Annotated in this window: 215 protein-coding genes, 1 tRNA gene, 2 pseudogenes and 2 riboswitches (1 of these 220 running past the window's edge); of the genes and pseudogenes, 169 read left to right on the top strand and 49 right to left on the bottom strand. The window is 36.6% G+C overall.

Features of this window, described 5'->3' with window-relative positions; all coding sequences use genetic code 11:
• Positions 1-2: 2 nt before the first annotated feature.
• Together ACF3N8_RS10555 and lacG are read left to right on the top strand one after the other, a co-directional pair.
• Complete coding sequence (locus ACF3N8_RS10555; RefSeq protein ID WP_017176611.1) at positions 3-1,691, top strand: lactose/cellobiose PTS transporter subunit IIB; 1,689 nt, start codon at positions 3-5, stop codon at positions 1,689-1,691.
• 13 nt (positions 1,692-1,704) lie between these two features.
• Complete coding sequence (gene lacG, locus ACF3N8_RS10550; protein WP_009383692.1) at positions 1,705-3,114, top strand: 6-phospho-beta-galactosidase; 1,410 nt, start codon at positions 1,705-1,707, stop codon at positions 3,112-3,114.
• Between the two features lie 63 nt (positions 3,115-3,177).
• Here the strand turns inward: lacG and rihC are convergent, their stop codons facing one another.
• The 6 genes from rihC to ACF3N8_RS10520 all read right to left on the bottom strand — a co-directional run bounded on the left by rihC (position 3,178) and on the right by ACF3N8_RS10520 (position 8,952).
• Positions 3,178-4,086: a ribonucleoside hydrolase RihC gene (gene rihC, locus ACF3N8_RS10545; RefSeq protein ID WP_009383691.1), complete on the bottom strand. Its 909-nt coding sequence runs from the start codon at positions 4,084-4,086 to the stop codon at positions 3,178-3,180.
• A 151-nt stretch (positions 4,087-4,237) separates the two neighbouring features.
• Positions 4,238-4,528, bottom strand: a complete 291-nt coding sequence (gene qoxD, locus ACF3N8_RS10540; RefSeq protein WP_009383690.1) for a cytochrome aa3 quinol oxidase subunit IV — start codon at positions 4,526-4,528, stop codon at positions 4,238-4,240.
• A complete protein-coding gene (gene qoxC / locus ACF3N8_RS10535) occupies positions 4,525-5,130 on the bottom strand; it encodes a cytochrome aa3 quinol oxidase subunit III (RefSeq protein ID WP_009383688.1) in 606 nt (201 codons plus the stop codon). The genes qoxD and qoxC overlap by 4 nt, the downstream gene beginning before the upstream one ends.
• The gene (qoxB, locus tag ACF3N8_RS10530) at positions 5,123-7,108 is read right to left on the bottom strand and encodes a cytochrome aa3 quinol oxidase subunit I (protein ID WP_026048962.1); all 1,986 of its coding nucleotides are present in this window, start codon (positions 7,106-7,108) and stop codon (positions 5,123-5,125) included. The genes qoxC and qoxB overlap by 8 nt, the downstream gene beginning before the upstream one ends.
• Before the next feature lie 8 nt (positions 7,109-7,116).
• Positions 7,117-8,229: a cytochrome aa3 quinol oxidase subunit II gene (qoxA, locus tag ACF3N8_RS10525; RefSeq protein ID WP_009383685.1), complete on the bottom strand. Its 1,113-nt coding sequence runs from the start codon at positions 8,227-8,229 to the stop codon at positions 7,117-7,119.
• Between the two features lie 399 nt (positions 8,230-8,628).
• A complete protein-coding gene (locus ACF3N8_RS10520) occupies positions 8,629-8,952 on the bottom strand; it encodes a DUF5011 domain-containing protein (protein ID WP_009383683.1) in 324 nt (107 codons plus the stop codon).
• Positions 8,953-9,193: 241 nt separating this feature from the next.
• Here ACF3N8_RS10520 and ACF3N8_RS10515 point away from each other — a divergent pair, with 241 nt between their 5' ends.
• Positions 9,194-10,336 carry a globin domain-containing protein gene (locus tag ACF3N8_RS10515; RefSeq protein ID WP_009383682.1) on the top strand — a complete coding sequence of 381 codons (1,143 nt, stop codon included), beginning with the start codon at positions 9,194-9,196 and terminating at the stop codon, positions 10,334-10,336.
• A gap of 59 nt (positions 10,337-10,395) precedes the next feature.
• Here the strand turns inward: ACF3N8_RS10515 and folD are convergent, their stop codons facing one another.
• Positions 10,396-11,253, bottom strand: a complete 858-nt coding sequence (gene folD / locus ACF3N8_RS10510) for a bifunctional methylenetetrahydrofolate dehydrogenase/methenyltetrahydrofolate cyclohydrolase FolD (protein WP_009383681.1) — start codon at positions 11,251-11,253, stop codon at positions 10,396-10,398.
• 212 nt (positions 11,254-11,465) lie between these two features.
• Here folD and purE point away from each other — a divergent pair, with 212 nt between their 5' ends.
• Genes purE through purD form a run of 11 tightly spaced genes read left to right on the top strand, consistent with a single transcriptional unit; the run spans position 11,466 to position 22,642 of the window.
• Positions 11,466-11,948, top strand: a complete 483-nt coding sequence (gene purE / locus ACF3N8_RS10505; protein ID WP_009383680.1) for a 5-(carboxyamino)imidazole ribonucleotide mutase — start codon at positions 11,466-11,468, stop codon at positions 11,946-11,948.
• On the top strand, positions 11,935-13,065 hold the full coding sequence (gene purK / locus ACF3N8_RS10500; RefSeq protein WP_009383679.1) for a 5-(carboxyamino)imidazole ribonucleotide synthase: 1,131 nt from the start codon (positions 11,935-11,937) through the stop codon (positions 13,063-13,065). The genes purE and purK overlap by 14 nt, the downstream gene beginning before the upstream one ends.
• Positions 13,066-13,767 (top strand): phosphoribosylaminoimidazolesuccinocarboxamide synthase, encoded by a 702-nt coding sequence (purC, locus tag ACF3N8_RS10495; RefSeq protein WP_009383678.1) that lies wholly within the window; start codon positions 13,066-13,068, stop codon positions 13,765-13,767.
• Positions 13,768-13,769: 2 nt separating this feature from the next.
• Positions 13,770-14,030: a phosphoribosylformylglycinamidine synthase subunit PurS gene (gene purS / locus ACF3N8_RS10490; RefSeq protein WP_009383677.1), complete on the top strand. Its 261-nt coding sequence runs from the start codon at positions 13,770-13,772 to the stop codon at positions 14,028-14,030.
• Positions 14,030-14,701 (top strand): phosphoribosylformylglycinamidine synthase subunit PurQ, encoded by a 672-nt coding sequence (gene purQ / locus ACF3N8_RS10485; protein ID WP_009383676.1) that lies wholly within the window; start codon positions 14,030-14,032, stop codon positions 14,699-14,701. Before purS ends, purQ begins: the two co-directional genes overlap by 1 nt.
• Positions 14,694-16,883 carry a phosphoribosylformylglycinamidine synthase subunit PurL gene (gene purL, locus ACF3N8_RS10480; protein WP_009383674.1) on the top strand — a complete coding sequence of 730 codons (2,190 nt, stop codon included), beginning with the start codon at positions 14,694-14,696 and terminating at the stop codon, positions 16,881-16,883. The genes purQ and purL overlap by 8 nt, the downstream gene beginning before the upstream one ends.
• On the top strand, positions 16,862-18,280 hold the full coding sequence (gene purF, locus ACF3N8_RS10475; RefSeq protein ID WP_009383673.1) for an amidophosphoribosyltransferase: 1,419 nt from the start codon (positions 16,862-16,864) through the stop codon (positions 18,278-18,280). The genes purL and purF overlap by 22 nt, the downstream gene beginning before the upstream one ends.
• A 6-nt stretch (positions 18,281-18,286) precedes the next feature.
• Entirely contained in the window at positions 18,287-19,321 is a 1,035-nt protein-coding gene (gene purM, locus ACF3N8_RS10470; protein ID WP_392449929.1) for a phosphoribosylformylglycinamidine cyclo-ligase, read from the top strand.
• Positions 19,318-19,884, top strand: coding sequence for a phosphoribosylglycinamide formyltransferase (purN, locus tag ACF3N8_RS10465; RefSeq protein WP_009383671.1), 567 nt, complete (start codon positions 19,318-19,320; stop codon positions 19,882-19,884). Before purM ends, purN begins: the two co-directional genes overlap by 4 nt.
• Positions 19,885-19,897: 13 nt before the next feature.
• Entirely contained in the window at positions 19,898-21,376 is a 1,479-nt protein-coding gene (gene purH / locus ACF3N8_RS10460; protein ID WP_392449927.1) for a bifunctional phosphoribosylaminoimidazolecarboxamide formyltransferase/IMP cyclohydrolase, read from the top strand.
• A gap of 18 nt (positions 21,377-21,394) precedes the next feature.
• The gene (gene purD, locus ACF3N8_RS10455; protein ID WP_392449925.1) at positions 21,395-22,642 is read left to right on the top strand and encodes a phosphoribosylamine--glycine ligase; all 1,248 of its coding nucleotides are present in this window, start codon (positions 21,395-21,397) and stop codon (positions 22,640-22,642) included.
• A 1,479-nt stretch (positions 22,643-24,121) separates the two neighbouring features.
• On the opposite strand, the gene ACF3N8_RS10450 is transcribed toward purD, so the two are convergent.
• The 4 genes from ACF3N8_RS10450 to graF all read right to left on the bottom strand — a co-directional run bounded on the left by ACF3N8_RS10450 (position 24,122) and on the right by graF (position 27,357).
• Positions 24,122-24,913, bottom strand: coding sequence for an energy-coupling factor transporter transmembrane protein EcfT (locus ACF3N8_RS10450; RefSeq protein WP_017176608.1), 792 nt, complete (start codon positions 24,911-24,913; stop codon positions 24,122-24,124).
• A complete protein-coding gene (locus tag ACF3N8_RS10445; protein ID WP_009383667.1) occupies positions 24,906-26,309 on the bottom strand; it encodes an ABC transporter ATP-binding protein in 1,404 nt (467 codons plus the stop codon). Before ACF3N8_RS10445 ends, ACF3N8_RS10450 begins: the two co-directional genes overlap by 8 nt.
• Positions 26,310-26,321: 12 nt before the next feature.
• Positions 26,322-26,897, bottom strand: coding sequence for an ECF transporter S component (locus ACF3N8_RS10440; RefSeq protein ID WP_238093671.1), 576 nt, complete (start codon positions 26,895-26,897; stop codon positions 26,322-26,324).
• 70 nt (positions 26,898-26,967) lie between these two features.
• A riboswitch (TPP riboswitch) is annotated at positions 26,968-27,067 on the bottom strand.
• Between the two features lie 161 nt (positions 27,068-27,228).
• Positions 27,229-27,357, bottom strand: coding sequence for a glycopeptide resistance-associated protein GraF (gene graF, locus ACF3N8_RS10435; RefSeq protein WP_017176605.1), 129 nt, complete (start codon positions 27,355-27,357; stop codon positions 27,229-27,231).
• A 146-nt stretch (positions 27,358-27,503) separates the two neighbouring features.
• Here graF and auxA point away from each other — a divergent pair, with 146 nt between their 5' ends.
• The 5 genes from auxA to ptsP all read left to right on the top strand — a co-directional run bounded on the left by auxA (position 27,504) and on the right by ptsP (position 33,244).
• Entirely contained in the window at positions 27,504-28,799 is a 1,296-nt protein-coding gene (auxA, locus tag ACF3N8_RS10430; protein ID WP_392449922.1) for a lipoteichoic acid stability factor AuxA, read from the top strand.
• A gap of 537 nt (positions 28,800-29,336) precedes the next feature.
• Positions 29,337-30,509 (top strand): class I SAM-dependent rRNA methyltransferase, encoded by a 1,173-nt coding sequence (locus ACF3N8_RS10425; RefSeq protein WP_392449921.1) that lies wholly within the window; start codon positions 29,337-29,339, stop codon positions 30,507-30,509.
• Between the two features lie 63 nt (positions 30,510-30,572).
• Positions 30,573-31,106, top strand: a complete 534-nt coding sequence (locus ACF3N8_RS10420) for a DUF697 domain-containing protein (protein WP_392449919.1) — start codon at positions 30,573-30,575, stop codon at positions 31,104-31,106.
• A gap of 153 nt (positions 31,107-31,259) precedes the next feature.
• A complete protein-coding gene (locus ACF3N8_RS10415; protein WP_009383660.1) occupies positions 31,260-31,526 on the top strand; it encodes a phosphocarrier protein HPr in 267 nt (88 codons plus the stop codon).
• Entirely contained in the window at positions 31,526-33,244 is a 1,719-nt protein-coding gene (gene ptsP, locus ACF3N8_RS10410; RefSeq protein WP_009383659.1) for a phosphoenolpyruvate--protein phosphotransferase, read from the top strand. Before ACF3N8_RS10415 ends, ptsP begins: the two co-directional genes overlap by 1 nt.
• A 142-nt stretch (positions 33,245-33,386) precedes the next feature.
• Here ptsP and ACF3N8_RS10405 read toward each other — a convergent pair whose 3' ends face one another.
• Complete coding sequence (locus ACF3N8_RS10405; protein ID WP_009383658.1) at positions 33,387-33,617, bottom strand: glutaredoxin family protein; 231 nt, start codon at positions 33,615-33,617, stop codon at positions 33,387-33,389.
• A 192-nt stretch (positions 33,618-33,809) separates the two neighbouring features.
• On the opposite strand from ACF3N8_RS10405, the gene ACF3N8_RS10400 reads away from it, so the two are divergent.
• Positions 33,810-34,481 (top strand): TrkA family potassium uptake protein, encoded by a 672-nt coding sequence (locus ACF3N8_RS10400; protein WP_238102128.1) that lies wholly within the window; start codon positions 33,810-33,812, stop codon positions 34,479-34,481.
• Positions 34,482-34,735: 254 nt separating this feature from the next.
• Here ACF3N8_RS10400 and rnjA read toward each other — a convergent pair whose 3' ends face one another.
• Both rnjA and ACF3N8_RS10390 read right to left on the bottom strand, forming a co-directional pair.
• Positions 34,736-36,418, bottom strand: a complete 1,683-nt coding sequence (gene rnjA / locus ACF3N8_RS10395; protein WP_392449916.1) for a ribonuclease J1 — start codon at positions 36,416-36,418, stop codon at positions 34,736-34,738.
• A complete protein-coding gene (locus ACF3N8_RS10390; protein WP_009383655.1) occupies positions 36,418-36,633 on the bottom strand; it encodes a DNA-dependent RNA polymerase subunit epsilon in 216 nt (71 codons plus the stop codon). The genes rnjA and ACF3N8_RS10390 overlap by 1 nt, the downstream gene beginning before the upstream one ends.
• Positions 36,634-36,980: 347 nt before the next feature.
• Between ACF3N8_RS10390 and ACF3N8_RS10385 the strand changes: the two genes are divergently transcribed.
• Positions 36,981-37,250, top strand: a complete 270-nt coding sequence (locus tag ACF3N8_RS10385) for a hypothetical protein (protein WP_009383654.1) — start codon at positions 36,981-36,983, stop codon at positions 37,248-37,250.
• An 18-nt stretch (positions 37,251-37,268) separates the two neighbouring features.
• On the opposite strand, the gene def (ACF3N8_RS10380) is transcribed toward ACF3N8_RS10385, so the two are convergent.
• A complete protein-coding gene (gene def, locus ACF3N8_RS10380; protein WP_238093664.1) occupies positions 37,269-37,820 on the bottom strand; it encodes a peptide deformylase in 552 nt (183 codons plus the stop codon).
• A gap of 164 nt (positions 37,821-37,984) precedes the next feature.
• On the opposite strand from def (ACF3N8_RS10380), the gene ACF3N8_RS10375 reads away from it, so the two are divergent.
• The 5 genes from ACF3N8_RS10375 to lpdA all read left to right on the top strand — a co-directional run bounded on the left by ACF3N8_RS10375 (position 37,985) and on the right by lpdA (position 43,703).
• Positions 37,985-38,617: a YkyA family protein gene (locus ACF3N8_RS10375; RefSeq protein ID WP_009383652.1), complete on the top strand. Its 633-nt coding sequence runs from the start codon at positions 37,985-37,987 to the stop codon at positions 38,615-38,617.
• Positions 38,618-38,787: 170 nt separating this feature from the next.
• Positions 38,788-39,900, top strand: a complete 1,113-nt coding sequence (gene pdhA, locus ACF3N8_RS10370; RefSeq protein ID WP_009383651.1) for a pyruvate dehydrogenase (acetyl-transferring) E1 component subunit alpha — start codon at positions 38,788-38,790, stop codon at positions 39,898-39,900.
• Between the two features lie 3 nt (positions 39,901-39,903).
• The gene (locus tag ACF3N8_RS10365; RefSeq protein ID WP_009383649.1) at positions 39,904-40,881 is read left to right on the top strand and encodes an alpha-ketoacid dehydrogenase subunit beta; all 978 of its coding nucleotides are present in this window, start codon (positions 39,904-39,906) and stop codon (positions 40,879-40,881) included.
• Positions 40,882-41,012: 131 nt separating this feature from the next.
• Positions 41,013-42,293, top strand: coding sequence for a dihydrolipoamide acetyltransferase family protein (locus ACF3N8_RS10360; RefSeq protein WP_017176604.1), 1,281 nt, complete (start codon positions 41,013-41,015; stop codon positions 42,291-42,293).
• Positions 42,294-42,296: 3 nt separating this feature from the next.
• A complete protein-coding gene (lpdA, locus tag ACF3N8_RS10355) occupies positions 42,297-43,703 on the top strand; it encodes a dihydrolipoyl dehydrogenase (protein WP_238093661.1) in 1,407 nt (468 codons plus the stop codon).
• Between the two features lie 121 nt (positions 43,704-43,824).
• Here the strand turns inward: lpdA and ACF3N8_RS10350 are convergent, their stop codons facing one another.
• The 5 genes and pseudogenes from ACF3N8_RS10350 to cidR form a co-directional block, all read right to left on the bottom strand.
• Positions 43,825-45,144, bottom strand: coding sequence for an ISL3 family transposase (locus ACF3N8_RS10350; RefSeq protein ID WP_232620108.1), 1,320 nt, complete (start codon positions 45,142-45,144; stop codon positions 43,825-43,827).
• A 190-nt stretch (positions 45,145-45,334) separates the two neighbouring features.
• Positions 45,335-47,077 (bottom strand): pyruvate oxidase, encoded by a 1,743-nt coding sequence (locus ACF3N8_RS10345; protein ID WP_002470901.1) that lies wholly within the window; start codon positions 47,075-47,077, stop codon positions 45,335-45,337.
• 81 nt (positions 47,078-47,158) lie between these two features.
• Positions 47,159-47,845: an LrgB family protein gene (locus tag ACF3N8_RS10340; RefSeq protein ID WP_002470900.1), complete on the bottom strand. Its 687-nt coding sequence runs from the start codon at positions 47,843-47,845 to the stop codon at positions 47,159-47,161.
• Positions 47,842-48,231, bottom strand: coding sequence for a CidA/LrgA family protein (locus ACF3N8_RS10335; RefSeq protein ID WP_392449910.1), 390 nt, complete (start codon positions 48,229-48,231; stop codon positions 47,842-47,844). The genes ACF3N8_RS10340 and ACF3N8_RS10335 overlap by 4 nt, the downstream gene beginning before the upstream one ends.
• Positions 48,232-48,391: 160 nt before the next feature.
• Positions 48,392-49,267, bottom strand: a pseudogene (cidR, locus tag ACF3N8_RS10330) (cidABC operon transcriptional activator CidR).
• A gap of 240 nt (positions 49,268-49,507) precedes the next feature.
• Here cidR and ACF3N8_RS10325 point away from each other — a divergent pair.
• The 5 genes from ACF3N8_RS10325 to ACF3N8_RS10305 all read left to right on the top strand — a co-directional run bounded on the left by ACF3N8_RS10325 (position 49,508) and on the right by ACF3N8_RS10305 (position 53,502).
• Positions 49,508-49,723, top strand: a complete 216-nt coding sequence (locus ACF3N8_RS10325) for a sterile alpha motif-like domain-containing protein (protein WP_002470888.1) — start codon at positions 49,508-49,510, stop codon at positions 49,721-49,723.
• A gap of 337 nt (positions 49,724-50,060) precedes the next feature.
• Positions 50,061-50,267 (top strand): hypothetical protein, encoded by a 207-nt coding sequence (locus ACF3N8_RS10320; RefSeq protein ID WP_009383642.1) that lies wholly within the window; start codon positions 50,061-50,063, stop codon positions 50,265-50,267.
• 109 nt (positions 50,268-50,376) lie between these two features.
• Positions 50,377-50,568, top strand: coding sequence for a hypothetical protein (locus ACF3N8_RS10315; protein WP_009383641.1), 192 nt, complete (start codon positions 50,377-50,379; stop codon positions 50,566-50,568).
• A gap of 32 nt (positions 50,569-50,600) precedes the next feature.
• On the top strand, positions 50,601-52,736 hold the full coding sequence (locus ACF3N8_RS10310) for a peptidase domain-containing ABC transporter (RefSeq protein ID WP_392449908.1): 2,136 nt from the start codon (positions 50,601-50,603) through the stop codon (positions 52,734-52,736).
• A 37-nt stretch (positions 52,737-52,773) separates the two neighbouring features.
• Positions 52,774-53,502 (top strand): LytTR family DNA-binding domain-containing protein, encoded by a 729-nt coding sequence (locus tag ACF3N8_RS10305; RefSeq protein ID WP_009383639.1) that lies wholly within the window; start codon positions 52,774-52,776, stop codon positions 53,500-53,502.
• Positions 53,503-53,596: 94 nt separating this feature from the next.
• On the opposite strand, the gene ACF3N8_RS10300 is transcribed toward ACF3N8_RS10305, so the two are convergent.
• Positions 53,597-54,133, bottom strand: coding sequence for a recombinase family protein (locus ACF3N8_RS10300; RefSeq protein WP_026048961.1), 537 nt, complete (start codon positions 54,131-54,133; stop codon positions 53,597-53,599).
• Positions 54,134-54,227: 94 nt separating this feature from the next.
• Here ACF3N8_RS10300 and ACF3N8_RS10295 point away from each other — a divergent pair, with 94 nt between their 5' ends.
• Together ACF3N8_RS10295 and ACF3N8_RS10290 are read left to right on the top strand one after the other, a co-directional pair.
• Positions 54,228-55,682 (top strand): SulP family inorganic anion transporter, encoded by a 1,455-nt coding sequence (locus tag ACF3N8_RS10295; protein WP_037556670.1) that lies wholly within the window; start codon positions 54,228-54,230, stop codon positions 55,680-55,682.
• Between the two features lie 16 nt (positions 55,683-55,698).
• Positions 55,699-56,112, top strand: coding sequence for a universal stress protein (locus ACF3N8_RS10290; RefSeq protein ID WP_009383635.1), 414 nt, complete (start codon positions 55,699-55,701; stop codon positions 56,110-56,112).
• 109 nt (positions 56,113-56,221) lie between these two features.
• Here ACF3N8_RS10290 and ACF3N8_RS10285 read toward each other — a convergent pair whose 3' ends face one another.
• Complete coding sequence (locus ACF3N8_RS10285; RefSeq protein ID WP_009383633.1) at positions 56,222-56,443, bottom strand: YozE family protein; 222 nt, start codon at positions 56,441-56,443, stop codon at positions 56,222-56,224.
• 222 nt (positions 56,444-56,665) lie between these two features.
• On the opposite strand from ACF3N8_RS10285, the gene ACF3N8_RS10280 reads away from it, so the two are divergent.
• The 7 genes from ACF3N8_RS10280 to ACF3N8_RS10250 all read left to right on the top strand — a co-directional run bounded on the left by ACF3N8_RS10280 (position 56,666) and on the right by ACF3N8_RS10250 (position 63,376).
• Positions 56,666-56,941 carry a UPF0223 family protein gene (locus ACF3N8_RS10280; protein WP_009383631.1) on the top strand — a complete coding sequence of 92 codons (276 nt, stop codon included), beginning with the start codon at positions 56,666-56,668 and terminating at the stop codon, positions 56,939-56,941.
• A 135-nt stretch (positions 56,942-57,076) separates the two neighbouring features.
• Positions 57,077-58,165, top strand: coding sequence for an ABC transporter ATP-binding protein (locus ACF3N8_RS10275; RefSeq protein WP_009383629.1), 1,089 nt, complete (start codon positions 57,077-57,079; stop codon positions 58,163-58,165).
• On the top strand, positions 58,162-58,968 hold the full coding sequence (locus tag ACF3N8_RS10270; protein WP_009383627.1) for an ABC transporter permease: 807 nt from the start codon (positions 58,162-58,164) through the stop codon (positions 58,966-58,968). The genes ACF3N8_RS10275 and ACF3N8_RS10270 overlap by 4 nt, the downstream gene beginning before the upstream one ends.
• Positions 58,969-58,972: 4 nt before the next feature.
• Positions 58,973-59,791: an ABC transporter permease gene (locus tag ACF3N8_RS10265; RefSeq protein ID WP_009383625.1), complete on the top strand. Its 819-nt coding sequence runs from the start codon at positions 58,973-58,975 to the stop codon at positions 59,789-59,791.
• Positions 59,788-60,861 (top strand): PotD/PotF family extracellular solute-binding protein, encoded by a 1,074-nt coding sequence (locus ACF3N8_RS10260; protein WP_009383624.1) that lies wholly within the window; start codon positions 59,788-59,790, stop codon positions 60,859-60,861. Before ACF3N8_RS10265 ends, ACF3N8_RS10260 begins: the two co-directional genes overlap by 4 nt.
• A gap of 121 nt (positions 60,862-60,982) precedes the next feature.
• Positions 60,983-62,008: a lipoteichoic acid stability factor AuxB gene (gene auxB, locus ACF3N8_RS10255; protein ID WP_009383622.1), complete on the top strand. Its 1,026-nt coding sequence runs from the start codon at positions 60,983-60,985 to the stop codon at positions 62,006-62,008.
• Positions 62,009-62,191: 183 nt separating this feature from the next.
• Positions 62,192-63,376: a DUF4064 domain-containing protein gene (locus tag ACF3N8_RS10250; RefSeq protein WP_009383620.1), complete on the top strand. Its 1,185-nt coding sequence runs from the start codon at positions 62,192-62,194 to the stop codon at positions 63,374-63,376.
• A 195-nt stretch (positions 63,377-63,571) separates the two neighbouring features.
• On the opposite strand, the gene ACF3N8_RS10245 is transcribed toward ACF3N8_RS10250, so the two are convergent.
• Positions 63,572-64,183 carry a YktB family protein gene (locus ACF3N8_RS10245; protein WP_009383619.1) on the bottom strand — a complete coding sequence of 204 codons (612 nt, stop codon included), beginning with the start codon at positions 64,181-64,183 and terminating at the stop codon, positions 63,572-63,574.
• A gap of 108 nt (positions 64,184-64,291) precedes the next feature.
• Between ACF3N8_RS10245 and ACF3N8_RS10240 the strand changes: the two genes are divergently transcribed.
• Positions 64,292-65,095: an inositol monophosphatase family protein gene (locus ACF3N8_RS10240; protein ID WP_009383618.1), complete on the top strand. Its 804-nt coding sequence runs from the start codon at positions 64,292-64,294 to the stop codon at positions 65,093-65,095.
• 220 nt (positions 65,096-65,315) lie between these two features.
• On the opposite strand, the gene ACF3N8_RS10235 is transcribed toward ACF3N8_RS10240, so the two are convergent.
• Positions 65,316-65,507 (bottom strand): DUF5325 family protein, encoded by a 192-nt coding sequence (locus ACF3N8_RS10235; protein WP_235044505.1) that lies wholly within the window; start codon positions 65,505-65,507, stop codon positions 65,316-65,318.
• Between the two features lie 91 nt (positions 65,508-65,598).
• Here ACF3N8_RS10235 and typA point away from each other — a divergent pair, with 91 nt between their 5' ends.
• The 3 genes from typA to ACF3N8_RS10220 all read left to right on the top strand — a co-directional run bounded on the left by typA (position 65,599) and on the right by ACF3N8_RS10220 (position 68,692).
• A complete protein-coding gene (typA, locus tag ACF3N8_RS10230) occupies positions 65,599-67,446 on the top strand; it encodes a translational GTPase TypA (RefSeq protein WP_392449901.1) in 1,848 nt (615 codons plus the stop codon).
• Positions 67,447-67,541: 95 nt separating this feature from the next.
• Positions 67,542-67,805: a hypothetical protein gene (locus ACF3N8_RS10225; protein ID WP_009383615.1), complete on the top strand. Its 264-nt coding sequence runs from the start codon at positions 67,542-67,544 to the stop codon at positions 67,803-67,805.
• The gene (locus ACF3N8_RS10220) at positions 67,802-68,692 is read left to right on the top strand and encodes a nuclease-related domain-containing protein (protein WP_392449899.1); all 891 of its coding nucleotides are present in this window, start codon (positions 67,802-67,804) and stop codon (positions 68,690-68,692) included. Before ACF3N8_RS10225 ends, ACF3N8_RS10220 begins: the two co-directional genes overlap by 4 nt.
• 668 nt (positions 68,693-69,360) lie before the next feature.
• Here the strand turns inward: ACF3N8_RS10220 and ACF3N8_RS10215 are convergent.
• Both ACF3N8_RS10215 and ACF3N8_RS10210 read right to left on the bottom strand, forming a co-directional pair.
• Entirely contained in the window at positions 69,361-69,522 is a 162-nt protein-coding gene (locus ACF3N8_RS10215) for a DUF2197 domain-containing protein (RefSeq protein WP_009384441.1), read from the bottom strand.
• A 19-nt stretch (positions 69,523-69,541) separates the two neighbouring features.
• Positions 69,542-70,027, bottom strand: coding sequence for a hypothetical protein (locus tag ACF3N8_RS10210; protein ID WP_009384442.1), 486 nt, complete (start codon positions 70,025-70,027; stop codon positions 69,542-69,544).
• Between the two features lie 137 nt (positions 70,028-70,164).
• Here ACF3N8_RS10210 and ACF3N8_RS10205 point away from each other — a divergent pair, with 137 nt between their 5' ends.
• The 3 genes from ACF3N8_RS10205 (at position 70,165) to ACF3N8_RS10195 (ending at position 75,404) form a co-directional block, all read left to right on the top strand.
• Positions 70,165-70,437, top strand: coding sequence for a YlaN family protein (locus ACF3N8_RS10205; RefSeq protein WP_009384443.1), 273 nt, complete (start codon positions 70,165-70,167; stop codon positions 70,435-70,437).
• Positions 70,438-70,543: 106 nt separating this feature from the next.
• The gene (ftsW, locus tag ACF3N8_RS10200) at positions 70,544-71,746 is read left to right on the top strand and encodes a cell division peptidoglycan polymerase FtsW (RefSeq protein WP_009384444.1); all 1,203 of its coding nucleotides are present in this window, start codon (positions 70,544-70,546) and stop codon (positions 71,744-71,746) included.
• Between the two features lie 208 nt (positions 71,747-71,954).
• Positions 71,955-75,404, top strand: a complete 3,450-nt coding sequence (locus ACF3N8_RS10195) for a pyruvate carboxylase (RefSeq protein WP_009384445.1) — start codon at positions 71,955-71,957, stop codon at positions 75,402-75,404.
• A gap of 590 nt (positions 75,405-75,994) precedes the next feature.
• Here the strand turns inward: ACF3N8_RS10195 and ACF3N8_RS10190 are convergent.
• The gene (locus tag ACF3N8_RS10190) at positions 75,995-76,912 is read right to left on the bottom strand and encodes a heme A synthase (RefSeq protein ID WP_009384447.1); all 918 of its coding nucleotides are present in this window, start codon (positions 76,910-76,912) and stop codon (positions 75,995-75,997) included.
• Positions 76,913-77,121: 209 nt separating this feature from the next.
• On the opposite strand from ACF3N8_RS10190, the gene cyoE reads away from it, so the two are divergent.
• On the top strand, positions 77,122-78,030 hold the full coding sequence (cyoE, locus tag ACF3N8_RS10185) for a heme o synthase (RefSeq protein ID WP_017176600.1): 909 nt from the start codon (positions 77,122-77,124) through the stop codon (positions 78,028-78,030).
• Positions 78,031-78,050: 20 nt separating this feature from the next.
• Positions 78,051-78,509 (top strand): DUF420 domain-containing protein, encoded by a 459-nt coding sequence (locus ACF3N8_RS10180; RefSeq protein ID WP_009384452.1) that lies wholly within the window; start codon positions 78,051-78,053, stop codon positions 78,507-78,509.
• Between the two features lie 166 nt (positions 78,510-78,675).
• Here the strand turns inward: ACF3N8_RS10180 and ytvI are convergent.
• Positions 78,676-79,737: pseudogene (gene ytvI / locus ACF3N8_RS10175) on the bottom strand (sporulation integral membrane protein YtvI).
• Positions 79,738-79,857: 120 nt separating this feature from the next.
• Here ytvI and ACF3N8_RS10170 point away from each other — a divergent pair.
• Together ACF3N8_RS10170 and ACF3N8_RS10165 are read left to right on the top strand one after the other, a co-directional pair.
• Positions 79,858-80,895 (top strand): CAP-associated domain-containing protein, encoded by a 1,038-nt coding sequence (locus ACF3N8_RS10170; protein ID WP_009384454.1) that lies wholly within the window; start codon positions 79,858-79,860, stop codon positions 80,893-80,895.
• An 18-nt stretch (positions 80,896-80,913) separates the two neighbouring features.
• The gene (locus ACF3N8_RS10165) at positions 80,914-81,351 is read left to right on the top strand and encodes a YlbF family regulator (RefSeq protein ID WP_026048959.1); all 438 of its coding nucleotides are present in this window, start codon (positions 80,914-80,916) and stop codon (positions 81,349-81,351) included.
• A gap of 73 nt (positions 81,352-81,424) precedes the next feature.
• On the opposite strand, the gene ACF3N8_RS10160 is transcribed toward ACF3N8_RS10165, so the two are convergent.
• Positions 81,425-82,342 carry a glycerophosphodiester phosphodiesterase family protein gene (locus ACF3N8_RS10160; protein ID WP_009384458.1) on the bottom strand — a complete coding sequence of 306 codons (918 nt, stop codon included), beginning with the start codon at positions 82,340-82,342 and terminating at the stop codon, positions 81,425-81,427.
• A gap of 128 nt (positions 82,343-82,470) precedes the next feature.
• Between ACF3N8_RS10160 and ACF3N8_RS10155 the strand changes: the two genes are divergently transcribed.
• Positions 82,471-82,725: a YlbG family protein gene (locus tag ACF3N8_RS10155; protein ID WP_017176598.1), complete on the top strand. Its 255-nt coding sequence runs from the start codon at positions 82,471-82,473 to the stop codon at positions 82,723-82,725.
• Here ACF3N8_RS10155 and ACF3N8_RS10150 read toward each other — a convergent pair.
• Positions 82,722-83,111 (bottom strand): hypothetical protein, encoded by a 390-nt coding sequence (locus tag ACF3N8_RS10150; protein WP_009384461.1) that lies wholly within the window; start codon positions 83,109-83,111, stop codon positions 82,722-82,724. The two genes, ACF3N8_RS10155 and ACF3N8_RS10150, sit on opposite strands and share 4 nt — an antisense overlap.
• A 68-nt stretch (positions 83,112-83,179) precedes the next feature.
• Here ACF3N8_RS10150 and rsmD point away from each other — a divergent pair, with 68 nt between their 5' ends.
• Both rsmD and coaD read left to right on the top strand, forming a co-directional pair.
• Positions 83,180-83,728, top strand: coding sequence for a 16S rRNA (guanine(966)-N(2))-methyltransferase RsmD (gene rsmD, locus ACF3N8_RS10145; protein ID WP_009384463.1), 549 nt, complete (start codon positions 83,180-83,182; stop codon positions 83,726-83,728).
• Positions 83,721-84,209, top strand: coding sequence for a pantetheine-phosphate adenylyltransferase (gene coaD, locus ACF3N8_RS10140; protein ID WP_009384465.1), 489 nt, complete (start codon positions 83,721-83,723; stop codon positions 84,207-84,209). The genes rsmD and coaD overlap by 8 nt, the downstream gene beginning before the upstream one ends.
• A gap of 50 nt (positions 84,210-84,259) precedes the next feature.
• Here coaD and ACF3N8_RS10135 read toward each other — a convergent pair whose 3' ends face one another.
• Complete coding sequence (locus ACF3N8_RS10135; RefSeq protein ID WP_009384467.1) at positions 84,260-85,393, bottom strand: nucleotidyltransferase; 1,134 nt, start codon at positions 85,391-85,393, stop codon at positions 84,260-84,262.
• A gap of 127 nt (positions 85,394-85,520) precedes the next feature.
• Between ACF3N8_RS10135 and ACF3N8_RS10130 the strand changes: the two genes are divergently transcribed.
• The 8 genes from ACF3N8_RS10130 to gmpC all read left to right on the top strand — a co-directional run bounded on the left by ACF3N8_RS10130 (position 85,521) and on the right by gmpC (position 94,898).
• A complete protein-coding gene (locus ACF3N8_RS10130) occupies positions 85,521-86,051 on the top strand; it encodes a DUF177 domain-containing protein (protein ID WP_009384469.1) in 531 nt (176 codons plus the stop codon).
• A gap of 31 nt (positions 86,052-86,082) precedes the next feature.
• Complete coding sequence (rpmF, locus tag ACF3N8_RS10125) at positions 86,083-86,256, top strand: 50S ribosomal protein L32 (protein WP_009384471.1); 174 nt, start codon at positions 86,083-86,085, stop codon at positions 86,254-86,256.
• Between the two features lie 132 nt (positions 86,257-86,388).
• The gene (locus ACF3N8_RS10120; RefSeq protein WP_009384472.1) at positions 86,389-87,129 is read left to right on the top strand and encodes an RNA methyltransferase; all 741 of its coding nucleotides are present in this window, start codon (positions 86,389-86,391) and stop codon (positions 87,127-87,129) included.
• Positions 87,130-87,419: 290 nt separating this feature from the next.
• The gene (gene pheS, locus ACF3N8_RS10115) at positions 87,420-88,490 is read left to right on the top strand and encodes a phenylalanine--tRNA ligase subunit alpha (RefSeq protein ID WP_238093644.1); all 1,071 of its coding nucleotides are present in this window, start codon (positions 87,420-87,422) and stop codon (positions 88,488-88,490) included.
• Positions 88,477-90,885, top strand: a complete 2,409-nt coding sequence (pheT, locus tag ACF3N8_RS10110) for a phenylalanine--tRNA ligase subunit beta (protein WP_392449892.1) — start codon at positions 88,477-88,479, stop codon at positions 90,883-90,885. Before pheS ends, pheT begins: the two co-directional genes overlap by 14 nt.
• A gap of 1,293 nt (positions 90,886-92,178) precedes the next feature.
• A riboswitch (SAM riboswitch) is annotated at positions 92,179-92,287 on the top strand.
• A gap of 70 nt (positions 92,288-92,357) precedes the next feature.
• Positions 92,358-93,374, top strand: coding sequence for a methionine ABC transporter ATP-binding protein (locus ACF3N8_RS10105; protein ID WP_238101755.1), 1,017 nt, complete (start codon positions 92,358-92,360; stop codon positions 93,372-93,374).
• Between the two features lies 1 nt (position 93,375).
• Positions 93,376-94,035 (top strand): methionine ABC transporter permease, encoded by a 660-nt coding sequence (locus ACF3N8_RS10100; RefSeq protein ID WP_009384481.1) that lies wholly within the window; start codon positions 93,376-93,378, stop codon positions 94,033-94,035.
• A gap of 20 nt (positions 94,036-94,055) precedes the next feature.
• Positions 94,056-94,898 carry a dipeptide ABC transporter glycylmethionine-binding lipoprotein gene (gmpC, locus tag ACF3N8_RS10095; RefSeq protein WP_392449890.1) on the top strand — a complete coding sequence of 281 codons (843 nt, stop codon included), beginning with the start codon at positions 94,056-94,058 and terminating at the stop codon, positions 94,896-94,898.
• 74 nt (positions 94,899-94,972) lie between these two features.
• Here gmpC and ACF3N8_RS10090 read toward each other — a convergent pair whose 3' ends face one another.
• Together ACF3N8_RS10090 and rnhC are read right to left on the bottom strand one after the other, a co-directional pair.
• The gene (locus tag ACF3N8_RS10090) at positions 94,973-96,223 is read right to left on the bottom strand and encodes a DUF1958 domain-containing protein (RefSeq protein WP_238101182.1); all 1,251 of its coding nucleotides are present in this window, start codon (positions 96,221-96,223) and stop codon (positions 94,973-94,975) included.
• 288 nt (positions 96,224-96,511) lie between these two features.
• Positions 96,512-97,441: a ribonuclease HIII gene (gene rnhC, locus ACF3N8_RS10085; RefSeq protein ID WP_009384487.1), complete on the bottom strand. Its 930-nt coding sequence runs from the start codon at positions 97,439-97,441 to the stop codon at positions 96,512-96,514.
• 212 nt (positions 97,442-97,653) lie between these two features.
• On the opposite strand from rnhC, the gene zapA reads away from it, so the two are divergent.
• The 14 genes from zapA to ACF3N8_RS10015 all read left to right on the top strand — a co-directional run bounded on the left by zapA (position 97,654) and on the right by ACF3N8_RS10015 (position 113,145).
• Positions 97,654-97,920, top strand: a complete 267-nt coding sequence (gene zapA, locus ACF3N8_RS10080) for a cell division protein ZapA (RefSeq protein WP_009384489.1) — start codon at positions 97,654-97,656, stop codon at positions 97,918-97,920.
• A gap of 12 nt (positions 97,921-97,932) precedes the next feature.
• On the top strand, positions 97,933-98,436 hold the full coding sequence (locus ACF3N8_RS10075) for a CvpA family protein (RefSeq protein WP_238093937.1): 504 nt from the start codon (positions 97,933-97,935) through the stop codon (positions 98,434-98,436).
• 72 nt (positions 98,437-98,508) lie between these two features.
• Positions 98,509-100,215 carry a DNA polymerase/3'-5' exonuclease PolX gene (gene polX, locus ACF3N8_RS10070; RefSeq protein ID WP_009384493.1) on the top strand — a complete coding sequence of 569 codons (1,707 nt, stop codon included), beginning with the start codon at positions 98,509-98,511 and terminating at the stop codon, positions 100,213-100,215.
• A 15-nt stretch (positions 100,216-100,230) separates the two neighbouring features.
• Positions 100,231-102,579, top strand: coding sequence for an endonuclease MutS2 (locus ACF3N8_RS10065; RefSeq protein ID WP_009384494.1), 2,349 nt, complete (start codon positions 100,231-100,233; stop codon positions 102,577-102,579).
• A 78-nt stretch (positions 102,580-102,657) separates the two neighbouring features.
• Positions 102,658-102,972 carry a thioredoxin gene (gene trxA / locus ACF3N8_RS10060; protein ID WP_009384495.1) on the top strand — a complete coding sequence of 105 codons (315 nt, stop codon included), beginning with the start codon at positions 102,658-102,660 and terminating at the stop codon, positions 102,970-102,972.
• Between the two features lie 429 nt (positions 102,973-103,401).
• Entirely contained in the window at positions 103,402-105,192 is a 1,791-nt protein-coding gene (gene uvrC / locus ACF3N8_RS10055; RefSeq protein ID WP_009384497.1) for an excinuclease ABC subunit UvrC, read from the top strand.
• Positions 105,193-105,364: 172 nt separating this feature from the next.
• A complete protein-coding gene (locus ACF3N8_RS10050) occupies positions 105,365-105,976 on the top strand; it encodes a succinate dehydrogenase cytochrome b558 subunit (RefSeq protein WP_009384499.1) in 612 nt (203 codons plus the stop codon).
• Between the two features lie 33 nt (positions 105,977-106,009).
• A complete protein-coding gene (gene sdhA, locus ACF3N8_RS10045) occupies positions 106,010-107,776 on the top strand; it encodes a succinate dehydrogenase flavoprotein subunit (protein WP_009384501.1) in 1,767 nt (588 codons plus the stop codon).
• Positions 107,776-108,594 carry a succinate dehydrogenase iron-sulfur subunit gene (gene sdhB / locus ACF3N8_RS10040; protein WP_009384502.1) on the top strand — a complete coding sequence of 273 codons (819 nt, stop codon included), beginning with the start codon at positions 107,776-107,778 and terminating at the stop codon, positions 108,592-108,594. Before sdhA ends, sdhB begins: the two co-directional genes overlap by 1 nt.
• A 439-nt stretch (positions 108,595-109,033) precedes the next feature.
• The gene (racE, locus tag ACF3N8_RS10035) at positions 109,034-109,834 is read left to right on the top strand and encodes a glutamate racemase (protein WP_009385698.1); all 801 of its coding nucleotides are present in this window, start codon (positions 109,034-109,036) and stop codon (positions 109,832-109,834) included.
• A 12-nt stretch (positions 109,835-109,846) separates the two neighbouring features.
• Positions 109,847-110,440 carry an XTP/dITP diphosphatase gene (locus tag ACF3N8_RS10030; RefSeq protein ID WP_009385700.1) on the top strand — a complete coding sequence of 198 codons (594 nt, stop codon included), beginning with the start codon at positions 109,847-109,849 and terminating at the stop codon, positions 110,438-110,440.
• Positions 110,430-110,951, top strand: a complete 522-nt coding sequence (locus ACF3N8_RS10025; RefSeq protein WP_009385702.1) for a YfcE family phosphodiesterase — start codon at positions 110,430-110,432, stop codon at positions 110,949-110,951. Before ACF3N8_RS10030 ends, ACF3N8_RS10025 begins: the two co-directional genes overlap by 11 nt.
• A gap of 506 nt (positions 110,952-111,457) precedes the next feature.
• A tRNA-Arg gene (locus ACF3N8_RS10020) sits at positions 111,458-111,531 on the top strand.
• Positions 111,532-112,440: 909 nt separating this feature from the next.
• Complete coding sequence (locus ACF3N8_RS10015; RefSeq protein ID WP_009381556.1) at positions 112,441-113,145, top strand: D-alanyl-D-alanine carboxypeptidase family protein; 705 nt, start codon at positions 112,441-112,443, stop codon at positions 113,143-113,145.
• Between the two features lie 54 nt (positions 113,146-113,199).
• On the opposite strand, the gene ACF3N8_RS10010 is transcribed toward ACF3N8_RS10015, so the two are convergent.
• The gene (locus tag ACF3N8_RS10010; protein ID WP_009381557.1) at positions 113,200-113,502 is read right to left on the bottom strand and encodes a hypothetical protein; all 303 of its coding nucleotides are present in this window, start codon (positions 113,500-113,502) and stop codon (positions 113,200-113,202) included.
• A 271-nt stretch (positions 113,503-113,773) separates the two neighbouring features.
• On the opposite strand from ACF3N8_RS10010, the gene ACF3N8_RS10005 reads away from it, so the two are divergent.
• Both ACF3N8_RS10005 and ACF3N8_RS10000 read left to right on the top strand, forming a co-directional pair.
• Entirely contained in the window at positions 113,774-114,322 is a 549-nt protein-coding gene (locus ACF3N8_RS10005) for a hypothetical protein (RefSeq protein ID WP_009381559.1), read from the top strand.
• Between the two features lie 260 nt (positions 114,323-114,582).
• Positions 114,583-115,032, top strand: coding sequence for a hypothetical protein (locus ACF3N8_RS10000; RefSeq protein WP_009381561.1), 450 nt, complete (start codon positions 114,583-114,585; stop codon positions 115,030-115,032).
• Positions 115,033-115,089: 57 nt separating this feature from the next.
• Here ACF3N8_RS10000 and ACF3N8_RS09995 read toward each other — a convergent pair whose 3' ends face one another.
• Complete coding sequence (locus ACF3N8_RS09995) at positions 115,090-115,974, bottom strand: ABC transporter ATP-binding protein (protein WP_009381563.1); 885 nt, start codon at positions 115,972-115,974, stop codon at positions 115,090-115,092.
• Complete coding sequence (locus tag ACF3N8_RS09990; RefSeq protein WP_142382116.1) at positions 115,974-116,702, bottom strand: ABC transporter permease; 729 nt, start codon at positions 116,700-116,702, stop codon at positions 115,974-115,976. The genes ACF3N8_RS09995 and ACF3N8_RS09990 overlap by 1 nt, the downstream gene beginning before the upstream one ends.
• A gap of 101 nt (positions 116,703-116,803) precedes the next feature.
• Between ACF3N8_RS09990 and ACF3N8_RS09985 the strand changes: the two genes are divergently transcribed.
• The 3 genes from ACF3N8_RS09985 (at position 116,804) to ACF3N8_RS09975 (ending at position 119,879) form a co-directional block, all read left to right on the top strand.
• Complete coding sequence (locus ACF3N8_RS09985; protein WP_009381567.1) at positions 116,804-116,983, top strand: hypothetical protein; 180 nt, start codon at positions 116,804-116,806, stop codon at positions 116,981-116,983.
• A gap of 329 nt (positions 116,984-117,312) precedes the next feature.
• Positions 117,313-119,118, top strand: coding sequence for a metallophosphoesterase family protein (locus ACF3N8_RS09980; RefSeq protein ID WP_009381569.1), 1,806 nt, complete (start codon positions 117,313-117,315; stop codon positions 119,116-119,118).
• 80 nt (positions 119,119-119,198) lie between these two features.
• Positions 119,199-119,879, top strand: coding sequence for a hypothetical protein (locus ACF3N8_RS09975; RefSeq protein WP_238093635.1), 681 nt, complete (start codon positions 119,199-119,201; stop codon positions 119,877-119,879).
• A gap of 188 nt (positions 119,880-120,067) precedes the next feature.
• On the opposite strand, the gene ACF3N8_RS09970 is transcribed toward ACF3N8_RS09975, so the two are convergent.
• Complete coding sequence (locus ACF3N8_RS09970; protein ID WP_392450446.1) at positions 120,068-120,133, bottom strand: hypothetical protein; 66 nt, start codon at positions 120,131-120,133, stop codon at positions 120,068-120,070.
• Between the two features lie 169 nt (positions 120,134-120,302).
• Here ACF3N8_RS09970 and ACF3N8_RS09965 point away from each other — a divergent pair, with 169 nt between their 5' ends.
• The gene (locus ACF3N8_RS09965; protein WP_392449883.1) at positions 120,303-121,064 is read left to right on the top strand and encodes an alpha/beta hydrolase; all 762 of its coding nucleotides are present in this window, start codon (positions 120,303-120,305) and stop codon (positions 121,062-121,064) included.
• A 118-nt stretch (positions 121,065-121,182) separates the two neighbouring features.
• Here the strand turns inward: ACF3N8_RS09965 and ACF3N8_RS09960 are convergent, their stop codons facing one another.
• Positions 121,183-121,326, bottom strand: a complete 144-nt coding sequence (locus tag ACF3N8_RS09960) for a hypothetical protein (RefSeq protein ID WP_017176587.1) — start codon at positions 121,324-121,326, stop codon at positions 121,183-121,185.
• Between the two features lie 624 nt (positions 121,327-121,950).
• On the opposite strand from ACF3N8_RS09960, the gene ACF3N8_RS09955 reads away from it, so the two are divergent.
• From ACF3N8_RS09955 to ACF3N8_RS09930, 6 genes are all read left to right on the top strand, one after another.
• Entirely contained in the window at positions 121,951-122,637 is a 687-nt protein-coding gene (locus ACF3N8_RS09955; protein ID WP_009381574.1) for a YjjG family noncanonical pyrimidine nucleotidase, read from the top strand.
• A gap of 127 nt (positions 122,638-122,764) precedes the next feature.
• Positions 122,765-123,964 (top strand): glycerate kinase, encoded by a 1,200-nt coding sequence (locus tag ACF3N8_RS09950; protein ID WP_392449881.1) that lies wholly within the window; start codon positions 122,765-122,767, stop codon positions 123,962-123,964.
• Between the two features lies 1 nt (position 123,965).
• Positions 123,966-125,351 carry an SLC13 family permease gene (locus tag ACF3N8_RS09945; RefSeq protein ID WP_392449879.1) on the top strand — a complete coding sequence of 462 codons (1,386 nt, stop codon included), beginning with the start codon at positions 123,966-123,968 and terminating at the stop codon, positions 125,349-125,351.
• 11 nt (positions 125,352-125,362) lie between these two features.
• A complete protein-coding gene (locus tag ACF3N8_RS09940) occupies positions 125,363-126,037 on the top strand; it encodes a response regulator transcription factor (protein ID WP_009381578.1) in 675 nt (224 codons plus the stop codon).
• A 3-nt stretch (positions 126,038-126,040) separates the two neighbouring features.
• Positions 126,041-127,414, top strand: coding sequence for a cell wall metabolism sensor histidine kinase WalK (locus ACF3N8_RS09935; RefSeq protein WP_009381579.1), 1,374 nt, complete (start codon positions 126,041-126,043; stop codon positions 127,412-127,414).
• Positions 127,398-128,186, top strand: coding sequence for a PepSY domain-containing protein (locus ACF3N8_RS09930; RefSeq protein ID WP_238093629.1), 789 nt, complete (start codon positions 127,398-127,400; stop codon positions 128,184-128,186). Before ACF3N8_RS09935 ends, ACF3N8_RS09930 begins: the two co-directional genes overlap by 17 nt.
• A gap of 40 nt (positions 128,187-128,226) precedes the next feature.
• Here the strand turns inward: ACF3N8_RS09930 and ACF3N8_RS09925 are convergent, their stop codons facing one another.
• Positions 128,227-128,673, bottom strand: a complete 447-nt coding sequence (locus ACF3N8_RS09925) for an N-acetyltransferase (protein WP_009381583.1) — start codon at positions 128,671-128,673, stop codon at positions 128,227-128,229.
• 139 nt (positions 128,674-128,812) lie between these two features.
• On the opposite strand from ACF3N8_RS09925, the gene bshC reads away from it, so the two are divergent.
• The 32 genes from bshC (at position 128,813) to pyrE (ending at position 165,107) form a co-directional block, all read left to right on the top strand.
• Positions 128,813-130,423 (top strand): bacillithiol biosynthesis cysteine-adding enzyme BshC, encoded by a 1,611-nt coding sequence (bshC, locus tag ACF3N8_RS09920; protein WP_009381584.1) that lies wholly within the window; start codon positions 128,813-128,815, stop codon positions 130,421-130,423.
• 146 nt (positions 130,424-130,569) lie between these two features.
• Positions 130,570-131,001: a division/cell wall cluster transcriptional repressor MraZ gene (mraZ, locus tag ACF3N8_RS09915; protein ID WP_009381588.1), complete on the top strand. Its 432-nt coding sequence runs from the start codon at positions 130,570-130,572 to the stop codon at positions 130,999-131,001.
• A gap of 15 nt (positions 131,002-131,016) precedes the next feature.
• Positions 131,017-131,952 (top strand): 16S rRNA (cytosine(1402)-N(4))-methyltransferase RsmH, encoded by a 936-nt coding sequence (rsmH, locus tag ACF3N8_RS09910; protein WP_009381589.1) that lies wholly within the window; start codon positions 131,017-131,019, stop codon positions 131,950-131,952.
• A gap of 16 nt (positions 131,953-131,968) precedes the next feature.
• Complete coding sequence (ftsL, locus tag ACF3N8_RS09905) at positions 131,969-132,364, top strand: cell division protein FtsL (RefSeq protein WP_009381590.1); 396 nt, start codon at positions 131,969-131,971, stop codon at positions 132,362-132,364.
• The gene (locus tag ACF3N8_RS09900; RefSeq protein ID WP_009381591.1) at positions 132,345-134,513 is read left to right on the top strand and encodes a penicillin-binding protein; all 2,169 of its coding nucleotides are present in this window, start codon (positions 132,345-132,347) and stop codon (positions 134,511-134,513) included. Before ftsL ends, ACF3N8_RS09900 begins: the two co-directional genes overlap by 20 nt.
• A gap of 154 nt (positions 134,514-134,667) precedes the next feature.
• Entirely contained in the window at positions 134,668-135,633 is a 966-nt protein-coding gene (gene mraY, locus ACF3N8_RS09895; RefSeq protein ID WP_009381594.1) for a phospho-N-acetylmuramoyl-pentapeptide-transferase, read from the top strand.
• Position 135,634: 1 nt separating this feature from the next.
• Complete coding sequence (gene murD / locus ACF3N8_RS09890) at positions 135,635-136,984, top strand: UDP-N-acetylmuramoyl-L-alanine--D-glutamate ligase (RefSeq protein ID WP_009381600.1); 1,350 nt, start codon at positions 135,635-135,637, stop codon at positions 136,982-136,984.
• A 14-nt stretch (positions 136,985-136,998) separates the two neighbouring features.
• Positions 136,999-137,991 carry a cell division protein FtsQ/DivIB gene (locus tag ACF3N8_RS09885; protein ID WP_009381602.1) on the top strand — a complete coding sequence of 331 codons (993 nt, stop codon included), beginning with the start codon at positions 136,999-137,001 and terminating at the stop codon, positions 137,989-137,991.
• A 125-nt stretch (positions 137,992-138,116) separates the two neighbouring features.
• Positions 138,117-139,514, top strand: coding sequence for a cell division protein FtsA (gene ftsA / locus ACF3N8_RS09880; protein ID WP_238093621.1), 1,398 nt, complete (start codon positions 138,117-138,119; stop codon positions 139,512-139,514).
• Positions 139,515-139,543: 29 nt separating this feature from the next.
• Positions 139,544-140,710, top strand: coding sequence for a cell division protein FtsZ (gene ftsZ, locus ACF3N8_RS09875; RefSeq protein WP_017176584.1), 1,167 nt, complete (start codon positions 139,544-139,546; stop codon positions 140,708-140,710).
• Positions 140,711-140,885: 175 nt separating this feature from the next.
• Positions 140,886-141,674 (top strand): peptidoglycan editing factor PgeF, encoded by a 789-nt coding sequence (pgeF, locus tag ACF3N8_RS09870; protein ID WP_238093620.1) that lies wholly within the window; start codon positions 140,886-140,888, stop codon positions 141,672-141,674.
• 14 nt (positions 141,675-141,688) lie between these two features.
• Positions 141,689-142,363 carry a YggS family pyridoxal phosphate-dependent enzyme gene (locus tag ACF3N8_RS09865; protein WP_009381608.1) on the top strand — a complete coding sequence of 225 codons (675 nt, stop codon included), beginning with the start codon at positions 141,689-141,691 and terminating at the stop codon, positions 142,361-142,363.
• A gap of 4 nt (positions 142,364-142,367) precedes the next feature.
• Entirely contained in the window at positions 142,368-142,967 is a 600-nt protein-coding gene (locus ACF3N8_RS09860) for a cell division protein SepF (protein ID WP_009381609.1), read from the top strand.
• Between the two features lie 13 nt (positions 142,968-142,980).
• Positions 142,981-143,271, top strand: a complete 291-nt coding sequence (locus ACF3N8_RS09855) for a YggT family protein (RefSeq protein ID WP_009381610.1) — start codon at positions 142,981-142,983, stop codon at positions 143,269-143,271.
• 402 nt (positions 143,272-143,673) lie between these two features.
• A complete protein-coding gene (locus ACF3N8_RS09850) occupies positions 143,674-144,459 on the top strand; it encodes an RNA-binding protein (protein WP_052032050.1) in 786 nt (261 codons plus the stop codon).
• Positions 144,460-144,482: 23 nt separating this feature from the next.
• Entirely contained in the window at positions 144,483-145,097 is a 615-nt protein-coding gene (locus tag ACF3N8_RS09845; protein WP_009381615.1) for a DivIVA domain-containing protein, read from the top strand.
• Positions 145,098-145,308: 211 nt separating this feature from the next.
• Complete coding sequence (gene ileS, locus ACF3N8_RS09840; protein WP_392449872.1) at positions 145,309-148,056, top strand: isoleucine--tRNA ligase; 2,748 nt, start codon at positions 145,309-145,311, stop codon at positions 148,054-148,056.
• Positions 148,057-148,466: 410 nt separating this feature from the next.
• Positions 148,467-148,952: a signal peptidase II gene (gene lspA / locus ACF3N8_RS09835; protein ID WP_009381617.1), complete on the top strand. Its 486-nt coding sequence runs from the start codon at positions 148,467-148,469 to the stop codon at positions 148,950-148,952.
• Between the two features lies 1 nt (position 148,953).
• Complete coding sequence (locus tag ACF3N8_RS09830) at positions 148,954-149,868, top strand: RluA family pseudouridine synthase (protein WP_009381618.1); 915 nt, start codon at positions 148,954-148,956, stop codon at positions 149,866-149,868.
• A 664-nt stretch (positions 149,869-150,532) separates the two neighbouring features.
• Positions 150,533-151,747, top strand: a complete 1,215-nt coding sequence (locus ACF3N8_RS09825) for a hypothetical protein (RefSeq protein WP_009381620.1) — start codon at positions 150,533-150,535, stop codon at positions 151,745-151,747.
• On the top strand, positions 151,744-152,412 hold the full coding sequence (locus ACF3N8_RS09820; protein ID WP_009381622.1) for an ABC transporter ATP-binding protein: 669 nt from the start codon (positions 151,744-151,746) through the stop codon (positions 152,410-152,412). The genes ACF3N8_RS09825 and ACF3N8_RS09820 overlap by 4 nt, the downstream gene beginning before the upstream one ends.
• A gap of 576 nt (positions 152,413-152,988) precedes the next feature.
• Entirely contained in the window at positions 152,989-153,144 is a 156-nt protein-coding gene (locus tag ACF3N8_RS09815) for a hypothetical protein (protein WP_017176581.1), read from the top strand.
• A gap of 552 nt (positions 153,145-153,696) precedes the next feature.
• Positions 153,697-154,224, top strand: coding sequence for a bifunctional pyr operon transcriptional regulator/uracil phosphoribosyltransferase PyrR (pyrR, locus tag ACF3N8_RS09810; RefSeq protein WP_009381623.1), 528 nt, complete (start codon positions 153,697-153,699; stop codon positions 154,222-154,224).
• A 142-nt stretch (positions 154,225-154,366) separates the two neighbouring features.
• On the top strand, positions 154,367-155,683 hold the full coding sequence (locus ACF3N8_RS09805) for a uracil-xanthine permease family protein (RefSeq protein WP_009381626.1): 1,317 nt from the start codon (positions 154,367-154,369) through the stop codon (positions 155,681-155,683).
• A 1-nt stretch (position 155,684) separates the two neighbouring features.
• Entirely contained in the window at positions 155,685-156,569 is an 885-nt protein-coding gene (locus tag ACF3N8_RS09800) for an aspartate carbamoyltransferase catalytic subunit (RefSeq protein WP_009381628.1), read from the top strand.
• A gap of 2 nt (positions 156,570-156,571) precedes the next feature.
• A complete protein-coding gene (locus ACF3N8_RS09795; protein ID WP_009381630.1) occupies positions 156,572-157,843 on the top strand; it encodes a dihydroorotase in 1,272 nt (423 codons plus the stop codon).
• Positions 157,844-157,847: 4 nt separating this feature from the next.
• Positions 157,848-158,948 carry a carbamoyl phosphate synthase small subunit gene (locus ACF3N8_RS09790; RefSeq protein WP_017176580.1) on the top strand — a complete coding sequence of 367 codons (1,101 nt, stop codon included), beginning with the start codon at positions 157,848-157,850 and terminating at the stop codon, positions 158,946-158,948.
• A complete protein-coding gene (gene carB, locus ACF3N8_RS09785; protein WP_392449869.1) occupies positions 158,941-162,114 on the top strand; it encodes a carbamoyl-phosphate synthase large subunit in 3,174 nt (1,057 codons plus the stop codon). Before ACF3N8_RS09790 ends, carB begins: the two co-directional genes overlap by 8 nt.
• Before the next feature lie 16 nt (positions 162,115-162,130).
• Positions 162,131-162,892 carry a dihydroorotate dehydrogenase electron transfer subunit gene (locus ACF3N8_RS09780; RefSeq protein WP_009381636.1) on the top strand — a complete coding sequence of 254 codons (762 nt, stop codon included), beginning with the start codon at positions 162,131-162,133 and terminating at the stop codon, positions 162,890-162,892.
• Positions 162,889-163,806 (top strand): dihydroorotate dehydrogenase, encoded by a 918-nt coding sequence (locus ACF3N8_RS09775; RefSeq protein ID WP_009381638.1) that lies wholly within the window; start codon positions 162,889-162,891, stop codon positions 163,804-163,806. Before ACF3N8_RS09780 ends, ACF3N8_RS09775 begins: the two co-directional genes overlap by 4 nt.
• Entirely contained in the window at positions 163,806-164,498 is a 693-nt protein-coding gene (gene pyrF / locus ACF3N8_RS09770; protein ID WP_009381639.1) for an orotidine-5'-phosphate decarboxylase, read from the top strand. The genes ACF3N8_RS09775 and pyrF overlap by 1 nt, the downstream gene beginning before the upstream one ends.
• Entirely contained in the window at positions 164,499-165,107 is a 609-nt protein-coding gene (pyrE, locus tag ACF3N8_RS09765) for an orotate phosphoribosyltransferase (protein WP_009381640.1), read from the top strand.
• Between the two features lie 217 nt (positions 165,108-165,324).
• On the opposite strand, the gene ACF3N8_RS09760 is transcribed toward pyrE, so the two are convergent.
• The gene (locus tag ACF3N8_RS09760; RefSeq protein ID WP_009385730.1) at positions 165,325-166,638 is read right to left on the bottom strand and encodes an ISL3 family transposase; all 1,314 of its coding nucleotides are present in this window, start codon (positions 166,636-166,638) and stop codon (positions 165,325-165,327) included.
• Between the two features lie 1,899 nt (positions 166,639-168,537).
• Between ACF3N8_RS09760 and ACF3N8_RS09755 the strand changes: the two genes are divergently transcribed.
• Positions 168,538-168,708, top strand: coding sequence for a hypothetical protein (locus ACF3N8_RS09755; RefSeq protein WP_017176579.1), 171 nt, complete (start codon positions 168,538-168,540; stop codon positions 168,706-168,708).
• 278 nt (positions 168,709-168,986) lie between these two features.
• A complete protein-coding gene (locus ACF3N8_RS09750; RefSeq protein WP_009381641.1) occupies positions 168,987-169,394 on the top strand; it encodes a VOC family protein in 408 nt (135 codons plus the stop codon).
• 123 nt (positions 169,395-169,517) lie between these two features.
• Here the strand turns inward: ACF3N8_RS09750 and ACF3N8_RS09745 are convergent, their stop codons facing one another.
• The gene (locus ACF3N8_RS09745; protein WP_009381643.1) at positions 169,518-171,215 is read right to left on the bottom strand and encodes an NFACT family protein; all 1,698 of its coding nucleotides are present in this window, start codon (positions 171,213-171,215) and stop codon (positions 169,518-169,520) included.
• Positions 171,216-171,375: 160 nt separating this feature from the next.
• Between ACF3N8_RS09745 and gmk the strand changes: the two genes are divergently transcribed.
• From gmk to pknB, 10 genes are all read left to right on the top strand, one after another.
• Positions 171,376-171,999, top strand: a complete 624-nt coding sequence (gene gmk, locus ACF3N8_RS09740) for a guanylate kinase (protein WP_009381645.1) — start codon at positions 171,376-171,378, stop codon at positions 171,997-171,999.
• Positions 171,999-172,214, top strand: coding sequence for a DNA-directed RNA polymerase subunit omega (gene rpoZ / locus ACF3N8_RS09735; RefSeq protein ID WP_392449866.1), 216 nt, complete (start codon positions 171,999-172,001; stop codon positions 172,212-172,214). Before gmk ends, rpoZ begins: the two co-directional genes overlap by 1 nt.
• A 1,248-nt stretch (positions 172,215-173,462) precedes the next feature.
• Entirely contained in the window at positions 173,463-174,671 is a 1,209-nt protein-coding gene (coaBC, locus tag ACF3N8_RS09730; protein WP_392449865.1) for a bifunctional phosphopantothenoylcysteine decarboxylase/phosphopantothenate--cysteine ligase CoaBC, read from the top strand.
• Positions 174,672-177,077 (top strand): primosomal protein N', encoded by a 2,406-nt coding sequence (gene priA, locus ACF3N8_RS09725; RefSeq protein ID WP_392449864.1) that lies wholly within the window; start codon positions 174,672-174,674, stop codon positions 177,075-177,077.
• 134 nt (positions 177,078-177,211) lie between these two features.
• Positions 177,212-177,700 carry a peptide deformylase gene (def, locus tag ACF3N8_RS09720; protein ID WP_238101778.1) on the top strand — a complete coding sequence of 163 codons (489 nt, stop codon included), beginning with the start codon at positions 177,212-177,214 and terminating at the stop codon, positions 177,698-177,700.
• Positions 177,693-178,625: a methionyl-tRNA formyltransferase gene (fmt, locus tag ACF3N8_RS09715; RefSeq protein ID WP_009381655.1), complete on the top strand. Its 933-nt coding sequence runs from the start codon at positions 177,693-177,695 to the stop codon at positions 178,623-178,625. The genes def (ACF3N8_RS09720) and fmt overlap by 8 nt, the downstream gene beginning before the upstream one ends.
• Positions 178,622-179,926, top strand: coding sequence for a 16S rRNA (cytosine(967)-C(5))-methyltransferase RsmB (rsmB, locus tag ACF3N8_RS09710; protein ID WP_238100729.1), 1,305 nt, complete (start codon positions 178,622-178,624; stop codon positions 179,924-179,926). Before fmt ends, rsmB begins: the two co-directional genes overlap by 4 nt.
• Position 179,927: 1 nt before the next feature.
• The gene (rlmN, locus tag ACF3N8_RS09705) at positions 179,928-181,022 is read left to right on the top strand and encodes a 23S rRNA (adenine(2503)-C(2))-methyltransferase RlmN (RefSeq protein ID WP_009381659.1); all 1,095 of its coding nucleotides are present in this window, start codon (positions 179,928-179,930) and stop codon (positions 181,020-181,022) included.
• A 6-nt stretch (positions 181,023-181,028) separates the two neighbouring features.
• The gene (locus ACF3N8_RS09700) at positions 181,029-181,772 is read left to right on the top strand and encodes a Stp1/IreP family PP2C-type Ser/Thr phosphatase (protein ID WP_238093604.1); all 744 of its coding nucleotides are present in this window, start codon (positions 181,029-181,031) and stop codon (positions 181,770-181,772) included.
• Positions 181,769-183,778 carry a Stk1 family PASTA domain-containing Ser/Thr kinase gene (gene pknB / locus ACF3N8_RS09695; protein ID WP_392449861.1) on the top strand — a complete coding sequence of 670 codons (2,010 nt, stop codon included), beginning with the start codon at positions 181,769-181,771 and terminating at the stop codon, positions 183,776-183,778. Before ACF3N8_RS09700 ends, pknB begins: the two co-directional genes overlap by 4 nt.
• Before the next feature lie 412 nt (positions 183,779-184,190).
• Here pknB and ACF3N8_RS09690 read toward each other — a convergent pair whose 3' ends face one another.
• From ACF3N8_RS09690 to ACF3N8_RS09680, 3 genes are all read right to left on the bottom strand, one after another.
• Entirely contained in the window at positions 184,191-184,319 is a 129-nt protein-coding gene (locus ACF3N8_RS09690; RefSeq protein WP_017176576.1) for a hypothetical protein, read from the bottom strand.
• Between the two features lie 175 nt (positions 184,320-184,494).
• On the bottom strand, positions 184,495-185,379 hold the full coding sequence (locus ACF3N8_RS09685; protein ID WP_009381665.1) for a permease: 885 nt from the start codon (positions 185,377-185,379) through the stop codon (positions 184,495-184,497).
• 88 nt (positions 185,380-185,467) lie between these two features.
• Entirely contained in the window at positions 185,468-185,788 is a 321-nt protein-coding gene (locus ACF3N8_RS09680) for a helix-turn-helix transcriptional regulator (protein ID WP_009381666.1), read from the bottom strand.
• A gap of 411 nt (positions 185,789-186,199) precedes the next feature.
• Between ACF3N8_RS09680 and ACF3N8_RS09675 the strand changes: the two genes are divergently transcribed.
• From ACF3N8_RS09675 to ACF3N8_RS09660, 4 genes are all read left to right on the top strand, one after another.
• On the top strand, positions 186,200-187,477 hold the full coding sequence (locus ACF3N8_RS09675; RefSeq protein WP_039990689.1) for a cytochrome P450: 1,278 nt from the start codon (positions 186,200-186,202) through the stop codon (positions 187,475-187,477).
• 330 nt (positions 187,478-187,807) lie between these two features.
• On the top strand, positions 187,808-188,683 hold the full coding sequence (rsgA, locus tag ACF3N8_RS09670) for a ribosome small subunit-dependent GTPase A (protein ID WP_392449860.1): 876 nt from the start codon (positions 187,808-187,810) through the stop codon (positions 188,681-188,683).
• Between the two features lies 1 nt (position 188,684).
• On the top strand, positions 188,685-189,332 hold the full coding sequence (gene rpe / locus ACF3N8_RS09665; protein ID WP_009381669.1) for a ribulose-phosphate 3-epimerase: 648 nt from the start codon (positions 188,685-188,687) through the stop codon (positions 189,330-189,332).
• A 1-nt stretch (position 189,333) separates the two neighbouring features.
• Positions 189,334-189,978: a thiamine diphosphokinase gene (locus ACF3N8_RS09660; protein ID WP_009381670.1), complete on the top strand. Its 645-nt coding sequence runs from the start codon at positions 189,334-189,336 to the stop codon at positions 189,976-189,978.
• A 108-nt stretch (positions 189,979-190,086) separates the two neighbouring features.
• Here ACF3N8_RS09660 and rpmB read toward each other — a convergent pair whose 3' ends face one another.
• Positions 190,087-190,275 carry a 50S ribosomal protein L28 gene (gene rpmB, locus ACF3N8_RS09655; protein ID WP_002510948.1) on the bottom strand — a complete coding sequence of 63 codons (189 nt, stop codon included), beginning with the start codon at positions 190,273-190,275 and terminating at the stop codon, positions 190,087-190,089.
• A gap of 261 nt (positions 190,276-190,536) precedes the next feature.
• On the opposite strand from rpmB, the gene ACF3N8_RS09650 reads away from it, so the two are divergent.
• From ACF3N8_RS09650 to recG, 5 genes are all read left to right on the top strand, one after another.
• Positions 190,537-190,911 (top strand): Asp23/Gls24 family envelope stress response protein, encoded by a 375-nt coding sequence (locus tag ACF3N8_RS09650; protein ID WP_009381673.1) that lies wholly within the window; start codon positions 190,537-190,539, stop codon positions 190,909-190,911.
• Between the two features lie 12 nt (positions 190,912-190,923).
• A complete protein-coding gene (fakA, locus tag ACF3N8_RS09645; RefSeq protein WP_238093599.1) occupies positions 190,924-192,573 on the top strand; it encodes a fatty acid kinase catalytic subunit FakA in 1,650 nt (549 codons plus the stop codon).
• Positions 192,574-193,135: 562 nt separating this feature from the next.
• The gene (sdaAB, locus tag ACF3N8_RS09640) at positions 193,136-193,798 is read left to right on the top strand and encodes an L-serine ammonia-lyase, iron-sulfur-dependent subunit beta (protein ID WP_009381675.1); all 663 of its coding nucleotides are present in this window, start codon (positions 193,136-193,138) and stop codon (positions 193,796-193,798) included.
• A gap of 20 nt (positions 193,799-193,818) precedes the next feature.
• Positions 193,819-194,688: an L-serine ammonia-lyase, iron-sulfur-dependent, subunit alpha gene (gene sdaAA / locus ACF3N8_RS09635; RefSeq protein WP_009381677.1), complete on the top strand. Its 870-nt coding sequence runs from the start codon at positions 193,819-193,821 to the stop codon at positions 194,686-194,688.
• 2 nt (positions 194,689-194,690) lie between these two features.
• Positions 194,691-196,730, top strand: coding sequence for an ATP-dependent DNA helicase RecG (recG, locus tag ACF3N8_RS09630; protein ID WP_238093595.1), 2,040 nt, complete (start codon positions 194,691-194,693; stop codon positions 196,728-196,730).
• Between the two features lie 782 nt (positions 196,731-197,512).
• Here the strand turns inward: recG and ACF3N8_RS09625 are convergent.
• Positions 197,513-197,923: an Lrp/AsnC family transcriptional regulator gene (locus ACF3N8_RS09625; RefSeq protein WP_009381681.1), complete on the bottom strand. Its 411-nt coding sequence runs from the start codon at positions 197,921-197,923 to the stop codon at positions 197,513-197,515.
• A gap of 117 nt (positions 197,924-198,040) precedes the next feature.
• Between ACF3N8_RS09625 and ACF3N8_RS09620 the strand changes: the two genes are divergently transcribed.
• The 25 genes from ACF3N8_RS09620 (at position 198,041) to ACF3N8_RS09500 (ending at position 222,709) form a co-directional block, all read left to right on the top strand.
• Positions 198,041-198,214: a hypothetical protein gene (locus ACF3N8_RS09620; RefSeq protein ID WP_017176572.1), complete on the top strand. Its 174-nt coding sequence runs from the start codon at positions 198,041-198,043 to the stop codon at positions 198,212-198,214.
• 112 nt (positions 198,215-198,326) lie between these two features.
• The gene (locus ACF3N8_RS09615; protein WP_392449859.1) at positions 198,327-199,523 is read left to right on the top strand and encodes an amidohydrolase; all 1,197 of its coding nucleotides are present in this window, start codon (positions 198,327-198,329) and stop codon (positions 199,521-199,523) included.
• A gap of 219 nt (positions 199,524-199,742) precedes the next feature.
• Positions 199,743-200,306: a transcription factor FapR gene (gene fapR, locus ACF3N8_RS09610; RefSeq protein WP_238093593.1), complete on the top strand. Its 564-nt coding sequence runs from the start codon at positions 199,743-199,745 to the stop codon at positions 200,304-200,306.
• A gap of 1 nt (position 200,307) precedes the next feature.
• On the top strand, positions 200,308-201,285 hold the full coding sequence (plsX, locus tag ACF3N8_RS09605) for a phosphate acyltransferase PlsX (RefSeq protein WP_009381685.1): 978 nt from the start codon (positions 200,308-200,310) through the stop codon (positions 201,283-201,285).
• A gap of 1 nt (position 201,286) precedes the next feature.
• Entirely contained in the window at positions 201,287-202,213 is a 927-nt protein-coding gene (fabD, locus tag ACF3N8_RS09600) for an ACP S-malonyltransferase (protein ID WP_238093589.1), read from the top strand.
• Positions 202,206-202,943 (top strand): 3-oxoacyl-[acyl-carrier-protein] reductase, encoded by a 738-nt coding sequence (gene fabG / locus ACF3N8_RS09595; RefSeq protein ID WP_017176570.1) that lies wholly within the window; start codon positions 202,206-202,208, stop codon positions 202,941-202,943. Before fabD ends, fabG begins: the two co-directional genes overlap by 8 nt.
• 190 nt (positions 202,944-203,133) lie before the next feature.
• Entirely contained in the window at positions 203,134-203,367 is a 234-nt protein-coding gene (locus ACF3N8_RS09590; RefSeq protein WP_009381688.1) for an acyl carrier protein, read from the top strand.
• Between the two features lie 132 nt (positions 203,368-203,499).
• Positions 203,500-204,198, top strand: a complete 699-nt coding sequence (rnc, locus tag ACF3N8_RS09585; RefSeq protein ID WP_392450444.1) for a ribonuclease III — start codon at positions 203,500-203,502, stop codon at positions 204,196-204,198.
• Between the two features lie 13 nt (positions 204,199-204,211).
• Complete coding sequence (gene smc / locus ACF3N8_RS09580; RefSeq protein ID WP_392449858.1) at positions 204,212-207,772, top strand: chromosome segregation protein SMC; 3,561 nt, start codon at positions 204,212-204,214, stop codon at positions 207,770-207,772.
• On the top strand, positions 207,772-209,082 hold the full coding sequence (gene ftsY / locus ACF3N8_RS09575; RefSeq protein ID WP_009381691.1) for a signal recognition particle-docking protein FtsY: 1,311 nt from the start codon (positions 207,772-207,774) through the stop codon (positions 209,080-209,082). Before smc ends, ftsY begins: the two co-directional genes overlap by 1 nt.
• Positions 209,066-209,401 (top strand): putative DNA-binding protein, encoded by a 336-nt coding sequence (locus tag ACF3N8_RS09570; RefSeq protein WP_009381692.1) that lies wholly within the window; start codon positions 209,066-209,068, stop codon positions 209,399-209,401. Before ftsY ends, ACF3N8_RS09570 begins: the two co-directional genes overlap by 17 nt.
• 13 nt (positions 209,402-209,414) lie before the next feature.
• Positions 209,415-210,788 (top strand): signal recognition particle protein, encoded by a 1,374-nt coding sequence (ffh, locus tag ACF3N8_RS09565; RefSeq protein ID WP_009381693.1) that lies wholly within the window; start codon positions 209,415-209,417, stop codon positions 210,786-210,788.
• 114 nt (positions 210,789-210,902) lie between these two features.
• The gene (locus ACF3N8_RS09560) at positions 210,903-211,370 is read left to right on the top strand and encodes an N-acetyltransferase (protein WP_009381694.1); all 468 of its coding nucleotides are present in this window, start codon (positions 210,903-210,905) and stop codon (positions 211,368-211,370) included.
• Between the two features lie 210 nt (positions 211,371-211,580).
• Complete coding sequence (locus tag ACF3N8_RS09555) at positions 211,581-213,608, top strand: bacteriocin-associated protein (protein WP_238101786.1); 2,028 nt, start codon at positions 211,581-211,583, stop codon at positions 213,606-213,608.
• Positions 213,601-214,245, top strand: coding sequence for an ABC transporter ATP-binding protein (locus ACF3N8_RS09550; protein ID WP_392449857.1), 645 nt, complete (start codon positions 213,601-213,603; stop codon positions 214,243-214,245). The genes ACF3N8_RS09555 and ACF3N8_RS09550 overlap by 8 nt, the downstream gene beginning before the upstream one ends.
• A 98-nt stretch (positions 214,246-214,343) precedes the next feature.
• Entirely contained in the window at positions 214,344-214,619 is a 276-nt protein-coding gene (gene rpsP, locus ACF3N8_RS09545) for a 30S ribosomal protein S16 (protein ID WP_009381697.1), read from the top strand.
• A 91-nt stretch (positions 214,620-214,710) separates the two neighbouring features.
• Positions 214,711-215,223 (top strand): ribosome maturation factor RimM, encoded by a 513-nt coding sequence (gene rimM / locus ACF3N8_RS09540; protein WP_009381698.1) that lies wholly within the window; start codon positions 214,711-214,713, stop codon positions 215,221-215,223.
• On the top strand, positions 215,213-215,947 hold the full coding sequence (gene trmD / locus ACF3N8_RS09535) for a tRNA (guanosine(37)-N1)-methyltransferase TrmD (RefSeq protein ID WP_009381699.1): 735 nt from the start codon (positions 215,213-215,215) through the stop codon (positions 215,945-215,947). The genes rimM and trmD overlap by 11 nt, the downstream gene beginning before the upstream one ends.
• Positions 215,948-216,055: 108 nt before the next feature.
• Positions 216,056-216,409: a 50S ribosomal protein L19 gene (gene rplS / locus ACF3N8_RS09530; RefSeq protein ID WP_009381700.1), complete on the top strand. Its 354-nt coding sequence runs from the start codon at positions 216,056-216,058 to the stop codon at positions 216,407-216,409.
• Positions 216,410-217,167: 758 nt separating this feature from the next.
• Positions 217,168-217,482 carry a helix-turn-helix transcriptional regulator gene (locus ACF3N8_RS09525; protein ID WP_017176566.1) on the top strand — a complete coding sequence of 105 codons (315 nt, stop codon included), beginning with the start codon at positions 217,168-217,170 and terminating at the stop codon, positions 217,480-217,482.
• Positions 217,483-217,485: 3 nt separating this feature from the next.
• Complete coding sequence (gene arsB, locus ACF3N8_RS09520) at positions 217,486-218,775, top strand: arsenite efflux transporter membrane subunit ArsB (protein WP_238093577.1); 1,290 nt, start codon at positions 217,486-217,488, stop codon at positions 218,773-218,775.
• A 17-nt stretch (positions 218,776-218,792) separates the two neighbouring features.
• Positions 218,793-219,194 (top strand): arsenate reductase (thioredoxin), encoded by a 402-nt coding sequence (gene arsC / locus ACF3N8_RS09515; RefSeq protein WP_009381703.1) that lies wholly within the window; start codon positions 218,793-218,795, stop codon positions 219,192-219,194.
• 234 nt (positions 219,195-219,428) lie between these two features.
• Positions 219,429-220,160: a gamma-glutamyl-gamma-aminobutyrate hydrolase family protein gene (locus tag ACF3N8_RS09510; RefSeq protein ID WP_009381704.1), complete on the top strand. Its 732-nt coding sequence runs from the start codon at positions 219,429-219,431 to the stop codon at positions 220,158-220,160.
• Positions 220,161-220,163: 3 nt separating this feature from the next.
• The gene (locus tag ACF3N8_RS09505; RefSeq protein WP_392449856.1) at positions 220,164-221,543 is read left to right on the top strand and encodes an APC family permease; all 1,380 of its coding nucleotides are present in this window, start codon (positions 220,164-220,166) and stop codon (positions 221,541-221,543) included.
• A gap of 23 nt (positions 221,544-221,566) precedes the next feature.
• Entirely contained in the window at positions 221,567-222,709 is a 1,143-nt protein-coding gene (locus tag ACF3N8_RS09500) for a trans-sulfuration enzyme family protein (protein WP_392449855.1), read from the top strand.
• 78 nt (positions 222,710-222,787) lie between these two features.
• Here the strand turns inward: ACF3N8_RS09500 and ACF3N8_RS09495 are convergent, their stop codons facing one another.
• Genes ACF3N8_RS09495 through ACF3N8_RS09485 form a run of 3 tightly spaced genes read right to left on the bottom strand, consistent with a single transcriptional unit; the run spans position 222,788 to position 228,392 of the window.
• Entirely contained in the window at positions 222,788-225,394 is a 2,607-nt protein-coding gene (locus ACF3N8_RS09495) for a YfhO family protein (protein ID WP_009381707.1), read from the bottom strand.
• A complete protein-coding gene (locus ACF3N8_RS09490) occupies positions 225,391-227,991 on the bottom strand; it encodes a YfhO family protein (RefSeq protein WP_392449854.1) in 2,601 nt (866 codons plus the stop codon). Before ACF3N8_RS09490 ends, ACF3N8_RS09495 begins: the two co-directional genes overlap by 4 nt.
• A gap of 20 nt (positions 227,992-228,011) precedes the next feature.
• A complete protein-coding gene (locus ACF3N8_RS09485) occupies positions 228,012-228,392 on the bottom strand; it encodes a GtrA family protein (RefSeq protein WP_009381708.1) in 381 nt (126 codons plus the stop codon).
• A gap of 257 nt (positions 228,393-228,649) precedes the next feature.
• On the opposite strand from ACF3N8_RS09485, the gene ylqF reads away from it, so the two are divergent.
• From ylqF to ACF3N8_RS09470, 3 genes are all read left to right on the top strand, one after another.
• Entirely contained in the window at positions 228,650-229,516 is an 867-nt protein-coding gene (gene ylqF / locus ACF3N8_RS09480; RefSeq protein ID WP_238093572.1) for a ribosome biogenesis GTPase YlqF, read from the top strand.
• A 3-nt stretch (positions 229,517-229,519) separates the two neighbouring features.
• Positions 229,520-230,302 (top strand): ribonuclease HII, encoded by a 783-nt coding sequence (locus ACF3N8_RS09475; protein WP_009381710.1) that lies wholly within the window; start codon positions 229,520-229,522, stop codon positions 230,300-230,302.
• Between the two features lie 179 nt (positions 230,303-230,481).
• Positions 230,482-230,686: the 5' end (the start) of a hypothetical protein gene (locus ACF3N8_RS09470; RefSeq protein WP_238101791.1), read on the top strand. Its footprint extends 320 nt past the window's final position; the window shows 205 of its 525 coding nt (coding positions 1-205); it begins with the start codon at positions 230,482-230,484; its stop codon lies off the right edge, out of view.

The following is a 230,686-nucleotide window of genomic DNA, read 5'->3' as shown; positions in this document are numbered from 1 at the left end:
ACATGAATAAGATCATCAAATTCATTGAGAGAATGAAGCTTTTTTTTGAAAAGATCGCTTCAAATCCTTATTTAGCTGCCATACGTGACGGCTTTGTGGCATTAATGCCCGTTGTATTATTTTCATCATTTTTTATTTTAGTGGCATACGTGCCTAATGTATGGGGATTTCATTGGCCTAAAGATATAGAAGGTATCATCATGAAGGTTTATACCTTTACGATGGGAATGCTTTCAGTGTTTATGGCTGGTACTGTGACGAAATCACTTACCGATAACCGAAATTTGAAAATGCCAAAAACCAATCAAATTAACGTGATTTCAACATTTGTAGCAGCAGAATCATCATTACTTATTTTAGCAATCAATCCGATTAAGGATGGTTATAGCATTGATTTACTTGGTACTAAAGGTTTAATCGCGGCTTTCGTTGTAGCCTTTGTGGTACCAAATATTTATAAGTTCTGTATTTCGCGTAACATAACTATTAAGATGCCACCACAGGTACCTGGTAATATAGCGCAAGCATTTAAAGATATGATTCCGTTTGCGTTATCAATAACGTTCTTCTGGATCGTAGATATCGTAGTTCGTGCCTTTACTAAGGGTAACGCAGCAGAACTTGTTACAAACTTATTATCTCCGTTATTTACTGCAGCGAATGGTTATTTAGGATTTGCGATTATCTTCGGATTTATTGCTTTCTTCTGGTTTATAGGTGTTCACGGACCATCTGTAGTAGGGCCAGCAGTTATCGCAATTATGTATAATAACCAAGTTGAAAACTTACGCTTATTTAGAGAAGGGGAACATGCGAATATTGCTTTAACGCAAAGTACGCAAGACTTTGTTGCATTAATTGGTGGTACGGGTGCCACGTTCTTAGTGCCATATATCTTTATCTTCTTATGTAAATCTAAAGAGCTTAAAGCAGTAGGTAAAGCTTCTGTTGTACCTACAACGTTTGCTGTAAATGAACCGTTATTATTCGGTGCACCAATTATTTTAAACCCAGTGTTTATGATTCCATTTATCTTAACGCCTATTTTTAACTCATGGATACTTAAATTCTTCGTGGAAAATCTTGGTATGAATGGGTTCATGCACTTCTTACCATGGCCAACACCTGGTCCAATTGGTATCTATATGGCATCTAACTTTGCTACTTTATCGTTATTATTAATTGCAGTCATTATGGTAGTCGACTTTGTGATGTGGATGCCATTTATTAAAGCATATGATCGCATGAAAGTAGCAGAAGAGTTAAGTTTTGAAACAAGTGGTGTTACTGCTACTTCTAGCACAGCACCAGAACAAGTCGACACTCAATCAAGTGATAATGAAACTGAAGCACAAAGTGAACAAAAACTCGAAGAACACACTAATGTATTAGTTGTATGTGCAGGTGGCGGTACGAGTGGTATATTAGCGAATAGTTTAAATAAATACGCAAAAGAAAATAATATTCCGCTTGAGGCTACTGCCAGAGCTTATGGTCAAGATATGGATTTAATTAAGGACATGCATATCGTTATCTTAGCACCGCAAATGGACTCTATGAAAAATGAAATGAAGAAATTTACGGATCAACATGGCGCGATATTAATGTCTACCACAGGTAAAGAATACATTTCACTTACACGAGATGGTGAAGGTGCTATGAAAAAAATATTTGAACTTTTACAAAAATGAGAGGAAGAAAGAAATGATTAAATTACCTAAGGAATTTATATTGGGGGCTGCAACAGCAGCTTATCAAGTTGAAGGGGCTAGTAAAGAAGATAACAAAGGACGCGTTTTATGGGATGAATTTTTAGAAAAGCAAGGACGTTTTTCACCAGACCCAGCAAGTGACTTTTATCACCGTTATGAAGAGGACATCAAACTTGCTTCAAAATACGGTATTAAAGCGTTGCGCATCTCTATCGCGTGGTCTCGGATATTTCCTTCAGGGACGGGAGAAATTAATCAACTAGGGGTAAATTACTACAGAAATGTATTTGAAACATGTCACAAGTACGGTATCGAACCGTTTGTTACACTACATCATTTTGATACACCAGAAACGTTATTTAAAAAAGGGGACTGGTTGAATAAAGACCAAATCGAAACGTTTAAAAATTATGCAGCATTCGTTTTTGATACGTATCATGATGTTGTTAAAAATTGGATAACGATAAATGAGCCTATTGCTTATGTGCAAGGACAGTATATTTCAGGGGCTTTTCCACCGGGTGAAAAGTACCAAAAATTAAAGGCGCTTCAAGCACAACATAATCAGATGGTAGCCCATTCTAAGATCGTTAACTTATTTAAGTCAAGAGGGTATGAAGGCGAAATCGGTCTTGTTCACGCGTTGCTACAGTTTTATAGCATTGATGACAAAGAGGACAATCATTTAGCGACTTACCGACACGATACATTTATGAATGGTTATATGCTCGATGCGACGTTCTTAGGAACTTATTCTAAAGAGAAGTTAAATGTTATCCAAGCTATTCTAGGTGATGAATACCAAGATTTAATCATGACTGATGCAGAAATGGAAGAAATCAAACAAGCAGCACAAGATTTAGATTTCTTAGGCATCAACTATTACCAAAGTAATTGGATTAAACACCATGACGAGGAAAGTCTGATTCATCATAATGGAACAGGGGATAAAGGCACGTCAATCTTTAGGTTAAAAGGAATTGGAGAGGTTGTAAAAAACGAAGCGATTCCTACTACTGATTGGGACTGGTATATTTATCCTCAAGGTTTATATGATATGATGCAACGCATCAAAGAGGACTACCCGAATTATAAAAAGATTTATGTGACTGAAAACGGGCTAGGTTATAAAGATGAATTTAATGCTGAGACAAACGAAATCGATGATCAACCAAGAATTGATTATATTAAACAACACATTGAAGCTATTAGTGATGCATATCGTGATGGTATTAATGTGAAAGGTTATTTCGTATGGTCTTTACAAGATATGTTTAGCTGGTCTAATGGTTACAACAAACGTTATGGCTTATTCTATATCGATTTCGAAACACAGAAACGTTATGTTAAGCATAGTGCCAAGTGGTATAAAGCTTTATCAGATGACATATATGAATCATAAAAGATTTCAATAAAGAACACGACTTACAATTCGATGAGAATTGTAGGTCGTGTTCTTTATGATTTATGGACAGTGAATTAATGCTTTAAAGAAGTGAGATTTGAATGCCTCTTTATCGATATCCTTAACAACGGTTGCATTAGGATATTTAGATTTCTCATCAACAAATGTCTGCCCCTTATACGTTTCGTCTCGATATTCAACCTCTATATATGCTTCAGCTACTTCAAATAATTCAGGATGCAGTAGATAAATAAGTGTATATACATCATAAATCTTAACACCTTTATCAAAATCATCACTTCTGTAACGACTTAGAAGATTGAATAGCATTTCCCCAGTTTTACCCATACGTTGTAATTCTTTAAGGTCCTCTTGATTAAGCATACTATTATACGCAACATCTAAACCAACCATAGTGATAGGTAAACCAGATTTAAACACGATTTGACTTGCTTCAGGGTCTGAGTAGATATTGAATTCTGCATAAGGCGTAACATTACCGCCAACTATACTACCACCCATTAGAATTATTTCTTTAATATGGTCTGAGATATCACCGAATGTTTGAAGTAATAAAGCAATATTTGTAAGTGGTCCGATAGCAATGATTGTGATTGGGTCTTCATGCGCTTTAATCGTTTCGTACATCGCTAATATAGAATTTTGTGAAGCGAGATCGTTCTGATCAACCTCTTCAAATTCATGGCCATCCATACCCGAAGCACCATGAACGTCTTGTGCATCAATTAAGGTCGATAGGTAGGGGTGCGAAGAGCCTCTATGTACTGGAACATCACTCTTGAAAAAGCCCTTTAACTTTAAGGTATTTGCAGTGGTATTTTGAATACTAACGTTTCCGTAAACTGTTGATATCATTTTTACATCTAATTCTGGGTGATTTAAAGCGATGCTAATGGCTTGAGCATCATCGATACCTGGATCAGTATCAATTATCATTGGTATTGACATATTTACGCCTCCCTATGCTTAGTTCACTTCCATTGAATCATATTTGAGAAGATAATTCAGTTAATCAAGACATAAAAAAAGCTGATTAATTCAATGAAGAATTAATCAGCTTAGGTGTCTTATAAAGCTGTGGGACTTTGTTTAACGGTTATTATACGTGTGAACCGTGTCCACCTTGCATTACCCAGTAAGTACCAATAACGATAGCTAGAGTAATGATGATGGCAAAGATAACTTTAAAGACTTGAACGCGTCCATCGCGACCTTCAGTTAAGTGCATGAACATGAATAATTGAAGGAATGCTTGGATGAAAGCAAAACCAAAAATGATGGTAATTTTAGCATTTAGAGCTAATGTAGTGTGTAACGTTACGTATACGGCAAGTAAAGTTAAAATGATTGAGGCGATAAAGCCTAATGTATGTTTTACAATTGTATTCATCCGCTAAACACCATCCCTATCATATACACGGCAGTGAAGATGAAGATCCAAACAACATCTAAGAAGTGCCAGTATAAACTTACTATAAATAATTTAGGAGCATTGTACTTATTCAGTCCACGCATACCTACTTGAATTAATAAACAAATAATCCAGAAAATACCTAACGTAACGTGGGCTCCGTGAGTTCCTAACAAGATAAAGAAGCTTGACCAATATGACCCAGCTTGTAGAGTAGCACCTTTGTGTACGTAGTGTGCGAACTCATAGATTTCAAATCCTACGAAACCTGCACCGAGTAATAGGGTGATGATCATCCAAATCATCATTAAAGCTTTCTTTTCTTTTCGCATGTAATAGATTGAAATACCACATGTATACGAACTAATTAAAAGTAAGAACGTCATAATTAGAACAAGTGGAAGTTCAAATAAGTCCGTTGTTAAGTGGCCACCATAACCACCACCATGCTGTAACGTTAATAATGTTGCAAATAACGTACCGAATAATGCGAATTCAGCTGTCAGGAAGATCCAAAAGCCGAGTTTATTCAAATTACCTTCATGCGTTTGCGCATCAATTGTATTTGTATGATTACTCATGACTCATAGCCTCCCTTTCTTTAATACGTTCGTTTCTTAAACGTTCTTCAGTTTGTCTTACTTCATGCTCAGGGATATGGTAACCATGTTCGTCTTCGAAACTACGATAAATCATAGTTGCAAATACGCCGATTAAGCCTAAGATTGCTGGTAAGATTGTTTCGAATACTAAGAAGAAACCAGCAATAGTGAAGAAGATTGACATCCAGAAACCAACGTGTGTGTTATTAGGCATGTGAATTTCACCGTAGTTCTTGTTGTCTAGGAAGTGACGACCTTTAGCTTTCATGTCTACGAAAGTATCATAGTCATCCCAATCTGGTGTTACAGCAAAGTTGTAATGAGGTGGTTTAGCAGAAGCTGTTGACCACTCTAATGTACGTCCTAAGCCGTACCAGTTATCACCAGTAGCTTCACGTGGTGATTTAAAGTGACTCCATACGATATTGGCAACTAAGAATAAGAAACCAATTGTCATGATGATAGCACCGATTGTTGAAATAAGGTTTAAGATAAACCAACCATCAGCATTACTGTAAGTGTAAAGACGACGTGGCATACCATCTAAACCTAAAACATATTGCGGTACGAACGTCACATTATAACCAATCATGAAGAACCAGAAACACCATTTGTTAAGTTTCTCTTGTAACTTGTAACCCATCATTTTTGGATACCAGAAAATTAGGGCAGCTAAACAAGCGAATACGACACCGGCAACAATTACGTTATGGAAGTGGGCTACTAAGAAGTAAGTATTGTGGTATTGGTAGTCGGCAGAAGCCATCGCTAACATAACACCAGTTACACCACCGATAACGAAGTTCGGTATGAATGCTAATGAGAATAACATTGGTGATTCGAATGAAATTCTACCTTTATGAAGTGTGAATAACCAGTTAAAGATTTTCACACCAGTAGGTACTGAGATTAACATTGTTGTGATTGAGAATACTGAGTTAACTAAAGCACCATTACCCATTGTGAAGAAATGGTGAACCCATACTAAGAAACTTAAGAATGCGATACCTGCAGTTGCCCAAATCATACTGTGATGACCGAATAAACGTTTACGAGCAAATGTAGGAATGATTTCTGAGAATATACCGAATGCTGGAAGGATTAAGATATATACTTCAGGGTGCCCCCATACCCAGAAGAAGTTAGCCCATAGCATTGGCATACCGCCTTCGGCAACTGTAAAGAACGTTGATCCGAAGATTCTATCTACTGTCATTAATGCTAATGCGATTGTTAAAGGTGGGAATGCTAAGATGATGATTAATGCAGTTACGAAAGTAGTAACTGTGAACATCGGCATTTCCATGAAACGCATTGTCTTCGTTTTAAGTTTAAGTATTGTAACGAAGAAGTTGATACCGGTCATTAAGGTACCGATACCTGCTATCTGAATAGCTATTAAGTAGTAGTTAACACCTGGTCCTGGACTAAATTCACCAGCAAGTGGTGCGTAGTTTGTCCAACCTGCAGCAGGTGAACCACCGATAATGAATGATAAGTTGAACAGTAACATACCAGAAACGAATAACCAGAAACTAATGTTATTCATAACAGGGAATGCTACGTCGCGAGCCCCAATTTGTAATGGAACGATAACGTTCATTAAACCAATTACGAACGGCATCGCCATAAAGATAATCATGATTACACCGTGTGTCGTGAAAATCTCGTTGTAGTGGTTGGATTCTAAGAACTTATTATCAGGTATCGTCAATTGCGTACGTAATAATAAAGCATCTATACCACCACGAACAAACATTAATATTGCACAAACAAGGTACATAAAGCCGATTTTCTTATGGTCGACCGATGTGAACCATTCTTTGTATAGGAACTTCCATAACTTAAAGTAAGTAATAACAGCTAGTACTCCTAGAACCATAAATGGTGCACTGATTTGTGCAAGAGTAATCATCCAGTTACCTTGAACTAAAAGTTCATGGAAAGGGAAATTAATCCAATTCATTAATGTTCACCTCCATGCTCTTTTTCTTTTTTCTTAGACTTAGATGCGTCTTCTGACTTAGCACCTTCAGAGATTTCTTCCATCTCATCCATGTTGTGGTCTTCTTCTTTCTTGAATTCACTGTCATAAGATTCGTTGTTACCTAAAATCATTGCCTTCATACCATGACGTTCATAGTTAGGGTTTGTGATTTGAGGTTTACGAGGTGGTTTAACTGGTTTATCAGAAACACCTTTCTTTTGATCATAGAAGTTAGGATCTTTAGGTACGAATTTATAACGATCATAAGCATAGAAGATGTATTCAGGGTCAGCAGCTGGATCAACAAATGCCATATGTGTACCACTGAATGTTAATTCTTTGTTAGGTGTGATAGGTAAAATTTGTTTGTCAAATGTATCTTGAGTTAATTTCTTCTCACCTTGAGCTTTCTTAACCCATTCTTTGTACGATTTGTTGTCTACAGCTTTGACATCAAATGTTTGACGCGCAAAACCTTCACCGTTGAAGTTTGAGTTTCTACCTTTGAATGTACCTTCTTCAGAAGCTTGTAAAGTCCATTCCATCGTCATGCCAGTCATAGCGTACTTTTGACCACCAAGTTGTGGAATCCAGAAACTCGTCATAGTGTCCATTGATTGTAACTTGAATACTACTGGACGATCTTTAGGAATAGTTAAATGGTTAACAGTTTCAATTTTTTCTTCAGGATAACTGAAGAACCATTTAAATCCAGCACTAGTAGCATAAATTACAATTGGATCTTCCTCTTTCTTTGGTTTTTCCTCTGCACTGTATAGCGCTTGTATAGTTGGAATTGCTAAAGCGATTAAAATCAATACAGGGATGACGAACCAAACAGTTTCAAGTAAAGAGTTGTGGTGCATCGTTCCTGATTTTTCAGTATTCTTTAAACGATATTTAATACTGAATATCATGAAAAGAATAAATACCACAGCAACAATAACAAGCATAAATATAATCGAATAAATGATTAAGAATTTTAAATCGCTTGCCATTGGCCCTTTTGCGTTTAAAACTTCTAAATTAGAACAACCACTAAGTAAGATAACGGCGCCTAAAAATAGAAGTAAAGACTTAAATTTTGACACTTTCTTAACCTCCTAATACTACAAATGTAGGGCTTATCACTAATTTTAAAATATTACGCAATATTTACAAGAGGTTTAACGATAAATTTAAGTAAAAAATCTGCTTAAACCGTTGTGAAATGGGGACTGGCGTGGGTTCAAAGATTTGTTAAGAATATGTGTACATTTTGTGAAAACTGTCATATTTAACTTTTAGTAAATAATTTGATGAAAAAACGCGTGAATTTGGCATATAAAAAGGGGTTTTAAGTTCATTCGAATATTAAATTTTGAAAGAAATTAGGGGAATTCCTGACATGAAATTAGGGTGCTTTTTCGTAATATGAGATTTACAATGAAATTGAGATAGAAAAAAACTGGAGCTAAAGTTAACTCCAGTTTGTGTTCATTTAATTTTGATTATTGGTCAATTACTTCGATAAAACGCGTGTGTAAATCTGTAGCACCATCTGAATCTCTAACTTCATATGTAATTTTGTATTTACCTGGTTTATCAGTATCCACATGGCCATTAATTTTAATCTTATCTGTTAAATCGCCGTCTTCTTTATCGTAAGCACTGATGCCATTTCTTAAGTTGAAGTTTTCTCCAAGTTCAATCACACCATCTTCAACGCCTTTAATTTGAGGGATGGAGTTACTAGTAGCTTCAGCATTTAAGTTTGGAGATACTAATGTAGCTGAAACTCCGATTGCGGATAATGATTGTAAAAGTTTGTTCATGTGATAAAGCCTCCAAGATAATCAAAATTGTAGTTATATATAAAGTTACATTACTACCTATGATTTTACATCAATCTATGGTCGTAATATACCTAATCTTTATTAAAATAGCATTAAAATTCTATCAAAATCTTGTAAGCGTTATGAAACTTATATGGCTTTTACTGTAGTGGTAAATGGTGTTTCATGTAAGTTTTAATAATAAATATTGTATAGGTTAAATTTTTACGGGAGTGATTTTATGTTAACGAGTGAAGAAAAAGACATTATCCAACAAACGGTGCCAGTGTTACAAAAGCAAGGGACTGAAATTACGCAGACATTCTATAATAGAATGTTTAATCAACACCCAGAATTAAGAAATATGTTTAACCAAACGAACCAAAAACGCGGCTTTCAATCTACTGCGCTAGCACAATCGGTATTAGCTGCAGCGGTAAATATCGATGATTTATCAAAGATTTTACCTGTTGTAAAAGAGATTGGTTATAAGCACTGTGCATTACAAGTATTTCCGGAACATTATCCTATAGTAGGTGAGAACTTACTAGCAGCTATTCAAGAAGTTGTTGGGTTAGAGGAGAGTCATCCGATTATTCAAACTTGGGGTAAAGCTTACGGTGAAATCGCTGACGCGTTTATTCAAGTTGAAAAAGAAATTTATGATTCTATGATTTGGGATGGTTTCAAACCATTTAAGATTACATCTATTGAAGAAGAACGTTCTGACATTAAAGTGTATACAGTAGACACTAATGGTATTGATTTAAGTCAATATGTACCAGGTCAATATATTACAGTAGATGTTAATAGTACAAAGTTACCTTATCGTGCTAAGCGTCATTATTCAGTAGTTGAAGGTACGCAAGACAGTTTGAAATTCGCTGTTAAACGCCATGTTGAAAATGATATGGAAGGTGAAGTATCTGCAATCTTACACGACGAGTTTAGTGTAGGAGATGATATCTTATTATCAGCGCCAGTAGGTGGCTTCAAAGTTCACAACCCTGAGCATGATCAATTATTTATCGGTTCAGGCATTGGGACTACACCATTAATTCCTATGTTTAAACAAGCTACATCTGAAAGCCAAGATGTTAAATTTATTCAAGTTGCTGATAAAGCGGGCGAGAGTCCTTTTGAACAAGATTTAAAAGAAATTGCAGAACAAGGTAATGCTAAATTACACATTCATGACAAATCAGTTGAAGGTTATTTATTAAAAGATGAGTTGAAGGACTATCTAGAGGCTAACACTGAAATTTATGTATGTGGTGGTACAGTCTTCATTCAAGCAATTGTTAAAGAATTAAAAGCGTTACACGTAGATATGACGAAAGTTCACTTTGAAACATTCGTTCCACGTTTAAGTGTAGAAGTATAATAATAAAACCCGAACCTTATATGAAGGTTCGGGTTTTTCTATGCCTTAATGAATACGCTTTATTCAATTCCACGGCGCATTTTTTCAGCTAATAATGTGTTGTTAAGCACCATTGTAATTGTCATTGGGCCAACACCACCAGGTACTGGTGTAATTGTGCCAGCAACTTCTTTAACTTCGTCGTATTCAACGTCACCTTTTAATTTACCGTTTTCATCAGGTGTATTACCAACGTCAATAACTACTGCGCCTTCTTTAACGTCATCTTTAGTAACTAATCCAGGACGACCTACAGCACTTACGATAACGTCTGCATTTTTAAGGAATTCTTGTTGGTTTTGACTTCTAGAATGAAGGATTGTAACTGTCGCGTTTTGTTGAATTAATAACTTAGCTACTGGTTGACCTACGATGTGGCTACGACCAATAACAACCGCGTTCTTACCTTCTAAGTCCATATCAGAGTGTTTTAATAGTTCCATAATACCTAGAGGTGTACATGGTACAAATGTTTGTTCATCAATATAAAGTTTACCAATATTTGCTGGGTGGAAGCCATCAACGTCTTTTTCAGGGTTAATTGCTTCTAATACTTTTTGTTCACTTACTTGTTCAGGTAAAGGTACTTGAACTAAGATACCGCTTACTGAATCGTCATTATTTAAACGTTCTAATTCGCTTAATACTTCTTCTTCACTTGCGCTTTCTTCTAAATGTACGATTTCTGAAATCATACCAATTTTCTCAGCTGCTTTGTTTTTAGCTTTTACGTAACTTTGGCTTGCACCGTCATTACCTACTAAGATAACGGATAATTTTGGTGTGTAACCTTTTTCTTTTAAAGCCTCTACTTGATCTTGAAGACCTTGTCTGTAATCTTTTGCGATTTGTTTACCGTCTAAAATTTTCGCTACCATTTAATTCATCTTCCTTTCTTTTTGGTAATCGAACTTTCAATATCATTATAGTTCTAAAATACGTGTTTTCGCTTCAAAAAACGAAAATTATAACTAAATAATTGATGAAAGTTCGATTTTTGGATTGAAAAAGCAATAGATGATTGATATGCTATATCTGTAATATACATCTATTAAGCATACAATTTCAAATGATTGAAAGGGTGTTCAACGTGAAAGTTGCGGTTATTATGGGCAGTTCTTCAGATTGGGACATTATGAAGGAAAGCTGCACTATGTTAGAAACATTAGAAATTCCGTACGAAAAGAAAGTTGTATCAGCACATCGTACGCCTCACATGATGGTAGATTTTGCTACTAATGCTAAAGATAATGGCTATGACATTATCATTGCAGGTGCTGGTGGTGCCGCGCACTTACCAGGTATGGTTGCTTCTATGACAACATTACCTGTTATAGGCGTACCAATTGAATCTAAAAGTTTAAAAGGACTTGATTCACTATTATCAATCGTTCAAATGCCAGGCGGTATTCCAGTAGCTACAACAGCAATTGGTAAAGCAGGCGCTAAGAATGCTGGTATTTTAGCAGCAAGAATGGTTGGCATGACAGATGATAAAGTGAGCCAAAACCTTAAAAATTACGAACAGTCGCTCGTAGAGAAAGTAGAGGAGATGCAAAGTGACCTTCAATAAGCTCAACATGGGAGATACGATAGGTATTATTGGAGGTGGACAACTTGGCAAGATGATGGCACAATCCGCTCAAAAGATGGGCTACCGTGTTATTGTGCTTGATCCTGATGCTGAATGTCCGACTCAATATGTATCACACGCGTTTATACACGCGAATTACGATGACGAAAAAGCTTTAAATGAGCTTGGTGAGAGATCAGACGTCATCACATATGAATTTGAAAATATTGATGCGAAACAACTCAAAGCATTAACTGAAAAGTTCAATGTACCTCAAGGGTACGAAGCAATATCATTATTACAAGATCGTCTCACGGAGAAAGAAACCTTAAGTGAAGCAGGCGCTAAGGTCGTACCCTTTGTACAAGTGACGAGTCCAGATGATTTAAATCAAGCAATCCAAACGCTCGGCTTTCCACTCGTGCTTAAGACACGTTTTGGTGGCTACGATGGTAAAGGCCAAATATTAATGCAATCATCTGAACAAATTGAAGAAGCATTAACGCTCATTTCTCAACAAGAATGTGTAGCCGAACAATTCGTTAATTTAGACAAGGAAGTTTCGTTAACCGTGACAATTGGTCACGATAATCAAATTGTATTCTTCCCACTTCAAGAAAACGAACATCAAAACCAAATTTTATTTAAAACGATTGTGCCCGCTCGTACAAACGACATTGAGCAACAAGCGCAACAGGAAGTTCAGAAAATTAGTAATGCGATTCATTTCGTAGGTACATTTACAGTCGAATTTTTCGTTGATCAATCAGGTGAATTATTCGTAAACGAAATTGCACCAAGACCGCATAACTCAGGTCATTATTCGATAGAAGCTTGTGACTTTTCACAATTTGATACACATATCTTAGCTGTCGCAGGTCAAGACTTACCTCAATCTATAACACTTCTAAAACCTGCAGTTATGATGAATTTATTAGGTCGAGACCTGGACTTATTGGAACAGGACTTTTCAAAACACCCAGAATGGCATGTGCATATATATGGTAAAACTGAGCGTAAACAAGATCGCAAGATGGGACATATGACGTTACTTACAGATGATGTAGATCAAACTGAAGCAGAAATGTTACGTACATTTGAAGGGAGAAATCAATAAATGTCTTTAAAATACGAAGGTAAAGCGAAACGCGTCTTCACGACTGATGAGGACCATGTACTTCGTTTAGAGTACAAAGACGAAGTAACAGCAGGCAACGGTGCTAAGAAGGACGATATGGCTGGCAAAGGTACTTTAAACAACCAAATTACGTCTCGAATCTTTGAATATTTAAAGGATAACGGCGTAAAGAGTCACTTCATTAAGCAACTTTCTGAAACGGAACAACTCGTTGAAGAAGTTACGATTATTCCATTGGAAGTTGTCATTCGTAACGTTGCAGCTGGTTCAATTACACGTCGCTTAGGATTTGAGAAGGGCCACCAATTTGAAAAGCCACTCTTAGAGTTCTTTTACAAAAATGATGATTTAAATGATCCATTAATTACAGATGACCACGTGAAGCTCTTACACATCGCGAACGATGACGAAATGAAAGAAATTAAAGATCATGCTTATAAAGTTAACGCAGCTTTAGTTGAACTCATGGATAAGATGAACTTAACGCTAGTGGATTTCAAAATTGAATTTGGTAAGGATGCGAACGGTAATATCGTGCTCGCAGATGAAATTTCTCCTGATACATGTCGTATTTGGGATAAAGCAACGAATGAGAACTTTGATAAAGATGTTTACCGCGAAGACACTGGTTCATTAATTGATACGTACCAAACTTTCTTAAATAAATTGGAGGAAATTTAAAAATGAAAACGATTGAATTACACATTACTTTACAACCACAAGTACTTGATACACAAGGGCAAGCATTAAATAGAGCCGTGCATGATTTAGGTTATAAGCAAGTGAATGATATTCGTGTAGGAAAGGTCCTTTATATGACAGTTGATGAAGCGACAGATGAAAAAGTTGACGAAGTTGTAACTACTTTAAGTGAGAAGTTATTCGCTAACACTGTTATTGAAGAGTACAGTTATAAAGTTTTGGATGAAAAGGAGAATGCATAATGAAATTTGCAGTCCTTGTATTCCCTGGTTCAAACTGCGATAGAGATATGTATAATGCAGCGATTAAATCAGGTGTAGAAGCGGAATATGTAGATTATCGTACATCATCATTAGAAGGCTTTGATGGCGTATTAATTCCTGGTGGCTTTTCATTTGGAGATTACCTACGCTCAGGCGCAATGGCGAGTGTAGCACCAGTTATTAAAGAAGTGAAACGTTTAGCTGAAGAAGGGAAGCCGGTATTAGGTGTTTGTAATGGTTTCCAAATCTTAACTGAAATTGGTTTATTACCAGGTGCATTACTTCATAATGATTCACATTTATTCGTAAGTCGTAATGAACAATTAAAGGTTGTAAATAATGAGACGAAATTTACGAACCTTTATGAAAAGGATGAAACGGTTGTTTATCCTGTAGCGCATGGTGAAGGTCATTATTATTGTACAGATGACATGTATGATGCTTTAGAAGCGAACAATCAAATTATTCTAAAGTATATTGATAATCCGAACGGTTCACATGATGATATCGCTGGTATTGTGAACGAAGCTGGTAATGTATGCGGTATGATGCCACACCCTGAACGTGCTTTAGAAACGTTACTTGGTACGGATAGTGGCGTGAAGTTATTCGAATCAATGGTAAATAGTTGGAGGGAACAACATGTCTAAATTTATAGAACCGAGTGTAGAAGAGATTAAGTCACAAAAGTTATATAAAGATATGGGATTAAAAGACGCTGAATATGACAAAGTTTGTGATATTTTAGGTCGCGAACCAAACTTTACTGAAATTGGTATCTTCTCAGTAATGTGGAGTGAACATTGTTCTTACAAACACTCTAAACCATTCTTAAAACAATTCCCTACATCTGGCGAACATGTATTAATGGGACCTGGTGAAGGTGCAGGTGTTGTTGATATCGGTGATAATCAAGCAGTTGTATTTAAAGTTGAATCACATAACCATCCTTCAGCTATCGAACCATACCAAGGTGCAGCAACAGGTGTCGGCGGTATTATCCGTGACATCGTATCGATTGGTGCACGTCCGATAAACTTACTTAACAGCTTACGTTTCGGTGAGTTAACGAATAATAATAACAAACGTTTATTACGCGGCGTTGTAGCAGGTATCGGCGGTTATGGTAACTGTATCGGTATCCCAACTACAGCTGGTGAAATCGAGTTTGATGAACGTTATGAAGGTAATCCACTTGTTAACGCAATGTGTGTCGGTATTATCGATCATGACATGGTTCAAAAAGGTACAGCGAAAGGTGCAGGTAACTCTGTGATCTATGTAGGTCTTAAAACTGGTCGTGACGGTATTCACGGTGCGACGTTCGCTTCTGAAGAGTTAAGTGAAGAAAGTGAAAGTAAACGTCCATCTGTTCAAATTGGTGACCCATTCGTTGGTAAGAAGTTAATGGAAGCGACGCTTGAAGCAATTACGTATGATGAATTAGTAGGTATTCAAGATATGGGTGCTGCTGGTTTAACATCTTCATCATCTGAAATGGCAGCTAAAGGTGGTAGCGGTATCCACTTACAACTTGAAAAGGTACCAACACGTGAAGCGGGCATTTCGCCTTACGAAATGATGTTATCTGAAACACAAGAACGTATGTTACTCGTTGTTGAAAAGGGTACTGAGCAGAAATTCTTAGACCTATTCGAAAAGCATGAACTTGATACAGCAGTAATCGGTGAAGTTACAGATACAGATCGCTTCGTTTTAACGTATGAAGACGATGTATACGCTGACATTCCTGTAGGTCCTTTAGCTGACGAAGCACCTGAATATATTTTAGAGGGTGAGAAGAAGGAACATGATGCACCTTTAAATGATTATTCAAATGTAGATGTTGATGATGTCTTCAAACGCTTATTAACACATCCAACAATTGCTTCTAAACATTACTTATACGAACAATATGACCAACAAGTTGGTGCGAATACAATCTTGAAGCCAGGTCTTTCTGCTTCTGTCGTACGTGTTGAAGGTACGAATAAAGCAATCGCTTCCACAATTGATGGTGAAGCACGCTATGTTTATAACGACCCTTACGAAGGCGGTAAGATGGTTGTAGCTGAAGCGTATCGTAACCTCATTTCTGTAGGTGCGAAACCATTAGCAATGACTGACTGCTTAAACTACGGTTCACCTGAGAAGAAAGAGATTTACCAACAATTAACAGATTCAACGAAAGGTATGTCAGAAGCTTGTAAGGCACTTGAAACACCTGTAGTTTCTGGTAACGTTTCGCTATACAACGAGACACGTACAACGTCTATCTTCCCAACGCCAGTAGTAGGTATGGTTGGTTTAATCGAAGACGTTTCATTCTTAGAGAACTTCAAGCCTGAGAAAGGTGACAAATTATATCTTGTTGGTGACACTAACGACGATTACGGTGGTAGTCAAATCGAGAAATTACTTTATAAAGACGTGAATCATGAGTTACAACCTGTTGATCTTTCAACTGAAATTAAGCACGGTGAAACGATTCGCGATGCGGTTCGTTCAGGAAAAGCCTCTCACGTACAAACAGTAGGTAAAGGTGGTTTATTAATCACACTTGCACGTATTAGTGCTTACTTCAACATTGGTTTAGATGCGCAATTAGACTTAACAAATGCGCAATTATTCAGTGAAACACAAGGTCGTTACGTAATTGCAGTTAGAGAAAACGAAACATTAGATATCGATGATGCTATTGAAATTGGTACTTTAACAGACCAAGATGCTTTCAATGTAGAAGCAAAAGATGCTTCAGTTCGTTATGCGACTTCAGATATTAAACAAATGTGGGAAGGAGCCATTCAAGCATGCATGACATCCGCGGACTAAATGAAGAATGTGGTGTCTTTGGAATTTGGAATCATCCTCATGCAGCAACATTAACGTATATGGCGTTACACAGCTTACAACATCGTGGCCAAGAAGGTGCTGGAATTGTTTGTTCAAATGGTGAACAACTTTTCGGCGCCCGAGGCATGGGGCTACTTACAGAAGCGATTTCAGATGTACAATTAGAATCTTTACAAGGTTATCAAAATGCGATCGGTCATGTGCGCTATGCGACGACTGGTGCAAGCGAAATTTCTAATGTACAACCATTCCTATTTAAACACTCTAAAGGCGACTTAGGTCTAGCACATAACGGTAACTTAACTAATGCTAAACAAATTAGACGTGCGATTGAGTCACAAGGCGGTATCTTCCAAACGACGAGTGACTCTGAAGTACTCGCACATCTCTTAATTAAAGGTAAATCACCTAGTATTAAAACGAATCAAAAAGCAGCTTTAAACCAAGTTAAAGGTGCGTTCAGTTGCGTTATTTTAAATGATAACCAACTTACTGTGACACGTGATAGTCGCGGGGTACGTCCTTTAATGTTAGGTAAAGTTGACGGTGCGTATTGTGTCGCTAGTGAAACGTGCGCGTTTACTGCGATTGGTGCTGAATATATTCGTGATATTGAACCTGGTGAATTAATTACGTTTAATGATGACGGTGTAGATTTTGACACGTATACGAATGAAATTGATCACCGTATGTGTTCAATGGAATACGTTTACTTTGCAAGACCTGATTCAGAATTTTATAAACACTCCATTTATAATGTGCGTAAAGCGTTAGGTCGTGAACTTGCACGTGAAATGGGTGTCGATGCTGATATTGTAATCGGTGTACCTGATTCATCATTACAAGCAGCGAAAGGATACTCTGAAGAGTCCGGCATACCGAATGAGCAAGGGCTTTTGAAGAATCGATATATTGGACGTACGTTTATCACACCAGACCAATCTGTTCGTGAACGTCAGGTGCGTATGAAGCATTCGCCAATTCGTGACGTGATTGAAGGTAAAAAAGTTGTCGTGATTGATGACTCTATCGTGCGTGGTACGACAAGTAAATATATCGTGAAGGCGTTGAAATCAGCGGGTGCGCGTAAGGTACACATGGGTATTTCATCACCACCTCTGAAGAATCCTTGTTATTACGGTATCGACGTTTCGACGCATGCTGAACTTATGGCAGCGCAATATGAAGTTAAAGATATTGAAAAAATGATTGGTGCAGATTCGTTAACGTATTTATCTGTCGAAGGTATGCATAAAGTGTTTGAAGCATTCGACTCTAAGGGTGAATGTAATGCATGCTTTACGGGTAACTATCCAATTGAAATTGTGGATCATCAATTACCTGAAGCAAAAGAGCTTAAAAGAAGAGGAGTGTAACACGACATGGCAGAATCTTATAAAAAAGCCGGTGTAGATATTCATGCTGGTTATGAAGCAGTTGAACGTATGTCTAGTCACGTGGAACGTACGATGCGTAAAGAAGTACTTGGTGGATTAGGTGGCTTTGGTGCGACATTTGATTTATCTCAATTAAACCTTAAAGAACCTGTGCTTGTATCAGGTACTGATGGTGTTGGTACGAAATTAAAACTTGCGATTGACCACGATAAACATGACACAATCGGTATTGATGCGGTTGCTATGTGTGTGAATGACATCCTAACAACTGGTGCTGAACCTCTATATTTCCTAGACTACATTGCAACGAACAAAGTTGTACCTGAGATTGTTGAACAAATCGTTAAAGGTGTAAGTGATGGTTGTGAGGAAACGAATACTGCTTTAATCGGCGGTGAAACGGCTGAAATGGGAGAAATGTACCATGAAGGTGAATATGATATTGCAGGTTTCGCCGTGGGTGCTATTGAAAAGTCTGAGTATATCGACGGTACTAAAGTGAAACCAGGTGATGCGATTATTGGTCTTGAATCAGATGGTATTCACTCTAATGGTTACAGCTTAGTGCGTAAGCTTGTTGAACAATCTAAGGTCGATGTTAACGATACGTTCGTTGATGATAAATCTTACTTAGACGTGTTATTACAACCGACACGTTTATACGTTAAACCAATTCTTAAGCTTAAAGAAAGTGTTGCGATCCATGCGATGACGCATATTACTGGCGGTGGCTTCTATGAAAATATTCCGCGTGCGTTACCTGAAGGTTTAGGTGCGAAAGTAGATGTATCTACATTTGAGACGCCTGAAATCTTTAATTGGCTTCAACAGGTTGGCGATATTGATACGGATGAGATGTATAACATCTTTAATATGGGTATCGGCTTTACGGTAATTGTTGATGCTAAAGACGTTGATAAAACGATAGGGCTTTTAAATGAGGAAAATGTGAATGCGTATCATATTGGTGAAGTTGTAGAGAGCGAGACGCCAATTGAGTTAACGGGGGTTAAAGCGTGATTAAAGTAGCTATCTTCGCTTCAGGTTCAGGCAGTAACTTTGAAAACATCATGGCGCGTGTGAATGACGGTACGTTATCCAATATTGAAGTGACTTCGTTAGTTGTCGATAAGAAGGATGCGTATGCGATTGAGCGCGCACGAAAGTTTGATGTCCCTATACATGTTGTATTACCGAAATCATTTGAATCTAAGGAAGCTTATGAAGCTGAAATTCTTTCTTATTTAAAAGAAGAAGGTGTTGAGTGGGTTGTACTAGCAGGCTACATGCGCTTAATTGGCACAACGCTACTTGATGCGTATGAAGGGCGTATGCTGAATATTCATCCTTCATTATTACCGAAACACAAAGGGAAAGACGCGATTGGACAAGCGTTAGAAAGCGGCGACACTAAGAGCGGTTCGACTGTACATTATGTAGATAGTGGTATGGACACGGGAGAAATCATTGAACAAATGTCATGTGAGATTGAAGATGGCGAAACGAAGGCATCTTTAGAATCTAAAATTAAAGCTATCGAATACGAACTTTATCCAAAAGTCATCAAATCCATTATTCAATAAGGAGTCTTTATTCATGAAAAATGCTATTTTAAGTGTATCTGATAAAACTGGAATTGTAGAATTTGCTAAAGAATTAGTAGCGTTAGGTTACCAATTATATTCAACTGGCGGTACGAAAAAGGCGTTAGAAGACGGTAATGTGGACGTGAAGTCAGTTTCTGATTTAACGCAATTTGAAGAGATTATGGATGGCCGCGTTAAAACGTTACACCCTGGTGTACATGGTGGTATCTTAGCTGACCGTGATAAGTCAGCGCATTTAGATCAGTTAAAGGAACAAAATATTGAACTGATCGATATGGTTATCGTTAACTTGTATCCTTTTAAAGAAACGGTTAAAAATCCTGATGTAACTGAAATGGATGCGATTGAGAACATCGATATCGGTGGTCCTACAATGTTACGTGCTGCGGCGAAGAACTTTAAGCATGTGACGACGATTGTAGACCCAGCGGATTACGATACAGTGATTGAAAAAATTAAATCAGATGCGTTAGATGAAGCATTCCGTAAATCATTAATGATTAAAGTATTTAAGCATACGAATGATTATGATAATGCGATTGTTGAATTCTTTAATGATAGTAAAGAAACGTTACGCTATGGTGAGAATCCACAACAGCAAGCTGAATTTATTCGTACGACTGATGCGAAGAATACCATTGCGGGTGCGAAACAACTTCATGGTAAACAGTTAAGCTTCAACAATATTAAAGATGCGGACGCTGCTTTATCGCTTGTTAAGAAGTTTGAACAACCTTCAAGTGTTGCTGTGAAGCATATGAATCCTTGTGGCGTAGGTGTTGGTGAAACAATTAATGAAGCATATCAACATGCGTATGAAGCGGATTCTCAATCAATTTTCGGTGGAATTGTTGCGTTAAACCGCCCAGTTAATAAAGCCCTTGCTGAAGAACTATACAGTATCTTCTTAGAAGTTGTCATTGCGCCTGAGTTTGAAGCGGACGCAATTGATGTGTTAACGCAGAAGAAAAATATTCGCTTACTTGAAGTCGATATGGCGCAAGATACGGATGAAACTGAGTTTGTTTCTGTATCAGGTGGTTACTTAGTTCAAGATAAGGACAACTTTGATGTACCACGTGAAGAGATGAAAGTTGTTACGGATGCAGAACCAACTGAAGCGCAATGGGATGCGTTATTACTTGGTTGGAAAGTCGTAAGTGCTGTGAAGAGTAATGCGATTGTCTTAAGTAATGACAAGCAAACAGTAGGTGTTGGTGCAGGTCAAATGAACCGTGTAGGCTCTGCTGAAATCGCGATTGCGCGTGCAATTGAAATGAACGATAACGTGATTTTAGCTTCGGATGGCTTTTTCCCAATGGATGATACAGTTGAAACTGCCGCTAAAGCAGGCGTTAAGGCGATCATTCAACCAGGTGGTTCAATTAAGGACCAAGATTCAATCGACATGGCGAATAAACATGGTATCGCTATGGTTACGACTGGCATGAGACATTTCAAACATTAATATTGGAGGTATAAGAACATGAAAGTACTCGTTATTGGTGCAGGTGGTCGTGAGCACGCACTTAGTTATAAATTGAACGACTCAGAACTTGTAGATACTGTTTACGCGATTCCAGGTTCTGAAGCGATGAACAACGTTGCAACAAGTATTTCTGATATTAAAGAAGATGATCATGAGGGTATTTTAAACTTCGTAAAAGACCATGAAGTAGAATGGGTCGTTATTGGACCTGAACAACCTTTAACTGAAGGGTTAGCGGACACGTTACGTGAAGCAGGCATTAAGGTGTTTGGTCCGAATAAAGCTGCAGCGCAAATTGAAGGTTCGAAGTCATTTGCGAAACGTATTATGGAGAAGTACGATATTCCGACTGCAGATTATAAGGAAATCGATAATAAGGCTGATGCAATGGCTTATGTGCGTGATTGCGATGTACCTGTTGTGCTTAAGAAAGATGGTTTAGCTGCAGGTAAAGGTGTTATTATTGCGAATACGCGCGATGAGGCAGTTGAAGCGGTTGAAGCGATGTATCAAGAACGTGAAGACAGCAAAGTAGTGTTCGAGGCCTTTTTAGAAGGAGAAGAATTCTCTTTAATGACGTTTGTAAACGGTGATTATGCGGTTCCGTTTAGTTGTATCGCGCAAGATCACAAGTGTGCGTTTGATAATGACGAAGGTCCGAATACTGGTGGCATGGGTGCTTACTGCCCGGTTCCTCACATTAAAGACGAGGTGCTTCGCGAAACGAATGATAAGATTGCGCAACCTATCGCAAAAGCCATGCAAGCTGAAGGTTATGACTACTTTGGTTTATTATACATCGGTGCGATACTGACTGCTGAAGGTCCGAAAGTGATTGAGTTCAACGCGCGTTTCGGTGACCCTGAAGCACAAGTGTTGTTAAAGCGCATGGACAGTGATCTGATGCAACACATTTTAGACTTAGAAGCTAAAGCGCCGATTGATATGGAATGGAAAGATGCTTCTGTAGTAGGTGTGATGCTTGCTTCTAAAGGTTATCCTGGCGCTTATGAAAAAGGCGTTAAAGTGAGTGGTTTCGAAGATAATTCAGATTTCTTCGTAAGCGGGCTTAAGAAAGACGGCGACGACTATGTAACATCAGGCGGCCGCGTTATCTTAGCGCTTGGTGAAGGTTCTGATATTAAAGAAGCTAAAGCAAAAGCCTATGACAATGTAGAGAAGATTAAGAGCGACGGCTTATTCTATCGTAAAGATATTAGTGATAAAGCTTTAAGAAACGGATAAGTTGTGTTTTTGAGATAGAGTGTTTGGTGTAAGTTTGTGTCGAGATTTAGGTTATGGCGAGGTTCAGTTTGAGTCGAGGTTCAGTTTGTGGCTGAACGTGATGATCGATATATAGGTTAGGTGAGTCCTACGGGTATTGTGCTCGTAGGACTTTTTGAGTTGTTAGAGGATAGGTGGTGTTGGGTGGATTAAGGGGAAGGGGTGTTAGCAAAAATGGTGATTCAGGAATAATGGTGGTGTTCGATAGAGCATTTGTGTGTTTAGTGAAATAGGGATTAAAAGCGGTAGAGGAGGTATACATATGTGGTTGAAGTGTAGGTAGTTGATTTGTTGCAGCCAAGTGAGGTCGCGACATGGCTCTTACGATGGATTAGTAGCCAAGTGGAGACGTGACATGGCTGTTAAATAGGAATAAGAGCCAAGTGGATGTACGACATGGCTCTTATAGTGAATTAGTAGCCAAGTGAGGTCGCAACATGGCTCTAAAAGCGGATTAGTAGCCAAGTGGAGATGTGACATGGCTCTTATAATGAATTAGTAGCCAAGTGGAGATATGACATGGCTGTTATAAAGGATTAGTAGCCAAGTGGAGATATGACATGGCTGTTATAAAGGATTAGTAGCCAAGTGGAGATGTGACATGGATCTTATAATGGATTAGTAGCCAAGTGGAGATATGACATGGCTGTTATAAAGGATTAGTAGCCAAATGGATGTACGACAAGGCTCTAGCGGATAAGTAGCCAAGTGGAAGTACGACATGGCTCTAGCGGATAAGTAGCCAAGTGAGGTCGCGACATGGCTTTAATTAATTATTTTTATATAAGTCTTGTAATATAAGTTAGTAAATATGTGATTCAACTTGTAGTTTTGCGAAAAGTCGCTAAGCGAGCCGTTGCCAACTAGTGAGGGAGTGACAAGTTGCTAAGCGAGCCGTTGCCAACTAGTGAGGAAGCGACAAGTTGTTAAGAGAGCCGTTGCCAACTAGTGAAGAAACCACAAGTTGCTAAGAGCGGTGTTAACAACTAGTCATAAATCAACAAGTAGGTAAAAGTGAACGAATTACTTTGAGTGTTAATCTAAGTATTGCCGAATAGCGTCGGAATGGGCAACCGAAACCGACGCAAAAACCGGATAGCGTCGGAATGGTAAATCGAAACCGACGTTAAATCCAAATAGCGTCGGAATGGGCAACCGAAACCGATGCTAAATCGAAATAGCGTCGGAATGAGCAACTGAAACCGACGCTAAATTCAAATAACGTCGGAATGGTCGACTGAAACCGACTTTAAATCCAAATAACGTCGGAATGGTCGACCGAAACCGACGCAAAAGCCTAATAACGTCGGAATGAGCAATCGAAACCGACGCTACCACTATAGCCAACCCAACTAACCCTTCAGCACCACAATTTAACCCAGTCTCGGAACATAATAAAACACGGATACACACCTAAATGTGTACCCGTGTTTTTCTAATTTATCGAACGTCCATAATACCCGTAATAGGGAACATATGAGCTAGAACGAATGCTAAGCTTACGATTAAAATAAGCATAATAACAAATAATACGTCGCGATAGCTTAACGGCGCATGATAGTAATAAGTACGCGGACCGTCTTTAAATCCTTTTTTCTCCATCGCGACGGACAGTCGATGGGCTTTTCGAATATTTTGACTCAACAAAGGAATAACTAAATGTTTCAAATAATTCAAGCCTTTGTAATTCGAACGACTAATGATTTGGTAACGCATCTTCAAGGCATTACGGAGTTGACCGAGCGATTCAATCATTAGCGGAACCATACGAATCGCGGCCATAAACGCATAAGCGAACTTCGGCTTCAGCTTTAAATTCTGCATGAGACTGTAGAAGACCATGACGATTTGCGATGTAAAGGCGATAACCACGCCGTAGAAAGTCATTGTCATCGTACGTAATGATAAATGTAAGCCTCTGAATAAACTTTCGGTCGTAATATGAATGATTCCGAACTTAAATAACGTATGAGACCCTTCACCATAGAAGATCATAAATAATGACGAAATTAAACTAAATATCACGCCGATACTCGTGACCAATAGCACGACCTTCAACTTAGAACCATTAAAGATCATCAAATAGATAAACATCACTAGCGCGAGGTAGAGCATTACGTCGAAGTTATGCACGAATATAATGAAGAAAAAGAGGATAATACCAATCAATAATTTCGTAACGATATTTACATGATCAACGAAAGTTTCATAACGTTTCCACATCTCAACCATTGATATCACCTACTTCTTCAACCAATTTTCCATCCTGAATCTCAAATCGTCTCGTCGGATAACGATCAATAATATGCGGGTCATGCGTAATCATCATAATCGTTTGGCCATTTTCAACGCGAGACTGGAATAAATCAATCAGTTGAAATGTATTATGACTATCAAGTCCGAACGTTGGTTCATCCAGCAAGATAATATCCGCATTCGTACTTAAAGCAGTAGCCACACTTAAACGTCGCTTTTGACCCATTGAAAGTTCGAAAGGGTGTTGTGATTCAACATGTTGTAAACGTAGTAATTGGATCATTTCCTTGGTTTTTTCATGGGCTTTTTCAGGATTTTGATATTGAAAGTTAATATAAATCTCCTTATAAACACTATTTTGAATAAATTGCAGTTCAGGATTCTGATAAACGAGATAGATATTTTTCGCCGCATCACGCACTTTACGCAGCGTTTTACCGTGGTAAGTCATCTTCCCTTTATACGGAATCAATTGCATCATCGACTCAAACAATGTCGTCTTACCCGAACCATTAGGGCCAGTTAATGTAATCCAATCACCAAGTCCGATCTGTAAATCGTCAACTTGGTACAAAGCCTTTTTGCCTCGTTTTACCGCTCCTTTTTGAAAATGAAAATAAGTATCTTGACGCGAAAGTGCATTTAAACGTGGTTCTGGCGCATTAGCCCATGCTTTAGGGTGCCACACCCCATATTCACTTAATAAAGCCTCATGATTCTGAATAATATTCATTGGCGTATCATCTTTTATGATTTCACCATTTTCATTCATCAAAATAACTCGGTCTACGTGTTGCCAAATGTGTTCAACCTTATGTTCAACAATTAACACGGTTTTATCGTGCCATAACTCTATAATTTGAGACCAAAGTTGTTCAGTTGCATTGATATCTAACATTGCAGTTGGTTCATCAAAGAACCATGTATTCGCATTCTGTAAAAGGGCGCCAACAATCGCAAGCTTTTGTTTCATACCACCACTTAGTTGGTTGATATTCGTCTTTTCGTCGACATCTAAGTTAACAGATTGTAGCGCTTCTTGAATACGTGGTTTCATTTCAGCTTTGGGTACGCGCTGATTTTCCAAAATAAAAGCCAATTCCTCATACACTTTAGGCATACAGAATTGACTATCTGGATCTTGAAATATTACTGCACTATCTTTATCTTGAATCAATTCATCATACTTCAAAGGAAGTTCAATTAATTCAGGCACAATGCCACTTAATAGATTAAGTAAAGTACTTTTACCTGATCCCGAAGGACCAAGCAAAAGTACTTTCTCTTTATCTTTAATTTCAACATTAAGGCCATCAAATATTTTGTAAGAACCACTAGGGTATTTTAATCTTAAATTTGATGCTTTTAGCATAATGCATTCTCCTTAAAGTGAGTCGTAATCTTTTTGTGAAGCAGGGCGGAATAGTTTCGTAACGCCAGTTTCATCAAGTAACTTAACAAGTAACCATGATAATAAACCAGCAACTAAAGCACCACTAATTAAACGGAAACCGATTAATAAAATCCAGTTCCATGATTTAACTTCCGCAAGGTAACCATAGAAGAAATCAACCGGTAAATTTATGAGTGCAGCTGCAACACCAGCTAAGATAGAAACCATAACTGTGCGTGAGCTATATTTGAATAACGCGAATACGATTTCACTCGCTAAACCTTGTAAAAAGGCAACGACTAATGTCGCGATATCAAATTTACCCATTACAATTGTTTCACCTGCACCAGCTGCGAATTCCGCTAGTAAAGCGATACCAGGCTTTGGAATAATGAGATAAGCAACAACGGCAGCCATAAACCATACACCATAAGTTAACTCTTCAATATGTAGCCCAGTTACTTTGCTCACTTCGTATACCATCCACCAAAGATTGTAAATAATAGCAAATATTACAGCGATGATAATCGTAACTAGAATATCAGAAAGCTTTAATCCCTTTTTCATAATTTCCCTCCTATAATAAAAAACGCACACCTTAACTAATTGATAACAATTAAAAGGCATGCTTAGACATAGGTATGTAAGCACACTTTCCTACGCTAGTATCAACTAGATCAGGTTCAAAGGGTTTGAGGACAAGCCTCATCTCAGTTTACACACCCCTAGTGCGTTAATTATGTGATTAATGTAAATGTAATCCGAAAACCAAGTATTGTCAATACTTAATGGCACATAAAACTCTAAATTATAAATAATATGAATGATGCTTTCAAATAATTTAAATTCAATATAAAAAATTCCAGTTTCCTAAAAGTTAGAAACTGGAATCACTTACTTATTCAAATGTATCTTGAATGTCGCCTTCAGTTTTATCGTCGCCTGAAGCGTTCTCTTTATCTTGCTTTAATTCTTCTTCTTTTTCTTTAGCTTTTTCTGCATCTTTCTTAATATCTTTTTCAGACATAATATGCACCTCTTTTATAGTGGGTTATGGGTATATATTTACCGATTTAATTAATGTATAAACATGTTTCATACTTCAGACCGAATTTGTGAATAATTAAAGACAATTGATAAACGTTCATATATAATAACTGTGAGGTGAATAGTATGTCTTTTTTGAAAAAGCATGCCGAAGTAATCTTTAGTTATATCACTGGTGCTTTAGCCATATTATTTAGTCTTATAATTTTTGTTAATGTACCACTTATTCATAAATTAAAAAAAGATCAAAAAGTTGAAATGGACATTGATAATTTATGGGACTTCATTATGGCATTCTTTAGTGAAGTAATTAAAGTATTAAGTCGATTTATAGGTGGATTTCCTATAGTAAGTGGCATTATTATATTATTATTTGGTATCTTACTCGTATTTATTGCGAGAACATTATCTAAAACTACACGTTATGATTATGATATATCTATCTTTTATCTCGTTTTAGGGATTATCTTTTTCTTATTAACAATTATCTTAATGACGCAAGTTTATAGTTTCTTTGCGATTATATTTATTATTCCATTTGTTGTACATATTGGTTATATTGCGTATAAAGATGAGCTCAACCCGAACCATCGAAAGGAACACTACCTTTGGATTATCTTTTCATATGGGATTAGTTATTTCATCACGCAACTTGCTTTATATGCTCGAATCGATGGAAAGGAAATCGCGCCGATTGATGTGTTGAGTATTAATTCGTTCTTCGTCATCTTATGGTTACTTGGCCAAATGGCGATTTGGAACTTCTTATTCCTAAGACGTGCGTTACCCGTGACTGAATCAGAGTTACGAGGTGATGGTTACAACCGCTCTGAAAAGAGAAGCTTTACGACGCAAACTAAAGCGCAAATTAAAGACCTACAACACCGTACGACTGAATTCACGCGTAATACTCGACGCAGTATTGATATTGAAAAGATACGTGCTAAGCGAGATCAATTCGTTCAAAAATGGAATGATATTGTACAACTTGAAGAAGACGATATTCCGAACTGGATGCGTAAACCGAAATGGTTAAAAGCTGCTTACGTTCAAGTATTTTGTGGCTTAATTCTATTATTCTTTACACTAATAGAACTGAATAACCGTAATGGTTTATTTATGTCAGGTGAGTGGAAGTTATCTCAAACACAATACGTTTATGAATGGGTAAGTTTATTTATTCTTTTAATTATTATCGTAATTTATATCATTACAACATTCACAAATTACTTAAAAGATAAATATACGACAATTCAACTCTTTATGATTAGTGTCTTATTCTTTAAGCTCGTAACAGAGTTCTTTGTGATTTTATTCCATGGTTTATTATTATCTATATTCATTACACCGATACTTGTATTAATGTTAATTCCAGTTATTATCACATTTATTATACAGTTGAAAGATAAAAAACAATTATAAATGATTGCCACAACAATCAATAACAATCCACCAATTATGAGGGACAGGTAAGTTGAAGTCATTAGCTTCAAACCTGTCTCTTTTTTAGTTCTACGTCAAATTCGGTTGGTAATACCGTAGACGAATGATTTGTTTTTCGCTATGCCTTGCTTACTTAGCTTGTTGGATTGCTCAAGCAATCCTCTGTGCAAGGGACCTTCCTGTGGCGTCGCTTTGAGCTAAAGCTTCGCTTGGATCTCCCTTCCTCACAGTGCCACGGGAGTCTTCAAGCAATCATTCTTTAAACCAATGCAATTTGAATTTAAAATAAATATGATTGCTAAAGATACAATTTGATTCCCTAACAGCTGACTCCTAAGGGAGCAGCGTGAGTCTGGAGACTACAGGCTCCAGCCACGCCCTAGGAAAGCATGCTGTTTAGGGAATCAACATAATGTTAACAATTTTATTTGAGCAGGACCTTTTTAATTTCAAAAGACGTTGAACAAGAATCTTGTTAGAATAGAAGTATTGTAACTAAACGAAAGGTTGGTATTCATGAAAACTGCCATTTTAAATAGAGGAAAAGAAACAAAGTATTTGAATCAATACCCATTAATCGATAAAGCAGATATTTTTAAACATGATCAATTGAAAGATGGCGACTTATTTAAACTTTTAACGGACTCAAACCAATATATTGCGACGTGTTATGTTGGCGAGGAACATAAGGGATTAGGTTATGTATTGTCGTACGATGAAGACGAGCCTATCAATCAAGTCTTTTTCGAGAAACGACTTCGAGAAGCCATCGAAGAACGCGATTACTTTTACCAAAAGGAAGGCACAAACGCATTTAGATTGTTCAACAGTGAAGGTGACGGTATTGGTGGCTTAACGATTGATAATTACGACGGTCACTTACTCCTAACTTGGTATTCAAAGGGCGTTTATAAACTGCGTTATCAAATCTTGAAAGCGATTGATGAAGTGCTATCTTATAAATCCATTTATGAAAAAACACGCTTTAAGGATGAGGCGATTCAAAGTGGATACGTTAAAGGTGAAGCGCCAGAGTTTCCAATCGTCATCGAGGAAAACTTTACGTATTATAACGTTCACCTAAACGATGGACCAATGACAGGTATCTTCTTAGATCAAAAAGAAGTCCGTAAAAAGTTACGTGATCAATATTCGGAGAATCGTCACGTATTAAACTTATTTAGTTATACAGGTGCCTTCTCAGTTATTGCAGCTGAAAACGCAGCTTCAACAACAAGTGTGGATTTAGCAAATCGTTCGCGCGCTTTAACCGAAGAAAATTTTGGCCTGAATGCGATAGATCCTAAATCACAATATATTTATGTTATGGATACGTTCGATTTCTATAACTACGCGGCGCGTCATCAACATGTTTATGACACGATCGTCATTGACCCACCAAGTTTTGCGCGTAATAAAAAGAAAACATTCTCAGTGCTTAAAGATTATCCAGCACTTATAGAAGGTGCGTTACCGATTTTAAACGAAGGTGGCACGATGTTGCTATGTACGAACTCTAGTGCTTTTCCATTGAAGCAATTCAAAAAAATGATTAAAGGTACGCTAGATGAATTAGAAATTGACTATCAACTTGATGAGGTAATGGGGCTACCACGTGACTTTAAGACAAATCCGCATTACAAACCATCGAAGTATCTTAAAGCTATCTTCGTGACGCTCTTACATTAAAATCACTAAAACGGGTAAATGTAAGAAAAAATAACGAATATTAAGTAAAGGGGTTATACACATATGTTTAACTTAAAAAATGAAATTACAGATAAAATTGGTAGCGATTTATTAGATATTGAAGAAATTCACGAGAAAGAAATTCTGCCAAGTAACGACCAAGAATTACAAGAAAGAAGAAAACGTGCTAAAGATTTAGTGAATAAAAAAGCAATGCTTTCTTCAGGTGCGACAGTGATTCCAATTCCAGGATTAGACTTTGGTGTTGATATGAAGTTAATGAAAGATATCGTAGAAGACGTGAACAAAATTTACGGTGTTGACCATAAGCACGTTAACTCATTCTCTGATGATGTTAAAGAGCGTATTATGTCAGCTGCAGCGATTCAAGGTAGCCAAGTGATTGGTAAACGTGTATCTGGTGCATTAATTAATTTATTAGTGAAAGACGTTGCTAAACGTACGGCTGTTAAGCAAACACGTTGGTTCCCAATTATCGGTCAAACGATTTCAGCAGGTGTAAGTTACTACTTCATGATGAAACTTGGTAACGACCATATTGAAAAATGTGAGAAAGTAACAAAATCTTTAATGTAAATTAAGAAAATCGACATAAATTCTATGTTATTATGTTGTGTTAACTATAAAACAAATTGAATTTAGAGGTAGATTTTGGTAGAGTTTAGTTATAAATATAAGCTGATATCATCATAATTTCAGTCATTTTAAAAGTGAAGGAGAAAGAACATTATGGAACAAAAATCATATACGATTATCGACGAAACAGGTATTCATGCACGTCCAGCTACAATGCTTGTTCAAACAGCATCTAAATTCGATTCAGACATCCAATTAGAATACAACGAAAAGAAAGTAAACCTTAAATCAATTATGGGTGTTATGAGCTTAGGTGTAGGTAAAGATGCAGATATCACAATTTACGCAGATGGAAGCGATGAGCAAGAAGCAATTGAAGCAATCACTGAAATTTTATCTAAAGAAGGACTTACTGCGTAATGTCTAAAAAGATTTCAGGTATCGCTGCTTCGGAAGGAATTGCGATTGCAAAAGCCTATTTACTTGTAGAACCGGATTTATCTTTCGAAGATAAAGAAGTATTAGATGCTGAATCAGAAATTAAACATTTTCATAATGCTTTAGAACAATCTAAAGTAGAACTAACTAAAATTCGAGATCACGCCGAAGTGAAACTAGGCCGTGACAAAGCACAAATTTTTGATGCACATTTACTTGTATTAGAAGATCCTGAATTAATCCAACCTATTGAAGCTAAGATTAAAGATGAATCTAAATGTGCGATGACTGCTTTAAATGAAATTTCTACGCAGTTTATTCAAATATTTGAATCCATGGACAATGCTTATATGCAAGAACGTGCAGCGGATATTAGAGACGTGTCAAAACGTATACTTGGTCACTTACTTGGTATTTCATTACCAAATCCAAGTATGATTAATGAAGAATCTATTATTATTGCACATGATTTAACACCTTCAGATACAGCACAATTAAACAAAGATTTTGTGTATGGATTTGTTACGAACATCGGTGGCAGAACGTCACATTCAGCAATTATGAGTCGTTCATTAGAAATACCTGCAGTTGTAGGTACGAAATCAATCGTTTCTGAAGTTCAAAACGGCGACATGATTATCATCGATGGTTTAAACGGTGACGTTATTATTAATCCTAGTGATGACGAACTTAAGCACTATCAATCACTACAAGCGGCGCACCTTGAAGAAAAAGCTGCACTTCGTGAACTTAAAGACCAAGATACGAAGTCTAAAGATGGCGTTAAAGTGGAGTTAGCCGCAAACATTGGTACACCTAATGACTTAGAAGGTGTGAAACACAATGGCGCTGAAGGTATTGGTCTATATCGTACAGAATTCTTATATATGGATAACGATACGTTACCAAGTGAGGACGTACAATTTGAAGCGTATAAGAAAGTACTTGAAGAGATGGACGGTAAGCCTGTAGTCGTGAGAACGTTAGATATCGGTGGCGACAAATCTCTACCATATCTCGATTTAGAAGAGGAAATGAATCCTTTCTTAGGTTACCGTGCGATTCGACTATGTTTAGATCAACCAGAAATCTTCAAACCGCAATTACGTGCGCTACTTCGTGCATCAGTTTACGGCAACCTTAAAATTATGTTCCCAATGGTTGCAACTGTACAAGAATTCAGAGACGCGAAAGCGATGTTACTTGCTGAGAAAGAAGATTTAATTCAATCAGGTTACGAGGTTTCAGATGATATTGAACTCGGTATCATGGTTGAGATTCCAGCTACTGCAGCATTAGCTGACGTATTTGCGAAAGAGGTTGACTTCTTTAGTATTGGTACGAACGATCTCATTCAGTACACAATGGCTGCAGATAGAATGTCTGAATCTGTTTCATACCTATACCAACCATACAATCCTTCAATTCTGCGTTTAATCAAACAAGTGATTGACGCGTCTCATCAAGAAGGTAAATGGACGGGTATGTGTGGTGAAATGGCAGGCGATGAAACTGCGATTCCATTATTACTTGGCTTAGGCTTAGATGAGTTCTCTATGAGTGCTTCATCTATTTTGAAAGCTCGAAACTTAATTCAACAGTTAAATCAATCTGATATGAAATCACTTGTTGAAAAGGCCTTAAACGTCGCTACGATGGAAGAGGTCCAATCACTTGTAGCATCATATACGAAGCAATAATTGCATATAATAATTAAGACTCAAAAGAAGCGATGTATAGCATCTACGCCTTTTGAGTCTTTTTAGTGTTTAAATTTGCTTCGTGTATCTAAATGGCTTTTCAAGAAGTAGGGGAAGTCAAATCTTGAAGAAGTAGGGCATGCTACTTCGCATTTACAACTGCTTCTAAGCGTTCCATATCGACTTGATACATAGGTTCCCCGTCAATTAAAATAAATGGTGTTTGAAACGCATCGTATTCGAGAAGTTCGTTACAATATGTCGTTTCCTTGATGTTTCTTTCTGTAAAAGCCACATCGTTATCCTTTAAGTAATTCTTAACAAACGTACATGGTGGACATGAATCCTGTGTATAAATAATAATTTCGCTCATCTTAACCATCCTTTAAAAGTTATCACTTTAAGTATCATATATATTTTAAATCCATATTTCAACAACTTGTATTTATGGTTTGCTTTTATTAATTTCATCGCTTATATTATTAATGATATTATTTGTACAAGACATCGCTTATTTGGATGCACATACATTCAAACGCAATCTAGTTATTCGTGGAGGCTAATTATGGAAAAAGAATATGTAGTGATTGGATTAGGACGTTTCGGTGGCAGTATCGTTCGCGAATTAAACGCGCTAGATATGGACGTTATGGCCATTGATAGTAGTGAGGCGCGTGTAAATGAGTATAGTGATATTGCGACGCACGCTGTAGTAGCTGATACGACAGATGAAGCGGTTATGAAGAGTCTTGGTATTCGTAACTTTGATCACGTTATTGTAGCAATCGGTGAAAATATTCAAGCAAGTACGCTTACAACATTGATTCTTAAAGAACTTGGTGTGAAGAAAGTTACAGCTAAAGCTCAGAACGATTACCATGCTAAAATTTTAAATAAAATTGGTGCAGATACGGTTGTTCACCCAGAACGTGATATGGGTCGTCGTATCGCACATAATGTTGCTAGTGCCAGTGTGCTTGATTACCTTGAACTTGCCGATGAGCATTCTATTGTAGAGATTAAGGCAACTGAAGAAATGGCTGGTAAATCGATTATTGAACTTGATATTCGTGCACAATTTGGTATTAGTATCATCGCGGTTAAGCGTGGTAAAGATATCATTGTAGCGCCTGACCCTGAAATTAATATTGAACTTGCCGATATTCTAATAATGATTGGTCATGATAATGACTTAAACCGTTTTGAAAAGAAAATCGTGCGACCATCTGAACGATAAATATAGAGAAGCTAGGACTAAACTATGAAGTAAGCTATCGTGCTTAATTTCATTCAAGTGTCCTAGTTTTTTTATGCAAAAAAGAGCCTAGGACATAAGTAGTGAAATAGAGCACTTAAGCTTTATTTCATACAATTCTCAAAACAGCTGACTCCTAGGGGAGTAGCATGAGATCGGAGACTATAGGCTCCGGCTATGCCCCAGGAAAGCATGCTGTTTAAGGGAATTGTATGATTATGTCCTAGACCCTTATATTATTTATCTTCATTAACTTTCATAATAACAGGTAAAATCATAGGTTTACGTGCAGTTTGTTCATATAGATATGGTTGTAATGTCTCAATAATTGAAGACTTAATTTGATGCCACTGAATGTTATCGTTTTGGTTTAATTTTGAAATAACTTCAGTTTTAATACGTTTTTGAGCATCAAAAATCAGTTGACCAGATTCTCTCATATAAACGAAACCACGTGAAATAAAATCTGGACCTGAAAGTAAGCGATTAGTATTAAAGTCAATGCTTACTACAACAATCACTAAACCTTCTTCAGATAATAACTTACGGTCACGAATAACAACATTACCAATGTCACCGATACCGCTACCATCTACAAGAACATTACCTGATGGAATACGTCCTGCTACGCGAGCTGAATCTTTGGTAAGCGCTAGAACGTCACCGATATCTAAGATGTATACGTTATCTTCGTCTACGCCACAATCCACACCCGTTTGGCCATGGGCTTTTAACATACGATACTCACCATGGATAGGGAAGAAGAATTTCGGTCTAATCAGACGTAACATTAACTGTTGATCGCCTTGTGAACCGTGACCTGATGTATGGATATTAGAAATTTTACTATGGATAACGTCAGCACCAGCACGATATAGAGCGTTAATTGTCTTATTAATACTCTTCGTATTACCAGGGATAGGTGATGAACTGAATACAACCGTATCTTCTGGAATGATCTTAATTTGCTTATGCGTACCATTTGCGATACGTGATAAAGCAGCCATAGGTTCACCTTGAGAACCTGTACATAAAATTAATAATTCGTGTTTCGGAATGCTATTAATTTTATTTGCTTCAACGAACGTTTCAGGTGGCGCTTTAATATAGCCTAAGTCAATACCAATCTTAATGTTGTTCTCCATTGAACGTCCGAAAGTTACAATTTTACGGTTATTTTTAACCGCTGCTTCTACAGCTTGTTGAACACGGTAAATGTTAGAAGCGAACGTCGCAAAGATAATACGTCCTTTACATTTACGGAAGATTTTATCTACGTTCTGACCAACTTCGCGTTCACTTAATGTAAAGTCTGGTACAAGTGAGTTTGTTGAGTCTGATAATAGACATAACACGCCTTCATCACCAAGTTGAGCCATCTTAGACATATTCGCAGGCGCACCAACTGGTGTAAAGTCGAATTTAAAGTCACCTGTATGAACGATTTTACCTTCAGGTGTATCAACAACAACACCATATGCCTCTGGAATACTGTGCGTTGTTAAATAGAATGAAATTTCAAAGTGCTTAGACTTGATAACAGTCTCTTCATCAATTTCATTTAATTCTGTCGTACGTAATAAATGATGTTCTTCTAATTTATTACGAATTAAACCAAGTGCTAATGGACCACTATATATAGGAACATTTATCTTTTTAAGTAGGTAGGGTACACCGCCTATATGGTCTTCGTGTCCATGTGTAATAAATAAACCAACAATCTTATCTTGGTTTTGCTCTAGATACGTGTAATCAGGGATAACGTAGTCGATACCAAGTAAAGCATCATCCGGGAATTTAATACCAGCATCAATGATGACGATTTCATCTTTGTATTCGACTGCATACGTATTTTTCCCAACTTCACCAAGTCCGCCTAAAGCATAGACGCCGACTTCATTTTGTTGTATTTGTTTCATTACTGTTGATTCTCCACTTTAAAGTGATCAGACTTTTTCTCATATTCTAAATGTGCACCCTCAAGTTTTGTGATAAATTCAATGTTATAATTTCTATCTTTTAAATAACGTCTAACTTGTTCTTCTGTTTCACCTTCAACATAAATTGATTGTGTATTTTCACGAACGACAACTTCGTCTCTATTATGTTGATAAAATACTTTAAATACTGCCATCTATATTGTTCCTCCTAATTTGGGTTTATCTCTATCAAAAAAGCCCTAAAATACATAGTAAATTTTGAAAACGAACGTATACATATCATTTCTCAATAAGTATTACTATATACTAGGGTATTAACTATATTTTGATTCCCGTTCATTTTTGAAAAAGCCTTCTATACTTAACTATACTTTTTCATTTGTTTTTATTTTACATTAACTAGAAAAATAAATAAAGCAGTTTAACCCACATGATTGAATTTTAAAGCTTGTCTTTTAAAAGGGAAGAAGTGGTATTTTGCAAGAATATGATAAAATATAACTAGTCTACGTATAAATTATTCAGGGTTGGAGTGATTAGTATGCCAAATGTTAAACGTATTGTCGGTGAAATTAAGAAGGAGCAAGCGAGAGAGGATCGCATTTTTAAAAGTCTTGAACTTAATTATCGCAAGAATGAAGTGATTATGTTCTTTAAGTATGATGAAGCGACGCAAAGTGATCGAAGTCATCATTATATTAGACATGATCATGATCCTGAATTTATTGATTTCGAAGATATAGACCTTATAATTGAAGAAATTAAAGCGATGCATATACCTTATGACATTCGACGAGATGAATTTATGTAATGAATAATGCCATTGAAATTAAACTTCAATGGCATCTTTTTGTGGTGTAAGTGGATTTTGTTTATCAATATGGTCGTAGAACATGATACCTTTTAAGTGATCGATTTCGTGTTGTACGACGATCGCTGGATAACCGCGTAATCGTAGTTTAACTTCCTTACCTGAAAGGTCATAACCTTTAACTTTAATTCGATAATTACGGTGAACAAGACCTGGAATATCTTCATCCACGCTTAAACAACCTTCACCAGTTGGTAGGTAACCTTTCTGGACACTATGGCTTACAATTTTAGGGTTAATTAATTGAATATCATGTGTTCTACCATTGCCGTCATCCGGAATGTAAACGACTAGCATTTGTTTAGACACATTGATTTGAGGTGCAGCTAAACCAACACCTGAACGTAAACCATATTTTTTAGCAATCTCTTCATCTTGACTGTTTAAGATGAATTCACGCATTTTAGTAAGCGTTTCTTTATCTTCGTCACTTAAAGGTAATTTAACTTCTTGAGCTTCTTCTCTAAGTGTAGGGTGACCATCCCTAATAATATCTTTCATCGTTAACATGTTGTACACCTTCCTTGATATAAAATATAACAGAAATTGCCTGTAGGTGCTACCTCTAACAGAGTATATGAATTTGTTATAAAGTCGTGCACTTACAAATTGATTTTTAAGTTTAAAATCATGTACGGTTAACTTGAAGTCTTAAGGAGGAAGAGCTTTTAAATATGAAATTAAAAAAATTGATTGGAATTGGTCTGATTTCTACATTAGTACTATCAGCATGTGGTAAAGACGACGAAATTATCTCTAAGTATTACGATACATTTAATAAAGAAAGTGATATTGAAAAGGATATTATTGAAGTTAACAAGAAGTTACAAAAACTCGAAAAAGATAAAGTAGAATTAATTAATAAAGTAAACGGGAATAACCAAGAAGAAATCTCTAAAGCAGCTAAGAAAGTTGTCGACAATATCGATAAAAGAGAGAAAAAGATTGATAAAGAAGCTGAGCTCACTGATCGTTATGAAAAGAACATGAGTAAAGCTAGTGATCAAGTTGACGACATTGAAGACAAAGAGGATAAAAAAGAAATAACTGAACTCGACGATGCTTTAAAAGATAAATTTAAAAAGCACGATAAATACGTAAAAGGTTATAAAAAGATCCTTGAAAAAGAAAGAGATTTATTTGAATACATGTCTGAAGGCACTCCGACTCAAGATCAAGTAGATGAGAAAGCTAAAAAAATGCAGGAAGCTAGTAAGGCTATGAAGAAAAAAGTAGAGGATTATTCTAAAGCAAGTAAGAAGGTCTCTAAAGAGTATCAAGATGTGAAAGCGATTGCTGAAGACTAATTTAATACTATAACAGTTTAGATTAAATAACTATAACAGTTTATCAATCTGTTATGTAAATTGGTGTTACAGAAGTTTTTTTATTTTTATTTAACAGTATCACAGTTTTGTGTTACACTTATTCAAGAATAATGATTTTCTATATAAAATGGAAAGGTATGGTGAATTGAATGGCACCGAAGTTAAATGCCCAATTCGATGCTGAGAAGGTATTACAAAATACTGAATCTCAATTTGAAATGGTTCAAATACTTGATGTAGATGGTAACGTAGTTAACGAAGACTTACTACCAGATTTATCAGATGAACAATTAGTAGAACTTATGGAGAGAATGGTTTGGACTCGTATTCTTGACCAACGCTCTATCTCATTAAACAGACAAGGACGTTTAGGTTTCTATGCACCTACAGCAGGTCAAGAAGCTTCTCAAATCGCTTCTCAATACGCATTAGAAAAAGAAGACTACATTCTTCCAGGTTACCGTGACGTACCACAATTAATTTGGCACGGTTTACCATTAACTGAAGCGTTCTTATTCTCAAGAGGACACTTCAAAGGTAACCAATTCCCAGAAGGTGTTAATGCATTAAGTCCACAAATCATCATTGGTGCTCAATACGTTCAAACAGCAGGTGTAGCTTTAGGACTTAAGAAACGCGGTAAAAAAGCCGTAGCAATTACTTATACTGGTGATGGCGGTTCATCACAAGGTGACTTCTACGAAGGTGTAAACTTTGCATCAGCTTACAAAGCACCAGCTATCTTTGTAATCCAAAATAATAACTATGCAATTTCAACACCACGTGACAAACAAACTGCAGCTAAAACATTAGCTCAAAAAGGTATCGGTTCTGGTGTTCCAGGTATCCAAGTTGACGGTATGGACGCATTAGCTGTATACCAAGCTACTTTAGAAGCGCGTGAACGTGCTGTAAATGGTGAAGGCCCAACATTAATCGAAACTATGACTTACCGTTATGGTCCACATACAATGGCCGGGGACGACCCAACGAAATACCGTACTTCAGACGAAGATTCAGAATGGGAGAAAAAAGACCCATTAGTACGTTTCAGAAAATATCTTGAAAACAAAAACTTATGGTCTGAAGAAAAAGAAGAAGAAATCATTAAACAAGCTAAAGACGACATTAAGAAGGCAATTAAAGCTGCAGATAACACTGAAAAGCAAACAGTTACTGATTTAATGGAAATCATGTACGAAGATATGCCTTATAACCTCAAAGAGCAATATGAAATTTACAAAGAGAAGGAGTCGAAGTAAGCCATGGCACAAATGACAATGGTTCAAGCGATTAACAATGCGCTTAAAACTGAATTACAAAACGACGAAAATGTTTTATTATTCGGTGAAGACGTAGGTGTTAATGGCGGTGTATTCCGTGTAACTGAAGGCCTACAAAAAGAATTCGGTGAAGATCGTGTATTCGATACACCATTAGCTGAATCAGGTATTGGTGGTCTTGCATTAGGTTTAACAGTTGAAGGTTACCGTCCAGTAATGGAAATCCAATTCTTCGGTTTCGTTTTCGAAGTAATGGACTCTGTTGCAGGTCAAATCGCACGTCATCGTTTCCGTTCAGGTAACTCAAAAGTTGCGCCAGTAACTATCCGTGCGCCATTCGGTGGTGGTGTTCATACACCAGAACTACACGCTGATAACTTAGAAGGTTTAATGGCTCAATCACCTGGTCTTAAAGTTGTAATCCCATCAGGTCCATATGATGCTAAAGGTTTATTAATCGAAAGTATCAGAAGTAACGATCCAATCGTTTACTTAGAGCACATGAAATTATACCGTTCATTCCGTGAAGAAGTACCTGAAGAAGAATATACAATCGAAATCGGTAAAGCTAACGTTAAACGTGAAGGTTCAGACATCACTTTAATTGCATACGGTGCAATGGTACAAGAAGCATTAAAAGCTGCAGAAGACCTTGAAAAAGATGGTTACTCAGCTGAAGTTATCGACTTACGTACAGTTCAACCATTAGATATCGAAACATTAGTTGCTTCAACTGAAAAAACTGGCCGCGTTGTAGTTATTCAAGAAGCTCAACGTCAAGCTGGTGTTGGTGCTCAAGTAGCTGCTGAACTTTCTGAACGTGCTATTCTTTCATTAGAAGCACCAATCGCTCGTGTAGCTGCTGCTGACACAATTTACCCATTCACTCAAGCAGAAGGTGTATGGTTACCAAACAAGAAAGACATCGTAGAGCAAGCTAAGAAAACTTTAGAATTTTAATTCTAAGTTATAGGAAATAAGTAAATATAGAAGATTATTGGTACGCACTTATTGGGCTTTTTCCTGATGAGTGCCGCCAATCTTTAGGTTTCTAACCGCAATTCATAATAATAATTTAGGAGGAAATTACCGTGGCATTTGAATTTAAATTACCAGATATTGGTGAAGGTATCCACGAAGGTGAAATCGTAAAGTGGTTCGTTAAAGCTGGAGACACTATTGAGGAAGACGATGTATTAGCAGAAGTTCAAAACGACAAATCTGTTGTTGAAATTCCATCTCCTGTTTCAGGTACTGTAGAAGAAGTTGTAGTAGACGAAGGTACTGTAGCAGTTGTTGGTGATACTATCGTTAAGATCGATGCTCCTGATGCAGAAGAAATGCAATTCAAAGGTGGTAGCGACGACGAAGAATCATCAGACGACAAAGAAGAATCAAAAGAGGAAGCTAAAGAAGAACAATCAGAAGCTTCAAATGATTCTGAAGAAGATGACAATACACGTGTTAAAGCTATGCCTTCAGTTCGTAAATATGCGCGTGAAAACGACGTAAACATTAAAGCTGTTAAAGGTACAGGTAAAAATGGTAGAATTACTAAAGAAGATGTAGACAATCACCTTAACGGTGGTGGACAAGCATCTGAAGAAACTTCTGCAGATAGCTCATCATCAGAAGCTTCACAAGCACCTGCAGCAAGTGTTGAAGGTGAATACCCAGAAACTACAGAAAAAATCCCAGCTATGCGTAAAGCTATCGCAAAAGCTATGGTTAACTCTAAACACACTGCACCTCACGTTACGTTAATGGACGAAATCGAAGTGTCTGCATTATGGGATCACCGTAAGAAGTTCAAAGAAGTTGCAGCTGAACAAGGTACTAAATTAACATTCTTACCATACGTTGTTAAAGCACTTGTTTCTGCACTTAAGAAATACCCAGCACTTAACACTTCATTCAATGAAGAAGCTGGCGAAGTTGTTCATAAACATTACTGGAACATCGGTATCGCAGCTGACACTGACAGAGGTTTATTAGTACCAGTTGTTAAAAACGCTGATCGTAAATCAATGTTCGCGATTTCAGATGAAATTAACGAACTTGCTGTTAAAGCACGTGACGGTAAATTAACATCTGATGAAATGAAAGGTGCTACTTGTACTATCAGTAACATCGGTTCTGCAGGTGGCCAATGGTTCACACCAGTCATCAACCACCCAGAAGTTGCAATCTTAGGTATTGGTCGTATTGCACAAAAACCTATCGTTAAAGATGGCGAAATCGTTGCAGCACCAGTACTTGCATTATCATTAAGCTTTGACCATAGACAAATTGATGGTGCTACTGGTCAAAACGCTATGAACCACATTAAACGTTTATTAAATAATCCAGAATTATTATTAATGGAGGGGTAAATTATGGTAGTCGGAGATTTTCCAATTGAAACAGATACTATTGTTATCGGTGCAGGTCCAGGAGGTTATGTTGCAGCAATCCGCGCAGCACAACTAGGTCAAAAAGTTACAATCGTAGAAAAAGGTGAACTTGGTGGCGTATGCTTAAACGTTGGTTGTATTCCTTCAAAAGCTTTATTACACGCTTCTCACCGTTACGAAGAAACTAAAAACTCAGAAAACCTTGGTGTTATCGCTGAAAACGTTCAATTAAAATTTGACAAAGTTCAAGAATTCAAACAAGGTGTCGTTCAAAAATTAACTGGCGGCGTTGAAGGTCTTTTAAAAGGTAACAAAGTTGAGATTGTTAAAGGTGAAGCTTATTTCGTAGACAATAACAGCTTACGCGTTATGGACGAAAAAAGTGCTCAAACTTATAACTTCAAAAATGCAATCATCGCAACTGGTTCACGCCCAATCGAAATTCCTAACTTTGAATTCGGTAACCGCGTAATCGATTCAACTGGCGCTTTAAACTTACAAGAAGTTCCTGGTAAACTTGTTGTAGTTGGTGGCGGTTACATCGGTTCTGAACTTGGTACTGCATTCGCTAACTTCGGTTCAGAAGTTACAATCTTAGAAGGTGCTAAAGACATCTTAGGCGGCTTCGAAAAACAAATGACGCAACCTGTTAAAAAAGGTATGAAAGAAAAAGGCGTTGAAATCGTTACAGAAGCTATGGCTAAATCAGCTGAAGAAACTGACAACGGCGTTAAAGTTACGTACGAAGTTGGTGGCGAAGAAAAATCAATCGAAGCAGATTACGTATTAGTAACTGTAGGTCGTAAACCTAACACAGACGAATTAGGTCTTGAAGAATTAGGTCTTAAATTCGCTGACCGCGGTTTATTAGAAGTTGATAAACAAAGCCGTACTTCAATCGAAAATATCTTTGCAATTGGTGATATCGTACCTGGTTTACCACTTGCACATAAAGCAAGCTATGAAGGTAAAATCGCTGCTGAAGTAATCTCTGGTGAAAAATCAGAAGTAGATTACATCGGTATGCCAGCTGTATGCTTCACTGAGCCAGAACTTGCTCAAGTTGGTTACACTGAAGCGCAAGCTAAAGAAGAAGGTTTAGACTATAAAGCTTCTAAATTCCCTTACCAAGCTAACGGCCGTGCGTTATCATTAGATGACACAACTGGTTTCGTTAAGTTAATCACACTTAAAGAAGACGATACTTTAGTAGGTGCTCAAGTAGTAGGTACTGGTGCATCAGATCTTATCTCTGAATTAGGTTTAGCTATCGAATCAGGTATGAATGCTGAAGATATCGCATTAACAGTTCATGCTCACCCAACATTAGGTGAAATGACTATGGAAGCTGCTGAAAAAGCAATTGGTCTTCCAATCCACACTATGTAATATCAATTACTTCAATTTATTGAAGCATAGATATATCTTAAGTCCGAGTAAACGTTTTGTTTGCTCGGGCTTTTTTATTTTTGGGCTCCTTGTCAATAACGGTTGGTGAGGGTCAAACGCACTAAGCAACTTTATTATGTTGTTTGGTGCGTTTTTTATATTCACTTACGAACATCCTAGAAATAATGAGTATTCTAGCTTTGAAGTTTTCAAAGTTTCTATAACCGTAAGATACCCGTTTGATTAATTTTATTTTGTTATTAATACCTTCTAATGGACCGTTAGTTAATTGCGGATGATCAATTGTGTGTTCTATATACGGTAAATACTTGATTAAAGTATTCATCACACGCTGTAAGCCCTTAGAAATAGGCTTAGATTTTGAGTTTTTAAGTACATACGTTAATTGATTGATATCATTTAATCTTAAGGCGTCGAGTATTTGATGACCTACCTTATAAGTTTCATGTAATAGATCATCTAAGTTTATTAAGTATTGAACGAGAGAGTGCTCACTCTGCGAAAAGTCGAATAGTCTGTAAGACTTATAATGAATTGGATCAAGATCTATAGGCGATATTAAAAGGTGCTTCCAATAACGTTTAAGCTTATTATATTTACGCTTTTCTGTCGTTCTAAATTGGTTCATTACTCTGACGCGACACCGGTTAATTTCTCTGTTAACAGCTTGTACAATATGAAAACGATCGATAATTATTTTAGCGTTAGGAAACAGGTCTTCAACTAAATCCATATACGGTTGATACATATCCATCGTGACGGCTTTGACTCGCTTTCGTTCTTCTAGAGAAAACTTTAAAAAGTGTTCTTCTAACTTGAATTTGCGACGATCAGGTAATATTTCAATAACATCATGATTGACGGCATCACAATAAATAAAGCTCATCGCACTCGCTACATCATTCGTTGACTTAAACTCGTCGAATGATAAATACTGAGGTAACTTATGATTCGGCTTAATTTCTTCGCCTAAATACTTAAGATGACGATGGACGGTAGATGGTGAAACAAAGTAATCTGAAGCAATATCCTTTTCAGACCTCACTTTAGCTAGCTTTTTCGTAATTACTAGTTTAACGTCAGTAGAGATTCGACAACGTGAACGAATATAAGGTGTTTTCGCTGTATATGTTCGCTGACACGCCTTACAATAAAAGCGTTGCTTTTTTAGAGCTAAATATGCAGGGCGTTCAAATACTAGCCCCATATAAACGCTCGTCTTACGAGAACCATGTTTAATAATAGTTTGATTCTCATTTTGTGCTCCGCATAAATCACAACTTTTTGCCTTGTAGGTTAAATCACCTTCATAAAATATACACTGCGACTGTTTATAAAAGTATAAACCTAGCTCTCTCGTAATTCTTAAATTCTTCACTTTAATTCCTAGAATATGTGATATATCATTACATATAGGCACAATATCTCTCCTTTTTAGTTTGTTGTGGTACTTACTATTATAGAGATATTCGTGCCTTTTTTGGTGTATAAAGAAAATTAACGGCTAGTGATTTTTTATCACCAACCATTAAAAGTGTACAGCCCAAAAAATACCGAGCCATGAAGGCTCGGTATTATACGGGAAAGGATAGGTTTAATAATTAATTAAATTAGAAGAAACGTTTTGCTGCTGTTGATAATGGTGGAATTTCGTCCCAATCTAATTTTTTATCTTCAGTGATAGATCTGTAAGCCCATTTACCATAGTTGATTGCTTCATCTTTAACAATCTTACCTGGTAGTGGAGCTGCAGTTGAGTCAACGTATACGTTAACGATTGTTGGACGATCTTGTTCTAATGCTTCTGCAACAACATCGTCTACGCGGCTAGGGTCTTTAAGTGTGTAACCTACACCGCCACAAGCTTCAGCAAATTTAGCTAAGTCCATATCAGTGAAGTCGATTGCGTATTCTAATTCACCTGCTGCTTGTTGTTCGTATTTGATGAATGATAATTGTTCGTTGTTAAGAACAAAGATAGTCATTGGTAGGTCGTATTGTACTGCTGTAGCGAAGTCTTGCATAACCATTTGGAATGCACCGTCACCAGCGATACCGATAACTTGACGGTTTGGCCAAGCGATACGTGATGCGATTGCACCTGGTAATGCACAGCCCATAGTACCTAACCAACTAGAAATGATAAATTTATTGTTAACAGTACAGTTCAAGTAACGTGTAGACCATACAGTTGAAGTACCAACGTCTACTGAGAATACAGCGTCGTCGTGACGTACTTTGTTGATTGCGTCCATTAAGCGTTCTGGACGGATTGGTTTACTTTCGTTAGCTTTGTCTGCTTTCATCCAAGAATCCCATGTTGCTTTACGTTGTAATGTCTTAGTTAAGAAGTCACGTTCACCAACATGTTTGATTGATTCAGTGAGTTGAGTTAATGCAACTTTACTGTCACCTACGATACCTGCGTTAACATCGAAACGGTGCCCGATTGCTTCTGGGTTAGTATCGATTTGGATTGCTTTGATGTTTTTCTTAGGTAGATAATCAACGTAAGGATAGTTTGTACCTACCATGATAAGCAAGTCAGCTTCTTGCATAGTTTGGTATGAAGGTTTCGTACCAATCTTACCTAAGTTACCTAAGTTGTAAGGGTGAGAGTCAGGTAAGATACCTTTAGCTGGTAAAGTCACAACTGCTGGAATCTTAGCAGTTTCGATAAATTCACGCACTTCTTCTTTCGCGTGTTGCGCACCTAAACCGATTAAGGCAACTGGACGTTTACTTTTATCGATAAGTTTAGCTGCTTTCTTGATACTACGTGGTTTCGGTGAGATACGTGCTGGTGGTGCAGTATCTACTTTCTTGCTTGTAGTATCTTTGACTTTACGAGTTAATAAGTCGTTTGGAAGTACGAGTACTGCTGGACCTTTTTTCTCGTAAGCTGTGCGGATCGCTTCGTTTACGATACCGAAGATGTCTTTGTCATCTTTAGTAATTTGGTGGCTGTATACAGCAACACCGTCAACCATTTTAAGAATATCAGTCTCTTGGAATGCTTTCGTACCAAGTACTGTACTGTTTGATTGACCTGCTAAGATAAGTTGTGGCACGTTGTCCATTTCGGCATCATACATACCGTTTAATAAGTGGACAATACCAGGACCACCGATACTTAATGCTACACCGATCTTACCAGTAAGTTTAGTATAGCTTGCTGCTGTTAAGCTTGCTACTTCTTCATGACGTACGTGATAGAATTTCAAGTCTTCACGTACTGTTCTCAAGCTATCTACGACTGCATCGATTGAGTCACCAGGGATACCATAAAGGTGATCAATATTCCATGCTTCTAATGCTTTAACGAGTGCTTGATTTGCTTTAATTTTTGCCACTTTGAAAAAGCCCCTTTCGATTTATCATTTTTATCTCTCTTGTGACGAAGTGCGTTACTATTCAAACACAAATACTACAACTTAATATAATAGCAGGATGAATATGGGAATGAGGATTGAACTTAAGACTGCTGTTAGAATCATACCTATTGAACTAAAGGCACCAGATTCAATGTCCATCTCAAGTGCTTTCGCTGTACCAAAGGCGTGAGAAGCGTTCCCATAAGTCAGGCCTTTCGCTATGGATGTTTCGAAACGTCCAAGGCGAAGTAAATAGGAACCTATCATACTACCGAGCAAACCAGTAGTGATGATAAAGAGTACAGCAAAGGTGTCAGTACCTCCAAGCTGATGAGAAACTTGGATGCCTACTGCAGCTGTAATAGATCTCGGTAAGACAGTTACGATAACTTCTTTAGAGTAACCGAGAAGTTTCAACGCTGTAAATACTAACAAAAAATTGAAGAGCACACCAGCGAAGACGCTTGCAAATATAACTCTTGCATAAGCCCATATCTTATGACGATTCTGATAGAGGGGATAAGCAAGACAAACAACGCTGACGTTGAGCAAATAGTTAATCCATTTACCGCCAACCATATAGTTTTTATATGTCGTACCACTGATGAGTAGCACGATGATGATTGCGAGTGATGCGACCAATGCGGGGTTGAGCAAAGGTGTGCGGTATTTACGCTGTAACTTTTGCGCGCCGGCGTATACGACAACGGTAAGAGCGATCATGAGCAATGCATGTAAGAAATTCATTGCGAATCACTCTCTTTAGCATGTACCCTTTTAACCATCTTCTCAGCAATGTACCCTGATACTAGCGCCACAGAACATGTACCTAATATGATGAGTATAAAGAATACGATGAAATTTAAATTGATATCCGAAGCCACATCCATAACGCCCACTACAGATGGTACAAAGTAGAATATCATTGTCGCAAGGAAAAAGTTTGCGCCTGAACTTATGAACTTTTCTGGTAGAATCTTAAATTGTAACAGCAAATATAACAGTATCAATCCAACTATGCTTCCCGCAATAGGAATATGACATATACGCTGGATCACACTGCCAACATACGTAACCCCAATCAACAACAGTATTTGGAGTAGTGTTCTCATTACTTTCCAAGCAAACTGCATGCTTTTCATCCCTCTCAAAAGATTTAGTTAAACTTTATCTCTTTTGTACACTATATATTTTAATCCATACCCCAATATATTTAAAATATTGAATTTAAATACGACCTATTACTTTTTTCTATGAAAGCGTTCACTTTCATAATAATATTTCATATGTTCGTTAGAGTCGCTCGCTCATAAACTCGATCCACTGACGCGTTGCATAACTTAAATATTTATCTTTCTTCCAGACCACCCCGAGTTCCCAAGACATAGACTTGTCATCGATCGGTATATTACAAAAGTGACTGTCTAGCATCTTCACGATATTCTCTGGTAGTATACTGATACCCAAATGTGCATTTAATAGATTCTCAATAAAGTTCCACTGAGATATTTTAGAAACTGTATTCGGTATATAACCTGCGTTCTTTGTCGCTTCAATGATCTTGTCATTAAGATAAAAATCTTCATTAAATAAGATAAAGTCCTCATTAATGAGATCTTTCATGTTAACGGAGTCCCTCGTCGCCAATGCATGATTTCTATGTGTCACTAAACGCAGTTCTTCTTGATAAAGTGGTATGGAATTAAAGATGGCTTTATCTACTGGCAATGTTGTAATCCCGATATCAATTTCATCATTGACCAATTGAGATTCAATCATCTTTCCGCCATTTTCCACTAAATTATAAGTTACATTCGGATAACGCTGATGAAACTCGCCCAAGATTTCAATAAACTGATTCATATTCATCACTGCTGAAAGTCCGATGCTGATATGACCTGTCTCGAGTCCGAGTAAACTATTAATTTCTTTCGGTAAATCATTAAATAAATTGAGTATTTCTGTACATTTTTGATAGAAGACTTCTCCCGCATCTGTGAGCACTAACTGCCGCTTACTTCTATCGAACTATGGCATCGCCAATTCACTTTCCAAATCTTTAATCGCTTTACTAATCGTTGGCTGAGCGATATACAGATGCTTCGAAGCTTTCGTCATTCCACCATGTTCCACGACTTCAACGAAATATGTCATTTGTTTGATATCCATAGGATGCGTACCCCCTCATCTATCACTTTCTTCACTGTTAATACTACCTTATTTTGCGCTAAAATGGGAGCTTTAGCTCAATTTCTTTCCTTATTATTAATTATTACTGTCAGGTGTGTGGTGAAGCTAATTGTCCACTACCCTTTTCAACCCAGTATTAAAATTGACAATTACATGAATGTGTTTAATACCAAATATAGATTATGGTATAATGACTTGTGGCTCTAGAAGAGGTGATGTATGACTTTCTACGATTTTATGCAGAACTTTCTAGGTGATGACACGCCTTTAGGTGAATTGGCTGATGAGATTAATCAAGATGTCAATTTCCCTAAAAATGTTTCTGATCCAGAAAGCATCTTGACATATTGTCGTGAACACAATTGGACTGATACTGAGTTGCTCAGTATCACTAAGAGAGCCTTAGACTTATTTAGCCAATTCGTCCTCATGTAGTAGCCATAGTATTTCATGAGATATAGGCTTGCCATCACCTCACGATGCGTAGGAGAAAGTTCGGCTCCTTGTCAATAACGGTTGGTGAGGGTCAAACGCACTAAGCAACTTTATTAGGGTTTATGTCATTGTAGGTGTCGTTATAGGCGGTATAAGTGCGGCAACTTTCGGTGTTCCTTTTTTTGTAGGATGTATCTTAGGTGGTGTGCTTACGTTAGGCTATGAGTTGTTTCATTACTTCAATGAGCAGGGTGATTAATTGTTCTTTGGGGCTATTTCTAATAATGGATAAACTGCGAAAAGTCGTATGGTCTACATAATAAGGGAGGGAATATTTATGATCCTTAAATCAATTCTAGTTATCGTTGCTTTAATCGTATTTGTGCTCCTCCTAAATTTGTTTTTAACTAAACCTAGAAATAGTGACGAACGCTTTCATATTATAACCAAACGTCACAATAAATCTTATGATAATTATACTTTTGGTAAAGCTTATTTAAGTAATTTAATTGATATCCTTATTTATGGATTGATTGGATTGTAGCAACTAGACTTTCTGATCTCTAAATAGACCCAACTCTTAAGAGCGTATTTACAAATAAAATGTTAAAGTCATTCATATTTATAATCATAATGCTAAGGAGGGATTAATGATGACAAGCTTAACTAATGCCGAAATGATTCAGATCTCAGGAGGGAAAATTAGATGGGGGAATGTAATAGGTGGTGCGTTATGTGGTGGCATCATTGGTCTCGCATTCGGACACCCGATACTAGGGTGTATAGTAGGTGGCGTATTCAGTCTAGCAGTTGAATTGTATTTTCATTTTAATGAACAAGTATAGCTTATTCACAATGTAAGTAGGTTAATGACACCATGAAATTTATTAAGCAACTTGATGAAAGAGATTGCGGACCTGTATGTCTCGCAATGATATGTCGTCATTATAAAAAGCGTGTTTCTGTAGATAAAATTCGAGATATGGCGCATACAAATGAAAATGGTACGAACTTGTTGGGTATGGTTAATGCTGGGAAAGCGCTCGGTTTAGATATGAAAGCAGTTAGAGTTGTTAATGAACCGGAGTTGTACAATGTGCAACTCCCATGTATTGCACATATTACCAATGATGAAGGTTATGACCATTTTGTGGTCATACGTAAGATGACGCGTCAGCATGTTTATATCGTAGATCCCGCTATAGGTAAGTCTAAAGAGTCCTTAGATAATTTTAAATTGAAATGGACGCGAATTTTGTTACTTGTTACTAAATCCGAAAACTTTTCGACTCAAACAGTGGATTATCCAATCAAGACTGAAATGTTGGCTTTAGTTAAGCAATATAAATCATTTATACTCCTCATCGTTTTCTTATCCATTTTATTGAATTTAATAAGCTTTTTAGGTACATTCTATTTTAAATTTTTTATCGATGATTTGATACCTCATTATGACAAAAGCGGTATTAACCAACTTTCTATAGCAATAATCGGGTTATATGCGTTGCATGCCTTGATTGCCTTTTCAAGAGGGAAATTGATGATCGCTATAAGTTCTAAACTTGATGTTCAATTGATTTCGCAATTCTTTAACCACATCATACATTTGCCTATGCGATTTTATGAAAGCAGAAAGCCTGGCGAAATCGCATCTAGATTAACTGATATTCATAAAATTAGGGACGCGATTGCTTCAATAGCTGTGACTATATTTGTCGACCTACTCATGATTGTTGTGGGTGCATTGATGCTTGCATATATAAACTTGCATCTGTTTATCATTATTTCAATCATGATTCCACTATATGTCATATTGAGTATGAGTTTTAAATCACCGCTTAAGCATTATAATGATTTGTTACTTCAACAAGGTGCGCTGTTCAATGGCTATCTCATTGAAATCTTTAATGGAATTTTATTCTTGAAAAGCTTTGTAAAAGAACAAGAGGTTTCTAAGAAAGTTGCGATTCGATTAGAGCAATTCATTCAAAGTTATAAGACTTTAGGGAATCTTTCTAATATCCAATTGAATATAAAAGGTTTCATGGCTTTGAGTGCATCTGTATTTGTATTGTGGGTAGGTGGTCATCAAGTTGTTAATGGAGATATGACGCTAGGTAACTTAATAACGTTTAATGCACTCGTTATGTATTACTTTGGCCCTGTGGAACGCGCGATTGAATTACAACCTATGATTCATACTGCTCTTATCGCAGTGAGAAGGGTGGTAGCGTATACAAGTAAACCTAATGAGATTCAAATGGCACAAGCGCAGTCGCAAGCGGTTAGTTTTGTGAATGAAATTAGGCTTTCTAATGTTAGTTTTAGTTACGAGCCCGAAGTTCCTATTTTAAAAGAAATTAATATAACGATTTCTAAAGGGACTAAAGTGAGTATAGTATGTGAAAGCGGTTCTGGTAAATCGACTTTAGCTAAAGTTTTAATGGGCTTTTACAAAGTTGACCAAGGTGATCTGTACATGGATAAGATGCATTATGGTGCAATAGATATACATGCTTTAAGAAAGCGCATTGGTTATCTTACCCAAAAACCTTTCTTTTTTAAAGGGAGCATTATAGACAATCTCACTATAGATATAAAAAAGCCTTTGGATCAATTTAAGATGATTGAAGCCTGTAAAATGGCAGAAATTCATCATGACATCATGAGCTTTCCTATGGGTTATGCAACGTTGGTTGAAACAGAAGGTACGAATCTTTCTTCAGGTCAACTTCAAAGGCTAGCTATCGCAAGGGCGCTGTTGCATCAAACTGATATTTTAATTTTAGATGAAGCTACGAATGCGCTCAATGATAAGTTAGAAAGACGTATATTTAGAAACTTACAATCGTTACTAAAATTGAACCGTACACTAATTATTATGTCACATAAACTTGAGAATATTCGAGACTCGGACATGATATATGTCATGCATAAAGGTCGCATCGTCGAAACAGGTACGCACGATAGGTTAATTGAAACGGGGGTCTACTACAAGCGCATATTTGAGTAAAGCGCGTAGAGGGTTATTTAGGTAATGAGGTGATAGATTGTCTTATGCAGTTTTTATATATAGCAAGCAGTATTGTATTCGAAACCATTTAGAAAGGCTATTTAAAAATTACATCGACTTTCAAAGCCGCAACCTTAAAATAGCGTGTGTCACGGAAAATATTAATGAAATTAAAGATGTAATAAATCTCAACAGCATTCAATATAGCATTCAAGTATTACATGGACCTACAATTCAAGGACTTCAAACGATTCGCGCCTGTGATCAGAGTTGTAAACAGCTTATAATCAGTGATTATCAGGATTCATCTGAACTTATCGATATTGTTAATAGCCACGTTGAGCCATTTGCTTACATACCAACATCGATCATTGATGACGTTCCAAGATTTTATCGCTTAATTGAAACCGTTGAAAAACGCGTGGTTGCATCTACTCATACTTCTTCCCGGAGTATCGTCTTTAAAATCTATAATGAAACGTACTACAAACGGTTGGATGAGGTCGTGCTCATTGAATGTTTTGATAAGCCTCATAAACTTTTGCTTGTAACCATTAATAGTAGTTATGAATTATATGGAACCATAAAAGGGTTTGAATCTGCGTATCCCGAACTGATTCGAATCAATCGAGCGTGCATTATAAATCCTCAGTATATTTATAAGATTGATCATGATAACTTGCGCGTTCACATGACGAATGGTTTCATACGTTGGTACACGAAATCGAAGAAATCTAAATTAACGCGCTTAAATTCAAATCAATAAATAGTACATATCTTAAAATTCATCATAATGTAATCAATCAACATACTAAAATGACCACTTAGGCTTTATAAGATACCTTAGTGGTCATTTAAATTTATTGGTCTAGATGGCGATAGAGTGTAGCTCTACTTATATTCGTTTTTTCCTTGATTTGATCAAGGGTATATTTTTTAGACATATACATAGCAATCGCATCTTCTAGGTTTTTATCATTTCGTTTAGGTCTACCAACCTTCGCGCCATTACTACTCGCGTTAGAAATACCTTGCTTAGTTCTAAAGCTAACAATATCACTTTGAAATCGTGTAATTTCCTTTAAGGTATTTTCGAAGGGAATTTTATTATTAGAATTAATAACCATATCTCGATTCAAAATGTGTATGGTAATCGCATTTGTAGAACAATGTTGAATAATTTCTTCTAACTGTCTCGTTGAATCAGCTAATATACATAAATCGGTAACATATAAGCAATCGTTGTCACGAATTTGGTCAAGTAATTGATCAAGTTGATATCGCTTTTTACTTTTAGTATGTAATTCTTCAAATATATGGCAGTCACGAGGAAGTTTTCGTTTCTGAACGTTAACATCGTCATAGACGTTTATCGCTCTAATATATCCATAATTCATTTCATTCACCTCTATTAGTTTCAAAAAGGGGTACAATTTTGAAACTATTACTGTTATAATTAATGCGTCAAATCTTAAAATTAGGAGCGTAAGTATGATAGAAACTATAAAAAGAGAATGGTTAAGTAACCCAGTCGCTAATATTCTATCAGGTATTGTAGTCGCCCTTGCTTTAATACCTGAAGCAATCGCCTTTTCCATAATAGCTGGAGTCGATCCTATGGTTGGTTTGTATGCTTCATTTATCATTGCAGTCGTCACTTCTATTGTAGGTGGACGTCCTGCTCTTATTTCAGCTGCCACTGGTGCAATTGCATTACTCGTTGTACCTTTAGTGAAAGATCATGGTGTAGAGTATTTACTTGCAGCAACCATTTTAATGGGAATTATTCAATTCATCCTCGGTGCTTTGAAAATTGGTCGCCTAATGAAATTTATACCTAGGTCTGTGATGATTGGTTTCGTAAATGCACTTGGTATTATGATCTTTATGGCTCAGGTTGAACATATTTTTGGCATTTCTATCGCAACATATATATATGTCATTGTAACATTATTGATTGTATATATTGTACCTAGATTTGTTAAACGTATACCAGCACCGCTCATAGCAATTGTACTTTTAACTGCGATTTATCTTATGTTTGGTGCCGATGTTAAAACAGTAGGAGATATAGGTAAAATTAACCAATCTTTACCACATTTTCTCATTCCAGATGTACCTTATAATTTTGAAACATTGAAGATTATTTTACCTTACTCGGTTTCGATGGCAATTGTTGGATTAGTTGAAAGTTTACTTACTTCTAAGATCGTGGATGATGCTACGGATACTTATAGTAATAAAAACCGTGAATCTAGAGGTCAAGGTATCGCGAACATCATTGCGCCATTCTTCGGTGGAATGGGTGGTTGCGCGATGATTGGTCAATCAGTCATTAACGTTAAGTCAGGGGGGCGTACACGCCTTTCCACATTTACAGCAGGTGTCTTCTTGATCTTCTTAATTATTGTCCTTGGAGGACTCGTAGTTAAGATTCCAATGCCGATTTTAGCTGGAATTATGGTTATGGTAGCGGTTGGAACATTTGATTTCAATTCATTTAAATATCTTAAAAAGGCACCACGTACAGATGCTTTTGTTATGGTTTTAACTGTCATCATCGTGTTGTTTACACATAATTTAGCATTAGGCGTTATTGTAGGCGTTATATTTAGTGCGCTATTTTTCGCTACTAAGATATCGAAAATCGATGTTTCTCTTAATGAAGAAAATAATATTCTATATTATTACTTCGATGGACAGATTTTCTTCGTTTCAATAGATTCTCTGATGGAACAAATCGATTTTGATAAAGAAAATGAACATATTGTATTAGATTTCTCACGTGCTCATTTGTGGGACGATTCAGCGGTAGATGCTATTGATACGATTGTTCATAAGTTTGAAGAAAGAGGTAACAAAGTTAACGTCAAACGCTTAAATGCCGATAGTCGTAAAATCGTATCTGAAATCAGTCAATTAAACGAAGAACATCTCATTTCTTAAATAAAGGGGTATGCTTATGTATAAAAATATTTTATTAGCAGCTGATGGTTCTGATAACAGTTACCGTGCTGCAGAAGAGTTACTCAATTTTATAGATTCTAAGACAAGCGTCACGATTCTCAATGTTATAGATGTAGATGATTCAAAGAATGATGTACTACATCAAACACCAGGTTCCAATTTAACCAAAGCGCGTGAACAAAAGCTATCACGCATTGAGGATTTATTCGAGGATAATGATGTAAACTTTGATTTCAAATTTTTACATGGCCAACCAGAAGATGTTGTTGTTAAAGAAGCGAATTCTGGCTTATACCAATGTGTAGTTTTAGGCAATCGTGGTTTGAATCGATTTCAAGAAATGCTTCTAGGTAGCGTCTCTCATAAAGTTGCTAAGCACGCTGATATACCAGTTATTATCGTTAAATAAGGCCAAGACTATATCCTGCCACTTGAGGCAGGATACTTTTTTACATAAAAAAAGCACCCTAAATGGGTGCGGCTCTTATCCTTTTGAGGTAATAATATACCAAATCATATTAGTCGATATGATTTGTGAATTGGTTGTAGACACCAAGTGCCCGCTTCACATTCATCATCTCAATATGGTGTGGCATGTAAGCTTTACGACAATACAATAATATATCTGATGGTAATGTCGCATCTCTAGGAAAATTAGCGTCTTGGTTTATCCAAGCAACCAATTCACCAAGGGGCGTATTATCACCATCAAAAGATTGCATATATTCGTAAAAGCTCATAGATTCACCTCTTTTTTCTAGAGCCGATGCCTATTATATCATATGGATACAAGCTGTTGTGGCTCAATTTTACAATTTTTAACATAAAAATATGCTTCAACTTAATATATTTACGAACAATAATGGCAAGAGCTTTTTGATACGATCGACGTAGTTAAAAGTACGCTTTAGGTTAGGTATTTGATAAAATAGACGTAAACGAATTAAGAAGGAGAGATCATCGTGGAATATAATTACCCAATTGATTTAGATTGGACTAATGACGAAATGATGGCAGTCGTTTCATTTTTTAATTCGATAGAAGCGTATTATGAAGACAAAGTTGAACGCGATGTCGTCTTAGAACGCTATAATCAATTTAAGAAAATTGTGCCAGGTAAAGCTGAAGAGAAACAGATATTTAAAGAATTTCATAAACGAAGTGGTTTTGATAGTTATCCTGTCGTTAAAGAAGCAAAAGCGCATGAAGCGGGTTCGATCTTACAATCTCATAACTAAAAATTACTTCTTGTAAAGAAAGCTGTATTTTGGTATTTTTATAAAGCATTATGGTATGTTTTGTAAAATAAATCTAAATACAGCTTTTTTATGCATTCGTATCATAGACTAAACAACATGAAAATGGAGGGAATCATGAACCAATTAATTCAACTACGAGATGTTACTAAGACGTTTCATCATACGGATGTATTAAAAAACATCACCATTGATTTTAAAAAGGGCTTTTTCTATACGATACTAGGACCCTCAGGTTGTGGGAAATCAACGTTACTTAATTTAATCGCTGGTTTCGAAAGACCTAATACTGGCGATATTTTATATAATCAACACATTATAAATCATGTACCAGCGCATAAGCGCAAGGTGAACACAGTATTTCAAGATTATGCCTTGTTTCCGCATCTTAACGTGTATGACAATATTGCTTTCGGTTTAAAATTGAAGAAATACGCTAAACAAGAGATTCAATCTAAGATTAATGAAGCACTTAAGTTAGTTAAATTAGAAGGTATGGCTGACCGTATGATTCAACAACTAAGTGGTGGTCAGAAGCAACGTGTCGCGATCGCGCGGGCAATCGTTAATGAACCTGAAGTTCTCTTGTTAGATGAATCGTTATCGGCGCTTGATTATCATCTTAGACAAGAGATGCAATATGAGCTTAGGGAACTTCAATCAAGGCTCGGGATTACGTTTATATTTGTGACCCACGATCAAGAGGAAGCGCTTGCCTTGAGTGATTATATCTATGTACTGAATGAAGGTCGCGTTGCGCAATTTGGTACGCCAAAAGCCATCTATGATGAACCTTTGAATAAGTTTGTTGCACAATTTATCGGAGAGTCTAATATTATCGAAGGCAAAATGATTAAAGATTATAAGGTATCATTTAATCAAAATGTCTTTTCATGTGTGGATAAAGGTATTGCGCCTGACACAAAAGTTGAAGTGGTGATTCGCCCTGAAGATATTACATTTGTACCAAAGCGTCAGAGTGTGATTCATGTAACGATTGATTCACAACTCTTTAGAGGCGTACATTACGAGATTTGTTGTTACGATCAGTTTGGTCAAGAATGGATTATTCAATCGACGAAAAAGGCTACGATTGGTGACGAAGTAGGCCTTTATTTCGAACCTGAGGCGATTCATGTCATGGTTCCTAACGAATCTCAAGAAGCCTTTGATCGACGAACGTCAAATGGTGAGGTAGGCGTATGACGAAACATTTTAAATGGCTCACATTTACACCTTATCTCATTTGGATGGTACTCTTTATTATCGTGCCGCTTCTGTTACTGATTTATTATTCGTTCATTGATATTAATGGCAACTTCTCTCTAGCGAATTATAAACAGGTCTTCTCACCGAACTATTTAACGATGTTTAAAGATTCTTTATTGTATGCGTTTATGATAACAGTGTGTTGTTTGGTCGTAAGTTTTCCACTTGCTTATTTCCTAGTTCAATCTAAACATCAACAATTACTTTTGCTACTTATTATTATGCCAACTTGGATGAATTTACTTCTGAAGACTTATGCGTTTATTGGTATTTTCAGTCATGATGGTATTATCAATCGATTTTTACAGTGGATGCATGTACCTGCTTTGGAAATATTATTTCACGCGCCTAGTTTTATTATCGTTGCTTCATACATATATTTACCGTTTATGTTATTGCCGATTTATAATCATATGAATCAAATTCCGGATGTATATTTGAAAGCTGCCAATGATTTAGGTGCGAATAAGTGGGTGACTTTCACTAAGATTATCATGCCTTTAACGAAAGAAGGCGTCAGAGCTGGGGTTCAAGTTACGTTTATCCCGGCGCTCTCGTTATTCATGATTACGAGATTGATAACAGGTAATAAAGTGATCACAATAGGTACTGCGATAGAAGAACAATTTTTAGTGATTCAAAACTATGGCATGGGAGCGACTATCGCCATCGTATTAATCGTGTTGATGTTTATCATATTAAATATCACGAAATCATCTAAAGAAAGTAAAGAGGTCTAACATCATGAAGTGGTATGGAAAATTATATGTGTCGCTCGTACTCTTATGTTTATATGTGCCGATTGTTGTGATGATGGTGTATTCCTTTAATAGCGCGGGTTCTATGACGGGCTTTAAAGGTTTTACGTGGTCTCATTACGAATCACTCTTTCAGAATAAACGCATGCTTCAAATCGTATTGAATACCATTGCTGTCAGTTTATTATCTTCAAGTATCGCGACGGTGATTGGTGTATTGGGAGCGATAGGGATTTACCATATATGCAACCAACTTATGAAGCGTTCAATACTGTCTATGAACCAAGTATTGCTCGTATCTTCGGACGTCGTGATAGGCGCGTCATTCCTAGTTTTATTTACAGTGATAGGGAATTTGACTGGTCTTCATTTAGGCTTTTGGACGGTTTTAATTTCTCATATCGCCTTTAGCATTCCAATCGTCGTTATCATCGTGTTGCCAATGCTTTATCGTATTAACCAAAGTGAATTTCTAGCATCTGAAGATTTAGGAGCTTCACGCACTGAAACGTATCGCTACATTGTGTTGCCTCAAATTTATCCAGGTGTTCTAAGTGGCTTTTTAATGGCATTAACGTATTCATTAGATGAATTTACAGTGAGCTTCTTTGTAACGGGTAATGGCTTTAGTGTCCTATCTGTCGAGATTTATGCGATGGCAAGACGTGGTATTAGCCTTGAAATTAATGCACTTTCTACCATTATCTTTGTGATTATCATGGTGATGCTGTTTGGTTATCATATTTTAAAAGGCCTTTTAAAGAAGCGGTCGCTAACCCTTAACGAGAAGGGGGTTACGCGATGAAACGCTATATCACGTTAATAATAGGATCATTCTTGATTGGCGTATGTTGTTTACTCTTATCAAAAGCCCTTGATCAACAACACACGAGCAGTAAGCAAGAGAAGTTATTTGTGTACAACTGGGGCGAATATATTGATCCAGATTTAATCAAACAGTTTGAAAAGGAAACGGGTATTAAAGTTATTTATGAATCGTTCGATTCCAATGAAGCGATGGAAGCGAAACTTCGCAATGGCGGAACGCATTATGACGTGGTATTTCCAAGTGATTACACGGTAAATAAGCTTAAGAAAGACGGCTTATTACTACCGCTTAACCACGATAAGTTAAAGCACTTAAAAAATATTGATTCAAATTATATGAATATGTCATTTGATAAAGGGAATAGATACGCCGTTCCCTATTTCTTTGGGACAGTTGGCATATTGTATGATAAAGATAAGTATTCGGATATGACGTTTAACTCATGGAATGATCTTTTAAAACCGCAATTAAAGCAGGATATTCTGTTGGTAGATAGTGCGCGTGAGATTGTCGGAATCGCGCTCAATATGAATCACGATAGCTTGAATACGACGGATCCTGAAAAGTTAAAGGAGGCGCAACTTAAATTAGCGAAGCTTGCGCCTAATGTTAAAGGTGTCGTTGGAGATGAACTTCCGTTGATGCTTGAACAACAGGAAGCACATGTCGCAGTGGTATGGAGTGGCGTTGCGATGCCTATCGTAACTGAAAATGATACGTATCAATATGTCGTTCCTCAAGAAGGTTCGAATTTATGGTTCGATAATATGGTAATTCCTAAAACGAGTCAAAATGTCGACGGTGCACACCGTTTTATAGACTTCTTGTTAAGAGAAGACGTTAGTGCTCAGAATACAGAATGGGTTGGTTATGCGACGCCGAATCGTGAAGCTTTAAGACATTTACCGCAATCAATTCGAAATGATAAACGTTTTTATCCATTAAAAGCTGAACAATCAAAGTTAGAAGTATATGAAGATCTTGGAAAATATTACGTAAATGAATACAATGAGATGTTTTTAAATTTCAAAATGTCACTTGATTAACTATTGGAATGTATATATAATATTTTTTTAATTGTTTCTTAACTGTAAATGTAGTTATAATAAAGTATGAAGCTTTGTTTGAATGGAATAGATTTAAACAAGTTAATAAGGAGTGGAAGTCATGTCAGGAGAACATTATACACAGATAAAGCGTCCTGTAAGTAGACTTGCCGAGAAAATATTAGGTTGGTTAAGTTGGATTATCTTACTGTTACTGACGTTTGCTGGAATGTTTCTAGGGTTAGTAACGTTTAGTAACGACGCTTCAATTGCTAAATTGGAACAATCTTTAAATAATAGTTCTTTCTTTCAAGATGTCTTTGCGCAGAATAATTTGAATACAACTCAAGTTGTTATCTTTTTCCAAAATGGTGTATGGCTGATTATCGTGTACTTAATCATTTGTTTATTAATCACATTTTTAGCCTTAATCTCAATGAATATTCGAATTTTATCAGGCTTATTATTCTTGCTCGCAAGTGTGGTTACGCTACCGTTTATTATCTTACTTGTACCCGTGTTACTTTTTATCGCAGCTATCATGATGTTTGCGCGTAAAGCTAAATATGTCACGGTACCTGCGCGTTATGGTGAACGTGATGTTTATGATGAGCGTCCTTATCACCATGAAAAGCCAAAAGCTAAAGATAACAATCGCAATGAGTATGATAGAAATCGACAAGATACTTATGAAGAACCTGAGAAAACAATGGTTATGAATCGACAAGATATCGAAAAAGAAACACGTGGTGACGCACAAGAAGCAGACGAAACGCCACAAGTTTTATCACGTCAACAAAAATACAATCATAAACCAGTAAAACCTAAAGATGAGAAAAAAGTTGAAGCTACGAAACCTTCTGAGGAAGATAGCTACGAGCGTCAACTAGAGCGCCAACGTGAACAAGCGCGTCAGAAAGAAATGGAAGAACAACGTTTACATCAACAACAAGCACTGAGAGAAGAAAAAGAACGTGCTAAAGCAGAACGTAAAGAGCGAAAACGACTTAAGAAAGAACAAAAAGCGAAAGAAAAAGCACGTCGTAAAGCGCAAATGAGTGCTGGCGCGACGCGTAGAAAGAATTACGATGATCGATTAAAGATGCAAAAGGATCAGGAGAAAACAGATTCTGACGAAACGAAATAACGTCAAACGTTCACATTTGAATAACTTATTTTCAATTTAATGTTAATGATTTCGAGAAATGGGAATGTAACTAATAAGTTACATTCCCATTTTTAGATTGTTTAAAATCTGAATATTTAAAAATGTGAATGCAATTAACAATATATGTTTACATAGAAGCGTAGACATATAAGGAGGGAAATTATGGATAGACATATTGAAAAAACGGTTGAAAAACCAATCAAACGTACAGTCGAGAAAATTTTAACCTGGCTTGGTATTATTCTAGGAATTATAGCGCCAATTATTTATTGGTTAATGAAGCAAAGTTCTCAAAGTAATGAATTTAAAGAACAATTCAAAAAGAACATGGAAAGTAATCAAGACATGCAATCTCAAAATGTGAACCCATCTGAAGTTGCAGATATGATGGCAGGTTTAGGTAACTTTGGTTTAATTACATCGCTAATCTCATTACTATTAGCATTAATCGCAGCATTTATGTTCAAGAAACGTGTTCTTGCAGCAACTTTATTAATCATCGCTGCTTTATTAGCGCTTGTATCAATCAACTTACTATCAGCGATTTTATTCTTAGTTGCAGGTATTATGTTACTTGTACGTAAGAATAAGAAGAAGACAGTTTATGAAGGTGCGAATGAACGTCGTTATGATGAACGCCGTGACAATCACGTAAGAGATAATCGTTATGATGATAGAAAAGACAACCGTGTAAACAACGATCGTACACGCGATGACTATAATAATCGTCGTGAAGATGTACGCCATGATAACCGTGATAACGGTCGCCGCAACGATCAAGATAATTTCCAAGATAACCGTCGTGACAATGACTATAAACGTGGTTATGTTAAAGATACGCACGGTAAAGAAACATTTGCGGATGGACGCAATGTTGGTACAAACCGTGATAATGATGGTTACAAAGAAGATACACGCTTAAAAGATAATCGTCGTAATGACAAGTTCAACGATGGTCGTAACATTAAAGAAGAAGACCGCTATGACAATGGTTTTAGAGATGGTCATAACGATAGCAAATCTTTCAAAGATGGTCGCAATAGTGGTTTCCAAGACGGACGTCGTGATAACAAAGGCTTTAACGATAGTCGCAATAATGGTTTCCAAGATGAACGTCGTGATAATAAAGGTTTCAACGACAGCCGTGACAATGGTTTCCAAGATGGACGTAGCGACAACCGCTTCGAAGACAACGTAAACCGTGACAACGATGGTTATAAACAAGATTCACGTTTAGACGATAACCGTCGTAATGACAAATTCAATGATGGTCGTAACATTAAAGAAGAAGACCGTTATGATAATGGTTTCAGAGACGGTAAAAAAGACGACCGTTATAGATATTAAGGTCAGATTTAAGGCTAGAGCTTTGCTCTAGTCTTTTTTTATGACTTGAAATTGCTTCTAATGAGGCACGTATTTACTAGCATTGATTACGTTAGTCGCGTGAATGATAGGTTAACTTGATGTGACTTTTCCCAATAGAAAAAGCCCATCACATACTACGTTGTAAAGAAGCATGTGACGTGCTTTATTGAGTCATTATGCATAGAACTTAAGTAAATGTTCGAAAGTGTCTTCTAAGAAAGCAATGAATTTTTTGTCGCTTTTTAAGTGTTCTGACTGAGGCGCAATCGTACGCGCGATAAAGAATTCTCCTTTTTTAACGTTTTTAACGCGATCGATTGCTTTATCAAGTGCTTCATCTGAGTAGTCTTTGATTAAGGCCTTTTCCTTAGTGAAATGATCGAGACATAAGCGATAATCATCTGGTAAAGCTTTGATTTCATCTTTACGCTCTTCGAAGACTTTGGCATGTTCAGGTTTTTCCTTAGCTTCGTGCATCACGCCATACATGACAAATAATTGGTCTTCGAATAGTCCGATTTGAAAGTGGGGCTGCATCTTGTAGCCACGTTTATTAGTCGCGAACGCTACCCAAGTATCGTTAGGAGGGTTAACTGTTCGTCTTGCGTGTTTTGCAACATGTGGATAGAAAACTTCGCCAGTTTTCGTTTCAAGTAATTCTGAAAAGTAATCGCCAAGCTGATGTAATTGTGGTCTAAGTTGTGATTCGATTGCTTCCATGCGTGCTTCAAGTCCATCTAATTGAAATACTTTGAAATCTTTAGGTTTAAATGTGTACTTTGTCATTTATGAACCTCCCGTAAATGATTACTTGTATTTTAGCATATTTCAGGTGGTGAAATCTTTCATGATACTCCTTTTCATGTATAATAATAGACAATAGGAGATGAGTACATGTTGTTATATGATTTTGCTAAAACAATCATTTTAGAAGCGGGAAATAATATTAGAACATGGATGAATGAAGACATTGATATTGAAACTAAATCGAATCCTAATGATTTAGTAACGAATGTCGACAAAGAGACCGAACAATTTTTGGTTCAAAAAATTCATGATCATGACCCATCACACTTAATCGTCGGGGAAGAAGGTCATGGCCATGACTTAACAAATGTCGAGGGAACGATTTGGGTAATCGATCCTATCGATGGAACGCTTAATTTTGTGCATCAAAAGGAAAACTTTGCGATTTCAGTAGGCATCTTTGTTGATGGCGAGATGTATGCAGGTTTTGTATATGATGTCATGAAAGATCGTTTATATCATGCTAAAAGTGGCGACGGTGCTTACGTAAATGACCGTAAGCTACCTATATTAGAGGATGCTTCCGTTGGACGTAATCTTATTGCGGTTAATCCGAATTGGTTAACGAAACCGAAGTTGTCACAATTATTCCATCCAATCGTAAATCAATCTCGAAGTGCGCGTGCATATGGATCTGCTGCGTTAGAGATTGTTTATGTTGCGACAGGGCAGTTAAGTCTTTATATGACGCCAAGACTTAAGCCGTGGGACTTTGCAGGTGGTTGGATTATTCTAAAAGAAGTGCAAGGTAAGATAACGAATTTAAATGGAGACGATATCTCTATTTTAGAGCCAAGTTCTATTTTGGCTGGAAATCATTTAGCGCATCATGAGGCACTCAGCTACTTCAAAGCAAACCATCAAGATGTGCTAGACGCCATTCATTCATAAAAAAGGACGAGCTAAGGACATAATTTACAATTCTCTAAAAACAGCATGCTTTCCTGGGGCGCGGCCGGAGCCTGTAGTCTCCGGACTCACGCTACTCCCCTAGGAGTCAGCTGTTTAGAGAATTGTAAGAAATAAAGCTTAAATGCTCTATTTCACATTTATTGTCCTAAGCTCGTCTTATTTATTTATACCTGTAAAAGGGTAAATAGTAATAGCTTAATTAGAGCCAATCATTTTCACGATACTTTTTCTTTAAGGTGAAGCCAACTCCAAATGTTGCAACCATTAATATAAATGTTAAAATCATCATTGGAATATTGCTTGCGCCTAAACTAAAGCTAAACATTACTAAAAAGAATACTGCAATTAATGCAAGTATGAAAAATATAGTTTGAGACTTTTTCATGACCAACCCACCTTATTATATTCTTTTGATGATTATATGATATAATAAACGAGTTGCAAAAGAAAGTGTCAATTTACTTAAGAAAGGAATTTAACGTATGACAAATTTAAGAGAAGATATCCGTAATATCGCGATTATCGCGCACGTTGACCACGGTAAAACAACACTAGTGGATGAGTTATTAAAACAATCTGGTATTTTCCGTGAAAATGAACATGTTGAAGAACGTGCAATGGATTCGAACGATTTAGAAAAAGAACGTGGTATTACAATTTTAGCTAAAAATACTGCGGTAAACTATAAAGATACGCGTATTAATATTTTAGATACGCCAGGACATGCTGACTTTGGTGGCGAAGTTGAACGTATTATGAAAATGGTAGACGGTGTTGTTCTTGTTGTCGATGCTTATGAAGGTACAATGCCTCAAACACGTTTCGTACTTAAAAAAGCTTTAGAACAAAACCTAAAACCAGTTGTAGTTGTAAATAAAATTGATAAACCATCAGCTCAACCTGAAACAGTAGTTGACCAAGTTTTAGACTTATTCATCGAGTTAGAAGCGAACGATGAACAATTAGACTTCCCAGTTGTTTATGCTTCAGCAATTAACGGTACTGCAAGTGCTGATCCTGAACAACAAGATGAAAACATGGAAGTATTATATGAAACAATCGTTGAACATGTACCAGCTCCAAAAGATAACAGTGACGAGCCTTTACAATTCCAAGTAGCGTTACTTGATTATAACGATTACGTTGGGCGTATTGGTATCGGTCGTGTGTTCCGCGGTACGATGCGTGTAGGTGAACAGGTATCGCTTATTAAATTAGACGGCTCGATTAAAAACTTCCGTGTAACGAAAATCTTCGGTTACTTTGGTTTACAACGTCAAGAAATCGAAGAAGCAAAAGCTGGTGACTTAATCGCAGTATCTGGTATGGAAGATATCAACGTTGGTGAAACTGTTACACCTCAAGATCATCAAGAAGCTTTACCAGTCTTAAGAATTGACGAACCGACACTTGAAATGACATTTAAAGTAAATAACTCGCCTTTTGCTGGACGTGAAGGTAAATTCGTAACTGCACGTCAAATTCAAGAACGTCTTGATCAACAATTAGAAACCGACGTTTCTTTAAAAGTAACGCCAACTGATGCACCTGATGCTTGGACAGTAGCAGGTCGTGGTGAATTACACTTATCTATCTTAATTGAAAATATGCGTCGTGAAGGTTTCGAATTACAAGTTTCTAAACCTCAAGTTATCTTAAAAGAAATTGACGGCGTTATGCACGAACCATTCGAACGTGTTCAATGTGAAGTGCCAGAAGAATTCTCTGGTGGTGTCATTGAATCATTAGGTCAACGTAAAGGTGAAATGGTAGACATGGTTACGACTGATAACGGTCTAACACGTTTAATCTTTAACGTTCCGGCTCGTGGTTTAATTGGATATACAACAGAATTTATGTCTCAAACACGCGGCTATGGTATTATTAACCATACTTTCGATGAATTCCGCCCGCGTATCAAAGGTCGTTTAGGTGGCCGTCGTAACGGTGTTCTTGTTTCAATGGATAAAGGTAGCGCAACTGCATACGCAATCATCGGTTTAGAAGACCGCGGTACGAACTTCATGGAACCAGGTACTGAAGTGTACGAAGGTATGATCGTTGGTGAGAACAACCGTGATAATGACTTAACTGTTAATATCACAAAAGCCAAGCAACAAACTAACGTGCGTTCAGCTACTAAAGATAACACTGAAACGATGAAAAAGCCTCGTATCTTAACATTAGAAGAAGCTTTAGAATTTATTAATGACGACGAATTGGTAGAGGTTACTCCTGAAACAGTTCGTTTAAGAAAGAAAATTTTAGATAAATCAGCACGTGAAAAAGAAGCAAAACTTATTAAACAATTAATGCAAGAAGACGAATAATATTATTTATTAAGCGCCTAAGACATATGGCCGGTTGAGGAATCGGTCTTTGTCTTAGGTGTTTTTTGTATGACGAGTGAAGTGATGGAACGGCAATGGGGGGACTGCATACAATTAGGTTTTTCATTGGAATGGTTAAATTTTATAGTGCTTTTAAAAGGGCAATGATAGTATTTAAAGGGCTTTTCAAAGGAATGGTGATAGAAATTAAAGGGTTATTCATTGGATTGGTAATAGAATACAAAGGGCTTTTCAAAAGGGCGATAATTGAATTTAAAGGGCTTTTAAAAAGAATAGGGGAAATTAAAGTAATTCTAGTAAGGTGGCCGTATAATTATATAAAGAGGAGGACATCATGAAGAATAATCATCAAAATTTGTATTGGCTTGCTTTGGAACATCGAGTTACTGAGGATCGTGAGGTTCTTAAGAAAATTTCTAAGATTAAGTCGGGGATTGCGGGTGAGTTGAAGTTTAAGTTCTTTCTTGATAAGGTTCCTAACTTGCCTTATTTGAACAACTTCTATCTGAATGAGCAGTACCCGATTGAGATTGACTTTCTGGTTTGTTTGAAGGGTAAAATAATTATATTTGAGATTAAGCATTTCGCTGGTGACTACAGGTTTGAGGATAGTGTGTTAGTTGGCTATAACGATCAAAAGTTTCCGTCGCCGTTTCAACAAATAGTGCGTCAGGAAAATGAAGTGAATCGAGTTATCGCTGGATCGAATCATATGCGAGCGATTGAGTCGTATCTCGTGTTTTGTAGTGATAGGTGTACGGTTAGCGGGGAAATTCCGAACCGCTCGCAGGTTATCTTGCCGACTGAGATTCATAAGCTTAATTTTATCTTGGATGGTAGAGTATCGCAAAAGGACTGGCATACGCTTGAATTGATTCGTTCGAATAGTATTGATTTCTTTAAAAATTATAATGAACCGAAGCCGTATAATCATACTAATGTGAAGAAGGGTTTGAAGTGTCCGAAGTGCTATCATATTAATACGATAGAGATTTCGTATAAGAAGAAGTATGTTTGGTGTAAGGCGTGCGAGCAGGAACAACGATTGCAGGAGGTAATCCGGTATTCGCTGAAGGAGTTACAGTATATTAAGGGCGACGCGTTTACCGTGAATGAAGGTAGTGCGTGGTGTGAGGGTGTTATTAATCCTATGTCTGTAAGGAGAGTTTGCGAACGCTACTTTAAAAAGGAAAAACGCGGTAAATCGTTTCATTATTTTACGTAGTAGTTATTGTTGTAGGTGAGTTGGACTGTTAATTTACAAGACTTAGGAAACATGTAAATTAAAGGTGTCTGAATTTACAAGATTTTGGAAACGTGTAAATCAAAGGGGCTCAAATTTACAAGACTTTGAAAACGTGTAAATCAAGGGGCTTCAAATTTACAAGACTTTGGAAACGTGTAAAAGAAAGGGCTCTAGATTTACAAGAATCCAGAAACGTGTAAATCAAAGGGGTTCAAATTTACAAGACTTTGAAAACGTGTAAATCAAATGGGTCTAAAGTTACAAGACTTCGAAAACGTGTAAATCAAACAAGTCTAGATTAACAAGACTTCGGAAACGTGATAAACCATGTATTTTAGCCAAAGTCACCGCTGCTCGCGCATAGACTAATGCCTTAAGTATAGAATTCACTTTCAACTATACCACGTCAGTCACCGAATAAGTCATTAATTCATCAAAAGAACTACGTAAAATCCGTCATCAAACCATAAATCAAAATCAACTCAAAATAAAAAGGCAAACCGTTACAGGTTTGCCTTCCTTCTTTCACCTAAATCTATTATCAAAGTCTATTACCGCCAGTCCGGACTGATTCACCGTCATGGAGTAATCCGATGGACCGGATTGAACCCACCGGCCAAAAGCTCCCAAGCCGGCCTACCACAAAACTACTTACTCTCGTCTTCTTTAGACTTAGGTCTATCGAGTTTATGTTTACAATCCGGGCACATATAAGTTTTAATAGGATTGTTTTTTAAACGTTTGGCTTCAAGTGTTTCGTCGTCAATCATGACTTCAGTATCACAAATGATACATTTAACTTTATACACTTAAAATCACCTCGAGTCTCTAAATTACCTCAATGTGTGTTACATGTTCAAATTGATGTGTATATCCTTCTTCTTTTGAGTAAACGAAACTGTCTACAGCGTTGTCGCTGTATAAACGCTTACCGTCTTTTGCGAATTGGAAGAAGAGATATTGAAGTTTTTCTAAAGGTACATCGATTGATGCCTCGTCACCGTTGAATAAACGGATTGTTGTTGCTTCTGCTTTAGGTTCCGCATTTTTGAAAAATGGGGTCATATTAATAACGAAGGAACCTTCAAGAACTGCTCGTTTCTTATATTTGATTTCGGAATTCAACGTAGGTGGGTTAGTTTGTCCTTCTAAGATTGCACGGTTCCACTCACGGTTGTCTTCGAATTTAATTGGTTTAGTACCTTCAAATACGTCTCGCTCTATATCTTCAATACGAACCTTGCGATCATCAAAAATCCAAGTCGTACTATCTAACGTAATTGGGAAATTTACAGCGCCTGTAATTCTAATCAATTTGTTCACTCCCTAAAAAAATATCTTATCCTATCATATCATAAATCAAGGTCTACAGGTCTTTATTTTACTTGCTTTTTAAGTATCATTAAGATACACTTTTATCGTAAAGAATCAAAAGATAGGGGGAGTATGTCATGGATAATAAAGTGATGGGCCAATCTGCTTATGAATTACTAAATAAGGACGCAGATCGTATTCTTCAACTTATCAAAGTACAAATGGACAACCTTACGCTACCACAATGTCCATTATACGAAGAAGTACTCGATACACAAATGTTTGGATTACAAAAAGAAGTCGACTTTGCTGTGGAATTAGGATTAGTTGATAGAGAAGAAGGCAAAGCTTTAATGTCTAGACTTGAAAAGGAATTATCTAAATTACACGATGCCTTTACAAGAGTTTAAATAATAGATATACAAAATATATACTGATATGATGAGATAAAATATGTGTCGCTTTTTGACACATATTTTTTCAAGATTTAAATCTAGAATTGGATGTTTTAGACGTATGAAAAATATAAAGCAATTTGTGAAGTATATCTTAAAATATTCGAAATACATTGATTTTCCGCTACTTGTTACATATATGGTTTTATGTTTTTTAGGACTCATCATGGTATACAGCGCAAGTATGGTTGCAGCAACGAAAGGTTCCTTAACAGGGGGACAACCCGTCTCAGGAACATACTTCTACAATAAGCAATTAATGTATGTGCTGATGAGTTTCTTCGTGGTATTCTTCATGTCGTACTTCATGAATGTAAACTTTCTTAAGAACAAGAAAGTACAGCAATCGATTATCATAATCATGGTTATACTCTTACTCGCTACATTAGCTATTGGTAGTACCATTAACGGATCTAAAAGTTGGCTTAACATCGGGTTCATGAACCTTCAAGCATCAGAATTTTTAAAGATCGTGATTATTTTATATGTTCCGTATATTATCGATCGAAAGCGGTATGAAATTCCATTCAATCCGAAAGTCGTCTTCCCACCATTATTCTTAATTGGCTTTTGCGTGGGACTCGTTCTATTACAAAAGGACGTCGGCCAAACGATTCTAATTTCATGTATCCTGTTCTCGATCCTATTATACGCTGGTGTTGGTATCAGAAGCTTCTTGAAGCTCGGTTCAATCATTATTATCGCTTTAATAGTTACACTTTCGATTATATTTATCTTTAATATTAATATTTTACCGGATTACTTAACGGCGCGTTTCAGTGCGCTTGAGAACCCATTCAACTACGAATCAGGTATCGGTTATCACTTAGCGAACTCGCTTATCGCAATTGGTAATGGTGGCTTCTTCGGAAAAGGCCTTGGTAACAGTGTCATGAAACTTGGATACTTACCAGAACCACATACCGATTTCATCTTTGCAGTGATTTGTGAAGAATTAGGTTTAATAGGTGCGTTATTTATCCTAGGACTTATTTTCTTCATTGTATACCGTGCATTCGAACTTGCGACGCGTACGCGTTCATATTTCTACCAACTTGTATGTGTTGGTATCGCAAGTTACATTGGTACGCAAGCATTCGTTAACTTAGGTGGTATTTCAGGTACAATTCCATTAACAGGGGTACCGTTACCGTTCTTAAGTTTCGGTGGTTCATCGATGTTAAGTTTAAGTGTTGCCATGGGCTTACTACTTATTACAGGTAAGCAAATTAAAGTCGAACAAGAACGTCGCAAAAATGCATAACATAACGAAAACTGTAAGTCGTAATTAACTTAGAAAAAAGTTAATTACGGCTTTTTTTATTTGTTATAAAATTGTAAAAATTGTTAAGAAAATAATATCTCTTTAATTGACTATTTTGGGTGAGTCGTTGAAACTAGAATTGAAAATAACTTTGTAGTATAATAAAGGATATTATTCCGAATTTTCAGAAATCTTAGGAGGACTTCCAATGACGAAACATATTAAAAAACTTTTAGTTGCGAACAGAGGCGAAATTGCAATTCGTATTTTTAGAGCTGCGACTGAGCTTGATATTGAAACTGTAGCGATTTATTCCAAAGAAGATTTAGGTTCATTACACAGATATAAAGCAGATGAATCCTATTTAATCGGTGAAGATTTAGGGCCTGCTGAAAGTTATTTGAACATTGAACGTATTATCGAAATCGCGAAAGATGCTGACGTTGACGCAATTCATCCGGGATATGGCTTTTTAAGTGAGAATGAAACATTCGCTAAACGATGTAGTGAAGCAGGCATTGTCTTTATCGGACCTGAACTGAAACATCTTGATATGTTTGGAGATAAAGTTAAGGCGCGTGCGACTGCGATTCAAGCGAACTTACCTGTTATACCTGGTACGGATGGTCCGATTGAGTCTTATGAAGCTGCGTTAGCGTTTAGTAAAGAGGCAGGGTACCCCTTAATGATTAAGGCCATCAGCGGTGGTGGCGGTAAGGGTATGCGTATCGTTCGTAGTGAGAACGAGCTTGAAGAAGCTTATACACGAGCTAAATCAGAAGCGTTGAAATCTTTCGGCGATAGCGATGTGTATATCGAGCGTTATATCGATAACCCGAAACATATTGAAGTCCAAGTCCTAGGAGATTATGACGGCAATATCGTGCACTTATATGAGCGCGATTGTTCGATTCAACGCCGTCACCAAAAAGTAGTTGAAGTCGCACCATCTGTTGGTTTAGATGATGACTTAAGAAATCGTATTTGCGATGCTGCGATTCAGCTTATGGAGAATATCAAATACGTTAACGCAGGTACTGTTGAGTTCTTAGTATCAGGCGACGAATTTTTCTTTATTGAAGTAAATCCGCGCGTGCAAGTGGAACATACGATTACTGAAATGGTAACTGGTGTCGATATCGTAAAGACGCAGATTCTGATTGCTGATGGAGAAAGTCTTTTCGGTGATGAAATTAACATGCCAAAGCAAGCGGATATACAAACGCTCGGTTACGCTGTGCAATCACGAATTACAACTGAAGATCCTTTAAATGATTTTATGCCAGATACAGGTACCATCGTAGCTTATCGATCAAGCGGTGGTTTCGGTGTTCGACTTGATGCTGGTGATGGTTTCCAAGGTGCGAAAATCTCGCCTTATTATGATTCACTCTTAGTAAAAGTATCGACACATGCCTTGTCCTTTAAAGAAACATTAGAGAAGATGGATCGTTCATTACAGGAAATGCGTATTCGCGGCGTTAAAACGAACATTCCATTCTTACGTAATGTTATTAAACACGAAGGCTTTAAAGAAGGCACGTATACGACGAAGTTCTTGGAACAACACCCTGAGTTATTCGATATTCAACCATCTCGAGACCGTGGTACGAAGACGTTAGAATATATTGGTAACGTGACGATTAATGGTTTTCCAAATGTTGAACAACGTGAGAAACCACATTTCGAATCTGTAGACATTCCACAAGTTAAGCCAAGTGAAATTCAAACATTTAGAGGAACGAAGCATTTACTTGATGAGAAAGGTCCTAAAGCTTTAGCGGATTGGGTGCTTGAACAAGACGATGTGCTCATTACAGATACCACATTTAGAGATGCGCATCAGTCGTTACTAGCAACACGCGTACGTACAAAAGATATGATGAACATTGCACCATTTACGTCCAAAGTTATGAAAGACAATTTCTCTTTAGAAATGTGGGGCGGTGCAACGTTTGATGTGTCGTACAATTTCCTGAAGGAGAATCCATGGGAACGTTTAACGCGTCTTAGAAAGAAAATTCCGAATGTGCTTTTCCAAATGTTGTTAAGAGCATCGAATGCAGTTGGCTATAAAAACTATCCAGACAATGTCATTCGTAAGTTCGTAGACGAGAGCGCTAAAGCGGGCATCGATGTCTTTAGAATATTCGATTCGCTAAACTGGTTAGACCAAATGAAAGTTGCGAACGAAGCGGTTCAAGAAGCAGGCAAGATATCTGAAGGTGCGATTTGTTACACAGGCGATATCTTAAATACAGAGCGTTCAAATATTTATACGCTAAAGTATTATATTGATATGGCGAAAGAGCTTGAACGAGAAGGTTTCCATATTCTCGCGATTAAAGACATGGCCGGTTTATTAAAACCGAAAGCAGCCTTTGAACTTATTAGTGAGCTTAAAGAAGCGGTTAACATTCCAGTTCATTTACATTCACACGATACGAGTGGTAACGGCATCTTAACTTACCAACAAGCGATCAAAGCCGGTGTCGATATTATTGATACAGCCGTATCATCAATGAGTGGTACTACAAGTCAGCCGAGTGAAAACTCATTATATTATGCATTAACTGACTTTGATCGTTCTATTAGAGCCGATATCGATGGTTTAGAACAACTATCACACTATTGGGATACTGTTAGACACTACTACGTCGACTTTGAGAGCGACATCCGTTCACCACATACAGAAATTTATCAACATGAAATGCCAGGTGGTCAATATTCGAACTTGCGTCAACAAGCTAAGAGTTTAGGTTTAGGCGATCGCTTTAACGAGGTTAAAGATATGTACCGCCGTGTTAACTTCCTATTCGGTGATATCGTTAAAGTAACGCCTTCATCTAAAGTAGTTGGAGATATGGCTTTATACATGGTGCAGAATGATTTAGATGAGGAAACGGTGATTCACGAAGGTCACAAACTTGATTTCCCTGAATCTGTCGTTTCGTTCTTCAGAGGTGACATCGGTCAGCCGGTAAGTGGCTTTAACGAGGACTTACAGAAAGCTGTATTGAAAGGTAAGACGCCAATTACAAAGCGTCCAGGTGAGTATTTAGAGCCTGTTGATTTCGATGCCTTGAGAAAAGACCTTGAAAGCAAGCAACAAAAACCAGTGACTGATCAAGATGTGATCAGTTACGCGTTATATCCTAAAGTATACGAAAACTATATCGTTACTAACGAACAGTTTGGTAATATATCTTTACTCGATACACCGATCTTCTTGTTTGGTATGCGTGAAAATGAAACCGTTCAAATTGAAATTGATCGTGGTAAAATTCTTATCATTACGTTAAAAACAATCACGAAGCCTAACGACAAAGGCTTTAGAACCATCTTCTTTGATATGAACGGCCAAGCAAGACGTATTTATATTAAAGATGAAAATATTCAAACTGCGCAAGGTGTAAGACCTAAAGCAGATAAAACGAATCCAGAACACATTGGCGCTCAAATGCCAGGAACAATCATCGATGTGCTCGTACATCAAGGAGATGAAGTTGAAGCAGGACAAGCTTTAATCATTTCAGAAGCGATGAAGATGGAGACGACGGTTCAAGCGCCGTTTAAAGGTATTATCGATAAGATTCATGTTTCAAAAGACGATGGTGTTGAAACAAATGATTTACTTATAGAAATGAAAGAGTCATAATTTAAACTAGAGCTTAAAGCCAACTGACAACTATGTGAGTTGGCTTTAGTATTGGTTAAACTTCTATTAAGGTTAACTTAAATAATTCCTCTAACAGCAAGCTTTCCTGTATAGCTCAACCCGAATTTCCAATTCGTTGGTTGAACTTAGAGATTGAGACATAAAAACAATTCCCTTAAAACAACATGCTTTCCTGGGGCATGGCCGGAGCCTGTAGTCTCAAAAGTCCAACTCAAACTTCCAGTTTGCTAGTTGGACTTACAAAGAAGCTCAGGCTTCTTTGTTCATAAGAAAGAGCCCCGGCTTGCATAGCTTGATAATTTGCTTACGTATAAAGTTCAACCCGAATTTTCAATTCGTTGGTTGAACTTACAAAGAAGCAAGGGCTTCTTTGTTCTATAATATGTGGCGGGCCCCGCTCTCTGAGTCTGCTATTAGAGGAATTGTCCATAAGGCTTCTAATCTCATTTTTTAAAATTTATTTCATAGTTAAAACAAATGAATAGTTTACGGGCGCCTGAATCGGCGCTATTAATTCATTAAGATAAACTAAAAGAGATGCGGCGTGATGCCGCATCTCTTTTCATAAATTAAGATTGCTCTTTAAGATGTCTTTTCGAGCGGAATATTAAAATTATGAAGTAACTTATCAGTCCAAATAATAATGTAATAAATAGTGCGTGAAGTAACGCAACGATTAAGTTAACTTCTGTGATAACTGATAAGGCACCTGTAAGTGCTTGTAGTAATACGAGAATAAAACAAGCTGTATAACCATAACGGATTGTACGAATGTTGCTATAGTGTTTAGAAGCGTGAATGAATGTAATTAAGATCCATGTAAACACGATTAGCGCTAACATTCTATGTGTAAGCTGAATCCAATCTTGCTCTGTGTGAGGCATTAAGTCTTGGAAAGGTAATGGGAATGACCCATATGCTAAGCTTGAATCCGTGTGACGCACTAATGCGCCTGTATAAATTGCGATGTACACAATTAATGCCATAATCCATGTCATAATGCGTAATGGCTTATGCATGATAAATTTATTTGCTTCGTATTTTTGGTCAACATCGAAAATAATTAAAGTTAACACAAACACTGAAGCGAAACTAATGAGTGAGATACCAAAGTGTAGTGCTAATACATAATCGTTTTGCTGCCATAATACGGCTGCTGCACCAACTAAAGCTTGAATGAGTAAAAATCCTAAACTGATACAACTTAATGGTTTAACTTCTTTAATATGACCAATATTCTTCCAAGCAGTTATCGCAAGCCAAAGTACGATAAATAATGAGAAGCCTGATACTGCACGGTGGCTTAATTCGATGATCGTTTCTATTGGAAGATTTTGAGGTAGAAGGGCACCGTGACAAAGTGGCCATGATGAGCCACAGCCATCCGCTGAACCAGTTTTGGTAACGAGTGCGCCCCCAAGTTGAACCCATATCATTGTAAGTGTTGCTAGGATTGATAACCATTTAAGGTTCTTCTTCTTAAACAACGATAAACACCTCTATCAACATTCACAATGGCGTGAATATTTATTTTTAATTATTTTTAGTATAACAATAATTAAAAATGGATATGTGTCCAATTAATGACGATTTGGAATGTCGTTAAAGTGTCACAAATAAGATATAATTCATATGGTCAATTTATCTAATATGTTTTATGATAGATAATATATGAATTAATCTTAGGAGGGGAAAAATGGATAAAGTTCACTCAATGTCACAGTCATCAAGCCGCGTTACCTTCAAAGAGCTTCAACAGATCATTAAGATGGGTCTTGTTCAAGGTAATTTAATTCCTGCTTTTGCTGGCGCATGGCTTGCTGTAGTGATGAAAGATCATTCGTTCCTCGCATCCATTCCACAGATATTATTAATGATGATTGGTTCAACGCTTATCATGGGTGGCGCTTGCGCATTAAACAACTTCTACGATCAAGATATCGATTCAATTATGCCAAGTAAACAAAATAGACCAACCGTAAATGACCGAATTTCTAATAGACATTTATTAATACTCAGTTTCGCCATGATGATTATAGGTGAAATTGTATTATTCACTTTAAACGTACCAGCTGGTGTTATTGGTTTAGCTGGTATTATAGGGTACGTTTCATATTACTCAATTTGGTCTAAACGTCATACGACTTGGAATACAGTAGTTGGTAGTTTCCCTGGAGCTGTTCCACCGTTAATTGGTTGGGTTGCGATTGATGGTAATTTAACGCTCATGGCTTTTGCATTATTCTTAGTTGTCTTTTGTTGGCAACCAATTCACTTCTACGCATTAGCTATTAAACGACAAGATGAATATAGTATGGCTCATATTCCAATGTTACCTTCTGTAAAAGGATTTAAGCGTACACGAATCAGTATGTTTGTATGGTTAGTATGTTTACTACCATTACCATTCTTACTTTCTAAGCTTGGTGTTACGTTTATTGTTATCGCTACGTTATTAAACCTAGGTTGGATTTACTTAGGTTTAACAAGCTTCAAAGCTAAAGATGAAACGAAATGGGCTACTAAAATGTTCATTTATTCATTAAACTACTTAGTACTTTTCTTCGTACTTGTAGTAGTCGTATCATTAATTAAATTAATCTAAAATTTGTTAGGATGAAGAATATGTCCCCAATTTTACCTACAATTAGTACGAGTTGTATTCAAATAAGTGCTATCCTTATTGCTATAGGTTGGTATAAAATTAAGAAACGTGAAATTGAATCACATAAGAAATTTATGTTAACTGCAGGTTGTTTTGCTACGTTGTTCTTTATTATCTACGCTAGTCGTACGATATTCATCGGTAATACAGCATTTGGTGGTCCAGAAGCCATTAAGAATGTATATACGATCTTCTTAATCTTCCACATTATGTTATCTACTGTTGGTGGTTTTCTTGGTTTACTACAAATCATTGCAGCATTTAAAGATAAATTTAATTACCACAGAAAGATGGGACCTATCGCTTCAGTAATTTGGTTCTGTACAGCGGTTACTGGATTAGTTGTTTACGTATTACTTTACGTTTTATATCCAGGCGGTGAAACAACGTCATTAATTAAAGCAACATTTGGTTTATAATAAATTCTAAGACCTGGGACATTTTGTTCCAGGTCTTTTTTTAACTTATTTTACTTTTAAAAAGGGGTGTGAAAGGAAGCTGAACGACTCAACTTCAATTCACACCCTTATACTTAAATCTGATTTTCTTTTAGATTGACTTGTTATATAATAAGTGCAATGTTCATTACTTTTGTGACGGATTCGTCTTTGGTTTAAATGTGATACCTTTAATTTCAAGTAGTGCCATGACTAGTATAAAGAAGATTGGCCCTATGAAAAAGCCCACAAAGCCAAAGAGCTTCAAGCCTACATACATTGAAATAAGGGTTGGTAATGGTGCAAGTCCAACATGGTTACCAACAATCTTCGGTTCTAAAATTTTACGTTGTGTAAGAAGAATCAATGATAGGATCGTTAATCCAATACCAGTCGTCGTGTCACCAATGATAAATGTATAAATTGCCTAAGGTATCGTAACGCCTGTGGCACCTACAATGGGCAAGACATCGATAATACAAATCACGATACTTAATATAAACGCCGAAGGTATACCTATAATTTTCAAACCGATAAAGGTCCAAATCCATGTGATAAAGCTTAGGATAATTGCAGCTCGAATTAATCCTAAAGAAGCATTCTTAACTTTATAATACATTTGAACCATACGCGCATAAGTCTCTTTTTGAAGCTTATCTTGCGCGATAAGTTTAATTTTAGGAATCTCGATTAAGAATAGGAAAAGCCCTACTAAGAAGACGACTAACGCAATGATGAATTCATGTAATGCACTCATAAACGACGTCACGTTCTCGAAACTTAAAATATCAATAAATGCGTGTTTTAGGTTCGTTAAAAACTTATTTACTTCTAAATTGATAGAATTTTGAATAACTGTAGGGACATTATTTTCAAAACGGTCACTTAAATCATTCCAAATATCAATTAGTGTATTAATTTTACTCGGCAAGGTTTCAACGAATCGATAAATAATATTGATTAATTGTGTGATTGTCAGCCAAATTAAGAGCACAAGTATCACGATAAATGAAGTAAACACAATGGTTACATTGAGTGGGTAATTCGGAATATGCTTATTTAACGCGACTACGATTGGATACAACAGTAACGCACAGCATAATGAAAGCAGTATTGGAAGTACTAATGGCAGTATAAAGTAACCAAATAGCATCAATAGGGTGACTAAGCTTAACAATTTAAGCGTCGTCTTATTAAATAATAATTTCATAGAAGACACCTCTAGGTCTGTTGAACGGTATATAGTTTTATTATATTTTAATAGATGATTAAGGTTTAATGCAATCGTTTTTGAAACATTTAATAAAGTTAACGAAAGGAGGATAACGATTTGAGGAATTTAGTAATTAAAATAATTGGTGTCGTGTTAATGGCTATATTTGTGATTTATTTGTTTTATTCACCTAAATTAAAATTCGACGTGCTTGAGAATCCTAAACAAAACGACGCTTCAAATCATGCTTATAAACAAAAAGAACCTAAGTATGAAAATAAGAAATTAGAGAAGGGTGTTGGAACTTGGATAGGAAAGCCATTAAGTCATCTCACTCAAAAATATGGTCAAGCTGAACGTTCTTATCCTTATAAGAATGGCTTTAAGCAATACGTATTTAGAGGTAAAGATACGTACTATCTTGTAACTACTAAAAAGGATTCCATCAAATCCGTCTATGCGACCGGTAAGAAGGCGCAGGTTCATCCTTTTAAAGTAAGAGGCAATGCATCTAAAGTTTTCGAACATGCGTATATCAATCCTGAAGTAGAAATCAAAGACCAAGATGAATCGAAAGAAATTGAATTATCGGATGAAGATTTAAAGACACAAACACTTATTCAATATAAAGATACGTACGCTCAAGTGTACAGTGATCAAGAAACGCATAAAATTCTAGCTGTAAGGTATTTGGATGCAGAGGCACTAGCAACATTCGAACCTTATACCAATAAAGAAGACAGTGAAGACGCGAAAGAAGAGGCTGATAGCGTACCTTATTCACAGAATGCGAATCAGTTAATGACACTTTATGAAATTACGAATGAAATGCGTAAGATTAAGGGCATTAAACCGCTTAAAATAAGTAATGAGCTCGGCGATATTGCTGAAGTTAACTTATACAACGCCTTAACTGAGGATCAAACAGAATTCACTGAAGATGCCCTGAGACGAGAGCTTGACCGCAATGAAATTCGTTATGATCAATTAGGTCTTAATGTTGGTTATGGATTTAATGACGTGCCATCAGTCGTTCATAATTGGCTTAATTCAGATTCTCACCGTTCACGTATGTTAAACTCTAAGTATAGTGAAATGGGTGGCGAAATTAAAGACCATTACTATACATTACTTTTCCTAAAAAGAGAATCTTAAAAAGAGGTGATATCATTGATATATAATGAAGCTGTTTTTTCTATATTAGATGATGTCGAAGACTTAGCTCATAAAATTAAGCAATCTGATATATATCATGCTTATTTAAAAGCCAAATCAACGATGGAAGAAGATGTTGAGGCTACGAATAAGTATCAAGCTTTCATTCGAAAGAAAGAGAAATACGATGAAGTCATGCGATTCGGTAATTATCATCCGGATTACTTCAATACTATGATAGAAACACGTAAGTTAAAGCGTGAATATGAAATGCATCCGAGTGTGGTGGCGTTTAGACAACATGAAACGAAGCTTCAAGATTTAATTGATGAAGTTCTCGTGATTCTTTCAAAAGCCATATCAGATCATATTAAGGTTGAAGCGGGTAATCCATTCTTCCGTACTGATGTTGGTGGTGGCTGTAGTACAGGCGGCAGCTGTCAATGTAGTTCATAAAAATAACCCTAAGGTCAAAACTCTAATGTAGAGTTGACTTTAGGGTTTTTGTATTGAAAGGGCTTTTCAAAAGCTAACGATTTAAGAATTGATTGCCGATGTCTGGTCGGTTCGTCACGATTGTGTGAACACCGTATTGTATTAAGTCGTTCATTAAATCAAGATTATTAACGTCCATAGCGCATGTAATGATGCTTTGTTTATTTAACCATTTAATAAAGCTCTTAAGTAGTGATGTGGATTGTCTTAATTCAGTAGGTAGCATTAATGCTTGAACTTGGCTTTCTTCAGCTAATTTAGGGTTGCTGCCATATTGTAGTAACACCTTCTTAGCTTCATTGCGTCCTAACATAAATGCTGTGTCGTCGTTACGATATAAATTGAAGCGGTTGATTTGCTTTTCAAATGGACTCGTCACGCACACACGGTTTGAGCTTTCAGTTGCTTGAATGATGTCATAAATTTTAGTCGGCGCGATACTTCCTAAATATGTTTCTGGATTATCTTTAATATTTAATATAAATAACATTTTAGGATATAGCGTTAGCAATGTTTCTAATGATAAAATCTTCGCGTCGGGGTTATTTCTAAATGGTGTGTGTCCATTGATATCTTTAAAATGATAGCCAGCATCGAGCTTAACAATTTCATCGTAAGTGTGCTCTGAGACATAACCTGAGCCATTTGTGTGAATATCAAGTAAAGCTTCGTCGTAAACAATCGGAACCTCGTCTTTAGTTAAGCGCACGCCAACTATGCATCCAAGCATGTTGTAGTAGAATGCGTTATCAAAAGCAAGTTTCGTATTTTCAGGGCGTAATACAGAACCGCCTTTATGCGCAAGCACATAAGGGATTTCCTCATGTTTAAAGAACTGAGGTGTATGGGTTGAAGTCGTTTCACGATTCAAATTCTTAAATATGTAAATGCCTGCAGTAACAAGTGATGTTACCGCACTTGCGCCAAGTAAGTATTTCGGAAATTTAGCCAACTTAATATCCCCCTTGAAGTCTATTCATTTGGATAATATCAAAGAATGTCTTGTATATAAAGTTTTTACATTATAGGCTTGCATGATTTTAAAAGTTGATATAGATTTAAGTCAATGGAGTGATATTTATGAAATTAGTGCAACGTGAAAATTTAATTGTGTTCCTAAAAAATATGAAACATGAACGTCAACTCAGAAAATATGGTCACATTAACTATATCAATAAACAAAAAAAATACTTATCTATTTACGTTAACCAAGATGAAGTAGATACTATTGTTCATAAATTAATGCGCTTAAAATATGTTAAACACATTGAAGGATCGTCTTATAAAAATTTAAAGCAAACGTACTCTAAAGAGACGAAACCAAATTATCTTTAAATAAGTGGTGGGATCCAGCTTTGTAAGCGCAGAACATTAGTCAGGTAATTAAAAAATAATGGTAGTTCGTGATAGTCTTCAGGTGGTTTAACGTCTATTTCGTATACTTTAACACCATTAGATTGAGCCCATGATGAAATCATGTCGTACTTCTTGTTTGACTCAGGGTATGGGTAATTAAATGCATTAATCATGATGTAAATCCCTTGGAAATATTGACCTTCAGTTGGGTTCATAACGATTGCTGCTGAAGACTTCTTGTTTGGTGAATTAGGTGTATGAAAGCAAACTACCTTAGAAATGCGTTCATGATTGTATTCAAGTAAGGCTTTGAACTCATATAAATCCGTTAAACCTTCACCAAGAACTATAAACGATTGTTTCATGTTTAACCTCCTTTAATTTCAGTAAGAATTATATTAAATATAACATTAGATTGGAAGTGTTTGATACGATGCGTGTTATCGCAGGTGAACATAAAAGTAAGTTATTAGAAACATTAGATGGTCGCAATACACGTCCAACGATGGATAAAGTTAAAGAGGGCATATTTAATAGCTTATACGAATTTGATGGGCTCGGGCTCGATTTATTCGCTGGAAGCGGTGGTCTTGGTATAGAGGCCTTATCGCGAGGTATGGATAAAGTGATCTTCGTTGACCAGAACATTAAAGCAGTTAAGGTTATTGAAGGGAACTTACGTCATTTAGGTATTACAAATTGCGAAGTTTATAAAGCAAATGCGGACCGCGCTTTAAAAGCTCTTCATAAGCGTGAGATTCAATTTGATTTAATCTTTCTAGACCCACCATATCAAAAAGGGTTAATTGATAAAGCTTTAAAAAAAATTGACGCATTTGATTTATTGAAAAAAAGTGGTATTATCGTGTGTGAGTTTAAGCAAAAGGAATCAATTGATATAGGTAATTTCCAAGAAATTCGTCGTTATCAATATGGTCAAACTGAAACAATGTTATTAGAAAAAGGAGAAAGACATGTCTAACACGAAAGCAGTAATACCAGGTAGTTTTGATCCAATTACGTATGGTCACTTAGATATTATAGAACGAAGTGCTCAACGATTTGATGAAATTCACGTTTGTGTTTTAAGAAACAGTAATAAAACAGGTACGTTCACAGCTGATGAACGTATTGCGCTCATTCATGAAAGTATCAAAGGCATGACTAATGTTAAAGTGCATCAATATGATGGATTGCTTGTTGATTTCTGTGAAGTTATTGGTGCCGATACGATTATCAGAGGATTACGTGCTGTCAGTGACTTTGAATACGAACTAAGACTTACTTCAATGAACCGTAAACTTAATGACAAAGTCGAAACATTTTATATGATGACACGTACAGACTATTCATTTATCAGTTCAAGTGTTGTTAAAGAAGTAGCGCAATACGATGCCGATATTTCGGAATTTGTTCCTAAACATGTAGAAGATGCATTGTTTAAGAAATTTAATAAGAGATAAGATATGGACGGGCGATTAAGCTATGAGGCTTAGTGCCCGTATTTTTTAATTCACGTCCTAATCACCGGCGTATTAAAGTCCGTGTCTCTTTGACCTGAAATAAGATTATAGATCCGCGTCGCTTTAATCTCGTGCTGAAATAAAGCTTGATTTTTTTTATTGGTATTTGTTTCAAAGTTGCGGTCAGGATAAGTTGCTTTTAAATGCTTTAAATATGCTCGACCTGTGTCATTCATGGCAAGTATACGAACGCCTTGAACGTCACGTTTAACATCCTCATATTTAAAGTTAAGCAAGACATTCGTAAGCACACGTTGTAAATGCGTATGCGTGTAACGCTTAGTTTTAAGACCATTCATAAACGATTCAAACGCATCACTATCATGAATGGTCGATTTAAGCCGATTTTCTAATCCTTCAGACATTGTATAAATCTGTTTTAAAGCGTCCGAAGATTGTGCTTCAATTTGATACTTCAAATATGGAAAGCAGTCATCCCAAGTTAACGTTTGAGTTTGATATAACGCGCGTACTTCTTTAGGTACGAATGGACTAATGTCTTCGTGCTTCGAAAGGGCTTTTCGGATAGCAGAGCCACTCGCAAGTTTGGAAGAAGAAGTAAGGTTCTCGTCATGGTGATTGGCACCCGTACGCTTAATCGTGTGCGGGCTAATATGGGGCGCGAAACGCGAAATCGCCTTCATGTAGGATAGCCCAAGAATGTTGTTAGGGTGGGTGACGATATCAGGATTATCAAGCAGTTCACTTACAATACGCGCATACGACTTACCCTTTTTAATTTCTGCTTTAAATTGGTCAGATTGCTCAATTTGGTTCAGTGCTTGCATCCCCCTTGAAAAATCCTCTAAGTCACCGGACTCGCTACCGAATGATAAATGTTCACAGCCCATATAATCCGCTACTTTGACACCCATCTCAGCGAAAATTTCGCTTGACGATAAAGCGCCAATTAAAGGTAATTCTACTACTAGATCAACGGTAGATAATGCCATTTTAGCGCGAGTGAATTTGTTGAATATAGCGGGCTCCCCGCGCATGACGAAATGACCGCTCATGATAGCTATCGTAACGTCACTTTGGGTCTTAAATTTTGATTGAATCGCATGTCGTTCATGTCCATTGTGAAAAGGATTATATTCTGTGATTAGTGCAACACTTTTCATTTGCAATCTGTCCCTTCAAGTCTCATCATGAGTATTGTAACAGAAGATAAGATGTTAAGAAAAAATCTTGACAACTTGGACTTAGAAAGTTAAAATAAATTTTGTGCTTGTTAGAGGTGAAGCCATAATGAAGTGGTCAATAACACAATTAAGAAAATTCAAAGGGCAACCGTTTGAATTTAATCAAACTGTTCAATTCGATCATTTAATTGAACAACTTAATTTAATCGATTTATCAGACATTCAAATTGAAGGTCAACTCACTGTTAAATCAAACGAAGTTGTAGCGGATATGACTGTACGTGGTGTTTATACAATGGCATGTGCAAGAACGCTTGAACCTGTGGAAGTCCCTTTTACAGAATCTACAACTGAAGTGTTTGATTTAGAAGGTGAATATGAGAATGAAGAAGATGAGCATTATCATCTTGCGACTGATGGCATGATAAATCTACGTGACATCGCTGAAGAGCTTGTTATTTTAGAAAAGCCAATGCGCGTTTTCTCTGAAAATAGCGACAAAATGTTACGTGAAGGTAATGGTTGGGAAGTTATTGACGAAGATCAATTGGAAGATAAATCTGAAGACGAACAAGTCGAAGAGAAAGTCGATCCAAGGCTTCAGAAATTACAACAGTTATATGATAAAAAGCAATAACGTATGTATTTGAATATAAGGAGGATTAATCATGGCAGTACCAAAGAGAAGAACGTCTAAGACAAGAAAAAACAAACGCCGTACGCACTTTAAATTATCAGTACCAGGTATGGTAGAATGTTCAAACTGCGGCGAATTAAAATTATCTCACCGTGTATGTAAGAACTGTGGTTCTTATAAAGGTGAAGAAGTTATTTCTAAATAATATCATCTACGTATAATGTAATGTGTTTAATGTATGATTTTTAATCTGGGTCGTGAATGTATATCGCATTTGTGACTCAGTTTTTTTATGGTACATTTTAAGTAAGTCGAATAAAGAATTGAGGGGTATATCTTGCTAAGTATCACTTCAAAACAAAATGTAAAAATTAAAAATGCAAACAAATTAAAGCGCAAAAAAGTGAGAGATGCTGAAGGTAAAGTACTCTTAGAAGGCGTTCACCTTATTGTAGAAGCTTTTCAAAATCAAATCGAAATTGAGCAACTATTTGTCGTACGCGAAGATTTAATTCATGAAGACATCATTCATAAAGCTCAAGAAGTGTACGAAATAAATTTAGATATCGCAGAAGCATTGTCTGACACCGTGACACCTCAAGGCGTATTTGCGGTTATTCAAAAACCGACGTACGAGGTCGCTGATAAAAACCGCGTACTCCTTGTAGACCGTGTTCAAGATCCAGGAAACCTAGGTACAATGATTCGTACAGCTGACGCGGCTGGGTATGATTTAATCGTTATTTCTCGAGGTACGGTTGATCCTTACCAAGATAAAGTTTTACGTGCGAGTCAAGGTAGTGTCTTTCACATTCCGATTGTTAATGAGGACTTATTAACGTTTATTCAAGATTTTGACGGTCCAGTATATGGTACTGCGCTTGAAGACGCCGTTCCTTACAAGGACGTTGAAATTTCAGAACGTTTTTGTTTAATTCTTGGTAATGAGGGCGAGGGCGTTTCGAAAGACCTTCTTAAGGAGACTACGCAAAACTTAACGGTGCCGATTTATGGTCGAGCAGAAAGTTTAAATGTTTCGATTGCAGCAGGGATCTTAATGTATCACTTAAGAGGTTGACCGTTCATGTTAGATTCATTTATAATAAATTTGTAATTTGAATATTAGCGAAGAAAAAGAAGACAACTAGCAACAAAGTAGACAAGGGAGAATAACCGAGACTGAAAGTTATTCCTACTGGGCTAGATTGGTTCACCTTTTTAGCTACTTAAAGAAATTTAAGTCGGATGTCATCATCCGTTATCAATAAATTAAAAGTGTATGCGTATGCATAAATTTGGGTGGTACCACGGAAGACCTTCGTCCCTATTATAGGGCGGAGGTCTTTTTGTATTTAAAGGAGGATACAAATGGAACAAACAGAAGTCATGTCAGAAATTGTGCAACAAGCACATATTGATATTAACGAAGCGGCCGATGAAAAGGCTTTACAAGATGTTAAGGTTAAATATTTAGGTAAAAAAGGATCTGTAACAGGCTTAATGAAACATATGAAAGACCTTCCTAAAGAGGAAAAGCCTGCTTATGGTCAAAAAGTGAACGAAGTACGTCAACAAATTGAAAAGGAAATTGCGGAAAGACAAGAGGTTCTTGAAACTGAACGTCTTAATAAGCAATTAGAAGCTGAGTCAATCGACGTAACGTTACCAGGCCGTCAAATTAAACTCGGTGCGAAACATCCTTTAACGCGCACGATTGAAGAAATTGAAGATTTATTCCTAGGTTTAGGATATGAAATTGTAAATGGTTATGAGGTCGAACAAGATTATTATAACTTCGAAGCTTTAAACCTACCGAAATCACATCCAGCACGTGATATGCAAGATAGCTTTTACATTGAAGATGAAATTTTAATGCGTACACATACATCACCTGTTCAAGCACGCACACTTGAAAAGAAAAAAGGTAAAGGCCCGGTTAAGATCATTTGCCCAGGTAAAGTTTACCGCCGTGATTCAGATGATGCGACGCACAGTCATCAGTTTACTCAAATTGAAGGACTTGTCGTAGCTGAAAATATCAAGATGAGTGATCTTAAAGGTACGTTAGAACTCGTTGCTAAAGCGTTATTTGGCGAAGAACGTGAAATCAGATTACGTCCTAGCTACTTCCCATTTACTGAACCGTCTGTTGAAGTGGACGTATCTTGCTTCAAGTGTGGCGGAGAAGGTTGTAACGTTTGTAAACAATCAGGTTGGATTGAAATCTTAGGATCAGGCATGGTTCACCCTAATGTGTTAGAAATGGCAGGCTTTGATTCAAATAAATATACTGGCTTTGCGTTCGGTATGGGTCCTGACCGTATTGCTATGTTGAAGTATGGCATTGAAGACATCAGACATTTCTATACGAACGATGTACGATTCTTAGAACAATTTAAATCAGTAGAAGATAGAGGTGACGAAAATGCTCGTATCTAAAGAGTGGTTAGAACAATATGTTGAAATAGATGTAACAACTGAAGCATTAGCAGAGCGTATCACACGTTCAGGAATTGAGGTAGATGCTTTACATGACTTTTCACAAGGGATTAAAAATTTAGTGGTAGGTTATGTAGAAGAAAAATCTCTACACCCTGACGCCGATAAGCTAAGTATTTGTAAAGTGAATATTGGTGAAGAGGCGCCAGTTCAAATCGTTTGTGGTGCCAAAAATATTGATCAAGGGCAACATGTTATCGTAGCGACAGTAGGTGGTCGCTTGCCAGGTGGCATTAAAATCAAGCGTGCTAAATTACGTGGTGAAGTATCAGAAGGTATGATCTGTTCTTTACAAGAAATTGGTCTAAATTCGAACGTTGTTCCTAAAGAAGCAGAAGAAGGTATCTTCGTATTTCCTACAGAAGTTGAACCTGGAACGAATGCTTTAGATGCATTATATTTAAATGACCAAGTGATGGAGTTTGATTTAACACCTAACCGTGCAGATGCTTTAAGTATGATCGGTACAGCTTACGAAACCGCAGCACTTTATCAAACAGAGATTCATAAGCCTGAAACTCAATCTAACGAATTAGATGAACAGGCTTCTGAAGAATTATCAGTAAGTATCGAAGCTCAAGACAAGGTTCCTTATTATAGTGCGCGTGTCGTTAAAAATGTAGAAGTGGCACCATCACCTATGTGGATGCAAGCGCGCTTAATGAAAGCTGGCATTCGTCCGATTAATAATGTCGTAGATATCTCGAATTACGTAATGCTTGAATACGGTCAACCTCTTCATATGTTCGATCAAGATCGAATCGGTTCGAAAGAAATTGTCGTACGTCAAGCTCGTGATAATGAAACGATGACAACTTTAGATGATAAAGAAAGAACGTTATTGACTTCTGATTTAGTAATTACTAATGGACAAGAACCTATCGCATTAGCAGGCGTAATGGGTGGAGACTTTTCAGAGGTGACAAACCAAACTACAAATGTCGTAATTGAAGGTGCTATCTTCGACGCTGTATCAATCCGTCATACGTCACGTCGTTTAAACCTACGCAGTGAATCTTCGAGTCGTTTTGAAAAGGGCTTAGCTTTAGAGTTTGTTGATGAAGCGGTAGACCGTGCTTGTTATTTATTAGAAACGTATGCAAGCGGTAAGGTCCTTAAAGCGCGTGTGTCAGATGGTTCATTAGGTGCGTTAACGAAGACGATTGAAATTACGCCTAAGAAGGTTAACGATACAATTGGCTTAAATTTAAATGATCAAGATATCATCGATGTGTTTCTACAGTTAGGATTTAAAGCTGAGAAATCTGAAGGGGACGCTGTTAAGATTCATGTCCCTTCAAGACGTCGTGATATTACCATCCATGCTGACTTAATTGAAGAAGTTGCACGTATTTACGGTTACGATGAAATCCCGTCAACGTTACCTGTCTTTGAAGATGTTACATCTGGTAGTTTAACTGACCGTCAAATGAAGACACGTCTTGTTAAGCAAACGATGGAGGGTGCTGGTTTAAATCAAGCGATGACATATGCACTCGTTGACGAAGCGCGTGCTAAAGATTTTAGTATGTCTGATAAAGATACAACACAGCTACTAATGCCAATGAGTGAAGCGCATTCTACGTTACGTCAAAGTTTATTACCTCATTTAATTGATGCTGCAAGTTATAACGTGGCACGTAAGAATCATGACGTCATGCTTTATGAAATTGGTCGCGTATTTTTCAGTAATGGAAAAGGCCAATTGCCGGACGAAGTCGAATATCTAAGTGGTATTATGACGGGTGAGTATGTGTCAAATCTATGGCAACAAAAGAAAGAAGAAGTTGATTTCTTCTTAGTAAAAGGTGTTGTAGAGCGTGTAGCTGAAAAGCTCGATCTAACATTCGATTATCAAAAAGCTCATATTGATGGCTTGCATCCAGGACGTACAGCTGAAATTTTATTAGACGGCGATGTAGTAGGATTTATCGGTGAGTTACACCCAAGTGTACAAAAAGATTACGACTTAAAACGTACGTATGTCTTTGAAATCAATTACGATAAACTTATGGAAACATCTGTAGGCTATATTAATTATGAACCTATTCCTAAATTCCCAGGCGTAACTCGTGACATTGCTTTAGTGGTTGATCGTGATGTAGAAGGTGCAGAACTAGTTAAAATTATTAAAGATAATGGCAAAGATATCCTTCAAGATGCGCTTGTCTTCGATGTTTATCAAGGTGAACATATGGAAGAAGGTAAGAAGTCTGTAGCGATACGATTATCTTACTTAAATAAAGAAGAAACACTTACTGAAGAACAAGTTACGCAAGTGCATAATGGTATTCTAGAAGCACTTGAAAATAATGGTGCTACATTACGTGGTTAATTAGAGCTATAAGAGTTTGGGTTCATGCCCGAGCTCTTTTTTTAATATTTATGTTTTTTTATTCGTGATCTGTAATATAAAATAAATATTGTTTACATTTATAAATGAATGGTGTATTATGTAAATATAAAACACCCATCCATTTTTGTTGAAACCATTAGGTGGAAAGTATAGAACATATTGAACTCCCGTTAAGCAAGTTCAACTATATGTTTACCAACAGCTTGCTAACTAATGTCTCTACACATTAGCTAGCTTATTTTTTAATCTTTCTTGCGTAATACCATATGACAATTTTTTGAAACAATAATGAAATACCAATAGTGATTTAAATACTTAAATCAAATATTTTACTCCTTTCCACCTTAGTTTTCGTAAAATGTATTGAGTGAACCAAGAGTCTGGGACATAAGTCGTGAAATAGAGCATTTAAGCTTTATTTCATACAATTCTCAAAACAGCTGACTCAGAGGGCGGGGCCCTGGCAAAGAAATTTGCGTAGCAAATTAACAAGCTATGCAAGCCGGGGCTCTTCCTCATGAACAAAGAAGCCTGAGCTTCTTTGTAAGTCCAACTATCGTATTGAAAATACGAGTTGGGCTTTAGGAGACTACAGGCTCCGGCCATGCCCCAGGAAAGCATGCTGTTTAAGGGAATTGTAGTATTATGTCTCAGCCTCTTTTATTCAAGTAAAATACGTTGTAATTTTCAATTAATAATATAAAATAAAAATCATTTACTTTTATTACTAAGCAGTGTATAATAAAAATATAAAAAAAACCTAGCTATTTTAAAGGATTTACTAGGTGGAAAAATATAGAACATATCGAACTCGCGTTAAACAAGTTCAACTATATGTTTACCAACAGCTTGCTAGCTAATGTCCTCACACATTAGCTAGCTTATTTTTTAATCTTTCTTGCGTAGTACCATATGACAATTACTTGAAACAATAATGAAATACTAAAAGTTATTTCAATACTTAATTCAATTAAAATTCTCATCGTACCACCTCCAATACCAACACATAAATAGCTGGAGGTAAACGCATAACTGTTGCTACATTTTTATTGATTAAATTATATTATAAATAAAAAATAAAAGATGGTGTTATTTTAATACGCATTAAAAATAAATACTATATTCTAGGGCTTTTTAAAAAAAGGGATTTAAAAATGCCTGAAATCGCGAAATACAAGGGCATGACAAAAAATATTCTGAAATTTCAAAAAATCTATTGACAATCTTGAGTAATATAGTAAGATTAGTTGTACCGATAATTAAATATTCTGAATCTTATCCAGAGAGGTGGAGGGAAAGGCCCTTTGAAACCTCGGCAACAGGCTCAATCGTTTTTGAAAACTGTGCCAATTCCTGCAACGTGAAGTTGTAAAGATGAGACAAGTAGTATTCGAACCTATGGACTTGTCTTATCCATAGGTTTTTTATTTTAGTTTTAAGGAGGCATTACATTGATAGAGTTCAAAGGGGTAAATAAATCCTTTTATAAAAATACGCTAGAAATACAGGCGTTAAAGGATATTGACTTAAAGGTAGCCCAAAAAGATATTTATGGCGTTATTGGATATAGTGGTGCTGGTAAAAGTACGTTAATACGCCTAGTTAACCAACTTGAAAAGCCAACATCTGGTGATGTAATTGTGGATGGCCAGAGAATGAATCAACTCAAACCCAAGCAACTTCGTTTAGTAAAGAAAGATATCGGTATGATTTTTCAACACTTTAATCTTTTAAACTCAAAATCAGTCTTTTACAACGTGGCAATACCACTCATTCTTCAAAAGAGATCAAAATCGTACATCAATCAAAAGGTTTCTGAAATGTTAGCCTTTGTTGGTCTTGAAGATAAAGGTAAACAATTTCCGAATGAATTATCTGGTGGTCAAAAGCAGCGTGTAGCAATAGCACGTGCACTCGTAACAGATCCAAAAATTCTTCTTTGTGACGAAGCGACAAGTGCGTTAGATCCTTCAACAACAGAATCAATTTTAAATTTGTTGAGGAAGGTTAACCAATCTTTAGATGTCACAATTCTTTTAATCACACATGAAATGAGTGTGATTCAACAAATTTGTAATAAGGTCGCAGTAATGGAAAGAGGGCGCGTAATAGAACATGGAGATGTATTAAAGGTACTAGGCCATCCTCAAACAGAAACTGCTAAAAGCTTTATTTCAACGATTATAAAAACGGACTTGCCTGAGTCATTAAAAGCTCATCTTCCTTCTACTCAAAATGTTGTAGATATCAAATTATACCTTGAAGGTAAGCAAATTGGTGATCAGATATTACAGCATCTTATTAGGAACTTAAATTTAGATGTTAATTTAATTTACGCATCGATGACAGAAATCCAAGGTACTTCAGTAGGCTATTTAACACTACGATTTAACGAACCTACTGATCAAATAAACAAGGCTTATGATTACTTTAATATACATAATATTGAATATGAAGAGGTGATATAACATGCTTGGTTCTTCTATCGATGTTTCACAATTATTTGAAGCGTTATATCAAACGCTATTAATGGTTTCTATTTCATTAGTATTGGGTGCGCTAATTGGTGTTCCTCTTGGTATCTTACTTGTTATCACGAAAAAGGGTGGTATTTGGGAGCAAACATTTATTTATCATTTACTTAACCCAATTATTAATGTACTACGTTCATTACCTTTCATTATTTTACTTATTGCGATAGTGCCTTTTACGAAGCTTATTGTGGGGACGTCAATTGGTACTGAAGCTGCCATTGTACCTTTAACGGTTTATGTGGCACCTTACATCGCACGTTTGGTAGAGAACTCTTTACTTGAAGTGAATAGTGGCGTTATTGAGGCATCACAAGCAATGGGTGCTTCACCTTTTCAAATCATAAGATATTTCTTACTACCAGAGGCACTTGGTTCACTTATTTTAGCACTGACAACTTCAATTATTGGACTTATCGGTGCGACTGCAATGGCCGGTGCTGTTGGAGGCGGAGGTATTGGTGACCTAGCTTTAGCATACGGTTACCAAAGATTTGACACGATGGTTATTATTATCACCGTTGTCATTCTGGTTGTAATGGTTCAACTTATTCAATCATTAGGTAATTTACTCGCTAGAAAAGTAAGGAAAAATTAATAACAAAGGGGAAATTTAAATTGAAAAAATTACTAGCATTAAGTTTAGTCATCATCTTATTTATAGCTGCTTGTGGCAATAAAGGTGATAGTAAGAAAGTTACAGTAGGTGTTGCATCGAACGATACTAAAGCTTGGGAGAAAGTTAAAGAACTTGCTAAAGAAGAAGATATTGACTTAGAGATTAAACAATTCTCTGATTATAATGTTCCGAATAAGGCTTTATCAGATGGGGATATCGACATGAACGCTTTCCAACACTTTGCGTTTTTAAATCAGTTCCAAGAAGCGAATAAAGGTACAGATATCACACCAATTAGAACGACTGTACTTGCGCCATTAGGTATCTATTCTAAAAAGCACAAAGACGTTAAAGATAATAAAGATGGTGCTCAAGTCATCATTCCGAACGATGTTTCTAACCAAGCACGTGCATTAAAACTTTTAGAAAAAGCTGGTCTGATCAAATTAGATAAAGACTTTGGCTTAACAGGTTCACCTAAACAGATTAAAGAAAACCCTAAAAATCTAAAAATTAAAGCAGTTGATGCTCAACAAACTGCTAGAGCTCTAGATGAAGTAGATATTTCTATAATTAACAATGGTGTTGCTACTAAAGCAGGTCTAGATGCTAAGAAAGACCCAATTTACTTAGAAAGTTCAAAAGGTGAAGCAACTAAGCCTTATATTAACTTTATAGCTGTAAACACTAAAGACAAAGATAACAAAACATACAAACGTATTGCTGAATTATACCATTCAAAAGAAGCTAAAGAAGCGTTAAAAGAAGATACAAAAGATGGCGAAATCATCGTCGACCTTAAACAAGATGAAATTGATAAAATTCAAAAGAGCTTAAAATAATTATATTGCAGATATAAAAACGAGCCTAAGTACTCAATTGAATACTTAGGCTCGTTTATTTTTATATTATTCTTCTACTTACTTCGTTTATAAATTCGATACATGATAAATAACGTTATAGCGAGTATGAACGTTAACAAGAATAGAATCGAAACGATAATTAATAACAGATTGTCCATGATTTTGTCTTTAAGGGTATCAACTTTCTCTACACCAACTGATGGTGCTTTAGTTCCCTTAATAAATGAACGATCGTAATCGAGTTCAATACGTCCTTCATTAATCTTATAAGAGTAATTTTTCATATTTTTAGGTACGACATCATATAAATCTGTTTTAACATCATACACCTTATCATTAATTTCATGTCTACCTTTGGATAAGACTTTCTTATATTCGTATTTCTCTCTCATTTGTTTAACATAACGATTTGCGATGGTGTGACGCATTTTCTCAGCATCATCACTAGGGTATGGTTTCACATTGAGCACGACAACATTTAACCTTAAGTTATCTTTATGATTTGTGAGAGCTAAATTATACCCATTATCGCTAGTTCCAGTTTTTAAACCATCTGAACCTTTAAATCCTCGACTTTCTCCAGGTAAAGATAAATTTGTCGTTCGCATTTTACGTCCTTTTTGAACATCCGCATTCAATTTAGAGTAATTCAATACTTGTTTATGGTCTTTCAACAAGTGATGCATTAATAAACTTAAATCTTCAGCAGTCGTAGAGGTCTTAAGTTCTTTCCTATAGTCTATAGGTTCAAACGGTTTTAGTAAGTCGTTTGATGCACCAGTTGGATTTACAAAATGTGTGTGCGTCATACCTAAGGCTTTCGCTTTGTCATTCATTCGATGCGTAAATTTAGAAGGGCTACCAGCGATTTTGCGACCTAAAACCATGGTTGCTGCATTACTTGAAACAATAGCCGTTTGCTTTAATAGTTGGTCAATCGTATACGTTTCGCCCGCATTTAATTTAAAGGATGCTAAACTTGGCATCTTTGAAAGCTTCTCTTCTTTAGGTGTAATTTTAACCGTATCATCTAAACTTAAATTGCCATTCTCAACTTGTTCAAGTGTTAGATACATGGTCATCATTTTAGTTAAAGAAGCTGGATCGACCTGGCTCTTATAGTGATATTGGTATAAAATTTGTCCGCTTTCCGTTGTGACTGCAAGCGCATTAGGTGTGTATTGTTTACTAATACGATGATCTTGGTTGATAGGTTCTAAAGGTGACGTCTTGCTATAAATATGAGTGGGAAACACCAAATTTAAAATAAGCAATAAACCTAAAATGATATGTAACTTTCTCATCACAGGAATCCTTTCACTTTATTATAAATTTTTTAGGTTATCGATTTCTCATAAGTTACTTTGTATGTGCGTATAGCTTCTATTTTAACAAATAAAAGTTGTATTAGGTTTAAATTGCTTTAAATTAATTGTAAAAAAGACGTATATTTTTATTCTTTTTTGTGAAAAGTCTTTTAAATATACGTCTGAGTAAATATTATTTATTTTTAAAAAGCTTTTTAGAAATATACCAAAGTAAATAACCAAATATGCATATGCCAAAAATAACTTGAATTAACAACATTGTACTCATTTTGAATGACCCCTTTTGTTTAAAATATCTAATGCTTTGTCTCTATTTTTGAAATGACGCTTTGAGTAAGTGTCTAAAGTATTAATATCGTATTTTTGAATCAATTTAGCTGCTTGAAGATCGACTTTCGCACTCGCACCTTTAGGTATATCGAGTTTAAGTTTATGCTCTATTTGTTCCATATGTTTAACAAAAGCATATCTTGAAATAATACTCGCCACAGCTATACTTAATGACTTAGACTCGCCTTTAGTTTCGAATTTTGTCTTCTTATCGCAAGGTATCTCAGTTAAAGCGTAATGCTTATAGACTTCTCTTTTCGCAAATTGATCAATAACGATGTAATCAAGTTCTGTTTGGTCAATTTTATTGAGAACGTTAGTGATACACGCATTGTGTAACACGGCTTTCATCTTAACCTGAGACCAACCGAGTGCTTTACGTTCATTATACTTTACATTATCTAAAGTAATGAGCGAATGTGGAATAAACGTGACGAGTTGTTCAGCTAATTCAACAATCTTGGTGTCGTTGAGACGTTTTGAATCATCAACACCAAGTGTTTTAAGTAGGGGAATTTGATCTTTAGAAACGTAACTCGCACAAACTGTTAATGGTCCAAAATAATCTCCGCTACCTGCTTCATCACTACCGATACAACTATATTGATTATAGGGAATTGTTGGATGGGATGATGCGCTTGATGGTGTACTTTGAGATGCTTGATGGCCAAGTAATTGGTTTGAAACTTCTTGTGCTGTTTTACCTTGAAACATGACTTTATTCGAATTATAAATATTTATCGTAACACCTTTGTATTTGCACTTTGCTTTCATACCTTGAGGTAGCTTTGACTGTTCGAATTTAATCTTAGACATAAGCTGTTTGATTTCTGTATCTTTTAATTTTAAAACTACGTTTGTCATATGACTTCCTCACTTTAATAAACTTATATACATCATATCATAACAAGGATAAACGTATATATGACTTATAGGGCTTTTCAAAGGGGAAGGGTTAATGAAATAAGCGAGATTTCTAAATATGAGAAAGTTATAAAAGCATACACAAAATAATTTAACTCATGTATAATAATAATTGATGAATTGAAGTAAAGAATTAAGTCAGGAGAATCTAAATGGGTGAATTTAAAAATCGAATTAATGTAACGATAAACGATCGTAATTACACGATTGTTGGTGAAGATAATCCAGAACACATTAGGCATGTGGCACATCTTGTTGACGATAAACTGAATGAATTAGGTCGTAAGAGTGCAGGGCTTGATACGACGCGTAAAGCTGTCTTAACGGCGGTTAATATCATGCATGATTATGTGAAATTAGAAGAAGAGCATGAACGTCTTAAACAAGAAGTGAAGCGTCTTAAAGACCAAGGTGAATAATTCTTGATTATTGTGTTGTTCGTTCTAATCGCTTATGCGATAGGTTTTATGATGGGGATTCATCGCGGTGTCATGTATAATGGGTTACATCTATTAACTACTTTGATTTCGATTTATTTCGCGCGTTTATGGTATCAAAGTTTAGGGCCGAAACTTAATCTTGTGCTACCATACCCAGCTACTAAAGCCTATGATATGCATTTCTTTATAGACATCTATGATAGAGAACATCGATTTGATGCATTTGTTGCTTTTATATTGATATTTTTACTTTCCAAGCTAACTTTTTATATGATTATCTCAGTATTTGAACGTAAGCGATACCAAAGGCGTATCTCACGTTTAAGTCGTTTATTAGGGGCAATCATTGGAGTCATACCGATCACAATTTATATACAATTCACCCTAATTTGTATGACCTTGTATCCACATAATATGTTTCAAAATGCATTAATTCATTCTAAAATTGCACAATTTTACGTTTGGATTACACCAATTTATACGTTTTTCTTATGAAGTCTTGAAAATTAAAATAACCGAGTCATAGGCCTAAAACTTCCTATGACTTTTTTTAATGAGGTGCTTAAAATGACGAAAAAGGATTTAATTAAATTATTAGAAGACATTGCAACATATATGGAGTTAAAAGGGGAGAATCCTTTTAAAGTGTCTGCTTATCGAAAGGCAAGTCAAAGTCTTGAAATAGATGAACGCACAATTGAAGAAATTGACGACGTCACTGAGCTTAAAGGTATTGGTAAAGGTGTCGGGGACGTATTAAACGACTACATGGAAAATGGAGAATCTGAGACGTTAAACGCGCTAAAAAAAGAAGTGCCGAGTGGACTTGTCCCATTACTTAAAATACAAGGTTTAGGTAGCAAGAAAATTGCGAAGCTCTATCAAGAATTAAATATTACGGATAAAGCGTCTCTACTAGAAGCATGCGAAAAAGGTAAAGTAAGTGAACTTAAAGGCTTCGCTAAGAAGACTGAAGCTAATATTTTAGAAGCTGTTCAAGCGATGAGTCAACGTAAAGAACGCTATCCTATTGATACGATGATTAAACTTAAAGATGAAGTTGCGGCGTATTTAGAAGATATTGAAGACATTGAACGCTTTGAGTTCGCAGGTAGCTTCCGTCGTATGAAAGAACAAAGTAAAGATTTAGATGTCATCATAAGTACAACGGCGCCAGATAAAGTCCAAGCAGCGCTTTTAAAATTCGACATCTTAACGAAAGAGGTTGCTGTTGGTGATACTAAAGTTTCGATTGAAGTCGAATTTGATGATGAAATTATAGGAATAGACTTAAGAATGATAGAACCTAAAGCCTTCTATCATACGCTTCAACACTTCACAGGGTCAAAAGACCACAACATTCGTATTCGTCAAATTGCGAAAGAGACGAATGAAAAGGTAAGCGAGTATGGTATTGAACAAGAAGATGGTTCGCTACTTCAATTTGATAGTGAAGAAGCTATCTATGAGCATTTCAAGGCACCATGGATTCCACCTACAATGCGAGAGGATGGCTCGGAATTTGATAAAGATTTATCTCAAATCGTACAGCTTTCTGATATCAATGGTGATATTCATATGCATACGACTGCAAGTGACGGTGCTTATCGTTTAGAAGACATGGTTAAGGCGAACATCAAAAAGGGTTATCAATTCATGGTGATTACTGATCACTCTCAAAGCCTTAAAGTCGCTAACGGTCTCTCAGCTGAACGCCTTCTAAAACAAAACGAAGAAATCAAAGCATTAAACAAGAAGTATGATGAAATCGATATTTATTCTGGTATTGAAATGGATATCTTAAGTGATGGTACGCTTGATTACGATGATAGCGTTCTTAAAGAGCTTGATTATGTGATCGCGGCGATTCATCAGAGCTTTAATCAATCAGAAGAAGAAATCATGCATCGCCTTGAACAAGCATGTCAGAACCCATATGTAAGACATATTGCGCATCCTACTGGTCGTATCATCGGTCGACGTGATGGTTATAAAGTTAACATGGATAAATTGATAGATATCGCAGAGAAAACGAACACGATTCTTGAGATTAATGCGAATCCTAAACGTCTTGATTTAAGTGCGGATGTACTTAAAAAGCATAAGAACATTCATGTAACGATAAATACAGATGCGCATCATGTTGATCATTTAGACTTTATGAAGTATGGTGTTGCGACTGCACAGAAAGGCTTTGTGACGAAAGACCGTGTACTTAATACGAAATCACGTGAAGACTTTAAATCATTTATTGAAAACAACATTAAACTTTAGAAATAGAGGGATTTTATGAGACAGAAAACACTCGATGTCTTAGAATTCGACAAAATTAAAGCAACCATACAAAATGAAACGATTAGTGAACTAGGTGCTTTAAAAGTAAAAGCGATGAAACCAAGTACAGACTTTGATGAAGTGGTTCATCAAATGGAAGAAACAGATGAAATATCTCAAATTTACAATAAACGTAGAATGCCAAGTTTATCAGGATTGAGTAAAATTTCTGATTATGTGAAACGTGCAACTATTGGTAGCGTACTGAACGTTAAAGAACTTAATGCCATTAAACGCGTGATTCAAGTTCAAAATCAATTTAAAACATTTTACAATCAAATGGTTGAAGAAGATGAAAAAATCGTATATCCCATATTAAATGAACAAATTGAACAATTGCCTGTTTTAACGGATTTATATCAAACCATTCATCAAACGTGTGATGAATCTGACTTATTCGATGACGCGAGTCCAACGCTTCACTCAATTAGAAGTAAAATTTCTACGACGAATCACCGTATTAGACAACAACTTGATAAAATCGTTAAATCGCAGTCCAATCAGAAGAAATTGTCTGATGCAATTGTGACCGTACGTAATGATCGAAACGTTATTCCAGTTAAAGCAGAATATCGTCAGGATTTTAACGGTATCGTGCATGACCAATCTGCTTCAGGACAAACACTTTATATCGAACCTTCATCAGTTGTTGAAATGAACAATCAGATTAGTCGCTTGAGAAGTGAAGAAGACACGGAACGTGCTCGCATTTTAACAGAGCTAACGACACTTGTAGCAACGGACAGCGAAGGTTGTTTAAGTGCAGAGTCTATTATGGGGCATATTGACTTCCTTACAGCAAAAGCCCGCTATGCAAGATCTATCAAAGGTACTAAACCTACCTTCACGACTAACCGTGACATATACTTGCCTAAAGCGTTTCATCCATTATTAGATGCTGAAACTGTCGTAAGTAATACGATTGAATTTGAGCCAGATATTGAAACGGTTATTATTACAGGGCCAAACACGGGTGGTAAAACAGTGACGTTAAAAACACTTGGATTAATTATTATCATGGCTCAGTCAGGTTTATTAATTCCTACATTAGATGGTAGTAAACTCGGTGTCTTCGACCATGTCTTTTGTGATATTGGTGACGAACAATCGATTGAACAATCGCTTTCAACTTTTTCATCTCACATGAAAACGATAGTAAATATCTTAGATGAAGCAAATCAAAACAGCTTAATCTTATTTGATGAACTTGGTGCAGGTACGGATCCTACTGAAGGTGCGACACTTGCGATGAGTATTTTAGACTATGTACACGAAATTGGTTCACTCGTTATGGCGACAACGCACTATCCTGAACTTAAAGCTTACAGTTATAACCGTGAAGGCGTTATGAATGCAAGTGTCGAATTCGATGTGAATACGTTAAGCCCGACTTATAAATTATTGATGGGCGTACCTGGTCGTTCGAATGCTTTCGAAATTTCTAAGCGTCTAGGCCTAAAACTACAGATTATTAATCATGCGAAATCTATGGTTGGCCATGATGAAAAAGAAATTAATGCGATGATTGAATCGTTAGAACGTAATACAAAGCGTGTCGATGAACAAAAGATTGAACTCGATGCCTTAATTCGCGAAGCTGAAACGATGCATAAAGAACTTGATCAAACCTATACTGCTTATCAAAATTATGAGAAGCGTCTAATGGAACAAGCTAAAGAAAAAGCCAATCAACGTGTTAAAGAAGCGACTAAGGAAGCAGATACGATTCTAAAAGAATTAAGACAGATGCGTGATAAAAAAGGCGTAGATGTTAAAGAGCATGAGCTCATTGATAAGAAAAAACGACTCGAAAATCAATACGAAGCGGATTCACTAAAAGCGAATGTTAAAAAGAAAAAATGGGATAAAATCAAAGCAGGCGATGAAGTCAAGGTATTGTCATATGGTCAAAAAGGTGAAGTCCTTGAGTTACTAGATGATGACGAAGCAGTCGTTCAAATGGGTATCATTAAAATGAAATTACCGCTTAACGATTTAGAGAAGAAAGAAAAGCAGAAAGAGAAGCCGTCTAAAATGGTGACCCGTCACAATCGCACATCCGTTAAAATGGAACTTGATTTAAGAGGGTATCGTTATGAAGATGCGTTAATCGAACTTGACCAATATCTAGACCAAGCGGTACTTAGCAATTATGAAAATGTATACATTATACATGGTAAAGGTACTGGTGCCCTTCAAAAAGGTGTCCAAAAACACTTGAAACGTCATAAAAGTATCGCTTCGTTCCGCTCTGGTGTGCCAAGTGAAGGTGGCTTTGGCGTGACCGTTGCAGAATTAAAATAATTTGAGCAATCAAAATGCAATAATAAATAAACTCTGTTATACTTTGTTCATCATTAAATTCAAGGAGGGAATCTTCTTATGGCACTTATTAAAGTAACTGATTCTAATTTTGAAGAACAAATTAAAGAAGGCGTTAATCTTGTGGACTTTTGGGCAACTTGGTGTGGCCCATGTAAAATGATCGCGCCTGTTCTTGAAGAACTTGCTGAAGATTATGACGGTAAAGCTAACATTCTAAAATTAGACGTTGATGAAAACCAATCAACTGCTGCTAAATATGAAGTTATGAGTATTCCAACTTTAGTCTTATTTAAAGACGGCGAGCCAGTTGACAAAGTTGTTGGCTTCCAACCTAAAGAAAACTTAGCTGAAGTTATCGATAAACATCTATAAATTTAAACTTCTTATTTTAAATATTGATTTAGATTAAGAATAAATCACAGGCTGGGACATTTGTTCTTGCCTGTTTTTTTGGTAATCCTTATGACTATGGAATAAGGGTTCTCATCAGTCGCGGTTGGTTTGAAGTTAAATGACGCTTATCATGATTGCTTAATATGACTTAATGCGGGAGGTTGCTTTCGTTTTGAGTGTCCTTTTTGAAAAGTGCCATGGGACATTTTAAGCTATTTTTGAATTGTTATTAAGGTATACCTTAATTTGACAGTATCTATGAATTTAAATAGGGGTATATACCTATCGAAAGGGCTTTTGCTAGAAAGGCATCCCAAAAGAGGTCAATAAGATGTTTCTAAAAAGTAATGTGGGTGCTCGAGCGTGGCCAATCAGATATTGATGTGAACCATTTAAGTAGGTGAGATTATGGAAGACTATAAAGAAAAGATTAGGAATAAATTAGACTTGGTCCCTATGGATCCAGGTTGTTATTTAATGAAAGATCGTAATAATCAGGTTATTTATGTCGGAAAGGCGAAGCGACTTAGAAACCGATTGCGTTCATACTTCACAGGCGCGCATGACGCTAAGACCACGCGTTTAGTCGGTGAAATTCGAAATTTCGAATTTATCGTAACGTCGAGTGAAATCGAATCGTTACTCCTAGAATTAAACTTAATCAAACAATACCAACCTCGTTACAATATTCTTCTTAAAGACGACAAAAGTTATCCATTTATCAAAATCACAAAAGAAAAACATCCAAGGTTGCTTGTTACGAGAACGGTTAAACCTAAAACTGGTAAGTATTTTGGACCTTATCCAAATGCTTATTCAGCACAAGAAACGAAGAAACTACTGAATCGTATTTATCCATTTCGAAAATGTGATAAAATGCCTGACCGTTTATGCTTGTATTACCACATCGGTCAATGTTTAGGTCCGTGTGTTAAAAAAGTTGATCAGAGTAATTATGATGAAATGATTAAAGGTGTGACGGACTTTCTCAATGGGGAAGATCATACCATAACTGAAAACCTTGAAAAGCGTATGCTTAAAGCAAGTGAAGATTTAGACTTCGAACAAGCTAAAGAATATCGAGATTTACTCCAACACATTCAAAACTTAATGAAGAAACAAAAAATTATGTCGAGTGACCAAACGATACGTGACGTATTTGGTTACAGTGTTTCTAAAGGATGGATGTGCGTTCAAGTTTTCTTTATTAGACAAGGTAATATTATTGAACGTGATACGACGATGATTCCAATTCAACAAACGCACGAAGAAGAATTCTATACATTTATCGGTCAGTTCTATGAACTTAATCAGCACATTCTACCTAAAGAGGTTCATATACCTAATGATCTTGATTCTAAAATGGTAGAATCTGTGGTTAATACGAAGGTAGTGAAACCGAAACGTGGTCCTAAGAAGGATCTCGTACAACTTGCGATTAAAAATGCGTCTATTTCGCTTAACAATAAATTTGAAATGATTGCGCGTGACGAATCTCGAACGATCAAGGCGATTGAAGAAATTGGTGATGCGATGCAAATTCAAACCCCAATTCGAATTGAAGCATTTGATAATTCTAACATTCAAGGTGTAGACCCCGTGTCCGCAATGGTGTCATTTGTAGATGGTAAGCCAGATAAAAAGGGTTATCGTAAGTTTAAAATCAAATCTGTAGAAGGCCCAGATGATTACAAGTCTATGCAAGAAGCGGTTCGTAGACGTTACACACGTGTACTAAATGAAGGGTTACCATTGCCCGACTTGATTATCATCGATGGTGGTAAAGGGCATATGTCTTCAGTTAATGATGTCTTAATGAATGAACTTGGACTTGATATACCTATTGCTGGTTTACGTAAGAACGAAAAGCACCAAACATCAGAATTGTTATATGGTGAAGAGGCTAACGTGATTCCTTTAAAAAAGAACAGCCAAGCATTCTACTTACTGCAACGTATTCAAGATGAAGTCCATCGCTTTGCGATAACGTTCCACCGCAAAACACGTCAAAAGACTGGAATGAAATCTGTACTCGATCAAGTTGAAGGTATTGGACCTAAAAGACGTACGCAATTGCTACGTAAATTTGGTTCAATTAAGAAGATGAAAGAGGCTGAAATTAGCGATTTTACAGATATTGGATTACCTAATAAAGTCGCTCATAACTTAGTTTCAGCTTTAAATCAATCTAAAAGTTGATAAATTTGATATGAGAATCATTCTCATGCCCAAAAACACTTAATTTAGTGTTACAATGTTAAGAGTAAGATTTCTTTTTTAAGAATATTTGAAAACGATTTCTTAAAATTAAGAAATGATAACAGCAAAAAGAAATCAAATATTATATTAGTTTTGCAGGGGGGACTTCCTTTTGGAACATACGAAGAATCAATTCTATCTTAGACGTTTACACTCTTTACTAGGCGTCATTCCATTAGGTGCTTTTTTACTTGTTCACTTAACTGCTAACTTCCAAGCTACTGGAGGCGCAGAGTCGTTCAACAAAGCATCAAACTTCATGGAATCATTACCATTTTTATATGCGTTAGAATTTATCATGATTTATATTCCAATTCTGTATCACGCAATATATGGGGTACATATCGCATTCACTGCTACTCACAATGTGGGTCATTACTCAAGATTTAGAAATTGGATGTTCTTATTACAACGTATTACTGGTTTAATTACATTCCTTTTCGTATTCGTTCACTTATGGCAAACTCGTATCCAAAAATTATTTGGACATGAAGTGAACTATGATATGGTACACCAAATCGTGACTAACCGATTTTGGTTAATCTTCTACATCATCGGTATCCTAAGTGTTATCTTCCACTTTGCGAATGGTTTATGGTCATTCTTAGTAACATGGGGTATCTTACAATCACCAAAATCACAACGCGTATTTACATGGGTTTCATTATTAGTATTCCTAGTATTAAGCACGATTGGTATTAGCGCAATTTTAGCATTCTTATAAGATCTTTTTTACATTTAGGGGAGTGACATTTCTATGGCAGACAAAAAAATCATTGTTGTCGGTGGAGGACTTGCCGGTCTGATGTCAACAATTAAAGCAGCAGAAAAAGGCGTACATGTTGACTTATTCTCAATTGTACCTGTTAAACGCTCTCACTCTGTATGTGCGCAAGGTGGTATTAACGGTGCAGTTAATACAAAAGGTGAAGGTGACTCACCAGCAATTCACTTTGACGATACAGTTTATGGTGGGGACTTCTTAGCAAACCAACCACCAGTTAAAGCAATGACAGATGCAGCACCACAAATCATTCACTTATTAGACAGAATGGGTGTTATGTTCAACCGTACGAACGAAGGTTTACTTGACTTCCGTCGTTTCGGTGGTACTTTACACCACAGAACAGCATTCGCTGGTGCGACTACTGGTCAACAATTACTTTACGCTTTAGACGAGCAAGTGCGTAGCTATGAAGTAGACGGGCTTGTTACGAAATATGAAGGTTGGGAATTCTTAGGCGTTGTTAAAGACGATGAGAATAAAGCACGTGGTGTTGTTGCCCAAAACCTTACAACTTCAGAAATCGAATCATTCGGTTCAGATGCCGTAATTATGGCAACAGGTGGTCCTGGTATCATCTTCGGTAAAACAACGAACTCAATGATTAATACTGGTTCAGCAGCTTCTATCGTTTACCAACAAGGTGTTAAATACGCTAACGGTGAGTTCATTCAAATTCACCCTACTGCAATCCCAGGTGACGACAAACTTCGTTTAATGAGTGAGTCAGCACGTGGTGAAGGTGGCCGTATTTGGACTTATAAAGATGGTAAACCTTGGTACTTCTTAGAAGAGAAATATCCTGACTATGGTAACTTAGTTCCTCGTGATATCGCGACTCGTGAAATTTTTGATGTTTGTGTTAATCAAAAATTAGGTATCAACGGTGAGAACATGGTATACCTTGACTTATCTCATAAAGACCCACATGAGCTTGATGTTAAGCTTGGCGGTATCATCGAAATTTATGAGAAATTCACAGGTGATGACCCTCGTAAAGTACCTATGAAGATCTTCCCAGCTGTACACTACTCAATGGGTGGCTTATACGTAGACTACGATCAAATGACTAACATTGACGGTTTATTTGCTGCTGGTGAGTGTGACTTCTCACAACACGGTGGTAACCGTTTAGGTGCGAACTCATTATTATCTGCTATCTACGGTGGTACAGTAGCAGGTCCTAACGCTGCAAAATACATTGAAAACATCGATAAATCATACACTGAAATCGATCAAAGCATTTACGAAAAACGTGTTAAGGAAGAACAAGATCGTTTCGAAAAATTACTTAACATGAACGGTACTGAAAATGCTTATAAACTTCACCGTGAATTAGGTGAATTAATGACTGCTAACGTTACAGTAGTTCGTCATAACGATAAATTATTAGAAACTGATAAGAAAATCGTTGAATTAATGAAACGTTATGAAGATATTGATATGGAAGATACTTCAACTTGGAGTAACCAAGCAGTATTCTTCACACGTCAATTATGGAATATGTTAGTTTTAGCACGAGTGATTACAATTGGTGCTTACAACCGTAACGAATCACGTGGTGCACACTACAAACCAGAATTCCCAGAACGTAACGATGAAGAATGGTTAAAAACTACTTTAGCTGAATACAAAGGTAGAAATGAAGCACCTTCATTCACTTATGAAGATGTAGATATTAGCCTTATCCCACCACGTAAACGTGACTATTCTAAAAAGTCAAAAGGGGGTAAATCATAATGGCAGCTACAGAAACAAAAGACAATGTACAACAACATGAACAACCTAAACAAAATACGAATAAAAAGATTAAATTAATTATCAAACGTCAAAAAGATAATAAATCTCAACCATATAACGAGACATTCGAAATTCCTCACCGTGATAATATGAACATTATCGCTTGTTTAATGGAAATCCAACGTAACCCTGTAAATGCTAACGGTGAAAAAACAACACCAGTTACTTGGGACATGAACTGTCTTGAAGAAGTTTGTGGTGCTTGTTCAATGGTTATCAATGGTCAAGCGCGTCAATCATGTTCAGCAATCGTTGACCAATTAGAACAACCAATCAAACTTGAACCTATGAGTACTTTCCCTGTAGTACGTGACCTACAAGTTGATCGTTCACGTATGTTCGACAACCTTAAGAAAATGCAAGCATGGGTACCAGTTGACGGTACTTATGACTTAGGTCCTGGTCCACGTATGCCAGAAAAAAAACGTCAAACTGCTTATGAATTATCTAAATGTATGACTTGTGGTGTATGTTTAGAAGTTTGTCCTAACGTTACTCAAAAGAATGATTTCGTTGGTGCGCAAGCGATTTCACAAGTACGTTTATTTAACTTACACCCAACAGGTGCGATGTCTAAAGATGAACGTTTAGATGCATTAATGGACATGGGTGGTTTACAAGAATGTGGTAACTCTCAAAACTGTGTGAATGCTTGTCCAAAAGGTATTCCTTTAACAACATCTATCGCAGCTATGAACAGAGAAACAACATTCCATATGTTTAAATCATTCTTCGGTTCAGACCACGAAGTAGAATAATTGAGTATCAGTTTTACCAGCAAAGCATAAGCTTTGCTGGTTTTTTTGGTTAAAATTGTTTGATAATACGAAAATAAAATTTCTAAACAGCTGACTCCTAGGGGTGGGGTCCCCGGCAAAGAAATTTGCGCAAGCAAATTATCAAGCTATGCAAGCCGGGGCTTGAGTGTGGAACAAAGTAGCTAAGCTACTTTGTAAGTCCAACTAACAAACTGAAAGTTTGAGTTGGGCTATACAGGAAAGCATGCTGTTTAGGAATCTAAATTATATCTATAAAAACTATATTTATATAGGTACGTTTAAGGTTGAAATTATAAAGGGCTTTTCAAGGGGAGTGAAAAATGGAATCTTATTGCATCATAATTCAATGAAATATCAATCAAAGTTACATTGTGATAAAATATAATTCAAGACTTGTAGTAGATAAGGGTGAAACACGATGAATAAACCAATCGGTGTCATTGACTCGGGAGTCGGTGGTTTAACTGTTGCGAAGGAAATCATGCGACAACTCCCTAATGAAACCATTTATTATTTAGGGGACATTGGAAGATGTCCTTATGGACCGAGAGACAAAGAGGAAGTGTGTCTCTTTACAAATCAACTTGCCGATTATTTAGTTGATCACTTTGATATTAAAATGCTCGTGATAGCTTGTAATACAGCTACAGCAGTTGCCCTTAAAGACTTACAGAAACGTTTAGCCATTCCGGTTATTGGTGTTATAGAACCGGGTGCTCGAACAGCAATCATGACAACAACGAATAATAACGTTCTCGTATTGGGAACTGAAGGTACGATAAAATCTGGTGCGTACCGTAGGCAGATTATGAGTATCAATCCAAACGTCAAAGTTTCAGGTGTCGCGTGCCCAGGATTTGTACCGCTTGTAGAACAATTAAGATATGATGATCCTACAATTACGAGTATTATTATTCATCAAACGCTTAAGCAATGGCGTTCAACGAAAGCTGATACTGTTATATTAGGTTGTACGCACTATCCATTACTATATAAACCAATTCATGACTATTTTGATGGTAAGAAGACGGTCATTTCGTCTGGTTTAGAAACTGCGCGTGAAGTAAGTGCACTCTTAACATTTAGTAATGAACATGCGCATTACACGCCTAAGCCAAAACATCGTTTCTTTGCGAATGGATCCACAGTACATATTGAACGCATAATTAAACATTGGCTTAAAATTGATCAATCTGTAGAACAAATTTCGATTCAATAGGGGGTATTTCTAATGGCAGATATTGTTATTGCTTCTGGAAACCAAGGTAAAATTAGTGACTTTAGAGTTATCTTTCAAGATGATAATGTGATTGGTATCAATCAATTAATTGAAGATTTTGATGTAGAAGAAACGGGCGAGACCTTTGAAGAGAACGCGAAACTGAAATCGGAAGCAGCTGCGAAAGCTTTGAATAAACGTGTTATTAGCGACGATAGCGGGTTAGTAGTCGACGCGCTTAATGGTGAGCCAGGCATTTATTCAGCTCGTTATGCGGGTGTAGATAAAGATGATGAAGCAAACATCGATAAATTGTTAGATAAGCTTAAAGATGAGAAAAATCGTACGGCGCGTTATGTATGTGTGATTAGTATGACAGATCCTGATGGTACGACGCGTACGTTTGAAGGCTCTGTCGAAGGAGAGATTACGTTATCACGTATCGGTGAAGAAGGTTTTGGTTATGATCCTGTATTCTTTGTGCCATCATTAAATAAAACGATGGCTCAATTATCAGGTGATGAAAAGTCTAAAATTAGTCATCGAGGCAAAGCTATCGAACAACTTAAATCTTATTTAAAAGGTGAGTCTGAACATGGGGACTAAAAAGTGGATTATTGTAAGTGACAATCATAATGAAAAAGGAATTCTTTACGACATTTTTGAACAACATCGTGATGCAACACAGCTAATTCATCTAGGTGATTCAGAATTCGATTACGATGACACGGAGCTAAGCTTATATAAGCGAGTTAAAGGAAACTGCGACTTTGATCCAAACTTCTTAATGGAAGACAATATTCAAGAGAACCATATTAATGCGTTCTTTACGCATGGTCATATGTATAACGTGAATAGCACGCGTCAGAATCTTGCGTTAAAAGCCAAGACGCATAACGCACAGTTTGCGTTTTACGGTCATACACATGTAGCGAAACATGAAATTTTCGGTACAATACATGTTATTAATCCGGGAAGTATTAGTCAGTCTCGTAGTGACGTAGAAGAAACATATGCGGAGCTAATTATTAATACGACAACGCATACTGGGTTATTGAACTTACGTAATCGTAATCATGAAGTTATAGATCATAAGAAACTACATTTATCCGTATAAAAGATAAGAGCCTGGGACATAAGTAGTGAAATAGAGCATTTAAACTTTATTTCACACAATTCTCAAAACAGCTGACTCCGAGGGCGGGGCCCCGGCATTTATCATAGAACAAAGAAGCTCAGGCTTCTTTGTAAGTTCAACTAACGAATTATAAATTCGAGTTGAACTTTACAGGAAAGCATGCTGTTTAAGAGAATTGTAGTAGTATGTCCCAGACCCATTTTAGAGTTATTATTTACGACGTTTATTACGAATAACTTCTTTAATGATTGTTGTAATAATCATTGTGATGATACGTTTCATCGTTATCCCCCTTATAAACTGTTTGTTTCTTATCATACTAAAAATTTTTATTGAGCACTAATCATTTGAACGTTAAAAATTTGTAAATCCTGTATACAGGTGTAAAATAGCGTGTTATGTGATATTTCACTACAAATAATTCGTATTCAAGTATTGATTTGTTATGAATGTTTAGTTATAATTAATCTTGTGTTAAAAATTGAGTCCTGGTAGCTCAGCTGGATAGAGCAATGGCCTTCTAAGCCATCGGTCGGGGGTTCGAATCCCTCCCAGGACGTTTGTTGGTATTGTATTATGGGTTTTCATTCGTTTTAGATGAATGGAACCCTTTTATTATGCGGTTTATTAAGTTGATGAGGGTCAACTTTTTATTATACTTTTTTCGAAGTTTTCCCCAGTTTTTCCCCATAAATATTTAAGTTTTTAATTAGTAACTTCATCCTTTCTACTTGAGATGATATATATCACTAAAACCTGCTTCATTAATATTAAAGTAAGTTGACAAATTTTTACTTCAGATAGCTTGTGATACTACCTTAAAATCTAAGTAGTTTTAATAGGTAAGTAGAGATTTTAAACACTTATATATAAATAAGGAAAATAGTTTTGCACTGATTTATATGTTATAATTAAACTGGAATAACGCTAATTATCTCATATTGACTCGTTATTATTTAATTATTATACGGGTTATATCTTGTTTTAAGATTCTATTTAAAGTAGAGGTACTATGAGTAGTAAAACAAAAAGTATTATAAAAATCGTCTACAATATTGTAGTTACCGTGATTATCATTAGAAGAATGATTAAGTCTAAATAACTTAGTTTAATCGTTTAGTTTTAAAGCATTTTGAGTGTAGTTACGTATCAAACGCTCAAAGTGCTTTTTTAATGAAAAAAGATATTTATTAAGGTATTTTAAAATATTGTAAAGTTTCATGTAAGCATCAGATAATATTTTATTACATGTTATAATTTAATTGTTGTATTGCATAAACTTCTTATAAAGGTAAATGCTTCTTAGTGTTTGCCTATTTTTATTTGTCTTTTTCTTGGTTGTAGAATTCTTAATGCTATTAAAATAATATGCTTGAACACACATTATATTGAAAGGGCTTTTCAAAAAGTATCTTGAAATGATTTGATATTTAAATTCAATGAGTAATCTTCTAGGAGGTATGTATCATTGAGGTTTTTAACGAAGTCGTTATTAATGGGGGCACTTGTTATGACTGGATGTGCTAACGACACTTCTACTAATAATGAGGAACCTAAAGATGTCGAAACGTCTGACAAAGCACAGCAGCCGAAACACCGTAAAGTTGTCAAAGATGGAAAGACTTATATTGATGGCATCTTGGTGGCAAATAAGGAAATAGGTTTACCAAGTAATTTCGTCCCAGGCGAAGATCCTGAAGCTCAAATAGCTATTAATAAAATGATTGCTGATGCAAATAGAGAGGGCATTCAGTTATACAAAGTTAGTGGTTTCAGATCTTATCAGACTCAAGTTCAATTATTTAATAACTATAAAGCGAGAGATGGGGAAGAAGCTGCGAATAAATATAGTTCTAAACCTGGTCATTCAGAACACCAAACAGGTTTAACTTATGATGTAGGTGAAGTGGGTTCTCCTCATAATTTGTACCAAAGTTTTGGGCAAACTCGTGCAGGTTTATGGGTTAAAAAGCATGCGTCTCGTTATGGGTTCATCATACGATATCAAAAAGGTAAAGAGGATGAAACGGGTTATCAGTATGAGCCATGGCACTTGAGGTATTTGGGCCAGGACAAAGCACGAGATGTTAAGGATTCAGGTAAGAGTTTAGAAGCATATTTAGGTTTGTATAATGAAGAAACTAATGAAAGAAGAACTGCGCCTTTATCATAATGATTAAAAACCTAGAGCAACTTCTTTAAGGAGGTTGCACTAGGTTTAATTAATTTAGTTCTTAATTAAGTATTTATAGATACCGTAAAAGGCAATCAATTTAAAACACATTGCGAGAACGAATATGATAGTTAACGTGTAATTGAATGCTGTTGAGATAATCATAAGGAACATTAAGATACACACGATACTCATTAAGACAAGAAAGTATCTAAGCAATTGATCCTTTTTATCTTCTGGTACTCTTTTTGGATCAATAAAAGTAATCATATCTAAGTTTTTGGTACGGTAAATCAGCACACTTAAAAGGAATATAGCCGTTGGGACAATTATCGCGATAACTAATGTTGTAGTCATAAGTATCTCCTTAGTACGTTGTTTAACTCTATTTTACTATAAAATTGTATAAAATGTGATGTGAAATTATAGCCTTTACATTTAATTAAAATTTTAACTTAATCTGGAATTCTAAATTCTTAATGTTTGCGTTATTATTGAATTTAATAGATAATGAATGTGTAAATAATTGTAAAGATTATTTGATTATTTCTAAAGAAAATCTTTAACGATAATTCAATCATTAACATTACGTAGCATAAGGCAATTCTATTAATAGAGGAGCATTAACGTGAAAAAATTATCATATATTCTACTTGCGAGCTCATTATTATTAGCTGCTTGTGGTGGCAATAATAATGAAGAAAAAGACTCTCAAAAAGAAGAAAAACAAAGTGAAACGAAAGCATCACAAGATGAAAAGAATAACGAAAATGTGGCTAACGCAGATGAAAAGCAACAAGAGCAACCAAAGCAAGATCAAGCACAACAAACGCAAACTCAAGATAACCAACAACTAAATCAACAGCAAGCTCAGCAACCACAACCTCAGCAAAAGCAAGAACCATTTATTAATACAAGTGACATTCGTACACAGTGGGATTTAGCGACTGTGATGCGTGGTAACTTTACACCAGCTGAAAAACAGGAAGCTTATAATAGTGCGGTTCGTAACGAAGTGATTCCTAAAGATGCTAAAGAGAAAGCTCAAAATGCGAACTATACGCCTGAACAAAAGAAACAAGCATATGATAAAGCAGTAGAAAATGGTCTTATTAACAAAGATGAAATGTCACAACAACAGGCAGAACAGGCTGTTGCGCAATATCAAAACCAATAATAATTCTTTAAAGATTACTTGAAGATTGTTCAAGTAATCTTTTTTTAACGGGATTGTAATGTGGATTTGAGGGTGGTTTGGTTGCAATTACAAGTATTTTCCTTTAATAATTAAATTAGAAATAGTAAATAAACTATTTCAGTAATTAAAACATTAATCAAATGATTATTACTATTTAGTAATAAGAAATCGAATTGTTTTTCATTTGAGAGGTTTTACATAGGCATATCCAAATCCGTAGATAAAAAAGGAGACTGAATATGAAAAAGATTTTATCATTATTACTTGCAAGTTCTGTAGTGTTTGCCGCATGCGGTGGCGGGCAAGGTCAAGAAGATAAAAAAGAAGAACCCAAAGAAGAAAACAAGAAATCAAACGATCCTAAAAAATCTGAAGGCGAATCTGAATCAAGTGAAGAACAGTCTTCTGAAGAAAAAACTGCTCAAAAAGAAGATCAAGAAGGCGTAAAATTACCTTCAGCAGAAGCAGGTAATGGTGAAGCAAGTGCTAGTCTAGGTGGTGCAGAGGCTGAAGGCGACAAGCAACAAGATGGTGCAAATGCGCAACAATCTGGACAGTCACAACAATCTCAGCAATCAAATGGTGGTCAAGCTGACGCTGACACAAGCACTGCTATTGAAACTGCTAAAGAGCATGGTGTAACTAAAGAAAACGTTAATAAAGCAATTGATGACTTACAAGGTCAATAAAATGATGTAAGGCTTAGACATTATTTACGATATGAGCATATAATGTCTAAGCCTTTTTTACATATTAATGAAGATTTCTTCTAAAGAGGGTTCATGTACTTGTATGCCATAGACACTGTATCCTAAATGAACAAGTTGGTTATTGATTTTAGGTATACAAGTTTGATCCACCATACATACAATTAGTGAACCTTCATCATATTGAATTGAAAGTAGCTCGTTCTTAAATGCTTCACTAAGCGTGTGATAATCCTTTCGCTCTAACTTAGGAACTTTGAACGTCACCTGAATTTCCTTAAGATAAGCGGCACGAATTTCCTCTAAACTCCCATCTATTTCAATATGACCATTTGCCATAATACCAATTTTATCGCTAAGTTTCTCAACCTCATCTAAGTTATGTGATGTATAACATACTGTTGTTCCGTTATGTGCTAAATCTTTCATTACAGCATGAATGGCTAAAACAGAATTTGCGTCAACGCCTGAGGTAGGTTCATCTAGAAATACCAAGTCAGGATCGTTAATTAAAGCCTGTGCAACACCTAACTTTTTCTTCATACCGAAGGAATAATTTTTAACTTTAGTTTCGATACCATCTTCTAAGCCAACTCTTTTAAGAATAGAAATAAGCGCTTCTTTAGATTTCTTGGCTTTTAACAAACGATTAAAATAAACCATATGTTCAAGACCTGTTAAGTTGTTATACATCGTATTGTAATCAGGCAGGACACCGATTTTAGCTTTAGGTGTAGTGATATGCACCTGTCCACTCGATGGTTCGATAAAACCCGTGATGATGTTTATAAGTGTGGATTTACCGGCACCATTCTTACCAAGAAGGCCGTAGACTTCACCTTGTTCAATTGACAGGTTGACTTGATCGAGCACTTGGTGACTACCGAAATGTTTCGTTAAATTTTGTACTTTGATATTCGCCATTATAACGCCTTCTTTCTAAATAGAATCAGACTGAGTGTAATAAATATGATTGAAAATAGTAATGGTACAACTGTTAAAAAGACCATTCCTTCTTGAGTAATGTAATAAAGTGGCGTCACAAACTTAAATATTTTTAAGAGGATATGGTCTGAAAATTGTGCCCATATACTTAATACCATCATAATGATTGATAAGGCGATGCCGAATACATTTGTAACTGCTGGGTTATTGATAATTACCGAAAGTAGCATTGCGAGACCAATGAAATATGAATAAAATGTACATAAATGAACGAGTGGTAGCAGCAATACATGATGTGCATACGCTGAAACGATCATTATAGATGTGGTCAAACAAATGAACCAAAATATGTGAAATGCAAAGTATTTACCGAGTACGATTTCAACACGGTCGACCTTTGTGACGATAAAACGAATTGTTCTGGATTTAACTTCTTGATTAATTGCGTCGTGTGATAATGCGAAAGTAAACAAAGGTCCTGCAATAAGAGATGTGATTAACAACCCTGATGCATATAAATCGGAATTCGCACCTCCAATAAGTTGTTCGTACTGCCCATAAACTTTAGCGGACCCGAATGTTAAAGAAAGTAGAATAAAAATGATGACGATGGCTTTAATACTTTTAAATTGTTGTTTCAGTTCATGAAGACATATTTGTAACATTTGAAGTTCCTTTCCTTTCTTATGATGACGTAATCGTTTCATTAATTATAATACAGTTCAATAGAATTTCGTTTGATTTAAATATATTTAAGTTACAATTAAGGTGAGTTTGATTAACATTTTTTAATAAAGGAGGTCTTATCATGTTTTTGGAAAAGCTAACGTGCGTTAATTGTGGCAACGAAATAAAGAAGGATGAAGTTGTGTTAATTCAATCGAATGCGAGACAACTAAATGGTCTAACGAATCTGAAAGAATGGGCTAAGAATCAAGCCGTTTATTGTAGTACGTGTAAATCAGAGCTTTATCAACAGGACTCATAAGGACATAAATAACTTAGCACAATTTTTTTATTTAAAAGTCTTGAAAGCTTAAAAATGAATATGGTAATTTATAAGTGTAAGGAGGATTTAAGCTCCTGTTACTACATAGCTTAAATCTTTATAGTGTGTTCACTGTGGTGGGTGGGCACACTATTTTTTTGTTTTTTTGGTAATTTATGGGAAACTCTAAATTTTAGTGTAGCTTTTTAATAAATTAATATATTTTCCATGATAAATTATCAAAATTTTACATTAAATTAATTTTTGTTTGTTATTATCTAAATAGGAACGATTATTATTAAAAATTATTGTTAGGGGAAGATGCAAAAATGAAATATGTAAATGTTAAAAAGTCACTTATTTTTGGTGTAGCAAGCATGATGTTATTATCTGCAGCGCCTTTTGATGCTGATACATATGCTTCAGGTTCTAACGGTACACCTAACCATCATGCGAGTGAAAAGGCTACTGAAAATCATGGTCACGACATTAAAATTAAGAAACATAAACCTAAAGTAGCGCCAGTTCCAACTAAGAATAAACCGAACCGTATTATTGCTAACTTCAATGGTGATACGAAATCTCAAATGGGCTTTAGCTGGTATACGACTGACCAATTTAAAGATGCTAAAGTTTGGGTTTCTAAGTCAAAGGACTTTTCAGACGCGAAAGAATTCGATGCAGAGTCTAAAGAAGTAACGTCTAACTACGTGGAACGCGATAAGCATGGCAACATTATCTTTGCGGATGTTAAAAAAGATGATGAAGGTAATCCTGTTGAAGATGACAAAGGTAACAAAGTCATCAATGGTTATTACACAGATAAAAATGCTAAAGGTCCTGAATGGACGAGCGGTGACATGCATGGTGACGTGAAAACGACTAAAGAAAAAGAGTATACGTATAAAGCAAAAGCTGAAGGTTTAGATCCTAACACTGAATATTATTACCGCGTAGGTAGTGAGAATGGTCCTAAGAGTGAAGTTGGTACGTTCAAGACTTCAGGTGAAAAGGGTCAACCATTCAAGTTCGTTCAATATACAGATACACAAAATGCATTCTGGAACCAAAATGTGCGCAACGAAGCTCAATTTGGTGCAGATACATTAAATAACGCAATTATGACAGCTCAAGATCCTGCGTTTGCTTTACACACAGGTGATATGGTTGAGACAGCTTCTATTGAAGATAACTGGTTAGATATTTATAGTCAATCTCGTCCATCATTCATGAAACAACCAATGGCGACAGCTGCGGGTAACCATGATGAATACACACTGGATCATGACAAGAAGGACTTAGACATCTGGAATCAACACATGAACGTACCTAAGCAGAATAATGCTGTGAATGGTGGTTCATACTACTCATTTGACTACAACGGCGTTCACATGGTTGTAGCTAACACGAACGATAATAAGAAATCTAAAGATAATCCTGAAGGAAAAGCCATTGGTAAAGAACAAATGGAATGGATTAAAAAAGACATCAAAGAAGCTAAAGCGAACGGTTCAAACTGGGTTGTATTAAACCTTCATAAACCAATGTATTCTAAGTCTTACCATTCTTTACAAGATGAAGACGTTCAAAAAGTTCGTGAAGAATTAACGAAAGAAATCGATGACTTAGATGTAGACTTAGTACTACAAGGTCACGACCATGTATTAGCACGTACAAAATCTCTACAACATACATCTACTAAAAACAGTTTCGTAAATGCTAAGAAAGAAGATGTGAAACAAGTTGTTGGTGACGATAACATTAAATATTATGATAACCCTAAAGGTTCTGTTTATGTGATTCCTAACACTGGTGGTACAAAAGCTTACGATAGTATCTTCGACCGTCCATTAGATCACATTAAGAAAGTACGTCCTAAGTTAGGCGACTTAAAACAAGAACAACTTGATCACTATAACAGCTTATTTGAAGTAGGGGAACAACCACAGAAAACAGATGCATTCGAAGATTCTCATTCAAATAACCGTGACTCTTCTGACCAAAACTTCTCAGTATACGAAGTAGAAGGTAACAAATTACGTGTTAAAATCTATCAACTACGCGGTGACTTCACTAAAGGTGAACAACGTAGCGTAGAATTAGTAGATGAATTTGGTATTCAAAAAGATAAATAATCTGTAAGATTGATGACGTCACATGATAAGCTTCTATTTTCATGTGGCGTCTTATATATATGAAAGTGAGGCACAATTCTATGAAGCGGTTACTAATTTCTATTTCCGTTTGCACACTTCTAGCTACAGGGTGTGGTAAACAAGATAAAGACGCCAGCCAACAACAGAGCGAAACAAAAGAAGCTAAGTCTAATAACATACATAATGACCAAAAATTTGACTACAGTAAGTTATCTGATAAAGATAAACAACATATCAAGCAAACATTAATCGATTTTACTGCGAAAGAAGAAGCGAAGAATGGGTTAGCTGTTTCAAATCGCTTTTTCGGTAGTGGGTCCTTCCAAGAAGGAGACTGGTATGCGAACACGACGGATGGTCAAGTCCAAGTGAGTAACCGAGGTGAACCTGGACCAAAAGCCTTTAAAATTCACAAATTAGCAGGAGTCGTCGTATATAAGTCGAAAGATGGGACTAAAGGATTTGATAAGAAGGCTGAAGATTTATCAAATGTCGAAGGTTACAATAAAGTAGCCAATATGAAAGAACCGATTAAGAAATTTATATTTGCAGACAATGGTAAAGTTTACGCATTTACGTTTAAACCTGACGTAGATACGCGTCCGTCATCAGGTTTCGCGCCTAAAGATTATACAGAGCAGGATGAAAACTTAACAGCTGAGCAAGTATTTGAAGTGAAGGAAAGTAAAACGTATACGAAGAAGCTTAAATCAGTGATGTCTCAATACGCGTCGAAATAGCTTTTGAATTGAATGTGTTTAAATAGGTTTGACGTGACATGAATACTTGAACGTATTAAAGTGTAGTGTAACGGGTAGTGAAATAGTGGCTTAAATATCTTGGTGTTAATGAGCATGTTTAAGGGAAGCATGCTTATTTGACACATTAAAAAATCCCAACATAAAATGGGATTGTGAAAAGTCTTCAATTATTTTTTGAATTTTTTAACCATGTCAACGATGAATTTGATAGCTTCGATGATACCTGTAATCATAACTTTGCGACCCCCTTCATTGATTTGTTAACTATAATTTATCATGGGTGTTTCATTAAATGTCGGTCAGTGCATAACTTGTATGTTTAAGTGCCTAAGTGTTTAAAAATGACAAAATCAGACATTTACGAGTTCCAAAGTGAATGAATTTGAAAAGGAGTGTTCGTGAATGGCCTTATTATCTATCAATTACTTTTCAAAAACGATTGGTAAACACCAACGCTTTATCGTGATTCTCCCTGAGACAGCGTCACAATTCGATTTTAACGGCAAGGTGAAGCCGTTGAAATCTATGTTACTGTTGCACGGTTTGAGTAACGACGAGACGATGTATACACGTTATACCGATATTGAGCGTTATGCGAATATACATGAAATGGCTGTAATCATGCCGCATGCGGATCATAGCTTTTATATGAATATGGCGCATGGTCACCATTACTACGATTATGTGTTAGAAGTGTATCAATACGCGAAACAAATACTGCCGTTATCAAAGGCCCGTGAAGATAGTTTTATCGCCGGGCATTCTATGGGCGGTTATGGCGCTTTAAACTATGCGATGACGCGTGGTGATCTCTTTGAAAAGGCCATTATCATGTCAGCTCCGCTTGATATTGAAGCGGTTAGTCATCTAACGTTTTACGATTTTTCACTTTCAGCAATCGTAGGTGATACTACAGAGTTAAAAGGGTCTACATATGATCCATACGTTATCGTAAAACAAGCCATTGACAAGGAGAAAACGGTTCCTGAAATATTGTTAATGTGTGGAACTGAAGATGATTTTTATGTAAGTAATGTGTCATTTAAGTCGTTTTTAGATGAACAAGGTATGGATGTTACGTTTCGAGATAGTCCTGGGGCACATGACTTTAAGTATTGGGATTATGCCATTGAAAAGGCCATTAAGTGGATCGTCGAACAATAAAAAATAAAGGTCCGAGATAAGTTAGCACGTATAACAGAAGAACGGGGCTTGTCTCGGACCTTTTGTCTTTTGAAAGTCGAAATTTAATAGAAAAATAGTGGAGATTTCTTATAATGAATTAATGTGAAGTTGACATATACGTGTCTCTTGAATGGTCAACTTTTTGACTTTGATTGTCACTATACGCAGTTAATGATAGCAACGAAATCATAATGGCTAAAAGGCCACTTACTACAACTCTTAACATATTATTACGCATCATTGATTCAGCTCCTTTAGCTAACTTACATCTATTATGTTACTAAAAGTTACATAAGATTTCAAGTGTTTTACGTAAATGTTACAAAAAGATTACGATTCAAGACACTTAGGAATGCCTAACTGTCTTTTGAATACGATGATACGACAGTTAAGACGAATTATAAGTAGATTATGAACGTCTCACCTTTTGTGATGCACAATATATTATATTTAAGGAGGTCAATTGAATCTCAATCTTTCAATTGCTTTCTTTTATTTCATTTATCATTTAGTTAAATATTTTATGCTTTAGGGGGTAAAGTTTAGAATATTTATTCATCTAAATGATTGCAAGTGTTGTAATCGTAATAGCATTTCGATTGGTTAATCATTAAGTCTTAATGATTAAGCTCAGATTATTGAAGCGGGTAATCTGTAGTTTAATGATTAGTTGAATTCTGCCACAAATTCAACGTGCACTTGGTGATTAATATTGTATTAACCTTAATAAGCATATGTGATCGAGTCTGAGTTAAAGGATGCGGATTAACGCGTTCTATAGCTCAGACTTTTTTAATGTATTTCCTTCTTATTTAAAAGACTTCGCATGCTATAATGGCGTTAAAATAGAGATAAAGGTGAGTTTATGACATTTAAAGTTGTTTTATTAGATTTTGACGATACGATTGTAAATTTTGATGCTTGTGAGTATGAAGCGTATCGCCATTTAATGGACGCTTATCAATTAGACTTTAATGACCAGTCGTTTAGAGCGTTCCAACGTATTAATCAAGCACATTGGGAGAAGTTCCAAGCAGGTATTTTAACGAAAGAAGAAGTTTTAACTAAGCGTTTTATCGAAACATTCAAGACGTATGGTATGGATATAGATGGTGTGTATGCCGATGAGACCTTTCGAAAGGGATTAGAGTTAGCGACGATTACATATCATGAACAAGCATTAGAAGTCATCCAAGCACTCTCTAAAAGGGTACGTCTCTTTATCGTGACGAATGGGGCGACTAAGACACAATGGAACCGCATCGAACGATCGCCGATAATGAAGTATGTTGACCAAATGTTTGTATCAGAAGAAACGGGGTCTCATAAACCAAATGTCGCTTTCTTCGATTATGTCTTCGAACGCATTCCTGTATGTCCACCTTTAGAAGAAATTTTAATCGTGGGTGATTCATTAACCTCTGATATTCAAGGTGGCATCCGTGCAGGTATTCAAACATGTTGGTTTAATCATAGGTTCAAATCGAGCTCTGATGAAATTCAACCAACTTATGAAATTCATCATTTAAATGAATTACTACAACTTGTTTAGTTTTAAATTAAATTGACGTATTCATTTTTTAATCATATTTTAATAATTCTATAATCCTCTCTAAATTTGTTTCCCTTAGATTAAGTATTAAGAAAAAGGTCGTAAACAATTTAGGGAGGATTTAATTATGAAAATTGTTATTATTCCATCAGGCTTTAAAGAGAGCTTAAGTGCTGAAGAAGTCGGTTTATCTATAGAACGTGGTATTGAAAAAGTTGAATCTAATCACGATGTTACAGTTATCCCAATGGTAGATGGTGGGGAAGGCTTTGTTAATACGATAACAAAACTTAAAGAAGGACGTATTATTAACACACATGTTACAGGTCCTACTGGTCAGAAAATTGATTCTTACTTCGAGATGTTTAATGAAAATGGAGTTGAGACAGCTGTAATTGAAATGGCTGCTATAGCTGGGTTGCGTCATGTGCCGATTAACCAAAGAAACCCGTTATTCACGACGACATATGGCGTGGGTGAAACAATTATAGAAGCACTTAACCATAACGCGAAACGTATTTTAATTGGTTGCGGTGACTCAGGAACTTCAGATGGTGGCGTTGGTATGGCACAAGCAATCGGTGTTAAGTTTTATGATGATGCGCATTTATTAATTGATGTAACTTGCGGTGCAGAAATCAATCAAATTCATCACATGGATTTATCTCAGATCGACGAGCGTGTGAAAGATATTGACATCAACGTAGCAGTTAACTGGACAAATGTATTATGTGGTCCTCAAGGTGTTGCACGTGTGTTTGGTCCCCAAAAAGGTGCTTCTCCTATGGAAGTAGAACTACTGTCAGATAACTTAGAACATTTAGCAGATCTCATCTTTAGCCATACTGGACGAGAAGTTGCAACGATTAACGGCGGTGGTGCATCTGGAGGCTTAGGCGCTGGTCTTGTAGGTTTCTTAGATGCTAAGTTACATCCTAGGTTCGATATCATCATGGAATATATACAGGTATCAGAAGCGATTCAACATGCAGATTTAGTCGTGACAGCTGAGGGATGTATTGATTATCAAACGCCAAATGGCAAGATCCCTTCTGAAGTTGCGCGTATCGCGAAATCTTTCGAGAAACCTGTAATCGCATTTGCGGGTACTATTGGTAAGAACGCGAAGATTAACTACCAAAGTGGTATCGATGCGTTTACTAGTATCATTCCTAAACCTACTTCTCTTGAAAAGTCGATTCTCGATGCACCGAAATGGTTAGAAAACTGTGCCGAAAATGCGTTTAGACATATTACAATTGGGTTTGATTTAGCTCAACAACTTAAAGCAGAACAAGAAAAAAAGATCGTTGAAGAAGTAAGTTAAGATGCAAACGAAACATTTATTATTACTCATTATCTACCTTATTACATCAATCTTAGTATTTATATATGTAGATCTTGATTATTTAGGTAAAGTTAGTATTATTATTTTCTTATTATCATTAGGTTTATTTATATTTTCAAAGGTGCCGGCCGGACTCGTTGGCATGCTTGTCTTAATGGGCGGCATCTTATTAGGATTGCCTGAGAGTATCTTATTTGAGTCGTTAAACCAACATATTGTCTGGCTAATGATCGGGGCATTTATAATTAGTGGTATAATTGAAGAAAGTGGTTTATTACAACGTTTTGTAAAGTTAATTAATCGTAAATGTGAATCTATTCAGAAGCTTACACTATTTACGTTTATCAAAATACAATGTCTTTCGTTAATTATACCGTCCACATCAAGCCGGGCAATGGCAATGTTACCGATATACCGAGCGATGACCGTAAAGTTTCCGTCGCAAAAACTTTTCTTAGGATTATTGATTCCAACGTTAATCCTTATTGCAAGTAACTTATCTTTAATAGGTGCTGGCAGTCATTTAGTTGCGATAGGTATCTTGGAAAAGCAAACATCAAAAACAATTTCTTATTTAGATTTCTTAATATGGGGACTTCCGTTCGGCATCCTGTTTGGTATTTTCGCAACATGTATTTTATATGTATTAACGAAAGAGAATGTACAACGTTCACACGATATCGATATAAAGAACGAAGCAGAAGTTAATTTTAAAGTGCCTTTTTCACAAAAGGAAAAGACAACCATTATATGTGTTGTCATTACATTATTACTTTGGGTACTTGAACCGCTACACGGTTTGGATATCGCATTCACGACGATATTGATGGCATTAATTATGCTATTGCCGCAACTTAATTTACTTCATTGGAAAAAGGGCTTAAAGCACATTTCGTGGAGTTTAATATTTTTTGTGGCATCAAGTAGTGCTTTAGGTGAACTATTGGTTAGGTACAATGTTGTTACGTACTTGCAATCTCACATCATGCAGTTTTTAAAATCTTTAGGGCAAGTGAGTGAACTCATGATCGTTATTGTGATTATAGTGATTTCTGTATTTTCCCATCTCGTTATCACGAGTCATACAACAAGAGCGGTTGTTCTCATTCCTGCATTTATCGTTTTCGCAAAATTGTTTCAACTTAATGAAGTTGCAGTTGTATTTCTCGCGTTGATAGGTATTAATTATTGCTTAACGTTCCCGATCAGTTCGAAAGCAATCCTTGTCTTTTACGAGGAAGAAGATAAACCATTTGAACCGAAACATCTATTTAAACTCAGTTGTATCTTAATGCCATTGTATTGCTTATTTATGCTTGGCATGTACTTTACGTTCAGGAAATTTATCGGATTAGAATTAATGTAAGGAGTTAGGACATGAGCAAGATATTAATCGTTGAAGATGATGAGAAGATAGCACGTGTTATAGAGCTTGAATTAATGTATGCAGGCTATGAAGTTGAGATTGCGCACACTGGAAAGGTAGCGCTCGAGCTATATCAAAATAACAAGTATGATTTGATTCTACTTGATGTGATGATCCCTGAACTGAATGGTTTAGAAGTACTTCGTCGTATTAGACAGGTAGATGAGATGATTAAAATCATCATGTTAACGGCGCGAGATACGGTGTTCGATAAGGTAACGGGTCTTGATTTAGGTGCGAATGATTATATGACGAAACCCTTTGAGATAGAAGAATTATTAGCACGCATGCGCGTATATTTAAAGGCCATCGGAACGACGTCTACTGAGCAAAGCGAGCTCACATTTAAACATTTAAACGTCAATCCGAACACACGTGAGGTGTATGCAGAAGGTAAACTTGTCACACTCACGCAAAAGGAATATGATTTACTTTATTACTTATTAACGCACCGTAACCAAGTTTTGACACGCGAACAAATGATTGAAGCGGTGTGGGGCTATGATTATCATGGTGATACAAATGTAACGGATGTGTATGTGAGACATTTACGTAAGAAATTAGATACCGATAAGCCTTCATTGATTTCGAGTGTACGTGGCGTAGGCTATATGATGAAGGATTAAATAATGAAACTCGGTACACGAATTCAACTCTATACGACCGTTACTACAATCTTTGTCATTATCTGTACCAACATTGTTGTATATTTCACGTACAAACACTATGCCTTAAATGATGAAATAGGGCAGCTCGAAAACCGAGCTGTTAATATTATGAAAGAAATTAAGAATGATGACGCTAGGGACATTCAAACTGAAGCAATTATACAGTCACATATCTTATCTGATGGCTATATCAGTATTGTTGATAAGAAAGATCATTCAATCATGCAAATATCAACTGATGTTAAATATAAGAATTTAGCAAGGCCTTTTCAAAATAGGCAATACCAAAAAATTGTGCACACTAAAGATAATCATTTCGCATTAGTTTCGATTCCCCTTATTTGGAAAAATGGGGAAGTTGTTAATCTACAAATATTTGAAAATGTAAACTTCAAATATGATTCATTTAGTACGTTAAGATGGATATTGCTTCTTTCTTCATTAATGTTATTAGTTATCATTTATGTCTTAAATCGAATTATTACGTCAGTTATCACGAATCCAATTCATCACTTAATTGATAAAATGCATGAAATTGAGCGTACGAATAATTATTCACACATTGATGTAAATGAACGCGATTCTAAAGAACTGAAAGCATTATCTGTTTCATTCAATGACATGATGGACGAATTGAAATCGCATGACGAAAGACAGCAAGTGTTTATTATGAATGCCTCACATGAGTTAAAGACGCCTATCACAGTTATTCATTCATATAGTAAAATGTTGAAACGCTTTGGTAAGACGAAACCAGATATTTTAGAGGAGGGGCTTACGGCGATTCATGATGAGGGCTTAAAAATGAAGTATTTAACGGAGCAGCTACTTGATTTTACGAACTATACACATTCAGAGCAAGCGCTTAACTTTAAGAGAGAAAATTTAACGAAGTTGACATCTGAAATTGTGACCACACTCGATCATGTTTATGATACTGAAGTTAAATTTGAAGGTCCTGAAGAGGATGTATATACGTGTATCGACAAGAAGAGCTATCAACAATTAATGCGTATCTTCTTAGATAACGCTTATAAATATAGTGAAGATGTTATACGTGTTGTGATGGAAGAAACGAAAACGCATATATATGTGCATATCGTGGATAAAGGTATCGGTATACCTGAAGCGGATATTCCGCACACCTTTACGCGTTTCTATAGAGTTGATAAAGCTCGTGCACGTCAAACAGGTGGCACGGGTCTTGGCTTAGCTATCGCTAAAGAAATTGCTAAAAATAATCAAATTCAATTACATGTGAAAAGTGAATTAACAGTAGGCACCACGTTTACTTTAGAAATTAATAAAGGAGTACAACATGAAACACTTTCTTAAAATTATGCTTGTATTAATGATTTTAGGTTTAGGTATAGCTTTAGCAACGGTTATGTACCAATCATCCAAGACTAAAATGATATCTCAAAAAGAAGCTGAAAACATCGTTCAAGAACGTTATGGTGGCAAGATAGTGAATGTGGAAGAACGAGAACATAAGTCTAAATTTGAAATAGCCGTAGTGAATAAAGATACTGAGATAACTGTACAAATCGATCGTAAGACGAAAGATATTGATAATGTAAAGTCGAAGAAGCTCAAGCAGAAAGATAAAGACAAATCGTCTAAAAAAGACAAAAAGAAGAAAGCTAAAAAATTAAAGATATCAAAAGAAAAGGCGAAGTCTATTGCTAAGAAGAAGGTTGGCGGTTACACGAGCCAAATCAAACTTAATCAATCAAAACATTACCCATATTATGAAGTAAGACAAGAAGTGAATCAAAATGAAGGTGCGATTTTAACAATCAATGCTGTTACTGGTAAGGTGCATAACGTATCATGGTTTAAAAAAGGACAAACACAGAACGAGGCATCTACAGATGATGATGATCAATATGAAGCACAAGATGATGATCAAGCGTCTCAACCAGCCCAATACAATCCAGCACCACAACAACAGGTTCAACAGCAGCGACAGACTCAGGTTCAATCACCAGCACCAAGACAATCAGCACCTCAGCAACACTATCAACAATTACCACGTCAAACGTATCAACAAAGTGACGATGATGGCGATGATGATGACGACGGCTACGAAGTGGATGACGACTAAAAAAACTAGTACGCACTGGAATGCGTACTAGTTTTTTATTTTATGATTGAGGTTCCCATGTTAAAATGTCTTGTCCGTCTGCATTCTGCTTTTCTAAGTCAGTGAAACCTTGACGGATAAAGAAGTCTTTAGATTGGTTTCGAGCAATGACTTTAATAGGTAGATTAAAGCTTTTCGCAAAATCTAATAATTTTTGACCGTAACCTTTAGATTGATATTGTTTAAGTACTTCTAATTTCCAGACAACTAAATAGTCGTCGAATTCTGGGAAATATGTTTCTTCAACTTCCCCTTTTTTGTAAAGTGCCATGCGAGCACCAATTTTTTCACCTACATAAATACCATAGAAAGGTGAGTCAGAACTTGCATCTATCATTTCACCGTGCAGTTCATCGACCATAAATAGGTGTTCATTACCAAAGTTTCTAAATTCTTCGAATAGCTGTTCAGTCTTGTAGTTAATATCTAAGTGTTCAACTTTAGTCATTTTAGAATTGCCCCCTTGTTTCTTATCTAAATTAATTATAACTTATATTATTTATAAAATGAAGTAAGCCGTTAGATTGTCATACGACAACTAACGTTTTATACTAATTGGTAATAGTGCTTTTAAGGGAGAATCGTGAATGGAATGTTTATATATAAATGTATATAATGAAAACGATTTCATTGATTGTTTGAGACGAGAAGATCCTCGTTACACGTCTTTATTTCAATACAATCCAATGGATAAAGAGAGTTTCAAGTATAAATTAAACGCACCTACAAATGGCCGTGAAGGTCAATTGTCTAACGTTATTGAAACTTATATGTCAGACTTATCTTTAAGCGATGCACAATCTCGTAATATAGCGAACCTTCGCAGTGGTCATAAAGTTGTGATTGGGGGACAACAAGCTGGTTTCTTAACAGGTCCGCTTTATACATTTCATAAAATCTTATCATTAGTAACGCTTTCAGAAACTGTTGCTGATACGTATCAAGAAAAGGTTGTGCCAGTATTTTGGATAGCTGGTGAGGATCATGACTTTGATGAGGTGAATCATACTTTCGTGTATGACAATGCTTCAAATGATATGTCCAAGGTTAAATATCATACGATGGACGAGCCGGAATCGTCTGTATCAAATTACCAAATTGATAAAGAGGCGTTTAAATCAGCGGTCGTGCAATATTTTGAAAAGATCGAAGAAACTTCATCTTCAAAGCGTTTATATACACGACTTGTCGAAATCATCGAACAATACAATTATTGGACTGACATATTTAAAGTGCTCGTTCACGACGTATTTAAAGATTATGGTGTGTTACTTATTGATGCGAACGATAAAGGTTTGCGCACACTTGAAAAGCCAATGCTAAAATATATGATTGAACATTATCAAGACATTGATCAGGCGTTTAGAACGACACAAAGTGAACTCACGTCTAAAGGTTTTGAACGTATGATTCAGACAGAAACAAATGTGCATTTATTCTTAAGTGAAGATAACTCCAGACAGTTACTTCATTATAAAGATGGACAGTTTTATTTAAGTAAATCAGAAAAAACGTTCTCAAAAGCAGACTTATTAGACATCGTGGAAAATGAGCCAGAACGCTTTTCAAATAATGTTGTGACAAGACCAATTATGGAAGAGTGGTTATTTAACACGTTAAGCTTCGTAGGAGGTCCAAGTGAAATTAAATACTGGGCTGAATTAAAAGGTATCTTTGAATTTCTAGATATCGAAATGCCAATTGTTTTACCTCGCTTACGTATCACTTACCTTAATGAGAGAATCTCTAAATTATTAACGCAATATGATGTGCCACTTGAAACGGTCATTCGAGAAGGGGTCGATCAATTTAAGACGTCTTTCGTAAGGGACCGTGCTTCAGATACATTTATTCAAGAAGTTGAACATATGATGACGTTACAAGACAAACTCACTGAACAATTGTCTAAGGAAATTAGTACTGAAGACAATCATAATTTAATTCGAAAGAATCACCAAATTCACCAGAAACAGTACGATTACTTATTGAGACGTTACCTCTTAAATATTGAACGCGAAAATCAAATAAGTATGAATCATTTCAAGGAAATTTCATCTCATCTCCATCCAATGGGTGGACTTCAAGAAAGAATTTGGAATCCATATCAAATCATGAATGATTTTGGGACAAACGTGTTCAGTCCCTCCACCTATCCACCACTTTCTTACACTTTTGATCAAATCATCGTTAAACTATAGTCATATCAAGGGTTTGGCCGGTTTATCAATTTCGATAAACCGGTCTTTTTTGTGTGAAAATAATTAATTTTGGTGATTTTTACATAATTAGTGGAGGATAGTGGGGAGATGTGGTAAATTATAAATAGAGGTGAGGTGATAAAATAATGTTCATGGGTGAATACGAAAACAAATTGGATACTAAAGGGCGTATGATCGTTCCATCTAAGTTTCGTTATGACTTAAATGAACGTTTTATCATCACGCGGGGCCTCGACAAATGCTTGTTTGGCTACACTTTAGAGGAATGGCAACTGATTGAAGAAAAGATGAAGACCTTACCAATGACTAAAAAAGACGCACGTAAATTTATGCGTATGTTCTTCTCAGGTGCGATTGAAGTAGAGTTAGACAAACAAGGGAGAATCAATATCCCGCAAAATTTAAGAAAGTATGCAAATCTTTCTAAAGAATGTACTGTCATCGGAGTTTCTAATCGTATTGAAATATGGGATACAGAGACTTGGAATGAATTCTACGAAGATTCAGAAGACAGCTTTGAAGAAATTGCAGAAGACTTAATTGACTTTGATTTATAATACGGAGGATAAAATATGTTTCATCACGTAAGTGTCATGCTTAAAGAAACCATTGACCAACTAAATATAAAAGAAGATGGTGTTTATATTGACTGTACACTTGGTGGAGCAGGACATGCTTTGTATTTATTAAATCAATTGAACGACAACGGTAAACTCATTGCGATTGACCAAGACACGACAGCTTTAAATAATGCGCGTGAGGTTTTAAAAGATCATTTACATAAAGTCATTTTTGTACATGATAACTTTAGAAATCTGAGGTCTATCCTAGAGCGATTAGATATAGAAAAAGTTGACGGGATTTACTATGATTTAGGCGTTTCTAGTCCACAACTTGATGTGGCAGAACGCGGATTTAGTTACCATAACGATGCAAAATTAGATATGCGTATGAATCAAGATCAAGAATTATCAGCTTATGAAGTCGTTAATGAATGGTCATATGATTCTTTAGTTCGTATCTTTTTTCGATATGGTGAAGAGAAATTTTCAAAGCAAATTGCGAGAAGAATTGAAGCCACGAGAGAACAAACTAAAATTGAAACAACTTTGCAACTTGTAGACGTTATTAAAGAAGGTATTCCAGCTAAAGCAAGACGTAAAGGTGGTCACCCAGCAAAGCGCATTTTCCAAGCCATACGAATTGCAGTTAACGATGAACTCAAAGCATTTGAAGATTCAATCGAGGAAGCAATTGACCTTGTGAATGTTAATGGAAGAATTTCGGTAATCACGTTCCACTCCTTGGAAGATAGGCTTTGTAAACAAATTTTTCAAGAGTATGAAAAGGGACCAGATGTACCTAGGGGCTTACCTGTTATACCAGAGGCGTATACACCAAAGTTAAAACGAGTTAATAGAAAGCCAATTACGGCATCAGAAGCAGATTTAGATGAGAATAATCGAGCACGTAGCGCTAAGTTACGTGTAGCTGAAATACTAAAATAGAAGGGGCGTCTATAGAATGGCTGTAGAAAGAGTGTACGATGAAGCTAGAGAATCCTTTAATTATAACCAACCGTTGCAGCAGCCGGAAACTAAAACTTCAACGGTCAAACGTAAAGTAGTCGTAAAGCTAACAAGACTTGAAAAAGTGCTATACATATCCTTAATTACAATGATTGCTTTGGTCAGTATCTATGTGCTATCTTTAAAAATGGATGCGTACGATACACGTGGGAAGATAGCAGATTTAGAAGCTAAGATTGAAAAACAATCCAGTCAGAATAGTGCATTGAAATCTGAAACTATGAAAAATTCCTCATATGAACGCATTTACGATAAAGCTGAGAAACAAGGGATGAGTCTTCAGAACGACAATGTAAAGGTAGTGCGTAAAGATGGCGAAGCGAAAAATTAAAATTAAAAAAAATAAAATAGGAGCAGTCCTCTTGATTGGTATTTTTGGACTGCTCTTTTTTCTGTTGGTTTTTAGATATGGTTTTATCATGTTAACAGGTCACTCTTCTGGCCAAGACCTTATTATGAAAGCCAATGAAAAATACTTAACGCAAAAAGAACAAGAACCTGAACGCGGTAAAATTTATGACCGTAACGGGAAGATTTTAGCAGAGGATGTGGAACGATTTAAGCTTGTCGCTGTTGTTGATAAAAAGGCAAGTGAAGGATCCGATAAACCTCGCCATGTTGTTAACACGAAAGAAGCAGCTAAGAAGTTATCTGAAGTTATCGATATGGAAGAAAAAGAAATTAAAAAACGTTTAGATAATAAAAAAGCGTTCCAAGTTGAGTTTGGTCAAAAAGGTAAGAACTTAACTTTCCAAGATAAAGAAAAGATTGAAAAAATGCATATTCCAGGTGTGTCACTTTTACCGGAAACACATCGTTTCTATCCAAACGGTAAATTTGCTTCGCACTTAATTGGTAAAGCATCAAAAGATCCTGAAACAGGTGAAATTAACGGTGCTTTAGGTATCGAAAAAGTATTCGATAGTTACTTATCAGGCAAGAAAGGTAATCTTTCGTTCACGCGAGACATTTGGGGTTATATTACGCCAAATTCTAAACGTGAAAAGCAACCTGAACGTGGTGATGATGTTCACTTAACAATTGATTCAAACATACAAGTATTTGTAGAACGTGCTTTAGATGACATGGTTAATCGTTATCAACCTAAAGATATCTTTGCCGTAGTCATGGATGCTGATACTGGTGAAATTCTTGCATACAGTCAAAGACCAACGTTCAATCCAGAAACTGGAGAAGGCTTCGGTAAGAAATGGCAAAACGATTTATTCCAAGAGACATATGAACCAGGTTCTACATTTAAAGTATTTGGACTAGCCGCAGCTATCCAAGAAGGTAAGTTCAAACCTGATGAAAAATATGATTCAGGTAGCATGGAAATCAATGGTCATAAGATCTATGACTGGAATAAAGAAGGTTGGGGCAAGATTACGATGAAAGAAGGTTTCATGTATTCTTCAAACGTATTAATGATGAAACTTCAAGATCTAGTCGGCGCCGACAAGATGCAGTCATGGTATGAGAAATTTGGATTTGGTAAGAAAACAGACAGTGTCTTTGATTCAGAACCTGAGGGCAACATTGCTTGGGAAGACGAATTACAACAAAAGACATCTGCTTTTGGTCAATCATCAACAGTGACACCTATCCAAATGATTCAAGCTCAATCAGCTGTATTAAATAAAGGTAATATGTTGAAACCATTTATAGTTAATAAAGTAACGAACCCAATTAAAGATGAGACATACTTTAATCAAGGTAAAAAGGTTATTGGTAAACCGATTACTGAAGAAACTGCTGATAAGACAATGAAACAACTTGATAATGTTGTTAATAATGAAAAAGCAGAAGCTAAAAACTACAGAGTCGACGGTTATGATATCGCTGGTAAAACTGGTACAGCCCAAGTTTCCGACCCTGAAAATGGTGGTTACGTAGAAGGCGACAACCCATACTTTGTAAGTTTCATCGGTCATGCGCCAAGTAAAGATCCTGAAATACTTATTTATTCAGGTATGAGTCTCGCGCAACAAAATGACCAAGAAGCATATGAAATGGGTGTAAGTAAATTATTCAAGCCAGTTATGAAGAATACACTTCAGTATTTAAATGTTGGTAATAAGCAAGATGAAGCAAACGAACCTCATTATAAGAAAGTACCAAGTGTTGCTGGTCAATCTGTTCAAAAAGCCCAAGATACCTTAAAAGGTCAAGGTGTCAATGCAACTGTGATTGGTGGCGGCGATAAGATTGAAAAGCAAGTTCCTGAAGGCGATACGAAACTGTTACCAAATTCAAATGTCATGTTAATGACGAATAAAGATTTAACAATGCCTAACATGAAAGGTTGGACGAAAGAACAACTAGTTGCATTTGAACAATTAACAGGCATTCACGTTAAAACGAAAGGTAGCGGTTACGTTAGTGACCAATCGATTTCACAAGGTCAAATACTGAAAGATGACGCAAAAATTGAAGTTAAATTAGAAGCACCGAACACCAATGGTAAGTCAGATGAATAACAGCATAGAAAGAACTGTATGAATGATGGAGTGACGGGATTAGGGTTTGGCATACAAATAGTCTAAAGCCAAGTGCTTATAAATCTCGTCACTCTTTTTAATCTAAAAATAATGAAATGAAACGTCGAAAAATAATATAAAAAGGAGACCAACTATGTCATACATTTTAGGCGCAATTGCATTAATCATTACACTTATTTTAGTACCAATCTTAATACCGACACTAAAACGCATGAAGTTCGGCCAAAGTATTCGTGAAGAAGGCCCTCAGAGTCACATGAAAAAGACCGGAACACCTACTATGGGTGGTTTAACATTCTTAATTAGTATTATCATCACGACGATAATCGCAAGTTTGATCATGCCTTATCCAAACCCATTACTTTTACTATTATTTGTAACGATTGGATTTGGTCTTATTGGATTTATCGATGATTACATTATCGTTGTTAAAAAGAACAACCAAGGTTTAACAAGTAAGCAAAAGTTCTTAGCACAAATTGCAATTGCAGTCATTTTCTTCATTGTATGTGTGTTATTTAATGTCTTTAAATTCTCAACAAGCATTAATATTCCATTTACTGATGTAAGTTTACCTTTATCATTTTTCTATGTTGTATTTATTGTATTTTGGCAAGTTGGCTTTTCAAATGCGGTGAACCTAACAGATGGTTTAGATGGTCTAGCAACTGGTTTATCAATCATTGGCTTTACAATTTATGCAATTATGAGCTTTATCTTAAATGAACCAGCAATTGGAACTTTCTGTATCATCATGGTTTGCGCATTACTTGGTTTCCTACCTTATAACTTAAACCCAGCTAAAGTATTTATGGGGGACACAGGAAGCTTAGCACTAGGTGGTATCTTCGCAACGATCTCAATTATGTTGAACCAAGAAATTACATTAATCTTTGTTGGCTTAGTATTCGTACTTGAGACGTTATCTGTCATGATTCAAGTTACTTCATTTAAATTAACTGGTAAACGTATCTTTAAGATGAGTCCACTACATCACCACTTTGAATTATGTGGATGGAGTGAATGGAAAGTCGTTATTGTATTCTGGACTGTTGGTTTAATTTCAGGCTTAATCGGTCTATGGTTAGGAGTGAACTAAAATGAAGGATTATCAAGGGCTTAGAGATAAAGAGGTATTAGTATTAGGTTTAGCAAAGAGCGGTTATGAATCGGCACAAGTGTTACATAGATTAGGTGCCAAAGTTACGGTTAACGATGGCAAAGATTTAACGAACGATCCATTTAAAATCGATTTAGAGAGTAAGGGCATTACTGTTGTGGATGATGAACATCCGCTAACTTTATTAGATAACGATCCGATTATTGTTAAGAATCCAGGCATCCCTTACCATATTCCTATTCTTGAAAAGGCCATTGAGAAGGACTTGGAAATTTTAACAGAAGTTGAACTAAGCTACCTTATTTCTGAAGCACCTATTATTGGTGTTACAGGTACCAATGGTAAAACAACAGTAACATCTTTAATTGGTGACATGTTTAAAACAAGCCGTGTAACAGGCCATATTTCTGGTAACATTGGTGTTGTAGCCTCTAAGGTTGCAGAAGAGGTTGAGTCTGACGCTTATATGATTACTGAACTGTCATCGTTCCAATTATTAGGCACGAAGACTTATAAACCACATATTGCGATTATTACGAACATTTATTCAGCTCACCTTGATTATCATGAAACACAAGAAAATTATCAGAACGCTAAAAAACGTATCTATCAGAATCAGGATGAAAATGATTATTTAATTTTTAATTATAACCAACGTCATTTAATTGAAGCGGATCAAATTAAGTCCAAAGTGCTTTACTTTTCAACACAACAAGAAGTGGATGGCATCTATGTAAAAGACGGATATATTGTTTATAACCAAATGAGAATTATTCACAAAGATGATATTGTATTGCCAGGGGAGCATAACTTAGAGAATATACTGGCTGCAGTGCTCGCAGCGATATTAGCGGGTGTTCCAATTAAATCTATCAATACGACGTTAACGACATTCTCAGGTATTGATCATAGACTTCAATACATTGGTTCAAATCGAATGAATAAGTATTATAATGATTCAAAAGCGACGAATACGCTTGCGACTCAATTTGCTTTAAGTTCGTTTGATCAACCAATTATATGGCTTTGCGGTGGCTTAGATCGTGGTAATGGCTTCGATGAGCTGATACCATATATGGATAATGTTCGCGTCATGGTAACATTTGGACAAACGCAAGAGAAGTTTACGAAACTTGGTGAAAGTCAAGGTAAGTACGTGATTCAAGCACAAGATGTTAAGGACGCTGTAGATAAGTTACAAGATGTGATTGAACCAAATGATGTGGTACTATTATCGCCAGCTTGTGCAAGTTGGGATCAATATGGCACATTTGAAGAGCGTGGCCAATCATTTATCGATAGCTTTTACAGTAACTTGCCATCAAATTAAAGGGTGTGACTAAATTGGCTGATCGTGTAAAACCTATAAATAATGATTACATTAAAGAAAAAAGACGCAAACAAAGAAAACGCCGTAAACAAATTCAACTTGGCATCATTCTTGGTCTGTTATTTATCGTAGGTCTAATACTCATATATATGTTCACGCCTTTAAGTAAGATTTCAAATGTTGAAATTAAAGGTAATCATTTCGTATCTAAGTCATACATCGAAGATCAATTGGACGTTAAAAATAACGCACGTATGTATACGTTCGATGCAGGTAAAACTGAGCAAAAGATAAAAGATCATGACTTGGTTAAGGACGCCGAAATGAAAAAATCATTGCCGAATACCTTGAAGGTTAATGTAAATGAGTATGATGTGGTTGGTTTAGTTAAGCATAAAGATAAGTACGTGCCATTACTTGAAAATGGCGGCATGCTTAAAGACTATAAAGATAAGTTACCTACAAATGTACCTGTACTTGAAGGGTTCCAAGGTGAGAAAAGAGACCGTATTGCTCAAGCCTTATCAGAAATGAAACCTAATATTAGAAGTTTAATTTCTGAAGTAAGTTATCAACCAGAAGCAACCAAACAAAATAAAATTAATTTATTTATGAAAGATAATTTGCAAGTTGTTGGTGAAATTACGACAATCGCAGATAAAATGAAGTATTATCCTAAAATGTCTAATGCTTTAGAAAAAGATGAATCAGGCAAGTTGAAACAAGATGGCTTTATTGATTTATCTGTTGGCGCAACTTTCATTCCATACGAAAATATCAAAGCATCATCTGGTGGTTCTGAAACAGACAAGGAAGTTAAAACGAAAACTCAAGCTGAAACGGAAGCTAAAGATGAACTTCAGAACGCTTTAAATCAAATTAAGCAAGATACTCAAGTTAAGAAAAAAGAAGACAAAGCTAAAAAAGATGGTTCGAAAGAAAGCGATTCTAAAGAAAAAGACCAAAAAAACAAAGAAAACAACAATAGTGAACAAAATAAAGAATAACCATGAAATGACAATAATCAAAAAATATTGTATTTAATTGGCTTTATAGTTCACATTAAAAGTTTGTTATTGTAAACTTAACATAGCGTAATGATGAATAGTAATTGTCAGGGAGGTGCCTATCTATGGAAGAACATTACTATGTGAGCATAGATATCGGTTCATCAAGTATAAAAACAATAGTAGGCGAAAAGTTTCATAATGGAATCAATGTGATAGGTACAGGTCAAACCTATACATCCGGCATTAAAAACGGAATGATCGATGATTTTGATATCGCTAGACAAGCGATTAAAGATACAATTAAAAAAGCATCTATCGCGTCTGGAATTGATATTAAAGAAGTATTTCTTAAATTGCCGATTGTCGGTACTGAAATCTTTGATGGTGAAAATGAAATTGAATTCCATCAAGACACTGAATTAGATGGTACGCACATTGAACAAGTTTTAGAAGGCATTCGTCAAGATAATAGCGTACCAGAGACGGAAATCGTAAACACATTCCCAATTAAGTTTATTGTAGATGGTACAAACGAAGTTTCAGATCCAAAAGAAATTGTCGCAAGACATTCTCTTAAAGTTGAATCTGGCGCGATTGCCATTGATAAATCAATTCTTATCAACTTAATTAAATGTGTCGAATCTTGTGGCGTTGATGTATTAGATGTATTTTCTGATTCATACAACTACAAATCAATCTTAACTCCAACTGAAAGAGAACTTGGTGCATGTGTGATTGATATTGGTGAAGACCTTACGCAAGTTGCTTTTTATGAAAGAGGCGAACTTGTTGATGCAGAAAGCATTAGAATGGCTGGTCGTCATATCACTGAAGACATCGCACAAGGCTTAAATACTTCAGTTGAGACTGCTGAAAAGATTAAGCAACAATATGGTCATGCTTTCTATGATTCAGCATCAGACCAAGATGTATTTACAGTTGAACAAATCGATAGTGATAAAAAAGCGGAATTCACTCAAAAAGAATTAAGTGATTTCATCGAAGCACGCGTTGAAGAAATCTTCTTCACAGTGTTCGATTTATTAAAAGAACTACAATTAACACGCGTTAACGGTGGGTTTATTATCACTGGTGGTTCTGCTAACCTATTAGGTGTTAAAGAATTATTACTTGATATGGTTAACGAAAAAGTACGTATTCACACACCTTCACAAATGGGTGTCAGAAAACCAGAATTTAGTTCTGCTATTTCAACGATTTCTAGTAGTATTACTTTCGATGAGCTATTAGAATATGTTACAATAAGTAATCATGATAACGAAGAAATAGAAGAAGAAGTTATTGAAAATGAACCTAAACAATCAAGTAAATCAAGTGTTTATGGTCAGTGGTTTAAGAAGAAACCAAATAAACCATCACAAAAAGAAACAAAACATCACGACGAGGACACTGAATCACGTACATATAACGAAGATGAAACGTACGACAATCAAGAGTCAGGACAAAATGGTCAAGAAGAAAGCAAGTTCAAAAAATTAATGAGATCACTGTTTGATTAACGAGCCACAAAGATTAGGAGGAAATATAAATGTTAGAATTTGAACAAGGATTTAATCATTTAGCTACTTTAAAGGTAATTGGTGTAGGTGGCGGCGGTAACAACGCTGTAAACCGCATGATTGATCATGGTATGAACAATGTTGAATTTATTTCAATCAATACAGATGGTCAAGCTTTAAACTTATCTAAAGCTGAGTCTAAAATCCAAATTGGTGAAAAATTAACACGTGGATTAGGCGCAGGCGCTAACCCTGAAATTGGTAAAAAAGCTGCTGAAGAATCACGTGAACAAATCGAAGACGCTATCCAAGGTGCGGACATGGTATTCGTAACAGCTGGTATGGGTGGCGGAACTGGTACAGGTGCTGCACCAGTTGTTGCTAAAATCGCTAAAGAAATGGGCGCATTAACTGTTGGTGTTGTTACACGTCCATTCGGTTTCGAAGGCCGTAAACGTCAAACACAAGCTGCTGCTGGTGTTGAATCAATGAAAGCTGCAGTAGATACATTAATCGTTATCCCTAACGACCGCTTATTAGATATCGTTGATAAATCTACACCAATGATGGAAGCATTCAAAGAAGCAGATAACGTATTACGCCAAGGTGTTCAAGGTATCTCAGACTTAATCGCTGTATCTGGTGAAGTTAACCTTGACTTTGCAGACGTTAAAACAATCATGTCTAACCAAGGTTCAGCGCTTATGGGTATCGGTGTTTCTTCTGGTGAAAACCGTGCCGTTGAAGCTGCTAAGAAAGCAATTTCATCACCATTACTTGAAACATCTATCGTTGGCGCACAAGGTGTGTTAATGAACATCACAGGTGGCGAATCTTTATCACTATTTGAAGCTCAAGAAGCTGCAGACATCGTACAAGATGCTGCTGATGAAGACGTAAACATGATCTTTGGTACAGTAATCAACCCTGAACTTCAAGATGAAATTGTTGTTACTGTAATCGCTACAGGTTTCGAAGACAAACCTTCAACTCACGCTCGTAAACAATCTAACACTGGATTTGGTTCAAGTGTTACTGGAGCTAAACAAGAAGAAAGTCTTTCTAACCGTAATCAAGCACCTTCTAATCAACAAGAACCAGCAAGTGATGTTAGAAGCACTTCTACTAATGAAGATGATATTCCAAGCTTCATTCGTAACAGAGAAGAAAGACGTTCTAGAAGAACTAGACGTTAATCATACGAATTACCTTTTAACGATTGGTTAAATAAAGAGGTCTAAGAAAGTCAGGTATGCGCGTCATACTGCTTGATACTGATGAGGTGTTCAAGTTATATTGACTTTGTTAGACCTTATTTTTATAATGTCACGCGTTAGGTCGGTGTCTTTTAAAAAAGTGGAGTGGATATCAATGGAAAAGTTTAAATATCATCAACATCACGTAGCATATGAAGACAAATGTCTGAATCATGTTACAATTGGGATGACAACAAGACAGGGTGGGTTTAGTGCTTACCCTAAAGATAGCTTTAACATGGCGCGATACATAGATGACGATCGTAACAACGTATCGCAACATCAAGACATGCTTGCGAACGAGATTCAATTTGATGTCGAAAACTGGGTCTTTCCCATTCAAACGCATCAAAATCACATTCAAGAAGTTACACGCGCGCATCGTGGTATCAATATTAGAGAACTCACTGATGACTTACACGGCATCGATGGTATCTATACATATGATCAAGACGTGTTGTTAACGATGTGTTATGCGGATTGTGTGCCTATTTATTTCTATAGTGAAAAGCATCACTACGTTGGACTTGCTCATGCTGGTTGGCGTGGTACGGTAAGTCAAATTGTGTGTAATATGATAGATGCAATTGATTTTAATCTCGATGATTTACACGTTGTCATTGGTCCTGCGACATCTAATAGTTACGAAATTAATGCGGACATTAAATCCCAATTTGAGGCGCTACCAATTGATGTAAATGCGTATATTGATAAACGTGATGAAGATCGTTATGGAATAGATTTAAAGCATGCAAATCAACTTTTATGTATCTATAAAGGTGTACCTGAATCAAATATTGATGTCACACATCTTACAACGACTGAGATGCGAGATGATTTCTTTTCGTATCGTTTAGAAAAAGGACAAACAGGTAGAATGCTCGCTTTTATAGGTCAAAAGTAAATGAGGTGTATTAAATGAACGTTAAAGAGAATTATACAAATATTTCAAAGAATCTTACAAAACATCATAATACTGAACTTACTTCGAATGAACCTCGCGTGATTGCCGTTACGAAGTATGTTACAATAGAGCGTGCACAAAGTGCTTATGATGCAGGTATCAGAGACTTTGGCGAGAACCGCATAGAGGGCTTTTTAGAGAAGAAAAAAGCATTACCTGAAGATAGCGTGATGCACTTTATCGGTTCACTTCAATCTCGTAAGGTTAAAGAAGTGATTAATGATGTCGACTACTTACACGCATTAGATCGCAAGAGTTTAGCGAAAGAGATTGAAAAAAGAGCAGACGATGTTGTGAAATGCTTTGTTCAAGTGAATGTATCTGGCGAAGCTTCTAAACATGGATTAGAGCTCGATGCAGTAGAGGACTTTATCAAAATGTTAGGTGACTATTCGAAAATTGAAGTTGTAGGTTTAATGACGATGGCACCTTATACGGATGATGAAGCAGAATTGAAAGAAATATTTAGTAAATTAAGACATAAACGCGATGAAATAAAAGCACTCGGATTAGCGCACGCGCCATGTACTGAATTATCAATGGGTATGAGTAATGACTACATGATTGCTACCGAAGAAGGCGCTACATATGTTAGAATTGGAACAAGTTTAGTAGGAAAAGAGGAGTGAATCCATGGCTATCAAAGATTTATTTAATGGTTTTTTCGTAATGGAAGAAGAGGATGAAGTTGTAGAAGAAAGAGAACAACGTGAACGACGTGAACAGCAAAGACGTGACGAAGAAGCTAAAAATGAACGTAAACAGAAACCGAAATCAAACACTACGAATCAAGGTAAGAATCATAAACAATCTTCAAATAAAGCGCATTCACTTCAGTCAGTTCCAAAAAAACAAACTTCAAGATTAAATGTATCTCAACAAGGTACATCTAACCACCAGACAAGGAATGTGGTAAATATGAACCAAGATCAATATCAAAACGTACAAGAAAGTTCTAAAATGTGCTTATTTGAACCACGTGTATTCTCTGATACGCAAGATATTGCAGATGAACTTAAAAACCGTCGTGCAACGTTAGTGAATTTACAACGTATCGATAATGTTTCTGCTAAACGTATTATTGACTTCTTAAGTGGTACTGTTTATGCAATTGGTGGGGACATCCAACGAGTTGGTCAAGATATCTTCTTATGTACACCTGACAATGTTGAGGTTGCAGGTACGATTACTGACCAGATTGAATCGTATGAGTATGATCACCCAAGAGATTAGAGGTTAGTATAAAATGAGTATGGACTTATTAGTTACGATATTTAAATTTATCATTTTTATAGCTCAAATTTACTATTATGGCTTAATTGTATATATTTTTATGTCTTGGTTACCAGGCGCAAGAGATTCGAAGTTTGGAGAATTTATGGCTAAGATGTACGAGCCTTATTTAGAACCATTTAGAAAGATCATTCCACCAATTGGTATGATTGATATTTCTTCATTGGTAGCTATTGTGGTAGTACATTTCTTTATGAAAGGTCTACAAAGTATATTCAATTATATTTTAGTTATGATGTTTTAAATATTTGAGTTGAAAGGGGTCTAGGATATCTATCTTAGGCCTCACTATTTTATCTAGCATGAAAGTGTTTCATGTATAGGGGGCTGGGACATTAGTCGTTAAATAGGGCAATTAAGCTTTATTTCCTACAATTCTCAAAACAGATGACTCAGAGGGCGGGGCCCCGGCACAGAAATTTGCGCAAGCAAATTATCAAGTTATGGAAGCCGGGGCTTTTCAATGTAATGAACAAAGAAGCGAAAGCTTCTTTGTAAGTTCAACTAACGAATTAAAAATTCGAGTTGAACTTTACAGGAAAGCATGCTGTTTAAGGGAATTGTAGTATTATGTCCCGGCCTCATTTCGAATATCAAGGGCGAGGTTAGAAGTCTTAAACACTTCTATCTCGCTCCTTTTTAAAGAATGGAGCGTAAGACATTGGATATTTATCAACACTTTAGGAAAGAAGAAGCACCCTTTATAGATACGTGTATTGATAAATGCTTACAAGCTGAACGTAATTATGCACCTGTGTTAACTCACTTTCTAGATCCTCGGGGGCAATATATCTTAGAAGTTATTACAGGTAGTTATCAAGATTTGAAGGTTTATTTTGAAGGCGGTAGGGATAGTGAACGTAAACGTGCTTTAATAACGCCTGATTATTATGAACCTCAAATAGACGACTTCGAGTTAAGTTTAATCGACATCGATTATCCTAAAAAATTCGTTACGATCCAACATCAACATATACTTGGAACATTGATGTCTTTAGGTATTGAGCGTGAACAAATTGGCGATATATTAGTCGGTGATCGGCTACAATTTGTTTTGACAAAACAATTAGAATCTTTTATTATGTTTGAACTAACACGTATCCGCAATGCCTCAATAAAACTTAATTCTATTCCGCTTGAAGATATGATACAATCTAAAGAGAATTGGAAAGTCCAGACGGCAACGGTGAGTGCGATGCGCTTAGATGTTGTATTAAAAGATATGATTCGTAAATCACGAGGTATTGCGAAAGCTTTAATCGAGAAAAAGCGTGTGAAAGTCAATCATACGATTATCGAAGATGTAGCTTTTAAATTAGACGAAGGTGATTTACTGTCCATTCAAGGGTACGGACGTGCCAAAGTTACAGAAATTGGTCACCGTACTAAAAAAGATAAATTACACATCACCTATGAAACAATGTTTAAATAGTGTATGATGAAGGAGGATATGGGATGCCTTTTACACCGAGTGAAATTAAAAATAAAGAATTTTCCAAAGCGAAAAATGGATTAGACCCAGTTGAAGTTAAAAGTTATATCGAACAACTTAGTAAAGAGATCACACGTTTAAATAAAGATAAAGAGCAACTTAATAAAGTGCTTGAAGATAAAGAAACGAATATTCAATCATTTAAAGATGTTGAAAAGTCCATCGGCGAAGCGCTACTTATGGCGCAGCGCACTGGTGAAGAAACGAAAGCTTCAGCTCAAAAAGAAGCTGAAGCCATCATTCAAGATGCTAAGGTGCAACATGATAAGATTGTGAATGATGCGATTGAAAAGGCACGTCGCTTGTCTTTTCAAACAGAAGATATGAAACGCCAATCTAAAATCTTTAGATCACGTTTTAGAATGTTAGTTGAAGCGCAACTTGATTTATTAAAATCTGATGATTGGGAGTACTTGCTTAATTATGATTTAGATGCACAGTCTGTGTCTGAAGAAAATATTAAGCATCTCAATGACAAAGATTTAACTGAAGACGAGAAAGCACAACAACCAGATGGTGAACAGGCTGCTGAACAAGCTAATGCTTCTAATGATGAGGCTAAAAACGAAACGAAATAATGTAGACGCGTCAATAAGTTACATATACTTTAGCGAGTTAGGGACGGTGGAAGCCTAGCGTATATCCTTATTGGTATCACTACATTGTAACGAATAAATATGATAAAGAATGAGAGAGCTCTAAGTTGAGTTAATCAGGGTGGTACCGCGATTACATCGTCCCTGTTAATTGAACTTAGAGTTCTTTTTATTTAAAGGAGTGTAAAATAAAATGGATTATAAAGAAACGTTATTAATGCCAAAGACAGGTTTTCCAATGCGTGGAGGATTACCTAACAAAGAACCTAAATTGCAAGAAGAGTGGAAAGAGAAAGATATTTATAACAAATTACTAGAAAAGAACAAAGACAATACGCATTTCATTTTACATGATGGTCCGCCGTACGCGAATGGTAACTTACACATGGGTCATGCTTTAAATAAAATGTTAAAAGACTTTATTGTAAGATATAAATCAATGCAAGGTTACTATGCACCTTACGTTCCAGGTTGGGATACGCATGGTCTTCCAATCGAACAAGCATTAACGAAAAAAGGTGTTAACCGTAAGCAGATGTCTACTGCTGAATTTAGAGAGAAATGTGAGGATTTCGCACGTAAACAAATTGATGGTCAACGTGAAGACTTCAAACGTTTAGGTGTTAATGGTGATTTCGATAATCCTTATATCACGTTAACGCCTCAATATGAAGCGGCTCAAATTCGTTTATTCGGTGAAATGGCTGATAAAGGCTTAATTTATAAAGGTAAGAAACCTGTTTACTGGTCACCTTCAAGTGAGTCATCTTTAGCTGAAGCTGAAATTGAGTATCATGATAAACGCTCACCGTCTATCTATGTGGCTTTTGATGTGGAAGATGGTAAAGGTGTCGTTGATGAAGAAGCTAAATTCATTATTTGGACGACTACACCATGGACTATCCCTTCAAACGTAGCGATTACGGTAAGTCCTGAATTAACTTATGTGCAAATGAACGTTAACGGCGAGAAATATATTATCGCAGAAGCTTTAGTGGATGAAGTTGCTGAAGCATTAGAATGGGATAAAGAGTCTATCGTTCGTGAGAAAGACTATAACGGTAAGGATTTAGAATATGTTGAAGCAAAACATCCATTTATTGACCGTATTTCATTAGTTATCCATGGTGATCACGTTACAACTGACGCTGGTACTGGTGTCGTTCATACTGCACCTGGACACGGGGAAGACGACTATTTCGTATGTCAAAAATATGATTTAGATGTCATTTCACCTATCGATGATAAAGGTGTATTTACTGAAGAAGCGGGTCAATTTGAAGGTATGTTCTATGATAAAGCGAATAAGGAAGTAACAGATTTACTTACAGAAAAAGGCGCTTTATTAAAATTAGAATTTATTACGCATAGTTACCCTCATGACTGGCGTACGAAGAAACCTGTTATCTTCCGTGCTACACCACAATGGTTCGCATCTATTAATAAAGTGCGTCAAGATATCTTAGATGCAATCGATGATACGAAGTTTAAAGTTGAATGGGGTAAAACACGCCTTTACAACATGATTCGTGATCGTGGTGAATGGGTAATTTCAAGACAACGTGTTTGGGGTGTACCGCTACCAGTATTCTATGCTGAAAATGGCGACATCATCATGACTAAAGAAACAGTTAACCATGTTGCAGATTTATTTGAAGAACATGGCTCTAACGTTTGGTTTGAGCGTGAAGCGAAGGACCTCTTACCAGAAGGGTTCACGCATGAAGGTAGCCCGAATGGTGAATTCACGAAAGAAGAAGATATCATGGACGTTTGGTTCGACTCAGGTTCTTCTCACCGTGCTGTTTTAGAAGGTCGCGATGAATTATCTTACCCAGCTGATCTTTATATAGAAGGTAGTGACCAATATCGTGGTTGGTTCAACTCTTCTATCACAACGTCTGTAGCTACACGTGGCGTATCACCTTATAAGATGTTACTTTCTCACGGTTTCGTTATGGACGGCGATGGTAAGAAAATGAGTAAATCACTTGGTAACGTCATTGTTCCGGATAAGATTGTTAAACAAAAAGGTGCTGACATTGCACGTTTATGGGCAAGTTCGGTGGATTATTTAGCTGACGTTCGTATTTCTGATGAAATCTTAAAGCAAACTGCTGATGTATACCGTAAGATCCGTAATACGTTACGCTTTATGCTAGGTAACTTAAATGACTTCAATCCAAATACAGACGCTATTTCTGAAAGTGAACTTTTAGAAGTAGATAAGTATTTATTAAATCGTTTAAGAGAATTTACTGCGCATACGATTGATAACTATGATAACTATGATTATCTAGATATTTATCAAGAAATCCAAAACTTTATCAATGTTGAATTAAGTAACTTCTACTTAGATTATGGTAAAGATATCTTATACATTGAAAAGCAAGATGCGTTAAAACGTCGTAGTATGCAAACAGTTCTATATCAAATTCTTTTAAATATGACGAAGTTATTAGCACCAATCATCCCGCATACAACAGATGAAGTTTGGTCTCATACGGAACACGTTGAAGAGGAAAGTGTTCACTTATCAGATTTCCCTGTTAAAGAGGAAGTTGATTCAGCACTTCTTGAAAAATGGTCTACATTTATGAAACTTCGTGATGATGTTAACCGTGCATTAGAGGTTGCTCGTAATGAAAAAGTAATTGGTAAATCATTAGAAGCTAAAGTTGTGATGAGTGGTAATGATCAATTCGACACACTTTCATTCTTAAAAGACTTTGACGATTTACATCAATTATTTATCGTTTCTCAAGTTGAGCTTGAAGATCAAGTTGATGGCGGAACATCTTACAATTATGGTGATATCAAAATTGAGCATGCTGATGGCGAAAAATGTGAAAGATGTTGGAACTACGCAACGTCTCTTGGTTCAGTAGGCGAACTTACGAACCTATGTCCACGCTGTCAAGAAGTTGTGAGCACGCTTTAATTTTGTAAGTGTTTGACGAGGCGTGATGCTTTTTACGAAACGCGATGTGATTTTTGCGTTTTAGGTGTATTCACGAAGTGCGATGAGTTTTCGTGATGAGCGAAGCTTAATGCGTTTTTTATAGTGCGATGAGACTTCGAAAAACGCAAATATTCTTGCGTGTATGTCTAAGCACGAGGCTTGAATATCACAGCTATTAATAAAATGATGCCATGGATAAGGACTTTTGTTCGATTAAACGTAAATTAAGAAAGCATTTGTTTAAAAGGCTTTGAAGTTTACGTTAACGAACGATATATCGCTTGTGAGCTTTTATGCCATGAGTGGTCCTATGTCCATGGCTTTTTTTCTGAATTAGGGTGATATATAATAGAACTTGTATTTTAGATGTTGGTATTAGGAGGACAAAAATGAAAAAGGCATATTACTTTGGGCTTGTAATTCCTACGATTTTGGTAATTTTAATCTTAGATCAAATTACGAAGTTTATTGTTTCAAGTTCAATGAAAATTGGAGACTCGTTTTCAGTAATTCCAGGTTTTTTACATATAACATCACATCGAAATGATGGTGCTGCATGGGGAATTTTGAGTGGCAAAATGTGGTTTTTCTATATCGTAACGCTTGCAGTACTCGTATTCTTAATCGTCTTTTTCATTAAAGAGGGTAAATATAAGCCAGGTATGCAGCTTGCTTTAAGTTTATTATTCGCAGGTGCGCTTGGTAACTTTATTGACCGTATTATACATGGTGAAGTGGTTGATTTCATCGATACATACATCTTTGGATATGATTTTCCTATTTTTAATGTTGCAGACTCAAGCTTAACCATTGGTGTTATACTAATACTTATTATGTTAGCTATCGATGCTTTTCATAGTAAAAAGGAGGAATAAGATGGCACAACATGAATTTACTGTAGATTCAGAGCATCATTTACAACGTATCGATAAGTTTTTACCTGAACAAAATGATGCATGGTCACGTAGCCAAGTTCAGGATTTAATTAAAGAAGAACTTATTAAAGTTAACGATAAAGCTGTTAAATCTAATTATAAAATTAAGGAACATGATCGAATCGTTGTTTCTGAAAAGGAAACGGTTGAAGCGGACATCTTACCAGAAGATTTAAATTTAGATATTTATTTTGAAGATGAAGATGTGGCAATCGTGTATAAACCTAAGGGTATGGTGGTACATCCAGCGCCAGGACACTATTCTAATACGTTAGTGAATGGTTTGATGTATCAAATGACGGATTTATCAGGTATTAATGGTGAAATTAGACCTGGTATTGTACACCGAATTGATAAGGACACGTCAGGTTTATTAATGGTTGCGAAGAATGATATCGCGCACCGTTCACTTGTTGATCAACTCGTTGATAAAACTGTAACGCGTAAATACGTGGCTTTAGTACATGGGGTAATTCCTCATGATTATGGAACGGTAGACGCACCTATTGGTCGTAATAAGAACGATCGTCAGGCGATGGCTGTTGAAGACGACGGTCGTGATGCGATTACACACTTCGATGTGCTACAACGTTTCAAAAATTATACGTTAATTGAATGTCGCTTAGAGACAGGTCGTACGCACCAAATTCGTGTTCATATGAAATATATCGGTTATCCGTTAGTAGGTGATCCGAAGTACGGACCTAAGAAAACGATGGATATTGGCGGCCAAGCCTTACACGCGGCGACGATTGGTTTCAACCATCCTAAAACAAATGAATATATTGAAAAGATTGCACCACTTCCAACTTACTTTGAAGAAATCCTTCAAGACTTGGATAAAGGTGAAGCTTAGTTAATGAAAGAGGCACAAACGTTGATTGGCGTTTGTGCTTTTTTGGGTTAAGGGGTAAAAATGCAAAGAGTTATAATTGGCTATATTATCTATAAAAAATACGTTAAAAATAAGTTGACAAAATAGTTATAGGCAATTATATAATTAAAATATGTAATTCAAGATCTAATACTTAGAATGGTAGATGTATTGTGAAAGTTTATTATAAAAGGGGATGTGGGCTAATATATGAGTAAATCACTATTTCGTACAAATGAAGTAATTGAACTTCTATTTATATACTTGTTCTGCCTTATAGTGAATTCGTTAATTACTTATATTAGTTTACATGATTGGTCGGATTACATCGTTTTAGAATCATATATAAGCTTATTTATTGATTATCAAAACATAATTATTATAGCAGTTAGTTTTATCAGTCTTGTGTATCATTATCAATTCAATAGACGAAAAGCGACCGAAGTTAGATGTAAAATTATTGTTGGAGATTACCTGTTTAACCTTTTACTTTTACACATAAGTTTAAATTTAATGATACTTTTGTTGAGTTTTTCAATTTCATCATTAATTAATCTCTATTTTAATATACCATTTTTGTCAAATTTTAGTGTATTAGGCATATTAGTTATTTATATCTTTATTAGTATAGGAATGATGATTGTTAATGATGTATTTAAAAAAGTTCATGAGTGATTCATTTATTAAACGTCCTCTATTTACCTTATCTTTAATCGCTTTACTAATTTTTGCTAACTTTCTAGCTTTTACTACTGTAAGATCTATTATTCTAAATATACAAGGACTTAAGGAAGTATCTTTATGGAATAAGAAGGACAATTACTTATTTAATTTAGACCCGAAATATAATTTTGAAAGCGTAGATAATAACTTAGATTTAAACTTACTATTCAAACATTTAAATGATAATTTTACTTATGCTATTGAGGTGAATGGAATAAAAAGTGGAATTAGAGATAGTAAAAATATGGAGATAAATCTGGAATATATTAGTAAGGAAGCTTATAGACTTAATAAAATTGATCTGATAAAAGGAAAACATCTAAATTATGATAATAACTACACAAAAGATCCTATACCTGTTTTAATCGGTGCTAGTTTAGAAAAACTTTTTCCTCTCGATACTATATTTAAATTAAAAGATCCTACTTTGGAAAAAGAGGTGACTCTACAAGTCAAAGGTGTTATACAAGGAAATTCTTACAAGTCTTTAAAATTAGCTCCTAATACTAAGGAATATCGAAACTTTTCAATAGTAATACCAATTAACCAGAATTTTATTTATGACTCCAATGAATTATTAAAAGTTAATAGCATACATAATCTTTTAATACTAGATTCTAACGATAAAAGTGTAGAAGGTTTAAAAAGATACTTTGAAAAATATAATATATATTTAAATTTTTATGGCAAAAATGACAATGACGCATATTTTAAAGAAAACTTTTATCAATCATATATTCTGATTTCTTGTATAACTACAATAATACTTGTAGTTATTATAGGGTTAGCTTTATGGAATACCTTTAAATATATCCACCTTACCACTAAAGAAATAATATTGAATATTTTAGTAGGTTTAAGTTACGAAAGATTAAAATTTGTTTATTACTCTTATTATATATTTTTAAGTTCTATTAGCTCAGTTATTTTATTTATACTTATTGCTTATAATCGATGGTTACATTGGGTGAATAAAGAGAGCAATTTAGCTACCTATAATATTTGGGGATTATTAGATATTGATTGGTATGCGTTATTAGTAGTTATAGGTATTAATTTATTCGTATCAATTATTATTGTAGAGTTATCTATTTTAAAGGTTAAGCGAATACCGCTATCAAAGGGGTTATTACTATGAATCATATTATAAATTTATCTTTAAATTCTAAAAGATTTAAGAAGAACAATTTAACTATGTTAAAGTCCTTTAACTTAGAGGTTGATTACGGAGAAAGTATTTCAATAACAGGTTCCTCTGGAGTAGGAAAAACAACCTTATTAAATATTATAGGCTTGGTTGATTCAGATTTTGATGGTAATTATAACTTATTTGGTCACAATATAAATGGGCTAAGTTCGAAAGAAAAAGCACTTTTACGTAATCAAAAGTTGGGATTCATTCTACAAGAATCCGCACTGATTAATTCGTTAAGCATTGAGAAGAACATAAAATTACCTTATTTATATGCTAAATCTAATGATGTTCAAAATTTAATCGATCATTATAACTATGTCATTGAAAAGGTAGGAATACAAGGAATTCTAAAAAAGAAGCCTTTGGAATGCTCTGGAGGTCAACGAGCTAGAGCGTCTTTAGCTAGAGGTTTAATAATGAAACCTGATTTAATTTTAGCTGATGAACCAACTTCTTCTCTTGATGAAGATACTAAAGCACGTATTGTAGACTTATTATTTGAAATGAATAGAGAGTTTAGAAGCACATTAATTACTGTAACGCACGAACTAGACTTAGCACATCGTCATGATAGGATGATAACTATAGTTAAGGATTGTAGTAATTAATTATAAACAATCGAATTATGACAAAAAAAACAATAAAGCGATAATATTGATTTTAGTTAGGTTTAATAAAAAGTAGAGCGAAATTAGAGAGCTAGTTTATCAAGAAATAGAAATCGTGTTAATCATAAAGTTTCAAATTTACAAGACTTATTAAACGTGTAAATGAAAGTGCTCTAGATTTACAAGACTTCAGAAACGTGTAAAACTCATGTCTCTTAAACCCGTGAATCATCCACAAACCTACAACTATAGTCCTAGAAATTAATAATTACATATATTTGACTCTTTAATTTTTATGAAATATATTGAAGATAGACTTGGTATTAAAATTATTTTATATATTTACTCAACTAGTATCCTAAGATAATTTAAACAATACCACTTTAAATGTCCCTTATTCGATTAATATGAATGAGGTCGGTCAAAATTTAAATCAACTATACATTTTCATAATTTCAAAGGATCGAAAGATTTTACCCAGCTACATAGGCAACGTAATTTGTCTTTAACTGATTTTATAATGCTTTAAAAAAGCACTTTAAGTTTATATTTCAATTTAAGAAAGGACTGATTTAAATGGGCTTTTGGCTAATGCTGTTCTCATTTATTCTTGGTATTGTGATGATTACAATTGGAATTAAGCATAGACAGCAAAATCATGTATATAAGATCGTTCCTTTTGTAGGCCTTCTATTTGTGACATTTGCGATTACCTTAGCGTTACCACAATGATATGCTACAAAATTCAAGCTTAGTACCTCGCCTGAGGGTACTAAGCTTTTTTATAATGGCCGACTCACCTCATCTAAATAACGCCATCAAGTTGTTCTACATCTTCAAATTAGAACAAAAAGGTTCGGACATCTATTAAGCCGAACTGTAGTCCCACCTTAAAAAATCCTTGTTAAAAGTAACCACCCCTGACTCGCCAATCCAAAGTCGCCAACCTTGACTCGCCCCCGCTGTAAATCCCTCACGCCCCGAAAATTTTCTCTAACCTAAATCTACAATCACCGCTACAACATCCTTAATCACTCAAAAGATGTAAAAGTTACAATATTAATTATCTTCAGCGTTTTGACTTTTACACGAAAAAGGGTTAAAATAATATAAAGTAAATTTAAAGAAAGCGTCTTTAAATAAAGTCCAGAGAGGCTTTGAAGACATGATGATAAACGTGATACGTGTATACCTATAGGGATAAGTATGCTTATCTTTATTTCCATATACCTAAATCCTCATGTCTCAAAGTAGGCGTGAGGATTTTTTGTTAGGAGTGAGAAGATGTCTGAACGTGTCATATTAGACGAAGCAGCGATTAATCGTACGGTTACACGAATTGCCCATGAGATTCTAGAATATAATAAAGGCTCTGAACACTTGATCTTACTCGGTATTAAAACGCGTGGCGAATTTCTAGCGCGTCGAATTCAAGATAAGATTAAAGGTATCGAAGGTAAGGTAATTCCTACTGGCACGATTGATGTTACAAACTTTAGAGATGATATTGAATCACGAACGAACAAACATTTATCAAAGTCTTTTGAAATTGAAGAAGATTTAAATGATAAAGTAGTGATCATCATTGACGACGTATTATACACAGGGCGCACGGTTAGAGCGTCACTTGATGCGATTCTACTCCACACAAGACCTACGAAGATTGGACTTGCAACACTTGTAGATCGTGGACACCGTGAGTTACCAATTCGCGCAGACTTTGTCGGTAAGAACATCCCTACAGCGCAAGATGAGTCTGTAGAAGTTTACCTTGAAGAAGTCGACCAGAAGAACGGTGTCGTGATTATTTAAATGAATAAGTAAACCCTTTTAATTCAGTACGAGAGACTGACAAAGGCATTTGATACACCTGTGACCCATGTCGCATAGGTGTAGGTCTCTTTGCATACTGAAATGTAGAGAGGCCTTTTTTAATGAGAGAGGAAAGAAAGTTATGAAGAATGATTATATGTTTGAGCGAACAGTTGAACCTGTTCTTGATGTCCATGAAAAGCCCAATGCATCTACGTGGGCATTCCTAAGTTTACAACACTTATTTGCGATGTTTGGCGCCACGGTACTTGTACCATTTCTAACAGGATTACCAGTATCATCAGCACTACTCGCTTCAGGTATAGGAACGCTATTATATATTTTAATAACGAAAGCTCAAATCCCGGCTTACCTTGGTTCGAGCTTTGCGTTCATAACGCCAATTATTACAGGACTGAAAACGCACAGCCTAGGTGATATGTTAGTAGCACTTTTCATGAGTGGTTTAATGTATGTCATTATCGGACTCATTATCAAGCTGAGCGGTACGAACTGGCTCATGCGATTACTTCCGCCAGTTGTAGTCGGACCAGTTATTATGGTTATCGGTCTAAGTTTAGCGCCTGTAGCAGTTAACATGGCGACGTTCGAGAACCCTGGCGATAAGGAAGGTTACAACTTAACGTACTTAATTGTCGCAATGATAACGTTACTCGTTACAGTCATTGTTCAAGGTTATTTCAAAGGTTTCTTAAGCCTTATCCCAGTACTAATCGGTATTATCGTTGGATACATCGTGTCGCTTACGCTCGGCATAGTCGACTTTGAAAAGGTTTTAAAGGCCAAATGGTTACAGTTTCCTGATATTTACTTACCATTTAGAGATTATGAGCCATCCATTCATATGGGGCTAATCATAATTATGATTCCGATCGTCTTTGTTACGGTCAGTGAACATATCGGTCACCAACTCGTTATTAATAAGATTGTTGGGCGTAACTTCTTTGAAAAGCCAGGCCTTCACCGTTCAATCATCGGCGACGGGGTTTCAACGATGCTAGCAAGTTTAATTGGTGGTCCACCAAGTACAACGTACGGTGAGAACATCGGGGTACTCGCAATAACACGTATATTTAGTATTTTCGTTATCGGCGGCGCTGCGGTCTGTGCGATTATTCTAGGATTCGTCGGTAAGTTTACTGCACTCATTTCATCCATTCCGACACCGGTTATGGGTGGCGTGTCGATTTTACTCTTCGGAATAATCGCAGCAAGTGGTTTAAGAATGTTAGTCGAAAGTAAGGTAGATTTTGCGGATAACCGTAACTTAGTTATTGCTTCAGTCATCTTAGTCGTAGGTATCGGTAACTTATTACTTGATCTACAACATGTAGGTATTAAACTTCAAATCGAAGGTATGGCGCTCGCAGCAACTGCAGGTATTCTACTTAATTTAATTTTGCCAAAAGGAGACACGAAACAAAACGAGGAGGCATAACATGGATAACTTAGTTTCTATGGAACATCTATCGAAAGACGAAATCTTTTCATTGATTGAAACGGCAATCGAATTTAAACAAGCAACAAATTATCCAAATCTAAGTAATAAATATATCGCGAATCTTTTCTTCGAGAATTCAACGCGAACGAAATGTAGCTTTGAAATGGCCGAGAAGAAGTTAGGTATGAACGTCATTCATTTCGAAACGAGCACGTCATCTGTTTCAAAAGGCGAATCGTTATACGACACGTGTAAGACTCTAGAAAGTATTGGGGCGAACGCACTTGTGATTCGCCACTCCGACAACGCGTACTACGAACAACTTGACGGTCTGAACATCCCGGTTATCAATGGTGGCGACGGAAGTGGTCAGCATCCGACGCAAAGTCTGCTTGACCTCATGACGATTTATGAAGAGTTCGGCACATTTGAAGGCTTAAACGTACTTATCTGTGGTGACATTGTGAATTCTCGTGTTGCGAGAAGTAATTATCACAGTCTTGAAAAGCTTGGTGCGGATGTGATGTTTTCAAGTCCAGATGTATGGAAAGATGACACAATGAAAGCACCGTACGTCGACATCGATGCTCATATAGATCAAGTTGACATTGTCATGCTGTTACGTGTGCAACATGAACGTCATCAAGATGCAGGAAGTTTTGGTAAGGAAGCATACCATCAAGGTTTTGGTTTAACGAAAGAACGCTACAACAAGATGAAAGAACATGCAATCATCATGCACCCAGCACCAGTGAACCGCGGTGTAGAAATTGATACAGAACTTGTGGAAAGCGATAAGGCTCGCATTTTCAAACAGATGGAAAACGGCGTATACTTAAGAATGTCAGTATTAAATCAACTTATTAATCGAAAGGGGAACTAATCATGTTATTTATTAAAAACGCGCAAGTATTAGAAAACAATAACTTAACGACAACAAATATCTTAATCGAAGGGCAAACGATTAAAGCAATGGGTGAGGACGTTGAAGCACCTAATGACGCTGAAGTTATCGATGCTAACGGTAAATTTGTAGCACCTGGCTTAATCGACGTACACGTTCATTTAAGAGAACCAGGTGGCGAACATAAAGAAACAATTGAAACTGGTACGAAAGCAGCTGCACGTGGTGGCTTTACAACAGTTTGCCCAATGCCTAATACGAAACCAGTTCCTGACACAGTTGAAAATATCGAAAAGTTAAATCAAATTATTAAAGAATCTGCACAAGTGCGTGTGTTACCTTACGCATCAATTACAGAACGCCAAGCAGGTAAAAATTTAGTTGATTTCGAAAGCTTAAAAGAAAATGGCGTCTTTGCTTTTACAGATGATGGCGTAGGTGTTCAAGAAGCTAAAATGATGTACGAAGCAATGATTGAAGCTAAGAAACAAGATAAAGCGATCGTTGCGCACTGTGAAGACAACAGCCTTATTTACGGCGGTGCGATGCATCAAGGTAAACGTAGCGAAGAACTTGGCATCCCAGGTATTCCAAACATTTGTGAAGCGGTACAAATTGCACGTGACGTGTTATTAAGTGAAGCTACAGGTTGTCACTATCATGTATGCCATGTATCTACAAAGGAAAGTGTGCGCGTGATTCGTGACGCGAAGAAAGCTGGTATCCCAGTAACAGCTGAAGTTACGCCGCACCACTTATTATTAACTGAAGAAGATGTGCCAGGCGACAACGCGATCTATAAAATGAATCCACCATTAAGAAGTAAAGCAGACCGCGACGCATTAATCGAAGCGTTAAGAGACGGTACAATTGACTGCATCGCGACAGACCATGCACCACATGCAAGCGAAGAAAAGGATCAACCAATGGTTAAAGCACCATTCGGTATTGTTGGTAGTGAAACAGCATTCCCATTACTTTACACGAACTTCGTTAAGAATGGAGATTGGTCACTTCAAGAATTAGTAGATTACTTAACAATTAAACCTGCTCAAACATTTAAATTACCTTATGGCGTACTTGCTGAAGGTAAAATTGCAGACTTAACAATGATCGATTTAGATCAAGAATATGAAATTAAAGGTGAAGACTTTAAATCTAAAGCAACAAATACACCATTCTTAGGTGAACACGTATTTGGTAATCCAGTACTTACAATCGTTGACGGCGAAATCAAATATCAGGAGGCGTAATTGAATGTTAGAAAGACGATATCTCGTTTTAGAAGATGGCACGTTCTATCCAGGATTTAAATTAGGTTCAGATGATCTAACTAAAGGTGAAATTGTATTCAACACTGCAATGACAGGTTACCAAGAAACGATTTCAGACCCATCATACACAGGTCAAATTATCACGTTCACATATCCATTAATTGGTAACTACGGTATTAACCGTGATGATTTCGAAGCGTTAAATTTAACTTTAAGTGGCGTTGTGGTTAAGGAAGCATGTTTACAACCAAATCACTTCAGAGCGCAATATACGCTTCATGATTGCCTCGTTAAGAACAACATCCCTGGTATTAGCGGCGTAGATACACGTAGTATTACTCGTAAGATTCGTCAATACGGCGTATTAAAGGCAGCTTTCGTTGACAACAAAGATGAAATTGAAGCAATGGTAGAAACATTAAAGCAAGAGACGTTCCCTAGAACTCAAGTTGAACGCGTTTCAACGAAGACACCTTATATTTCTACTGGAAAAGGCCTAAGCGTTGTCTTACTCGACTTTGGTAAAAAAGAAAATATCGTGCGTGAACTAAATGCTAGAGGTTGTAACGTTACGGTCGTACCTTATGATACGACGGCAGAAACAATCTTAAACATGTCACCAGATGGTGTAATGTTATCTAACGGACCAGGGGACCCTGATGATGTACAATGTGCCGTTGAAATGATTAAAGGTATTATTGGTAAAATTCCATTCTTCGGTATATGCCTTGGTCACCAATTATTCGCGCTATCACAAGGCGCTACATCATATAAGATGAAGTTCGGTCACCGTGGTGCGAACCATCCAGTCAAAGACTTAGCTACAGGTAAAATTGCCTTAACAAGTCAAAACCATGGATATGCGATCGATAAAGATTCTCTTAAAGATACAGACCTAGAAATTACGCACGTTGCTTTAAACGACGGAACTGTTGAAGGGTTAAAACATACTTCTTTACCTGCATTCTCTGTACAATATCACCCAGAAGCTTGCCCAGGTCCAACAGATTCAAATCCTTTATTTGATGATTTTATTCAAATGATGAACGAATTTAAAGAAAAGGAGACGGATGTTCATGCCTAAACGTACAGATATCAATACAATATTAGTCATTGGTTCAGGTCCAATCATCATTGGACAAGCTGCTGAGTTCGACTACGCTGGTACGCAAGCTTGTCTAGCACTTAAAGAAGAAGGGTACCGTGTGATCTTAGTTAACTCAAACCCAGCGACAATCATGACAGATAAAGAAGTAGCGGACAAAGTTTATATCGAACCGCTTACTCATGACTTTATCGCACGTATCATTCGTAAAGAACAACCAGACGCGCTTTTACCTACATTAGGGGGTCAAACAGGTCTTAACATGGCAATTGAACTTCATAAAAGTGGTGTGCTAGCTGAAAACCATGTTGAATTACTTGGTACAACTTTAGAATCAATTGAACAAGCTGAAGATAGAGAACAATTCAGAAACTTAATGTCTGAACTGAACGTACCAGTTCCTGAAAGTGATATCGTAAACACGCTTGAACAAGCGATTGCTTTTAAAGAAGAAGTAGGCTACCCATTAATTGTACGTCCAGCCTTTACTTTAGGCGGAACTGGTGGCGGTATTTGTTATAACGATGAGGAACTTCATGAAGTCGTTTCTAACGGACTGAAATATAGCCCAGCGACACAATGTTTAATCGAGAAATCAATCGCAGGTTATAAAGAAATAGAATATGAAGTTATGCGTGACCATAATGATAACGCGATTGTTGTTTGTAACATGGAGAATATCGACCCAGTTGGTATTCACACAGGTGACTCAATTGTTGTGGCACCAAGCCAAACTTTAACAGATCAAGAATATCAAATGCTTCGTGACGTATCGTTAAAGGTAATTCGTGCGTTGAAAATTGAAGGTGGTTGTAACGTACAACTTGCGTTAGATCCATATTCATTAAATTATTACATCATTGAGGTTAACCCACGTGTGTCACGTTCATCAGCCCTTGCATCAAAAGCAACAGGTTACCCAATTGCGAAACTCGCAGCTAAAATTTCAGTTGGTTTAACGTTAGACGAAATGTTAAACCCTGTAACAGGTACATCTTACGCGGCTTTCGAACCAGCATTAGACTATGTGATTTCTAAGATTCCACGTTTCCCATTCGATAAATTCGACAAAGGTGTTCGTCAACTTGGTACGCAAATGAAAGCAACTGGTGAAGTTATGGCGATTGGCCGTACGTACGAGGAGTCTCTGTTAAAGGCTATTCGTTCACTTGAATACGGTGTCCATCACCTAGGCTTACCTAATGGCGACAAATTTACGTTAGCTGAAATTAAAGATCGTATCGAACGTCAAGACGATGAACGTATCTTCTTTATCGGTGAAGCGATTCGTCGCGGTATGTCTTTAAAAGAAATTCACGACATGACAGATATGGATTACTTCTTCTTAAATAAATTTAAAAACATCATTGAAATCGAACATCAACTTAAAGCGCACAAAGGTGATCCTGAATACCTTCACTTTGCGAAACAATTTGGATTCAGCGACAAAACGATTGCGCACCGTTTCGATATGACTGAAGAAGAGGTTTACAATTTAAGAAAAGAACATAGCATCTTCCCAGTATATAAAATGGTAGATACATGTGCTGCTGAGTTCGAATCTAAGACACCATACTTCTATGGCACATATGAAACTGAAAATGAATCAGACGTTTCAGATAAAGAAAAAATTATCGTACTAGGTTCAGGTCCAATCCGAATCGGTCAAGGTGTTGAATTCGACTATGCGACGGTACACGCAGTATGGGCTATCCAAAATGCTGGATATGAAGCGATTATCGTGAACAACAACCCTGAAACTGTTTCAACAGACTTCTCAATTTCAGACAAACTTTACTTCGAACCGTTAACAGACGAAGATGTGATGAACATTGTTGAACTTGAGAAACCTAAAGGTGTTGTCGTTCAATTCGGTGGTCAAACTGCGATTAACTTAGCGGATAAACTTGAACGTCACGGCGTTAAGATTCTTGGCACTACGTTAGAAGACTTAAACCGTGCTGAAGATCGTAAAGAATTCGAAGCGCTTTTAAATAAGATTGGTGTGCCTCAACCTAAAGGTAAGACGGCAACTTCAGCGAAAGAAGCGCTTGAGAATGCGCGTGATATCGGTTACCCAGTCGTTGTAAGACCTTCCTACGTTCTAGGTGGACGTGCGATGGAAATCGTTTATAACGATAAGGAACTTGAGAACTACATGAATCAAGCAGTTAAAGCAAGTCCAGAACATCCTGTCTTAGTTGACCGTTACTTAACAGGTAAAGAAATCGAAGTAGACGCGATTTCAGATAGTGAAAGCGTCGTAATCCCAGGTATCATGGAACACATCGAACGTGCTGGTGTTCACTCTGGTGACTCCATTGCGGTATATCCACCGCAAACGTTAACTGAAGACGAAATCAATACGCTTGAAGATTTCACAATCCGTTTAGCAAAAGGCCTTAATATCATTGGTCTGATTAACATCCAATTCGTGTTAACACATGACGGCGTATATGTATTAGAAGTAAACCCACGTTCAAGCCGTACGGTACCATTCTTAAGTAAGATTACTGAAATTCCTATGGCACAAGAAGCAATGCGTGCGATTATGGGTCACAAACTAGCTGACTCAGGCTACAAACAAGGTATTCAACCTTACAAAGAAGGTGTCTTCGTTAAAGCACCAGTATTCAGTTTCAATAAGCTTAAGAACGTCGACATTACGCTTGGGCCTGAAATGAAATCAACAGGTGAAGTAATGGGTCGTGATTTAACTCTAGAAAAAGCCCTTTTCAAAGCATTAACTGCAAGCGGCTTTGAAGTTAAAGACTATGGTACCGTGCTCATCACAGTAAGTGATAAAGACAAAGAAGAAAGTCTTAAAATCGCGAAACGTTTACAAAACGTCGGTTACAAAATTATCGCAACAGAAGGTACTGCGAAATATCTTGAAGCGAACGATATCCCTGTTGAAAAGGTTGAAAAAATCGGTGGCGAACACGATTTACTTGCTAAAATTCAAGACGGTGACGTTCAAATCGTTATTAATACAATGACAAAAGGTAAACTCGTTGAACGTGATGGTTTCCAAATCAGACGTACAACGGTTGAGAACGGCGTACCATGCTTAACATCACTTGATACAGCAAGCGCATTAACAGACGTTATCGAAGTGATTACATTTGATATGAAAAATATGTAAGAGGAGGAATTGAACGGTGGAAAAAATGACAGTAGTCTCCAATCGTCAAATTGCAGATCGCATTTATGAGTTAAAAGTTAAAGGACCTGTAACTAAAAACATGAAAGAACCTGGTCAATTCGTTCACATTAAAGTAGGAGAAGGGTCTTTACACATGTTAAGACGCCCGATTTCAATTTGTGATATTGATTCAGAACAAGATACGTTTACAATGTTATTTCGTGCAGAAGGTGAAGGTACGAAAAAACTTGCGAAACTCAACCAACAAGATGAACTCGACATCATAGCGCCGCTTGGAAACGGTTTTCCTGTAGATGAAGCGAAGCACAAGGCGTTACTCGTTGGTGGCGGTATTGGTGTTCCACCGTTATATGAACTCTCTAAGCAATTAAATAAGCGCGGTATCGAAACCGTTCATGTTCTTGGATTCAAGTCTGCGAAAGATGTCTTTTACGAAGAGAAATTTAGAGAACTTGGCGATACGTACATTGCGACCGAAGATGGTACGAACGGTACGAAAGGTTTCGTTACAGACGTGATTTCAGCACTTCCTCAAGATTATGACACGTACTACACGTGTGGTCCTAAACCTATGTTAAAAGCCATCACAAATCACGAGGGCTTAGTTGATGTAAACGGTTTTCTATCATTAGAAGAACGCATGGGTTGTGGCATTGGCGCTTGTTACGCTTGTGTATGTCATACACCTGAGGAAAACGGCTACGTGAAAGTTTGTACGGATGGTCCCGTATTCAAAAAAGGAGAGGTCATCTTATGAGTCGATTAAATGTTTCAATTCCAGGTTTAGAACTTAAAAATCCAGTCATGCCTGCAAGTGGTTGCTTTGCGTTTGGTGCAGAGTTCGGTCAATTCTATGACTTATCCGAACTTGGTGCCATCATGATTAAGGCTGCTACAAAAGAAGCGAGATACGGTAATGAAACGCCACGTGTTGCGGAAACAGATAGTGGTATGATTAACGCAATTGGGTTACAAAACCCAGGCGTTCATCATATCGTTGAACATGAGTTAAAAGCTTTAGAAAAATATGATACGCCGATTATAGCGAACGTAGCAGGGTCTGTATTAGAAGATTACGTATATGTTGCTGAACATATTTCTAAAGCACCGAACGTTCACGCATTAGAACTTAATATTTCATGTCCAAATGTTAAAGAAGGCGGTATGCAGTTCGGCGTTGATCCCGAAGTTGCGAGTGAGTTAACGAAGCAAGTTAAAGCCGTTTCAGAAGTCCCTGTTTATGTGAAATTATCGCCGAATGTAACGAATATCGTTGAGATGGCACAAGCGATTAGTGAACATGCGGACGGTTTAACGATGATCAACACTTTAGTTGGCTTACGTATTGATGCAAATACTGGTAAACCTATCATTCATAATGTCGTAGGTGGTTTAAGTGGTCCTGCAATTAAACCTGTTGCGATGCGTATGGTGTATCAAGTTAGACAAGTTGTTGATATTCCGATTATCGCAATGGGCGGTATTCAGAACGCGCAAGATGTTATCGACTTTATTTCAGTAGGCGCTGATGCCGTTGCAGTAGGTACAGCCAACTTCCAGAATCCTTTAGTTTGTAAAGAAATTATCGACGAACTACCGAAACGCTTAGACGAGCTTGGAGTTAACCATATTCACGACCTAAAAGGACGTACACACGAGGTGTTAAAATAATGAAAGACTTACCAATTATTGCACTAGATTTTAATTCTCTTGAGAAGGTCGAAACATTTTTAGACCAATTTGACGAACCCCTTTTCGTAAAAGTTGGGATGGAGCTTTTCTATCAGGAAGGTCCGCGTCTCATTGAAAAGATTAAATCTCGTGGGCACGCGATTTTCTTAGATTTGAAACTGCATGATATTCCAAATACAGTGAAGAAAGCTATGGAAGGCCTAGCGAAACTTGATGTTGACTTAGTTAATGTGCATGCTGCTGGCGGTACTGAAATGATGAAGGCCGCTATTGAAGGCTTACGTAGCGTAAATCCAGATATTAAAATTATTGCTGTGACCCAGCTAACGTCAACTACTGAAGCGATGTTACATGACGAACAGAACATTCAAACAAGCATTGAAGACGCTGTATTAAATTATGCAAAGTTAGCACAATCTGCAGGTCTTGACGGCGTCGTATGTTCACCTTTAGAAGCGAAGTTAATAACTGACGAGATTGGCGAAGCCTTTTTAAAAGTCACGCCAGGCATTCGACTAGAAAATGCGAATAGAGATGATCAAAAACGTGTAACGACACCAGAAGAAGCAAGACAAAACGGTTCGACACATATCGTTGTCGGTCGACCAATTACACAGAGTACGGACCCAGTCCAAAGTTATAAAGAAATTAAAGAAAGTTGGTTAAGATAAATGGCAAAACAAATCGCAAAGTCTTTACTTGATATTGAGGCAGTTTCACTTTCTCCTAACGATTTATTTACTTGGAGTTCTGGCATCAAATCACCAATTTATTGTGATAACCGCGTAACTTTAGGTTATCCTGACGTACGCTCAGAAATCCGTGACGGTCTAATCAAGCTCATTGAAGAGAACTTTGAGAACGTCGACGTGATCTCAGGTACTGCTACAGCGGGTATCCCGCATGCTGCTTACATCTCTGAGAAAATGAACTTACCTATGAACTACGTGCGCTCTAAAAGCAAAAGCCACGGTAAAGGTAATCAAATCGAAGGTGCTAAGTCAGAAGGTAAAAACGTTGTCGTAATTGAAGATTTAATCTCTACAGGCGGTTCTTCAATTACAGCAGTAGACGCTTTGAAAGAAGCGGGCGCTAATGTTGTTGGCGTTGTAGCCATCTTCACTTACGGCTTACAAAAGTCAGTTGATGCATTTAAAGACATCGACATGCCGTTCTACACATTAAGTAACTACGATGAATTAATCGAAGTCGCTAAAGAAGAAGGCGCGATTAAGGAAGAAGATATTGAAACGCTAGTCGAATGGCGTAATAATTTATAAATTTGAGATAGAGATATCGATTGTATAAGGCACAGGCGGTTGCGAACGCGACTTCGTCTGTGCTTTTTTTGTTTGGCTCTACGTCAAATTCGGTTGGTAAAACCGTAGACGAATGATTTGCTTTTCGCTTTCCTGTGGCGCTCGTTGGGAGCTAAAGCTTCGCTTGGATCTCCCTTACTCACAGAGCCACGGGAGTCTTCAAGCAATCATTCTACACCTATGCTACTTCATGCATAGGTGTTTTTCTTTGTCTAAGTTTATATAAGCGTGACATGAGTAATATTCTGTCTCTAAAGTTTGCGTAATTTCTATAACCATAAGCATTTCTTTTAAGTAATTTTATTTTATTATTTATGCCTTCAATCGGACCGTTAGTTATCATAGGGTGATTTAAAGTATTACATATGAAGGGTAAATACTTCATAAATGATCGCAGTACTCTCATTAAACCTTCTGAAATGTGGTTTTGACGAGATTTATACAGTACTGATCGAAATAAATCAATATCATTATGCTTCAATGCCAGTATTAATTCTTGTCCTATCTCGTAAGTGTTATTGAGCGTATTATCGTTAGATAATAAGTACGAAACGATGTCTTTTTCAGTAATTAAAGTTTTGAATAATCGATGATATTTATAGTTTATAGCGTTAAGATTTAACTTAGGTTTTAAAAGTAGTTTCCAATACCGTTTATATTTATTGTAAAGTGGGCGCCTATTACGTCTAGCTTGATTCATGACTTTAACTCGGGTACGGTTAATCTCACGATTAATTGCCTGAACGATATGAAATCTATCAATAATAACTAAAGCATTAGGGAAAACATCTGATATTAGATCCATGTATGGTTCATACATATCTATACATACTGTCTTAACGCGCTTTCTTGCGTAAAGATCAAACTTCATGAAGTAGTTTTTGAGGTTAAACTTTCTTCTATCACTGACAATGTCAATAATTTGATGAGAAGTACTGTCACAATAGATGAAACTCATTGAAGCATCAACATTTTTAACGCTTTTGAACTCATCCATCATAATGTGCTCAGGCAAATGCGAACCTACTTTATGTCTAATTTCATCAACGGTTTGTTTAATGATTCGAACCACCGTAGGTGATGATACACAACAAGATTCGGCAACAGATTTAATGGAACGTACTTCTCTAACTTTGTCAGCTATAAACATTTTCAAGTTGTTAGATAAGCAACAATACTTATCTACTATAGATGTTTCAGCTACAAAAGTTCGATTACAATTGTGACACAAATAGCGTTGCTTCTTTAATTCTAGTAGACATGGAAACCCACTTAGGCGTGGTAATTTAACATTAATTACTCGAAATCCATGCTTTATAATAGTGCGTTGATGATTAGTGATACCACAGTGTTGACACTTATCAGCTTTGGAAGAGAGAACCCCATAAAGCATTATATAGATTCTTCCTTTTATTTCTTTTTCATCAGTCTTTTCCTCGATGACTAAATTTGGTTCTTTCAATCTTAAGAGTTCTGTTATAAAATTATTCACAGGCGCATTATCTCCTTTTTGTTAGTTTGGTCACTTACAATTATAGAGATAAATGCGCTCTTTTAGTACAAAAAATAATTCGGCTAATGACCTCGAATGAGGTCACCAACCGAATTTATTATAGAGCCTTTTGTTTTAAGAGGTAGTCGTGTGACGGGGTTTATCATAATTGTTGGGTTTTGATAAAGTGCAGGGTCTGGATTATCACGTTTGCAGCGTCTTGATAAACGGAAGGGCTTGAATTATCACGTTTGCAGCGTCTTGATAAACGGAAGGGCGTTGGTTTATCACGTTTGACGCGTCTTGATAAACAGAGGGCGTTGGATTATCACGTTTGCAGTGTCTTGATAAACGGAGGGCGTTGGATTATCACGTTTGATGCGTCTTGATAAACAGAGGGCGTTGGATTATCACGTTTGACGCGTCTTGATAAACAGAGGGCGTTGGATTATCACGTTTGCTAAGTCTTGATAAACAGAGGCCGTTGGATTATCACGTTTGCTAAGTCTTGATAAACGGAGGGCGTTGGATTATCACGTTTGCAGAGTCTTGTAAATTAAGGCCCGTTTGTTTTACAAGTTTACAGAGTCTTGTAAATTAAGGCCCGTTTGTTTTACACGTTTCTGAAGTCTTGTAAATCAAGGCCCGTTTGTTTTACACGTTTACAGAATCTTGTAAATCAAGGCCCGTTTGTTTTACAAGTTTACAGAGTCTTGTAAATCAAGCCCTGTTTGTTTTACACGTTTCAGAAGTCTTGTAAATCAAGAACCGTTTGATTTACATGTTTATGAATTCTTGTAAATCAAGGCCTGTTTGTTTTACACGTTTCAGAAGTCTTGTAAATCAAGCCCCGTTTGATTTACATGTTTGAAAAGTCTTGTAAATCAAGACTCATTTGATTTACACGTTTTTGAAGTCTTGTAAATCAAGGCTTGTTTGTTTCACACGTTTCAGAAGTCTTGTAAATCAAGGCCCGTTTGTTTAACACGTTTGAAAATTCTTGTAAATCAAGACCCGTTTGATTTACACGTTTACGAAGTCTTGTAAATTAAGGTCTATTTGATTTACACGTTTGAAAAGTCTTGTAAATCAAGCCCCGTTTGATTTACACGTTTTTGAAGTCTTGTAAATCAGGGCCCATTTGATTTACACGTTTTTAAAATCTTGTAAATCAGGGCCTGTTTGTTTTACACGTTTCAGAAGTCTTGTAAATTAAGGCCTGTTTGTTTTACACGTTTACGAATTCTTGTAAATCAAGCCCCGTTTGATTTACACGTTTTTGAATTCTTGTAAATCAAGGCCCGTTTGTTTAACACGTTTTTGAAGTCTTGTAAATCAAGGCCCGTTTGTTTAACACGTTTGAAAATTCTTGTAAATCAAGACCCATTTGATTTACACGTTTACGAAGTCTTGTAAATTAAGGTCTATTTGATTTACACGTTTGAAAATTCTTGTAAAAAAAACTGTCTAAAACTTCCAATCAAAAATTCTTCTAATCATGATACGCCTTCAGTGTGCCATAACTTTTCTTGCGGGACAAGAAAAGTCACCACATTTCACAAATGAATAAATGATAGTACCAAAAGCAATAGATTAGGACTGGCGATTAGTATAAACGGTCGCGACTCCCATTTTCTAAAAGAGAAGTAACCGCGATAAATCGTTGAATAAAAGTTTATTTAAAATTCATTCATCAAGACGGTTCGTTCAACTGCCCTCATTTTCAAAAGGAAAAATCATCCAAACCTCTCTCTGAACGTCCTCATTAAAAATGAACAATTAGTTTAAACCACATTAATCCACCAAAACCCAACAACGCAAGCACCCTTATAGCTTTACTTATCACTCAAATTACGTATACTAGTAAAAAAGTGATGTCTTAATTAAAGGGGATCTGGAATGATTACGAAGAAGCAGGAAAAGTACTCTAAGCAGTTGAATGCCTTTTTAAAAGGGGAAAATGATATCTTGGATGAATCGAGGCATGTCGACCGAGTTAAGCATGAAGACGCGCATAACGACATTTATAAGTTTGCGAAGCGTTCGGTGAAATCGAAAAACGACCTTTAGAAAAAGTAAAAAGTGTGACGGCACCTAACGCCTCACACTTTATATATTATCGGATGAACATTTTCACGAGTATGTAACCGATGACCATAACAATGAAAAATGCTATAAGCCCTGCAATTACTGATCCAAATGATGATACAAACATTGGATTACCTCCATTCATGATTTAACTTGATTGTAACGGGTTATAGTAATATGTGAAAGTAAAAAAATACGTCTGTTACTTCATCATATACGATGACAGTATTTCGTGACAACAATCTATGGAGGAATGACAAATGAAAATACCTAAAATTACGACGTTCTTAATGTTTAATGGTCAAGCAGAAGAAGCAATCCAAACATATACACAATTATTTGAAGATAGCGAAATTGTAACAATGGTTAAATATGACGAAGATGGTCCAGCACCTGGTGCGGTTCAACACGCTATCTTTAAACTTAATGGCCAAGTATTTATGGCTATCGACAACGTAAACGGCGTTGATATTGAAATGAATCCAGCTATGTCATTATACGTGACAGTAAAAGATCAATTCGAATTCGATACGTTATACAATGGCTTAAAAGAAGAAGGCGCAATTTTAATGCCTAAAACTGAAATGCCACCGACGTTCCGCGAATTCGCTTGGGTTCAAGATAAATTCGGCGTGAACTTCCAATTAGCGCTACCTGAAAAGAAATAATTAAGCCGTATTAAAAAAGCTCGGGACTTGTATCATATGGTCCGATGTACCGCTTCAATCCAATGTTTACTTGAAGCGAAGTCTTACATCTCATCCATATGCTTGTCCCGAGTTTCTTCTATATTATTCAACTTTCATTGCTTTAATCTTGTCGTAATCAGGTGTTGCGTATAGCGTCTTCTGATTATCATACGTCACAAACCCTGGTTTAGCGCCAGATGGTTTATGAACATGTTGAATCTTTGTATAATCTACAGGCACTTGTCCAGATTGTCCTGCTTTTGAAAAGTAAGCCGCAATCATAGCCGCTTCTTTAATCGTCGTTTCGCTTGGCGCATCATTTAAGATCACGACATGTGAACCAGGAATGTCTTTCGTGTGGAACCATAAATGCGACTTACGCGCTTCTTTATTCGTCAGATGATCATTCTGCTTATTATTCTTACCAACTAAAATCGTATCGCCATTGCTAGATGCATACTTCTGAAGTTGAATCTTATGTTTCTTTTTCTTCTTATGCTTCTTACGCTGTTTAACAAACCCTTGTTCTTCGAGCTCCTCACGTATATCGTCAATATCGTCAACCGTGATATGTTGAAGTTGCTGTTCTAACCTCATAAAGTAATCAATATTTTCCTTCGTTAAGGAAATTTGATGTTTCAACTCATGTTCACGTGTTTTCATACGATTGTATTGCTTGTAGTAGTATTGGGCATTTTCAGAAGGGGATTTCGTTGGATTTAACGGAATTTCAACATCTTCATTCGTATAGTAATTGAGCGCTTCAACTGATTCATCACCCTGCTCGATACGATAAATATTAGCCGTGATAAGCTCACCATAAAGTTGTTGCTGCTCTTTATCTTTCGTCGCTTCCAAGTCCTTTTCAAGATTACCCAATTTATTCTGATACTTATGCAGCTGCTGCGCCACAAACTTCACTAAATCATTTGCACGTTGCTTAACGCGTTCACGCTCACCTCGTGCCTCGTAATAACGATCAAGTAAATCATGCAACGAATCAAACGTCATCACATCATCATTGAACGTCGTTAAATTCATGAAATAGTAATCTTCTTTACCAGTCTCGTGATTCTTATGAAAGATAGGCGTTGGTTCACCTTTCGTTTCATTCATCACCTCTTCAAAAGCCTCTGGCAGTGTAGTCGTCGTCATAAACGAACGGCGCTCTGTAATTTCTTTCGTAATTAACGGGCTAAAACCTTCGAAATTATGAAGGAGTTGTCGATCAATACGACCGCTATTAAAGTCTACATATCGATTCACGTCAGCCGGGTTAATCTCATACGGATTCACTTTATTCTGACTAGGCGGTGCATCATATTGAAAGCCAGGCATCACCGTACGATACTGGTTCGTATTTGGCGTTAAATGTTTAAATCCTTCAATAATTTTACGTTCATCATTAACGAGAATTAAATTACTATGTTTACCCATAATCTCAAGGATTACCGTACGATAAATCGTGTCGCCAATTTCATCTTTACTTTTGATATCAATTTCAATGCGTCTGTCATTGTCGATTTGGCGCACAGCTCTTATAATCCCGCCTTCAAGATGCTTTCTAAATACGCGAGCGAACATCGGTGGGTCAAATGGGTTGTCATATTTCTTTTCAGTGATGTGAATTCTTGAAAAGTTGGGATGGATCGATAATAGAAGTTGATGGTTTTTACGATTTTGTCTGACCACCATAATAATCGTATCGTTCTCAGGCTGATTAATTTTATGAATGCGTCCTGATACGAGAAATTGTAATGATTCGACCATTTTCTTGGTAAATAATCCATCAAAAGCCATTTTAATTCGCCACCTTTACTATGAAATCATTATATTATTGTACCATGAAGCGATACGTAAATCATATAGCAAAGTTTCACCTGATGTGCTATACAATCATAATTAAGTTATGGTAATATATTATAATAAATACAAGAATGATTGAGAAAGGTCGAAATGCATGGATACTGAAAAAGGTTTATTAATTGTTTTATCTGGTCCATCTGGTGTTGGAAAGGGTACAGTAAGAAAGCGTATATTCGACGATCCAGAAACTTCTTTCAAATATTCGATTTCAATGACAACAAGACAAATGCGTGAAGGTGAAGTTGACGGCGTTGATTACTTTTTTAAAACAAAGAAAGAATTCGAACAATTAATTGAAGCAGATCAATTTATTGAGTATGCTGAATATGTTGGCAATTACTATGGTACACCTGTACAATATGTTAAGGATACTATGGATGAAGGCTACGATGTCTTTTTAGAGATTGAAGTTGAAGGTGCTAAACAAGTACGTAAGAAGTTTCCAGATGCCTTATTCATATTCTTAGCACCACCAAGTCTTGATCATTTACGTGATCGACTGGTAGGTCGTGGAACTGAATCTGATGAAAAAATTCAGTCTCGTGTTAATGAAGCACGTAAAGAAGTTGAAATGATGAATCTTTATGATTACGTCGTAGTGAACGACGAAGTTGAACTTGCGAAAGAACGTGTTCAAGCTATCGTAAAGGCAGAACATCTAAAGCGTGAACGCATTGAAGCAAAATACCGTAAAATGATATTGGAGGCCAAAAAATAATGCTATACCCACCATTAAATAAACTTACAGAAAAAGTAAATTCTCAATATTTAATCGCTACTACTGCAGCTAAACGCACGAGAGAACTTCAAGAAGAACCAGACGATTTATTAATGGATAAATACGTTACTCAAAAAACTGTCGGACGTGCGTTAGAAGAAATCGCATCAGGTAAAATCGTACCTGAACGTAAAGAAGTCGAAGAGGAAAGATAAGATGCTGAAAGTACCACGCTTACACACAGGGCTGTAAGATAAGTGGTACTTTTTTTAGTTAAGTATGGTTAGATTGGTATGAAGTACGGTTGTGTGGCGGATTATAAGAGCCAAGTGGAAGTATGACATGGCTGTAAACTGAGCATAAGAGCCAAGTGGAGAGTTGACATGGCTGTAAACTGAGCATAAGAGCCAAGTGGAGAGCTGACATGGCTGTAAACTGAGTATAAGAGCCAAGTGGAGAGCTGACATGGCTGTAAACTGAGCATAAGAGCCAAGTGGAGAGTTGACATGGCTGTAAACTGAGTATAAGAGCCAAGTGGAGAGCTGACATGGCTGTTAAATAGGAATAAGAGCCAAGTGAAGAGTCGACATGGCTGTAAAATGAGTGTAAGAGCCAAGTGAAGAGTCGACATGGCTGTTAAATAGAAATAAGAGCCAAGTGAAGAGTCGACATGGCTGTTAAATGAGTGTAAGAGCCAAGTGAAGAGTCGACATGGCTGTTAAATAGAAATAAGAGCCAAGTGAATAGCCGACATGGCTGTTAATCAGGAATAAGAGCCAAGTGGAAGTATGACATGGCTTTTAAATAGGAGTAAAAACCAAGTGAAGAGTCGACATGGCTCTAATTGTTGCACAAAGTTATGCTTTACTTGCACCGTTGCCAACTAGTGAAGAAACCACAAGTTGCTAAGCGAGCCGTTGCCAACTAGTGACGACACGACAAGTCGCTAAGAGGCCCTTTGCCAACTAGTGATGACACGACAAGTCGCTAAGAGGGCCGTTACCGACTAGTGACGACACGACAAGTTGCTAAAAGTCCCGTTGCCAACTAGTGACGACACGACAAGTTGCTAAGCGAGCCGTTGCCAACTAGTGACGACACGACAAGTCGCTAAGAGGCCCTTTGCCAACTAGTGACGACACGACAAGTTGTTAAGCGAGCCGTTGCCAACTAGTGACAGTATCACAATTTGGTAAGAAGCCCGTTGCCAACTAGTGACGACGCGACAAGTTGCTAAGCGAGCCGTTGCCAACTAGTGACGGCATGACAAGTTGCTAAGCGCACCGTTGCCAGCTTGTGCGCTTCCCACAAGTATTTAACCATTCAAAACAATCACCCTAAGCAACGGCAAGCGACTAAATTACACGAATCCCAAATAGGTTAAATGATTTGTTTTATGAATTCCAAAATTTCATGTAAGATGATAAGAGTTAGTGATAGTGAACAGGAGGACAAAATTGACGATGAAGAATATATTACTTGCAGTGACTGGCGGTATTGCTGCATATAAAGCGATTGATTTAACAAGTAAGCTTACGCAGCGCGGCTATACGGTGCGCGTGATGTTGACGCCGCACGCGTTAGAATTTGTGACACCTTTATCCTTTCAAGCGATTAGTCGTGAAGCAGTTTACACGAATACATTTAACGAACAAAATCCTGCTGAAATTCAACACATCACGCTAGGCGACTGGGCTGATGCGATTATAGTGGCACCGGCTACAGCAAATACGATTTCGAAGTTAAGTTTAGGTTTAGCTGATGACATGGTGTCGTCAACGCTCCTTGCGACCAATACGCCGAAATTTATAGCGCCTGCGATGAACGTGCATATGTATGAGAATCAACGTATTCAACACAATATGGCTACTTTAAAGAAAGATGGCTACCATTTTATAGAGCCTGGCGAAGGTTTCCTCGCATGTGGTTATGTTGCGAAAGGTCGTATGGAAGAGCCGCTAAATATTATAAAATTTGTCGAACACACGATGGACGCTTCAAACGTTTCGCAATCCGAGTCATCAGGTTACTTCAATGACAAGAACGTGTTGATTACGGCAGGTCCTACTGTTGAAACGATCGACCCGGTACGCTTTGTTTCAAATCGCGCCTCTGGGAAAATGGGGTATAAAATCGCGGAGGCACTCGTTGAAAAAGGTGCGAACGTTACGTTAGTAAGTGGTCCGACGTACCTCGAACCACCACAAGGCGTTAACTTTGTAAGTGTGACGAGCGCCGAAGATATGTTCCAAGCGGTTAAGTCCGTTTATGAATCACAAGATGTCGTATTTAAAACGGCTGCAGTTTCGGATTATACGCCAATTGAGACTTTAGAACATAAAATGAAGAAGCAAGAAGGCGACTTAAGTGTTACTTTCAAACGTACCACAGACATATTAAAGTATCTCGGAGAACATAAGACCCATCAAAAACTTGTAGGCTTTGCGGCTGAAACGCAAGATATCAAAAAGTATGCGACTGGTAAATTAAAACGTAAAAATGCTGATGTGATTATTGCGAATAATGTGGGCGACACTTCAATTGGCTTTAAAAGCGATGATAACGAAGTGATAATGTATTTTAAAGATGGTACGGAAAGGGCTTTTCAAAAGGCAGACAAAGGCACTTTAGCTAAAGCTTTGATTGAGGAATTAGAACGTAGGTGGCAATAAATGATTGGAAAAGTAATCGTCGACATACCTTCTAAAAGTGTAGATAAGACGTTCGATTATTTCATACCAAAGGAATTAGAACCTGTTGTGACAGTGGGTGTGCGCGTGGTCGTTCCATTTGGTCCTCGAACGATTCAAGGGTATGTGGTCAAGGTATCAACCGATGACGAAGTTGAAACGTCTCATAAACTCAAAAATATTATAGAAGTTAAAGATATTAAACCTGAGTTAACTTCAGAAATGATTGCATTAACGGAATGGTATCGAAAATATTTCGTAACGAAACGTATTTCACTGCTTGAAGCGATGTTGCCGAGTGCTGTAAAAGCCAAATACACGAAAGCTTTTAAAATCGTCAAACCGCTCGATGTACCTGATGATTTAAGTCGTTATTTCAATAAAGATGGCTTGTATCAATATAAAGACGCTCAAAAAAATGAACATTTGGAAGTGCTTTTGAAGTGGATGAAAGAAGGCGCAATTGAAGAAACGACGTTACTGACGCAAAATGTGAAAAAGAAAACGAAGAAAGCGGTACGAATCGAGGAAACGTACCGAACAGATGATACGCTCGAAATGTTAAAGCGTGCGAAAAAGCAGCAAGACGTATTCTTGTATTTATTAGATGAACAGCATCGTGATGTCTTCTTACAAGAGCTAGACGAAATGGGCTTTTCAAAGTCGAGTATTGATACGCTAACGAAACAGGGTGTGTTAGAGAAGTACGACGCGATTGTGGAGCGCGATCCTTTCGAGTCACGTATCTTCGAGCAAGAGCCTAAGAAGACATTAACGGCGAAGCAGCAGGATGTCTTTGACACTGTTCATCAGACGATTCAAGAAGGTAAAGCGGAAACGTTTCTACTTCATGGTGTCACGGGCTCTGGTAAAACGGAAATCTATCTTCAAACGATTGAAGAGGTGCTCGATAAAGGGCTTGAAGCGATTATGTTAGTGCCTGAAATCGCGTTGACGCCGCAAATGGTATTGCGATTTAAGCGCCGATTCGGTGATGATGTAGCGGTGCTGCACTCAGGTTTATCTAAAGGCGAACGTTATGATGAGTGGCAAAAAATTCGTGATGGCCATGCGAAAGTTTCAGTAGGTGCGCGCTCGAGCATCTTTGCGCCCTTTAAACATTTAGGGATGATAATTATCGATGAAGAACATGAGTCGACGTATAAACAGGAGGATTACCCGAGATACCACGCGCGAGAAATCGCGAAGTGGCGTAGTGAATATCATAACTGCCCATTGATACTCGGGAGTGCGACGCCGAGTCTTGAAAGTTATGCGCGTGCAGAGAAGGGCGTGTATACGCTTCTCACTTTGGATGAGCGTGTGAATCAACAACAAATGCCGTCCATCGATATTGTCGATATGCGTGATGAACTCGCTAACGGTAACCGCTCGATGTTCTCTGAATCATTGCGAGAAGCGATTCAGAAACGCTTAGATTTAAATGAACAAATCGTGTTGTTTTTAAATCGACGTGGCTATGCATCATTCATGTTATGTCGTGATTGTGGTCATGTTCCGATGTGTCCGAATTGCGATATTTCATTAACCTATCATAAGACGACCGATCAGTTGCGTTGTCACTATTGTAACTATCAAACTAACGCGCCGTCACAGTGCCTAAGCTGTGAAAGTGAACACATTCGTCAAATGGGTACTGGCACACAGCGCGTTGAAGAGTTGTTGCAACAAGAATTTATGGACGCGAATATCATTCGTATGGATGTTGATACGACTTCTCGTAAGGGCGCTCATGAAAAGCTACTATCCAAATTTGAGCGTGGCGAAGGGGATATTCTCTTAGGTACACAGATGATCGCCAAAGGCCTTGATTTCCCTAACATTACGCTTGTAGGTGTCTTAAATGCCGACACACTATTGAACTTACCGGACTTTCGTTCAAGCGAGCGTACGTACCAGCTTCTAACTCAAGTATCTGGACGAGCAGGTCGTCATGAAAAAGAAGGTCAAGTTATCATCCAAACGTATAACCCAGATCATTATGCGATCAACGACGTGAAGGAGAATCGCTTTAAGTCCTTTTACGATAAAGAAATGAACTATCGTCAAATCGGGAAATATCCGCCGTACTATTTCTTAGTGAACTTTACGATTTCACATACCGATATGAAAGAAGTGATGCTTGCTTCGAAACATATTCATGGCATTTTACTACAACATTTATCAGATAAAGCGCTCGTTCTCGGACCGTCGCCAGCAGCTTTATCTCGAATTAATAACGAGTATCGCTTTCAAATCTTAGTCAAATATAAACGTGAACCTGAACTACATGAAGCGTTAAACTATTTAGATGATTACTATCATGAAAGATATATTAAAGATAAACTTTCATTAAAAATTGATATTAATCCAGAAATGATGATGTAAGTATATTTAAATCGAGTGAGGACTTTAGCAGTCTTTGCTCGATTTTCCTTTTCAAAAGGAATGGAGGCAAGCTATCGCAATTTAAATGAATCTACGTTATAATGGTGTGATGAATTTTTAAAGGAGACATGATTATGGGCGCTTTGAAACTCGTGAAAGCCACGCACCCTTTATTAAAAAAACACATTAAGCAAGTTGAGACATTCGACCAACAACTAAAGGACTATCTCGCTGATTTAGAAGACACTCTATATCAAGAGGGTGGTCAAGCTATCGCGGCACCACAAGTCGGTATCGATCAGCAAATTGCCATTGTTGATATGGGGCCAGATGGCTTACTGCAACTCATTAACCCAGACATTGTCGCAACGTCTGATGAAACACAAGAAGATGTGGAAGGTAGTATTAGTCAGCCTGATGTATTTGGTATCGTGGAAAGACCTCAAATGATTAAGGTGAAAAGTTTTGACGTTAATGGTAGGGAAGTTGAACTTAATGCATACGATGATATTGCGCGCATGATACTTCACGTATGTGACCACTTTAATGGTATTTTATTTACTGATAAAATGAAAAGAGAAATAACTGAAGAGGAATTGGAGGCGTTATTAGAAGATGAGTAAAATTGTATTTATGGGTACACCTGACTTTTCAACTGGTGTATTAGAAATGTTAATTCAAAACTACGACGTTACAGCAGTTGTGACGCAACCTGATCGTAAAGTAGGACGTAAACGCCAACTGACACCACCGCCTGTAAAAAAAGTTGCACTTGAACACGACATCGAAGTGCTACAACCTGAGAAACTTAATGGTTCAGAAGAACTGGAAACCTTATTGAATATGGATATTGATGTTATTGTAACGGCTGCATTTGGTCAGTTACTGCCAGAATCACTCCTAAATCATCCGAAATATGGTGCGATTAACGTGCACGCTTCTTTATTACCGAAATACCGCGGCGGTGCGCCGATCCATAAAGCGATTATTGAAGGCGAGGAATACTCAGGTATTTCCATCATGTACATGGCTAAAAAACTTGATGCTGGTGACATTATCGAACAAAAACGTGTCAAAATTGAAGATGACGATAACGTAGGTTCTTTACATGATAAATTAAGTGAAGTCGGTACGTCACTACTTGAACGTGTATTACCGAGCGTATTAGATGGCACAAATCCACGTACGCCTCAGGACGACTCAGAAGCAACTTTCGCTTCAAACATTAGCCGTGAAGATGAACACATCAACTGGCACAATGCAGCACAAGATGTCTATAACCAAATTCGAGGTTTATCACCATGGCCTGTAGGCTTTACGAAAATGGACGATAAAAATATGAAAGTGTTCGACGCTCAAATTGTCTCAGATAAACAAGGTGAACCAGGCCAAATCATCGAAACAACTAAGAAAGCCATTATCGTCGGTACAGGTTCAGATGACGCAATAGCGCTTAAAGAAATTCAACTTTCAGGTAAAAAACGTATGCCTGTAGCGAACTTCTTAAGTGGCGTTCAAGAAGACTTAGTTGGGAAGGAACTCGTATGACAACAGCGCGACAGCTCGCATATGACACGCTAGAGAAGATTGAAACAGAAGGTGCTTATAGTAATCTCATCATCAATGACGTCTTAAATGAGCATCATCTGAGTTCAAGTGACCGTGGCTTATATACGGAACTCGTATACGGTACGCTAGCACGTCGTTATGCACTCGATTATTTCCTGAAACCTCATGTGAATACGCGCATCAAACGTTGGGTGCGTCAGCTTCTTTGGATGAGTATTTACCAATATGTTTACTTAAATAAAATACCGAATCACGCGATTATAAATGAAGCGGTGGAAATCGCGAAAGCCCGTGGCGGTCGTCATCAAGGTAACGTCGTTAATGCGATTTTACGTAGTTTGATGAATCACGAGCTCGCCTCATTTGACGAGATTAAAGACCCTAAGAAGCGTATCAGCATTGAATACAGTATTCCGCTATGGATTATTGAACATTGGACGACGCATCATGGTCTAGATCAAACACGTGATATTGCGAAAGCGATGTTGCAGTCTGCACCACAAACCGTGCGTGTTAACGAAACGCGTATCACTCCTTCCGAAGCAAAAGCCCAGTTAGAAACTGAAGGCTATCAAGTAGAAACATGTGATGAACTGCCAGAATGTTTACATGTCTCAGGCAAACCGATTATGACGAGTGGGCTTTTCAAAGCAGGGAAAGTTTCCATTCAAGATAAAAGTTCGATGTTTGTCGCAAACGTACTACAACCTGAAACGGGGGACGCAATCCTTGATACATGTAGCGCTCCTGGTGGTAAAGCTTGCCACATTGGTGAAAAGCTCAATCAGACCGGTCACGTCTTAGCATCAGATGTTCACGCCCATAAAATGAAACTCATCGAACATAACGTTAAAAAACTTGGTCTTAAAAATATTGAAGCGATACAACATGATGCGACACAGCCATATAATCAGACCTTCGATAAAATTTTAGTTGATGCACCGTGTAGTGGCTTAGGTGTGATGCGTCATAAACCTGAGATTAAATATCGCGAAACAAAAGATAGCGTCCTAAGTTTAGTTGATATCCAGCTCGACATTTTAACCAACGCGTCTAAGCACCTGAAACCAGGCGGTACGCTCGTATACTCTACTTGTACGATTGAACAAATGGAAAATGAGAACGTGATTTATACATTTCTTAAACAAAATCCTGAATTTGAATTCTTACCATTTGAAGACTTTAAATCAGGTGAACCTGTGAAAACATTACAAATTCTGCCGCAAGACTTTAACTCAGATGGCTTTTTCATAACACGAATTAAACGAAAGGAGACCTAACATGATTACAGCTGAAAAGAAGAAGAAAAATAAATTTTTACCCGATTTCGAGAAACAATCGATTTATTCCATTCGATTTGATGAAATGAAGCAATGGCTTAAGGATCAAGGTCAACAAAGTTTCAGAGCGAAGCAAATATTTGAATGGCTTTATGAAAAGCGCGTGAATAGCTTTGAAGAAATGACGAACCTATCTAAAGATATGCGTCAATTATTAGAAGATAACTTTGTCATTACAACGCTTGAAACGGTTGTAAGACAAGAAAGTCGTGACGGCACAATTAAATTCTTATTTGAATTACAAGATGGCTATACGATTGAAACTGTATTGATGCGTCATCAATACGGGAATTCAGTTTGTGTTACAACGCAGGTAGGTTGTCGTATCGGTTGTACATTCTGTGCGTCAACGTTAGGCGGTTTAAAGCGTAACCTAGAAGCTGGCGAGATTGTGTCACAAGTTTTAACTGTTCAAAAGGCACTTGATGAAACGGATGAACGTGTATCACAAGTCGTGATTATGGGTATTGGTGAACCATTTGAAAACTATGATGAAATGATGGATTTCTTAAAAATTATCAACCACGATAATGGCTTAAATATTGGTGCGCGTCATATCACCGTATCTACATCTGGTATTATTCCTAGAATTTATGACTTTGCTGAAGAGTCATTACAAATTAACTTTGCGCTAAGTTTACATGGTGCTAACAATGAAATTCGTTCACGATTAATGCCGATCAACCGTGCGTACGATATCGATAAATTAATGGAAGCATTAGAATATTATCAAGAACAAACAAATCGTCGTATCACATTTGAATATGGTTTATTCGGTGGCGTTAACGACCAAGTTGAACACGCGCGTGAACTCGCTGCTTTAATTAAACATTTAAATTGCCACGTGAACTTAATTCCAGTTAACCACGTTCCTGAACGTAATTATGTCAAAACTTCGAAAGATGATATCTTTAAGTTCGAAAAAGAATTAAAAAGACTTGGAATTAATGCTACAATAAGACGTAACCAAGGTGAGGACATTGATGCCGCTTGTGGTCAATTAAGAGCAAAGGAACGAAAAGTAGAAACGAGGTAAGAGCCTATGTTAAACGCGCAATTTTTCACAGATACCGGATTTCAACGAGAGAAAAATGAAGATGCTGGTGGTATTTTTTACAACAAGACGAATCAACAACTTATAGCATTATGTGATGGCATGGGTGGTCATCAAGCAGGCGAAATTGCAAGTCAATTCGTGTGTGATGGATTACAAAAATATTTTGAAGAAGAAAATTTAATCGAAGAAGATCAAGCTGAAGATTGGTTAAAGCATACCTTGCAACGTATTAATCGTGAACTATACGATTACAGTAACCAAAATCCTGAATATAGAGGTATGGGCACCACTTGTGTCGTTGCACTGGTATTCGATAAACATGTCGTTGTCGCGAACGTCGGTGACTCAAGAGCATACTTAGTTAACGCGAGACGTATGGAACAAATCACGAATGACCATTCATTTGTGAATCATTTAGTGATGTTAGGCGAACTCACTGAAGAAGAAGCGTTAACGCATCCGAGACGTAATATCATTACCAAAGTTATGGGTACGGATAAACGTGTATCACCTGATGTGTTTATGAAACGTACGCACTTTTATGACTATCTCATGCTTAACACTGACGGACTAACAGACTATGTTGCATTGGATACGATCAAATCAATTCTGAATCAAGATGCCGCTCTTGAACAAACAGGCGAAGCTTTACTGATGCAGTCTCGCGAAGACGGCGCATGTGACAACGTCTCAATCGTACTCGCGCAAATTGAAGGTGATTCCGTATGATTGGGATGATTATAAACGAGCGCTACGAACTTATCGAGTATCTAGGTGGCGGCGGCATGAGTAACGTGTATGTCGCGATTGATAAGATCTTTAATCGCAAAGTTGCGGTCAAGATTATTAATATCCCACCTAATGAAAAGACCATTACAGTTAAACGTTTCGAACGTGAAGTTCAGAATACAACGCTTCTCGCGAATAAGAATGTCGTAAACGTGCTAGATGTAGATGAAGATGAGAACACTTTCTACCTCGTGATGGAATATATCGAAGGTCCTACTTTAGCGGACTATATCCGTACACGAGGTCCTTTATCTGTAGAAACAGCCATTCAATTTACGAAACAAATTATTAATGGCATCAAGCATGCCCATCACCATAAAATTATTCACCGTGATATCAAGCCGCATAATATTTTAATCGATGCGAATAAGACACTTAAAATCGTGGACTTTGGTATCGCAAAGGCCATGAGCGAAACGCAAATGACTGAGACGAACCATGTTGTAGGCACGGTACAATATATTTCACCTGAACAAGCAAAGGGTGAACCTGCTGACGAATGTGCAGATATTTATTCAATTGGTATCGTATTATATGAGATGTTAATGGCGGAACCGCCTTTTGTAGGGGAAACACCTGTCAGTGTCGCAATTAAACATATTCGTGAACAGATGCCTAATGCTACTGATAAGAGACGTAACGTGCCTCAAGCTTTAAGTAACGTTATTTTAAAAGCCACTGAGAAAGACGCACGTAAACGATATCAAAACGTGCAAGAAATGTATGATGACTTAGATACGGCTCTAGATGAATCAAGAAAGCATGAAGCGCCGTACATGATTACAGAAGATACGTCAGAAACAATTAAAATACCTAAAAACCAAATACATCAGAATCAAAATAATCATCAAAGCATCGACCAGACGGTAGAGATACCTATCGTTGAATCAAGTAAATCTAAGAGTGAACCTCGCGTTTATCCGAATACGTATAAAAAGAAGTCGAGACACAAAAAGTGGCTTTATGCGTTAATCTTTTTCTTGTTGCTTATTAGTTTAATTGGGTTTATTGCCATCGCAATGTTTGGTGATAAATACAGTGATGTGCCTAATATATTAGGTAAAACTGAGAAACAAGCTGAATCAATGCTTAAAAAGAAAAAGTTAAAAATCGGCAAAATTTCACGTGATTATAGTGATAAATATCAAGAAAATGAAGTTATGGCTGTGACACCTAACGTAGGTGAACGCGCTGAACAAGATGGTAAAGTCGATATCGTATTATCTAAAGGCCCTAAAACCGCGACGATGCCTAATTTAATCGGTAAATCGAAACAAGACGCTGAGCGCGATCTTAAGAATTTAGGCGTTAAAGGTATTAAATATGAACAAGCGTATACAAAGAACAACATACCTAAAGGGGCGATAGAGAACCAAAGCGTCCAAGCTGGTAGTACGATTCAAGTTAACAAAGCGCAAGTCGTTCTTACTGAATCTTTAGGTGTTGAACAGGTTTACGTCGATGATTATGAAGGAAAGCCATTCAAGACGGCTAAGAAAGAACTTGAAGCAAAAGGGCTTAAAGTTGTTGTTGAGAAACGCCGTAATGATAGCTCAGTTAAGAAAGATCATGTGATTAGCCATACACCAAAAGACCAAAATGTTAACGTTGGTCAAGAAATTAGATTTATTGTTTCAAGTGGTAAAGATGGTGAATCAGATGAAGAAGATACAACTGAAGATGATGAAGAAAATCTAGCAACGAAGCGTTATCATGAAACCTTCTCAATTCCGTACTCAGGTCGTAATAATAAATCACAAAAGGTAGAAGTGATCCTAAGAGATAAAAACAACGATGGTACGACCGCAAGTGAGACATTTACGATTAAGCGTAATAAAATGCATACCATTCGCATGGAAGTAGAAGAAGGTCAAACAGCAGGCTTTACAGTAAGAGTTGATGGTAAAGTCGATAAAGATAAAGATATTAGTTATGATAGTATTTAAACTTTCAGTATGATACGAGCACCTGTGCCGAAGTGGCGCGGGTGCTTTTTTCGCGTTTAAAGGTTAAAAGATTGTTGTGTATTAAATATAACTAATTTTTAATAAGTTCATAATTTTAATTTCTTTGAAAATGGTATTAATTTTAAATGAGGAAATTAAATACAAATCCCTTAACAGCATGCTTTCCTGTATAGCTCAACTCAAATTTTCAGTTTGTTAGTTAGACTTACAAAGTAGCATAGCTACTTTGTACCATGCTCAAGCCCCGGCTTGCATAGCTTGTTAATTTGCTACGCAAATTTCTATGCCGGGGCCCCGCCCTCTGAGTCAGCTGTTAAGGGAATTGAGTTAAATAAAGCCGATAATGTCTATTGTGTAACTTATGTTCTAACAATAATTTATCGGCAAAAATTTACTTTTTATCTTTATCTTGATCATTGTCTGTACTTTTTTCTTTTTTCTCTTCTATTTCTACGGAACAACAAGCTTGTTTTTTAGGTTTTAATTTAGAGATAGCTTTTTTAAATGTATTTTTTTCCACTTTAACACCTCCTTTAATAGATATTTAGCAACCATATAATGTATCACAACATTTTTCAGGATTAGTAGTTTCTTCGTTTAAATTAGAAAATACGAAAGCATCTTTATTTGGATTAAAGTGTGATTTTAAAATATGTTCAACGTATTGGCTTTTTCATTGAAACATAGCTATCATCTTAAGCAATCATATTAACAATTAATCCGGTAGCAATAGCTACCACTAAAATCGCGATTACAAACGATGTTACAAATTTTTTCTTAAACAGCTTAGACAACAATATAATTTCTGGGATACTTGCACCAGCGCCACCAATGATCAACGCGATAACTGTACCTAGCGACATACCCTTTGAAACGAGTGCTTCAGCTATAGGTAGCATTGTTTCAGGTCTAATATACATTGGGATTCCTACAATAGAGGCGATTATCACAGATATAATGTTATCTCCACTAGCATACTTAGTTATAAATGTTTCAGGTACAAAGCCATATATAAAGGCTCCTATCAAGACACCTATAAGTAAATAGGGAAGCATTGGATATAAGAACGACCACGCATCGTTTAATGCTTGTTTAACGCGTGAACCTGTTTTGTTAGCAAAAAATCCGTCGCCTTTAATATTGACGCCTTTATAGCTATCAACTAAGTTTAACTTTGAAAATATTAAACCTGTTAACATACTGAAAATAGCGAGTGTTATAAAGTATACTACAGCGACTTTCCAGCCTAATAAAACCCATATCATAAAAACCATCAAAGGATTCATTAATGGGGAGGCAATAAGGAAACTCATCGCAGGACCAAACGGTACTTTAGAATTTAATAATCCTGCAAGTATCGGGATTGTTGAACATGAGCAAAAAGGTGTCATAGCACCAAAAACCATACCTAATAAGTAATTAATTATTTGGTTAGGTTTGCTCAAAAGTTTTCTAATTTTTTCTTCTGATACCATTTGTTGAATTAGACTAACTATAAAACTCACAATTATAAATAGTGCTAATAATTCAAAGAATAATCCTAAAAATGTTTTCATGAATTCTATGATTGAATCCATCATAAGTATAATGCCTCCTTATATGATAAATCAACTTTTCTTGATGTATTAATCAAAAAAAGTTGATTAATATGTCATTAAAAAAGGATACTTATAGTATCTTGCAACAAGTATCCTCATTTAAAACTACCTGTATTTGTTGCTCGTTAATTTTATAATAGTTCCACGTGCCATGCTTTTCAGCAATTATAATATTTGCATCTACTAACTTTTTTAAGTGGTACGAAAGTTTTGATTGTTTAAGATCTAGTATTTCTTCTAGATCACATACGCATAAAGACTTTGCGTCACTTTGACGAATAGAATGCAAGATTTTAAGTCGAATTTTATCAGCTAATGCATTAAATACTTGTACGTATAAGTCTAATTGTTCTTCCTCGTTTTTATAAGTATTGGACTTGATAACTTCCATCGAGGTCACCTCTCTACTGCGTAGTTATTCTATCTAAAAATAGGATTGAATAGTAAATCGTTATATCAACTTTTCTTGATGTATTAACTATATACAAGAATAATAGTTTTTGCAAGTTACTTAATCTAGGTTAAGTGAAAATAAGTGAATACCCCTAACAACATTATTCTTACTTTAGTATTTATTCACTATTTAAACTCGTTATCTTTAAAGGGCTTTTCAAAAGGGGGCGAAAAGACGCACTAATCCGCCATGGTTCTATAAAAAATCGTTGTGAGCATCAATTTATTATTACAGATTTAAACTCTATGTTACGATTAGGATGAAATGTTTGTAGATTCGATACTTGTGTTAAGATTAAATTTATTAAAAACGGGTATACAATTAGAAATGAAAAATGGGGGAATCAAAGTGGCAAAGAAACTACCTAAGGTTAAAGGCCTAGATAACACAGTAGACATTATTAAAGGCGGGTATACATACGTACCTGGCAAATTAGAAGAATTTGATTCTAAAGCATTTGAAGTACGCGCATTAGGCGGTAAGAAAATTGCTGTTATGAGCGGTAAAGAAGCGGCAGAAATTTTCTATGATAATGAAAAAATGGAAAGACAAGGTACTTTACCAAAACGTATCGTAAACACTTTATTTGGTAAAGGTGCAATTCATACAACTGCTGGTAAGAAGCACGTTGACCGTAAAGCTTTATTTATGTCACTTATGACAGATGAAAATCTTAACTACTTACGTGAATTAACACGTAATTATTGGTTCATGAATACTGAACGTATGCAAAGCATGGATAAAGTTAACGTATATAACGAATCAATTTATATGTTAACTAAAATCGGCTTCCGTTGGGCTGGTATCATCCAAACGCCTGAAGAAGCAGAACAAAATGCGAAAGACATGGATACTATGATTAACTCATTCGTATCTTTAGGTTCAGCTTACAAAGGTTATAAGAAAGCTAAAAAAGCACGTAAACGTGTTGAAGATTTCTTAGAAAAACAAATTATCGATGTGCGTAAAGGTAAATTACACCCTGAAGAAGGTACTGCGTTATACGAATTCGCGCATTGGGAAGATTTAAACGATAACCCAATGGATTCTCACTTATGTGCAGTAGACTTAATGAACGTTGTGCGCCCATTAGCTGCAATCAACCGTTTCATCAGCTATGGTGTTAAAGTATTAATCGAATTCGATCAAGAAAAAGAAAAATTACGTCTTGAAAATAATGAAGACTATGCGTATAAATTCGCTCAAGAAGTACGTCGTATCTTCCCATTCGTACCATACTTACCAGGTAGAGCAGCTGTTGATTTAGAATATGACGGCTACAAAATCCCTGCAGGTATGATGACAGCATTAGATGTTTATGGTACGACACATGATGAAGATTTATGGGAAAACCCAGACCAATTCAATCCTAACCGTTTTGATAACTGGGACGGTAGCCCATTCGACTTAATTCCACAAGGTGGCGGTGACTTCTATACGAACCACAGATGTGCTGGTGAGTGGATCACAGTTATCATTATGGAAGAAACAATGAAATATTTCGCGAATAAGATTGAATTTGATGTACCGTCTCAAGATTTATCAGTTAAGCTTGATAAATTACCAGGTAACGTAACAAGCGGTACAATCATTAGTAATGTGCGTCCACGTGTTGCGCGTAAATAATTTCATACTTGAAAATGAGCGTATATAACTTAAAAAAGGCTGAGGCATGGTGAGATGTCTCAGTCTTAATTTATTTTGCTCAAGGATTTGTGGGGCTTCCGGAAAATAAGTACACTTGCTTTATCAACTTTAGTAGAAAAGGTCGTAGCGATATAATTCCCGTTGTTCATTGGGACGACGTTATTTCGAAAGGGCTTTTCAAGTGGGAAAAAAAGTAGTTTGATAGCGACTTAAAGAGATAAGTATTGCAAAGCCTTGGCGCATATTAGCGTTACAATTATCAAGCGCTTTGATATAATAATGACAAAGTTAGGTGAGAGAGGTGGCAATTTGAAGACAGGCCGAATTATTAAATCCATTAGTGGTGTGTACCGTGTCGAATCTGAAGGCGCGCTATATGACACGAAGCCACGTGGGATATTTAGAAAGAAGAAATCTTCACCTATAGTTGGAGATATGGTTGATTTCGAAGAGGAGAACGCGGGTGAAGGGATTATTCATCATATCCATCCTAGGAAGAACGCGTTAAAGCGACCACCAGTTAGTAATATTGATCATCTCGTGATTGTGATGAGTGCTGTGGAACCTGAGTTCTCGACACAACTCCTCGACCGCTTTCTTGTTATCGCGCATTCCTATGGGCTTGACCCTGTGATTCTTGTGACGAAGAAAGATATTGCGTCGGAAGCGGCTATCACTCAAATTACAGATTACTTAAATATATATGAAGCAATAGGGTACCAAACGATGTTCGTGGGAGCACATGATGACATTCAACACGTTTTCGCTTCCTTTGGAAAGGGCCTTGCAGTTCTCAGTGGGCAATCTGGTGTAGGTAAAACGACGTTAATGAATCACTACGCACCAACATTAAACCTTGAAACGAATGAAATTTCTAAGTCTTTAAATCGTGGTCGCCATACAACACGCCACGTGGAGTTATATGAAACGGAAAGTGGTTACGTTGCGGATACACCAGGCTTTAGTGCGTTAGATTTTGATCACATTGAAGCAAAAGCACTGAAGGATTACTTCATTGATTTAAAGGCATCGAGCGCATCGTGTAAGTTTCGTGATTGCTTACATATTAATGAGCCGAAATGTAACGTTAAAGCGGAACTTGAAGCAGGTCATATCGCCCAGTTTCGCTATGATCATTATATGACGTTGCTCAAGGAATTACAGAATAGAAAGGAAAGATATTAACATGACACAAATTTTGCCATCATTACTTGCATGCGACTTTTTAAATTTGAACCAAGAACTTACACGACTCGAAGAAGCAGGTGTTGATGCGCTTCATTTTGATGTCATGGATGGTCAATTTGTACCTAATATCTCGATTGGCTTACCAATTCTCGAGGCTGTGCGTAAAGGAACGTCTTTACCAATCGACGTTCATTTGATGATCGAACAACCGGAAACTTATATTGAGGCTTTTAAGGAAGCAGGCGCAGATATGATTTCCGTGCATGTTGAGGCTACCAATCATATTCACCGTGCGATTCAGCTCATTCATGATTACGGCATTAAAGCAGGTGTTGTCTTGAATCCCGGTACGCCGATTGAATCGATTAAACACGTTCTAGACGCGGTCGACTATGTGTTAATCATGTCCGTAAATCCTGGCTTTGGTGGCCAAGCGTTTATTCCTTCAATGGTTGGTAAAATTCGAGAATTAAATGATTATAAAACGTTACATCAACTTGACTTTGATATCGAGGTTGATGGCGGCATTAACGATGAAACGGCGAAAGCTTGTATTTCAAATGGTGCGACCATGCTTGTAGCTGGTTCGTATTTCTTTAAACACGCACAATATCGTGAGGCAGTTCAATTACTGAAGGGTGAGTAATATGCATATCAATTTACTTTGTGGATTAAGACATTTACCTAATCACTTCTTTGAAAAGCACAGTCAGGAAACGTTTGCTGGGGTAGATCGTGGTGCGTTTGAATTAACGAAACGTGGTATAGAACCTTTATTTATGATTGGTGACTTCGACTCTGTTACGGATGATGAGCGCCAGGAACTGATTGAAACTTATGGCATTGAACCTTTAAAACCTGAAAAAGATGATACAGATTTAGCGTTAGCTGTAGATGAAGCAGTTAAAAGAGGGTATAAACATATAAATGTGTATGGTGCAACAGGAGGTCGACTTGATCACTTTATGGGTGCCTTACAAATCCTTGAAAAGCCTTATTACATCAATGTAGGTATTCACATCCGTTTAATTGATAGTCAGAATGAGATTCAGCTTATTAATGAAGGAAAACATCAAATTGAGCGTTTAGATGCATATCCGTATGTATCATTTATTCCTTTAAGACCAAACGCTGTGATTTCATTAGAAGGTTTTAAGTACGGTTTGAATCACGAAGTACTTGAAGAAGGTTCAACGTTGACGATTTCAAATGAGGTTGAAGATGACGTAGGGTATATCACAGTTGAGCGCGGTATGTTTCTACAAATGCGAAGTTCTGATAAGCCGAGTTAGGCTAAGCGTTTTTAAGAGGCTCGTAATAGAACGTTCGCTTCTAGACTTAAAAAAGGGCATAAAAAAAGGCCTTCCACATAAAGGCCTTTTGAATGTGCATTATATTTATTAAACTCTAGTAACTTTACCAGATTTTAAAGCACGTGCTGAAACCCAAACTTTTTTAGGTTTACCGTCAACTAGGATTCTAACTTTTTGTAAGTTAGCGTTCCATCTACGTTTAGTTGAGTTTAAAGCGTGTGAACGATTATTACCAGTCGAAGCTTTACGACCTGTTACATAACATTGCTTGCCCATAAAAGTACCTCCTTTAATAAATATAAATACACATGACTACTACATACCAAAATAATGTAACACAGTAATGGGTAAAAAGCAATAAAAAATGAAAAAACCTTACTTTTTGAAATCGCTTTTATAGTGAATTTCTGATATAATTTTAAGTTGTGAGAATAATTAATATTTCATAAGAACTATAATATTATTGTGGAATATCATTTGATTTTAGATACGTATTTATGTTACATCATTAAATAAGCTGATTAGGAGGCTTAAAATATGACTTTAGAAATTACAAATGAATTTGGCAGTATTGATATCTCTAATGAAGTTATCGCGTCACTAGTCGGTGGTACTGCTGTTGAAAGTTACGGCATAGTAGGTATGGCCTCAAGACATCAAGTAAGAGACGGACTCCAAGAAATTTTAGGTCAGGAAAATTATTCTAAAGGTATCGTTATTAAAGAAAAAGATGGCGTATTAGATGTTGATATGTATATTATCGTAAGTTATGGCGTGAAAATTTCAGAAGTAGCGAACAATGTGCAATCAACTGTTAAGTATATTTTGGAAAAGACATTGAAATTAAAAGTGAACAACGTAAATATTTTCGTTAAAGGTGTTCACATCAACAATGATGGGAATGAAATGTAGGAGGACATTGTAATGGTTAGCAAAATTGATGGTAAATTGTTTGCCGAAATGATTACCCAAGGTGCACAAAATTTATCAAATAATGCAGATATGGTAGATGCATTAAATGTATATCCAGTGCCTGACGGTGATACGGGTACAAATATGAATTTATCGATGACTTCAGGTCGTGATGAAGTTCAAGAAAACCCAGCAACTCATATTGGCCAATTAGGAAAGACTTTTTCTAAAGGGTTATTAATGGGTGCAAGAGGAAACTCAGGTGTTATATTATCACAATTATTTAGAGGCTTTTCAAAGCAGCTTGAGCAACACCAAGATATTGATGCGAAACAATTCGCTAAATGTTTTGAAGCGGGTGTTAAAACTGCGTACAAAGCTGTTATGAAACCTGTAGAAGGTACAATCTTAACTGTTGCGAAATGTGCCAGTGAAGCTGCCGTTAAAGCGAGTGAAGAATCAGATGATTGTTTATATGTTATGGAAAAAGTCATCGCAGAAGCTGAACGTGCGTTAGAAAATACACCGAACCAACTACCTGTTTTAAAAGAAGTAGGCGTTGTCGATAGTGGTGGTAAAGGTTTAACGCTTGTATACGAAGGTTTCTTGAAAGCAATGAAAGGTGAAACGATCGAAGCGAAAGCAACGAAAGTTGATACTGAGAAATTTATTAATGATGAACATGATTTCCATGGTGTGATTAATACTGAAGATATCGAATTTGGTTACTGTACTGAAATGATGGTTCGCTTTGAAAAGGGTAAAAAGCCTTTCGATGAAGATGCTTTCCGTGAAGATATGGCACAATTCGGTGATTCATTACTTGTCATTAATGATGATGAAATCGTTAAAGTTCATGTACATTCAGAACATCCTGGCCAAGTATTTAACTTTGGTCAAGAATACGGTGAGCTTATTAAAGTTAAAGCTGAAAATATGCGTGAACAACACCGTGAAGTTCTACGTAAAGAACAAAATAAACCTCAAGCTGAAGACAATCAAGAGGTAGAAACGGCGATTATTACCATTTCAATGGGTGAAGGTATTACGAAGCTTTTCAAATCAATGGGCGTGACACATGTTATTAATGGTGGTCAAACGATGAACCCTTCTACTGAAGACATCGTTAAAGTCATTGAAGAAGCGAAATGTAAGCATGCGATTATCTTACCAAACAATAAAAATATTATGATGTCGAGTGAACAAGCTGCACAAGTCGTTGATGCTGAAGCGGTAGTTGTGCCATCTCGTTCAATCCCTCAAGGTATTACAGCAATGTTCTCTTATGATCCAAGTATGGATATTAGTGAGAACAAAGAAACGATGACTGAAGCGTTATCAACTGTAACGTCAGCTTCAATTACAACCGCTGTAAGAGATACTAAAATCGATGGCGTTGAAGTGAATGAAAATGACTACATCGGTTTAGTAGAAGATAAAATCGTGACAAGTGATCAAGATTTACAACAAGCTTTAAAAGCGTTAGTTGATCATATTGTGACTGAAGATAGCGAAATTTTAACTTTATTTACGGGCCAAGAAAGTAAATCTGAGACGACAGATTGGCTTGTTGAGTATGTAGAATCAACTTATGAGGACGTAGAAGTCGAAGTACATAATGGTGATCAACCTATTTACGATTATTTATTCGCAGTAGAATAAGGTGATTTTTACAGAAGAGAAGCTTGTTGCGATAAGTGAATATAGATGCGTCAAGTAAATATGTGATGAATACGAAGAGGTATGCGGTATCTTAGCACGACTAAGGTACTACATACCTCTTTTTGTATCTAGAATTATATAGAGATAGGGACTTACAAAGTAGCATAGCTACTTTGTACCTTAGTGTATGCCAGGGTCCCGCCCTCTGAGTCAGCTGTTTAGAAATTGTATGACATAAGTCTATAATCTTTTTAAGTGTTACCTATATAAAGTTATCTAGGTTTATATTATTTTGAACATCATAGATATGATTAAGTTGAGTTTTATACTAATAATTATTGGTTTGCTTTTCAGGTGTAAACGCTTAGAGATATAAAGTCTTTTCACATGAATTTGCTTTGAGTGGGAATAGCATATATACACCATTTTTGTACTAACTTTACTTTTTGAAAAGTATCAATAATCAAACTTTTTAGACAATTTAAGTTTATAGTTCTCTTAGATATTGATATAATAAATTAAATTAAGTGCTAAAGGATTCGTTATTTAAGGGGGAGCATTTATGAAATTCAAAAGTGTCTTTGACATTATCGGTCCTACAATGGTTGGACCGTCGTCATCACATACTGCAGGTGCTGTACGTATTGGACTTGTAGCTCGTGATTTATTTGGTAAGATGCCAGAGCAAGTCGATATTTATTTATATGGGTCTTTTATGGAAACATACAAAGGTCATGGTACGGATGTTGCTTTAATAGGGGGATTACTAGGCTTTGACACCGACGATGACCGCATTGAACATTGTTTTGAAATCGCGCAAGAAAAAGGTATGAAATATACATTCATTGAAATGTCAGAAGAACGTGATCACCCGAATACAGCGGTTATTAATATGCGCGATGGTGAGAAGGAAATTTCAGTTGAGGGTGTTTCAATTGGTGGCGGTAAGATTGAAATTGTCGCTATCAATGGCTTCAAACTCAATATTAGTGGTAACTATCCGACATTACTTGTATTTCACCAAGATACATTTGGCACAATTGGCCGTGTAGCGAACATCATTGGTAATCATGAAATAAATGTTGGAAGTATGCAAGTTGCACGTAAGGATAAAGGAGACCAAGCGTTAATGACGTGTGAACTTGATGAGGATATCAGCGCGGACATTATTGAAGAAATCAAAGCCGTAAACGGCGTTGTTACGGTATCACTAATGGGCGAATAAGCATTTATGAGGGGGATTGTATGTTTAAAAGTGTTAGAGAACTCATTGCGAAATGTAATGATGAAGATAAAAAGATTTACGAAGTAATGTTAGAACAAGAGATGGAAGTCACAGGACTTTCACTCGATGACATTTATAGTCAAATGTCACATAACCTTAAGACGATGGAGAAGGCGGTTGCCGATGGTATTGAAGGTGTAACATCTAAGACAGGTTTAACTGGCGGTGATGCGGTACTGCTTCAGAAATATTTAGATGAAGGTAAATCGTTATCTGGCGATTTAATGCTAGATGCGATTAGTAAGGCAATGGCGACGAACGAAGTTAACGCAGCAATGGGTAAAATTTGTGCTACACCAACGGCAGGATCAGCAGGCGTTGTGCCAGGTGTGTTATTTTCAATTAAGCATAAGCTCGATTTAAATGATAAGGACATGCTACACTTTTTACTTACGTCAGGTGCGTTCGGCTTCGTAGTAGCGAACAATGCATCGATATCAGGTGCAGCAGGTGGTTGTCAGGCTGAAGTAGGTTCGGCAGCTGCGATGGCTGCGGCGGCAACGGTTGAAGCAGCAGGAGGTACGCCTGAACAATCGGCTCAAGCCTTTGCAATTTGTTTAAAGAATATGCTAGGTTTAGTATGTGATCCAGTAGCTGGCTTAGTTGAGGTGCCTTGTGTGAAAAGAAATGCAGCAGGGGCTTCGAACGCAATTGTTTCTGCAGATATGGCACTTGCAGGTGTCACATCAAGAATTCCAACTGATGAAGTTATTGACGCGATGTACAAAATCGGTCAAACGATGCCATCTGCTCTCCGTGAAACAGGTCGCGGCGGCTTAGCTGGTACGAAGACAGGACAACGATTAAAACAAGAAATATTTGGTGATTAATTATGGCAAAAGTCAATCTTATAGATAATACATTTTCATTAGAAGAAGTTAAAGGAATAGGTGCTAAACGACTACAAGTATTAAGTGAACTCAATATTCACTCAGTTCAAGATTTAGTCCTACACCTTCCTACACGTTATGAAGATAATACTGTGATTGACTTAAATTTAGCCAATGATCAAGATACAGTAACAGTAAGAGGGGAAGTTTATGCGACTCCTACTGTTGCTTTTTTTGGTAGAAATAAATCTAAGCTTACCGTTCATGTGATGATTGATAATATCGCAGTTAAATGTGTCTACTTTAACCAACCTTATTTGAAAAAGAAGATCAACCTTCATGATGTCGTGACTATCAAGGGTAAATGGCAACGTCATAAGCAAGAAATAACAGGTACTAAGATGTTCTTTGACGCGCAAGATGGTGAAACGTTAACGCCGATATATCGTATCAAAGAAGGCATTAAGCAGAAGAATATGCGCGATATGATTCGAAATGTCATAAATAACGTGACAATTCATGAATGGTTACCCGAGGACCTCCGTGAAAAGTACAAACTTGAAACTTTGAGCGATAGTTTATATCAACTTCATTATGCGACAGATAAAAAGTCAGTTTTAAAGGCTAGACGTACATATGCATTTACAGAATTATTTATGTTTGAGCTTCGCATGCAATGGTTGAACCGTTTGGAAAAGGAAAGTGAAGAAGCGGTTGAAGTTCAATATGACTTAGCTGAAGTAAAAGCGTTTATCGAAAGTTTGCCTTTTGAATTAACTGATGGTCAAAAAATTAGCGTGAATGAAATTTTCCGTGATTTAAAAGCGCCAATCCGTATGCACCGTCTCTTACAAGGGGATGTCGGTTCTGGTAAGACGGTAGTTGCAGCGATATGTATGTATGCGCTTAAAACTGCAGGGTATCAATCGGCTTTAATGGTGCCGACTGAAATACTTGCTGAACAACATGCAGAAAGTTTACATGACCTATTTCAAGGTAAGATGAACATCGGTTTGTTAACGGGTTCTGTTAAAGGTAAAAAGCGTGAAATGTTATTAGAGCAATTAGAAAATGGTACGATTGATTGCTTAGTAGGTACGCATGCGCTTATACAAGATGATGTTATCTTTAAAGATGTAGGTCTTGTGATTACGGATGAGCAACATCGTTTCGGCGTAACACAACGTCAAAAACTTCGTGAAAAGGGTGCCCTATCGAATGTGCTTTTCATGACGGCAACGCCAATTCCAAGAACACTCGCAATTTCGGTGTTTGGTGAGATGGATGTGTCGTCGATAAAAAGTATGCCAAAGGGGCGTAAACCGATTATCACGACTTGGGAGAAGCATGAGGCCTTTGAGCAGGTGCTTCAGGATTTAAGGCAGGAGCTCGATAAAGGGCGTCAGGCTTATGTGATTTGCCCATTGATTGAGAGTTCTGAGCATTTGGATGAGGTTCAAAATGCCGTTGATTTATATGAGCAGTTGGATCAATATTACGCGAATTATAATGTCGGGTTGCTGCATGGTAAGTTGACTGCTGATGAAAAGGACCAGATGATGTATGATTTCAGTAATCATGATATCGATATCCTTGTGTCAACTACGGTTGTAGAAGTCGGCGTCAATGTGCCGAATGCGACGTTCATGATTATTTACGACGCTGATCGTTTTGGTTTATCTACGTTACATCAGCTTCGTGGACGTGTCGGACGTAGCGACCACCAAAGTTATTGCGTGCTCCTTGCGTCGCCTAAAACCGAAACGGGTATCGAGCGCATGGAAATTATGACACAAACTACTGACGGCTTCGAACTGAGCGAGCGTGACTTAGAAATGCGCGGTCCTGGTGACTTCTTCGGAGTTAAACAAAGCGGTCTGCCCGATTTCTTAGTGGCAAACATCGTTGAAGACTATCGCATGCTAGAAGTAGCGCGAGACGAGGCAAGCGAGCTTATTCACTCAGGACGTTTCTTCGAGCCTGAGTTCGAAGTCCTCCGTAATTTCATAGAAGAACATTTGCTTAATAAAAGCTTTGATTAAGAGAAGTTGTCGACGGTTACCGGTGCCAACTTTTTCCTTTTTTGAAAAGGACATTAGAGCAGTAATGGTTGATGGAGAGGTGACGAGAGCCGTTTTGCGATAGAAAATAAAAATAATCGGAAATTTTCGATCCCGAAAATTTTCCTTATTACAAAGATTTTAGAAACAATGTAACAAGGAAGCCATATTACAAAGACTGAAGCAAACTATGTAACAAGGAAGCCATATTACAAAGACTGAAGCAAACTATGTAACAAGGGCGCCATGTTACAAAGACTGAAGTGAACAATGTAATAAGGAAGCTATGTTACAAAGACTGAAGTGAACAATGTAACAAGGGCGCCATGTTACAAAGACAGAAGTAAACAATGTAACAAGGTCGCCATGTTACAAAGATTGAAGTAAACAATGTAACAAGGAAGCCATATTACAAAGACAGAAGTAAACAATGTAACAAGGGGCGATTCCCGTTATGCGAAAGTAAAATAAAACAATCGCATAAGGGCGCCGTTACACGAAAGAAAAATAAAACAATCGCATAAGGTCGCCGTTACGCGAAAGAAAAATAAAACAATCGCATAAGGTCGCCGTTACGCGAAAGAAAATAAAAACAATCGCATAACGGCTAAATATCTATATTTAAGTTTTAAAAGTCCTTTTCACAAAGAAAGGGGCAACAAATCTAAATCAAATAAGTAATCAAAATAGGTATTTGATTACATACGCTGATAATCAATATCGACTGTAATCGCAATTGACCCACTACAAATAACTCTCACACCTTAAACAATTTTCGAAAGTATAAAGAAAGTTTTTGAACTGCCGTATTTCTTTAGAGTTTCAACGAAGCTTTCGACTTCTTTCATATTTCTGAAGATAGCTTTAAATAAGTAGCAGCTTGGACCAGACACTCGATAACAAAATTTTACATTTTCTTGTGATTGAATAAAGTCGTTGAAGTACGAGGACTTTGCAGGCGAAGTCGTGATATCAACTAATATTTCGATTTCATAGCCCAAAGTAGCATAGTCAATGTCAATCGTGTACTTTTGAATCATGCCTAAATCGAGCATTTTATTGATTCTATCGCGAACAGACGGTGTTGATAAATTAACCTCATTGCTTATTTGACGTAGTGAAGTTCGACTATCATGATGCAGTATTTTTAAGATTTTCTCATTTGTATGGTCCATATTCATATCTCCTAACAATTCATAAGTTATTGAGTTCAATAACTAACAAAACTTATGTTTCATTAAATTCCTATTTCTTATTATATAGGTAGTCTTTTAGAAAAAGGAGTTTTAATGATGAAAGAATTTTATGTCGTGATCTTTATTATTTTAACTGTGTTAGCAGCTCTATTACTACTTTTAAATCAAGTCTTGAATCAACCGCTTATATTCATTATCGCAATTACGATTTTTATTATTGCAGTCGTATCTCAATTCGTCTATCTAATTAAAACTTACGATTCCAAGTAAGTGTGTTGCACCGGTAGAAACATACGATTTCAAATAAGCGCATTCTACCGTTACAATGAATATATAATAATTTTATAATAACCATTTTAAAAATATAAAAGGTGGACATTAAATGATGACTACATTAGATAAATTGTTTAAAGCGCTTGAAGATCGTGAACACATGATGATTGATATACGCAGACACCTGCATGAACATCCTGAATTGTCTTTTGAAGAGGAGGAAACGGGCGCGTATATAAAGGACTTTTACAAGGGGAAAGATGTGACAATGACACACCCTGTTGAAGGGCAACACGCCTTAATTGTCGATATCGAAGGCGGCAAACCAGGTAAAACGATCGCCTTACGTGTTGACTTCGACGCACTACCGATTCAAGAGGAAACGGATTTACCGTTTAAATCTAAGAACGACGGCGTTATGCATGCTTGCGGACATGACGTGCATACGGCTAACCTGATGGCGCTCGCGGATGCCTTAATCGAAATCAAGGATGAGCTACCTGGTACGATTCGCATCGTGCACCAACATGCTGAAGAAGTTGTTCCAGGCGGCGCTAAAAGTGTGATGGCGTCTAAGGCGCTTGATAACGTTGATGAAATTTATGGTATCCACGTAGCACCTAATGCGCCACCAGGAGTTGTCGCTTATACGAAAGGCTATGCGTTTGCAGGTTCCTCGGTCTTCACGTTAAAACTTCAAGGCCGTGGCGGACACGCAGCAACACCACACCGCGCCAACGATGCCTTAATGGCAGGAACGAAATTCGTCGACCGTGCGCAAACGATTGTGTCACGACACATTGACCCGAAAGCGTCAGGCGTTGTAACAATCGGTTCATTCCACGCTCCAGGCGGTTTTAACGCAATTCAGAACGAAGTGACAATCAAAGGGACAATTCGATATCTCAAAGACGAGCTTGGGCAATCCATGTACGAACAACTTCAACAAATCGTTAAAGGTATTGAAGATAGCTACGGCGTAGAAGCTAAACTCGACTTTCAATTCGGTTATCCGGTGCTCTACAACCATCCCGATGAAACAGAAAGCGTCGTTCAAACGCTTAAGCAAAGCCAAGGCAACTACATCAAGCAAGTATTCGAAGTTCCGCCATTAATGGGCGCTGAAGATTTCGCTTATTACGTGAAAGACATTCCTGGCACATTCTTTATCGTCGGCTGCATGCCAGAAGGCGTCACAGATCCGTACGGCAATCACCATCCTAAGTTCGAAGTCAACGAAGCTTGTATGCTTGTTGCATCTAAATCATTAGGCGAAATCGCCCTCAACCGACTCACTCAAACTTAATACCTTCCTATCTCACGAGATTAAGAGATGTTCGCATCTTTTAATCTCTTTTCCTTATGTAAAGCCCTCTAAGATCAACCACGCATTAACTATTTCCAAGCCATCGTCAACAATGGAGCAGTAAATAAATGAAAATTGTTGAGTACATGTTTTAGATAATGTTATGATATGTAAGGAAGTCATTAAGACTTGGTACTAAAAGTGACAGGGGATATACTTATGGCTAAACTATCTAAAGACGAAAGGCGTCAAAAAATTATTGAAATCATAGAAGATAATCCCTTTATAACAGATATAGAACTATGTGAATTATTTTCTGTAAGTATTCAAACCATTAGACTTGATCGTAATCAACTTCAAATTCCTGAAGTTCGTAAACGCGTATCTCTCGTTGCAAAAGATAGTTACGACGAAATTCGATCAATTGAAGCACACGATATTATTGGTGACGTATTCAAAGTAGAACCCAATCACCAAGCAGAATCTAGGATGACCATCAAAGCACAACACGTCTTTGAACGTAATCAAATCGCACGAGGTCACGTTATTTTTGCACAAGCAAATTCATTGTGTGTAGCTTTAATACATAAAGATTCGGTATTAACGCATGAAAGTAAAGTAACCTTTCATAAACCGGTCTACTTGAACGAAAGCGTTCATGCTATAGCAAAAGTAAACCGAGTCACACCTAAGTATTTTGAAATATCCGTAAACTCCTATGTGAAAGATAAGCATGTATTCAGCGGAGAATTTAAGATGTATTACATAAGTGAGGATGAATAAAATGGTAACAATTGCAGTAGATATGATGGGTGGCGACAATGCACCAGATGTAGTTATAGATGGTGTTAAACAAGCTGTCAATGAATTCAAAGATATTCACATCATTCTGTTTGGTGATGAACATAGATATAACTTCAAACATGAACGTGTTACATTTAGACATTGCACTGAGCGCATTACAATGGAAGATGAGCCCGTTCGCGCTATAAAGAAGAAAAAAGATAGCTCAATGGTACGTATGGCAGACGCGGTTAGAAGCGGTGAAGCAGATGCTTGTATTTCAGCAGGGAATACGGGCGCGTTAATGTCTGCAGGCTTATTTATTGTAGGTCGTATCAAAGGTATTTCACGACCAGCGCTTGTTGTTACGCTACCTTCAGTTAGCGGAAAAGGCTTTGTATTTCTAGACGTTGGTGCCAATGCTGACACGAAACCGGAGCATTTATTACAGTATGCACAACTTGGAAATATTTATGCCCAAAAAATTCGAAATATTAAACAACCTGATGTAGCATTATTAAATATAGGGACAGAACCTAAGAAAGGTAACGCCCTTACACGAGAAGCCTATAATTTAATGAATCAACAAAATGATTTCAAATTCTATGGCAATATCGAAGCGAAAGAACTTATGGAAGATGAAGCAGATGTGATTGTAACTGACGGTTATACAGGGAACATGATTCTTAAAAATCTTGAAGGTTCGTCAAAATCAGTCGGTAAAATCATCAAGCAATCACTTTTAAAAAGTGTCAAAAACAAGCTTGCTGCTTTAGTGCTTAAAAAAGATATTTCTAACATTGGTAAACAACTTGATTATACTGAATATGGTGGTTCAGTATTATTAGGTTTAAATGGTATTGTCGTTAAAGCACACGGAAGTTCGAACGCTAAAGCTATTTTCTCAGCAATTAGACAAGCTAAAGTTGCATCAGAACAAGAAATTGTTAAAACAATGAAAGAAACGGTGGGAGCATAATATGGGTAAAACAGCTATCATTTTTCCAGGCCAAGGTGCACAAAAGGTTGGCATGGCAGAAGATTTATATAACAAAAATGAAGCAGCAACAGAAATCTTAAATATCGCGCAAGATAGTATGGATTTTGATTTACTTGAAACAATGTTTACAGACAGTGATGAAAAGCTCGGTGAGACAGAAAACACGCAACCTGCTTTACTGACACACAGCATTGCTTTATATCGTGCTTTAGAAAACCTTGATGCTGACTATACAATGGGTCATAGCTTAGGCGAGTACTCAAGTTTAGTCGCTAGTGGCGTACTTAAGTTCGAAGATGCTGTCCGTATCGTGCGTAAACGTGGTGAACTGATGGCTAAGGCTTTTCCTACAGGGGTAGGTAGCATGGCTGCAGTACTTGGTTTATCTGTTGAAAAGGTAACTGAAATCTGTCACCAACTTTCAAACGACGACGTTAAAGTGGAACCAGCTAACATTAATGCACCTGGTCAAGTCGTTGTGTCAGGTCATAAAGAAGCTATCGATACACTTGTTCAAAAAGGTAAAGAACTTGGTGCGAAACGCGTTATGCCATTAAAAGTTTCTGGACCTTTTCATTCTTCAATGATGCAAGTTATTGAAGATGACTTTAAAGCTTTCATCCAAATCTTTGATTGGAACGACGCAAATATGCCAGTTGTTCAAAACGTCAATGCACAAGGTGAACAAGAAGCTTCTATAATTGAAGCTAATATGGTAGAACAACTTTACTCTCCTGTTCAGTTTATTAAATCAACTGAATGGTTAATCGACCAAGGTGTCGATCACTTTATTGAAATTGGTCCAGGTAAAGTATTATCTGGTTTAATTAAAAAAATCAATCGTGATGTTAAATTAACATCAATTCAAACGCTAGAAGATGTAAAGGAGTGGAATGAAAATGAGTAAAACAGCATTAGTTACAGGTGCTTCAAGAGGTATCGGTCGCAGTATCGCATTACAATTAGCTGAAGAAGGTTACAATGTTGTAGTTAACTACGCAGGTAACAAAGAGAAAGCAGACGCTGTTGTTGAAGAAATTAAACAAAAAGGTGTCGACAGCTTCGCAATTCAAGCTAACGTTGCAGTTGGCGACGAAGTTAAAGCAATGATTAAAGAGGTTGTATCTGAATTTGGTTCTGTAGACGTATTAGTAAACAACGCAGGTATTACTAGAGACAACTTATTAATGCGTATGAAAGAACACGAATGGGATGACGTTGTAAACACTAACTTAAAAGGTGTCTTCAATTGCATTCAAAAGGTTACACCTCAAATGTTAAAGCAACGTAGCGGTAGCATTATTAACCTTTCAAGCGTTGTTGGCGCAGTTGGTAATCCTGGTCAAATTAACTACGTTGCGACTAAATCAGGCGTATTAGGTATGACTAAGACGGCTGCGAGAGAATTAGCTTCAAGAGGTATTACTGTAAATGCTGTAGCACCAGGTTTCATCGTTTCTGATATGACAGACGCGTTAAGCGACGACGTTAAAGAGAAGATGAAAGCTCAAATTCCATTAGCGCGTTTCGGTGAAGATACAGATATCGCAAACACAGTTGCTTTCTTAGCTTCTGATAAAGCGAATTACATCACTGGTCAAACAATCCACGTAAACGGCGGCATGCACATGGAATAAGCGCCTTTAACATATGAAGCAGGTTCTACGCCTTAATCTTTGATTTATGATAGGGCGCACCCTCCTTCTTGAAAAGGCCTTTTCAAAAGAGAAATCAATTTAAGTCTTGTTTGAAAACTTGTATTTATTCCATTTAAATGGCAAAATATAAAAGTCCGCATATTTACGCATTAAAAGGAGGTGAACCAACATGGAAAACTTCGATAAAGTAAAAGAAATCATCGTTGATCGCTTAGGTGTTGATGCAGACAAAGTTACTGAAGATGCATCATTCAAAGACGACTTAGGTGCTGATTCACTTGATATTGCTGAATTAGTTATGGAATTAGAAGACGAATTTGGTACTGAAATTCCTGACGAAGAAGCAGAAAAAATTAACACAGTAGGCGATGCTGTTAAATACATCAACAGCCTTGAAAAATAATTTGTTATTTATCTGAGTCGGGTAGCTACCAGGCTCAGATTTTTCTTTAGTTTTCGTGACTTTTCACGTAAACTTTGTATAGGGAATTTTATATTGGGAGGATTATTTTTGGCACATTCAAAATACAATGATATGATTCAAGAATTTAAGCATCGTTTTGATGAAAAGATGCAAGAACTTGAACTATCATATAATGATATCAACATTTACCAACAAGCTTTTTCACATTCAAGCTTTGTAAATGATTTCAATTTAGAACGCTTAAGTCACAACGAACGTTTAGAATTTTTAGGCGATGCGGTATTAGAATTGACGGTTTCACGTTACTTATATGATAAGTACTCTGATTTACCCGAGGGTAACTTAACGAAAATGCGTGCATCAATTGTATGTGAACCATCACTTGTAATATTTGCGAACAAATTTGATTTAAATCAGTTAATCTTACTTGGAAAAGGTGAAGAAAAAACAGGCGGTCGTACACGCCCGTCACTCGTTTCAGATGCCTTTGAAGCGTTTGTAGGCGCGTTGTATCTCGATCAAGGTCTTGAAACAGTACGAACGTTCTCAGAGAAAATTATATTCCCGATTGTTGAAACTGAAGAACTTGTCGGAGTTATAGATTTCAAAACACGCTTCCAAGAATTTATGCATACGAAATCTAAAGGTGACGTCACATATCGTTTAGCTAAAGAAGAAGGTCCAGCGCACCATCGCTTCTTTACATCAGAAGTATTGTTAAACGGTGAAGCCATTGCGGTTGGAAGTGGTCGTACGAAAAAAGAATCAGAACAAAAAGCTGCTGAAAAAGCATATCGTCAAATGAAATAGTTAGGAGTAGAACATGGTTTATTTAAAGTCAATTGACACATATGGATTTAAATCATTTGCAGAACATACCCATGTTCAATTTGATACAGGTGTGACGGCGATTGTTGGCCCTAATGGAAGCGGTAAAAGTAATATTACTGATGCCATTAAATGGGTGCTAGGTGAACAATCAGCGAAATCACTTCGAGGTTCTAAGATGGAGGACATTATCTTCTCTGGTGCCGAACACCGTAAAGGTAATCAGTACGCTGAAGTAAAGCTTCAACTTGATAATCATTCTGGGACGTTAAATCTCGATCAAGATATCGTTACTGTTACAAGACGTCTGTATCGTAACGGTGACAGTGCGTATTATCTCAATAACGATCGTGCTCGGTTAAAGGATATTGTTGAATTGTTTTTAGATTCCGGTTTAGGAAAAGAAGCGTTTAGTATCATTTCACAAGGTCGTGTAGATGAAATTTTAAATGCGAAACCTATTGACCGCCGCCAAATTTTAGAAGAGTCTGCAGGCGTGCTTAAATATAAGAAGCGTAAAAAGGCGTCACTTGATAAATTAGAACAAACAGAAGACAACCTTAATCGTGTTGAAGATATTTTATATGATTTAGAAGGGCGTATTGAGCCGCTTAAAGAAGAAGCTGCGATTGCGAAAGAATACCTTGTGTTATCTCAAGAGATGATGAAGAGTGATATCCTTGTTACCGTTCATGATATTGAAGCGTATCAAGATGATATTAATCAACAAGATGAATCTCTTAACCGTTTGAAAAGCCAACAAGAGTTTAAGAATAGTGAGAAGACACGTATTCAACGAGAAATTAAATCAATTAAGTCACAAAAAGATCAGGCAGATTTAGAGCTTGAGAAATTAAATTACCAATTCGTTCAGAAAACAGAAGAAGTTGAGAAGTACACGGGTCAACTTCACGTATTAGAAGAGCGTAAACGTAACCAATCTGAAACCAATGCGCGCTTTGAAGAAGAACTTGAAAGCCTTCAAACACAACTCGCGCAATTACAATCAGATAGAGACACGCTAAAACAAGATATCGATTCACTTAAATCTAAGTCAAAGCAACTTACGCAGCACATTCACGATATGGAATCTGAAGTAATGGTGTCTGATGATGAATACGAAACGCAGCTTGAAACGCTAAAAAACGACTATTATGAAGAGATATCTAAGCAATCTGAATTAAATAATGACATCCGCTTTTTAAAGCGTACAATTGAAGAAAATGAGAAAAAGCAATCGCGTCTTGATTCTAAACTTGTTGAAGCAATTGAATCTTTAAAAGGTATTCAAACTGAGAAGGCTTCTAAGGAAAGGGCTTTTCAAGAAGTGGCACAGTCGCTTGAACAATATGAACGCGAGCAGCAAGATAATGAGAACGCGTTGAAGCAGAAAAAGTCTCGCTTAGGTGAACTTGAGGAGAAGTTGTATCAAGCGTATCGCTATAATCAAAAGTTAAAGTCTAAAATCGATGGTATGGAAATGCGTAAAGACGATTATGCATATTTCTTTAGCGGTGTGAAGCATATATTGAAGAATAAGGACCTAAGTGGTATCCATGGTGCTGTAGCTGAAGTTATCGATGTGCCATCGAAATTAACTAAAGCCATTGAGACAGCTTTAGGGGCACAGTTGCAACATGTCATCGTCGATAATGAAGAAGACGGGCGTAACGCAATTTCGTACCTAAAATCTAAAGGACTTGGGCGCGCAACATTATTACCTTTAAATGTGATTAAGCCGAGATACTTAAATGAAACGATTTACCAACAAGCGAAACACGAAGATGGCTTTATCGGTGTTGCCGCGAATGAAATTCACTTTAATAAACAGTATGAAACGATTGTTCAGAATTTATTAGGCACTACGATCATTGTTGATCATCTTAAACATGCGAACGACATCGCACGTCAAACAGGTTATAAGTCTCGAATTGTAACTTTAGATGGTGATATCGTAAACCCTGGCGGTTCAATGACTGGTGGCGGTGAACGTCATAATAAAAGCATCTTGAGCCAAAAAGATGAATTACAAACGATAAAGAATCAACTTCATGAATACGAGTCTAAGACGAAATTGCTTGAAGAACAATGTAACGCTGAGAAATTAGAGCAAGAACGTCTTAGCGAATCCTATGTAACATGTAGTGAGAAAATTCAACATTTACGACATGAATATCAATCTTTAGAAATGGCGATTAAACATTTAGATGAGCAAGAGCGCCGTATTAAAGACGATCATGAAGAATTTGAGTTTGAGAAGAATGATGGCTATGAAATTGGACATAGCCAGAAAACGCTTGCTGAGAAGGAATCAGAACTTCAAACTCTACAACAAAAATTACAAGGGCTTGAAGCGGAAATCGAGCAAGTTCGAAACCGTTTCAAATCAGATAAAGCTGACACCCATGAAAAGCAACAGAAATTAAACCAAATGAAGTCTGATTTAGCGGTTGTTAAAGAGCGTTTGAAAACGAAGAAGGAACAATATGAAAACGTTAACCATCAGCTTGAGAATAACCAACAACAAAATCGTCGACTCCAAGAGCAAATTGAACTATTCAATTCAGATGAGATGACGGGTGAAAAGGCTTTTCAAAAGATTGAAGCACAAATTGAGGCCAGTCAACATGAGAAAGATGACCTCGATAAAGCGATCGAAGCGTCGAAGCAATCGCGCAAAGAACTCGCTGAATCGTTAGAGTCGCTTGAAGGTAAACTCCAAGTTGAACAGAACGATATACTGGCAATCGAAAATAGTTATCAAGACATTAAAACGAAGCAATCGCGCTTAGATGTGTTGATACAACATGCGATTGAGCATCTTCAAGAAACGTATGCGACGACGTATGAACATGCGCGCACGATGTATGAGCTTGATGATGATATCGAAGCGCTTCGTAAAAAGGTGAAGCTTACGAAGATGTCGATTGATGAACTTGGGCCAGTAAATTTAAATGCGATTGAACAATTTGAAGAAATTAATGAGCGTTTCACGTTTCTTGATTCACAGCGTACCGACTTAAGAGAGGCTAAGCAAACGCTTGATCAAATTATTCAAGAGATGGATCAAGAAGTGAAAACACGATTCAAAGATACATTTCTTCAAGTTAAGGCGCATTTCAGTGATGTATTTAAGTCGTTATTTGGCGGTGGTTCCGCAGAACTGAAACTTACTGATGACGACTATTTATCAGCAGGCGTCGATATTATCGTGCAACCCCCTGGTAAGAAACTCCAACACCTTTCATTATTAAGTGGGGGTGAACGTGCTTTAAGTGCAATCGCATTATTATTTGCAATATTAAAGGTTCGTTCTGCACCATTTGTTATACTAGATGAAGTAGAGGCTGCATTAGATGAAGCAAATGTGATTCGATATGCAACATACTTAAAGCAATTAGCGAACGACACGCAGTTTATCGTGATTACCCATCGAAAAGGCACGATGGAATATGCCGATCGTTTGTATGGCGTTACGATGCAAGAATCAGGCGTTTCAAAACTTGTAAGTGTTAATTTAAATACTATAGATGATGTGATGAAGGAGGAAGCGTAATGAGCTTTTTTAAACGTTTACGTGATAAGTTTAGTCAAGAACCTAAAGAAAGAGATGATTTTCAAGAAGATCTTGAAGAATTAGAACCTTTGGATGATGAAGAACAACGTCGTGAAGAAGAACCACCTTCTCGTCACGAACCTACGCCAGAGCGCGACGAACCACAAGCGCATGAAGCGCCGTCACATGACATGCCAGCTCAAAAAGAAGTTAAACATGATCCAATTAGTCCAAGTTCCGAATGGGAAATGGACTTCGATGATGATGATTTAATTTCAATTGAAGAGTTTGAAGAAATTGAGTCTCAAAAACTTGGTGCCAAGTTTAGAGACGGTCTTGAAAAGTCACGTCATAACTTCCAAGAACAGTTAAATAATCTGATTGCACGCTATCGCAAAGTCGATGAAGAATTCTTCGAAGCTTTAGAAGAAATGTTAATTCAAGCGGACGTAGGTTTCACTACAGTTATGGACCTTGTCGATGAGCTTAGAATGGAAGCGAAGCGCCGTAACATTCAAGAGACTGAAGATTTACGTGAAGTTATCGTTGAGAAGATCGTAGAGATTTACCGACAAGATGATGACCAATCAGAAGCGATGAACCTTGAATATGGTCGTTTAAATATCATCTTAATGGTAGGTGTTAACGGTGTTGGTAAGACAACTTCAATTGCGAAACTTGCGCACCGCTATGAATCTGAAGATAAAAAAGTAATGCTTGCTGCGGGTGATACGTTCAGAGCAGGTGCTATTGAACAATTACAAGTATGGGGCGACCGTATTGGCGTTGAAGTCGTGAGCCAAAAAGAAGGTTCTGACCCAGCAGCTGTGATGTACGATGCTATTAACGCAGCAAAAAACAAAGGCGCTGACGTATTGATTTGTGATACAGCTGGTCGTCTTCAAAACAAGCAAAACCTAATGAACGAACTAGAGAAAGTCAAACGTGTTATTGGACGTGCGGTACCTGATGCACCACATGAAGTATTATTATGCTTAGACGCGACTACTGGTCAGAATGCGATTTCTCAAGCAAAAGCCTTTAAAGACGTTACAGATGTAACAGGTATCGTCTTAACAAAACTTGATGGTACTGCTAAAGGTGGTATCGTACTTGCAATTCGAAATGAAATGCAAATTCCAGTTAAATACGTAGGTCTCGGTGAGAAATTAGATGACTTAACACCATTTGACCCAGAAAGTTATGTATACGGTTTATTTGCTGACATGATCGAACAAAACGTTCCAGAAGAAGACAAAGACCAACCTAAAGAAGTTGAAAGTGGCGAACAATATGACGAGACAAGATGACTTAGTTAAAACAGTCAGAATGAATTATTTGTTTGATTTTTATCAATCATTATTAACTAACAAACAGCGTAATTACTTAGAGCTCTTTTACTTAGAGGATTACGCACTAAGCGAGATTGCTGAGACATTTGATGTGAGTCGTCAAGCAGTGTATGATAACATAAGAAGAACGGGCGATTTAGTAGAAGATTACGAACGTAAACTTGGTTTACTTGAAAAGTTCGAAAAACGCCAAGAAATCTTTTCAGAAATGCTTAAAGCTACACATGAACCAGAAAAAATTAAAGCTTATATAAAAGAACTAGAAGAATTAGAATAGGAGGTCACTTTATATGGCATTTGAAGGATTATCCGATCGTTTGCAAGCCACAATGCAAAGGATTAAAAGTAAAGGTAAAGTGACTGAAGCTGATATAAAAGTAATGATGCGTGAAGTACGTCTGGCACTACTTGAAGCGGACGTAAACTTTAAAGTTGTCAAAAACTTTGTAAAGACAGTTTCAGATAGAGCGTTAGGTTCTGATGTTATGAAATCATTAACACCAGGCCAACAAGTTATTAAAATCGTACAAGATGAATTAACAGAATTAATGGGTGGCGAAAACAGTTCGATTACGATGGCTAAAAAGCCACCTACAGTCGTAATGATGGTTGGTTTACAAGGTGCCGGTAAAACAACTACTGCAGGTAAACTTGCTTTATTAATGCGCAAAAAATATAACAAGAAACCATTACTTGTCGCAGCCGATATTTACCGACCAGCTGCCATAAACCAACTCCAAACAGTCGGAAAACAAATTGATATCCCAGTTTATTCAGAAGGCGACCAAGTTAAACCGCAACAAATCGTAGACAACGCGATTAAACATGCGAAAGAAGAACATTTAGACTTCGTTATCATCGATACGGCAGGTCGTTTACACATCGATGAAGGTTTAATGTCAGAGCTTGAAGACATTAAAGAGATTACGAAGCCTAATGAAATCATGCTTGTTGTCGATGCGATGACAGGTCAAGATGCTGTTAACGTCGCAGAATCATTCGATAATCAACTCGACGTTACAGGTGTAACGCTTACGAAACTTGATGGTGATACACGTGGTGGTGCAGCGCTATCTATTCGTGCCGTGACACAAAAACCAATTAAATTCGTTGGTATGAGTGAGAAACTCGACGGCTTAGAACTGTTCCATCCTGAACGTATGGCATCTCGTATTCTTGGTATGGGCGATATGTTAAGCCTCATTGAAAAGGCCCAACAAGACGTTGACCAAGAAAAAGCGAAAGACCTTGAGAAGAAAATGAGAACATCATCATTTACTTTAGATGATTTCTTAGTACAACTTGATCAAGTTAAAAACTTAGGACCTTTAGATGACATCATGAAGATGATCCCTGGTATGAATAAAGTTAAAGGTCTCGATAAGATGAATATGAGCGAAAAGCAAATCGATCATATTAAAGCTATTATTCAGTCGATGACGAAATATGAACGTGAACATCCTGAAAAAATTAACGTTTCAAGAAAGAAACGTATTGCTAAAGGTTCAGGTCGTTCCTTACAAGAAGTAAACCGAATCCTTAAACAGTTCAATGATATGAAGAAAATCATGAAACAGTTTACAGGTGGTAAAGGTAAAGGCAAAGGAAAAGGTAAACAACGTCAAATGCAGGACATGTTAAAAGGCATGAATTTACCATTTTAATAGAATTGATAAAGCATCTCCACGTGATCGGGAGATGCTTTTTTAGTGGTACTTTGAGATGTGTTATTTTAGAAAGAAGTATAAGTATGAGTAATTTAATGAGGTGTAGCGACTATGCACTTAGAATCCTATAACGAAAATTTTAGTAAAATTCTTCAAGATTATTATCTTAAAGATCCTACATATACGGCGTTACCTAAAGATGTTATCGCATTAGAACGAGTAGGCCAAAGTTTGTTACCTATACTACTTATTGATAATGAGGTAATTGTTTCCTTCTGCGCTCTTGATCAGAGCGATGATAAGTTTCAATTTACGGATAACGAAAATAGTATTTTACTTAGAAGCTTTTCAACTGATTCACGATATGAAGGTCGCGGATACGCAAAAGAATTAATCAAACGTGTTATCTCATACGTGAAACAAGCATTTCCTCATGTAGATGAGGTAGTTCTAGGTGTGAATGTGAAAAACCACAGTGCGAAGCATTTATATGTTAAATGTGGTTTTGAAGATACGGGTAGATATGTACTAGGTGAAGTAGGGTACCAACACGTGTACCGATTGAAGCTAAAGAGCTAATACAAAGAAATATATATAAGCAATTAATTTTTACAAAAATTTTATTTTAGTATATACTATCCTTAATCAAGTTGACCTTCTAGTCAGACTTATAGCTACTAACTAGTCGAGTAAATTAAAAAAAGAATTGAATAAAGTTTCCTTAGCCACTTGTTTACAAATAATTTGTTGACGAGTGGCTTTTTTAGAATAGGCGAGGCGAACCAACACATGAAAAGCATCTTAGGAATTCTATCTTTTATAACCATATTGTTTGGCGTATTTATAGTTAGTGACTTTTATAAGAAAATCGAATTAGATTACATGATTAATCATAATCAAAGCACCATCAATATATACCCACCCGATAAATACGAAACAACGCAAGCGCAAAGTGTCAAAGATTTGATTGCGATTTCAAATAAGCACCAAGTTTCGGTTACTAAACGCATTCAAATAAATCAACACAAAATATTGATATTTACGAATAGACCATACTTATTAGCTCAACAAGTTAAAAATAATCACATTAAGTTAGCTGATAAATCAATAGTGGTAAAAGTCTACCCTTTATCTAGATTAAAGAATTATAGTAGTGTAGGCAGCTTTTACATCGACTCTAATGATAAAAATAATAAGCAAGCCGTGATCGAGGATTTGAATCGTAAAGTCGGTAATGTAACTGAGGAAAAAAGCGAATTCAATTTAAAATATTATTGGAACTATCGTCTAATCTCAATATTCTTATTTCTAATAGTCATAACATTAGCGTTATTTATATACTTGCTTCAAGTAAATGCCTATAAATTTAAACTGAAATTCAATTTAGGTTATACACCCTTTGAAATCATAAGAACAGTGTTAAAAGAGAATCTTTCTATACTTATTCTTTTTTGTGTAATAGTTATATTTAGTCAATCTCTAATAATTTATTATGTGCTAGAACTCAGAAACATTCTTTTACCGATCCTAATAACGGGGGTAATGTTTACTTTCATAGGATGTCTTATGATAAGTTTACTCATTTTATATTTGCATAATACTTATTTAACTATGTATTCGAAAATGAATAGGATAAAGTTTAATAATGCTCATCATTATTTATTTATAGTTGTTGGGTTAATAGCAATATTTTTAATCTCGCATGTGTTACATGACTTGATTGAAAACGAAAAGCATTTGAAACGTGAACATCAAAACATAGCTGCGTGGGAACAAGCTAGAAATACATATCGTATGGTAGTTCAATCAAACGGTATTCACCTTGATGAGAAATTACATGATGACGTTAGTGAAAGAATGAAAGCCTACTATAATAGTGAGTATTTCAAGGGTTTTATTTTAGAAGCTGAAAATTACACGGAAGCGCTAGAAGGGGGACCGTTTTATAAGAAAAATGTTAAGAAAGATAGTCGTTTTGAACCAGTTGGTGAAAGTATTGTGGTAGATAAAAACTATGTACAAGAAAACTTTTCAAAAAGCATATTTAATCAAATGAAATTCGATAAAATTCATTTAAACTTAATCATTCCAATGAAATATAAAACGCATATCAATGAAATTGTATCTAATTATAAGGAGTCTTCCTATACTTATGATCCAGTCTTAGAAGACTATAATAAGAAAGTTAAAATTAATCCTATATTTATTGAAAATAACCGTAAGTATTTTACGTATGAAAGTGACTTAGTTGAACCAGATTATAGCGTTAAAGACCCTATCATAGTTGTTGATACTGGTAATTCAATTGCGTTGAATTATATGCATTATTTAACTGGGTTTTACTACCTTAAATCTAATCTAGATAACCCTATACAAGCGTTGGAAGAAGGTTTAAATCAATTTAACTTAAAACCATACATGTATATCATGGAGTCCGTTTATGATGAGAAAGCTGATCAAATAAGAGATTATCATCTGAAGCGTTTTGAAAATATGTTTTCTATCATTGGATTGGTTATCGGAAGCTTGATATTAATTTATACTTATATAGGTGTTTATCTTAATAAGAGCACGTATACTTTTGTGATTAAAATGAACTTGGGCTATACAAGATTCCAAATACACCAAACATTTATATGGGTTCTAGCGTTATTAAATGTATTATTTATATTATTACTGAGTTTGCAGTATACGCTTATGAGTTTAAGTTATGGCATCACCATGATTTGCATTCAAATCTTACTCGTTTTATATCGTTTCAATAGTCTTAATAAAGCCTTATTGAATTCAGTCATCAAGGGGGAATCTTATGATTAAAATAAATCATTTCACCAAGATATTTAATCAACGTGTTTTATTTCATATGCTCAATATGGAGATTACTCAAGGAGATTTTTATATCATACGTGGCGCGAGTGGAAGTGGTAAAACCACCCTTATAAATATGTTGGGTTTAATTGAATTTCCTGATAGTGGCACCTATACTTTTGAAGGCGAGTTCATTAACACTAGAAAGCAAATTCTTAATATCAAGCGAAAACACTTTGCGTACATTTATCAAAATTATGGACTTTTAAAGAATAAAACTGTTCAACAAAATTTAACGCTGCCTCTTAACGTAAAATATAAGGATACACAACTTATGAGCGATGCTTTAGAGACTGTTGGCATGTCACAAGCTATCTTAAAACAAAAAGTGGTTTCGTTGAGTGGTGGTGAGCAGCAACGAATCGCAATTGCACGTGCATTAATTAAAGAAAGCACTGTGATATTTGCGGATGAACCTACAGGTAACTTAGATGAAAAAACCTCTGATCACATAATCGATATCTTCAGAGATTTAAATAAACGAGGTAAAACAATCATTATGGTTACACATGATCCGAAATACTTTAATATTGGTACACGTGAATACACGATTAATCAGACGTCGTGTGATGCAACTTTGAATTAATTTAAATTGGTAAAGAAAAAACTCTTTACAAACGTTTGTGTAACTGTTATAGTATTTTCTTGTAGATAACAAATTAAAGAAAAAGGAGAGAATTATAAATGGCAGTTAAAATTCGTTTAACACGTTTAGGTTCTAAACGTAACCCATTCTACCGTATTGTTGTAGCAGATGCTCGTGCGCCACGTGATGGTCGTATCATCGAACAAATCGGTACTTATAACCCAGCGCACAAAAATGCAGCTGAAGTTAAAATCGACGAGGAATTAGCACTTAAATGGTTAAAAGAGGGTGCTAAACCTACAGATACAGTACACAACATCCTTTCAAGAGAAGGCATCTTAAAAACTTTTGACGATCAAAAGCATTCTAAATAATTGAGTAAGTCATAACTTATTCATACTATTGAGGGCGTACCAATTACATGGTACGCTTTTCGTATATTATAAAGAATCGGAGGCTTCAAACATGAAAGTTGAAGTTGGGACTATCGTAAACACGCACGGCATAAAAGGTGAAGTTAAAGTAAAATCGAATTCAGACTTTACGGATACACGTTTTCAACCAGGAGAAACGCTAATGGTTGATTATAAAGGTGATATGCTAACGTTCACAGTAAAGTCATATCGCATGCATAAAGGCTTTCATATGTTAACGTTTGAAGGTATCACGAATATTAATGAAATTGAATATTTAAAAGGGTCAGTGCTTTTACAAGAACGTGATCATGAGGACATTGAACTTGGTGAACACGAGTATTATTACTCAGATATCATTGGTTGTACTGTTTTTGATGAAGCAGACACGCCGATTGGTCGTGTTACTGAGATCTTTGAAACTGGTGCTAACGATGTATGGGTTATTAAAGGCGATAAAGAATACATGATTCCTTACATTGAAGAGGTAGTTCGAGAGGTCGACGTTGAAGGTAAGAAAGTTATCATCCGACCAATGGAAGGGTTGTTTGATGATGCAGATTGATTATCTCACTTTGTTCCCTGAAATGTTTGATGGCGTCTTAAATAGCTCCATTTTAAAGCGTGCTCGAGAACGCGAGCTTGTTAAATTTAACACGATTAACTTTCGAGATTACGCGAATAACAAACATAACCAAGTTGACGATTATCCCTTTGGTGGCGGCCAAGGTATGTTGCTAAAGCCTGAACCTATTTTTAATGCAATGGACGCCCTTGAAACCTACGAGGATACGCGTGTTATTCTGATGTGTCCTCAAGGCGAGACATTTAATCAACAGAAGGCTGAGTCGTTAAGTACAGCGAAACATATCGTATTCATTTGTGGTCACTATGAAGGTTATGATGAGCGTATTCGTGAGCATCTTGTCACGGATGAAATTTCGATAGGTGACTACGTGCTTACAGGTGGCGAGTTGCCAGCGATGTTAATGACCGACGCAATCGTGAGACTCATGCCTGGCGTATTAGGTAATCAGGTATCCCACGAAGACGATTCATTTTCAAGTGGGTTACTCGAACACCCTCAATATACAAGACCGCGTGAATTTCAAGGCATGAAAGTACCTGACATCTTACTATCCGGAGATCACAGCAAGATTGAAGCTTGGCGACACGAACAATCTTTGAAAAGGACTTTTGATAAAAGACCAGATTTATTAGACAAATATCCACTTACTGAAAAAGATTTAAAAACCATTGAATCCTTTAAAAAACACATTGAAAAATGATAATGAATGTGCTATTATTCTTTAAGTGTGGAAAGACACAAATATCACTATGATCCGCTGCTATATGATTGTCAAGGCAAGAACATAGGTTGAAGGAGAGTGTAAATAATGAGCAATCACAAATTAATCGAAGCAGTAACTAAATCTCAATTACGTACAGACATTCCATCATTCCGTGCAGGTGACACAGTACGTGTACACGTACGTATCATCGAAGGTTCACGCGAACGTATCCAAGTGTTCGAAGGTGTTGTAATTAAACGTCGCGGTGGCGGAATTTCAGAAACATTCACAGTACGTAAAATTTCTTCAGGTGTTGGCGTGGAACGTACATTCCCAGTTCACACACCTAAAATTGAGAAAATCGAAGTTAAACGTTATGGTAAAGTTCGCCGTGCTAAACTTTACTACTTACGTAACTTACGTGGTAAAGCCGCTCGTATCCAAGAAATCCGTAAATAATCAAGTACTTAGAGCATTAAGCTATATACACCTTGCTAGATGGAGAAGCCATTTAGTAGGGTGTTTTTTATGGTTGAAAGGGGGATAAAGGATTGGGGTTAAGGGGAAGTACTTTGGTTTGGTGGGGAATTGTATTTCCAAATTCAGTTGGGGTTAGGAGTAAGATCTTTTGCAGACTAGTGAATCCGTCACAAGTCGCTAACAGAGCTCTTGCCAACTAGTGGTAGTATCACAAGTCGCTAACGGCGTTCTTACCAACTAGTGAATACGTCACAAGTCGCTAACGGCGTTCTTACCAACTATTGAACGTGTCACAAGTCGCTAACGGTGCTCTTGCCAACTAGTGATCATGTCACAAGTCGCTAACAGAGCTCTTACCAACTAGTGAATGTGTCACAAGTCGCTAACAGAGCTCTTACCAACTAGTGATTGAGTCACAAGTCGCTAACAGAGCTCTTACCAACTAGTGTTAGTATCACAAGTCGCTAACGACGTTCTTGCCAACTAGTCAGACCTTCATTAGTACTTAAACATGAAGAAGTTAAAACACCTACTCCGATATAAGCTGTGGCATCAGATTCAAATCCTCTTACCAATTAAAAATTATCAAAAATCCTCATTCTAAGAATAATCCTAACCGCCTTTCATTTAATATCTCGTATCCTTGCCTTTAATCTTCCTCATTCGACAATTCAATTCTATATAGACAAATATCTATATAGATGATAGTCTATATACGACATTAGGAGGTGTTTAATATGACGTATGAAGAATTAGCGCAATATTTTAAAGTGCTTGCTGATCGCAATCGTCTAGAAATTATAGATGTTCTATCGTGTGGAGAACTATGTGCTTGTGACTTACTTGCGCATTTTGACTTTTCCCAACCGACATTAAGTCACCATATGAAAATGCTTGTAGAAAGTGGAATTGTCTCGACATATAAAACAGGGAATAGACGCATGTATCATATTGAAAGTACGGTTCTAAAGCAGGTTCAGTCATCTTTAAATCTATTAAATACCTCTAATGAGCGATGTATTTGTAAAGACATAAAGATGGGTGAGTGTTAATTCATGACAATTTTAGCGATCGTGATATTCCTCGTCACGTTGTTATTCGTAATATGGCAACCTAAGGGGCTTGATATCGGTATCAGTGCCATCGCGGGTGCTATTATCGCAATAATAACCGGCGTCGTATCACTATCAGATGTAGTAGAAGTTACAGGTATTGTTTGGAACGCAACCTTAACTTTCATAGCGGTCATTATCATTTCATTAATTCTTGATGAAATAGGCTTTTTCGAGTGGTCAGCGCGTCACATGGTAAAAGCCTCGAAAGGCAACGGGCTTATGATGTTTGTCTACATTATGTTACTAGGGGCACTCGTAGCAGCCTTTTTCGCAAATGACGGCGCGGCGTTAATCCTAACGCCAATCGTACTCGCAATGGTACGAAATTTAAACTTCAATGAAAAGGTAATCTTTCCATTTGTTATCGCAAGTGGTTTTATCGCAGATACTACGTCTTTACCATTAGTCGTAAGTAATCTCGTGAATATCGTGTCAGCCGACTACTTCAACATTGGATTTGTGGAGTACTTAGGTCGCATGATTATTCCAAATATCTTTTCATTAATCGCAAGTATTCTAGTATTATGGTTATTCTTTAGAAAGTTGATTCCAAAGTCGTTTGATGCACATATGTTAAAAGACCCTAAAGAAGCTATAAAAGATCGTAAGTTGTTTAAATTCTCTTGGATCGTGATAGGTATTCTATTCGCAGGATATTTATTAAGTGAATTTATTAAGATACCAGTTTCATTTATCGCAATGATTATCGCGATTATCTTCTTGTTACTCGCTCAAAAATCTAAAGCAGTGAATACGAAAGAAGTACTCAAAGGTGCACCATGGAATATCGTATTCTTCTCAATTGGTATGTACCTTGTTGTGTTCGGTCTTAAAAATGTTGGTATCACTTCAGTACTTGCGTTTGTACTCACAAGTATTACGCAACACGGTCTGTTTGCAAGTATCATGGGTATGGGCTTTATTTCAGCCTTCTTATCCTCAATTATGAATAACATGCCGACAGTACTTATTGATGCCATCGCAATTGATCAAACATCAACGTCTCACATGTTAAAAGAAAGCTTAGTATATGCGAATGTGATAGGTGCCGACTTAGGTCCCAAAATCACACCAATTGGTTCTCTAGCTACATTATTATGGTTACATGTTCTTAGCCAAAAGGGTATGAAGATATCATGGGGAACTTACTTTAAGACAGGTATCATCATTACGATTCCCGTGCTATTCTTCACGTTATTAGGTTTATATTTAACAATGCTTATCTTTTAAAAAAAGGGGATTAAATTATGGATAAAAAGATTATTTACTTTATTTGTACAGGTAATTCATGCCGTAGTCAGATGGCACAAGGCTTTGCGAATGAGATTTTAGATGAAGATTGGGTAAGCTATTCAGCAGGTATAGAAGCTCATGGTGTGAATCCTAACGCTATTAAAGCTATGGATGAGGTAGGTATCGATATATCGAATCATACCTCAGACATCATCGATCCAGAGATTATTAAACAATCTGAACTCGTCGTTACATTATGTAGTGATGCAGACCAAAACTGTCCAATGATTCCAGGCAATGTACAGAAAGCACATTGGGGCTTTGATGACCCTGCTGGAAAAGACTGGTCCGAATTTCAACGCGTTCGAGATGAAATCAAAGCACGCATTCAGTCGTTTAAGGAAACAGGAAAATAATTATGTAAACAAAACTATGTTAAAATTGTAATAGTGCCTTTGAGCGTAAGGTAAAATTTTCAACTTAAGCAGACGATTTTGACGTAGTGATTAAACGCTAATAACTCGACCGGGGATAACCCGGTCTTTTAAAAGAGCATAAATATCTGAAAATTGAAAATTCTTATTGCAATATAGCGCTTCTTAGTATATAAATTAGATATAATATATTGCTTTTATAAGGAGTGGTGTGTATTGAAACGTCCTGTAATAGGTATTTCATGTAATATCAGTAAGTATTTAGATGGCCCGCTATGTGGACATAAGCGATTCTTTCTTAATGAAGATTATGTCGATGCAGTCATCAAAAATAATGGCGTTCCAATATTATTACCGATTCACGAAGACGCGTCTATCTTAAAGCAACAAGTTGAGATGCTAGATGGATTAATTATCACTGGTGGCCAAGATATTAGTCCGCTCATCTATGGCGAAGACCCTATGCCCTTACTTGGTGAGGTCAATCCTAAGAGAGACCAGTACGACCTGAAGCTACTCGATCTCGCGATTCAAAGAGAGATACCGATTTTAGGTATATGCCGTGGTATGCAGATCATCAATGTCTTTTTCGGCGGTACGATGTGGCAAGATATCTCATATAAAGATGGCGTGACGTATAAGCATTTTCAACAGGGTGAAACGACAGACTTAACGCATAAGGTGTCGATTGCTAAAGATACGAAACTCTACCAATTGCTTCAAACTGAAACGTTGATGGTTAATTCGTTCCATCATCAAACGATACATCATCTTGCTTCTCCTTTAAAAGCAACAGCAACAGCCAACGGCGGCATTATCGAAGGTTTTGAACATAAAGACTATGACTTTCTATTAGGCGTACAATGGCATCCAGAAATGTTACATCAAACTGAAGACGTCATGAATCGTTTGTTCGATTTCGTTATTCAGTCAGATAGGAAGGAATAAGTTATGAAGAAAATCGGTTATTGGTCTATTATTCTCTTAACAATTAACTCAATTATTGGAGCAGGCATATTCTTATCACCAGGCGCAGTGGTTCAAATTGCAGGTGGTAAGACACCATTCATTTACTTTTGTGCAGCACTATTTGCGGCGATATTAGCGATTACGTTTGCTTCTGCTGCGAAATACGTATCAAATGCGGGGGCAGCATATGCGTACGCTAAAGCGGCATTCGGAGATAATATTGGTTTCTATGTCGGTATTACACGTTTTATCGCTGGCTGTATCGCATGGGGAGCATTAGCAACAGGCGTAGTTAAAACCGTGTTACTGATATTTGGTTTTGATAATACGAATTTTATGCTCGTTACATTCGGTTTCATGATTTTGATGTTAGTTTTGCTCATCATTAATATTCTTGGAACGAAATTCTTTGAAGTAATGAATAATATCTCTACGTTAGGTAAACTATTAGCACTCACAACCGTGATTGTAGCAGGGTTCTTTATTGTCTTTTCAACGGGGGAATCTCACTTTAACGAGATTAATTTATTAAAGAATGATGACGGCAAACCTTTAATTGCTGAAATGAATGTGACAACGTTTGTGACGGCGCTTATCGCAGCGTTCTACGCGTTTAGCGGCTTTGAAAGTGTTGCGAGTGGTTCTGAAGATATGAAAGAGCCTGAAAAATACTTACTGCGCGCAATCCCTGTAGCAATATTAATCATCGCGTTCATATACATAAGCGTGATTACGGCGACAATGATGATTAACCCAGTTGCGATTGTTAATGCGAAAGAAATCATAACGCTAGTACCTGTTTTTGATTCACCGATCGTTAAGAACATCATTTTATATGGTGCTTTAGTATCCATGTTTGGTATTAACGTAGCCGCTTCTTTCCATACACAGCGCTTACTTGAAGCAATATCTAAACAGAAACAAATCCCTGAATTTCTAACATATCGAACGCAACAAGATTGCCCAATCTATGCCTTTTTAATTACAATTATTATAGCAATCGTTTTACCAATGGCATTTCAATACGACATGAAAAGTATTATCGTATTAAGTTCGATATCGCGATTCTTACAATTTTTATTAGTACCAATTGGCGTCATTTTATTCTATTTCGGTAAGCAAAAGGGCAGTGTTATCGCACGCGCTAAAAAGCATATCGTTACTGACGTTGTAATACCAGCATTCGCATTCCTATTATCGCTATTATTACTCATCAAATTTGATTGGGTAGGTCAGTTCACAATTGTTGAACCTAGCGGCTTATCTCACTTAAACGTTTTCGCCATCATCGCAATGATTATTGGTTATATTGGCTTACCATTATTGTTATATCTACTTCAATCAAGAAAACGAACTGTCTAAACATATATATAAGGACTGAGCACATGAAGAAAAATACTAAATTATTACATGATTATCCTGTGTTAGATGAACGAACTGGCGCGTCATCAATTCCTAAGTATCAAGCGTCTACGTTTCATCAAAGTAAACTTTATAATGAAGCACAATCTTATTCTTACACAAGGTTTGGTAATCCCACTGTAAAAGCCCTTGAAAGCGCCTATCAATCTCTAGAGCAATCTCGATACGCTTTAGCTTATAGTTCAGGAATGGCCGCTATCTCAAATGTGTTGATGCTTCTATCCTCTGGTGATCATGTTATATTACCAAAGGAAGTTTACGGAGGCACTTGTGAATTTGTAACTAAAATACTGCCTCAATATAATATCGTAGCTTCCTTCATTCCATTATGTGATATCGAATTGTTGCAAAGAACCATTAAACCGAATACCAAAATGATTTTTATTGAAACACCGTCGAATCCGTTACTTAAAATTTGCGATATTCGAGAAATCGTAGCTGTCGCAAAGCAACACGATATCGTCACAGTTGCTGATAATACATTTATGACAGCATTAGGACAACAACCGCTTCAATTAGGCGTAGATATTGTCGTCGAGAGTGTTACGAAATTCATTAATGGTCATAGTGATGTTGTAGGTGGGTTAGTCGCGACCAATCATGACCACTTTCATGAAAAGCTTCGTCTCTTTCAAAAGAATTTCGGGGGTATTATGAGTATTGAAGACGCATGGTTGATATTAAGAGGTATCAAGACACTTGGTGTTCGTATGGATAAATCCATTGAAAATGCCATGCAACTTGCTTCATATTTAGAAGCACACCCTAAAGTTAATACCGTATATTATCCAGGTCTTAAATCATATAAGCACCACGATATACATGACACGCAAGCTGAAAATGGTGGGGCAGTGTTGTCATTTGAGCTAAAAGATGGCACTAAGATCAATTCATTCACAGAAGCATTAACTTTTCCAATCATTGCTGTAAGTCTTGGTGGTGTTGAAACCATCATTTCACATCCAGCAACGATGTCACACGCTTGCGTGCCGTTAGAAGAGCGACTTAATCAAGGTATCACAGATGGCTTATTACGCGTTTCGTGTGGGATTGAAGACGCAAGTGATCTTATCGAAGACTTCGAAAACGCGTTAGCAACGATTTAACTAAATAAAGGTAGTAGAACCCAAAAAAGGTCTTAAAACTCATGTAGCGAAATACTAAATAGTTTTAAGACCTTTCATTTATGCATTATGTTTCTTCTTTCTCATATACCATGTAAATAAAAGTGCGCTTAGTGCACCAAATAGTGAAATACCAGTAAACAATAATAAACGTTTAGGAAGGTAAGTTATTTTAAGATGTGTATCCTCTTGATTGACTTTAACAACACTCATAATACCATTTCCTTTTTTAACTTCGCGATTTTCACCATCGACTTTAGCTTGTAAGCCATCACGGTATGGCATTGGTAGTACAACGTAGCCGTCTTGATGCTGAGCTAACTTAACGTCGATTGCCTTATCTTTAACGCTTACTTGTGCTTTGTTAGGGCGTTTACTTACTTGTTTTAAAGTATTGTAATCTTCACCATAAATACCTTTAATGGATGCACGATACTTGCCTTTAGGTAATTTAAGGTCAATGTTTTCAGATGCCTTAACACGCATGGTAGTCGGTGAGACAAAGCGACGATATGGGTATGTTAAATGTTTACGATGTTGTGTATATTCATTTAATTTCACGTCATGTTTACCAGAAGGCGACAATCGTTCTAAATCCATTTCTACATATAAGTCTTGATATTGACGTGCTAGAGACTTAGGTAATGTTAGCTTTAAGCCACCATCATTCTGTGTGACTTTTAAATGATGATGATCGAGCCACTTGGCATCTCGAGGCTTAATTTGAGCCTGATTTAAAAGGTTTGGATTAGACTTAAACGATGTATTTGATTTCGTATCGTCTAAAATGACACCTTTAAGCATTGCTTGTTCATAATCAAGTGGTGATTTCAATTGAGACTTGTTGTAGACGCGCGACGTGAAACGGACGTCAGGAATGTCATTGTTGTTATGACTGTGTTCCCAAGTTTTATTGCGATCATGAATCGTTTGTTGCTTCTTAAAGCCATACGGTATATTGTCGTCTGGCTGTGTCTTAATTCGATCTTCAACATTCCATAGAGCATATAAGTTTGCACGATTACCTAACATGCGGTACGTACTATTACTATCTGTCGGTACATTAATTTGCATGAGATCATCATAATATTTCAAAATATCGCCATCGAAAATACTTGAATAGATTGAAATACCGTTAAAGCCGTAGACCATAGGTGAATTAGGTGAATACTCAGACATATAATCTAATCGAGATAAGCCTGATTCTTGTTTGTTCGTGATGAGGTCAATCGACTGTTGCAACGTTTCACTATGATACTTTGTAGCCGATATGCGATCTACAGAAGCGGTATACGGTTTTAAGTTCTGTGTATCATAATCGATAAGCATCATAAATTGTTGCACAATAAATAAGGTTGTGATGATGGCGATCCACATTTGATGACGTAGTAAATTGCGTTTATAAACATACAACCCACAAACAATCATGATAAGCGATGCAGAAATAAGCCAGAACATTGGTCCCCTTGAAAAACATGCAGTCAAAATGACTAAAATGATGACGGGTATACACGCCATTAAATAGCTTTTAATTTTAATTTCATTCAGGTGTTTCACCCACAGCGCAATCAGTACACTTGATGTAAATGCTAATAAATATATCCATCGTCTTTGAGGATATGAGAACCCGTTAAACATAAAGTCACTATACTGAGTAAGGGAAGCGAGTAGAAGCACCCAAGTCAGTATCGCGAACAAACGATAATAATAATATTGATACAATTTAAATGAACATAAAGCAATAATTACAATAAATGTTACCGTTATATAAAAGCCATTCGTAAATAAATGATACTTTTGCGAAAAATCGATAATTGGATAGACGGTAAAGTCATTTTGCTTACGATCATTGTTTAAAAACGCGAGCACACCTGTAAAAAATCCGAGTGCACTAAAGAGTACGCTTATACCAACAGCGATGACTGTATAGACGAACTTTTGAAGACGATTCAAGACGTCATGTCGATACGGATGTATAACGCGATATAAGAAGTAAACACCGAGTGCGATTGCTTCGTAATAACTAAAGTAAAAGTTCGTAAATAGAGTTAGGGTAATACCTAATATAAAGATACCGACTTTCTTTTCACGGAAGAGACGTTCAAGTCCTAGAATAGACAGCGGTAAATACATGAGAATGTCGCCAAAAAATGACCATGTAAAATTAAAATATAGTAATACAGTTGATGCACTAAATAAAAGTGCGCCTATAAATGTTGTGTGTTTACGACATCCAAAGTAACGCATCGTATAATGCGTAATCGCATAAGTCATCACACATTTTAAAAATGATACAAATATTTGATTTAAAGGCCAAAACCCGATGTGATGTGGGTTTAAGTGAAAGAGCCTTTCACCAAGCCAAATTAAACCAAAGTTAAGATACATAATAGGTGATGTTGAATAATAATAGGTTAAATCTTGAAATACGTCGCCGCCTAGACCAAATGAAAGGTCATATAAGCTCTTGCCTTTCGATAGTTGTTCATATAATTGCATTTGGAAAGGCATCATTTGTTTAAACCCGTCTCCTTCACCGCTATACACTAAGCCTAAGTGTAAGTAACGGTAGAGCACTGGGGCATAAACGAGTAATCCGACACCGATACCAAGTAATAGAATACTTAGTATCGACGTCTTCTTATCCTTTTTATCAAAATCTTTCAAATCTTGTCCTCTTTTCTATTCCATTCTTTACGAAATACAAAGCGATGATAGAAAACGCTTAACACAATGAATAATGTCGATATACAAATCATTAAGAAGAAATATGGTGGTTTATATGTGATTTCAATATGTTTAGCATCCTTATCAACTGGGATACCCGTCATAAAGTAGTTCACTTTCTCAATATCAACTTTCTTACCATCAACTTTCGCTTGCATACCTTTACGGTAAGGGATATTAATTACCGTCATACCTTTTTGATGATCTTTCAGCTGAATATCAATTTTGCCATTTTCTTCTTTGTATGTGTAACGTTTTTCTTTATCAGCTTGTTTTAATTTGTCATACGTTTCACCTTGAAGCCCTAATAATTTAAATTCATAGTTGCCAGTAGGCTTCATACCAACATGAATTTCACCATTCTCATCAGGTTTAACACGATATAACTGTTCATATTGACCTGTTTTATATTTAGAGTTGTTAAACATGCGCTTATTCTCATAGCCGTTTACATCGAGCGTAAAGTTACTATCAGGCTTACCACGCTTAATATAAAGCGTTACATAGAAATCTTGATACTTTTCTGCCATTGAAGGCGGTAGCTTAATTGTAGCACCACCATTATCTTTCGTAACTTCAATGTGACGGTCATCGTGACGTTTAATATCATGATAGCTGATGTCTGTTTGATCAAGTAAGTCTTTAGCCTTGTCTTTATATGGTTTGCCTTTATCATTCATGACAACACCATCAATCATCGCATGCTCACGATCAAGTGGTGTTTTAAGCGATGAAGCTTTGTAATAGTTATCCATTACTCGGACAGATGGTAACATTTCTTGGTTCTCATAGATGCGATATTGACCATCACTATGAACCTTTTTAAAGTTATCCGGTAAATTATCTTGATATTCTTTTAACATCACATATTTCGTTGAGAAAAGACTTGCGATATTCGAACGCCCACCTGTAGATTGATAGAGACTTACCGACTCTTCTTTTAAATTAATCATTAACGTGTCGTAAAATAGGTCGATAATGTCATGATGGAAGATACTCGAATATAAACTCATTCCTCTAAAGTTCTGATACATAGGTGTATTATCTTGTTCGTTTACGCGCCAATCAATACGTTCGTCATCAGCAGTTTCTTTATCCATACGATCTACGAGTTTTCGCTGAAGCGGTGTATTATATTTACTCGCATTAATATAGTACGAATTTGCCATATCTTCGTGACGTGGATGGAAGATATTATTTTCAATGAACGTATAAGATACGACATTACCTAGTATAAATATAGACGCAATATAAGGTAACAGTATCCACTTTTTATGATGTTCAGATTTCATAATTAATGTGATGAGTCCGATTAAGAACACGATTGGCACAATGTATAACCAATTTACGAAATCCTTATAGATATAAGCACTAATGTAAAGTAATAACAGCGCTGGAATAGATGTAATGGTATACACTTTCCATGAAATAGATTTAAAGTGATGTACATATAAACCAATCAAGATACTTGAACTAAATGTTAATAAATAATGCCATCTTTTTTGTGGTGCGGAAAAGCCATTAAAAATACTATCCACATGTGGAATAAATGCACAAATAATTAAGATAAATGTTAGAATTGCGAACAGTCGATAATAGAAATGTTTATATAACTTAAATGTTAAGATAGCTTGAATCGAAATAAAGATAACAACGATTAAATAATTATCGAAAAAGATATTCGTATTTCGTGAAATCGGGTCGAATTCTAAAGGTGCTTCGAATTTAACACGTTCGTTATTGATGAAACTTCGTGCACCATGGAAAAAGATAAATAAGCTAGAACCAACACCTAAAATAGAACCGATAACTAAGTAGATAAGACGTTGCGTTCGATTCACGATGTCATGTTTATGTATCATAATTAGTCTAAAAATAAAGTAAATTAGACCCATTAATACTTGGTAATACGCAAAGTAAAAGTTGTTAATAAATGATAATGCGACAATAATAATGAATAGTCCAATTTTTCCTTTTTTAAGGAAACGCTCAATCGATAAAAAGAGTAGTGGTAATAAAATATAGACATCACTAAAATAAGGCCAATATACTGTAAATCTGTAATAAATCGGTGATGAAGCGAATAAAAATGCGATCAGTAAAGATGCGAATTTATTAATTCTTAAATGACGTACATATAAAAACGTAGCTGTCATGATTAAAGCACCTTTAATGATGGATGTAATTAATGCATTATTCATCCAAAACATCATTTGACTTGTATCAAAGTGGAAAAATATATTTAGAATTTTGATAACAATGAAATTCGTAATGAAAATAATATTTGTTGTAAAGTAGTAGGATAAGTCGGTGAAGAAGTCACCACCTAAGCCAAAGTCGGTCGAGTAAAAAAATGTACCTTCCGACCATTTATTGTATAAGTACATCTGTATGGGAACCATTTGTTGAATCCCATCGTTAGGACTAGTAAATAAAATACCATCTTTGACGTACCTAAAAATAATATAGCTATGACCAATTAATGACATAGCTATAAATATAATTGAATACAATAACAGCTGCTTAAGTTTCTTCATACGATACCCCTCAATTTTCATTAATCTTTAAGAATAAATTTAGATAAAATATATGTGATTGGAATTGTAATGATTAATCCAGCAAATGGTGCAATTGATTCATTTAGATGTAAATAATGTACAAATATAAAAATGAGTCCAGTTTGAACGCCCATATTCACGACTTGTGTTAACGGAAAGGCGAGAAACTTTTTAAGTGTCGGTTTCACTTTGTATACAAAATAACAATTTAAATAGTATGATATGACAAAGCTTACGAGAAACCCTGTAACGTGACTCACTAAATAATGTATGTGAAAAATATGTAATAAGAGTAAATACACGATGTAGTAATTAAGTGTATTTAATCCACCAACGATTATGAATCGTATGATTTCTAAGTAATTTTTAAAATGTTGCAAAATTTTAACCTACGCTTTCAAAATAAAAGTTATGATAATTGGTCTTTTGATAGATATCAAAATTTCAATTAAAATAAATAAGTAAAGGAATGACTTGAATTTATCTTTTTACATTATGGCTCATTAGGTCTTAAATTTTCAACTCATACAAAAATGCAAATAAAGATTAAACAAACTAATGTCAATATAACATAGTGATGTTGTAAAAAGTGTGTATAATAAGTAAGGAAATTGTAAAGGTAAGAAAGGTGATAATCATGACAATACAATGGTACCCAGGGCATATGGCCAAAGCAAAACGCGAAGTATCTGAGCAACTTAAAAAAGTAGATGTTGTATTTGAACTTGTTGATGCCAGAATCCCATATAGCTCAAGAAATCCTATGATTGATGATATTATTCAGCATAAACCACGCGTAGTTATTTTAAATAAAATGGATATGTCGAATTTAAAAGAAATGGAAAAGTGGAATACATTCTTTGAGGACAAAGGTGCTTTTCCAGTAGCGGTTGATGCGAAACACGGAAAGAACTTACAAAAAGTAGAACAAGCTGCGATTGAAGCGACAAAAGAAAAGTTTGCGCGTGAGAAAGAAAAAGGACTTAGACCACGTGCTATTCGAGCGATGATCGTAGGTATTCCAAACGTAGGTAAATCAACATTAATTAACAAAATGGCGAAACGTGCGATTGCGAAGACAGGTAATACGCCAGGTGTAACAAAGCAACAACAATGGATTAAAGTTGGTAATGCCTTACAACTTTTAGATACACCAGGTATTCTATGGCCTAAATTCGAAGACCAAACAATTGGTAAGAAACTAAGCATCACAGGTGCGATTAAAGATAGCATTGTTCATTTAGACGATGTAGCGATATACGGTCTTAACTTCTTAATTGAACACGATAAAGAGACACTTCTGAACCATTTTAATATTGAAGTGGACGAAGATGCAGGCGTACTCGAGTGGTTTGATGCAATTGGACGTCGTCGTGGTATGCTTCAAAAGGGTAATGAAGTTGATTATGAAGCGGTTATCGATGCGATTATTTATGATATCAGAAATGGTAAAGTAGGTAATTATTGCTTTGATATCTATAAAGAAATGGTTGAGGCACCGTAATTCATGTCTCAATTAACGATTAAAGCGATCAAGGCACAATTACAGGATATACATTCAATTGAGGTCATAAAACGCCAGGGCTTTTACAATGATGAACGTAAGGGTGTGCAACAAGCGATTAAGCGTAGAATCTCTTCACTTGAAAAGGCCCAAGCGCTTCAAGATAAGTATGAAGCAATGACACATTATGAAAATGAGATATTAAAGAAGCAACCAGAAGCATTAATCTGTGGCATCGATGAAGTAGGACGTGGACCGCTTGCTGGTCCAGTTGTAGCATCAGCAGTGATACTTGAAGCGGGGCATCAATATATTGGTATCGATGATTCTAAAAAGCTTTCTTTAAAAAAGCGCTTAGAGTTAAACGAAGCGATTCACAACCAAGCTAAGTCAGTAGGTATTGGCGTTGCGACAGTTGAAGAGATTGATCAACTCAATATTTACGTGGCAACGCAACTAGCGATGAAACGTGCGATCGAAGGATTAAACGTTCAACCGACGTATTTACTAGTTGACGCGATGGAACTTCCTATAGATATCCCTCAAACTTCAATTGTAAAAGGGGATGCTAAAAGTGTTTCCATAGCAGCAGCCAGTGTCGTTGCAAAAACATATCGAGACAATTATATGGTAGCGCTTGCTTCGAAATATCCAGGCTATGCCTTTGAGAAAAACGTAGGCTACGGAACAAAAGCGCATTTAGAAGGACTTGATAAGCTAGGGGTTACGCCTGAACATCGAAAGACGTTTGAACCGATTAAAAGTATGATCAATCGATTATTTTAGCTGGCGATCACCCAAATAGTTCAATTTGGTATAAAAAGATTGAAAAAAACAGAATATAAGGTATATTTATGTGTAAAATACTAATAACAACTTAAAGAGGTGCATCTTATGACTGATTACATCACGATTCCTTGTTTAAAAGTTGCCATGCATATCACCTTAATAGACGAGGTGATTGTATGACTAAAGAACTCGTAGAAATTTACGCGAAGCCGGCAGCATTTAGTGATAGTTTTACGGTAGGTTATCAAATTTATGATAATAATGAGTACGCGGTGCTTGAAACAATATCTGAGTTAGGTACTTTCGACAGTTATCAAATTAGATCAAAGCAAGAGATAAAATCGTATCGATCTCAAACGCCGTACCTTAAATTGTACGAAG

The sequence above is a fragment of the Staphylococcus massiliensis genome (genome assembly GCF_043186315.1).
Taxonomy (GTDB): domain Bacteria; phylum Bacillota; class Bacilli; order Staphylococcales; family Staphylococcaceae; genus Staphylococcus; species Staphylococcus massiliensis.
Note: the sequence above shows the minus strand (reverse complement) of the source record. Positions and strands in the feature narration are given on the sequence as shown.

What these genes read in the sequence shown, in the direction of transcription:
- ACF3N8_RS10555 (WP_017176611.1), top strand. Translation starts at nt 3, where the DNA reads ATGAATAAGATCATCAAATTCATTGAGAGAATGAAGCTTTTTTTTGAA.
- lacG (WP_009383692.1), top strand. Translation starts at nt 1,705, where the DNA reads ATGATTAAATTACCTAAGGAATTTATATTGGGGGCTGCAACAGCAGCT.
- rihC (WP_009383691.1), bottom strand. Translation starts at nt 4,086, where the DNA reads ATGTCAATACCAATGATAATTGATACTGATCCAGGTATCGATGATGCT.
- qoxD (WP_009383690.1), bottom strand. Translation starts at nt 4,528, where the DNA reads ATGAATACAATTGTAAAACATACATTAGGCTTTATCGCCTCAATCATT.
- qoxC (WP_009383688.1), bottom strand. Translation starts at nt 5,130, where the DNA reads ATGAGTAATCATACAAATACAATTGATGCGCAAACGCATGAAGGTAAT.
- ACF3N8_RS10520 (WP_009383683.1), bottom strand. Translation starts at nt 8,952, where the DNA reads ATGAACAAACTTTTACAATCATTATCCGCAATCGGAGTTTCAGCTACA.
- ACF3N8_RS10515 (WP_009383682.1), top strand. Translation starts at nt 9,194, where the DNA reads ATGTTAACGAGTGAAGAAAAAGACATTATCCAACAAACGGTGCCAGTG.
- folD (WP_009383681.1), bottom strand. Translation starts at nt 11,253, where the DNA reads ATGGTAGCGAAAATTTTAGACGGTAAACAAATCGCAAAAGATTACAGA.
- purC (WP_009383678.1), top strand. Translation starts at nt 13,066, where the DNA reads ATGTCTTTAAAATACGAAGGTAAAGCGAAACGCGTCTTCACGACTGAT.
- purS (WP_009383677.1), top strand. Translation starts at nt 13,770, where the DNA reads ATGAAAACGATTGAATTACACATTACTTTACAACCACAAGTACTTGAT.
- purQ (WP_009383676.1), top strand. Translation starts at nt 14,030, where the DNA reads ATGAAATTTGCAGTCCTTGTATTCCCTGGTTCAAACTGCGATAGAGAT.
- purL (WP_009383674.1), top strand. Translation starts at nt 14,694, where the DNA reads ATGTCTAAATTTATAGAACCGAGTGTAGAAGAGATTAAGTCACAAAAG.
- purF (WP_009383673.1), top strand. Translation starts at nt 16,862, where the DNA reads ATGCATGACATCCGCGGACTAAATGAAGAATGTGGTGTCTTTGGAATT.
- purM (WP_392449929.1), top strand. Translation starts at nt 18,287, where the DNA reads ATGGCAGAATCTTATAAAAAAGCCGGTGTAGATATTCATGCTGGTTAT.
- purH (WP_392449927.1), top strand. Translation starts at nt 19,898, where the DNA reads ATGAAAAATGCTATTTTAAGTGTATCTGATAAAACTGGAATTGTAGAA.
- purD (WP_392449925.1), top strand. Translation starts at nt 21,395, where the DNA reads ATGAAAGTACTCGTTATTGGTGCAGGTGGTCGTGAGCACGCACTTAGT.
- ACF3N8_RS10450 (WP_017176608.1), bottom strand. Translation starts at nt 24,913, where the DNA reads ATGGTTGAGATGTGGAAACGTTATGAAACTTTCGTTGATCATGTAAAT.
- ACF3N8_RS10445 (WP_009383667.1), bottom strand. Translation starts at nt 26,309, where the DNA reads ATGCTAAAAGCATCAAATTTAAGATTAAAATACCCTAGTGGTTCTTAC.
- ACF3N8_RS10440 (WP_238093671.1), bottom strand. Translation starts at nt 26,897, where the DNA reads ATGAAAAAGGGATTAAAGCTTTCTGATATTCTAGTTACGATTATCATC.
- graF (WP_017176605.1), bottom strand. Translation starts at nt 27,357, where the DNA reads ATGTCTGAAAAAGATATTAAGAAAGATGCAGAAAAAGCTAAAGAAAAA.
- auxA (WP_392449922.1), top strand. Translation starts at nt 27,504, where the DNA reads ATGTCTTTTTTGAAAAAGCATGCCGAAGTAATCTTTAGTTATATCACT.
- ACF3N8_RS10425 (WP_392449921.1), top strand. Translation starts at nt 29,337, where the DNA reads ATGAAAACTGCCATTTTAAATAGAGGAAAAGAAACAAAGTATTTGAAT.
- ACF3N8_RS10420 (WP_392449919.1), top strand. Translation starts at nt 30,573, where the DNA reads ATGTTTAACTTAAAAAATGAAATTACAGATAAAATTGGTAGCGATTTA.
- ACF3N8_RS10415 (WP_009383660.1), top strand. Translation starts at nt 31,260, where the DNA reads ATGGAACAAAAATCATATACGATTATCGACGAAACAGGTATTCATGCA.
- ptsP (WP_009383659.1), top strand. Translation starts at nt 31,526, where the DNA reads ATGTCTAAAAAGATTTCAGGTATCGCTGCTTCGGAAGGAATTGCGATT.
- ACF3N8_RS10405 (WP_009383658.1), bottom strand. Translation starts at nt 33,617, where the DNA reads ATGAGCGAAATTATTATTTATACACAGGATTCATGTCCACCATGTACG.
- ACF3N8_RS10400 (WP_238102128.1), top strand. Translation starts at nt 33,810, where the DNA reads ATGGAAAAAGAATATGTAGTGATTGGATTAGGACGTTTCGGTGGCAGT.
- rnjA (WP_392449916.1), bottom strand. Translation starts at nt 36,418, where the DNA reads ATGAAACAAATACAACAAAATGAAGTCGGCGTCTATGCTTTAGGCGGA.
- ACF3N8_RS10390 (WP_009383655.1), bottom strand. Translation starts at nt 36,633, where the DNA reads ATGGCAGTATTTAAAGTATTTTATCAACATAATAGAGACGAAGTTGTC.
- ACF3N8_RS10385 (WP_009383654.1), top strand. Translation starts at nt 36,981, where the DNA reads ATGCCAAATGTTAAACGTATTGTCGGTGAAATTAAGAAGGAGCAAGCG.
- def (WP_238093664.1), bottom strand. Translation starts at nt 37,820, where the DNA reads ATGTTAACGATGAAAGATATTATTAGGGATGGTCACCCTACACTTAGA.
- ACF3N8_RS10375 (WP_009383652.1), top strand. Translation starts at nt 37,985, where the DNA reads ATGAAATTAAAAAAATTGATTGGAATTGGTCTGATTTCTACATTAGTA.
- pdhA (WP_009383651.1), top strand. Translation starts at nt 38,788, where the DNA reads ATGGCACCGAAGTTAAATGCCCAATTCGATGCTGAGAAGGTATTACAA.
- ACF3N8_RS10365 (WP_009383649.1), top strand. Translation starts at nt 39,904, where the DNA reads ATGGCACAAATGACAATGGTTCAAGCGATTAACAATGCGCTTAAAACT.
- lpdA (WP_238093661.1), top strand. Translation starts at nt 42,297, where the DNA reads ATGGTAGTCGGAGATTTTCCAATTGAAACAGATACTATTGTTATCGGT.
- ACF3N8_RS10340 (WP_002470900.1), bottom strand. Translation starts at nt 47,845, where the DNA reads ATGAATTTCTTACATGCATTGCTCATGATCGCTCTTACCGTTGTCGTA.
- ACF3N8_RS10335 (WP_392449910.1), bottom strand. Translation starts at nt 48,231, where the DNA reads ATGCAGTTTGCTTGGAAAGTAATGAGAACACTACTCCAAATACTGTTG.
- ACF3N8_RS10325 (WP_002470888.1), top strand. Translation starts at nt 49,508, where the DNA reads ATGACTTTCTACGATTTTATGCAGAACTTTCTAGGTGATGACACGCCT.
- ACF3N8_RS10320 (WP_009383642.1), top strand. Translation starts at nt 50,061, where the DNA reads ATGATCCTTAAATCAATTCTAGTTATCGTTGCTTTAATCGTATTTGTG.
- ACF3N8_RS10315 (WP_009383641.1), top strand. Translation starts at nt 50,377, where the DNA reads ATGACAAGCTTAACTAATGCCGAAATGATTCAGATCTCAGGAGGGAAA.
- ACF3N8_RS10310 (WP_392449908.1), top strand. Translation starts at nt 50,601, where the DNA reads ATGAAATTTATTAAGCAACTTGATGAAAGAGATTGCGGACCTGTATGT.
- ACF3N8_RS10300 (WP_026048961.1), bottom strand. Translation starts at nt 54,133, where the DNA reads ATGAATTATGGATATATTAGAGCGATAAACGTCTATGACGATGTTAAC.
- ACF3N8_RS10295 (WP_037556670.1), top strand. Translation starts at nt 54,228, where the DNA reads ATGATAGAAACTATAAAAAGAGAATGGTTAAGTAACCCAGTCGCTAAT.
- ACF3N8_RS10290 (WP_009383635.1), top strand. Translation starts at nt 55,699, where the DNA reads ATGTATAAAAATATTTTATTAGCAGCTGATGGTTCTGATAACAGTTAC.
- ACF3N8_RS10285 (WP_009383633.1), bottom strand. Translation starts at nt 56,443, where the DNA reads ATGAGCTTTTACGAATATATGCAATCTTTTGATGGTGATAATACGCCC.
- ACF3N8_RS10275 (WP_009383629.1), top strand. Translation starts at nt 57,077, where the DNA reads ATGAACCAATTAATTCAACTACGAGATGTTACTAAGACGTTTCATCAT.
- ACF3N8_RS10270 (WP_009383627.1), top strand. Translation starts at nt 58,162, where the DNA reads ATGACGAAACATTTTAAATGGCTCACATTTACACCTTATCTCATTTGG.
- ACF3N8_RS10265 (WP_009383625.1), top strand. Translation starts at nt 58,973, where the DNA reads ATGAAGTGGTATGGAAAATTATATGTGTCGCTCGTACTCTTATGTTTA.
- ACF3N8_RS10260 (WP_009383624.1), top strand. Translation starts at nt 59,788, where the DNA reads ATGAAACGCTATATCACGTTAATAATAGGATCATTCTTGATTGGCGTA.
- auxB (WP_009383622.1), top strand. Translation starts at nt 60,983, where the DNA reads ATGTCAGGAGAACATTATACACAGATAAAGCGTCCTGTAAGTAGACTT.
- ACF3N8_RS10250 (WP_009383620.1), top strand. Translation starts at nt 62,192, where the DNA reads ATGGATAGACATATTGAAAAAACGGTTGAAAAACCAATCAAACGTACA.
- ACF3N8_RS10245 (WP_009383619.1), bottom strand. Translation starts at nt 64,183, where the DNA reads ATGACAAAGTACACATTTAAACCTAAAGATTTCAAAGTATTTCAATTA.
- ACF3N8_RS10240 (WP_009383618.1), top strand. Translation starts at nt 64,292, where the DNA reads ATGTTGTTATATGATTTTGCTAAAACAATCATTTTAGAAGCGGGAAAT.
- typA (WP_392449901.1), top strand. Translation starts at nt 65,599, where the DNA reads ATGACAAATTTAAGAGAAGATATCCGTAATATCGCGATTATCGCGCAC.
- ACF3N8_RS10225 (WP_009383615.1), top strand. Translation starts at nt 67,542, where the DNA reads ATGGGGGGACTGCATACAATTAGGTTTTTCATTGGAATGGTTAAATTT.
- ACF3N8_RS10220 (WP_392449899.1), top strand. Translation starts at nt 67,802, where the DNA reads ATGAAGAATAATCATCAAAATTTGTATTGGCTTGCTTTGGAACATCGA.
- ACF3N8_RS10205 (WP_009384443.1), top strand. Translation starts at nt 70,165, where the DNA reads ATGGATAATAAAGTGATGGGCCAATCTGCTTATGAATTACTAAATAAG.
- ftsW (WP_009384444.1), top strand. Translation starts at nt 70,544, where the DNA reads ATGAAAAATATAAAGCAATTTGTGAAGTATATCTTAAAATATTCGAAA.
- ACF3N8_RS10195 (WP_009384445.1), top strand. Translation starts at nt 71,955, where the DNA reads ATGACGAAACATATTAAAAAACTTTTAGTTGCGAACAGAGGCGAAATT.
- cyoE (WP_017176600.1), top strand. Translation starts at nt 77,122, where the DNA reads ATGGATAAAGTTCACTCAATGTCACAGTCATCAAGCCGCGTTACCTTC.
- ACF3N8_RS10180 (WP_009384452.1), top strand. Translation starts at nt 78,051, where the DNA reads ATGTCCCCAATTTTACCTACAATTAGTACGAGTTGTATTCAAATAAGT.
- ACF3N8_RS10155 (WP_017176598.1), top strand. Translation starts at nt 82,471, where the DNA reads ATGAAATTAGTGCAACGTGAAAATTTAATTGTGTTCCTAAAAAATATG.
- ACF3N8_RS10150 (WP_009384461.1), bottom strand. Translation starts at nt 83,111, where the DNA reads ATGAAACAATCGTTTATAGTTCTTGGTGAAGGTTTAACGGATTTATAT.
- rsmD (WP_009384463.1), top strand. Translation starts at nt 83,180, where the DNA reads ATGCGTGTTATCGCAGGTGAACATAAAAGTAAGTTATTAGAAACATTA.
- coaD (WP_009384465.1), top strand. Translation starts at nt 83,721, where the DNA reads ATGTCTAACACGAAAGCAGTAATACCAGGTAGTTTTGATCCAATTACG.
- ACF3N8_RS10135 (WP_009384467.1), bottom strand. Translation starts at nt 85,393, where the DNA reads ATGAAAAGTGTTGCACTAATCACAGAATATAATCCTTTTCACAATGGA.
- ACF3N8_RS10130 (WP_009384469.1), top strand. Translation starts at nt 85,521, where the DNA reads ATGAAGTGGTCAATAACACAATTAAGAAAATTCAAAGGGCAACCGTTT.
- rpmF (WP_009384471.1), top strand. Translation starts at nt 86,083, where the DNA reads ATGGCAGTACCAAAGAGAAGAACGTCTAAGACAAGAAAAAACAAACGC.
- pheS (WP_238093644.1), top strand. Translation starts at nt 87,420, where the DNA reads ATGGAACAAACAGAAGTCATGTCAGAAATTGTGCAACAAGCACATATT.
- pheT (WP_392449892.1), top strand. Translation starts at nt 88,477, where the DNA reads ATGCTCGTATCTAAAGAGTGGTTAGAACAATATGTTGAAATAGATGTA.
- ACF3N8_RS10100 (WP_009384481.1), top strand. Translation starts at nt 93,376, where the DNA reads ATGCTTGGTTCTTCTATCGATGTTTCACAATTATTTGAAGCGTTATAT.
- ACF3N8_RS10090 (WP_238101182.1), bottom strand. Translation starts at nt 96,223, where the DNA reads ATGAGAAAGTTACATATCATTTTAGGTTTATTGCTTATTTTAAATTTG.
- rnhC (WP_009384487.1), bottom strand. Translation starts at nt 97,441, where the DNA reads ATGACAAACGTAGTTTTAAAATTAAAAGATACAGAAATCAAACAGCTT.
- zapA (WP_009384489.1), top strand. Translation starts at nt 97,654, where the DNA reads ATGGGTGAATTTAAAAATCGAATTAATGTAACGATAAACGATCGTAAT.
- polX (WP_009384493.1), top strand. Translation starts at nt 98,509, where the DNA reads ATGACGAAAAAGGATTTAATTAAATTATTAGAAGACATTGCAACATAT.
- ACF3N8_RS10065 (WP_009384494.1), top strand. Translation starts at nt 100,231, where the DNA reads ATGAGACAGAAAACACTCGATGTCTTAGAATTCGACAAAATTAAAGCA.
- trxA (WP_009384495.1), top strand. Translation starts at nt 102,658, where the DNA reads ATGGCACTTATTAAAGTAACTGATTCTAATTTTGAAGAACAAATTAAA.
- uvrC (WP_009384497.1), top strand. Translation starts at nt 103,402, where the DNA reads ATGGAAGACTATAAAGAAAAGATTAGGAATAAATTAGACTTGGTCCCT.
- sdhA (WP_009384501.1), top strand. Translation starts at nt 106,010, where the DNA reads ATGGCAGACAAAAAAATCATTGTTGTCGGTGGAGGACTTGCCGGTCTG.
- sdhB (WP_009384502.1), top strand. Translation starts at nt 107,776, where the DNA reads ATGGCAGCTACAGAAACAAAAGACAATGTACAACAACATGAACAACCT.
- racE (WP_009385698.1), top strand. Translation starts at nt 109,034, where the DNA reads ATGAATAAACCAATCGGTGTCATTGACTCGGGAGTCGGTGGTTTAACT.
- ACF3N8_RS10030 (WP_009385700.1), top strand. Translation starts at nt 109,847, where the DNA reads ATGGCAGATATTGTTATTGCTTCTGGAAACCAAGGTAAAATTAGTGAC.
- ACF3N8_RS10025 (WP_009385702.1), top strand. Translation starts at nt 110,430, where the DNA reads ATGGGGACTAAAAAGTGGATTATTGTAAGTGACAATCATAATGAAAAA.
- ACF3N8_RS10010 (WP_009381557.1), bottom strand. Translation starts at nt 113,502, where the DNA reads ATGACTACAACATTAGTTATCGCGATAATTGTCCCAACGGCTATATTC.
- ACF3N8_RS10000 (WP_009381561.1), top strand. Translation starts at nt 114,583, where the DNA reads ATGAAAAAGATTTTATCATTATTACTTGCAAGTTCTGTAGTGTTTGCC.
- ACF3N8_RS09995 (WP_009381563.1), bottom strand. Translation starts at nt 115,974, where the DNA reads ATGGCGAATATCAAAGTACAAAATTTAACGAAACATTTCGGTAGTCAC.
- ACF3N8_RS09990 (WP_142382116.1), bottom strand. Translation starts at nt 116,702, where the DNA reads ATGAAACGATTACGTCATCATAAGAAAGGAAAGGAACTTCAAATGTTA.
- ACF3N8_RS09985 (WP_009381567.1), top strand. Translation starts at nt 116,804, where the DNA reads ATGTTTTTGGAAAAGCTAACGTGCGTTAATTGTGGCAACGAAATAAAG.
- ACF3N8_RS09980 (WP_009381569.1), top strand. Translation starts at nt 117,313, where the DNA reads ATGAAATATGTAAATGTTAAAAAGTCACTTATTTTTGGTGTAGCAAGC.
- ACF3N8_RS09975 (WP_238093635.1), top strand. Translation starts at nt 119,199, where the DNA reads ATGAAGCGGTTACTAATTTCTATTTCCGTTTGCACACTTCTAGCTACA.
- ACF3N8_RS09965 (WP_392449883.1), top strand. Translation starts at nt 120,303, where the DNA reads ATGGCCTTATTATCTATCAATTACTTTTCAAAAACGATTGGTAAACAC.
- ACF3N8_RS09960 (WP_017176587.1), bottom strand. Translation starts at nt 121,326, where the DNA reads ATGATGCGTAATAATATGTTAAGAGTTGTAGTAAGTGGCCTTTTAGCC.
- ACF3N8_RS09955 (WP_009381574.1), top strand. Translation starts at nt 121,951, where the DNA reads ATGACATTTAAAGTTGTTTTATTAGATTTTGACGATACGATTGTAAAT.
- ACF3N8_RS09950 (WP_392449881.1), top strand. Translation starts at nt 122,765, where the DNA reads ATGAAAATTGTTATTATTCCATCAGGCTTTAAAGAGAGCTTAAGTGCT.
- ACF3N8_RS09945 (WP_392449879.1), top strand. Translation starts at nt 123,966, where the DNA reads ATGCAAACGAAACATTTATTATTACTCATTATCTACCTTATTACATCA.
- ACF3N8_RS09940 (WP_009381578.1), top strand. Translation starts at nt 125,363, where the DNA reads ATGAGCAAGATATTAATCGTTGAAGATGATGAGAAGATAGCACGTGTT.
- ACF3N8_RS09935 (WP_009381579.1), top strand. Translation starts at nt 126,041, where the DNA reads ATGAAACTCGGTACACGAATTCAACTCTATACGACCGTTACTACAATC.
- ACF3N8_RS09930 (WP_238093629.1), top strand. Translation starts at nt 127,398, where the DNA reads ATGAAACACTTTCTTAAAATTATGCTTGTATTAATGATTTTAGGTTTA.
- ACF3N8_RS09925 (WP_009381583.1), bottom strand. Translation starts at nt 128,673, where the DNA reads ATGACTAAAGTTGAACACTTAGATATTAACTACAAGACTGAACAGCTA.
- bshC (WP_009381584.1), top strand. Translation starts at nt 128,813, where the DNA reads ATGGAATGTTTATATATAAATGTATATAATGAAAACGATTTCATTGAT.
- mraZ (WP_009381588.1), top strand. Translation starts at nt 130,570, where the DNA reads ATGTTCATGGGTGAATACGAAAACAAATTGGATACTAAAGGGCGTATG.
- rsmH (WP_009381589.1), top strand. Translation starts at nt 131,017, where the DNA reads ATGTTTCATCACGTAAGTGTCATGCTTAAAGAAACCATTGACCAACTA.
- ftsL (WP_009381590.1), top strand. Translation starts at nt 131,969, where the DNA reads ATGGCTGTAGAAAGAGTGTACGATGAAGCTAGAGAATCCTTTAATTAT.
- ACF3N8_RS09900 (WP_009381591.1), top strand. Translation starts at nt 132,345, where the DNA reads ATGGCGAAGCGAAAAATTAAAATTAAAAAAAATAAAATAGGAGCAGTC.
- mraY (WP_009381594.1), top strand. Translation starts at nt 134,668, where the DNA reads ATGTCATACATTTTAGGCGCAATTGCATTAATCATTACACTTATTTTA.
- murD (WP_009381600.1), top strand. Translation starts at nt 135,635, where the DNA reads ATGAAGGATTATCAAGGGCTTAGAGATAAAGAGGTATTAGTATTAGGT.
- ftsA (WP_238093621.1), top strand. Translation starts at nt 138,117, where the DNA reads ATGGAAGAACATTACTATGTGAGCATAGATATCGGTTCATCAAGTATA.
- ftsZ (WP_017176584.1), top strand. Translation starts at nt 139,544, where the DNA reads ATGTTAGAATTTGAACAAGGATTTAATCATTTAGCTACTTTAAAGGTA.
- pgeF (WP_238093620.1), top strand. Translation starts at nt 140,886, where the DNA reads ATGGAAAAGTTTAAATATCATCAACATCACGTAGCATATGAAGACAAA.
- ACF3N8_RS09865 (WP_009381608.1), top strand. Translation starts at nt 141,689, where the DNA reads ATGAACGTTAAAGAGAATTATACAAATATTTCAAAGAATCTTACAAAA.
- ACF3N8_RS09860 (WP_009381609.1), top strand. Translation starts at nt 142,368, where the DNA reads ATGGCTATCAAAGATTTATTTAATGGTTTTTTCGTAATGGAAGAAGAG.
- ACF3N8_RS09855 (WP_009381610.1), top strand. Translation starts at nt 142,981, where the DNA reads ATGAGTATGGACTTATTAGTTACGATATTTAAATTTATCATTTTTATA.
- ACF3N8_RS09850 (WP_052032050.1), top strand. Translation starts at nt 143,674, where the DNA reads ATGGAGCGTAAGACATTGGATATTTATCAACACTTTAGGAAAGAAGAA.
- ACF3N8_RS09845 (WP_009381615.1), top strand. Translation starts at nt 144,483, where the DNA reads ATGCCTTTTACACCGAGTGAAATTAAAAATAAAGAATTTTCCAAAGCG.
- ileS (WP_392449872.1), top strand. Translation starts at nt 145,309, where the DNA reads ATGGATTATAAAGAAACGTTATTAATGCCAAAGACAGGTTTTCCAATG.
- lspA (WP_009381617.1), top strand. Translation starts at nt 148,467, where the DNA reads ATGAAAAAGGCATATTACTTTGGGCTTGTAATTCCTACGATTTTGGTA.
- ACF3N8_RS09830 (WP_009381618.1), top strand. Translation starts at nt 148,954, where the DNA reads ATGGCACAACATGAATTTACTGTAGATTCAGAGCATCATTTACAACGT.
- ACF3N8_RS09825 (WP_009381620.1), top strand. Translation starts at nt 150,533, where the DNA reads ATGATGTATTTAAAAAAGTTCATGAGTGATTCATTTATTAAACGTCCT.
- ACF3N8_RS09820 (WP_009381622.1), top strand. Translation starts at nt 151,744, where the DNA reads ATGAATCATATTATAAATTTATCTTTAAATTCTAAAAGATTTAAGAAG.
- ACF3N8_RS09815 (WP_017176581.1), top strand. Translation starts at nt 152,989, where the DNA reads ATGGGCTTTTGGCTAATGCTGTTCTCATTTATTCTTGGTATTGTGATG.
- pyrR (WP_009381623.1), top strand. Translation starts at nt 153,697, where the DNA reads ATGTCTGAACGTGTCATATTAGACGAAGCAGCGATTAATCGTACGGTT.
- ACF3N8_RS09805 (WP_009381626.1), top strand. Translation starts at nt 154,367, where the DNA reads ATGAAGAATGATTATATGTTTGAGCGAACAGTTGAACCTGTTCTTGAT.
- ACF3N8_RS09800 (WP_009381628.1), top strand. Translation starts at nt 155,685, where the DNA reads ATGGATAACTTAGTTTCTATGGAACATCTATCGAAAGACGAAATCTTT.
- ACF3N8_RS09795 (WP_009381630.1), top strand. Translation starts at nt 156,572, where the DNA reads ATGTTATTTATTAAAAACGCGCAAGTATTAGAAAACAATAACTTAACG.
- ACF3N8_RS09790 (WP_017176580.1), top strand. Translation starts at nt 157,848, where the DNA reads ATGTTAGAAAGACGATATCTCGTTTTAGAAGATGGCACGTTCTATCCA.
- carB (WP_392449869.1), top strand. Translation starts at nt 158,941, where the DNA reads ATGCCTAAACGTACAGATATCAATACAATATTAGTCATTGGTTCAGGT.
- ACF3N8_RS09775 (WP_009381638.1), top strand. Translation starts at nt 162,889, where the DNA reads ATGAGTCGATTAAATGTTTCAATTCCAGGTTTAGAACTTAAAAATCCA.
- pyrF (WP_009381639.1), top strand. Translation starts at nt 163,806, where the DNA reads ATGAAAGACTTACCAATTATTGCACTAGATTTTAATTCTCTTGAGAAG.
- pyrE (WP_009381640.1), top strand. Translation starts at nt 164,499, where the DNA reads ATGGCAAAACAAATCGCAAAGTCTTTACTTGATATTGAGGCAGTTTCA.
- ACF3N8_RS09755 (WP_017176579.1), top strand. Translation starts at nt 168,538, where the DNA reads ATGATTACGAAGAAGCAGGAAAAGTACTCTAAGCAGTTGAATGCCTTT.
- ACF3N8_RS09750 (WP_009381641.1), top strand. Translation starts at nt 168,987, where the DNA reads ATGAAAATACCTAAAATTACGACGTTCTTAATGTTTAATGGTCAAGCA.
- ACF3N8_RS09745 (WP_009381643.1), bottom strand. Translation starts at nt 171,215, where the DNA reads ATGGCTTTTGATGGATTATTTACCAAGAAAATGGTCGAATCATTACAA.
- gmk (WP_009381645.1), top strand. Translation starts at nt 171,376, where the DNA reads ATGGATACTGAAAAAGGTTTATTAATTGTTTTATCTGGTCCATCTGGT.
- rpoZ (WP_392449866.1), top strand. Translation starts at nt 171,999, where the DNA reads ATGCTATACCCACCATTAAATAAACTTACAGAAAAAGTAAATTCTCAA.
- coaBC (WP_392449865.1), top strand. Translation starts at nt 173,463, where the DNA reads ATGAAGAATATATTACTTGCAGTGACTGGCGGTATTGCTGCATATAAA.
- priA (WP_392449864.1), top strand. Translation starts at nt 174,672, where the DNA reads ATGATTGGAAAAGTAATCGTCGACATACCTTCTAAAAGTGTAGATAAG.
- def (WP_238101778.1), top strand. Translation starts at nt 177,212, where the DNA reads ATGGGCGCTTTGAAACTCGTGAAAGCCACGCACCCTTTATTAAAAAAA.
- fmt (WP_009381655.1), top strand. Translation starts at nt 177,693, where the DNA reads ATGAGTAAAATTGTATTTATGGGTACACCTGACTTTTCAACTGGTGTA.
- rsmB (WP_238100729.1), top strand. Translation starts at nt 178,622, where the DNA reads ATGACAACAGCGCGACAGCTCGCATATGACACGCTAGAGAAGATTGAA.
- rlmN (WP_009381659.1), top strand. Translation starts at nt 179,928, where the DNA reads ATGATTACAGCTGAAAAGAAGAAGAAAAATAAATTTTTACCCGATTTC.
- ACF3N8_RS09700 (WP_238093604.1), top strand. Translation starts at nt 181,029, where the DNA reads ATGTTAAACGCGCAATTTTTCACAGATACCGGATTTCAACGAGAGAAA.
- pknB (WP_392449861.1), top strand. Translation starts at nt 181,769, where the DNA reads ATGATTGGGATGATTATAAACGAGCGCTACGAACTTATCGAGTATCTA.
- ACF3N8_RS09685 (WP_009381665.1), bottom strand. Translation starts at nt 185,379, where the DNA reads ATGATGGATTCAATCATAGAATTCATGAAAACATTTTTAGGATTATTC.
- ACF3N8_RS09680 (WP_009381666.1), bottom strand. Translation starts at nt 185,788, where the DNA reads ATGGAAGTTATCAAGTCCAATACTTATAAAAACGAGGAAGAACAATTA.
- rpe (WP_009381669.1), top strand. Translation starts at nt 188,685, where the DNA reads ATGACACAAATTTTGCCATCATTACTTGCATGCGACTTTTTAAATTTG.
- ACF3N8_RS09660 (WP_009381670.1), top strand. Translation starts at nt 189,334, where the DNA reads ATGCATATCAATTTACTTTGTGGATTAAGACATTTACCTAATCACTTC.
- rpmB (WP_002510948.1), bottom strand. Translation starts at nt 190,275, where the DNA reads ATGGGCAAGCAATGTTATGTAACAGGTCGTAAAGCTTCGACTGGTAAT.
- ACF3N8_RS09650 (WP_009381673.1), top strand. Translation starts at nt 190,537, where the DNA reads ATGACTTTAGAAATTACAAATGAATTTGGCAGTATTGATATCTCTAAT.
- fakA (WP_238093599.1), top strand. Translation starts at nt 190,924, where the DNA reads ATGGTTAGCAAAATTGATGGTAAATTGTTTGCCGAAATGATTACCCAA.
- sdaAB (WP_009381675.1), top strand. Translation starts at nt 193,136, where the DNA reads ATGAAATTCAAAAGTGTCTTTGACATTATCGGTCCTACAATGGTTGGA.
- sdaAA (WP_009381677.1), top strand. Translation starts at nt 193,819, where the DNA reads ATGTTTAAAAGTGTTAGAGAACTCATTGCGAAATGTAATGATGAAGAT.
- recG (WP_238093595.1), top strand. Translation starts at nt 194,691, where the DNA reads ATGGCAAAAGTCAATCTTATAGATAATACATTTTCATTAGAAGAAGTT.
- ACF3N8_RS09625 (WP_009381681.1), bottom strand. Translation starts at nt 197,923, where the DNA reads ATGGACCATACAAATGAGAAAATCTTAAAAATACTGCATCATGATAGT.
- ACF3N8_RS09620 (WP_017176572.1), top strand. Translation starts at nt 198,041, where the DNA reads ATGAAAGAATTTTATGTCGTGATCTTTATTATTTTAACTGTGTTAGCA.
- ACF3N8_RS09615 (WP_392449859.1), top strand. Translation starts at nt 198,327, where the DNA reads ATGATGACTACATTAGATAAATTGTTTAAAGCGCTTGAAGATCGTGAA.
- fapR (WP_238093593.1), top strand. Translation starts at nt 199,743, where the DNA reads ATGGCTAAACTATCTAAAGACGAAAGGCGTCAAAAAATTATTGAAATC.
- plsX (WP_009381685.1), top strand. Translation starts at nt 200,308, where the DNA reads ATGGTAACAATTGCAGTAGATATGATGGGTGGCGACAATGCACCAGAT.
- fabD (WP_238093589.1), top strand. Translation starts at nt 201,287, where the DNA reads ATGGGTAAAACAGCTATCATTTTTCCAGGCCAAGGTGCACAAAAGGTT.
- fabG (WP_017176570.1), top strand. Translation starts at nt 202,206, where the DNA reads ATGAGTAAAACAGCATTAGTTACAGGTGCTTCAAGAGGTATCGGTCGC.
- ACF3N8_RS09590 (WP_009381688.1), top strand. Translation starts at nt 203,134, where the DNA reads ATGGAAAACTTCGATAAAGTAAAAGAAATCATCGTTGATCGCTTAGGT.
- rnc (WP_392450444.1), top strand. Translation starts at nt 203,500, where the DNA reads ATGATTCAAGAATTTAAGCATCGTTTTGATGAAAAGATGCAAGAACTT.
- smc (WP_392449858.1), top strand. Translation starts at nt 204,212, where the DNA reads ATGGTTTATTTAAAGTCAATTGACACATATGGATTTAAATCATTTGCA.
- ftsY (WP_009381691.1), top strand. Translation starts at nt 207,772, where the DNA reads ATGAGCTTTTTTAAACGTTTACGTGATAAGTTTAGTCAAGAACCTAAA.
- ACF3N8_RS09570 (WP_009381692.1), top strand. Translation starts at nt 209,066, where the DNA reads ATGACGAGACAAGATGACTTAGTTAAAACAGTCAGAATGAATTATTTG.
- ffh (WP_009381693.1), top strand. Translation starts at nt 209,415, where the DNA reads ATGGCATTTGAAGGATTATCCGATCGTTTGCAAGCCACAATGCAAAGG.
- ACF3N8_RS09560 (WP_009381694.1), top strand. Translation starts at nt 210,903, where the DNA reads ATGCACTTAGAATCCTATAACGAAAATTTTAGTAAAATTCTTCAAGAT.
- ACF3N8_RS09555 (WP_238101786.1), top strand. Translation starts at nt 211,581, where the DNA reads ATGAAAAGCATCTTAGGAATTCTATCTTTTATAACCATATTGTTTGGC.
- ACF3N8_RS09550 (WP_392449857.1), top strand. Translation starts at nt 213,601, where the DNA reads ATGATTAAAATAAATCATTTCACCAAGATATTTAATCAACGTGTTTTA.
- rpsP (WP_009381697.1), top strand. Translation starts at nt 214,344, where the DNA reads ATGGCAGTTAAAATTCGTTTAACACGTTTAGGTTCTAAACGTAACCCA.
- rimM (WP_009381698.1), top strand. Translation starts at nt 214,711, where the DNA reads ATGAAAGTTGAAGTTGGGACTATCGTAAACACGCACGGCATAAAAGGT.
- trmD (WP_009381699.1), top strand. Translation starts at nt 215,213, where the DNA reads ATGCAGATTGATTATCTCACTTTGTTCCCTGAAATGTTTGATGGCGTC.
- rplS (WP_009381700.1), top strand. Translation starts at nt 216,056, where the DNA reads ATGAGCAATCACAAATTAATCGAAGCAGTAACTAAATCTCAATTACGT.
- ACF3N8_RS09525 (WP_017176566.1), top strand. Translation starts at nt 217,168, where the DNA reads ATGACGTATGAAGAATTAGCGCAATATTTTAAAGTGCTTGCTGATCGC.
- arsB (WP_238093577.1), top strand. Translation starts at nt 217,486, where the DNA reads ATGACAATTTTAGCGATCGTGATATTCCTCGTCACGTTGTTATTCGTA.
- arsC (WP_009381703.1), top strand. Translation starts at nt 218,793, where the DNA reads ATGGATAAAAAGATTATTTACTTTATTTGTACAGGTAATTCATGCCGT.
- ACF3N8_RS09505 (WP_392449856.1), top strand. Translation starts at nt 220,164, where the DNA reads ATGAAGAAAATCGGTTATTGGTCTATTATTCTCTTAACAATTAACTCA.
- ACF3N8_RS09500 (WP_392449855.1), top strand. Translation starts at nt 221,567, where the DNA reads ATGAAGAAAAATACTAAATTATTACATGATTATCCTGTGTTAGATGAA.
- ACF3N8_RS09490 (WP_392449854.1), bottom strand. Translation starts at nt 227,991, where the DNA reads ATGAAGAAACTTAAGCAGCTGTTATTGTATTCAATTATATTTATAGCT.
- ylqF (WP_238093572.1), top strand. Translation starts at nt 228,650, where the DNA reads ATGACAATACAATGGTACCCAGGGCATATGGCCAAAGCAAAACGCGAA.
- ACF3N8_RS09475 (WP_009381710.1), top strand. Translation starts at nt 229,520, where the DNA reads ATGTCTCAATTAACGATTAAAGCGATCAAGGCACAATTACAGGATATA.